The 230,686-nt window shown below is 44.5% G+C and carries 181 protein-coding genes and 8 pseudogenes (1 of these 189 cut by a window edge); 86 read left to right on the forward strand and 103 right to left on the reverse strand.

The window, feature by feature from the left end; translation table 11 throughout:
• Positions 1-44 precede the first annotated feature (44 nt).
• Together nagK and ACXABW_RS07745 are read right to left on the reverse strand one after the other, a co-directional pair.
• On the reverse strand, positions 45-953 hold the full coding sequence (nagK, locus tag ACXABW_RS07740) for an N-acetylglucosamine kinase (protein ID WP_457521983.1): 909 nt from the start codon (positions 951-953) through the stop codon (positions 45-47).
• Between the two features lie 155 nt (positions 954-1,108).
• Positions 1,109-1,870: a tRNA-uridine aminocarboxypropyltransferase gene (locus tag ACXABW_RS07745; protein ID WP_457521984.1), complete on the reverse strand. Its 762-nt coding sequence runs from the start codon at positions 1,868-1,870 to the stop codon at positions 1,109-1,111.
• A gap of 86 nt (positions 1,871-1,956) precedes the next feature.
• Here ACXABW_RS07745 and ACXABW_RS07750 point away from each other — a divergent pair, with 86 nt between their 5' ends.
• On the forward strand, positions 1,957-2,766 hold the full coding sequence (locus tag ACXABW_RS07750; protein ID WP_457521985.1) for a sterol desaturase family protein: 810 nt from the start codon (positions 1,957-1,959) through the stop codon (positions 2,764-2,766).
• A 28-nt stretch (positions 2,767-2,794) separates the two neighbouring features.
• Here ACXABW_RS07750 and ACXABW_RS07755 read toward each other — a convergent pair whose 3' ends face one another.
• Positions 2,795-4,810, reverse strand: coding sequence for a methyl-accepting chemotaxis protein (locus ACXABW_RS07755; protein WP_457521987.1), 2,016 nt, complete (start codon positions 4,808-4,810; stop codon positions 2,795-2,797).
• A gap of 91 nt (positions 4,811-4,901) precedes the next feature.
• On the opposite strand from ACXABW_RS07755, the gene ACXABW_RS07760 reads away from it, so the two are divergent.
• Complete coding sequence (locus ACXABW_RS07760; RefSeq protein ID WP_265686654.1) at positions 4,902-5,408, forward strand: C40 family peptidase; 507 nt, start codon at positions 4,902-4,904, stop codon at positions 5,406-5,408.
• Between the two features lie 22 nt (positions 5,409-5,430).
• On the opposite strand, the gene ACXABW_RS07765 is transcribed toward ACXABW_RS07760, so the two are convergent.
• A complete protein-coding gene (locus ACXABW_RS07765; RefSeq protein ID WP_252027209.1) occupies positions 5,431-5,775 on the reverse strand; it encodes a DUF3802 family protein in 345 nt (114 codons plus the stop codon).
• Positions 5,776-6,183: 408 nt separating this feature from the next.
• Between ACXABW_RS07765 and ACXABW_RS07770 the strand changes: the two genes are divergently transcribed.
• From ACXABW_RS07770 to ACXABW_RS07880, 23 genes are all read left to right on the forward strand, one after another.
• Positions 6,184-7,050, forward strand: a complete 867-nt coding sequence (locus ACXABW_RS07770; RefSeq protein WP_457521990.1) for a fructosamine kinase family protein — start codon at positions 6,184-6,186, stop codon at positions 7,048-7,050.
• Positions 7,051-7,210: 160 nt separating this feature from the next.
• Positions 7,211-7,414 carry a CPXCG motif-containing cysteine-rich protein gene (locus tag ACXABW_RS07775; RefSeq protein ID WP_252027211.1) on the forward strand — a complete coding sequence of 68 codons (204 nt, stop codon included), beginning with the start codon at positions 7,211-7,213 and terminating at the stop codon, positions 7,412-7,414.
• Positions 7,415-7,625: 211 nt separating this feature from the next.
• Positions 7,626-9,608 (forward strand): type VI secretion system Vgr family protein, encoded by a 1,983-nt coding sequence (locus tag ACXABW_RS07780; protein ID WP_457521991.1) that lies wholly within the window; start codon positions 7,626-7,628, stop codon positions 9,606-9,608.
• Entirely contained in the window at positions 9,608-10,180 is a 573-nt protein-coding gene (locus ACXABW_RS07785) for a DUF6931 family protein (protein WP_457521993.1), read from the forward strand. The genes ACXABW_RS07780 and ACXABW_RS07785 overlap by 1 nt, the downstream gene beginning before the upstream one ends.
• Positions 10,181-10,182: 2 nt before the next feature.
• A complete protein-coding gene (locus tag ACXABW_RS07790) occupies positions 10,183-10,482 on the forward strand; it encodes a PAAR domain-containing protein (RefSeq protein WP_252027214.1) in 300 nt (99 codons plus the stop codon).
• A gap of 217 nt (positions 10,483-10,699) precedes the next feature.
• Entirely contained in the window at positions 10,700-12,106 is a 1,407-nt protein-coding gene (locus ACXABW_RS07795) for a type VI secretion system protein TssA (protein WP_457521995.1), read from the forward strand.
• Positions 12,107-12,138: 32 nt separating this feature from the next.
• Positions 12,139-12,660, forward strand: a complete 522-nt coding sequence (locus tag ACXABW_RS07800) for a type VI secretion system tube protein Hcp (RefSeq protein WP_252027216.1) — start codon at positions 12,139-12,141, stop codon at positions 12,658-12,660.
• A gap of 20 nt (positions 12,661-12,680) precedes the next feature.
• A complete protein-coding gene (tssB, locus tag ACXABW_RS07805) occupies positions 12,681-13,184 on the forward strand; it encodes a type VI secretion system contractile sheath small subunit (protein WP_252027217.1) in 504 nt (167 codons plus the stop codon).
• Complete coding sequence (gene tssC / locus ACXABW_RS07810; protein ID WP_252027218.1) at positions 13,184-14,662, forward strand: type VI secretion system contractile sheath large subunit; 1,479 nt, start codon at positions 13,184-13,186, stop codon at positions 14,660-14,662. The genes tssB and tssC overlap by 1 nt, the downstream gene beginning before the upstream one ends.
• Before the next feature lie 35 nt (positions 14,663-14,697).
• Positions 14,698-16,092: a type VI secretion system contractile sheath domain-containing protein gene (locus tag ACXABW_RS07815; RefSeq protein WP_457521998.1), complete on the forward strand. Its 1,395-nt coding sequence runs from the start codon at positions 14,698-14,700 to the stop codon at positions 16,090-16,092.
• Positions 16,092-16,511: a type VI secretion system baseplate subunit TssE gene (tssE, locus tag ACXABW_RS07820; RefSeq protein ID WP_252027220.1), complete on the forward strand. Its 420-nt coding sequence runs from the start codon at positions 16,092-16,094 to the stop codon at positions 16,509-16,511. The genes ACXABW_RS07815 and tssE overlap by 1 nt, the downstream gene beginning before the upstream one ends.
• Positions 16,504-18,255 carry a type VI secretion system baseplate subunit TssF gene (tssF, locus tag ACXABW_RS07825; protein WP_457522000.1) on the forward strand — a complete coding sequence of 584 codons (1,752 nt, stop codon included), beginning with the start codon at positions 16,504-16,506 and terminating at the stop codon, positions 18,253-18,255. The genes tssE and tssF overlap by 8 nt, the downstream gene beginning before the upstream one ends.
• Before the next feature lie 91 nt (positions 18,256-18,346).
• The gene (locus ACXABW_RS07830; RefSeq protein WP_457522002.1) at positions 18,347-19,276 is read left to right on the forward strand and encodes a type VI secretion system baseplate subunit TssG; all 930 of its coding nucleotides are present in this window, start codon (positions 18,347-18,349) and stop codon (positions 19,274-19,276) included.
• A gap of 85 nt (positions 19,277-19,361) precedes the next feature.
• The gene (gene tssH, locus ACXABW_RS07835) at positions 19,362-21,977 is read left to right on the forward strand and encodes a type VI secretion system ATPase TssH (RefSeq protein WP_457522004.1); all 2,616 of its coding nucleotides are present in this window, start codon (positions 19,362-19,364) and stop codon (positions 21,975-21,977) included.
• A 20-nt stretch (positions 21,978-21,997) separates the two neighbouring features.
• Complete coding sequence (locus tag ACXABW_RS07840; RefSeq protein ID WP_457524977.1) at positions 21,998-24,541, forward strand: MFS transporter; 2,544 nt, start codon at positions 21,998-22,000, stop codon at positions 24,539-24,541.
• A complete protein-coding gene (locus ACXABW_RS07845) occupies positions 24,538-25,527 on the forward strand; it encodes an ABC transporter substrate binding protein (RefSeq protein ID WP_457522006.1) in 990 nt (329 codons plus the stop codon). Before ACXABW_RS07840 ends, ACXABW_RS07845 begins: the two co-directional genes overlap by 4 nt.
• Positions 25,527-26,267, forward strand: coding sequence for a type 2 periplasmic-binding domain-containing protein (locus tag ACXABW_RS07850; protein ID WP_390903514.1), 741 nt, complete (start codon positions 25,527-25,529; stop codon positions 26,265-26,267). Before ACXABW_RS07845 ends, ACXABW_RS07850 begins: the two co-directional genes overlap by 1 nt.
• A gap of 22 nt (positions 26,268-26,289) precedes the next feature.
• Positions 26,290-27,240: a type VI secretion system-associated FHA domain protein gene (locus tag ACXABW_RS07855; RefSeq protein ID WP_252027226.1), complete on the forward strand. Its 951-nt coding sequence runs from the start codon at positions 26,290-26,292 to the stop codon at positions 27,238-27,240.
• Positions 27,240-27,722, forward strand: coding sequence for a type VI secretion system lipoprotein TssJ (gene tssJ / locus ACXABW_RS07860; protein WP_252027227.1), 483 nt, complete (start codon positions 27,240-27,242; stop codon positions 27,720-27,722). The genes ACXABW_RS07855 and tssJ overlap by 1 nt, the downstream gene beginning before the upstream one ends.
• Positions 27,723-27,747: 25 nt before the next feature.
• Positions 27,748-29,079, forward strand: coding sequence for a type VI secretion system baseplate subunit TssK (gene tssK / locus ACXABW_RS07865; RefSeq protein WP_457522008.1), 1,332 nt, complete (start codon positions 27,748-27,750; stop codon positions 29,077-29,079).
• Positions 29,080-29,084: 5 nt separating this feature from the next.
• Entirely contained in the window at positions 29,085-30,278 is a 1,194-nt protein-coding gene (gene icmH, locus ACXABW_RS07870) for a type IVB secretion system protein IcmH/DotU (protein ID WP_252027229.1), read from the forward strand.
• Between the two features lie 3 nt (positions 30,279-30,281).
• Positions 30,282-33,704: a type VI secretion system membrane subunit TssM gene (gene tssM, locus ACXABW_RS07875; protein ID WP_457522010.1), complete on the forward strand. Its 3,423-nt coding sequence runs from the start codon at positions 30,282-30,284 to the stop codon at positions 33,702-33,704.
• A 40-nt stretch (positions 33,705-33,744) separates the two neighbouring features.
• Complete coding sequence (locus ACXABW_RS07880) at positions 33,745-34,458, forward strand: protein kinase domain-containing protein (protein ID WP_457522012.1); 714 nt, start codon at positions 33,745-33,747, stop codon at positions 34,456-34,458.
• Between the two features lie 29 nt (positions 34,459-34,487).
• On the opposite strand, the gene ACXABW_RS07885 is transcribed toward ACXABW_RS07880, so the two are convergent.
• The gene (locus tag ACXABW_RS07885; protein WP_457522014.1) at positions 34,488-35,114 is read right to left on the reverse strand and encodes a riboflavin synthase subunit alpha; all 627 of its coding nucleotides are present in this window, start codon (positions 35,112-35,114) and stop codon (positions 34,488-34,490) included.
• A 158-nt stretch (positions 35,115-35,272) separates the two neighbouring features.
• On the opposite strand from ACXABW_RS07885, the gene ACXABW_RS07890 reads away from it, so the two are divergent.
• Positions 35,273-36,643 carry an MATE family efflux transporter gene (locus ACXABW_RS07890; RefSeq protein ID WP_457522015.1) on the forward strand — a complete coding sequence of 457 codons (1,371 nt, stop codon included), beginning with the start codon at positions 35,273-35,275 and terminating at the stop codon, positions 36,641-36,643.
• A gap of 80 nt (positions 36,644-36,723) precedes the next feature.
• Here ACXABW_RS07890 and ACXABW_RS07895 read toward each other — a convergent pair whose 3' ends face one another.
• Complete coding sequence (locus ACXABW_RS07895) at positions 36,724-37,572, reverse strand: DNA ligase (RefSeq protein ID WP_457522017.1); 849 nt, start codon at positions 37,570-37,572, stop codon at positions 36,724-36,726.
• A 293-nt stretch (positions 37,573-37,865) separates the two neighbouring features.
• Here ACXABW_RS07895 and ACXABW_RS07900 point away from each other — a divergent pair, with 293 nt between their 5' ends.
• The 5 genes and pseudogenes from ACXABW_RS07900 (at position 37,866) to ACXABW_RS07920 (ending at position 40,217) form a co-directional block, all read left to right on the forward strand.
• Positions 37,866-38,186: an STAS domain-containing protein gene (locus ACXABW_RS07900; protein WP_457522019.1), complete on the forward strand. Its 321-nt coding sequence runs from the start codon at positions 37,866-37,868 to the stop codon at positions 38,184-38,186.
• Between the two features lie 47 nt (positions 38,187-38,233).
• Positions 38,234-38,428: pseudogene (locus ACXABW_RS07905) on the forward strand (OmpA family protein); the annotation flags it as partial.
• Positions 38,428-38,862: pseudogene (locus ACXABW_RS07910) on the forward strand (glycosyltransferase family 2 protein); the annotation flags it as partial. The pseudogenes ACXABW_RS07905 and ACXABW_RS07910, both read left to right, overlap by 1 nt.
• Positions 38,863-38,872: 10 nt before the next feature.
• Positions 38,873-39,514: a sugar transferase gene (locus ACXABW_RS07915; protein WP_252027247.1), complete on the forward strand. Its 642-nt coding sequence runs from the start codon at positions 38,873-38,875 to the stop codon at positions 39,512-39,514.
• Positions 39,515-39,641: 127 nt separating this feature from the next.
• Positions 39,642-40,217 carry a nucleoside triphosphate pyrophosphohydrolase family protein gene (locus ACXABW_RS07920; RefSeq protein WP_457522021.1) on the forward strand — a complete coding sequence of 192 codons (576 nt, stop codon included), beginning with the start codon at positions 39,642-39,644 and terminating at the stop codon, positions 40,215-40,217.
• A gap of 270 nt (positions 40,218-40,487) precedes the next feature.
• Here the strand turns inward: ACXABW_RS07920 and ACXABW_RS07925 are convergent, their stop codons facing one another.
• From ACXABW_RS07925 to cobT, 10 genes are all read right to left on the reverse strand, one after another.
• Positions 40,488-42,005, reverse strand: a complete 1,518-nt coding sequence (locus ACXABW_RS07925; RefSeq protein WP_457522023.1) for a hypothetical protein — start codon at positions 42,003-42,005, stop codon at positions 40,488-40,490.
• 317 nt (positions 42,006-42,322) lie between these two features.
• Positions 42,323-46,360 carry a hypothetical protein gene (locus ACXABW_RS07930; protein WP_457522025.1) on the reverse strand — a complete coding sequence of 1,346 codons (4,038 nt, stop codon included), beginning with the start codon at positions 46,358-46,360 and terminating at the stop codon, positions 42,323-42,325.
• Positions 46,361-46,666: 306 nt separating this feature from the next.
• Positions 46,667-47,422 (reverse strand): vitamin B12 ABC transporter ATP-binding protein BtuD, encoded by a 756-nt coding sequence (gene btuD / locus ACXABW_RS07935; protein WP_457522027.1) that lies wholly within the window; start codon positions 47,420-47,422, stop codon positions 46,667-46,669.
• A complete protein-coding gene (gene btuC / locus ACXABW_RS07940; RefSeq protein WP_457524979.1) occupies positions 47,409-48,404 on the reverse strand; it encodes a vitamin B12 ABC transporter permease BtuC in 996 nt (331 codons plus the stop codon). The genes btuD and btuC overlap by 14 nt, the downstream gene beginning before the upstream one ends.
• A gap of 117 nt (positions 48,405-48,521) precedes the next feature.
• Entirely contained in the window at positions 48,522-49,550 is a 1,029-nt protein-coding gene (locus ACXABW_RS07945) for a succinylglutamate desuccinylase (RefSeq protein ID WP_457522029.1), read from the reverse strand.
• Positions 49,551-49,754: 204 nt separating this feature from the next.
• On the reverse strand, positions 49,755-51,551 hold the full coding sequence (locus ACXABW_RS07950) for a M3 family oligoendopeptidase (RefSeq protein ID WP_457522031.1): 1,797 nt from the start codon (positions 51,549-51,551) through the stop codon (positions 49,755-49,757).
• A complete protein-coding gene (locus ACXABW_RS07955; RefSeq protein ID WP_457522033.1) occupies positions 51,548-52,177 on the reverse strand; it encodes a histidine phosphatase family protein in 630 nt (209 codons plus the stop codon). Before ACXABW_RS07955 ends, ACXABW_RS07950 begins: the two co-directional genes overlap by 4 nt.
• Positions 52,174-52,719, reverse strand: coding sequence for a bifunctional adenosylcobinamide kinase/adenosylcobinamide-phosphate guanylyltransferase (cobU, locus tag ACXABW_RS07960; protein WP_457522034.1), 546 nt, complete (start codon positions 52,717-52,719; stop codon positions 52,174-52,176). The genes ACXABW_RS07955 and cobU overlap by 4 nt, the downstream gene beginning before the upstream one ends.
• A 40-nt stretch (positions 52,720-52,759) precedes the next feature.
• On the reverse strand, positions 52,760-53,542 hold the full coding sequence (locus ACXABW_RS07965; RefSeq protein WP_457522036.1) for an adenosylcobinamide-GDP ribazoletransferase: 783 nt from the start codon (positions 53,540-53,542) through the stop codon (positions 52,760-52,762).
• Positions 53,542-54,570 (reverse strand): nicotinate-nucleotide--dimethylbenzimidazole phosphoribosyltransferase, encoded by a 1,029-nt coding sequence (gene cobT, locus ACXABW_RS07970; protein WP_457522038.1) that lies wholly within the window; start codon positions 54,568-54,570, stop codon positions 53,542-53,544. The genes ACXABW_RS07965 and cobT overlap by 1 nt, the downstream gene beginning before the upstream one ends.
• A 925-nt stretch (positions 54,571-55,495) precedes the next feature.
• Here cobT and ACXABW_RS07975 point away from each other — a divergent pair.
• Positions 55,496-56,197, forward strand: coding sequence for an NAD(P)H-binding protein (locus tag ACXABW_RS07975; RefSeq protein WP_457522039.1), 702 nt, complete (start codon positions 55,496-55,498; stop codon positions 56,195-56,197).
• A 125-nt stretch (positions 56,198-56,322) separates the two neighbouring features.
• Here ACXABW_RS07975 and ACXABW_RS07980 read toward each other — a convergent pair whose 3' ends face one another.
• A complete protein-coding gene (locus ACXABW_RS07980; RefSeq protein ID WP_457522040.1) occupies positions 56,323-57,318 on the reverse strand; it encodes an ester cyclase in 996 nt (331 codons plus the stop codon).
• 388 nt (positions 57,319-57,706) lie between these two features.
• Here ACXABW_RS07980 and ACXABW_RS07985 point away from each other — a divergent pair, with 388 nt between their 5' ends.
• From ACXABW_RS07985 to ACXABW_RS08020, 8 genes are all read left to right on the forward strand, one after another.
• The gene (locus tag ACXABW_RS07985) at positions 57,707-58,834 is read left to right on the forward strand and encodes an ABC transporter ATP-binding protein (protein ID WP_457522042.1); all 1,128 of its coding nucleotides are present in this window, start codon (positions 57,707-57,709) and stop codon (positions 58,832-58,834) included.
• Between the two features lie 51 nt (positions 58,835-58,885).
• Positions 58,886-60,100: an ABC transporter substrate-binding protein gene (locus ACXABW_RS07990; protein WP_457522044.1), complete on the forward strand. Its 1,215-nt coding sequence runs from the start codon at positions 58,886-58,888 to the stop codon at positions 60,098-60,100.
• A gap of 129 nt (positions 60,101-60,229) precedes the next feature.
• On the forward strand, positions 60,230-61,255 hold the full coding sequence (locus ACXABW_RS07995; RefSeq protein WP_457522046.1) for a carbohydrate ABC transporter permease: 1,026 nt from the start codon (positions 60,230-60,232) through the stop codon (positions 61,253-61,255).
• Positions 61,256-61,279: 24 nt separating this feature from the next.
• Positions 61,280-62,500 (forward strand): carbohydrate ABC transporter permease, encoded by a 1,221-nt coding sequence (locus tag ACXABW_RS08000; RefSeq protein ID WP_457522048.1) that lies wholly within the window; start codon positions 61,280-61,282, stop codon positions 62,498-62,500.
• A 73-nt stretch (positions 62,501-62,573) separates the two neighbouring features.
• Complete coding sequence (locus tag ACXABW_RS08005; protein WP_457522050.1) at positions 62,574-63,590, forward strand: ester cyclase; 1,017 nt, start codon at positions 62,574-62,576, stop codon at positions 63,588-63,590.
• 50 nt (positions 63,591-63,640) lie between these two features.
• Positions 63,641-64,855: an ABC transporter substrate-binding protein gene (locus tag ACXABW_RS08010; protein WP_457522052.1), complete on the forward strand. Its 1,215-nt coding sequence runs from the start codon at positions 63,641-63,643 to the stop codon at positions 64,853-64,855.
• A gap of 430 nt (positions 64,856-65,285) precedes the next feature.
• Positions 65,286-65,882, forward strand: coding sequence for a tyrosine-type recombinase/integrase (locus tag ACXABW_RS08015; RefSeq protein WP_457522054.1), 597 nt, complete (start codon positions 65,286-65,288; stop codon positions 65,880-65,882).
• A 209-nt stretch (positions 65,883-66,091) separates the two neighbouring features.
• Positions 66,092-66,676 (forward strand): NAD(P)H-dependent oxidoreductase, encoded by a 585-nt coding sequence (locus ACXABW_RS08020; protein WP_457522056.1) that lies wholly within the window; start codon positions 66,092-66,094, stop codon positions 66,674-66,676.
• 210 nt (positions 66,677-66,886) lie between these two features.
• On the opposite strand, the pseudogene ACXABW_RS08025 reads toward ACXABW_RS08020, so the two are convergent.
• From ACXABW_RS08025 to ACXABW_RS08035, 3 genes and pseudogenes are all read right to left on the reverse strand, one after another.
• Positions 66,887-67,144 (reverse strand): annotated as a pseudogene (locus tag ACXABW_RS08025) (DsbA family protein); the annotation flags it as partial.
• Positions 67,145-67,226: 82 nt separating this feature from the next.
• Positions 67,227-67,793, reverse strand: a complete 567-nt coding sequence (locus ACXABW_RS08030; protein WP_457522058.1) for a carboxymuconolactone decarboxylase family protein — start codon at positions 67,791-67,793, stop codon at positions 67,227-67,229.
• A gap of 10 nt (positions 67,794-67,803) precedes the next feature.
• Positions 67,804-68,388, reverse strand: a complete 585-nt coding sequence (locus tag ACXABW_RS08035) for an NAD(P)H-dependent oxidoreductase (RefSeq protein ID WP_457522059.1) — start codon at positions 68,386-68,388, stop codon at positions 67,804-67,806.
• A gap of 299 nt (positions 68,389-68,687) precedes the next feature.
• Between ACXABW_RS08035 and ACXABW_RS08040 the strand changes: the two genes are divergently transcribed.
• Positions 68,688-69,890: a low temperature requirement protein A gene (locus ACXABW_RS08040; protein WP_457522061.1), complete on the forward strand. Its 1,203-nt coding sequence runs from the start codon at positions 68,688-68,690 to the stop codon at positions 69,888-69,890.
• 64 nt (positions 69,891-69,954) lie between these two features.
• Positions 69,955-70,701 (forward strand): annotated as a pseudogene (locus tag ACXABW_RS08045) (ion transporter).
• Between the two features lie 284 nt (positions 70,702-70,985).
• On the opposite strand, the gene ACXABW_RS08050 reads toward ACXABW_RS08045, so the two are convergent.
• The 6 genes from ACXABW_RS08050 to ACXABW_RS08075 all read right to left on the reverse strand — a co-directional run bounded on the left by ACXABW_RS08050 (position 70,986) and on the right by ACXABW_RS08075 (position 78,308).
• The gene (locus ACXABW_RS08050; protein WP_457522063.1) at positions 70,986-71,969 is read right to left on the reverse strand and encodes an ester cyclase; all 984 of its coding nucleotides are present in this window, start codon (positions 71,967-71,969) and stop codon (positions 70,986-70,988) included.
• Between the two features lie 117 nt (positions 71,970-72,086).
• Positions 72,087-72,947, reverse strand: a complete 861-nt coding sequence (gene purU, locus ACXABW_RS08055; protein WP_457522065.1) for a formyltetrahydrofolate deformylase — start codon at positions 72,945-72,947, stop codon at positions 72,087-72,089.
• A 108-nt stretch (positions 72,948-73,055) separates the two neighbouring features.
• The gene (locus tag ACXABW_RS08060; RefSeq protein ID WP_457522067.1) at positions 73,056-73,724 is read right to left on the reverse strand and encodes a sarcosine oxidase subunit gamma; all 669 of its coding nucleotides are present in this window, start codon (positions 73,722-73,724) and stop codon (positions 73,056-73,058) included.
• Positions 73,717-76,737, reverse strand: coding sequence for a sarcosine oxidase subunit alpha (locus tag ACXABW_RS08065; RefSeq protein ID WP_457522069.1), 3,021 nt, complete (start codon positions 76,735-76,737; stop codon positions 73,717-73,719). Before ACXABW_RS08065 ends, ACXABW_RS08060 begins: the two co-directional genes overlap by 8 nt.
• Complete coding sequence (locus ACXABW_RS08070; protein ID WP_457522070.1) at positions 76,734-77,039, reverse strand: sarcosine oxidase subunit delta; 306 nt, start codon at positions 77,037-77,039, stop codon at positions 76,734-76,736. The genes ACXABW_RS08065 and ACXABW_RS08070 overlap by 4 nt, the downstream gene beginning before the upstream one ends.
• A gap of 18 nt (positions 77,040-77,057) precedes the next feature.
• Positions 77,058-78,308 carry a sarcosine oxidase subunit beta family protein gene (locus ACXABW_RS08075; RefSeq protein WP_457522072.1) on the reverse strand — a complete coding sequence of 417 codons (1,251 nt, stop codon included), beginning with the start codon at positions 78,306-78,308 and terminating at the stop codon, positions 77,058-77,060.
• Between the two features lie 411 nt (positions 78,309-78,719).
• Here ACXABW_RS08075 and ACXABW_RS08080 point away from each other — a divergent pair, with 411 nt between their 5' ends.
• Positions 78,720-79,751 carry a GlxA family transcriptional regulator gene (locus ACXABW_RS08080; protein WP_457522074.1) on the forward strand — a complete coding sequence of 344 codons (1,032 nt, stop codon included), beginning with the start codon at positions 78,720-78,722 and terminating at the stop codon, positions 79,749-79,751.
• Between the two features lie 445 nt (positions 79,752-80,196).
• Here the strand turns inward: ACXABW_RS08080 and ACXABW_RS08085 are convergent, their stop codons facing one another.
• Together ACXABW_RS08085 and ACXABW_RS08090 are read right to left on the reverse strand one after the other, a co-directional pair.
• Positions 80,197-81,810, reverse strand: a complete 1,614-nt coding sequence (locus ACXABW_RS08085; RefSeq protein WP_457522076.1) for a polysaccharide lyase 6 family protein — start codon at positions 81,808-81,810, stop codon at positions 80,197-80,199.
• A gap of 60 nt (positions 81,811-81,870) precedes the next feature.
• Positions 81,871-83,550, reverse strand: coding sequence for a sodium:solute symporter family transporter (locus ACXABW_RS08090; protein ID WP_457522078.1), 1,680 nt, complete (start codon positions 83,548-83,550; stop codon positions 81,871-81,873).
• A 1,010-nt stretch (positions 83,551-84,560) separates the two neighbouring features.
• On the opposite strand from ACXABW_RS08090, the gene ACXABW_RS08095 reads away from it, so the two are divergent.
• Positions 84,561-85,298, forward strand: a complete 738-nt coding sequence (locus ACXABW_RS08095; protein WP_457522080.1) for an oligogalacturonate-specific porin KdgM family protein — start codon at positions 84,561-84,563, stop codon at positions 85,296-85,298.
• Positions 85,299-85,419: 121 nt separating this feature from the next.
• Here the strand turns inward: ACXABW_RS08095 and ACXABW_RS08100 are convergent, their stop codons facing one another.
• From ACXABW_RS08100 to ACXABW_RS08110, 3 genes are all read right to left on the reverse strand, one after another.
• A complete protein-coding gene (locus ACXABW_RS08100) occupies positions 85,420-86,136 on the reverse strand; it encodes a 3'-5' exonuclease (RefSeq protein WP_457522081.1) in 717 nt (238 codons plus the stop codon).
• Positions 86,136-88,001 carry a DUF294 nucleotidyltransferase-like domain-containing protein gene (locus tag ACXABW_RS08105; RefSeq protein ID WP_457522083.1) on the reverse strand — a complete coding sequence of 622 codons (1,866 nt, stop codon included), beginning with the start codon at positions 87,999-88,001 and terminating at the stop codon, positions 86,136-86,138. The genes ACXABW_RS08100 and ACXABW_RS08105 overlap by 1 nt, the downstream gene beginning before the upstream one ends.
• 156 nt (positions 88,002-88,157) lie before the next feature.
• Positions 88,158-88,877, reverse strand: a complete 720-nt coding sequence (locus ACXABW_RS08110; protein ID WP_457522085.1) for a FadR/GntR family transcriptional regulator — start codon at positions 88,875-88,877, stop codon at positions 88,158-88,160.
• Between the two features lie 322 nt (positions 88,878-89,199).
• Here ACXABW_RS08110 and ACXABW_RS08115 point away from each other — a divergent pair, with 322 nt between their 5' ends.
• Both ACXABW_RS08115 and ACXABW_RS08120 read left to right on the forward strand, forming a co-directional pair.
• Entirely contained in the window at positions 89,200-89,922 is a 723-nt protein-coding gene (locus tag ACXABW_RS08115) for a FadR/GntR family transcriptional regulator (protein WP_457522087.1), read from the forward strand.
• Positions 89,923-90,094: 172 nt separating this feature from the next.
• Positions 90,095-91,384, forward strand: coding sequence for an MATE family efflux transporter (locus tag ACXABW_RS08120; protein ID WP_457524981.1), 1,290 nt, complete (start codon positions 90,095-90,097; stop codon positions 91,382-91,384).
• Positions 91,385-91,514: 130 nt separating this feature from the next.
• Here ACXABW_RS08120 and ACXABW_RS08125 read toward each other — a convergent pair whose 3' ends face one another.
• From ACXABW_RS08125 to ACXABW_RS08145, 5 genes are all read right to left on the reverse strand, one after another.
• Complete coding sequence (locus ACXABW_RS08125) at positions 91,515-92,228, reverse strand: class I SAM-dependent methyltransferase (protein ID WP_457522089.1); 714 nt, start codon at positions 92,226-92,228, stop codon at positions 91,515-91,517.
• Between the two features lie 60 nt (positions 92,229-92,288).
• The gene (locus tag ACXABW_RS08130; protein ID WP_457522091.1) at positions 92,289-92,585 is read right to left on the reverse strand and encodes a Dabb family protein; all 297 of its coding nucleotides are present in this window, start codon (positions 92,583-92,585) and stop codon (positions 92,289-92,291) included.
• A 146-nt stretch (positions 92,586-92,731) separates the two neighbouring features.
• Positions 92,732-93,613 carry an NAD(P)-dependent oxidoreductase gene (locus ACXABW_RS08135; RefSeq protein WP_457522092.1) on the reverse strand — a complete coding sequence of 294 codons (882 nt, stop codon included), beginning with the start codon at positions 93,611-93,613 and terminating at the stop codon, positions 92,732-92,734.
• 383 nt (positions 93,614-93,996) lie between these two features.
• Positions 93,997-96,192: a heparinase II/III domain-containing protein gene (locus ACXABW_RS08140; protein WP_457522093.1), complete on the reverse strand. Its 2,196-nt coding sequence runs from the start codon at positions 96,190-96,192 to the stop codon at positions 93,997-93,999.
• A 2-nt stretch (positions 96,193-96,194) separates the two neighbouring features.
• On the reverse strand, positions 96,195-98,375 hold the full coding sequence (locus ACXABW_RS08145; RefSeq protein ID WP_457522094.1) for a heparinase II/III domain-containing protein: 2,181 nt from the start codon (positions 98,373-98,375) through the stop codon (positions 96,195-96,197).
• A gap of 313 nt (positions 98,376-98,688) precedes the next feature.
• Here ACXABW_RS08145 and ACXABW_RS08150 point away from each other — a divergent pair, with 313 nt between their 5' ends.
• The 8 genes from ACXABW_RS08150 (at position 98,689) to cdd (ending at position 107,166) form a co-directional block, all read left to right on the forward strand.
• The gene (locus tag ACXABW_RS08150; RefSeq protein ID WP_457522095.1) at positions 98,689-99,024 is read left to right on the forward strand and encodes a cupin domain-containing protein; all 336 of its coding nucleotides are present in this window, start codon (positions 98,689-98,691) and stop codon (positions 99,022-99,024) included.
• A gap of 34 nt (positions 99,025-99,058) precedes the next feature.
• Complete coding sequence (kdgK, locus tag ACXABW_RS08155) at positions 99,059-99,991, forward strand: 2-dehydro-3-deoxygluconokinase (RefSeq protein WP_457522096.1); 933 nt, start codon at positions 99,059-99,061, stop codon at positions 99,989-99,991.
• 54 nt (positions 99,992-100,045) lie between these two features.
• Positions 100,046-100,672 (forward strand): bifunctional 4-hydroxy-2-oxoglutarate aldolase/2-dehydro-3-deoxy-phosphogluconate aldolase, encoded by a 627-nt coding sequence (locus ACXABW_RS08160; protein WP_457522098.1) that lies wholly within the window; start codon positions 100,046-100,048, stop codon positions 100,670-100,672.
• 352 nt (positions 100,673-101,024) lie between these two features.
• Complete coding sequence (locus ACXABW_RS08165) at positions 101,025-102,785, forward strand: sodium:solute symporter family protein (RefSeq protein ID WP_457522100.1); 1,761 nt, start codon at positions 101,025-101,027, stop codon at positions 102,783-102,785.
• 464 nt (positions 102,786-103,249) lie between these two features.
• On the forward strand, positions 103,250-104,674 hold the full coding sequence (sbcB, locus tag ACXABW_RS08170) for an exodeoxyribonuclease I (protein WP_457522102.1): 1,425 nt from the start codon (positions 103,250-103,252) through the stop codon (positions 104,672-104,674).
• 59 nt (positions 104,675-104,733) lie between these two features.
• Positions 104,734-105,099 (forward strand): CidA/LrgA family protein, encoded by a 366-nt coding sequence (locus ACXABW_RS08175; RefSeq protein WP_457524983.1) that lies wholly within the window; start codon positions 104,734-104,736, stop codon positions 105,097-105,099.
• On the forward strand, positions 105,100-105,780 hold the full coding sequence (locus tag ACXABW_RS08180; protein ID WP_457522104.1) for a CidB/LrgB family autolysis modulator: 681 nt from the start codon (positions 105,100-105,102) through the stop codon (positions 105,778-105,780).
• 498 nt (positions 105,781-106,278) lie between these two features.
• The gene (gene cdd / locus ACXABW_RS08185) at positions 106,279-107,166 is read left to right on the forward strand and encodes a cytidine deaminase (RefSeq protein ID WP_457522105.1); all 888 of its coding nucleotides are present in this window, start codon (positions 106,279-106,281) and stop codon (positions 107,164-107,166) included.
• Positions 107,167-107,239: 73 nt separating this feature from the next.
• On the opposite strand, the gene ACXABW_RS08190 is transcribed toward cdd, so the two are convergent.
• The 6 genes and pseudogenes from ACXABW_RS08190 to ACXABW_RS08215 form a co-directional block, all read right to left on the reverse strand.
• A complete protein-coding gene (locus tag ACXABW_RS08190) occupies positions 107,240-107,551 on the reverse strand; it encodes a hypothetical protein (protein ID WP_457522107.1) in 312 nt (103 codons plus the stop codon).
• Positions 107,552-107,592: 41 nt separating this feature from the next.
• Positions 107,593-108,045, reverse strand: coding sequence for a hypothetical protein (locus ACXABW_RS08195; protein WP_457522109.1), 453 nt, complete (start codon positions 108,043-108,045; stop codon positions 107,593-107,595).
• Positions 108,046-108,118: 73 nt separating this feature from the next.
• Positions 108,119-108,505 (reverse strand): hypothetical protein, encoded by a 387-nt coding sequence (locus tag ACXABW_RS08200; RefSeq protein ID WP_457522110.1) that lies wholly within the window; start codon positions 108,503-108,505, stop codon positions 108,119-108,121.
• 91 nt (positions 108,506-108,596) lie between these two features.
• Positions 108,597-108,965, reverse strand: a complete 369-nt coding sequence (locus tag ACXABW_RS08205) for a hypothetical protein (RefSeq protein ID WP_457522111.1) — start codon at positions 108,963-108,965, stop codon at positions 108,597-108,599.
• A pseudogene (gene tssI / locus ACXABW_RS08210) lies at positions 108,962-112,181 on the reverse strand (type VI secretion system tip protein TssI/VgrG). The gene ACXABW_RS08205 and the pseudogene tssI overlap by 4 nt, the downstream one beginning before the upstream one ends.
• 194 nt (positions 112,182-112,375) lie before the next feature.
• A complete protein-coding gene (locus ACXABW_RS08215; RefSeq protein ID WP_457522112.1) occupies positions 112,376-112,894 on the reverse strand; it encodes an Hcp family type VI secretion system effector in 519 nt (172 codons plus the stop codon).
• A 280-nt stretch (positions 112,895-113,174) separates the two neighbouring features.
• Between ACXABW_RS08215 and ACXABW_RS08220 the strand changes: the two genes are divergently transcribed.
• The 4 genes from ACXABW_RS08220 to purT all read left to right on the forward strand — a co-directional run bounded on the left by ACXABW_RS08220 (position 113,175) and on the right by purT (position 118,693).
• On the forward strand, positions 113,175-114,050 hold the full coding sequence (locus ACXABW_RS08220; protein ID WP_457522114.1) for an AEC family transporter: 876 nt from the start codon (positions 113,175-113,177) through the stop codon (positions 114,048-114,050).
• Between the two features lie 83 nt (positions 114,051-114,133).
• The gene (locus tag ACXABW_RS08225) at positions 114,134-115,675 is read left to right on the forward strand and encodes a glutamate synthase-related protein (protein WP_457522115.1); all 1,542 of its coding nucleotides are present in this window, start codon (positions 114,134-114,136) and stop codon (positions 115,673-115,675) included.
• Between the two features lie 37 nt (positions 115,676-115,712).
• Entirely contained in the window at positions 115,713-117,380 is a 1,668-nt protein-coding gene (locus tag ACXABW_RS08230; RefSeq protein ID WP_457522116.1) for an amidohydrolase, read from the forward strand.
• Positions 117,381-117,517: 137 nt separating this feature from the next.
• The gene (purT, locus tag ACXABW_RS08235; protein ID WP_457522117.1) at positions 117,518-118,693 is read left to right on the forward strand and encodes a formate-dependent phosphoribosylglycinamide formyltransferase; all 1,176 of its coding nucleotides are present in this window, start codon (positions 117,518-117,520) and stop codon (positions 118,691-118,693) included.
• 95 nt (positions 118,694-118,788) lie between these two features.
• On the opposite strand, the gene ACXABW_RS08240 is transcribed toward purT, so the two are convergent.
• Positions 118,789-119,433 (reverse strand): thiopurine S-methyltransferase, encoded by a 645-nt coding sequence (locus ACXABW_RS08240; protein ID WP_457522119.1) that lies wholly within the window; start codon positions 119,431-119,433, stop codon positions 118,789-118,791.
• A 335-nt stretch (positions 119,434-119,768) separates the two neighbouring features.
• On the opposite strand from ACXABW_RS08240, the gene ACXABW_RS08245 reads away from it, so the two are divergent.
• The gene (locus ACXABW_RS08245; RefSeq protein WP_252027283.1) at positions 119,769-120,545 is read left to right on the forward strand and encodes a RelA/SpoT domain-containing protein; all 777 of its coding nucleotides are present in this window, start codon (positions 119,769-119,771) and stop codon (positions 120,543-120,545) included.
• 114 nt (positions 120,546-120,659) lie between these two features.
• On the opposite strand, the gene ihfA is transcribed toward ACXABW_RS08245, so the two are convergent.
• Positions 120,660-120,956: an integration host factor subunit alpha gene (gene ihfA, locus ACXABW_RS08250; protein WP_053309362.1), complete on the reverse strand. Its 297-nt coding sequence runs from the start codon at positions 120,954-120,956 to the stop codon at positions 120,660-120,662.
• A gap of 444 nt (positions 120,957-121,400) precedes the next feature.
• On the opposite strand from ihfA, the gene ACXABW_RS08255 reads away from it, so the two are divergent.
• On the forward strand, positions 121,401-122,126 hold the full coding sequence (locus ACXABW_RS08255) for a metallophosphoesterase family protein (protein ID WP_457522122.1): 726 nt from the start codon (positions 121,401-121,403) through the stop codon (positions 122,124-122,126).
• 95 nt (positions 122,127-122,221) lie between these two features.
• Here the strand turns inward: ACXABW_RS08255 and pheT are convergent, their stop codons facing one another.
• From pheT to ACXABW_RS08285, 6 genes are all read right to left on the reverse strand, one after another.
• On the reverse strand, positions 122,222-124,627 hold the full coding sequence (gene pheT, locus ACXABW_RS08260; protein WP_019277039.1) for a phenylalanine--tRNA ligase subunit beta: 2,406 nt from the start codon (positions 124,625-124,627) through the stop codon (positions 122,222-122,224).
• A gap of 18 nt (positions 124,628-124,645) precedes the next feature.
• On the reverse strand, positions 124,646-125,629 hold the full coding sequence (gene pheS / locus ACXABW_RS08265) for a phenylalanine--tRNA ligase subunit alpha (protein ID WP_004413586.1): 984 nt from the start codon (positions 125,627-125,629) through the stop codon (positions 124,646-124,648).
• A 311-nt stretch (positions 125,630-125,940) separates the two neighbouring features.
• On the reverse strand, positions 125,941-127,149 hold the full coding sequence (locus tag ACXABW_RS08270) for a hypothetical protein (protein ID WP_457522124.1): 1,209 nt from the start codon (positions 127,147-127,149) through the stop codon (positions 125,941-125,943).
• 6 nt (positions 127,150-127,155) lie between these two features.
• Positions 127,156-127,959 (reverse strand): outer membrane lipoprotein-sorting protein, encoded by an 804-nt coding sequence (locus tag ACXABW_RS08275; RefSeq protein ID WP_252027287.1) that lies wholly within the window; start codon positions 127,957-127,959, stop codon positions 127,156-127,158.
• Positions 127,960-127,992: 33 nt separating this feature from the next.
• Positions 127,993-130,368, reverse strand: coding sequence for an efflux RND transporter permease subunit (locus tag ACXABW_RS08280; RefSeq protein ID WP_457522126.1), 2,376 nt, complete (start codon positions 130,366-130,368; stop codon positions 127,993-127,995).
• 222 nt (positions 130,369-130,590) lie between these two features.
• Complete coding sequence (locus ACXABW_RS08285; RefSeq protein WP_252030807.1) at positions 130,591-131,379, reverse strand: TetR/AcrR family transcriptional regulator; 789 nt, start codon at positions 131,377-131,379, stop codon at positions 130,591-130,593.
• A gap of 246 nt (positions 131,380-131,625) precedes the next feature.
• Between ACXABW_RS08285 and ACXABW_RS08290 the strand changes: the two genes are divergently transcribed.
• Positions 131,626-132,315: a DNA-3-methyladenine glycosylase I gene (locus tag ACXABW_RS08290; RefSeq protein WP_457522127.1), complete on the forward strand. Its 690-nt coding sequence runs from the start codon at positions 131,626-131,628 to the stop codon at positions 132,313-132,315.
• A gap of 87 nt (positions 132,316-132,402) precedes the next feature.
• On the opposite strand, the gene ACXABW_RS08295 is transcribed toward ACXABW_RS08290, so the two are convergent.
• Positions 132,403-133,296 (reverse strand): acyltransferase, encoded by an 894-nt coding sequence (locus ACXABW_RS08295; protein WP_252027292.1) that lies wholly within the window; start codon positions 133,294-133,296, stop codon positions 132,403-132,405.
• Positions 133,297-133,565: 269 nt separating this feature from the next.
• Between ACXABW_RS08295 and ACXABW_RS08300 the strand changes: the two genes are divergently transcribed.
• On the forward strand, positions 133,566-135,005 hold the full coding sequence (locus tag ACXABW_RS08300; protein ID WP_457522129.1) for a DEAD/DEAH box helicase: 1,440 nt from the start codon (positions 133,566-133,568) through the stop codon (positions 135,003-135,005).
• Between the two features lie 146 nt (positions 135,006-135,151).
• Here ACXABW_RS08300 and ACXABW_RS08305 read toward each other — a convergent pair whose 3' ends face one another.
• Positions 135,152-136,366 carry an iron-containing alcohol dehydrogenase gene (locus ACXABW_RS08305; protein ID WP_457522131.1) on the reverse strand — a complete coding sequence of 405 codons (1,215 nt, stop codon included), beginning with the start codon at positions 136,364-136,366 and terminating at the stop codon, positions 135,152-135,154.
• A 131-nt stretch (positions 136,367-136,497) separates the two neighbouring features.
• Here ACXABW_RS08305 and ACXABW_RS08310 point away from each other — a divergent pair, with 131 nt between their 5' ends.
• Both ACXABW_RS08310 and ACXABW_RS08315 read left to right on the forward strand, forming a co-directional pair.
• Positions 136,498-136,785 (forward strand): hypothetical protein, encoded by a 288-nt coding sequence (locus ACXABW_RS08310; RefSeq protein WP_252027297.1) that lies wholly within the window; start codon positions 136,498-136,500, stop codon positions 136,783-136,785.
• A 479-nt stretch (positions 136,786-137,264) separates the two neighbouring features.
• Entirely contained in the window at positions 137,265-138,800 is a 1,536-nt protein-coding gene (locus ACXABW_RS08315) for an alanine/glycine:cation symporter family protein (protein ID WP_252027299.1), read from the forward strand.
• Positions 138,801-138,874: 74 nt separating this feature from the next.
• On the opposite strand, the gene ACXABW_RS08320 is transcribed toward ACXABW_RS08315, so the two are convergent.
• The gene (locus ACXABW_RS08320) at positions 138,875-139,738 is read right to left on the reverse strand and encodes a helix-turn-helix domain-containing protein (RefSeq protein ID WP_457522133.1); all 864 of its coding nucleotides are present in this window, start codon (positions 139,736-139,738) and stop codon (positions 138,875-138,877) included.
• A gap of 117 nt (positions 139,739-139,855) precedes the next feature.
• On the opposite strand from ACXABW_RS08320, the gene ACXABW_RS08325 reads away from it, so the two are divergent.
• Positions 139,856-140,296 (forward strand): arsenate reductase/protein-tyrosine-phosphatase family protein, encoded by a 441-nt coding sequence (locus ACXABW_RS08325; RefSeq protein WP_457522135.1) that lies wholly within the window; start codon positions 139,856-139,858, stop codon positions 140,294-140,296.
• Positions 140,297-140,326: 30 nt separating this feature from the next.
• Here the strand turns inward: ACXABW_RS08325 and ACXABW_RS08330 are convergent, their stop codons facing one another.
• Together ACXABW_RS08330 and ACXABW_RS08335 are read right to left on the reverse strand one after the other, a co-directional pair.
• The gene (locus tag ACXABW_RS08330) at positions 140,327-141,343 is read right to left on the reverse strand and encodes an adenosine deaminase (RefSeq protein WP_457522136.1); all 1,017 of its coding nucleotides are present in this window, start codon (positions 141,341-141,343) and stop codon (positions 140,327-140,329) included.
• A 225-nt stretch (positions 141,344-141,568) separates the two neighbouring features.
• Positions 141,569-142,462 carry an EamA family transporter gene (locus ACXABW_RS08335; protein WP_457522138.1) on the reverse strand — a complete coding sequence of 298 codons (894 nt, stop codon included), beginning with the start codon at positions 142,460-142,462 and terminating at the stop codon, positions 141,569-141,571.
• A gap of 102 nt (positions 142,463-142,564) precedes the next feature.
• On the opposite strand from ACXABW_RS08335, the gene ACXABW_RS08340 reads away from it, so the two are divergent.
• A complete protein-coding gene (locus ACXABW_RS08340) occupies positions 142,565-143,947 on the forward strand; it encodes an aminotransferase-like domain-containing protein (protein ID WP_457522139.1) in 1,383 nt (460 codons plus the stop codon).
• Between the two features lie 48 nt (positions 143,948-143,995).
• Here ACXABW_RS08340 and ACXABW_RS08345 read toward each other — a convergent pair whose 3' ends face one another.
• The 5 genes from ACXABW_RS08345 to ACXABW_RS08365 all read right to left on the reverse strand — a co-directional run bounded on the left by ACXABW_RS08345 (position 143,996) and on the right by ACXABW_RS08365 (position 150,570).
• Entirely contained in the window at positions 143,996-145,591 is a 1,596-nt protein-coding gene (locus tag ACXABW_RS08345; protein ID WP_457522140.1) for a S1 family peptidase, read from the reverse strand.
• Positions 145,592-145,890: 299 nt separating this feature from the next.
• Entirely contained in the window at positions 145,891-147,297 is a 1,407-nt protein-coding gene (locus tag ACXABW_RS08350) for a basic amino acid/polyamine antiporter (RefSeq protein ID WP_457522142.1), read from the reverse strand.
• 192 nt (positions 147,298-147,489) lie between these two features.
• Positions 147,490-148,089 carry a tRNA (pseudouridine(54)-N(1))-methyltransferase TrmY gene (gene trmY / locus ACXABW_RS08355; protein ID WP_252027308.1) on the reverse strand — a complete coding sequence of 200 codons (600 nt, stop codon included), beginning with the start codon at positions 148,087-148,089 and terminating at the stop codon, positions 147,490-147,492.
• A gap of 160 nt (positions 148,090-148,249) precedes the next feature.
• On the reverse strand, positions 148,250-149,938 hold the full coding sequence (locus tag ACXABW_RS08360; RefSeq protein ID WP_457522144.1) for a methyl-accepting chemotaxis protein: 1,689 nt from the start codon (positions 149,936-149,938) through the stop codon (positions 148,250-148,252).
• Positions 149,939-150,345: 407 nt separating this feature from the next.
• A complete protein-coding gene (locus ACXABW_RS08365) occupies positions 150,346-150,570 on the reverse strand; it encodes a hypothetical protein (protein ID WP_252027310.1) in 225 nt (74 codons plus the stop codon).
• A gap of 273 nt (positions 150,571-150,843) precedes the next feature.
• On the opposite strand from ACXABW_RS08365, the gene ACXABW_RS08370 reads away from it, so the two are divergent.
• From ACXABW_RS08370 to ACXABW_RS08380, 3 genes are all read left to right on the forward strand, one after another.
• A complete protein-coding gene (locus ACXABW_RS08370) occupies positions 150,844-153,228 on the forward strand; it encodes a beta-mannosidase (RefSeq protein ID WP_457522145.1) in 2,385 nt (794 codons plus the stop codon).
• Positions 153,229-153,333: 105 nt separating this feature from the next.
• Positions 153,334-155,103 (forward strand): ABC transporter substrate-binding protein, encoded by a 1,770-nt coding sequence (locus ACXABW_RS08375; protein ID WP_457522147.1) that lies wholly within the window; start codon positions 153,334-153,336, stop codon positions 155,101-155,103.
• Positions 155,082-155,783: a hypothetical protein gene (locus tag ACXABW_RS08380; RefSeq protein WP_457522148.1), complete on the forward strand. Its 702-nt coding sequence runs from the start codon at positions 155,082-155,084 to the stop codon at positions 155,781-155,783. Before ACXABW_RS08375 ends, ACXABW_RS08380 begins: the two co-directional genes overlap by 22 nt.
• Positions 155,784-155,864: 81 nt before the next feature.
• Here ACXABW_RS08380 and ACXABW_RS08385 read toward each other — a convergent pair.
• The 10 genes and pseudogenes from ACXABW_RS08385 to ACXABW_RS08430 form a co-directional block, all read right to left on the reverse strand.
• A pseudogene (locus ACXABW_RS08385) lies at positions 155,865-157,065 on the reverse strand (quaternary amine ABC transporter ATP-binding protein).
• Complete coding sequence (locus ACXABW_RS08390; protein WP_252027317.1) at positions 157,058-157,957, reverse strand: ABC transporter permease; 900 nt, start codon at positions 157,955-157,957, stop codon at positions 157,058-157,060. The pseudogene ACXABW_RS08385 and the gene ACXABW_RS08390 overlap by 8 nt, the downstream one beginning before the upstream one ends.
• Before the next feature lie 121 nt (positions 157,958-158,078).
• Positions 158,079-159,065, reverse strand: a complete 987-nt coding sequence (locus ACXABW_RS08395) for an ABC transporter substrate-binding protein (protein ID WP_457522150.1) — start codon at positions 159,063-159,065, stop codon at positions 158,079-158,081.
• Positions 159,066-159,374: 309 nt separating this feature from the next.
• Positions 159,375-160,136, reverse strand: coding sequence for a TerC family protein (locus ACXABW_RS08400; RefSeq protein ID WP_457522152.1), 762 nt, complete (start codon positions 160,134-160,136; stop codon positions 159,375-159,377).
• 209 nt (positions 160,137-160,345) lie between these two features.
• Positions 160,346-161,590 carry an HD-GYP domain-containing protein gene (locus ACXABW_RS08405; RefSeq protein ID WP_457522154.1) on the reverse strand — a complete coding sequence of 415 codons (1,245 nt, stop codon included), beginning with the start codon at positions 161,588-161,590 and terminating at the stop codon, positions 160,346-160,348.
• Positions 161,591-161,666: 76 nt separating this feature from the next.
• Positions 161,667-162,305 (reverse strand): response regulator, encoded by a 639-nt coding sequence (locus tag ACXABW_RS08410; RefSeq protein ID WP_252027322.1) that lies wholly within the window; start codon positions 162,303-162,305, stop codon positions 161,667-161,669.
• Positions 162,298-163,656, reverse strand: coding sequence for a cache domain-containing protein (locus ACXABW_RS08415; protein WP_252027323.1), 1,359 nt, complete (start codon positions 163,654-163,656; stop codon positions 162,298-162,300). The genes ACXABW_RS08410 and ACXABW_RS08415 overlap by 8 nt, the downstream gene beginning before the upstream one ends.
• A 98-nt stretch (positions 163,657-163,754) precedes the next feature.
• Positions 163,755-165,038, reverse strand: a complete 1,284-nt coding sequence (locus ACXABW_RS08420; RefSeq protein WP_265687677.1) for a TRAP transporter large permease — start codon at positions 165,036-165,038, stop codon at positions 163,755-163,757.
• A 13-nt stretch (positions 165,039-165,051) separates the two neighbouring features.
• On the reverse strand, positions 165,052-165,591 hold the full coding sequence (locus ACXABW_RS08425; protein ID WP_265687675.1) for a TRAP transporter small permease subunit: 540 nt from the start codon (positions 165,589-165,591) through the stop codon (positions 165,052-165,054).
• 154 nt (positions 165,592-165,745) lie between these two features.
• On the reverse strand, positions 165,746-166,840 hold the full coding sequence (locus tag ACXABW_RS08430; protein ID WP_457522156.1) for a TRAP transporter substrate-binding protein: 1,095 nt from the start codon (positions 166,838-166,840) through the stop codon (positions 165,746-165,748).
• Positions 166,841-167,414: 574 nt separating this feature from the next.
• Between ACXABW_RS08430 and ACXABW_RS08435 the strand changes: the two genes are divergently transcribed.
• Complete coding sequence (locus ACXABW_RS08435; RefSeq protein WP_457522157.1) at positions 167,415-168,518, forward strand: phosphoribosylaminoimidazolesuccinocarboxamide synthase; 1,104 nt, start codon at positions 167,415-167,417, stop codon at positions 168,516-168,518.
• Between the two features lie 68 nt (positions 168,519-168,586).
• Here ACXABW_RS08435 and ACXABW_RS08440 read toward each other — a convergent pair.
• Together ACXABW_RS08440 and ACXABW_RS08445 are read right to left on the reverse strand one after the other, a co-directional pair.
• Positions 168,587-169,756 (reverse strand): annotated as a pseudogene (locus ACXABW_RS08440) (methyl-accepting chemotaxis protein); the annotation flags it as partial.
• Positions 169,757-170,524 (reverse strand): annotated as a pseudogene (locus tag ACXABW_RS08445) (cache domain-containing protein); the annotation flags it as partial.
• A 202-nt stretch (positions 170,525-170,726) separates the two neighbouring features.
• On the opposite strand from ACXABW_RS08445, the gene ACXABW_RS08450 reads away from it, so the two are divergent.
• Positions 170,727-172,613: a DUF294 nucleotidyltransferase-like domain-containing protein gene (locus tag ACXABW_RS08450; protein WP_457522159.1), complete on the forward strand. Its 1,887-nt coding sequence runs from the start codon at positions 170,727-170,729 to the stop codon at positions 172,611-172,613.
• Between the two features lie 8 nt (positions 172,614-172,621).
• A complete protein-coding gene (locus ACXABW_RS08455; protein ID WP_252027332.1) occupies positions 172,622-173,335 on the forward strand; it encodes a 3'-5' exonuclease in 714 nt (237 codons plus the stop codon).
• A 73-nt stretch (positions 173,336-173,408) separates the two neighbouring features.
• Here ACXABW_RS08455 and ACXABW_RS08460 read toward each other — a convergent pair whose 3' ends face one another.
• Positions 173,409-174,980 carry a BCCT family transporter gene (locus tag ACXABW_RS08460; RefSeq protein WP_457522160.1) on the reverse strand — a complete coding sequence of 524 codons (1,572 nt, stop codon included), beginning with the start codon at positions 174,978-174,980 and terminating at the stop codon, positions 173,409-173,411.
• A 386-nt stretch (positions 174,981-175,366) separates the two neighbouring features.
• Here ACXABW_RS08460 and ACXABW_RS08465 point away from each other — a divergent pair, with 386 nt between their 5' ends.
• A complete protein-coding gene (locus ACXABW_RS08465; protein WP_252027335.1) occupies positions 175,367-175,843 on the forward strand; it encodes a MarR family winged helix-turn-helix transcriptional regulator in 477 nt (158 codons plus the stop codon).
• Between the two features lie 4 nt (positions 175,844-175,847).
• On the opposite strand, the gene ACXABW_RS08470 is transcribed toward ACXABW_RS08465, so the two are convergent.
• The 3 genes from ACXABW_RS08470 to gyrA form a co-directional block, all read right to left on the reverse strand.
• Entirely contained in the window at positions 175,848-176,093 is a 246-nt protein-coding gene (locus tag ACXABW_RS08470; protein ID WP_457522162.1) for a hypothetical protein, read from the reverse strand.
• 94 nt (positions 176,094-176,187) lie between these two features.
• Entirely contained in the window at positions 176,188-176,814 is a 627-nt protein-coding gene (locus tag ACXABW_RS08475; protein ID WP_252027337.1) for a LysE family translocator, read from the reverse strand.
• Positions 176,815-177,004: 190 nt separating this feature from the next.
• Positions 177,005-179,623: a DNA topoisomerase (ATP-hydrolyzing) subunit A gene (gene gyrA, locus ACXABW_RS08480; protein ID WP_457522163.1), complete on the reverse strand. Its 2,619-nt coding sequence runs from the start codon at positions 179,621-179,623 to the stop codon at positions 177,005-177,007.
• Positions 179,624-179,913: 290 nt separating this feature from the next.
• On the opposite strand from gyrA, the gene ubiG reads away from it, so the two are divergent.
• The 4 genes from ubiG (at position 179,914) to yfaE (ending at position 184,859) form a co-directional block, all read left to right on the forward strand.
• Positions 179,914-180,621, forward strand: coding sequence for a bifunctional 2-polyprenyl-6-hydroxyphenol methylase/3-demethylubiquinol 3-O-methyltransferase UbiG (ubiG, locus tag ACXABW_RS08485; protein WP_457524985.1), 708 nt, complete (start codon positions 179,914-179,916; stop codon positions 180,619-180,621).
• A 467-nt stretch (positions 180,622-181,088) separates the two neighbouring features.
• A complete protein-coding gene (gene nrdA / locus ACXABW_RS08490; RefSeq protein WP_265688127.1) occupies positions 181,089-183,371 on the forward strand; it encodes a class 1a ribonucleoside-diphosphate reductase subunit alpha in 2,283 nt (760 codons plus the stop codon).
• Between the two features lie 76 nt (positions 183,372-183,447).
• The gene (gene nrdB / locus ACXABW_RS08495) at positions 183,448-184,581 is read left to right on the forward strand and encodes a class Ia ribonucleoside-diphosphate reductase subunit beta (RefSeq protein ID WP_265688126.1); all 1,134 of its coding nucleotides are present in this window, start codon (positions 183,448-183,450) and stop codon (positions 184,579-184,581) included.
• Positions 184,581-184,859, forward strand: a complete 279-nt coding sequence (gene yfaE, locus ACXABW_RS08500) for a class I ribonucleotide reductase maintenance protein YfaE (protein WP_252027343.1) — start codon at positions 184,581-184,583, stop codon at positions 184,857-184,859. Before nrdB ends, yfaE begins: the two co-directional genes overlap by 1 nt.
• Positions 184,860-185,048: 189 nt before the next feature.
• Here yfaE and ACXABW_RS08505 read toward each other — a convergent pair whose 3' ends face one another.
• Entirely contained in the window at positions 185,049-185,285 is a 237-nt protein-coding gene (locus ACXABW_RS08505) for a hypothetical protein (RefSeq protein WP_252027357.1), read from the reverse strand.
• Positions 185,286-185,538: 253 nt separating this feature from the next.
• Entirely contained in the window at positions 185,539-186,774 is a 1,236-nt protein-coding gene (locus ACXABW_RS08510) for a CinA family nicotinamide mononucleotide deamidase-related protein (protein WP_457522166.1), read from the reverse strand.
• A gap of 193 nt (positions 186,775-186,967) precedes the next feature.
• Here ACXABW_RS08510 and ACXABW_RS08515 point away from each other — a divergent pair, with 193 nt between their 5' ends.
• The gene (locus ACXABW_RS08515; protein WP_265688123.1) at positions 186,968-187,876 is read left to right on the forward strand and encodes a DUF3943 domain-containing protein; all 909 of its coding nucleotides are present in this window, start codon (positions 186,968-186,970) and stop codon (positions 187,874-187,876) included.
• Positions 187,877-188,079: 203 nt separating this feature from the next.
• Positions 188,080-188,592 carry a glycine cleavage system protein R gene (locus ACXABW_RS08520; protein ID WP_457522167.1) on the forward strand — a complete coding sequence of 171 codons (513 nt, stop codon included), beginning with the start codon at positions 188,080-188,082 and terminating at the stop codon, positions 188,590-188,592.
• A gap of 75 nt (positions 188,593-188,667) precedes the next feature.
• Here the strand turns inward: ACXABW_RS08520 and nspC are convergent, their stop codons facing one another.
• The 4 genes from nspC to ACXABW_RS08540 all read right to left on the reverse strand — a co-directional run bounded on the left by nspC (position 188,668) and on the right by ACXABW_RS08540 (position 198,759).
• On the reverse strand, positions 188,668-189,807 hold the full coding sequence (gene nspC / locus ACXABW_RS08525) for a carboxynorspermidine decarboxylase (RefSeq protein ID WP_457522169.1): 1,140 nt from the start codon (positions 189,805-189,807) through the stop codon (positions 188,668-188,670).
• Between the two features lie 199 nt (positions 189,808-190,006).
• Positions 190,007-191,260 (reverse strand): carboxynorspermidine synthase, encoded by a 1,254-nt coding sequence (locus tag ACXABW_RS08530; protein ID WP_457522170.1) that lies wholly within the window; start codon positions 191,258-191,260, stop codon positions 190,007-190,009.
• Positions 191,261-191,272: 12 nt separating this feature from the next.
• A complete protein-coding gene (locus ACXABW_RS08535) occupies positions 191,273-194,170 on the reverse strand; it encodes a diaminobutyrate--2-oxoglutarate transaminase family protein (RefSeq protein ID WP_457522171.1) in 2,898 nt (965 codons plus the stop codon).
• A gap of 518 nt (positions 194,171-194,688) precedes the next feature.
• Positions 194,689-198,759, reverse strand: coding sequence for a cadherin domain-containing protein (locus tag ACXABW_RS08540; protein WP_457522173.1), 4,071 nt, complete (start codon positions 198,757-198,759; stop codon positions 194,689-194,691).
• 295 nt (positions 198,760-199,054) lie between these two features.
• On the opposite strand from ACXABW_RS08540, the gene ACXABW_RS08545 reads away from it, so the two are divergent.
• Together ACXABW_RS08545 and ACXABW_RS08550 are read left to right on the forward strand one after the other, a co-directional pair.
• The gene (locus ACXABW_RS08545; RefSeq protein ID WP_457522174.1) at positions 199,055-200,368 is read left to right on the forward strand and encodes a TolC family outer membrane protein; all 1,314 of its coding nucleotides are present in this window, start codon (positions 199,055-199,057) and stop codon (positions 200,366-200,368) included.
• Entirely contained in the window at positions 200,344-200,985 is a 642-nt protein-coding gene (locus ACXABW_RS08550; RefSeq protein WP_457522175.1) for an OmpA family protein, read from the forward strand. Before ACXABW_RS08545 ends, ACXABW_RS08550 begins: the two co-directional genes overlap by 25 nt.
• Before the next feature lie 36 nt (positions 200,986-201,021).
• Here the strand turns inward: ACXABW_RS08550 and mnhG are convergent, their stop codons facing one another.
• The 12 genes from mnhG to ACXABW_RS08610 all read right to left on the reverse strand — a co-directional run bounded on the left by mnhG (position 201,022) and on the right by ACXABW_RS08610 (position 214,368).
• Positions 201,022-201,396 carry a monovalent cation/H(+) antiporter subunit G gene (mnhG, locus tag ACXABW_RS08555; protein WP_252027371.1) on the reverse strand — a complete coding sequence of 125 codons (375 nt, stop codon included), beginning with the start codon at positions 201,394-201,396 and terminating at the stop codon, positions 201,022-201,024.
• Positions 201,389-201,664 carry a monovalent cation/H+ antiporter complex subunit F gene (locus tag ACXABW_RS08560; RefSeq protein WP_252027372.1) on the reverse strand — a complete coding sequence of 92 codons (276 nt, stop codon included), beginning with the start codon at positions 201,662-201,664 and terminating at the stop codon, positions 201,389-201,391. Before ACXABW_RS08560 ends, mnhG begins: the two co-directional genes overlap by 8 nt.
• 2 nt (positions 201,665-201,666) lie before the next feature.
• On the reverse strand, positions 201,667-202,140 hold the full coding sequence (locus tag ACXABW_RS08565; protein ID WP_457522176.1) for a Na+/H+ antiporter subunit E: 474 nt from the start codon (positions 202,138-202,140) through the stop codon (positions 201,667-201,669).
• Positions 202,141-202,142: 2 nt separating this feature from the next.
• Positions 202,143-203,633 carry a Na+/H+ antiporter subunit D gene (locus ACXABW_RS08570; protein ID WP_252027374.1) on the reverse strand — a complete coding sequence of 497 codons (1,491 nt, stop codon included), beginning with the start codon at positions 203,631-203,633 and terminating at the stop codon, positions 202,143-202,145.
• Positions 203,630-203,983: a Na+/H+ antiporter subunit C gene (locus tag ACXABW_RS08575; RefSeq protein ID WP_252027375.1), complete on the reverse strand. Its 354-nt coding sequence runs from the start codon at positions 203,981-203,983 to the stop codon at positions 203,630-203,632. Before ACXABW_RS08575 ends, ACXABW_RS08570 begins: the two co-directional genes overlap by 4 nt.
• Positions 203,984-204,418 (reverse strand): Na+/H+ antiporter subunit B, encoded by a 435-nt coding sequence (locus ACXABW_RS08580; RefSeq protein ID WP_252027377.1) that lies wholly within the window; start codon positions 204,416-204,418, stop codon positions 203,984-203,986.
• On the reverse strand, positions 204,418-206,706 hold the full coding sequence (locus ACXABW_RS08585; protein WP_265687800.1) for a putative monovalent cation/H+ antiporter subunit A: 2,289 nt from the start codon (positions 206,704-206,706) through the stop codon (positions 204,418-204,420). Before ACXABW_RS08585 ends, ACXABW_RS08580 begins: the two co-directional genes overlap by 1 nt.
• A 413-nt stretch (positions 206,707-207,119) precedes the next feature.
• A complete protein-coding gene (gene nhaA / locus ACXABW_RS08590; RefSeq protein WP_457522179.1) occupies positions 207,120-208,283 on the reverse strand; it encodes a Na+/H+ antiporter NhaA in 1,164 nt (387 codons plus the stop codon).
• 354 nt (positions 208,284-208,637) lie between these two features.
• Positions 208,638-209,747: a lipocalin-like domain-containing protein gene (locus tag ACXABW_RS08595; RefSeq protein WP_457522181.1), complete on the reverse strand. Its 1,110-nt coding sequence runs from the start codon at positions 209,745-209,747 to the stop codon at positions 208,638-208,640.
• A 15-nt stretch (positions 209,748-209,762) separates the two neighbouring features.
• A complete protein-coding gene (locus tag ACXABW_RS08600; RefSeq protein ID WP_457522183.1) occupies positions 209,763-212,216 on the reverse strand; it encodes an ABC transporter permease in 2,454 nt (817 codons plus the stop codon).
• Positions 212,197-212,868, reverse strand: a complete 672-nt coding sequence (locus ACXABW_RS08605) for an ABC transporter ATP-binding protein (RefSeq protein ID WP_265687796.1) — start codon at positions 212,866-212,868, stop codon at positions 212,197-212,199. The genes ACXABW_RS08600 and ACXABW_RS08605 overlap by 20 nt, the downstream gene beginning before the upstream one ends.
• A 123-nt stretch (positions 212,869-212,991) precedes the next feature.
• Positions 212,992-214,368, reverse strand: coding sequence for an MATE family efflux transporter (locus ACXABW_RS08610; protein WP_457522185.1), 1,377 nt, complete (start codon positions 214,366-214,368; stop codon positions 212,992-212,994).
• A gap of 94 nt (positions 214,369-214,462) precedes the next feature.
• On the opposite strand from ACXABW_RS08610, the gene ACXABW_RS08615 reads away from it, so the two are divergent.
• Entirely contained in the window at positions 214,463-215,896 is a 1,434-nt protein-coding gene (locus ACXABW_RS08615; protein ID WP_457522187.1) for a DUF2867 domain-containing protein, read from the forward strand.
• 64 nt (positions 215,897-215,960) lie between these two features.
• On the opposite strand, the gene ACXABW_RS08620 is transcribed toward ACXABW_RS08615, so the two are convergent.
• The 3 genes from ACXABW_RS08620 to rsuA all read right to left on the reverse strand — a co-directional run bounded on the left by ACXABW_RS08620 (position 215,961) and on the right by rsuA (position 218,677).
• The gene (locus ACXABW_RS08620) at positions 215,961-216,623 is read right to left on the reverse strand and encodes a DUF2913 family protein (RefSeq protein ID WP_252027386.1); all 663 of its coding nucleotides are present in this window, start codon (positions 216,621-216,623) and stop codon (positions 215,961-215,963) included.
• Positions 216,623-217,831: a Bcr/CflA family multidrug efflux MFS transporter gene (locus tag ACXABW_RS08625; protein ID WP_252027387.1), complete on the reverse strand. Its 1,209-nt coding sequence runs from the start codon at positions 217,829-217,831 to the stop codon at positions 216,623-216,625. The genes ACXABW_RS08620 and ACXABW_RS08625 overlap by 1 nt, the downstream gene beginning before the upstream one ends.
• Before the next feature lie 150 nt (positions 217,832-217,981).
• Positions 217,982-218,677 carry a 16S rRNA pseudouridine(516) synthase RsuA gene (gene rsuA / locus ACXABW_RS08630; RefSeq protein WP_252027388.1) on the reverse strand — a complete coding sequence of 232 codons (696 nt, stop codon included), beginning with the start codon at positions 218,675-218,677 and terminating at the stop codon, positions 217,982-217,984.
• A gap of 73 nt (positions 218,678-218,750) precedes the next feature.
• Here rsuA and ACXABW_RS08635 point away from each other — a divergent pair, with 73 nt between their 5' ends.
• The 4 genes from ACXABW_RS08635 to ACXABW_RS08650 all read left to right on the forward strand — a co-directional run bounded on the left by ACXABW_RS08635 (position 218,751) and on the right by ACXABW_RS08650 (position 223,007).
• Positions 218,751-220,487, forward strand: coding sequence for a DEAD/DEAH box helicase (locus ACXABW_RS08635; protein ID WP_457522190.1), 1,737 nt, complete (start codon positions 218,751-218,753; stop codon positions 220,485-220,487).
• Positions 220,488-220,609: 122 nt separating this feature from the next.
• A complete protein-coding gene (locus ACXABW_RS08640) occupies positions 220,610-221,008 on the forward strand; it encodes a PepSY domain-containing protein (protein ID WP_457524987.1) in 399 nt (132 codons plus the stop codon).
• 9 nt (positions 221,009-221,017) lie between these two features.
• A complete protein-coding gene (locus tag ACXABW_RS08645; protein ID WP_252027391.1) occupies positions 221,018-221,677 on the forward strand; it encodes a response regulator transcription factor in 660 nt (219 codons plus the stop codon).
• Entirely contained in the window at positions 221,667-223,007 is a 1,341-nt protein-coding gene (locus ACXABW_RS08650; RefSeq protein ID WP_457522192.1) for an ATP-binding protein, read from the forward strand. Before ACXABW_RS08645 ends, ACXABW_RS08650 begins: the two co-directional genes overlap by 11 nt.
• A 44-nt stretch (positions 223,008-223,051) precedes the next feature.
• On the opposite strand, the gene ACXABW_RS08655 is transcribed toward ACXABW_RS08650, so the two are convergent.
• The 6 genes from ACXABW_RS08655 to ACXABW_RS08680 form a co-directional block, all read right to left on the reverse strand.
• Entirely contained in the window at positions 223,052-223,837 is a 786-nt protein-coding gene (locus ACXABW_RS08655; protein ID WP_457522193.1) for a DUF2931 family protein, read from the reverse strand.
• Positions 223,782-225,887, reverse strand: a complete 2,106-nt coding sequence (locus ACXABW_RS08660; protein WP_457522195.1) for a T6SS phospholipase effector Tle1-like catalytic domain-containing protein — start codon at positions 225,885-225,887, stop codon at positions 223,782-223,784. The genes ACXABW_RS08655 and ACXABW_RS08660 overlap by 56 nt, the downstream gene beginning before the upstream one ends.
• Positions 225,884-226,672 (reverse strand): DUF4123 domain-containing protein, encoded by a 789-nt coding sequence (locus tag ACXABW_RS08665; protein ID WP_457522196.1) that lies wholly within the window; start codon positions 226,670-226,672, stop codon positions 225,884-225,886. The genes ACXABW_RS08660 and ACXABW_RS08665 overlap by 4 nt, the downstream gene beginning before the upstream one ends.
• Positions 226,672-228,723 carry a type VI secretion system Vgr family protein gene (locus ACXABW_RS08670; RefSeq protein WP_457522197.1) on the reverse strand — a complete coding sequence of 684 codons (2,052 nt, stop codon included), beginning with the start codon at positions 228,721-228,723 and terminating at the stop codon, positions 226,672-226,674. The genes ACXABW_RS08665 and ACXABW_RS08670 overlap by 1 nt, the downstream gene beginning before the upstream one ends.
• A 183-nt stretch (positions 228,724-228,906) precedes the next feature.
• Positions 228,907-229,425, reverse strand: coding sequence for an Hcp family type VI secretion system effector (locus ACXABW_RS08675; protein WP_252027401.1), 519 nt, complete (start codon positions 229,423-229,425; stop codon positions 228,907-228,909).
• A gap of 185 nt (positions 229,426-229,610) precedes the next feature.
• Positions 229,611-230,686: the 3' portion of an LssY C-terminal domain-containing protein gene (locus ACXABW_RS08680; RefSeq protein ID WP_457522198.1), read on the reverse strand. Its footprint extends 217 nt past the window's final position; 1,076 of the gene's 1,293 nt are visible here — the last part of the coding sequence; its start codon lies off the right edge, out of view; its stop codon occupies positions 229,611-229,613.

A 230,686-nucleotide genomic window follows, 5' to 3' on the forward strand; every position in this document is an offset into this window, starting at 1 on the left:
GGCTCGTAAATACGAGCCCTTTTTATTAGGTCAATTGACACCTGCTACTTGATATTCAAGAAGGCAGCACCACGTACACCACCTGAATCACCGTGTTTCGCTTTGATGATCTTTGGACATTTAGCCACTGAAAGGAGATGCTTTGGTATACGCTTAGGCATTTCTTCGTAGATAAGTTCGAAGTTAGATAACCCGCCACCCAAAGCAACGACATGTGGATCGTTGCCAGTAAAGATATTTGCAAAACAAATCGCTAGAAGCTCCATGAATCGCTCTACATGCTCCACTGCTTTCTCTTCGCCTTCTGCATGAGCTTTGATGATCTCAATCGCTTTCTTCTGTTCACCAAAGTAATGCTCATAAATCAGCTCAAAACCGCGACCAGAAAGGTAGCTATCTAAACAACCTTTTTTACCACACCCACAGCCTAGTAAAGGCGCATTATCTCCTAAATGGAACCACGCATCCAAAGGTAGACGCATATGGCCAAGTTCACCCGCGACATTGTTACGACCAGAGAAGACTTTACCGTCGTAAATCAGCCCGCCGCCAAATCCAGTCCCCAAGATAAGGCCCATTACAGACGCTTCATCTTTAAGCTCATCATCCCACGCTTCTGAAAGAGCAAAACAGTTAGCGTCATTTTCAATCTTAACGCTACGGCCAATCTTAGCTTCAAGGTCAGCGCGAAGTTGTTTACCTTTTGCAGCAGGAACATTTACAGTTAACACTTCTGACGTATCGGCATCTTCCATACCTGGTAGACCCAAGCCAATTCTGCCTTCACAGCTTAGTTCCGCATCGTACTTGTTTACTAAACCTGCAATGGTCTCAACCAATAGGTTATAGTCATCCGTTGGGGTTGGAACGCGTTCCGTTGCAACACGCTCTAGTTGTTCATTGAAAGCACCAAACTCAATTTTTGTGCCGCCGACGTCAAAGCCGTAATACATGCAAATCTCTCCTAGAAAAAGGTTCCAAAGCTAGAACCAAAAAGCATAACTTTGGGCATTATCCATATAGCTACGCCTACAAACCGTGACGTATAACATATTTATCTTGTAGGTAACTGCAACCGACCAATTGCTCACCAACTGATTACCATTTCTTAGAGGTGCTTCTCGCTTTTAGAATACTCCACGAAACGTTTCAGAAACGGGCGTGTTAAGTCGTGTTTCAAGCGAGTTTTACTGAGCAAGTAGCTTTCCCTAAATGCTTCGAACCAGAGCTCAAGCGTCTTCGACGCTTGAGTTTCACCCGCTTGCTCTAACACTAAAGCCGCAACTTCTGCCGTTGACAAATGATCTTCGTTCATCGACTTACGCATCAAGTATTGGGAAACACTATCAGGCTTAATCGATAGCACAGGTAAACCCGCTAAATACTCCGACTTTCTGAAAATCTTTCGCGCTTCACGCCAGCTACCATCAATAAAGATAAATAAAGGCTTACAATTTGGGGCCTTTTCTTTACGCAAATTAGTCGGTTCAAAGCTTGTTGAGGTGATGAGTCGTTGTTTATCATCAACATAGTCTTCAGGAAATACGATGATTGGTAGGTAGCTGGGCTCACTCAGCACCTTTAGCATTTCTGTGTCTGGTTCTGTACGGTTCCACTGATAAACAAACGTATCTTTAATCACATCCGCGATTAACTTACCCGTATTGCTTGGCTTAAATACCTCGTTATCCGATACAATCAACATGGTAGCAATATTCGTGTCGATGTCAGGCTGAAACTCACAAATGCAATGCTGGCTTGAAACTTGGCAATATTGACAGCGGTTTACTTTCGCCCCTCGAGCATTGAATGCTTTGGTCGAGATAGATTGGCGGTATTGGAAAAGTCGGTGGAACGCGTGAATTCTCATGAGGCTACATCTGCATTAAACTGTGGACGTCTTTCGTTGTGGCGGCATTGTACTGACCACAGGTTAAGAATCAAATGGAGTTACACATGAATAGCCCAGAATCCATTCGTCTAGCCATTTTCATTGCGGTACTTTTCCTATGTGCAATTTGGGAATTCACTTCACCACGTAAAGCCCTTACCCAAAACAAATTTCAACGCTGGCTGAGTAATTTAGGCCTAGTCGGATTTAACAGCATATGTATCAGCCTTTTGATGCCGCTCGTCGCGTTTCAAGCTGCTATAAACGCCCAAGCAAGTGAGATTGGGTTGTTTAACATGAGTCTCTTTAATTCCGAAACGCTTCCTACTTTCGTAATTGTTATTCTATCCGTCGTTATCTTGGATTTTGCGATTTATATTCAGCATGTGGTGTTTCACCGAGTACCTTTGTTGTGGCGCCTGCATCAGGTTCATCACGCAGACCAGGATATTGACGTCACCACTGGCGCGCGTTTCCATCCGATTGAAATTATCCTGTCGATGTGGATTAAGATTGGTATTGTCGTCGCATTAGGGATTCCACCTGAAGCAGTACTGTTGTTTGAAATTATTCTCAACGCGAGTGCAATGTTCAACCACAGCAATGCTTTCCTAAACCTAAAAGTAGACTCTTGGCTAAGAAAGGTCATTGTGACACCTGACATGCACCGAGTTCACCACTCGATAAGAGTGAAAGAGACACACAGCAATTTCGGATTTTTTCTATCGGTGTGGGATCGTTGGTGCAATACCTACCGAGCACAACCTGAGGATGGCCACAGTAACGTCACTATTGGTGTACCTTTATTTCGCACTTCTCGTGAACAGTGGCTAGATAAAATGCTTACCCAGCCATTTAGAATCAAAAAGCGTTAGGAACCGTCCGGACGGAAACTAGACCAATCTACACTACGTATTTGTGCAACATTGCCTGCTGATGACCAGCTATATCCGCCACCTGTTCGGAACTCTCGACCATTGAGTCAAGCTGCAAGCGAGTATCTTCACCCTGCTCTGAAATATGAGCGATGGCACGGCTTACGTCTGCAGTTGCTCGCTCCTGTTGCTCTGTTGCCACAGTAATTTGTTCTATTCGAGCACGAATATGATTCACTGCATCTTCAATACCTTCAAATGTCTGCTTAACTTCATGGCTTGAAGCGAGTGCATTCGACATCTCTTTCCTTGAGTCCGCAACTGCCTCACGTGATTTCTCGGCAGCCGCAATAAGCTCACTCATTCGCTGCCTTATGTTTGACGTCTGTTGAGACGTTCCACTGGCTAGTTGACGAACTTCATCCGCCACCACTGCGAAGCCTCGCCCCTGTTCTCCTGCCCGAGCAGCCTCAATCGCAGCATTTAACGCCAACAAGTTGGTGTTTTCTGCAATGCCCGAAATTAGATCAACCATTTCACGGATTTGCTTAACCCGGTTGTCTAATTCCAGCATTGACTGTTCGTTGGTATTTAGTGTTTTCTCTAGCTTTTCTAGACTTACATTGTTCGATTCAACAACACTAACACCTCTCGACGAAGCTTCCGATGCGGTTACTGACTCAGAATAGGAACCGTTAGTCACTGTGGCGATTTCTTTGATAGAAGCCTCCAATTGAGTCACTGTCGCCACCATGCTATCTAACGAGTGGTTTTGTGTTTTGAGCGTACTTTTCGATTGCTCTGCCGCTTGATGGCTGACTTCAGCACTTTGATAAAGAGTTTCACAATTACGAGTGACGGAAGAAATGGAATCACGCGTAGTTTCAATGACGGTGTTTAGATTACTCGACAATATCTGAAGCTCCTTCGGGCCTTGAAGCTTTGCCGTTAGGCTGTAGTCGTAGTTCGTTAAAGCCTTGAGGCTGTGGGTGATACCTTGTAGACCTCGGTTGATCCATGCTCTTAGCCCCAACCAACAAGTCAGAACGATACAACCAATCACTAGCCCCACTACAACCAATGTATATTTAGCCGACTCCATTACACTATCCACCACCATAGCCCGCTCGGTAATATCAACCTGTGCTCGCGTCGAGATTTCGTCAAGTAACGTAACCGTTTGATTAGCAGCCGTAACTGCGTTGGACACCTTTTCTTGTAGTAATTCAGAATGCTGGAGTTTGTTTAAAATCTGCTTCAATACACCTTGTTCTTTAAAACCTTTCTTCACCATTTCATAAGGGGTAATTAGACTTGCAAATTCAACGACATCTGGGTGCCACTCCAAAAAGTCGTCGTACGCTAAGTTAATACCGGCCACACGATTACGCATCTCTTTGTATTCGAGTTCGGCTTTTTCGAGATCCGTTTGCATCATCAGCATTAAAAAGGTGCTTTCCATAGAGCTTGCACTGGCAATAAAACGGTTCGCTGCATCCGTTGACACGGGGTTATCTACCGAAAGAAAAGAGCTGATTCGATTCATTTCAGGGCCAATAGAACTTAGCCCATATCGAAATCCCGTTACTTCGTCGGAAATCTGTTGTTGCATCTCAAGCAAGGCCGCTTTTGACTCCAAGATAGCCATTGAAGATTGGTTTAATCGCCCTATTTGCTCTTCAAGTGATTGGTGTTGAGCAAGGGCGTTTTCACCAAATACTAACCTACGGCTGTCATTCAAGAGTTCTTGATTAGTTTCAATAACTTGTGCAACAGAACCTTCGATCGACAGCAGCTCTGATGTCGACGTAGCTTGCATACCGTAGCTCAATAATTTTGCTTGTTCGAGTATTGATTGAGTCAACTTTGCATTGTTTAGCGCTTGAGGAAGGGCTTGAGTTGATAAGGCTTCAAAGTTATTGCCTATCCGCTCAATGCTTTTAATACTGGTAAATGAAATCACTGCGACAAAAACTGTTATAGTGATGAAGATAGCGCTGATTGTATGAATCAGTGATAAAGGGCGTTTTGTTTTAGTTTTCATGATGAGTCTAGCCAATTGAAGCAATTGTTTGCTTGATGCTATTGCGCTTCAATGACAGATTCATTTAATTGATATTTCACTTGAGTTACATATGGATAAGATAGCCGTATTGGTGTTGGGTTTACTGATAACAGGGTGTTCTACTGCGCCAAGCACTGTGGTAACTGGCTCAAAATCTGCGGTGGAAAGCCAACCGACATCTCTTCAGCAGCGCAAGTTAGTCGAATCCTTTCTTACCGTTTTTGACCAATGGGAAGGTGCACCTTACCAACTTGGTGGTAGCAGCTTAGCAGGCATCGACTGCTCTGCGTTTGTTCAAATAGCCTATAGTTCAGCTACACAGCAAAAACTACCTAGGACAACCCTAAAGCAAAGCCAAGTCGGAACATACGTGAACTACGATCAAGCTGAAATTGGTGACTTAGTTTTCTTCAAAACGTCACGCACGACTAGGCATGTTGGCGTGTATTTAGGTAGCAAGCAGTTCATGCATGCTTCCACATCCAAAGGCGTAATAATATCTAGGATTGATAACCCGTACTGGGCTTCAAAATTTTGGCAGTTTAGGCGAGTAGCTAACTCGCCTGAAAAGATTTAAGAAAATCGAAAGGTGTGTTTGATTAGTCGTACGTCGCTACGGCAATATCGAAAAGGTTTTTTACCAACGCGATGTATTCATCCAGAAAGGTAATTTGTTCATTGGTGGCTGGCTTGGTCCAAACGCCTGCAAGCACTTCAGATAAGTCTTCTACTACCGAGTCGGCTTCTTTAAGTAGTTGAAAACGCACGCTTGAATGCAGCTCTGGATTCTGCTCGAAAATTGCCATGATATTGCTCGCTACCATATCAGTAACCACATCTTCGACACTTTCCGCGCCCGTGTCACTGGTATCGGACGTAAATACATCTAAATTGAATGCTAGGTGCTCGATTAGAGCTAAGTATCCATCGGTTTCTACAACCACACTAAATTCTCCGCGTTACTGCTTAACTGGCTAGCGATAAGTATTCCTTCACTAATACTAAGACATATAGGCAGACTTTAACAATATACCCGCTCTCAGTTGGCTTTTTTTTACTCATAACCTGAACCAACTAACGCTTTTTATGGTTCAAGTCACACTCTAACCCATCACCAATAAGCGTAAAGTTTCATGAGCTTACTAAGTGTTTGCTATTTGAGAAATAGGAGCCGTACATATCGAAGCTAAGGTAAATCATTTATGATTTGGCTATAGAGGAATATCACACTTTGCCTAATATGTTATATGAATACGTGTGAATTAAATGAATCTTTGAAAAACGAATCAGATTTCCTCTTTGTCTTGTCCTAAACTTATGGCAAATAAGCATTTACGTGGCGGAGAATACTTATGTGGCAAGCTCTATCCCAACAGCTATCTGAAACTCTAATGTTTGATTTCAACATTACCGAACGTTCAAAAGTTCACGGAGGAGAAATTAGTGAGTGCTACATGATCAGTGATGGAGAACAGCGTTATTTTGTAAAAACCAACACGAGGGATTTTTTGCCACAATTCCAAGTCGAAGCGGAGAACATTCAGACCCTTCGCGACATCTCCACCGTATTCGTTCCCGAGCTAATTCTAACTGGCACCAGCAAAGACCACTCGTTTATCGTGCTCAATTACCTTGCGACCAAACCGCTGGATGACAATAAGCTCAGCTTCAAATTCGGTGCTCAGTTGGCCAAGTTGCATTTATGGGGTGAGCAAAAGGAGTTCGGTTACGATCAAGACAACTACATTGGAAATACACTTCAGCCAAACAAATGGGATCGCAAGTGGCACCGATTTTTCTCTGAGCAACGTATTGGCTGGCAATTGCAATTGCTACGAGAAAAAGGCATCGAACTCGTCAATATTAGCGAATTTGTCCAGTTAGTTGAAAGTCGACTCGCCAGTCACACCCCCCGCCCTTCGCTTCTCCACGGCGACCTTTGGCATGGTAACGTCGCTAAATCCGCATTTGGTCCCATATGCTACGACCCTGCGTGTTATTGGGGTGACCGTGAATGTGATATTGCAATGACGGAGTTATTCGAGGGCTTCCAACCTGAGTTCTATCAGGGGTACGAAAGCGTTTTACCGTTAGACTTTGGTTATGCTGAGCGCAAGGACATTTACAACCTTTATCACGTACTGAACCACTACAATCAATTTGGTGGCCACTACCTTGCTGAAGCTGAATCAATGGTTGAGAAAATACTAAGCTATTAATTAATTTACACCCAGAATACATAAACCTCAAAACAGACGCTTTAGTTATGCGTCTGTTTGTTTTTTCTGGGGCAAATCAAACTTTGTACTTAATTCACAACCATAACTAACTTGGCGGCTTACTATTGAAGTATCTCAAACATGAAGTAAGGAGATAGGCATGAGAAACTACACGGAACGAAAGGTAAAATGCCCTCACTGTGGTCATTCAATCGGTATTACGCTGGATGCGTCGAATGGAAGCCAAGAGTTTTATGATGATTGCCCAGCATGTTGCCACGCTATTCACCTCAATATGACTGTCGATGAAAGGCATAATAGTATCGAACTCTTTGTCGATGCCGACGATGAACAAGTCTTCTAAAATTTTAAAAAAGCGCCCTTTATGGGCGCTTTTTTATTAGCCCCACTTTTATTTTCATAACGCAGAACAAATCACACCACACCAAAACATTTGAAATAAAATCACTTTCTTACTTGATGTGCGATTTCTTTTAATTAATCATTAATATTAATTAAGGCGCACTTATAAAACTTGTTGACTTCATTTGCGCCTCAACTTCACAGGGATGTATATGGCTGATCAGTTTTCACCTTCAGCAAGTTCGATTTCTGCTGTCGACTCAAGTAATCAAGAACACAGTGTTACTGAATTTTCTGTTTCACAGCGTCTTTCCGAACCTTTTGTTATCGAGCTCATTTTGATCTCGAAATCCTTTGATTTAGAAGCCCAGTTAGGCCAAAAGCTTACTGTGAGTCGTTATAATAACGAATCAGGGAGCCTTTCACTTTCCCGCTCATACAATGGTGTCATCACTCAGATACAGCATTTAGGCTTAGACGCCAACCTACAGTTTTCAAGCTATAAGGTCGTACTAAGACCTTGGTTCTGGCTCTTGACTCATACCCATGGTTTTCGTGTTTACCAAAACCAATCTACCAAAGACATCGTTAGCGATATTTTCACCAATGCGGGTTTCAGTGGTTCATTTACGGCTAGTAATTTGCCTTCTACTAAACGAGAGTATTGCCTTCAATACAATGAGTCAGATTTTGACTTTGTTACTCGTTTATTGTCAGAAGAAGGGGTTCACTACTATTTCGAGCATTCTTCTTCTGATCATAAAATGATTCTTCAAGATGCTCAGACCCCCTTTTCTAAAGCCAGTACTTCTAAGTTTGATATGGTCGAAGTTCCTTCGGGAAGTAATCCACTTATTCACTCATGGATGCCTCGCTCTGAGTTTCATGGTGCAAGTGTAGAGTTGACTAGTTACGATTACTCACAAAGCAAACTTATTTCCAGCAAGGTGAAGAAATCCAGTCATACCATTTCGAACAACACTAAACTTACGCAAACACACTACCCTCCGTTAGGAATCAGTCGAGATCGCTCTGACCTCGCAAGTAACTTGGTTAAGCGCCGTATTGAACAAATAGAACAGAATTACCAAAGTGTCATCGCAACAAGCCATTCTGACGAGTTTGAGCTAGGATCCTGGTTTTCTCTCGCGAATCACCTAGATAAGAACCAATTGGGTGATTATTCCGTCATTGGAATGACCGCTGCTTATAACAGCGAAGGTGAGTGCACGATAGAGATAGATCTGATTCCACAGGCGACACCCCATTATCCTCCAGTACTTAACAAACCCGTGGTTAATGGCTTACAAAGCGCACTGGTCGCAGGCTCAACGGCTGGTGATATAAACCAAGACGAACAGGGCAGAGTAAGAATACAGTTCCACTGGGACACTGAAACCTCTGGCGACAAAACAAGTTGTTACGTTCGAGTTGCACAGATGCTCGCTGGCAGCGGTTATGGTAGTCAATTTGTACCGAGAGCCGGGCAAGAAGTCCTTGTGGCCTTTATTGATGGCGATCCTGATCAGCCTGTAATCACTGGTAGTGTATACAACAGTAAGAACGCCCTCCCGTACCCAGAAGCCAATAGCACTAAATCTGGTTTCAAAACTAAACTTTCTGGGCAAAGCAATGAATGGTATTTCGATGACAAGAAAGACAACGAGTTGTTTTACATGCACGCAGCAAAAGATCTTACCCAAGAAGTTGAAAATAACGTCACCGAAACGATTAAGGGCGAAGCCAGCCAAACCGTCACTAAGCAGGTGACGGTATCCACTGAAGATAATTACAGCCTCTCAGTCACTAAGGCACTCAGCCAAAAAGCAAAATCTATTTCCATAGAAGCCGATGACTCAATAGAGCTCACAGTAGGATCAAGCAAAATCAGTATTTCCTCATCTTCTATAAGCATAGAAGCCAGCAGTATCGAAGTTAAAGCATCCAACTCTCTATCGTTGCAAGGCACTAGCGTAGAAAGTAAAGCGACCTCTTCCAATAAGATAAGTGGCGCCACTACGGCTGTTGAAGCAACAAGCTCAAATAGTATTAAGGGGATGAGCGTTGCAATCGAGGCCCAAACTACGCTCAGCGCACAGGGGCAATTGAGCGCAGAGTTTAAGTCAGGGTTAAAGGCGACGTTTGATGGCGGTGTTATGGGTGAAGTAAAAGGTGCAATTGTAAAGGTTAACTAATGACGTTTAAAAAGATTCCCTACAAAAGTAGTGCTCAAATACTACCTCGATTTAAAATTTCGGATGATGCGGCTGCCCTTATTGAGGAGGAGGCATCCGTTGAACAGACAATTCAAGTTCTTAACGATAATGCCCTATATTCAGACCTAGTTCAGTTCTTAGCTCATGCTCTGCCCGTCAGAGAAGCTATTTGGTGGGGGGTACTATGCCTCCAAACCCGTCAAAATAATTGGTCACCCATACAATTACAGTGCTTAAACTCCGCAAAAAGCTGGGTCAAAGGGCCATCTGAAGAGCTACGCCGAAAATGTGAACTATACTCAAATCGCTTAGAGCTCAACTGTGGACCTTCATGGCTTGCTCAAGCCGTCTTTTGGAATGGCTCAGGAAGCATTGTATCGCCGGAGCTTCCAGCAGTACTGCCCGACCCGTTCCTGTATTCCAAGGCCGTTGCTGGCGCAGTTAACCATTCAGCCGCACTACCCGAATGGGACAACTACCAAGGATATATCGAATATGCCATCTCGACTGGGCTAGATATTGCTCGTGGTGGTAACGGAAAAGAGGATTAACTATGACATTAGCAGCTAGATTAACCGACATGCACGTGTGCCCCATGCAAACACCAGCTGTTCCTCCCGTACCACACGTAGGTGGGCCGATAACAGGCCCTGGAGCACCAACTGTTCTCATTGGCAATATGCCGGCCGCTACAATGGGAGATATGTGTGTTTGCGTAGGACCACCCGACTCCATCATTAAGGGAAGTGCTACCGTTTTAATCAATAGTAAACCGGCAGTTAGGATGGGAGATACCACCTCTCACGGTGGGAGTATTGTGCTAGGAATGCCCACAGTTATGATCGGGGGTTAGTAAATATTTTCATTTACCTTTCACATTTAGCGTGACATCAGTCCAGTTTTTTAGATGAAGTTCAAAGTTTTTGGTAAATAATTATTTTCTCGAAGACATTTCATAAAAAAGTCCTAGAATTAACAAATGTTAATAAACCTTTAAACCTATTGATAATCATAGTGATGCGTAGATTTTAACCACCTAATTATCGATTAAGTTAATCATCAGGAATCATATGGTAGACACGGACAGTTTGCTGACGCCAATTTCGGAATCCGAGCCTTGTGGCGTATATTTAAAATTAGATCGAAGTGCCTACAGAGGCATTCGAAATGCATACAATGCATCTCAATCCTCTTTCCGTCAGTTAGTAGAAACACCTGATGCCTCATCTGATCAAGCTATTGTCGATAGCAATGAAGCCAACTGGCAATCTTTGCGTGAAATCACTGAAGACGCACTAAAAACAAAGACCAAAGATTTGGAGATACTAGGTTGGTACATCACCAGCCAACTGTTCACAAATCAGCCTTACGAAAACCTTTCCTGCTCTATCAGCCTAATCAAGTCTTATGCGGACACTTGGTGGGATGATCTGAACCCTAAAATGCCAGCGGAAAAGCTCAAGTCACCTGACGAAGCGGGTCAACAGAAAGAACAAGCTGAATTTAAGATTAAGCCTTTGCTCCAACTGGTAGGTGAGTCAAATGAGTCCACCTCCTTGTATATTCCGTTGCAAATGCTTGGCCTAGTGGATGACATTACATTTGCTGATTACCTTAGAGCTGAGCGACAAGGTGAAATCGCAAGCTTAAAGGAAAAAGCACTAGGTTTATTTTCTTCCGATACTCAGCATACGCTGATGGCACTTTCCGACTGCTACGTCAACTTGGTACAGGCAGAAGCGACCATTTCCACAAAATGTAATGAAATCGGCGTTTCTGCAATTAGCTTTAGGTTTATAAAGCAGAACATTGCTGACCTAATCAACGCAATTCAATTCCTAGTTGGCGACAAGTTCGCTATTTGGCCGTTAGATTCAAATTATCAACCTAAAGGCGATGAGCCTGAAGCAGAGCAGCCTGTTGAGTCGGTTCAACCACAAGGCTCTGCACCTACTGCGGAAACAAGCAGTGCTAGTCAACCGCAATCAACTAGCACAGCAGCAGGTTCTCCAGCACCAGCTGTCACCTCCTCAGTTAATGCGGTCACAACCAATACACCTATCGCTACAGGGCCAATAGCAAGTCGCGAGCAAGCATTTCACGAAATTCGCAAAGTCGCTGAATTCTTCAAAAAGAATGAACCGCATAGCCCTATCGCATTTTTACTCGAGCGCGCTATCCGTTGGGGACAACTCAGCCTACCTGAACTTTTACAAGAAATGGTCGGAAATGATTCATCGGCGTTAAATCACATCAACCTACTAACGGGTATGGACAACTTAGAAACAGCAGAGCTCGGTACCTATACAGCCCCTGCTGTTCCTGCAATGAATTCAACAGAAGAAGTAAAGCACCAAGATGTTGAATCTCGTTCGAATCCATCGAGCGAGAGTACTGAAACTATGCAAAACACAGTTAACCAAAACTCTGAACCATCAAGTCAAGACTCAGGAAACCTGACAGATTTCGAATGGTAAGGAATTAATGCTAGCTAGCAAAGGAGAAAAGAATGGCTTCTATTTACATGAGAATTGACGGTACTACCCCTAAAGGCGCAGCAACTGTTGAAAAAATTGGTGGTAAGGACGGTTTTTTTGCAATTGGTAATGTCTCTTGGAGTGCTGTACGTGGTGTAGGTATCGACGTTGGTAACGCGAACAACGCAGACCAAGGTATGGTTGCATTAGGTGAAATCAACGTAAACCGCAGCTGTGATGGTGCGTCACCTTACTTGACGACTTTCCTTTATGCACCTGGTGCAGAAGGTAAAACAATTGAGATTGTTATGACTAAACCAAACCGCGAAGGTTCTGGTGCAGATCCATACCTAATCCTTACTCTTAAAGAAGCTCGTATGGCGAGTTACAACATGGGCGCGACTGACGGTAGCCTTCCAAGCGAGTCATTTAGCCTGACATACACTCAGATCTCTAAGGCCTACTACATCGAAGGTCAAAACGGCAAGATCGAGAAAGGCCCAGAAGTCGGATTTGACGCTACAACAGCGAAAGTGACTTCAACAGCGTCTTAATGTAATTAAGGAGAAGTACTGTGGCACTGAATTCCCAACATAAACGCGTAAGTAAAAACCGCGTAAGCATTACCTACGACGTCGAAACAAATGGCGCAGTAGAAACTAAGGAACTCCCATTTGTTGTGGGTGTGATTGGTGACTACTCCGGTCATAAACAAGACAAAGAAGATATTGAAGATCGCACGTTTTACAACGTAGACAAAGATAACTTCGACACGGTAATGAAGCGTGTTGGCCCTGAGCTATCGCTCAAGGTTGACAATGTTCTCGCTGACGACGACAGCCAATTTGAAGCTAGTCTGAAATTCGATTCGATGAAGGACTTCGAGCCTGAAGCCATCATCGATCAAGTAGAACCACTTAAAAAATTAGTTGAAACACGCAATCAGCTAAAAGTGCTTCTATCAAAAGCAGACCGTTCTCGTGACCTAGAAAAACTACTCAAAGAAGTCCTACAAAGTGCAGATACCATTAATGCTTTGTCTGATGAGCTTGGGATTAAGAACGAAGGAGCTGAGTAATGAGTGCAGAAACCGAAAATCAAGCGCAACCCGAAGCAGCAGAGGGTGCCCTGAGTTTCCTTGACCGTGCCATTGAAGCAACAACTCAAACCCCTGCTGACACTACAAAAGAGTTGTTTTCCGTCTTAGCTGAACAAGCTTTGTCAGGAACGGTGACTTGGGACAAAAACTTAACTAAAACAATTGAAAATGCTATTTCAGAGATCGACAAAAAACTTTCTAGTCAGCTCTCTGAAGTCATGCAGCAAAAAGACTTCCAAAAATTGGAAGGTTCTTGGCGCGGTATTCAAAAGTTGGTTAAAGAAAGTGAGCTTGGCCGTGACCTTAAGATTAAAATGGTCGACTTCACGCAAGATGAGTTGCTAGAACAATTTGAAGATGCTCCAGCAATCGATCGCAGCCCATTATTCAACGCGGTATACCAAGGTGAATACGGTACTGCGGGTGGTGAACCATACGGTACTTTCATTGGTGACTACGAGTTTAGTGCTAAAGATGAAGACGTTGCCCTACTTCGTTACATGGGTGAAGTTGCTGCCGCTTGTCACGCGCCATTTGTGGCAGCTGCAAATGCTGAAATGTTCGAGTTCAATGACTTCACGACCTTTGATGAAGGTAAACCAGTAGCGGCAGGCTTTGATTCTCCAGCTTACGCTGCATGGAACTCTTTCCGTGAAAGTGACGATGCACGCTATGTCACACTGACTCTACCAAGAACACTAGCTCGCCTACCATACGGTGCAAAAGGTTTGGGTACGGAAGTCTTCGACTACGAAGAGCTTGGTACAGATATGGATGGTAACCCTAAGCCCACCAGTAATGATCAACTAGTATGGTCAAACGCAGCTTACGATCTAGGTCTGAAAATGACTCAAGCCTATACCGCTTCTGGTTGGTGTACATCCATTCGAGGTTTAGACAATGGTGGTAAGGTTGAGAATCTACCTAACCTAACATACAAGTCTGAAGCAGGTGATTTACTTCAACAGTGTCCAACTGAAGTTAACCTAACCGACGAGCGTGAAAAAGAGCTAAGCGATCTTGGTTTCCTACCTCTAGTTCACTACAAAAACTCCAACTACGGTGTATTTATCGGCGGTCAAACGACGCAAAAACCGAAAACATACACAGACCCAGACGCTACAGCAAATGCTGCCATTTCTGCTCGTCTGCCATACATCATGGCAAGTAGCCGTATTGCGCACTACTTGAAAGTTATGGGCCGTGACAAGTTAGGTTCAAACCTTGAAGCTCCAGATATCCAAAGAGAACTACAACTTTGGATCGACCAATACACCAATGCTGGCGCGATTGGCAATGAGCAACGTGCGAAAACTCCTCTATGTGAGTCTCGTATTGAAGTAGTAGAACAACCAGGTCGCCCTGGTTCTTACTCTGCTGTTGCACACCTAAGACCTTGGCTACAACTGGAAGAACTGACTACGTCTGTTCGAATGGTTGCTAAGATCCCAGGTTAATGAGATTGGCCGGAGCAATCCGGCCTTTAATTTGTATGAAGTTAAATACAGATTGGCAAACCGCATTCAACCAACTAGACAGTAAAGACAACGCCTTTTTGAAAGAAGCGTTATCTTTATTTTCTGAATTGGACTCGAGCGCGCTTATAAATAAGCAACGATTGATCACGAGTATCGCACAATTGATTGCGGCTCTAGATAAACAGCTTTCAAGTCAACTTGATGAAGTACTACACCACCAAGATTTTCAATTACTCGAAAGAAATTGGCGTAGCCTTAAAAACTTGTCTGCGCTACCAATAAACTACAACCGCACTAAGCTCAAAATGTTGGACATGTCTTGGGCAGAGCTGTCGACAGATCTGAACCAAGCTTACAGCACTAAATCGAGCGACCTGTTTAACAAAATTGGTAACCGAGAACTCAACACTCTCGGTGGCCAACCTTTTGGCTGTATCGCGTTTACTCACTCGATAAGCATGGATATTGATTTCGACTCTGAGTACGACGATCTGTTCACTCTAGAGCTGCTTTCCAAGCTGGGCGAAGCTACGTTATGCCCAATGCTACTCTCTCCAGCGATAAACTTCTTTGCTAACTCCGGTGCAGATTGGCTTTCAGATATCGGACGTATTGAAAAAATACTTTCTGGCCCGGATTATCAGGCATGGCGTGATCTGCGGGATAAGGCGAGTTCTCGGTTCCTTGGTTTGGTCATGCCTCAAGTTCAGCTAAGAGCACCCTATTCAAATAGAAAGTCTGGATTTGTGTATAACGAGGAAGGTCAAGGGCTATGGGGAAATGCTGTTTTCCCTTTTGTATCTACAATCATGCGTGAACACCATAGAGTTAACTGGTTCGGTTTCTTGAAGTCACGTTGGAATGATAAGTACCAAGGTGCATTAGTGAATACACCACCAACGCATCGCACAACCCCTAGTTACTCTGAACCTATTGTCGATGTGGCTTTGTTTGGGCAAATTTCTACATTTTATGCTCAAAGTGGGTTTATCCCATTAACTCGAAGTCCTTTAACCAACAAATACTACTTTAACGGTAATAATTCTGCCTGGCAGCACGGTTCAGGGGACAATGAGAAAGTACTCACTCAAATTCAAACAAGTTTGATGTCTTGCCGTATTGCCCACTATTTAAAGGTTCAAGTCCGAGAAATGATTGGTAGTTTCAGCACAGCAGCTGAATGTGAGTTGTTTCTGACCCAATGGATAGAAAAATTCTCTAGTAACGTGTCATTTGCGAACGAAGAAACTCTCGCTCGTTACCCGCTGAGCTTCGCCAAGGTCAGCGTGCATGAGTCAACACACCAGCCGGGAAGTTACTCTTGTACGTTACGTATCGTTCCACAATATCAATACGATCATTTTAGCGGCGAAGTTGTGCTTACAACCGAAGTTGATGAGGTCGCGTAATGAGCTTTTGGAATACTTTTTTGTCTCCGAACACGGTTAAAGACAACCACATAGACGACATTAAATATCATCTGACCAAGTTGTTTGAAGCAGAAGCATCTTTGGTCGAGATCGACAACCGTTTAGGCGAAGTAAATCGCTCCAACTTTAGGTTTGGGATCGAAGATATTCAGTTATTGAGCGCTAGCCTCGACCAAACTCAACTAGCCAGACGCATCGAATCTTGGATTCAAAACTTTGAGCCGCGCTTGAGTAATGTATCGGTCGAGTTAATCGAGCGAAAAGAAGGCGAAAACGCCCTTTCATTCAATATCATCGCGAAAACAAAAACAGAGTATGGGGACCAAGAGCTCGTATTCGATTCGAAGATTGCACTCAATGATTTAAGCACTTCATTGGATGAGGATAGTTATGACTGATCCCCTATTACGTTATTTTGAACAAGAGCTAGCATTTGTACGCCGCTCACTTGGGCAATTCGGCTCAGACTATCCTACTCACGCGGAAAGCCTGAACATTCACCAAGGAAAAGTTGAAGACCCAAGCATGGCACGCTTGCTCGATGGTGTGGCTCTGCTCAACGCAAACCTAGAGAAACAGCTTTCCGATCAACTACCTGAAGTGGTTGAAGGGCTTTTAGATGTGTTGTACCCATCGTACGTACAAACCGTCCCAAGCGTGGCCTACCTTCACCTCAATGACGACGAACCAATTACTGAAGCAGTTTCCTTACCAAAAGGGAGTCAGTTTGTCGGTTTAGCCAAAGGTGAAGAATGTATTTTCACAACGGTTGATAAAATAGAAGTATCACCATTTAGCATTGTTGATATTCAGGCTCTAAGCGCTCCTTTTAGCTTCAATAGACCGCAGAATGCGGCACGCACTTCTGCGGTGATTCAAATCTCTTTGTCGACGGGTGATCCTGAAGTGTTTTTTAGTCAGCTAGACATTGGTGACTTCGACTTTTTTGTTCAGGGTTTTGAAAACAGTGCTGATTCATTGGTCGAGCTACTTTTGAGTAATGTTTCAGCGATATCTCTATCCGATTCAACGTGTGAGAGTCATAGAGCTATTGAGAGCAACAACCTTAAAAATCGAATCAGTGATTTGGAGTTCAAGTTTTTACCCCAACACGGTAATCAGTTTTCAGGGTATCAATTACTTAACGAATACTTCTTCTTCAAAGAAAAACGACAGTTCTTCCGCTTAAAACGATTTGGAGACTTTGCTAAACAGTTTTCCGAGTCTGAAATTATCGTCAATTTGTTTATGGATTCATTGCCATCTGAGTTCGTTCGACTGTTCGATAAAGGAGTATTCAAACTTAATGTAGTGCCCGCTGTTAACTTGTTTGAACAGACTGGCGAACCCATTAACTATGACAATCGTAAACTGAGCGCTCCAATCAATGCTGACGCCCACAGTGATTCGACCATCAATGTCGTTGAAGTTAAAGAAGTCTATGAAATTACATCACAAGGTGAAAAAAAACTAACACCCTTGTTCAGAGACAAGTACGGTCAAGGCTCTTCAACTGATTATTGGCAATGCAAACGTGACCATGGCGATACACTGCAACTCTCCGTTAGCTTGTCTGATCCCAATAACATCGATTTTAACAAGTTATATGGAACTCGGTTACTGTGTACCAATGGTAAACAAGCCTGTGCAGCCGAAGGTGAATTTGAATGTATTGAAAGCATAGACTTACCTGCGGCTTTTTCGGCTATCTATCCGCCCTCTGCTCCTATTGAGCGTGAAAGAGATCAACACATGCACTGGCAGTTTGTCGGGCTATTAAACTGTAATTTTTCGTCCTTATTGCAATCTCCAGAACCAGAAAATGAACTAAAGCAAATGTTGGCACTGTGCAGCCGAAGCCAAGTATCGTCATCGGAAATTCAAATGATTCGTTCCGTCAACTTTCGTTCTCAAGTATCTGCAATTCGAATTATGGGTAAAAACGTATTTTCCCCAGGTACCGAGATAGAAATTACGCTTGATGCGAAAGGCGCTTACCACGTGTTTAGTGACGTACTGAATCGTTTCTTCCAACAATTTTGTAGCTTTGACCGCTATGTTCGCTTAAGTGTTCGAGTATACGGGCGCGATGGCATCGCCAAGCAGTACCCGAAGGTTCACGGGAGTCAGCTATGTCTTTAAATCTTGAAGTGTTTATAAACCTAGATGAGCTTGTAAATCTAGATAAGTTTGTACACCAATGCCCTAGCGTCCAATTAGAGGAGAATCATTAATGAGCTTCATTCATGATATGTCTTCTCAGCCAGAGAAATACGATTTCGTTCAGGCGATGCGTTTGTTGAACTCGCTAGTGAAAGCGAACCCTCGTCATGTAAAAGTTGAGCTTAAAGCAGAGGTAATGCCTACCGGTGCACCCAATGAGATTCAGTACTTTTCGTTTAAAAACAGTAAAGCCAAGATCCGCCTAGCGAAACAAGCTCTTTCTGGCGTCAAAGGAGTGATTCCAAACTACATTTATGAAGAGTTACTCATCGCCCTTCACAAAGAAGATCATGCGCTGAAAGATTTCCTAGATGTGTTTAATCAACGTCATTTCGAGTTGGTGAATAAAGCCGACAGCCAACGTTGGTTACTGCTAGAAAATGAACTTTCCCCAGAAAAAACTCGCTTATTGAACCAGCTATCGGCGTTAAAAAGTAGCCATGGTCGATACTTTCAATACTCCATGTTGCTTGGCCACAAAACACGCCATATTGGCACATTAAAACAGATGCTGAACGACTATTTTCCTTACCGGATTGATGTTGAGTGTAATCCAAGTGAAAAACGTCAGTTGCCGACCGATTCGCTAACTCGCCTTGGGAACAACGAAGAGTACAACTGCCGTATTGGGCAAGGTTTTTTGCTTGGCAAACACTGTGAGGCTCAATTCAATCATATTTCGATTTACATCGTACCAAGCAGCCGTACTCAGTTCACGCAAGCACAGCAAGATGAACAACTCGGTCGCGAGGTACTCCAACTTGCCGAACATTTTATTCGAGATAACACCCCTATCTCGATTTATCTAAGTGTGAAACAAACTTACCTAAACCAACCTGTACTGTCATCAGACTCGAAACAGGCAGCAAGGCTTGGTGAAGTAGATTGTCTTTCTCCAGAAAGAAAACCAAATGAAATCGTTAGAATCCTGATCAACTAACATCAACACAAGAATGCTTAAAACCGTTCGATACAACCAGTATTAGCTACGCTGTTCTGCTTACTGAGATACAAGGAAATTTAGTATGACTCAAGTAACACTCACCAACCTCGTTGGTAAGCTCGCTCCCGAGCTAAAACAAGCCTTAGAAGTCTCTGCCGGTGCAGCCATGAACCAAGGTGTGCCTGCGATTGAAGTTGAACATTGGCTGTTACAGCTCATCTCTCAAAGTGATGCAAAGCTGCAAGCCCTGTTCGACTCGCAGAAGATAACGCAAGACACGGTCGTAAACGAGCTAACGACCAAGATATCGCGTCTACCAAAAGGAAGTGAAGGTCAACCAACACTCAGCCACTCTCTCACAGAGCTAGTTAAAGATGCTTGGATGATCGCTTCGGTAAACTATGGGCACGGCGAAATTGTCAGCTTGCACCTTGTTCAAGCTCTTATTCAACAAAACGTCATGGGCGTCAATACGTTACAGCTTGATAGCTTAAAGCCGGTATCTTTGGAATCACTGCAAGGTTTAATCTCGAAGACGCCAATCGCTCGCGCCAAATCTTCTTCCTCTCAAGCTGGCGGATCTGTTGATACCACACCATCGGGTAATGATGCTCTAAGCAAGTACACGATCAATCTTACTCAGCAGGCATTAGACGGAAAGATAGACCCTATTTCCGGTCGTAATGCAGAAGTACGCAAGGCTATCGATATCTTGTGCCGTAAGCGTCAAAACAACCCTATCATGGTCGGTGAACCGGGCGTTGGTAAAACCGCAGTGGTTGAAGGTTTAGCACTTCGAATCGCTGCTAATGAAGTCCCTGGTGCGTTGCAAGGTGTGCAAATTCACTCTTTGGATTTAGGCTTACTGCAAGCCGGTGCCAGTGTTAAAGGCGAATTCGAGAATCGCCTTAAAGACGTCATCAATGAAGTGAAAAACTCTGAAGAACCTATCATTGTATTCATTGATGAGGCACACACTCTCATCGGTGCGGGCGGCGCAGCTGGTCAAAATGACGCGGCTAACCTACTTAAACCTGCACTAGCGCGTGGTGAGTTCAAAACCATTGCAGCGACTACGTGGGCTGAGTACAAAAAATACTTCGAAAAAGATCCTGCACTAACACGCCGCTTCCAAGTCGTCACAATTGAAGAACCAAACGCAGAAGATGCGATGCAGATGTTGCGTGGTATTGCTGCTTCTCTTCAAAATCATCATGGCGCTTTCATTGCCGAATCTGCTATCGAAGCAGCCGTTAACCTCTCTATTCGCTATCTGCCAAGCCGACAGCTACCTGATAAAGCCATCAGCCTTCTCGATACAGCCAGTGCGCGTATCGCCCTGACTCAAGGAGCGAAACCAGAAGTCATAGAGACGTTAGAGCAAAAGATCCGCTATCAAGAGAATGAAAAAGTGGCGCTAGAAAAAGAAGAGGCACTTTTCTCTAATAGCGCAGAAGAGATTGAAGAGCTCACTGAGGAAATTAAAGCAAATAAACTCCGACTCGAGCAGTACCAGACTAAATGGGAACAAGAAGTTGAGTTGGTCGACCAAATTAAGGTCGTCCAAGAAGAAATCACTCAGCAACAAGAGCAAGATGCGGTCGAAGAAGCGAAGCAAACTCAGCTTACTGATCTGAGAAACAAGCTTTCTGATCTGCAAGGCGAGGACCCACTGGTACATGCAATGGTAGACGACAATACCATTGCTCAAATCATCGCTAACTGGACAGGTATTCCAGTTGGAAACATGATGAGCGACGAAATAGCGAAGCTACTCACCCTAGAGGAAGAGTTGGATAAACGAGTCATTGGACAGAATGTTGCCAAACAAGAGCTCGCGAAAGCAATTCGAATCTCGCGCGCGGGTTTGACCGACAGCCGTAAGCCTATCGGTGTTTTCTTAATGTGTGGTCCAAGTGGTGTTGGTAAAACTGAAACCGCAATGGCGCTTGCTGAGCAGCTTTACGGAGGAAGCAACGACCTTACTATCATCAACATGACTGAGTTCAAAGAGGAACATAAGATCTCTATGTTGTTGGGCTCTCCTGCTGGATATGTTGGTTTTGGTGAAGGTGGTGTGCTTACTGAAGCCATTAGACGCAATCCATACTCAGTACTTCTCCTAGATGAGATGGAAAAAGCGCACCCTGGTGTGCATGACTTGTTCTACCAAATCTTTGATAAAGGGCATATCAAAGACAGTGAAGGCAGAACTGTCGATTTCAAAAATACCATCATCATCATGACGTCAAATGCCGCCGACCAAGCTATCTGTGATGCCTGTGCCGACTCGGATGAGCGTATGGAGAACGAAGAGCTTCTCGAAGCTATTCGTCCAGACTTACAGCATTATTTCAAGCCCGCTTTCTTAGGCCGTACAACTATAGTTCCTTACTACCCACTTAATGATGAAGAGCTGTCTAAAATCACAGAGATTTCTCTCAACAGAATTAAGAAAAAACTTGCCGAACAATATCAAGCAAGCTTTACGTGGGATGAAGGCTTCGTTCAATTTGTCGTGGGCAGAAACACCGACCCAACCACTGGCGGCCGTGCTGTAGAGCAAATCATTAATCGCTCACTGATGCCAAAACTTGCCGAAGAGTGTATTGGTCGATTAAGCCGACAAGAGCCAATCACACAAGTACGCGTAACAGCAGAAGATTCTGCACTTGGCTTTGCTTTAGAAATTGAATAGGTAATAAGAAAATGAGCAAGATGGACCTTGTTAACAACGACAAACGCAAATTTAGCTTCAGCTTAAGAGCAAAGCTATCGTTTGCCATTTTGTCTGTCTTGCTCTTTTCAATAAGTCTAAATACGGTACTCAACTACCTTAACTTTGAGAAGCGTATCGTTCAAACATCAGATTCAATCTACGACATTGTATTGGAGGAAACTGAAAACGATATCAATCAAGCTATTAGCCTTGGTTTACCTTTATCTGCGATCAGTAACATTCAAGCGTTGCTTGATAGGCGTATAAGTCTGGCACCTGGCATAACGTCAATTTCCGTTGAAGCCGCAAATGGCGCTGTACTATTTCAAGCTACGACACAAGAAAGCGAGTCCGACCGTGAACTCACCTCTACGATTACCAACACCTTTGGGGTTGTTGAAGGAAGACTAAAACTCCACTACTCAATTGATCAATTAGAAAAACAGACCGCTTTCATATTGAACATGCAGCTGTTTTACGCGTTGTTTTCGGTATTGGTAGCGTCTATTTGCGGATTTATTTTTCTTAAAGTGTTACTAGCGGGTATATCGAATCGCGTTAAAAAAGCCGACTCGATTCTAGCAAGCTGTGAAAACGTCACAGTAGAAACGCTGCAAGATGCTCACCGAGCATTATCGTTCAGTCAAAGTAAAAGCAAATGGAATCAAAAAAGAGAGAAACACTTCCCTTTGTTTGTGATTGTCCTGGCGATAGTACTGACTATCTCAGCCAATGTGGCATCGTCGTACTTATCTCTTAACAAATTTTCGCAGCTTTACGAACTTAAACTTGAACAGAAATCGAATTTAATTGGAGACGCGCTGACAACAATGGTCGATAGACTTTTGTCTCAGGGAGTACCCATTGATCGCCTTCAAGGCCTAGAAGAAGAATTCGCATTTTACACCGAGGGACATGAAGAAATCACCGCAATTGCCTTGAGCAACGAGGATGCACATCTGTATCACTACCCAGAAACGACTGGTGATCTTTCCAATGCTAGTCATATTGAAGTTGGTAGCCGTAGTCAGATCCACTTAAATATATCGACCGACGAAAACATACTGTTGAAGATGCTAAAAGAAAGCCTGATGGATATGCTCACAGTGCTGGTTGCATCATGTTTGGTGGTAAGTGAAATCATTCTCTTCATGTGTAACTTCATGATCATTTCACCGTGGCATCAAGTCAAAAAAGTCTTTATGACTATCAACAGAGACATTGTTAGCCATGTGGCTAAAGTGACCTCACGGGACGAAATTGGTCAATTACTAGAGCGGGCTAACTCGGCAATAGTAAAGCTTAACCCAGAACAAGAAACAAAGTTAATCGAGTCACAAGATTATCGATTCATTCGATTGCCGCTCTTCATGCTAGTTTTCGCCGAGGCGGCTTCTCTGGCGTTTTTTCCAAACTATGTGGCCTCACTTGAAAACTCTTATGGATGGATTCCTGAAAACTTAGTGACGAGCTTACCTATTTCTCTGTTTATGTTGTGCTGGGCACTCTCCCTGCCCTTTGCCGGATACTGGTCAGATAAAGTCGGCCGACGACACTCATTAATGGTCGGAGGCATCATCACCGGCTTGGGATTGTTTGGGACGGCAATCACTCAATCTCTAGAGATCCTACTCGTCACACGTGCCATTACCGCCGTTGGCTACGGTATCGTATTTATTTCTGCTCAAGGCTATGTTTCAGATACCACCAATGACAATAGTCGTACCAAAGGCATGGCAACCTTCTTATCTTCATTCTTTTCTGGTTCATTGTGTGGTGCTGCAATTGGCGGGATTTTAGCGGATAAACTAGGTTACTCCGCAACGTTTATATTTGCTGGCCTGCTGGCATTTGCAAGTGTTGCACTAGTATCTGTTTTCTTTGAGCGGACCAATGTAAATAACAACAGCCAACCCGTGAAGCTGTCCGATTTCAGTATACTGCTAAGCAACAAATACTTCGCGTTGATCACTATATGCAGTGCAATCCCCGCCAAAATCGTACTGACAGGTTTCCTCTATTACATATGCCCGGTTTACTTGCAGTTCTTAGGGGAAAGCAGTGCAGCCTCCGGTCGGGTCATGATGGCTTATGGTCTGGCAATCATTATTATCTCTCCTATCAGTGCCATTCTGGTTGATAAGTTTAATAACAAGATCGCGTTCATCTTTATTGGCGGCCTGATCTCAGCCCTTGCGTTGCTTAATATCTATTTTGTCCAAGGAACGTTGGGAATACTGATGATCGTAATCTTTATTGGTATTGCACATGGTGTATGTGTCTCACCACAAATACCCTTGGTCATTGAGCTTTTATCTAGTCAGGGAATCAACCGTGGCAAAGTCATCGGTATATTCCGCCTGACGGAGCGCATTGGCAATATTGCAGGACCGATGCTCGCAGGTTTAGCTTTGAGCGTTTTCGGATACAACTTCACAATCATGTTATTCGGTGGTGCACTGTTAGCAAGCTCCCTCGCTCTGCTGCTGTTTTTCTTTACCTTTACTCGTTTAGACCAAAAAAGTTTAGAGGTGTCATCATGAAAAAGTGGCTAACTTTTATTGTTATCACCTTTGCGTGTAATTTCATGGCTCAAGCCAGTGAAGAAAAGCACGTGGTCATGTTGTTATGGCGCGGTATTACAGAAGCAGAAAAAGGTTATATGAGCTATTTGTCTGAACGAAACTCTGTAAAGTTTACTGTTCTGGATGCAAATAGAGATAAAGCGACGTTGGCTGCACATATCTCTTCGCTTGAAGAGCATCAGGCGGATGTCATATATACGTTTGGAACAACGATTACTCGTACTCTACTTGGAACGGTAGACAATCCTTCTCCCTTTAGCCTAACCAGTTCTACGCCTGTCGTATTCAGTATTGTTACCGATCCTGTAGGGTCACGAATCACAGACAGTTTAAATAGCGACCATCGTAATTTTACTGGGGTGAGTCATATTGTTCCGCACAATGTTCAATTAAAAGCAATCAGCCAATTAGCTAACGTAGATATTCTAGGCATCATTTACAATCCCCTCGAAAATAATGCGGTAATAACTGCAAACAATATTGCTGCGCTCGGCAGGAAGTTCAATATTCAAGTAAATTTGTACCCACTTGATATTGTCGATGAAAAGCCATCTGCTGGGTCGGTTGATATTATCAGTAGCAAAATGGCAGAGGATGGCGTTGATGTTGCTTATCTGCCACCGGACTCCTATATCATTGCTCAAGGTGGGGTTATCGTAGATTCTATCCATAATCAGGGAATACCAACCTTTTCTGCAACCGAGTCACCAATACGAAATTACGACGCACTGTTCGGTATAGTCAGCCGATATTACAATGTAGGACAATTTGCTGCATATAAAACTGAACAAATTTTGAATGAATCGATGAATATTAGTGATATTCCGATTGAAGCATTAAGCCAGTATTCGTATATTGTAAATATTAACGCAGCCAAACAGTTAGATTATTATCCACCCGTTTCTATTTTGAAGATTTCCGAAATTATAGGGAAGCAACAATGATGTTAGGACAGACCATAAATAAAAGACATCATGCTGTATTATTGCCTTTCCTCATACTATGGTCTGCTCACTCTTTCGCACAAAGCTCTGGCCTCTCAAGTCACGTAGGTCCAGCTCGGCTACAGCTCACCACACAAAATTGGGCGCCTTACCAAGAGTATACCGGCGGCCAAATGCACGGTATCGCGTTAGACAAAGTAAAATGTGCGCTAGGAAAAATGGGGCAACCATACCAAATCACAATGACCAGTTGGTCTGATGCTCAGCTTCGTGTCCATAGTGGCTCTCAGCACGGTTTTTTTGTGGCAACACAAACTACCGAGCGTGACGAGTACGCAACGCTTTCCGATCCAATCGCTCAACAAAAACTCAGTTGGTATTTTGGCCCTGGCGTTGAGCCGAAGATTGATGAGTTGTCAAAGGTAAACCTTAAGTTTTCTGCCAAATTTGGGTCCAATAAATGGTTTTGGCTAAAACGTAATGGTTTTAACGTAGTCAAACAGCCTCGTGATGCTAAAGTATTACTAAGGCTTTTAAAACAAAGGGAAATTGATATTGCCTTAGAAGATGAGCTTGTGTTCAAAACTGAACTTCAGCAAGCCCTGCTTCCAGCAGATTTCTTTCGTTCTGAATTACTAGATACAAAAGAGATGGGCGTTTACTTTTCTAAACGTTTTCTCAACCAATACTCAGGCTTCCTAGAAAGCTTTAATGCCGCTGTAGCACAGTGCAAAGGATAAAGATAATGCGAGGGATAAGTTAGTGGCAATCAGTGTTCATTTGATTTCTGTACCCGCTGAAGAGGTTGTTACCTCTCGTGTCGTATATCTACCGGAAAACGGTGGAGAATTTGGGCGCTCGCCATCCTGTGATATCGCCCTGCCCGATCAATCAAAACGCATTTCACGTGTACATGGTAAAATCGTTTTAAAAAACAACGCCTACTTTGTCAAAGATACCAGCAACAATGGCGTCCTGCTCAATGACAAACCGCTTGCTAAGGAAAGAGAATATCCGCTCAACGATGGTGACGTGCTCAAAATCGAAAGCTACACCATGTTAGTCAGTACATTAACCAGTACAACCAACGTTACTGAAACCAGCACAGCAACCGATGATGACCCATTCTCTGAAGGTTTCTCGCTAGATCTTAATGATGAGATGGATTTCTTAGAAGACAGTAAACCGATAGAAGTCGATAAAGAACCCGCTCAGTTTTCTAAACAGAACGTGCTTAGCGACGACCCTTTCTCTGCAGATCCGTTTGAAGACCTAGATCAAGATAAAGTCGTACCTAATATCGAGATAGACGAAGTTGAAAGTATTGATACGAATGGTAATTCCAGCAAAGAGCTAGAGTATTTACCTGTACATACTGAGCAGAACAATAGTCACATTGAAGCTTCCATCGATAAGCTTATCCACCTAACTGAAAAGAATCAGCGTTTCTTGCAGAACCCTCAGCTACAGCATGAAGCACTATTCAATGCGCTTGAGCAAACTGTGGAACAGTTTCTAAACGAGTTCGCTCCAACAAATCTAGAGAGTCAGTTTAGTGAATATGTCTCGTCAGGCATGTTTACCAGTAAAGATAAGAAATATTGGCGCATCTACCGTAAGCACTTTCAGCATCGACGCGATAACGGAGATTTCCGTCGTCAGTTTAAAGCGTTGTTTATGGAAAACATGCAGAAGCAAGGAGAAGAGCAATAATGGCTAAATGGTTTGTTGCTGTCGCGTTGTTTCTTGCAGGGTGTTCTTCAGACCCCGTGCCAGTAGTGACCAAGCATACCTTTAGTATCAAAGCCGATGCGACATTGAATACGTATCAGGGTAACCAAGCAAACCCCGTTATCGTTCGATTGTACCAACTGACAGACAAGCAAATGTTTTCTCAGTTAGCCTTTATCGATCTATATAACCAAGACATACAGTTGCTTGCCGCGAACTTAGTATCAAAACAAATTTTGCCAGCGGTGTTACCCAACTCTAATCAAACCATCGAAATTGATGTGAATAAGAATACCCAATACCTAGCTGTATTGGTCGAGTTTGCGGACTATCAAAACAGTGAAGCAAAGTCTGTAACCATGTTACCAACCGACGAAGATCAGTATGTAGAACTCTACTTGTCAGGAATTAAAGCTCAGCTCAACATCATCACGCCCGACTCTAGTTGGTGGCAGGTATTTTAATAAAAATAAACTATAGGGATATCACGTGGACGCGTTTAAAAAAGTAGTATGGCAAGAAGGGATGTTCATCGCCCCACAGCATTTTCAACAACAAGACCGCTACGTTCAAAACTATATTCGTCAAAATGTAGAAACTCTCGCTGGATTCTCTCCGTTTTATGGCATCACAGATTTTACTATCAACCACGACTTACTAAAAATTGGTAAGTTGGCGCTGCCAAATTGTGCTGGTGTTTTTCCTGATGGTACTCACTTTGAAGTTAACAATGAAATCCTGTTAGAAATTCCTCAGGGTACGATTGAGACGGTGGTATATATTGCTTTACCGATTTCGCTACAGGGTAACAACGACTACAGCGAAAATGAGCAAGATCAAAGCCGCTATCTCACTCACCCTATTAATGTCTTTGACACATCAACGTCCGAGAACGCAAGCGTAGAAATAGATGTTGCGCGACTTAATATAACGCTGAAGCTTGAGTCAGACGACACTTCAGGCTTTACCCTTATTCCTGTATGTAAAATCCTCGAAAGTAATGAGTCTGGCGAGGTTGTATTAGACAGGGCATTTATTCCTGATTGTTTACACTATGGCGCCTCAGCATTTCTAACCGAGCGAGTAAAGGAAATACACGCCTTGGTCAGTAACCGCGCGCAAAACCTTCTGAAACGAATTCAAGCAGGCCAGGGGCAGAAGAGTGCTCAGTCCTTAATGCAAGACTATCTATGGCTGCAGACACTGAATACATGGATGCCTTGGTTCGATCTCACGATTGCAAATTCAAAGCTTCAAACTCATCAGTTATACAGCAAACTTAAGCAGTTTGAAGCGCAAGTAATGGCGTTAACCCCTGCTATTCCAGATACTTGCGAGCCACTTAAATACCATCGTTTATACGATAGTTTTAACCCACTCTTTTCTAGCTTGCGAAATATGCTCACACTCGTCCAGCAAGACTCAGTGATCGAGTTCAACTGGGATAGTTCGCTGTTTGAAAAACGCCGTCTATTAAGAACAATCATCAAAGATGCTGCGAGCGTTGCAAATAGGCGTTTCGTTCTCAGCGTTAAATCTTCCATCAGCACATCCGATTTAAATGAGCTGTTCCCTATTTCTGCGAAACTGAGTAGTAATACTCGCATCGTTGAGCTAGTGCGTAACTCTTTGTCTGGTATCGCTTTATCTCCTCTTCCTCTCGCCCCAAGCGAACTCAAACCAATGCAAGGAGTGGCCTACTTTGAAGTCGATACCTCTGATAAAACATGGAAAGATATGCTTGAACAGCGTGATGCTATAGCACTGCACGTAGATGCGCGTATTCCAGAGCTCGAAGTCATGCTTTATGCGTTGAGGTAGCCTAGATGGACTATGTAGATGAAGAAACGCTCGTTTGGGATAGAGACACAGGCCAAGTTCAAGATGAGACTGACGGCCTTTCTCAGGTTAAGCAATCTCACGTAAAAGCTTCCAGTGCTCAAGTCGAGTTTCTGAGACACTTTGATAAAGCAGAAAACCAACTGATCAATATCAGTAGCGAATTGTTGTCTACCACTTTAAAAATCTCAACACTACCTGAGCCCGAAGATTTATCAGTTCTCCGCGAGCAACTGATTCAGAGTATCAACGATATCAAAGCAAAAGGCGCAGAACTTACCTACCCCGTGGCGGTTATAGATAAGCTTTGCTTCTTGTACGCTGTCGTTATCGACGAGTTCATTATTTATACTGAATGGGGAGAAAAGCGCGGCTGGGAAAACAAAACCTTATTGAGCCAATTGTTTGGAATGCGTAACGGTGGTGAGTTGTTTTTCTCAGTAGCTGAAAAGGCGGTAAGGCAACCACATAAACTGATCGATTTGTTAGAGGTTATCTACATTTTCCTCAATATTGGATTTAAAGGCCAATATCGTGACTCTGGTAACGACCAATTAAAAGCCTTTGTTCACCAGCTCGAACAGGTTGTTAGCCAATACCGTCAAGGCAGTGGTATTCATTGTAATATCAAAACTAAAATGCCAAAGACACGTAAACCGACACGTCGTAAACGCTACCTAGTCACGACACTGTTTTTCGGCTGCCTGATTGCCACCAGCATAGGGTTAACCTATTTTTGGTACGATAAAACTCACCCTCAACGCGCCCGTGATTTCAACTACCTTCAAGACTTCAGTCAACGTTACGTTCTTTCAGGAGAAGTAAACGATATTGTTTTCATTAGCAATGATCAGGATCTCGACGTACTCCCGCAACGAGCAAGTAAGGTTGAGCTCGTTGATACTCCGGCGCCTCAGTCTCTTGCTACTAGCCAATCAAATTGGTTGGTTCAATTGGCAACGTTCTCTGCCAAGAGCAATGCAGAAAATTACCTAAGCAATCTTTCGGCGTCTAAGTACGAACCGGTTATTGATCAATACAAAGCCTACTACCGCGTGATTGTACGAACGAAAACAGCGCAGCAAGCAAGAGAAATTAAAAATTGGTTTAAGGAAAACAACCAAATTAACGCCATCATCGTTCGCAATGAAAAAGCGCTACCTAGTGAAGAGAGTAAGTAAACTATGTCGTCAAATAGTCAGTCTTCAAGTAAAGACAGCAAGCAGCAAAAGAAAAGCGGCAAACTAAAAGCAGTCTTAGTATCTCTACTCATTTTCGTATTGGTATATGCACTCACTTCGGGTGGGCTTTGGTTTACTTCTTTCCAAGATCAGCTTGCAGCATTGTTAATCATTGGCTTTGTCACCGCCCTGATCGGTGCTTTTGTTACCTATTGGTTAATGACTAAATCAAAGCGCAAATCGGAAACTAATTCTCAAGAGCGAATCCTAATCGCAAAGCGTAAAAAACTTTTAAGTCAGCATTTCGCACGCATGCTTAAACTTCAAAAGCGCAAGAAACGCCTTAACAGCCGCTACGACCAACCTATTTACCTGATGTTGAGCTCCGATCCCCAACAGGACAAAACGGTCATTACACAGATGGGTTACGAAGCCTACAAGCTCGACGACTTTGGCAATGACATTGAGTTTCCTATCCTCTTTTGGCTAAGTGAACACTCGATCCTAATATCAGTAAGTACTGGCGAAGATCAACATCCAGAATACCTTAAAACTCTTTGCCAATGTTTAATGAAGTGGCGTCCAAGACAGGCTGTCAACGGTGTATTACTCACTACTGAAGTGTCTCTATTACTCGATTCTAACGAAAGTATTTCGCAATATGCTGACGAAATGAAGTCGGTCATCACTACATTCAATCAGACCTTTGGGCTTTCACTACCTGTCTATAACGTGGTAACAAACTTGGGAAGCATCAGTGACTTCTGTCAGTTCTTCTCCGGTTTTGATGAGTCAAAACGTGACGATGTGTTCGGCGCAACTATCCCTTACCAGAAACATGGCGGGATCGATGCAAACTGGTTTAATGAACAATATGACCATTTGATTGGCCAGCTAATTGCAAATATGAGCAATGCTCTTTCCGGGCAACTAAACCAAGAATATCGAAACTCGATTGCTAGCGCGCCTTTTCAATTCGGACTTCTCAAACAAAATCTATGGCAATTGTTGCAGCGCCTGTATCGTGGAGAACAGCTGAGTGACGGTTTAATGTTTCGAGGGTTTTATTTCACCCACAACGGCCAAGACCATGAACAAAATGATCTGCTGGCAAGTACCATCAATTACTCTCTAGGCAATGAGTCATTCCAACAGCACGAACAGATTCCAGTACACCAGACCTTGTTTGCGCAGCACTTGATGTCCCATGTTGTCCTTAATGAACACGAGCTGGTTGGCGTCAATAAACGCAAAGAAAATTCCCTACTTTTTGCTCAAGTAGGCTATACCTTTGCGTGGGTCGGCCTTTTTGCTGCGACGCTCGCTGTACTTAAGCTCGACTTTGATTATCAGAGTCAACGTGAAGCACGAGCAGACGCAATGCTGGAGCGTTATAAAGAGGCCATCTCAGCTTCTCCTTATGACATTGAAAATATGGCTGGGAATATTCCTAATCTTTATTCCTTACATACAATCTACTCGCTATACCTTGAACCAGACCCTTGGTACACGCTGCCCTTTATGCCAAGTTCGAGTATTAAAACTGACGTAGAAGAAGCATATTTTACTGAACTCGAGCAAGTACTTGTTCCATCCATGGAGAACACGCTAGAGAAAGACCTGTTTGTTTACGTGAATTTGGAAGATCAGGCAAAAACCCTGTCTTTGCTAAACAACTATCGTCTGCTGTTCAACGAAAAGCGAACCAATATCGAAGAGCTAAAAAACTACTTCGTAAACTCTTTGAAAGATCAAGGTGAAGCAGACAGTGCGAATGTTGCTCAATTGACTATCCTGCTTGATGAAGTTTTCGCTAGAAACCTTGTACCGATCAAAGCAAATACTGACTTAGAAAGCTTAGCGAAAAAGGTCATCAATCAAACGGGCGTCGAGACGCTACTTTACGACCACATTCTAAATTCAGATTCATTTTCCAATCGTATCGACGTTAGAAGTGAGCTAGGTAGTAACTTTCAAACTCAATTCAGTTTCTCTCCAGAATACGTCGGATACCTTGTCCCACATATTTACACTCCAACCGGATTTAATGAGTTAGATCTCTCCGTTGATTCACCAATACTTAGAGAAGCACTCCAAGCCTATGAAGGTGTAGCAGGAGCCTCTCCGAGTGCAGCTGAGTTGCACCGCATCAGTAGAGATTTGAAACAACAGTATCAAAACGACTACATCAATTATTGGCGTGATTTCGTGCGCCACATTGAAGTAACGCCAGTTACCACACCAAGCGATCTCAATAGAGCGGTCAATACGCTATCTATCGCCTCTGATAACCCACTCAGCAACCTGTATACAACCGTAAGTAAGTACACTTCTGTTGAGATCATGGCTCCGCAACCTGCTGACGATGCGAACCCAGACGCGCCGAAAGAAGAACAACTTCAAGACGTTGATAAGAAAGAAGCCGCAAGACAAATCACGCTTAGCTTCCAGCACTATCACAAAATGATTAAACCCAATGAGCAGAATCAGAAGCCGATCGATATTTTGCTGGAATACTTCACCGCCAGTCAGAAATGGTTAACCAAGTTCTATGAATCAAACGAGCCAGAAAAACTGGCTTACCAAACCCTGTCGGCAACACTAAAAGCAGAAAACCCAATTTTGGTTCTCTCTCAACAATCTTCAGGGCACCAAGAGGTTATTCAACAACTCATAAAGAACATAACCAACCAAGCTAATGAAATGGTGCTCTCACTTGCTCATGAACACCTGAACAGCTCATGGAAATCGGAAGTTTATTCACCGTACCAGCAAACCCTTGCTTCTTTTTACCCATTTAACAGAAGCTCTAAAATTGATGCGAGTGTGGCGGATGTAAAAGCATTTTTTGCCAATGAGGGGACAATAGACACCTTCCACAATACGCGCCTGAAAGGTTTTGTTACTCAAGAAGACAACACGCCGTTTCTAGCAGGCCTTCTCGATAATAGTGGTTTGGCACTTGACCCTGAACTGTGGCAAATGATCGACAAAGCTAAAGACATTCGTCAGGCACTGTTTCTTTCCGATCCAAACAACGTGACGGTTCAGTTCAAACTGAAAGCAACCAGTATGAGCCCGAATCTAACAGAGTTTTCTATCTCTGCTGATAAGGCCATTTTTACCTATCGCCACGGCCCAACACTATGGAGTGAACAAGCATGGCTGGGTGACGCTCAGCTCGAAGAGAAGCTGAGTATTAACCTAAAAGCGCAAACAGCTTCAATAGCTAACGAAGACTATAGCGGTAATTGGAATTGGTTCCGTTTGATCGAACCACGAGTGAAGAGCGCCAACGCACAAAATACTCAAGTCGAGTTTGAGTACGGCGACAGTAGCGTAAGCTTATCGATTAAGACGGCAGGCCAAGCTAATCCATTTGTCCCTGGGTTCTTTTCCGGCTTTACGTTGCCAAATGATATCTAGCACCCCACCATTTAACGACGGGCCCACCGGAAAAACAGAAGTGAATAAAGAGCCGCCTTTTCAAACTATACGGGTACAGATTGAAAAGGCAGGCTACCAAATTATGGGGCAGTTCAAGCCTCATATTTGGTGCGCTAATCACAAAGCATATGGCAATGTCGTTATCAAACTGGCCTCAACACGATTGCAAAAGCTGCAACTAAAGCAAGAAGCCGAATTCTTAACCCGACATCAATCAAATCACTGGGTACCGATACTCGAATATGAACATTATTCGGGAGTAGATTGGGCCGTGTTACCACAAATAGATGGAATCAATTTAGGTTACTTCAGCCGAAAACATAAGCTTTCTAATAAATTAATCCGATCCATCGAACGGGGGCTGCTCTCATTGCATCAATACGGTTATATCCACGGCGATATCAACCCAAGCAATATCATGGTATCTGCTGAAGACAAAGCAATGCTGATTGATTTTGGCGGAGCAATGAAGCTAAACGCACCCTACCCTAAATACGTGGCTGGAAATCCTAAATACTCTCGCTTCACTCCCGTGATTGCGCACGATCAGTACCCTACAGTTGAGCGTGATTGGTTTTCACTCGCTGTCACGTTAGCAAGCTGCACAGATTCTCACCCATTTGATGGCAACGAAATAGACACTGCCATTAAAAAAGGAATGCAGCCTCAAATGACTAACATTCCTTCAAGATATCAAATGATCTTGTTAAGTGGCATCAAAGCTCGAACTTAACCTAAGGCGAAACTAAAGAAGCTTAGTCTCTATCTGTTGCTTTCTATTATCTGTTTAGCGGCTAAGACTCGCTCAACGGTATCAACAATTGCTTGGGTTTGAGGATCAAACTCCACATTGATGTGATCGCCTACTTTTCGGTGGCCAAACAACGTGCGCTCCAAGGTTTCTGGAATCAAGTGGACGCTGAATCGGTTTTGTTCCACTTCCCCAATCGTTAGCGAACAACCATCTAAGCCAATGTAACCTTTGGCTAACACGTATTTCATCGCATCCATAGGTAAAGTAAACCAAATGGTGCGGTTGTTCGGCGTATCAATGACATCACTCACTTGCGCCTGAAGCGAAATATGACCAGACATACTGTGTCCGCCGATTTCGTCACCAAATTTGGCAGCACGTTCAATATTTACCGCGCCCCCTTCCTTTAGCTCACCTAAATTGGTAAGTTTGAGTGTCGCTTGCATCAAATCAAACGAAATAAGCTCACCATCTATCTTTGTTACTGTTAAGCAACAACCATTATGCGCGACCGATGCACCAATGGTTAAGCCCTCACTCATGCTGCTTTCCAGCCTTACTGTATGAGTTTGAAAATCTTGCTTTTTGTCGATGGCAACAACCGTAGCCATTCCTTGAACAATTCCAGTAAACATTTGAATAATCCGTGAGTTTTTGATGGTGCTTAGTGTGACATTTCTTTATTATGCCGAGCAACACCAAATAGCATTTTCTCACTTGGTGTCTCTTTTTACTCACTACCCTCGTGTCAACATCGATTGATTTCTTCCTGGGTCATTTATAGGAGAAACGTGTGCATCGTTATAAACAAGAAGCATCAAATCTAATTAAACTCGCCACGCCAGTACTCATTGCTTCGATCGCACAAACAGGGATGAGTTTTGTTGATACCGTAATGGCAGGTGGAGTTAGCGCAACCGATATGGCAGCTGTGTCAATCGCGGCTAGCATTTGGCTTCCTTCCATTTTATTTGGTGTAGGTCTTTTGATGGCGTTGGTTCCAGTTGTCGCTCAGCTAAATGGCTCTGGCCGCCAAGTCAAAATACCATTCGAAATTCACCAAGGTATTACGCTTGCCTTGTTGATCTCGTTCCCAATTGTCGGCGTCCTAATGCAAACCCAAAATATTATGGGGTTAATGGATGTTGAGCCATTAATGGCTGAAAAAACCAATGGTTACATGGATGCCGTTATGTATGCTGTACCGGCATTCTTACTGTTCCAAACCCTACGTTCTTTAACTGATGGCCTGTCGATGACTAAACCAGCAATGGTGATTGGTTTTATTGGTTTGCTTATCAACATCCCACTAAACTGGATTTTTGTATACGGCAAGTTCGGCGCACCTGCACTAGGTGGTGTTGGCTGTGGTGTTGCTACTGCTATCGTTTACTGGGTGATGTTTTTCCTAATGCTGGGCTACGTTCTGACTTCAAAACGAATTGCCCACATTAACGTGTTCAGTCAGTTCCACCGTCCACAATTCAAGGCCGTTAAACGCCTATTTAAGCTAGGCTTCCCTGTAGCAGCATCAATCTTTTTTGAAGTAACCCTATTTGCAGTTGTTGCCTTGCTGGTCGCCCCACTCGGCCCACTGATTGTTGCCGCCCACCAAGTCGCGATCAACTTCTCTTCACTCGTATTCATGTTACCGATGAGTATCGGTGCCGCAGTTAGTATTCGTGTTGGCCACAAACTAGGAGAAGAAAGCATTGAGGGTGCTAAGATTGCGTCTCATGTGGGGATCATGGTTGGTCTTGGAGCCGCGATGTTTACCGCTGTACTGACTTTGATCTTCAGCGAACAAATCGCACGCCTGTATACCGACAATGGCGCTGTAATCGCATTGGCGGTACAACTACTCGTATTCGCAGCGGTTTACCAATGCACGGATGCCATTCAAGTTGTAGCAGCAGGTGCACTGCGTGGTTATAAAGACATGACCGCGATCTTTAATCGAACCTTTATCGCCTACTGGATTCTGGGCCTACCAACAGGTTATATCTTGGGTATGACGGATTGGGTGGTTGAACCAATGGGTGCACATGGTTTTTGGATCGGCTTCATCGTCGGCTTGTCTTCTGCAGCACTAATGCTAGGTATCAGGCTGCGCTGGATGCACAAACAAGACGACAGCACCCAACTCGAATTTGCTGCTAAATAGAATCAAAACTCAAACCCAAATAACGATAAAGGCCAGTAACTCATGAGTTACTGGCCTTTATCATTGCATTCAAACGGGCATTAGTACGTCACGCGCTCTCTAACATACCGAGCAAATTTGGGGACACCGTTTTGGGTTAGCCCGTTATAACGAAAAGTGATCACACTGCCTATCTTAGGTGGGTTTTGCCTTTCTAGCTCAGAAAAACCACTCCCAATATAGAACTCCAATCCTGAGTCCAGCCGAACTAATAGTGATCCCATCATACCCGCAAACTTACCGTTTCCTACTTTATACCCCACCACGGTTGCTTCCGTATCTTGGTGTTTCTTAAGCTTCAGCATATCGGTACTTCGCCCTGCTTGATAACGGCATGAAATCTTCCGCAGCATAAGGCCTTCACCTTGTTTGTCGGTAATATTGTCTAGGTGATGAAATAGCTCCTTCTCCGATAGTATCGGGGTGTGTTCAATGTATTTGATATGAGCTTCATCCACTTGCTCTACCCAATACACAATGTTGTAGTAGCGCTTCTGATAGTCTCCAGCAGCTTCTGGCATATCAAAGATCATAAAATCAATCTGCTTCCAGAGTGTATTATTTGGGTACTTATCTAATACCGTTTGCTGAACCACATGGAACTTTCCACGCCCTGCCCAAAGCTCACCTTCAAGAGGATAATTTGGGAGAGACTCTGTAAACCACAAGGGCGCGAAAATCCGATGACCGTTGCGAGTGACCAGTTGGCTTCCGGTCCATATCGCACGGATTCCATCTAGCTTTTCGCTTTTCCAATAATCTAATACGTTGATGCCCGCCTGATAACTCTTAGCATTCCTGACTGCGAGATCATAACCGAGCTCTGCTTCCGAATGACTAGGCAGAGCAATAAGAAGTGCAATGGATAATGTCGACAGTCGTAACCGCATAACAACCCTAGTGGTAATCAAATACCTGATTATTTTGCTTGGTTATTGGCCAAACTCAACCTGATTCCAACCCGATTGCGACTCACCTCTGATGGTTGCACCACTAACATACGCTTGTGTTTCAAGGGTAAACATATCTTTCTCAACATTGAAATTTTCATTCTCAATTTGAGAATATCGATATTTCAATTTGAGAAACCTCCCCACAAGAACTCTATCTCATTGAATTAAAGCGAAATAATTAATGGCACAGAACCTGCTCCTAACCTAGAAACAACATAGGAGATACCATCATGGAAATGCGAAAAATTGAAGCAAGCGACACAATCCTAACTCTTGTCATCAGCGGTAATTTAGATGCCGATGGAAGTCGAGATGCTCAGCCTCATATCGACGACGTGATCGCGAGAGATCAACACAATGAAATCGAACTAGATTTCCGCGAAGTCGACTTTTTGGATTCATCTGGTGTTGGTGCGCTTGTCTACCTATACAAACGTTTAGTCGAGCGTGAACGTAATATGCGTATCGAAAACGTGCGAGGCCAACCATTAGAAATCATTAATCTATTGCGTATCGGCCAAGCAATCCCTGTTAACTCAAAAACGCACTGATCACACAGTGCAAGAATAACTATAAATCACTAACAGGGGACGTTGGCATGAACTCATTTATCACACACATAGCCCTAACTGTATCCGTAGCCACTTGTATTGGTTGTACTAGCCATGCAGAGCACGGTACGGGGGGATTAGCTGAACAGTACACAGCGGCAGACTTCTCACCTGTAATGCCTGATGAACCGCTAGGTCCTGAACACGGTTTACGTTTTGATTGGCAGCTTGCCAAACTACATACGAAAGTCGAATGATGGCCATCGAACTTGAAGCAACCAATGAAAGCAGCGACTTCAAGCGACGCCTTCGAATATCTGCAGGGAACATGCAGCAAGCGATACGGTTAGCCAGTTTGTTTAGTCCCAAATACAAGGGTGTGGCGTTCGCATTCATTTCAGGTAAAGGGCTTCGTCTAATGATGCCTTACTTAATGATTATCTGCTTAGTTGGCTCAATCGTACTGATGGATAATCCGCTATTTTTCGCAGCCCTAGTCGCTCAAATCGTGATTTATGCGTTGGCAATGCTAGGCTTTTTATTTCCTCACATTTTCAATTACAAGATTTGTCGACTTATCACCTACCTAGTCGCTGGACACTACGCCAATTTCATTGGCGGGTTACGCTACTTATTGGGTCTTGAATCTGGTCGCTGGACGCGAGTAAATCGTTAAGGAGAATGCTATGACTACTAACAAATCAACCCGTGCTTCAATCTGGTGTGGTAAACGCTTATTTGATTTAACAGCAGCCTGCTTTGGTTTACTGATTCTATCTCCAATCATGCCGCTGGTCGCGTTAGCCATCAAAGTAAACTCACGTGGCCCAATCTTCTACAAACAGTTGCGAGTGGGCAAATCAACACCGGAAAAAATGATGTTCTTCGAAATCATTAAGTTTCGCACCATGTATCAAGATGCCGAAGCCCGTTCGGGCGCCGTGTGGGCAACAGAAGATGATCCTCGAATCACTCCAGTAGGACGCTTCTTACGTAAAACTCGATTGGATGAAATCCCTCAACTGTTTAACGTTGTGAAAGGTGAAATGTCGCTAATAGGCCCTCGCCCAGAGCGCCCAAGCTTTTACAATAAGCTCGAAAATGCCATCCCTTTCTTCGCTGACAGAACGTATGGTGTGATGCCGGGCATTACTGGCTTAGCACAGGTTAACCAAGGATATGACACCTGTATCGATGATGTACGCCGTAAAGTGGGCTTTGACCACAGTTATGCCCTTTCACTTTCTTCCGTACGATCTTGGATCGCAATGGACCTCAGCATCATGACCAAAACCATCGTGGTTATGGTCGATGGTCGAGGCCGTTAACCGCAGCACAAATTATCGGCATACTGCCGTAAAACACAGGTATGCCGATAGCGACTCTTCCTTTGCTTTGTTACTATTGCGTCATCGTGCGAATTATCGCTAAAAACAGAATTGACGGACTAAGCAAATGCACTTATCCAAGCTAACTCAAGAAATCTTCGATCACCTTTACCGTGATATCACTGAATTCCGTAGCACTTTCGACCTGCCAGTAGCAGACGTAGCCAGCCTTGATGCAAAAGCCGATACTCTGCACACTTCTCTAGCCATTGAAGAGCTGACAGAGCTTGCAGAGGCAGACAACAAAACCGAGCAAGCAGATGCTATCGTCGACAGCGTATATGTTTTGATGGGTCGCTTAGTTCACTTAGGTGACGCGAAAGTTGAAGACAATCTAGCAATCAGCTACCTCATCGACTTGCTACTTAACGTGTCTGTAAACCGTGGTATCGACTTCATCCCTTGCTGGGACGAAGTTCACTCAAGCAACATGAGCAAAGTGTGCCGTAACGAAAACGAATACGCAGACACAGAAGCGCACTACGCCAAACAAGGCATTAAGCTGATGGCTGTACAAAAAGGTGACTACATTATCGCTAAATGTGCAGAAGACTTTGTATCTGAAGGCAAAACGATTCGTCAGGGTAAAGTTCTTAAGTCGGTTTACTACCGCCCTGCAGACCTCGCACCACTGACTAAATAAGTAACCGCGGTCGATATAGATTGAGCGTACATACTGTATTGGTGTGTACGCTTTTTTATTGCTGAGGACTTGGCAAGCGCACAGCCCACTATTCGCTCTGCATATACCGTTTTTCTCGACCATCAGTGTCACATATAAGCCTTGGTAGCTCGTTGTTGGACAATTGTGAGTCAGGGATTTTGCTAATTTAGCAATCCATACATTACTTCTTGTATGGGTAAGTCACTTGACTAAACTTCCAGTCAATCAGTAGCAAAAGGTTTCACTGTTCTATTCAATCTTCGCTAATGCTTGTTCTTCCAATTGTTTGAGTACCTCACTAGACGGCATTCCATTGCTAAAAACTAAAGGTTGGAGGACGTCAGATTTTATAATTTGATAATTATTATCTTCAATTTTAGTTCCGTGAAATAATGTAATGACGCCTATGGCTAACTTGCCAATATCAGCACCTATGGTATACGGGGTTTTTATCTCCTCTGGGTACTCTTGTCTTTCATCATCGAACCTTACTCGAAACCCATCAACTTTATTTTCGATTACACAAGCTAATGCATTTAATCTATCTCTCTGTGCAAACATTTCATCTGGTGTAGTTAGAGTCGCACCGTCAATGCTAAAGCTATCTTTAAGCACATATAGGTCATCAGCAACCGACCTAGCATCTTTAAAGTCATGATCCATTCCAATCTGGAAGTTCAAAGTTCGTCGCTCTTTAAACAACTCGACTTCACATATCAGTTGTTTTCCAATGTTGTTTTCGTGAAATAGTCGAAATGCTTTAATCACGTCGTCTAATGGAACCTCTTTCTCTAACGTGAAATGAAGCTTCGCATCAAACTTGCTGTTATCATCTAAATCGCCAAGTTCGAAGCTAAAAAGACTCGTCCGAAAGAAAAGTTTATTTTTGCCGACACTATAAATGTTTGCAGAAGCAATAAACTCGCCTTCAAAATTAATCGAAGGAGCAAATTCAGTTTCTCTGAATCTTAATTGGCATGTATCTAGTACGTTAGGCTGTAGAGTGAGTTTAGCTTCACTAGAACGCTCTAATTCAATAGAGCCATTTTTCAGATTAAATCTGTTGTCAAAGATTACGGAATTTCCAACTTCAAGAGGTTCTGTGCTTAATCCTATCGACTGCGCGATGATGTGTTTATCAATCTCCTCTGGTGAGATTTCAAACTGCACTCTATAGCTACCCTTGCCATAACCAACAGTTTCAATTACATGCCTTTTTGCTTTTTGGTACTTCGTAATATCGCCATCGGAAACGTACTTTACGACAGCATCCCTGAACGCCTCTCCAGATGAAACAAGGAGTTTATGTTTCTTGCTATAGCTAATCGAAATCATTAGTTCGTAAAGTTCCTTTGGAGCTTTTTGAGTATCATTATTCCGTATAGCTTTTAATGTTCTTTCAATAATCCTTTTGTCGACATGGACTAGAAACGCACTCTCAACTACTGGTTCTGAGTCGTTAGTAAATTCGAGAAACAACAAGAACGACGGATAACTATAATCGATAAGTCTCTTTAGTACGCTGGCTTTTACAGACCATTTACGATCTCGTCTCTGCGTAGATTTTACCTGAACACGGCATTGAATTGGACTTAGCTGTTTGTCTCTAGGTAAATGAGTTTTGATGTATGGAAACTCAATCTGATGATCCCAACCTGTACGATCTTCTTCTAGTGAACGATTGCTAGTCAGATGCATAGCAGAGCACCAAGTTGAAAAAGTTTGCTCACCAAGCGTGCCTATTTTTAAATCAGTTTCGAACTCCACAACTAACTCTCTTAATTAAGTAGCATATCGAGTATTTTAACACTTTAGATATTCATCAAATAGCACATTGCTTCGAGATTTGTAATGTCTCGTCAAATGATAAGGTTACGGCGTGCTTTTCCATTAGTTTGAATATGTAGAAAATATCTGAATAACAACCACTTCTTAATCGGGAATAGCCGTGTTAGTGATAAACACGAAGACATGTCGATGGACAGAAACGTGATAGATTAATTGCTCAATAACTAGTTATATGGATTAGAAAAAGTATTAATAAACTAAAGAGCCAGAGGCAAAACCTACAAGCTACATCAGTTTTACTTAGGTTTAGAAACATCCAGAACAAAGACATCAATTAGCCCTTTTAGTTCTGCGGGCAATTGTTCTTCAATACTGCTTTTTAGTTCCTGAGCACTACTTATCTCATGCCTTTTTCGCCGTGCAACCTCCTCATCTACACCAAACCAAATAACAAGGTAAATACCTTGATGTTCAGCATCAGGGTGGATTGAGTAACGTTCGAATAGCTGAGCAGAGGCAGCCGAATATAACTCACTATGCCATTGTCCCTTTGCCTCTATAACGAGTAACCGCCTTTTACCGTCAATCATCTTAGTTGCAGTTATATCAATCCTATTTTGATTCTTGGTCTGATGTTCGGACGTAACTACGATACTTTGAGGGTGGAGTACCAAGTTCAGTCGTTCGGCAATGATCTTAACTTCATTTAAATGTATATCACATCCATTTTTATCTTTCGTATAAAAACGACTTGCCGTATTGAACTCGCCTCCGTCAATATCCTTTTGATAGTTTATCAACTCTTGAATAACTAGTTGGCGTAATCCCTCAACCGTAACCACAGCGTTATTGTCCAATAAATCCACAATTTTCTCTGGAGTAGGTGGTTCGAAATCTCTCAGTGACTTTTTCCGAAGCTGCTCAGCTTTTATGCTTTTCAACTCTCTCTGAATATCACTAAAAATGTGATCTCGAATAAGGCGATTAAGGACTGGAATTGCTTCATCAGGAAAATCGCTGCCTATTGACCAAATAATGTCAGTAAGAAAACGATATGCAGTTTCTCCTTTTGGACTTCCAGTTCCCCAACTGCTAGGGAGGTGAACCTTCGGCCATTGATGAAAGAAGGCTACTAAAATTAATTCTATCTTAGTGGATGTCAGATTTGGCCAGTAAGAAGAACTACCTCGATTCATTCTACTTGAGTGCCCCTCAAACAAAAGTAGTGAGTCTCTATCACTTTTTAGCCAATCAAAATATGGTTTCGCAACTTCTACGTCCAGAAAATAGAAAGCTCTAACGAACCAAAACTTACGTCTTTGTTCGATGTTTTCATCATCTGTCTGTTCAGGAAATTTAGATAAATAATCAGAACAGCGGGTCCGAATGATGTCATTAAGTATATTTCTGTCTCCAAACTGCGTTGCGAGATCGAACAGCGTATCAAGTGCGGAAAAACCTAACTCATCGAAACGTTCAAGCCATTCAATTGACAGCTTTGCCCGCAATGGAGTGAATATCTCATCATACTTCAACATATCTACTCTCGGATGAGAGCATTGAAAATTTGCCAACTGAGGTTCGACATAGGAACGAAGAAACTGTTCAATGGATTCATTATTAGGGAATAGTAAGCGATTAACTTCTGCTCTTAGAACGTCGTACTCGGTTTCATTAACAGCATCATAATGAACATTTAAGTTGGTCTTTAGGGCAAGGAGCAATTCTGGCTTAACGCTGTTTAGACTTCCATGTTTTCGCATTATTTCAACGCAAGAAGCAAAAAGTATCGTTTCAACATATAACCCTTTGGCGGAGCACTGCAACTCGGCCAGTTTACTCAAGTCAGGGACTTCTGGTTCTATGAATTCGTGGCAATTCCTGAGAGCGCTTTTCACTATTTCTTCATCGCCAAATTTCAGAACAATATCTTTTGGTTCTGTAAGTATGGTCTGCGCAAAATGAACTAAAAAACTCCAATGACGGCCACTTTCAATAAGTTCTCTATTTTCTTGGATATATTGAGTATTTTCGGCATGGATATCATTTTGTCTCTTATTATGTCGACGAGACATTCGATTACTTTTAGCTCCCCATCGCATATACTCTTCTTTCGCAAATAGCGAATCAGCTCTATTACATTTAGCCCACTCTCGCATAAACCTCGGCTTCTCCAATGCTTGAACTCGCATGTGTTGTCGAAACTTATCTGGACCTCTTTCTTCAGTAGGACGGTGCCTATTGTGTCTTGCAATAAAGCTTACCCATAGCTCAGGGTTATCTGTATCAAATGCTAGATCAACTATATACTTGCAGTCATCAAGGCATAAGCGGAGGCCTGAGTGCGATTGAAGATCGAACTTATGTATCTTGGTATCAAATATTGTTTCACGATCATTGAGCCCAGTAAAAACATGAGAGAGAATCCCTTGTCGCAACTCTCTGTTTTCATGTAGAACTTGTACTGAAGTACTATCTTGGGGCCCTATACTTCTATGAAAGTTTAAGTTCTCAACCCACCTCCAAACACGCAGTGGTTCATATGGTGGTAGCGCTATATCAAAATAACGGTCGAGCATATATCCGACAATCTTACTTATCCCGTTTCGACAATCACATTCATAGGATTTTAAACCACAGGTACAGGTAAGGCCTCGAGTTAGTATATCTAACAGCTGCTCAACGTTTGCTTTATTTAATCTGAAGATTATAGACTTTATAAAATAACGAGATCCGATCACTCGTTCAAATCGACGCTTATTGCTTGGATATAAATTTGCACAAGCCAAAAAGTACGTTTCAAGAAACGCTAACTCAAACATATTTAAATCAAGGAGCTCCATTCCTTTAGCGACCACCTCAAGTGATGCTGGACTGGCTTCAGATAAAAGCTTCGTTAAGTCTGATTCATACGCATAGGTGGTACAAGCCAAAAGACATTTAATTGCATAAATGCGATTATACTTGTCTTCTTGAGAATCCAAGAGGATCTGACGCAACTCATCTATCAATAAGTGAGCGATTGGAGATTCAATCAATAGTTCAAGAATTAAATTACGTAGTTGCCCATCGCCTTGGCTGTTAAGCAGTGCTTTGATATCTACGATAATATCTTCTGTGAAAAAGCCTGCAACACTAAACCTACGCCAAAAATCGCTTCTCCTAAAATATGGATCCGTTTCCTCGATTTCCTTCAGTTTAGTCAAAAGTAATTGCTTTGATGATGGGGCTAGCTGAGAGGGGTCTCCGTTTGCAAGGACTGCGTAAGGGTCGAGTTCAATTGCAGCATGTTGGACAGCCTTATTCCCCAAAGCAGCCATCCAGCCCAGTAGCCCACGAAGTTCATCTCTTACGGTAGAATTGGGTGCAATAATTGGTAGGCATTGGTGTAGTGTTAGAGCATCTGCTGGGTCTACTATTCGCTTTGTAAGGTGGGCGGCTGCACAATACTCAGCTACGATTTTGTGGACTGGACGGTGTTGGTCAGTACTATCCCCTGGCTTGAAAAGCCGAGTAGCGAGGACATTGAAAACTGATGGGTCATTACCAGCAAGTGATGTAAGCAAAGGATATATGCGGTTTTCTTCGATTTCGCTGACGCTTACTCCTTCTGCTCCAGACAATAGCAGTTTGGCAAATACCTCTGACGAAATATCGACTTTTTGACTTGCGGAAAGTGATAGGCTGGTTCTTGAGGACGTCTGACTTACTTCTCTAGCTAAACGTTCCACTGCAAGTTTGAAGATAGATTGCTTATCTGCAAAGTTTCTTCCGCTTTCAATATAAGCGTCAGCAAACATTTTCAGGAACTGAGGATTCGGCAGAAGGGCTTCCAGATCAAATCTACATACTTCTGAATAGAATCTAGTGAAGTCTTCTCCTAGTGCATGGTGCTCAAAGATCGCACGTTGCTCAGAATCACCGAACTCGCAAAGCCTAACCACCAATGGTTCAATTCCCAAAAAATTCTTAACTGCATTTGTGGCAGATATATCCCACTCACTAGATCTGCTAGAAATAACGACATGGGTGGGCTTCGCTATCGTTATCTTTGCCAGGAGTTTATGAATGCCACTTTGATCAATTTTGGCCAGTTCATCAAAAGCATCAATAACAAGTGGTGTATTCTCGTGTCTAGCGCCTAATTGTACGAACATGTTTGCAGTAACTGAAGATGTACCCAACTGTTGAGCCAAACTTCCAAGAAGTTCGGTTTTACCACCTCCAGGTTCGGCTAACACGACAACGTAATTTGAAATAGCTAAGAGCTCTACTTCTGAGAAAGTCTTGTTTTCATTTGAGAGTCTACGCTGTAAATATAGCTTCGAACACATAGGCAGCAGTCATTTTCCTGAGGTAAAGGGTGTAGAATTACTCGAAAAATCTAACAGAGTTTTTAGGTAATGTCTTTAAGAAATATGCATATAATCAGTCTGTTACAGGTGGCCAACATAAAGCAAGCTTGCTGAGTGTCGAGTTACTTTCCAACAATTTGCTGACACTTTACTCTCCAAAGCTCCCCATTAGGTGTACTGAGTTCTGTCTTATCCATTGAACACACATTAGTTTTTATATGGAAAGCTCAAATAAATAAAGCTCGTGTGAGTATTAGCACTAACAAACTATGGGGCACTACCAACTTACTCAAATATCAGATATGGCTTGCCATTAAACTCTACTTTTTGCACTTCTGTTCGATACACTTCAGAAAGCAGCGTTGGGGTCAGCACGTCGTTGACAGGCCCCACCTTTTGTAACACCCCATCATTAAGCAGCATCGCAGTGTCGGCATGGCGCAAGGTTCGATTCAGATCGTGGTTTGCCATAATCACACAGAGCCCTAATCTCGCGACCTCATCAATCAACTTATAAAGCAACGTTTCCTGCCCAATATCCAAAGGAGCGCCTGGCTCATCTAGCAATAATACTTTCGCGTAAGGGTTAATCGTCGGCCAGACCTGCAAGCAGATCGCCGCGAGTCTGACTCTCTGCCACTCTCCGCCAGACAAATGATGGATTGAACGATGCAGCTTATCTTCAATTTCTAACAGCTCGGTTAGTTGTTGGATCACGCATTGAGCTTTGGCATCTTCAATGGAGCAACAACTCGGAATAGACAGAGCCAAATACTGAAATACTTCAATACTAAACGCAGGCCTATCGCTTTGGCTTAAGTAAGAACGATGAAGTGCTAGTGTTGCGAGTGGGGTTTTGGCGACGTCTAACTCATCAAGACTCACATCACCTAAAAAACCCTGAACACCGGACAGTGCATTTAATAGCGTGCTTTTCCCGCTACCGTTAGGGCCTATGATGTGCATCACCTGCCCCGCCTCACATTGAAACGAAAGAGGCAGTAACCGCGAGCCAACATTGAGTGAATTAACGCGAATCATGATTCTTCACTAACATCCAGATAAAGATAGGGGCACCAATCGTGGTGGTGACAACCCCAAGTGGTAGCTCTGCCGAGTCCAGCGCAAGCCGAGCAATAATATCGGCAAAGACAATTAACAACGCCCCGCTTACAGCAGAAATTGGCAATAGGTATTTATTCTCGGTTCCAAACGCTAACCGAAGTAAATGCGGAACCACCAGCCCCACAAAACCAATCACACCACCCAACGCCACAGCGCCACCTACTAAAACTGAGACAGCGACAATTAACTTCCAGCGAATGGCATCAACATCGACACCCAGCTGCTTCGCGTGAGTCTCTCCCATCATGAGTTTATCGAGCGCTGCCCCTTGAAAACATAGCCACACCACCACAGGTAGCATCACAATAGTCACTAGGTGTTGGTACCAGCTTAACCCACCGATGCTGCCCATTAGCCAATACATCAATTGACGTAGGCTAAGGTCATCGCTGAAGTAAAAAGCCCAAGTCACTACCGCACCAGACATAATGCCCAACGCAACGCCAACAAGTAATAGCCTTGCGGTTGTTAACTTCATCGCCCGAGCCATGCCAACCAGTATCAAGGTAAACAACAGCGCGCCCAACACCGCTGCCAGCATAAATGCTTGAGGCGATGCCAATGCAGGGAACATGAACAGCACTATGACCATACCTAAGCTGGCACCGCCAGAAATACCCAGCACACCCGGCTCGGCAAGTACGTTGCCCAACAGCACTTGCAGTACAGCGCCGGATACCGCTAACGAGGCACCAATAGCAATTGCGGCTAATAATCTTGGTAGACGCAATTGGGAGAGAAGCTGTAACTCGAGTTGGCTAAGATCACCAAATGGAGAAATGAATAGCTCACCAACCATAAGGTAAGCCGCACTGGTGACAAAGAGTGCGAATAGAAGGATGAATGCGTAGCGCATCCAGCGCTGATGCTTTTGGTGAAGAAGCTGAGAAAAATCCATGATCCAATATAGTCGATGGTTCAACCAATCTGTGCCGTACACAAGCGCCAGATACAATAATGGCTTAACCATAACGTTAAGCCATTAAATAAGCTATTAAAAACCACTCAGTTGAGACTAATCGTAGACAACTTGCCCATCTTCGTAGCGAATCGCAACTTCACAGACCATCAAAGCAGCTCGCTGCCCTATCTCAACATGGCGATTCGGGAACACAATGGCTTCGTCTTCATTTTTCGCCATAAGCGGTTTATCACCATCGTGGCCAAAAACTTCACCATGCTTAAATACCGTGAAGTTCTCTACGTCATCAGAGAATAAGAAATCGAAATCTTCGTGTAAGCGCACAACCGTTCTGCTTACTCGGTACATGATTGCTTTTTTCGGCAAGTGTTCCGCTTTGGTGTCACCGATAAGATCACGTAAGGACAGGTCAAATGCGACTAGCTTATCGAGTTCATTTTCACCAATGCGTGCTACACGGCCAAGTTCCATTGTCAGAGCCTGCGCGGCAAAGTTTTCAGCACTATACCAGCTGAAAGTGCTTGATGGCGCGTTAGATAACAACACCGCTTCAACGTGGCCACTTTCAATAAATTCAAACAGCTCTTTACTGCGAACTGGATGACGGGTTTTAGGGCTAACCGCAAACGAATAATGCTTTGATAATCGAATCGCACAGTGAAGGTCTAAGTGCCAACGGCTCTCTTCGCTCGTGCCTTGGTAGAAGTCAGTAACCAACAACTTTAGGGTGTCAGCAATAGCGACTTCTTTATTGGACTCTCTGGCTTTATCGTCGAACAAACGATTTAGGTTCTCTTCGATAAAACGCGTATGTTGATTGGTCGCTTCTGGGTGAGCGATGATAAATAAGCAGCGATGCTCAATGGTTTGAAAACCGGATAAAACGTCGTCGACGATTTTATCGACCAACTCCATTGGAGCGGTTTCATCACCGTGGATCCCACATGAAATGATGATGTTTTTGCTTTCATCGGACTGCTGAGCCGGAATAATTTCAAGTACACCACGTTGGTGTACCTTCAATGATAGGCCACTAGGGAGGGCTAACTCACCCGCTGGCATATCTAATTGTAAATCTAAGCTGTCTAAAACAAAAGATTGGCGAAAGAGAGATTTCGTCATGCGCTACTCCTTTATTGCACAGCGGTATGTTAATGAATTGTACTGGCAATTTATGTAGCTGCGATCCCACTTATTGACAGGAATCGCAAAAATCATTGCCATGAATACGCCACTGAACAAAAAACAAACCGAGCATTGCTGCTCGGTGATAACTTTTTCTATAAGGTAATAATTTAAAGGGATTTTACCATATTTTGTAGGGTGTTACTTTTGATCTAGAAGGGATTCGAACTGATCTATTTTCTCTTTGACCATATCAATGCTTTGCTGCCAGAAATCCGCTTGGGTTAAGTCCATACCCAGATGCTTTTCAACCACTTCCTCTGCCATCATGCTCCCTGTATCACGCAGCAGTGCAACGTAATCTTTGTAAAAACTGTCGCCTTTACTATCGCGTTGTGCATAGACTCCTTTGCTGAACAAGTAGCCGAATAGATACGGATAGTTGTAGAAACTCACTTCCGAAATACTAAAGTGCAGTTTGCTTGCCCAGAAGTAGCGATCGGCTTCTTCCATTGAATCGCCATACCATTCTCTCCAATGAGCACTCATTAGTTCGCATAGCTGCTCTGCTGTTTGCTCACCTTCAATTCTACGTTTATAAAATGCCTTTTCGAACTCAAAGCGAACCGGAATATTCACCATCAACGCGTAACACGTCGAAAGCTCTTCCCACAGCATTTCTAATTTCTCTTCGCGGCTTTGTGCCTGTTTAAGCAAGCTATCACGCACAATATTCTCTGCAAAGATAGAAGCCGTTTCAGCTAGCGTCATCGGATAGCGAGTTTGACAAAGCGGCATATCCCGCATGATCCAGTTATGGAAAGCATGGCCAAGCTCATGAGCTAGAGTCATCAAGTCTGAGCGGCTTCCTCCCCATGTCATAAACACTAGTGGTGAACGCGTCGCAGCGAATTTCGTACAGTAAGCGCCGAGTCGACGGTTGTCACTTGGGGCAGCATCAATCCAACCATTTTCAACCATCAAGTCGACAAAATCCGCCATCTCAGGGCTGACCTCAGCAAATGCCGTTCTAATAACGTCTATCGCCTCTTCGAACGAATACACCTTGGCTTCAGCACTACCTAAAACTGGCATCGCAGCCATATGATTCCATGGTGACATCGTCTTTTGACCATGAACTTTCGCCATCAGGCTGCCTGCTTTTTGGCCAGTTGAGCGATTTTCTTTGGCCACCGACATCATGGCGTCCAAGGTCTCACTGGAGATCCGGCTTTGATGTAAACTTGGCTCCATAAAGTGAACGTTTTTCACTGATGATCGCTTTTGATATTCGGAATGACGCCAGCCCGATAGCGCATTAAGAATCGCGGCAAAGCTTTCTTGATGAGTCTCCATCGCCTTTTGAATCGCTTTCCAAGCTGGCTTTTGTTTATCGAAATCAGCGCCATAAAGAAGACTTGCTGCTTGGGAAAAACCCATCGTTTCAGTGCTGCCGTCGTCATGTTCGAGCGTCACTTGCAGTGAACCCGTCAAGTTATCGTATAACCTACCCCAAGCATCACGGCCATCTACCTGCATGGCAGAGAGCAATTGCTCTTCTTCAATAGACAACTGGGTCTCAGCTTCTTTCCTTAAACAGGCCAATTGAAAGCCTTGCCCTGCAACATCACCGCTGTCATGGTCTAGCACGTCTGCAATAAAGCTTTCTTCGGCGTGAGCCAATACGTTCTCGTATGGGGTGAAAGCTTGAGCAAGCAGAGAGTTTAGCTTAGCAATTTTACCCACCATCGCTTTGGCGGCTTCGTCAGTTGCGTTTACTGAAGCATGACACGTTGCAAAAGTATTGATGGTCGCTAGCAGTGTCCCTGCTGCTTCCGAAGTCTGAATCGCATTTTGCATTGCCAGTACTGTTTGGCGTTTATCAACATGCAGGTTGAGTACTTCAATGCACTGCTCAATAAGCGCAATGTCTTGTGAAATCTTTGGGTCGTTCAAACCGCTGTAGGCAATAGTAAGGTTCCAACTTGGCGTTGTCATAGCGCGTCCTTTTGTAAATTGAGCAGTTCTCCGATCGATTGAATACGCGGGTGAACCTGCTCAGATTTTATAATCTGAATATGGGTAACTGATTGGTTTCTAATATTTAATGTCGAATATAATCGAGGGTTTTTCCAATCTAGATTGAGTATATGAGCCAAAATCATTCTGATCGTTCCACCATGAGCAATCACTAAACAGTCCGACTCCTGATTCTCGATTAGAGCCTGCCACGCCCGTGAAACGCGTTGGTTGAAGCTCGCTAATGACTCACTCCCCTTAAATGAACAGCCAGCTGGATTTTGCCAAAACTGCTCGAGTTCTTCCCAGCGATCTTCAAGCTTGCTAAAGCTCACATCATCAAACTCGCCAAAGTCCATCTCTTGAAATTGTTCGTTAATCGAAACTCGCTGAGAAGAGTCTTGCTGACCAATAAGCTCAGCCAATTCGCGGCAACGCTTCAAGGGAGACGAGATGATGTGATGGCATGGTAATCCTAGTTCAAGCCACGCCTTAGCAATATTGGCTTGCACATCAGGGTCTACACATACATCGGTGCGGCCATTAAGTGCGGGTTCACCTAGCGTTTTTCCGTGTCTTAATAAATAGATGTTGATTGGCTTCATTTGTCACCCTTCATCACCAGAGGCAAGCCAGCCGCAACAAATTCCACTTTGTGCGCCGCTCTTGCGAGCGCTTGGTTCATCCAACCAGCATGATCAACAAACAAGCGTGACACTTCCCCCATAGGAACCACTCCCAGCCCGACTTCATTAGACACTAACAGTATGCTAGCGTCCGATGATTCAAGGGAAGTCACTAGGCCGTTTACCTGAGACTTAATGTCTTCATCGCTTGGCGTTGAAGTTCTGCTGGCAAAAATGATGTTATTGAGCCAAAGCGTTAGGCAGTCAATCAACACCACATCGTCTTTTTCAAAAGTAGCAATTAGGTTCGCAAGCTCTGTCGGACATTCATGCTCTATCCAGCCAGTACCTCGACTCTGCTTATGATGTTCGATTCGAGACCGCATTTCTTCATCAAATGGCTGGGCTGTCGCAACATAATGCAGGCGTCCGCTTTTCTTGTTCGCTAGTGACGTCGCACTTTGCTCTGCATGGCTTGATTTGCCAGAGCGAGCACCACCAAGCACTAATTGAATGGTCATGTGAGGTCCTTTTATTTGTTCAATCTGGTGTACTGACCACTTAGATGTAGTAATTAAAGAATAATGCCAGCAAAACAAGGTAGATAAGTAACTCACTTAGCTGCTGAGCTGCGCCTAAACAATCCCCAGTAAAGCCTCCAATACGCGCCATCAACCAACGCTTAAAGCCAAAGCGAAACACAGTCAGTACCACCAGAACAATTAGACCCGCAAAGGCTGGTAACCATATTAGCGACAAGCAGCCTGTCACGATCAGGAAAATGAGTTCTCCTTTACTTTGCCTGTTGGCAAGTGGCTTGCTTTTACTGGTGTCCAGATCGCTTACATAAGGCATATCGAAAATCAAAGAAGCAGCAACGGCACGGCTTAAGGTGTAAGCGGTGATAAGAACCAATACGAGCGGAGCTAAGGAATGCAGTTTAACCAACAGAATAAACTTCGCTAACAACGCCATGATAAGTGTTGCTGCACCATAAGTACCAATGCGGCTGTCTTTCATTATTGATAGACGGCGCTCTGGGGTCATGCCGCCACCGATTCCGTCCGCCATATCGGTAAGGCCATCTTCATGAAATGCACCGGTAAGCAGCAAGCTAAAAACCATCGTTATCAGAATGGCGATGGTCATGGGCAAAAATAACGACATTAAGCTGAACACGGCGGCACATAGCCCACCAAGTAACGCGCCCACTAGAGCAAAATAGCGGCCACTTCGATTCATGCGTTCTTCATCGTATGGTGTCGATTTTGGAATAGGAATACGCGAGAAAAAGCCAAGCGCTAACCAAAATAGTTCGACTTGATACCGAATTGCACGCACCATTAGACGGTGACTCCAGCATCTTCAAAACTTGCCATGGTGTTGTAAAACTCGGCGGCAGCACGAAGTAACGGCATGGCCAGTACAGCACCTGTTCCCTCGCCTAGTCTTAATCCCAAATCGAGTAACGGCTGAGCGTCCAGCTTGTTCAAAACAAATTGATGCGCGGCTTCTTCAGACTTATGAGCAAAAATCATGTAATCGCGACATTGAGGATCAATCAACGTTGCGACATAAGCTGCCACACTGACGATAAATCCATCCACCAACACAGGGGTTTGTCTTTTGCCCGCCGCTAAGAACGCACCGACCATCTGAACGATCTCGAATCCTCCCACTTCAGCCAGTACTTGCTGTGGCGTTGCTGATTTACGTCGCTCACCCCCTTTCGCAACCACGTCGACCTTTTTGGCTAACTGCTGTGGATTAATTCCCGTACCTAAGCCGACCGCATCTTGTGGCTTAATATCATCTAACGAACAAATGATTGCTGACGCACTACTCGTGTTGCCGATGCCCATTTCACCAAACATGAGAATGTTTGAGCCAGAATCGATAACACGTTCTGCGACCGATTGTCCAAGCTGTAAGCCACGCTGTACTGTCTCTGGTGACATTGCTGATTGATGAGCAAAGTTACTGGTTCCTTCCCCCAGCCTTTGTTCAATTAGCCGAGAAGAATCTGTTTGTATTGGTGACAATATGCCAGTATCAACCACCCACATATCAACATCGTTACTACGACAGAAACAGTTGATCGCCGCGCCACCAGCAAGGAAGTTATAAACCATTTGTTGAGTGACAGCGCTTGGCGCGATACTCACGCCTTCTTCAGCGATACCATGATCTCCAGCAAACACCAGAATCGTTGGTTTCGTCAGGCTAATATTTGTGACAGCATCACGTTTACCCTGACTTTGGATAAGTGCTAGATGATGAGCAAGCTTCTCTAGTTGGCCCAACGCGCCTATTGGCTTGGTTTTTTGATCAATACGGTGCTGAATCACTTCAGAGTGAATGGTATCTAACATGCTATTTAACTTATGCGGTAAGAAATGGAGCCAAAGCACTATGTCACTAAACTATGCCACTACACTATGGCGTTATTCACCAACATAAGCCGATGATTCATAGTGCTTCCTTATTCTATGAATAGTTTGAGTCTAACTCGAAACCAAGATGTTCTCTAGAGGAACAACAAGGCTCAACACACTGAATTTCGTTTATGTTCTCACCTGGCTTGTCATTCTGAGTGTCAAAATAACTTGGCTAATATGAAATTTATCAACTAAGGTTTTAGATACCATCATAACTCATTCATTCTCAAACCTTTCTTGTAAACGGCATAGAAGATGCTTGTTTAGATTCACCATTAGACGCTTTCTATGTCGGTAACGTCTCTTGATGAGATAAGGAGTCACGATGTTTGCTAATCAAAGAGCGAAAAGTACAAAACGCACTAAACAATCAACAAACAAAAGTCAGAAAAAAGTCCCTCTTTCACTCACATAGCTTAGGGTCTATTGCTCTTTCGAGCTGATTTTTGCAGCACTTTGTGGGAGATTTATACAAGGCAGAGGCTTTGATGTGTAGCTAGCCTACATGAGAAGCCGATAACGCAGTAGAAATGAACCACAAAGGCTGCCCAAAGGGTTCGGCTAAAATCGTTTTATGCTTTCTTAAAGACTCTTTGCTTAGAATGACTAGGCTACACAGTCTTCGCCTCGCCTAAAACGATTTTATCTCGAACAAAATTTAACCACGAAAGATCAACAGACCCTAGACATTTAAACCAGCCAAATGACCTCGCATCGCGAGGTCATTGCGTTTCTGTAGTTCGTTGTGGCAGTAAGCAACGGCTAAAATGAATTTCCTAAACAACATTTATCCTAAATCACAGAAACTTTGGTTAGATTTGAGCTATCTTCAAATTCTGGCGATTAAAAAGGCATTTGAATGAGCATTATTGGTGACAACTCTACGGTAATCATTGCCGGAGGCAGCGGCCTTGTCGGTTCTGAGCTAACAAAACTATTGCTCGAGAATGACCCTATTTCAAAGGTGTATGCACTTGTACGCCAGCCTCTCCCTTTCTTTCATCCAAAGCTCGAAGCAATTCAAGATGATCAATTACGCGTACTGGAATGGAATGAAGAGCAGCCTATTCCTGAAATCGGCTTTATTTGCTTGGGAACAACAAAGAAAAAAGCGGGTTCGAAAGCCGCTTTAGAGAAGATCGACTATGAGCTTGTATGCGATGTCGCTCAATCTATGAAAGTGCTTGGTGTAAAAAAGATTGTCGTCGTTTCCAGCTATGGAGCATCGGTTCAGTCGCTTTCACACTATTTGAAGTGCAAAGGGAAGATGGAACATGCAATATCCCGTTTGGGTTTTGAAAATACCGTCTTCGTCAGACCCGGTCCCCTGCGTGGGATCAGAGATGAGCCCCGCAACGACGAGCTCGCATTACAAGTTATCATGAAAGCGATTCGCCCATTGATGATAGGTAAACTGCGTAACCTCATTCCAATTGATGCGACAGATGTGGCAACAGCTATGCTCTACAGCGCATTCGATCACTCGCTTGGAAAACACAGCATCTTAACCACTGTCCAAATGCGTGATCTGCTCGAAAAATATCTGCCATCTAATCACTAGATGGCAGTACGGAACTTCTGAACTTACTCATTGATGAGATTTCTATGCACGCTCCAACATGCGAGTTAAAGCGCAAAGATGAGTCGACTTCGGCGCATCTCCCCCTCTACACAGTACCTGTTTAACTAAGCTGTCTCGGCTTCCTGTGTGGGTAGCTTATCAAGTAAATTAATACCGCATTGCTGACCAAATTCTATCAAGTCGATGAGCACCCAGTTTTCATGTAACTTATCGTCACGACGAACATAAAAGTCCATGATATTCATACCAATATCTTTGCCCGTTGGCTCAAAACCACGAAATGGCTTACCACTGAAATTACCCTTCAAGCTAGGCCATCCAGTAAATGCCGCCGTCTTACCTTCGGCAATTCGGGCTCGGTGGTAACCGCCCGTTCGGCCGGGAAAACTCGCAACAGAAGGCCCTTGAGCAAAGTCTTGAAACTCCTGAAATCCATAGCAAGAACCGACACCCCATGGCCCGTGCCAAACCATGTCTTCATGCCAAAAATCACTCATCCCCATGCTCTTTAGATCGCTACCTTTTAATCGGTTGCAACCTCCCAACATGCCTTCAACAATATCGAGTGTCAGTCTCGACTCATCAGGATCTTGCGATGTTAAGCATAAACCGTTATCTAGCGCTGGCCCTGGTGGCGTTTCCGAACGACCGTCAAATGGTGGTATAAGTGGATAGCCTGCTTGAGCAGCCAAACCTAAGATGTCAAATAGGCAACGAATTTCGACAATTGTATCGCCTTCGATTTTATAGAACTCACCAAATCGAAGTTTGACTTCGTTGTCTGTCGTCGGAATACCTAAGTATGGCTGCTGCATTACACCAATATACTCTCCTGCAGAGACAACCCAAGTCCCCCCTTCAAACTCACCGCCTAAGAATAGGTAGGGTTTACGCTGAACATTAGGGAATGTTTTGATTAATGGTGTGTAAACCTCTTCAAACAGACTCACTCGTCCAGTTAGCCGTCCAATCGGAGCTGGACCATAGAACTCAATATCTTCTGCGTACGGGGACATATCTCGCATCCCGTGATGAGAATTTGGCTTTAATAAGTCTTGCCACAAACCTTCTATTATTTTCTTAGCGCTTTCTATGGTCATCACTCTTCTCCTTTATTATTTCGAGCTCTATTCAGCCACCAAACGGTCCACTTTGCATACATATCCAAACATAATTCAATTGCAAATATCCCACACATGTAAAACAAATGTAAACTCAGACATTCATTTACACTTTCTTTGCCAAAAATCAAAACTAAAATTTACAACCAATAATTAACGTTAAATTAGAATATAATCCCATAATTCATTAGCAATAGCAGCCAATAACACCAACAAACAACTATAACCTAGAAATCCAACTTTCGTATAGAAATGTCAAAGATCTCACATTTAACAATTACGCATCATAGATACATTGCATTCGTATCCAACTTGTGCAGAATTACATCACACATGTTGCTCAATTGTTAATCACTAGGTGGAGAAAATGGCTCGTATTCAACTCAAAGGACTCACAAAAAAGTGGGGACACGTTTATGGTGTTCAGCACGTTAATCTCGATATAGCTGATCAGGAATTTGTTGTTTTCCTAGGGCCTTCAGGTTGCGGTAAAACGACAACGATGAGAATGATTGCAGGGTTAGAAGACCCATCAGACGGTGAAATTCACATCGGTGATCGCATCGTCAATTCGCTTGATCCTAAAGACAGAGATGTAGCGATGGTGTTCCAAAGCTACGGCTTGTACCCAAACCTCACGATTTACGAGAACATCCGTTTTCCACTAAAAGTTCGTAAAGTCGACCCAACGACCCATGACGAACGAGTCAAACGTGCAGCAGAAATGGTCGAACTTGGAGATCTGCTTGATCGTTACCCACGTGAGCTGTCAGGTGGTCAAAGACAACGTGTCGCACTTGCTCGTGCCGTAGTACGTGAACCAACCGTTTTCTTAATGGATGAACCACTATCAAACCTTGATGCAAAACTCCGTGTCTCTACCCGCGCCCAGTTGAAGCACTTACAACACGAACTTAAAGTCACGACTATCTACGTAACCCATGACCAAATTGAAGCGATGACGTTAGCCGATCGTGTAGTGGTCATGAATGCAGGTGAAATTCAGCAAGTGGGGACACCGACAGAAATCTACAATAACCCAGCTAACGTGCTCGTCGCTGGCTTCATTGGCTCACCAGCGATGAACCTGGTCGACGGAACTATCAAAAACGGAGTCTTTGAAGCAGAAAACATCTGTATATCTGGTCTCGATCCAACCATTTCAGGGGAAGTCACACTCGGTTATCGCGCAGAAGATGCTACTGTCACAGCACATGAGCAGCTAGGCAGCCTTCCAGCGTATAAACCGGATAGTGAGCTAGGTGCAGCTGCACGTAAATTACAGCAAAGTGAAGCTCAAATCGCCGTCAGTGCCCCTGTTTACAGCATGGAACTGCTTGGTGATGCAACCATGGTATCGGTTAAAGCAGGAGGGGCACTATTTGCAGCGAAGGCCGACAAGCACTTCCGTATTGAGATCGACCAACCTATTAGCTTCAAGCTTGAAACTTCTCATTGCCATTTATTTGATAAGAAAACCGGACAGCGCATATAGCTGCGACTGTCATTCGAAAGAAAAAGGTTCAAACGATAAAAGGATATTAAAATGTTGAACAAGAAATTAAGCGCCATTGCGCTAGCGCTTAGCTTAATTGCCCCTGCCGCCTACGCAAACTGTGATTTTAAATCTCAGATAGAAGTCAAATCTCTCTCGGCCAGCTTTCAAGCATGGAAAATTGTCACCGACGAGATGAAAAAATGCAGCAAAGTGCGCGCTGAACTGGATAATGAATTCAGGATTAAACAACCTGCTGCGCTCGCAACAAACCCTTCGCTATATCATATTGCAGGCGTTGCTACCGAAACGCTCGTACCGCTGTTAAATGAACAGACGATTCGACCACTCGATGATCTCGTAGAGAAGTACGGTCAACAGCTTCAACCCAATCAGCTCATCAAGGTTGACGGCCAAATCATGGCGATCGCTATGATGATCAACTCGCAGCACTTAGTTTACCGTAAAGACATCTTAGAGCAGCTGAACATCGCGCCTCCAACGTCATACGATGAAGTTCTCGCAGCCGCGGAGAAAATTCGCGAAGCAGGGATTATGCGTTACCCACTGAGCGGCACCTTTCAAACCGGTTGGAACTTAGGCATGGAGTTCACCAACATGTATCTTGGATTTGGCGGCTCGTTTTTCGAAGGTGACAATCAGCCGAGCATTAATAATGAAGCAGGAATAAAAACGCTTGAAATGCTCAAAGCCATGACCGAATACATGGAGCCTGAATACTTAATCGCAGACTCCACCCACGTACAAAAACAGATCCAACAGAACAAATCTGCGATGGCGAACTTGTGGGGCTCCCGCGCTTCTGCAGTCGATGATGAAAAAGAGTCACAAGTCTCAGGAAAAGTTGGCTTTGCCGCCGCCCCATCAGCCATACAAGGAGGCAAGCCTGCATCTACCCTTTGGTGGGACGGATTTACTATCGCATCGAACATCAGCGATGAAGAAGCTGAAGCCGCTTTTCGCGTTGCGCTATCCAGCATTACCCCCGACATGGCAAACGACAATAAAGACGTAGCAACCTGGCTAATCAAAGGGTTTGAACCTGGAAAATACTCGCAAGGCGCAATCGCCAATGCGATGTCGGGTACGCCGGCTTACCCTGCCTCATCTAGCATGGGAATGATGCAAGCCGCGTTAGGGACAACCATTTCTGACTACCTCGTTGGCGGCACTAGCGCGTCTGCGACGTTGGCAGAGGTTGAATCTAAATACTTAGCGTCAGCAAAAGAGCAAGGATTACTTTAAACCTGATCGCTGAAACCTAAAGGACTAGGTGGACTTAGCCCCCTAGTCCAATTGTTCGAGTTACTCCATTCAATGTATAGAGTCCGACTCACTCTATGCAGCTGATTCGCTTCTCACTAGGAGAAAACAATGCGCCGCAGTACTTTTCTTGCCTTTGTTGGCCCTTCATTATTTATGATGGTCGTTTTCATCGCTACACCATTGATAAGTGTACTTTGGCAAAGTGCCCACGTGACACAACCCGTATTTGAAGAAGTCACGATTGAGACCTGCTCCCCAGGTTTTATGGAACAGATATGTACCACTGAAGTCACCAGTCGCCCGACCTTTGATGCCGATGGAAAGCCAATTAAAGAGACCCACTATGTAGGCTTTGATAGCTACCGAGAAATGCTTCAACCTGAACGTCTGTCTAAGGCTTTCTCAGAAGACGGTGGCGGTTTTTCTGACATCCTAAAAATAGACTTTTACAAAGCACTTCGCTTTACACTCACCTTTACACTGATCACCTTGCCACTGGTAGTTGGCGTGGGTTTAGCGCTTGCTCTGGCGGTTCACAACACCATCAAGTCACTGCGCGGGCCAATCATATTTGTCTCCCTTCTACCCTTTATCATTACGCCCGTGATTGGCGCTCTTTCGATCCGCTGGCTATTTGTTGGGGACGGCATACTCACGGCAGGTTTGCAGCATTTACTGGGTTACGAGTTTTCAATGTTCGCTCAATCTTGGACGATTGAAGTGTTAATGATGTTCTACCGTGTTTGGCACGTTGCACCGTTTGCTTTCATCATCTTTTATGCAGGCTTGCAAACCGTCAACCAAGATACCCTCGACGCCGCGATTGTTGATGGCGCTTCACGCTGGGAGCGAATGCGCTCGGTCATCATCCCTCACTTAATGCCACTGATCATCTTTGTCTCAATGATGCACTTAATGGACGCCTATCGTGTATTTGAAGAAGTCATTGGCTTTAGTAGTGAAGCCCACGTTATTTCACTTCAGTGGCTCACGTTTGACTTACTTACACCTGATAACACAGGTAACCGTTCAATATCACGCGCATCCGCCTCCTCCATGCTCACTATGGTTGGCATTGTATTGCTGCTTATCCCTGTTCTACGCCGTACTTGGCAAGATCACAAACGTAGCTAGGCTAGAATTTTAAGGAATTTAACTATGGAAATGTCAGAAATACCAAGAGCCTTCCGTCAACCGATAAGCTTAAGATTGACGACCGGCGCACTTTTGGGGCTATGGGTAATTGTCGCTTCATTCCCACTACTTTGGATTGCGGTGATGTCGTTCAAGTTACCCATCGATTCATTCGCCAATAACCCGATCCAAGTGTTATTTGGCTTTGAAACCCTAAACGAAGTTGGCGGTTTGTCTACCATTGACATTATGCTTTGGGCGACGTTTGCGTATTACGTTTTCAAAGCACCCTCTCTTTTTGGTGAACAATTATCGTATCACCTTAAAGGGCGACACCCGATGTGGGTTGGGAAAGTACTCGCTACGATCGTATTTGGTGTCGCCATTGCACTAGCGAGCTTTGTCATCATACCCACTGCACTGAATATTATTTCATCCATTCTAGGTGCCATCCCATTCATCGGTGGACTGGCCGAGCCTGTTGTTGGGTTCACTTGGCAACACTATGAGGCGGTCTGGATTAAAAACGCATTTTACAATCAGTTTACCAACTCAATGATTGTCACTGCGGGTGTAGTACTTATCTCGCTTACTGTCGGTACGTTAGCTGGATACGCACTCTCGAGAACCAACTCTAATCTTGCGTTTTGGCTTTTACTTATCGCTCTAGTATTACGTGCCCTGCCTCACTCGGTATTGGTTACTGGGTATCTGCCGGTGTTTATTAACTCTAGTGAGATCTTCGCCCCACTGTGGGAAAGTGTGGTAACAGGTTGGTTCTTTACCCTGTTTAGTGAATCGGCACCGACGCTTTACGGTAAGCCTTTTGCCATCATCGTTGTATTAGTGGCCATCAACCAGCCGTTTACGATTTGGATGCTACGCTCTTTCTTCCAGAACATCCCGCAAGATCTCGACGAGGCCGCTATGGTCGATGGTTGCTCACGTTTTGAAGCATTTAGACGTGCAGTACTGCCTGTCGCTTGGCCGGGAATCATCACCGCAGGACTATTCTCGTTCCTACTGGGCTACAACGATTTTCTTGTGACCTCATTGCTGCTTGATGCGCAATCACAAACCATGGTTCCGGCTATCACTCAATACTTTAACCGTGAAACCACCATGACAGACCAAGTAGAAGCCGTTGCCGCTGCCGTTTCAATCACAGCGCCACTGTTCCTACTCGTCATCGTGTTCCAGAAGCAGATCGTTTCAGGGCTGACACAAGGCGCGGTCAAAGGCTAAACCAAACAACTCGAATCAAGGTGGCTTTCGAGTCACCTTTTCTATGTCTATCACTACAGAATAAGGAAACGTTATGACGTACTTAGAGCGTTGCAAATCCCTAATAGCCGAACTCAATCAGAGCATGTATGACTTCGATCTCGCGAGTGTCGCTCAAGAACTCGAACAGCTCGTCAGCGACGATGCCCTACTTCAATACGCATTCCCGTTCGAAACCTTGTCAAACAAAACTGCGCTTGTTGAAGACCTGTACCAACCTTTGCTTAACGCCATTCCTGACCTCGAAAAACGCACTTACATTTCAATGGCGGGTGAAGTCAACGGTAAGCAATGGGTTGGCTGCGCAGGTTACTACACTGGCACGTTTCTTTCTCCTTGGCTTGATATCCCGCCGACAGGCCATCAAGTATCGATGCGATTCCACGAGTTCTATCGATTCGAAGGTGACCAAGTCGTAGAAATTCAATCCTTATGGGATATTCCAGAACTCATGAAGCAAGCCAATGCGTGGCCTATGTCTCCAAGCTTAGGTCGCGAATGGCACCCACCCGCGCCTGCACATAGCGACGGCTTGGTCCAAAGCTCCAATACTGGCGTCTCGGATCAAAGCTTAAAAATCGTCGAAGACATGCTAAATGGTCTATCCAAGCATGCCGAAGGCGGGGTTGAAGCAATGAACCTAGAGCAATATTGGCACCCGAAATCCAGCTGGTATGGCCCTTCAGGCATTGGTACAGGTAGAGGTATTGCAGGCTTTAGAAACTGGCACCAAATTCCATTTTTGAACGCTATGCCGGATCGCCATTCACCTAAAGCGCAGGGCAACCTATTTGCTGAACAAAATTACGTGGCCTTTACAGCCTGGCCGGGAATGGCAATGACTTTATCTGGTGGCGGTTGGTTGGGAATCGCTCCATCTAATCAAGAGCTGACCATGCGCAGCCTAGATTTCTGGCGCGTAGAAGGTTCAAAAATCAGAGAAAACTGGGTACTCGTAGATCTGTTACACGTATATGACCAGCTTGGCGTGGATGTGCTAGCAAGAATGCGCGAGTTAAACAAAGCACGTTATGGCCAATTCGAACGCTAACTCACCCTACCCCCATTAATAAAACAATAAGACATAAAAAAGGACATGAAATGTTGAATAAAAAACTCAGCGGTATTGCGCTTGCCTTATCGCTATTCGCTCCGGCTGCTATGGCAAGTTGTGATTTTGAAAGTGACATGGAAATCAAATCGTTCACGGCAAGCTTTGAAGCGTGGAAGGTCGTCACCGCAGAAATGAGCAAATGCCACAATCTGAGAGCGGAACTGGATAATCAAGCCGACCTCAAGCAACCTGCGGCTTTTGCTGTTAATCCATCCCTATATCATATTGCTGGTGTAGCAAGCTCTACCATCGTCTCACTACTTAACGATAACAGTATTCGTCCCTTAGATGATCTGGTAGAAAAGTACGGGCAAGACCTACTGCCAAGTCAGTTAATCAAAATTGACGGAAAGATCATGGCCATTGGCATGATGATCAATACGCAACACCTTGTTTACCGAAAAGACATCTTAGACGAGCTACAAATTGAGACGCCAACTTCTTACGACGAGGTACTCGCGGCGGCAGAAATCATTCGCGAAAAAGGCGGAATGAAATACCCAATTACGGCGGGTTATAAAACAGGCTGGACGCTGGGGTTAGAGTTCGCCAACATGTACATCAGCTACGGCGGTCAATTCTTCGAAAACGGCAACACGGCCAGTATCAACAATGAAAAAGCAGTCAAAACCTTAGAGATGCTTAAAGCACTGACTGAATACATGGATCCAGAATACCTGACCGCTGACACGACAGTTGTGCAAAAGCAACTTCAGCAAGACAAAGCCGCGATGGCGAACCTTTGGAACTCGCGAGCTTCATCGGTTGATGATCCTAAAGAGTCTTTAGTGGCTGGAAAAATGGGCTTTGCTGCCGCACCTTCTGCCGTTCCAGGCGGAAAGCCAGCAGCAACCCTATGGTGGGATGGCTTCACGATCGCATCTAACATTTCTGATGAGGAAGCAGAAAACGCCTTTCGAGTCGCGTTATCTGGGCTTAACGCTGAAATGGCAAACAGCAACCAAGATACGGCAACGTGGATAATCAAAGGTTCAGAGCCAGGCCCTTACGCTAAAGGGGCTATCGACAATGCAAAAGCAGGTACCCCTGCCTACCCTGCAACCGCTCAGCTAGGGATTTTGCTGTCATCGGCTGGAAACGCTATCCCGGATTACCTGCTAGGCAAGAGTACGGCAGAAGATACGTTAAAAGAAGTCGTCTCTAAGTACAACGTCACCGCAAAAGAGTTGGGGCTAATGTAAGCCACAGAAAGGTATCAAGCACACAATTGCTTTAACTACCAAGGCGGCGAGTGAATACTGTTTCACTCGCCGCCTTTTCATTTACTTAGTGGTATTTAAAGCGGTGCTAACGGACAAAATGACAAACGTGCGCGTATAACTACAATCATTACGCCTTGTGGCTGCCACGGACAAGTCCCTCGAAAATGAATTTAAGAGCGGAATTGAACATGGATTCGAGATAATGCGGATAGAGATGAAGAGGTGGTATTCAATATTGAGCTAACTGATGTGGCTAGCTCAGATATGCCCCAAAGTTACTTAGCGCAACAATATTGACTTGTTTATTGCATCACTAGTGACCTACTTTTACTAATGATTAATTATACAAGCAGTTTTGCCCATTTCCTTCCAGCTACAATCGTGATGACCAAATAAGAAGGAGGTCATTATGGTGGTTTTCAACAAAACAAAACGAAGTGGCGTCAAAAAGCCTTTTCGGCTTGAGGAAATTTGGCGGATCAGAACCAGACTAGAGATTGAAAATAGTTTGATGCAGCTTGCGCTACTTAACTTAGCTATTGATAGCAAACTTAGAGCAAGTGACTTGCTCTCGCTCAGGGTTTGCGATGTATCTTCTCAAGGTAGGATATTCAGTCGTGCTAAGTATACTCAACGAAAAACAGACATTGAAGTTCAATTTGAAATAACGACAAGAACTCAACAAAGTCTAATGAAATGGATTTTGATTTCTGCTTTAGACGCCAGCGATTTTCTTTTTCCAAGCCAAAGACGAGAGCAACAACCAATTAGTTATTCGTACTATAGGTCCCTAGTCAGAAAGTGGGCATCAGATCTTGGGTTGGATTCTCATCTTTATGGTACTCACTCAATGAGGCGAACCAAAGCTACATTAGTCTATGCAAAAACGAAAAACATTCGAGTGGTGCAGCTTTTACTGGGACATACAAAGGTAGATAACACGATTCGCTATCTTGGTGTTGAACTAGAAGATGCATTATTACTTTCAGAAGACACTGATTGTTAGTTGAAAGGAGCCCTATTTCTTAGGGTTCCAATTAGCTAGTCTCTGACAGTCTGTGACCCTATATGAGTCATTCCATATACTCTTAAGAGTAGGTTACTAAAAGTATACTAATTGCAATCCAATGTCAGGTAACTAATATATACCGCAAGACACAAGAGACGAGGGTTTCATTTGTGTATCCAATCTATTTTTTTGCGGAGTAATTAGCTATGAGTAACGTTCTTATCATCAATGCCCACGAACCATCACCATTCTCAGAAGGTAAACTTAACGCTTCTTTGGTAGATAAAGCGGCGACATTATTAGAGCAGAAAGGTCATTCAGTTCGCATCGTAACCATGCAAGAGGAATGGGTCGTTGATGAACAGTTAGCGCATTTTGAGTGGGCTGATCGTGTTATTCTGCAATCCCCAGTAAACTGGATGACGATCCCTTGGTCTTTCAAAAAATATATGGATGAAGTATTCACTGCTGGTATGGGCGGCGCATTGTGTGCTTTTGATGGTCGTAGCGCAGAAGAGCCAACTAAGAACTATGGTACAGGTGGCACGCGTACTAACAGCAAATATATGCTTTCACTGACATTCAACGCACCAAAAGAATCTTTTGATGATCAAGATGAATTCTTATTCCAAGGTAAAGGTGTGGATGATTTAATGTTCCACATGCACGCTAACTTTCGTTTCTTTGGTATGTCAGCATTGCCGACTTTCGCTTGTTATGACGTGATGAAGAATGGCGATATTGAAAATGACTTTGCACGCTTTGAATCGCACCTTAATGAGCTATTTTAATTAACAAGACCAGTAGGGTTCGTTAATTACCTCTACTGAGAACTTAATTCAATTGGCGCGTAGTGCTACTATGGCGTAAGACTTAAACCAGATATTTGTGGCTTCTTTCAATGAATGAACCCCAGCTATCTGGTTTCTTGATTAGTGAGGTTGTATGAAAGCAAGAGTAGAAATAGACCCCAAAGGACGTAAGAATGTTATCAATGCCTGCTCCGCGCCAATGCTGGCGATACGGATACGTGCGTTTTTACTTTCCTCTACGCTACTGCCATATTTACGTGCAACGTGCTGACGAAGGTTTTCTCCCTCAGCAGGCATATCCGGATTGAGCTCAAAAGGTTGCCATTCAATCTCGATGCGGTCTTCAATGCCAAGCTCTTTAATAGCGGCTTGTAAGTGGTTGTAACCAATAATGCACCAAGGGCAAACGACATCACTAATAATGTCGAGTTTAATCATATTACTCATGATGATTCCTTATTAGAAAGCACTGTAGGCGTTACGCAAACAGTGCCTTGAATGGTGTTAGATTAATTACTGTAGGTTTAGATTAGCGCTCGCTAGGATGCGTCCAAGCATATTTTTGGAATGGCGCATCTGGTTCAGTATGTGCCAGTGCGTTTGTGAAGTTTGAGATAAGCTTCGCAGATAACCCCGTAAGTACTTCAAGTGCTTGACGCTTAGTGAAACCAGCATCTAGGAAGGCTTGCAGTCTTTCATCACCAATATGTCCGCGATTATCAAGTAGCTCTTTGGTAAAATCGTGCAAAGCTTGGAGCTTCGTATCTGGTATTGCTGTACCTTCGCGCAGTGCTTCAATCACTTCATCTGGCATTTTGCCTGCTTTCATCATCCATGTATGACCCGGAACGCAGTAGTGACAATTGTTCTCAAAATTTGCTGTCATGTAGACTACCTGCTGCTCTAGCGGGCTGAATGTTGTGTTCTTCATAAACAGTTCGAAAGCCGTGTTGTATGCTTCATATGTTGCGGGTGCTTCGGCAAGAACAGCATGTAGGTTTGGTAGCATGCCAAATCCTTTCAGAGACTGTTCCACCAGAGCTTTAGACTCTTCAGGTGCGGTTTCGGCGTTGTAACAAGTAAATTCAGTACTCATGGTTTTCTCCTTAGAAGTTAGCGTCTAGGTGTTCTTCAAAACGTGCGAAATCATTTTCGATGTCACCATTTTTCATTACGTCATAACACGCAAACGTTGGTAGTGCAGACATACCAAAGAAACGGAAGTTTGCGTGCATATGGAACATCAAATCATCAACACTTCGGCCTTGGAACAAGTACTCATTGTCATCATTAAATGATTCTTCCGGTGCGTTGAATGTGAAAGACAACATGTATTTTGTGTTAGTGCGAGTGCCGCCCGTACCGTAGTTCTTCTTAGGTTCTTCTGCGCTGCGACCATCAAATGCACAAAGAGAACCACCCATACCAGCAGTGAATACATCGTCCATGTATTTTTTAAATGACCATGGAATCGTCATCCAGTTAACAGGCGACTGAAGGATCACGCGGTCTGCCCATTCAAAGTGTGCCAGTTGCTCATCAACAACAATTTCATCTTGCATGGTAACAACACGAACCTCATGACCTTTTGACTCTAACGTGGTGCGAGCTTTCTCAACTAAAGCCGCATTTAGTTTGCCTTCAGAAAATGGAGATGGTTCGTGTGCGTTAATGATTAGAACGTTACTCATGATATTAACCCTTCAATATTTGGATGTTTACAGAGCGAATAATGATTTCGCTGTCTTGCGGTTTATTATGGTTACCTAGAATTAGACTACAACTAGTTAACTTTTAGTAACCACTATAAATTTCAGAAAAATTGACAGTAAGTTGATGTTTAATAGGCACTTTATTTTTTTAAGGGTTAAGGGCTGGCATAGATAAGCAGAAATAGGTTACCAAAAGGATACTACTTGAAATATCGCAGGAGGTTACAATAATAAACCACATAAACAGAATAGAGTACTAACCTGTAGGACATAACTGTATGGATTTATCCCAAAAACACCCATTGTGGCGTAAACCAAAACATCATCTTGATGCAGATAGCAGCAATGATCATGTGCATTGGATTGAGCTTTTTTACGATTTAGCCCATGTGGTATCGATTTTTGTTCTTGGGAACTTCTTAAGTCATCATCTTGGCTTTGGTGGTTTTGCCATTTTTGCTGCACTGTTTACCGTGATCTGGGTTGCCTGGTTTGACTTAAGCCTTTTTAACTCCATTTATGTCAGCACCGATGTCCAGCACCGTTACATTATGGCAGCGCAGATTATCACCATTATGATCATGTCATCAGCGATAGTGCATATTGATGGCGCTGGTTGGGCTTATTTTTCGATAGGTTACGCGATAAACCGTGCGATTATGTCGCTGCTCTATTTCAGGGCTAAAACGGTAGAAGATAATGAAACCTGCCTACCAAGTCGTATGTCTCTAAACTTTGCCATTGGCTCAGTCATTTTCTTTATTAGTGCGTTTCTTCCTGCACCATACAGCCACATGGTCTTTGCTGCCGGGATGGTGATTTTAGCGGCGTTGTATGCCGCTCCAAAAGTGGGCGTACTTTACAGCAAGCGATTCTTACCGCGCTTTGGCCATATGGCGGAACGTTTTGCACTGCTATTGCTAATCGTTGCTGGTGAGGGCTTCTTTAAGCTTGTCATCACTCTTGCAGAAAAGGGCATCGATAATGTGGTGGGTGATGTGTTTGTTAATTACGCATTTGGTGGTCTCTCTATTTTCGTTTTATGTTGGATCTATTTTGACTTTGTTGGCAATGGTAAGCCGCGTAATAATGAGTCAAAATCACTGGTTAAATGGACTATTTCTCACCTGTTCTTGATGCTTTCTGCTGTCATGATAGGTGTTGCACTGTCAGCGGAAGTGAAGATTAGCTTTATGGATCAATACCCATTCAAATATGCGTTGATTGGTTGTTTAGGCTTGGCGACATACCTGTATTGCTTGCTTCAGATTCAAAACGTGATTGAACTCCGCACGGCCCATCGTTTTGCTAATGCTAAAGTTCGTTATATTGGTATTGCGCTGTGCTTTGTGACGCTTGCTATTGTGTCGTTTGTTCCTTCAATTGTAGCCAATGTCGTATGGGGAGCAGCATTGTTCTCTCAGATCCTCATTCCTGTGAGAACTGCATTTAAAACCCTGACTGAAGAAGCTGAGCAATAGCTCGATTAAGCCCTTTTGTTTGAACCGCAGGGCAGTCGACTTTGCGGTTTACTGGATTGCCATTATGTATCGACCAAAAGTACCGGAACAAATCACAAGCTTTCAATTGGCAGTCTTAATACTGTCTTTGTTTGTTGTGGTCTCATTAACCGTTGAACTTATCTTTAAGTTACCGCCTGAAATTCTTCAGATATTGATTTACGTAGATACCTTTATCTGCATGATCTTCTTTATCGATTTTGTGCAGCAGTATCGTGCTGCGCCATCAAAGCTTGAATACATGAAATGGGGCTGGCTTGACCTTATCTCTTGTATTCCGTTAATGGAGATGAACCAGTTTGCTCGTTTGATTCGTGTGTTTCGCCTAATCCGTGCAATCAAATCTATCTCTATGATTTCTCATGCAATCAATGAGAACAAAGCGTCGACGTCACTGCATTTTATGGTGGTCACTTCATTGATGATGATGGTGTTTGGTTCGATTTATATTCTCTATCTTGAGAAGGACATGCCGGGTGCCAATATTCATACCGCTGGTGATGCGTTTTGGTGGACATTCGTCACCATCACAACGGTTGGATAAGGTGACTTTTTCCCTGTGACTCTAGAAGGGCGCATTGTTGCCATTGTTTTAATCACGACTGGCGTTGGTATGTTTGGTAGCTTTACCGCGGTTCTCGCCTCGTGGATCATGGACACTTCTAACGAGCGTAAGATGGAGGTTCAGATCTTAGAAGAGGTGCATGAGCTCAAAGCAGAGGTTCGGGAATTGAAATCAATACTAAAAAAGCAAACTGAAAGAAATGAGTAGTCTGCTATCCCGCGGCTAGACTTGCCATACTTGTAGTTATTCATGAGTTGTTAGTATTCAATTTTTCGTAACTCATTTTTGTCCAACAGTGTGTTAGAAATCAGAGCGGAGTGGATAGTGGCAACACATGGTTCAGGCAGCTTAGCATTAAGACAGTATTGACGCTTTAGACCACCTACTTATACGTGAATGAACGCCTGAATATACAAAGCCCTACTAACGTAACCATTAGAAGGGCTTTTTCTTATACACTGCTTTTCTTAGGGTTGTTTTTTGCGGATCCGCTAGCTCTGTTCGCTTTGCTGAATCAAAATCTGTTTCCAAATGGCTGTTTCATCATACAGTGCAAACTCTCGGCGTAATCCCCACGGGCCAAATTCAGCGTGGCAGATACCCATCACATACACATCAGCACCCGTTGGGGTACCAAAACCGCCCCAGCCTTCATGCTTGCCTTCCAGAGACCAACGAACAGCCGCTCTTGGAGACATCATTTCATCTTCTTGCCCCATCACGTGATGGATTTTAAATTCTGCGTTTGGAAAAGAAGCGCGAAGTTGCATCCAAAATTGATCCGCATCTCTCCATGAACGGCCAGAAACCCCACCCGGATATTCCAACATACAACCGCGATCGTATTCTCTCTCAATCACAGCCATATCAGCGTTCATGATAGAGGTTAAGATATCCGCATACTTCTTACCCCATTGATTGTCATTACCCACTCCTTTATATGGGCCTTGGCAATCGATTTTAGGCGTAAATGGCTTCACGCAATGTTCAATGCCGCCTTCCTGTTCAATCAGTTGAGCCGCATACTCTTTAGGCTTCATACCAAGTTGCCTTGCAATCGCCCCTTGGTCACGAACAAGCCATTCATCATTGATCTGGTTATTCATCGCATGGCAATCCGCCAGAATACGATATTCAAGCTTCTTTCCTGTTGCTTCTCCGTAAGCACCATCGCCCGTGTGCGTTGCCGTCGAAAGAAGACGGTGTGATGACAATAGCCCTTCTTCCGGAGTTCCACACCAAATCACATCTTCGGGTAGCAGTTCACGATCCGGAAATTCAGCCAAAGTCGCCATTGTCGCGCCAATAACATTGCTGTTTCCCTTCACGATAGAAGCCGGTGAACGAACTAAGATGTCAGGTGCGTAGTAGTGATCGAGCGTATGTATGCATCGGTCTTCCCAAATCTCTTTTGTTATTCCTATGATGTAATCTGGAAAGTCTTTCCATTTTGGATCAAACCCAGCCAACGACATTGTTATTCCCCTGTTCTATTTATCTATAATTGCTTTCTAAATTCCGTTTGAATACGTATCCAATATACGTTCGAAAGTCGTTATGTCAAAGTGCGCGGTCACAGTTTTGAACGTGAGCTAAGAACGCTCAAAGACCACGGTTTTGTCTTTGAACATGAACACGCGTTTTTCAACGTGATATTGGATAGCTCGGCCCAGTGTGAGTGATTCAACATCCAGCCCTTTTCTAGCCAAGTCTTCTGGGTAATAGGTGTGATCAACCGTTTCTAACCCTTGGGTAATGATCGGCCCTTCATCCAGATCGTCACTCACGTAGTGCGCGGTTGCACCCACCAGCTTAACGCCTTTGTTGTAGGCTTGGTGGTAAGGCTTCGCGCCTTTAAAACCCGGCAGTAGAGAGTGATGAATATTGATTGCTTTGCCAGACCATCGGCTGCACATATCGTGCGAAAGAACCTGCATGTATCGAGCAAGTACCAGCAGTTCACAGTCGGCCTCATCCAGCACTGCTTGCACCAACGCTTCTTGTTGAGGTTTGGTTTCTGCCGAAATCGGAAAATGGTGATAAGGAATATCGTGCCATTCGACCAGTGATTGCAGATCTGGGTGATTGGATATCACCGCTTTGATATCGACTTTCAGGTTACCCGTGCGGTAGCGATAAAGCAGATCATTCAAGCAGTGATCGTATTTAGACACCATGATCACTACTTTTGGTCGGTAATCGGAAGGGGTTAACTCCCACTCCATATCAAACTCTGTAGCTCGCGCTGAAAAGTCCGAGTCAAATGATACTCGATTGAGCTCTTGACCACTTTGCACACTGAACACAGCGCGAATAAAGAAACGTTCGTTTAGCGCATCGTCAAATGAGTTCAACTCTTTGATGTAGCATCCAAACTCGAGTAAAAATCGTGTGACTACATCGACTGTCCCTGCGCGACTTGGGCAGCTAGCCGTTAAAATATAGGTTTTCATCTTTTTCCTAACGCCGTATTAACCAGTTCTTATGTTCCATTTGTCATGCTGTGTCCGAGAGCAGACTACAGCATGACTCTACACCTTCTATTTTAAGGAGATTGGACGTTAACGCTTCAATGCGACGCCATATTCTTGACCGGCATCCACTAACCAACTCCAAAGGTAATCAGCGAAGCTGCGGCGCAAGATAAGTTCAAACGACTGCTCTCCAGTTCGGCGCAATTGAATTTGAGATTTCGCAAAGGCAGTACCCACTATTTTGCCGATAGGAAAATGCTTGATATTCACATCGTAAGAGATCGATTTCTTCAACACATTTTCCGCATTCGCCCCCGATAAAGAAACCAAGGTCTGGCCGCCTGTCACATCAGTAATGGCAAAGTGGCCTGATAACGTGTTGCGTAGCGCCGTTTCGATGTTCCGCGCCTGATCAGGCTTTCCAACAATGAGCCACTCATCCGGTGACTGCCAATAGACACGCAGATCTTCAAACTCGGATGTCATGCCAGCAACGAGGGGCAAACTCAGCCCTAACGCCGCTTCCACACCGTTGACAAACGTTGAGTCGGTCGCGTTGCCTCTTAGCACCAATTGGCTCATTCCCTTCTGCTCTTGAATAATAACGCTTGGCTGATCCAAAGGTTGGCGCTGCGCGTGCAAGACGTTGTTCAATTCAACGTGATGCCAAGGCGACTCAAATCGTGGCTTCCATTGCGTATTGGAAAACGTTTCATCAAGATTCTTTAGCTCTTCTAAGTCGATAACATCAGACATTTTGTCGTTCTCCCTTTGGATCATAAAATACAGAACTGGTGATCTCAGCTTCGATGGTGCGGCCATCCGCAAGTGGAAAATAGACTTTATCCCCCACGCTCGACAGGCCGCCTTTGATAACGCCTAGCGCAATCGAACGCTCAAGATTGGCACTAAAGTAACTCGAAGTAACGTGCCCCACCATGGTCATAGGAATCGATTCATTTGGGTCGAGAACCGCTTGTGCCCCCTCTGGGAGTACTTGTGTTGGATCCGTCGTGAGTAATCCGACGAACTGTTTGCGGTCTGTACGCAGGTTATCCTCTCGCGTCCATGAACGTTTACCCAAATAGCTAAACGGTTTGGTCTTCCCAACAATCCAGTCCATGTCCATGTCTTGTGGGGTCACAGAGCCATCTGTGTCTTGTCCGGCAATAATGAAGCCTTTTTCGGCACGCAGAATGTGCATGGTCTCAGTGCCATAAGGGGTAATATTGAACTCTTTACCTGCTTCAATCACTTGCTCCCAAACGTGTAATCCGTAGTTTGCTTGAACATTGATTTCAAAAGACAATTCACCCGTAAAACTGATTCTGAATATACGCGCTTCGACACCCGCAACGTTGAGTGTTTGCCAGCTCATATAAGGGAAGCTTTCATTAGACACATCGTGGCCATCGACTAACTTCTCTAGCACTTTACGGCTATTGGGACCTGAAATCGTCATGGTTGACCATTGGTCTGTCACACTAGAGAAATACACTTCTAGCTCTGGCCACTCGGTTTGGTGCCAAAGTTCAAGCCATTCAAGAACGCCCGCCGCACCACCTGTCGTAGTGGTCATGATGAAGTGATTGTCGTTGATGCAGGAGGTCACACCGTCATCGAAGATCATGCCATCTTCTTTACACATCACTCCGTATCGGCAGCGGCCCGGTGCTAACTTACTCCAAGGATTGGTGTATACACGGTTGAGAAATTCACGCGCGTCTTTACCTTGAATATCGATTTTCCCTAGCGTAGAGGCATCCAATATCCCAACACTTTGACGCGTGGCTAAACATTCTCGGTTGAGCGTTTCCTGCATGGTTTCGCCCTCTTTAGGGAAATACCATGGTCGCTTCCACTGTCCGACATCCTCAAACATTGCACCATGCTGAATGTGCCATAAATGCATGGCCGTAAAGCGCGCTGGGTCAAACCGCTGGCCTGCATCACGTCCGGCTAGCGCACCAAAGGTCACTGGCGTGTACATAGGGCGGAAAATCGTCGTGCCTGTTTGCTCGATGGTCTGATTCATCGATTTAGCCGCAATAGCCATACCGTTGATGTTAGATGTTTTCCCTTGATCAGTACCAAAGCCCATCGCGGTGTAGCGTTTCACATGTTCAATCGATTCAAAACCTTCACGAGTAGCCAGCTCTATCCCAGCCGCGGTTACGTCATTTTGAAAATCGACGAATTGCTTTGGGGCTTGGCTCGTTGGTTTGGTATGCGGAACGTGATACAGCGCCATAGCTGGAGATTCTATTGGGTCATTCGCAAGTGGTGTCGAAAAATGCGATTCCACGAGCATGCCGCCTTCGGCTTCACCGGCAATAAGCCCTGCTCCCGCCCCTTCCGCTAATGTATCGGTAAGGTTATAAGTACCCACGATGCCACCAGCGTTATAGTGATTCTGTGTTGGCGTTCCTGGAACAAATCCTGCGATGTCATCTCGCCATACTGGCTTACTGCCGGTATGACACGAAAGGTGGACGACTGGACTCCAGCCACCGGAACTGGCAACGGTGTCACACACTAGCATTTCGGTCTGGCCAATGACTTCACTGCCATCAGGACTAATCCGAGCAACATCTACGCAGTTGACTCGCTTAGTGCCTTTGGCTTCCACCACAGCATACCCAAACATCACACGGATACCCAGTTCACGTGCAAGTGCAGGGAGATCGCCATCGCTCGACGTGCGTGTATCCACAATGGCGACGACATCTCGACCAGCACGATGCCAATGAATCGCAGCATTGTAGGCGTGATCGTTGGTCGCCATGAGCACCAGCTTCTCTCCTGGTATCACCGCATAGCGCTGAATATACGTAGAGACCGCCGATGCGAGCATACAACCTGGCAAATCGTTATTGGCAAAAACCAACGGGCGCTCTAGTGCTCCTGTCGCAAGCACAACTCGCTTAGCACGAATGCGATGCAAGCGTTGACGTGCTCCCGGAACGGATTCCCCAAGATGATCGGTACGCCTTTCTACTGCCCCGATAAAGTTATTATCGTAATAGCCAAATGCCGTTGTTCTTGGCAACAAGGTGAAATCAGGGTCTGCATAAAGTGCTTCTAACGTTTCGCTTACCCACTTGGTCGCGGGCTTATTATCCAGTGTTAATGTCGTTGAGAGCAGTGAGCCGCCAAACTCATTTTGCTCATCGACGAGCATCACTCGAAGGCCAGAGCCGCACAGAGCTTTCGCCGCCGCTAATCCCGCAGCACCACCACCGACAATAAGCACTTCACAGTGGTGATTCATTTTGTCATAGCTGTCGGGATCAACCTCTGTTGGCACTTTGCCTAATCCCGCCGCTTTACGAATGTATTTCTCATACGTTGGCCACAAACTCTGAGGCTGCATAAAGGTTTTGTAATAGAAACCCGGTGGCATCATAGACGATGCAACTTTACCAAATGCGCCCATCAAATCATGATTGGTACTTGGCCAACCCGCCACAGAACTGGCCTGTAGATTTTGATAAAGCTCCGCTTGAGTCGCACGAATGTTTGGAATTGTCGTACTGCCATTGCTGCCCACTTGCAAGATAGCGTTAGGCTCTTCTGTGCCCGAGCCGAGAATGCCCCTTGGACGAGAGTATTTGAAGCTTCGGCCTACCACGTCAACGCCATTGGCAATCAATGCTGAGGCGATAGTATCCCCCTGAAAGCCTTCGTAGCGTTGACCATTAAAGGTAAATTGAATGCGTGCTTGACGATCGAGTCGTCCGCCATTGTTGAGTCGATTGATTTGGCTCATCCTTGTATCTCCTCACCGTCTTTTCTGTTTGAAGGAGCGTGCTCACCCATCTTATAAACATGTTCAATTTTGTAGGTCACGGTGTTGCGGCTGACATTAAAGAACTTGCGACACCCCGTTGCGTGGAACCACATTTCTTGATGGGTACCTTTGGTGTTTTTTCGATGAAATAGGTAGTGTCCCCACTCTTGGTCGTTGAGTGCTTCAGGCTCCATTGGTCGCTCAATATGTGCTTCACCGCTGTAGTGAAACTCTTCTTCTTCACGTAATTCGCCACAGTAAGGGCAATAGATCTGCAACATAACTTTCTCCTTCCTGTGTTAATGCGCAACGCCCGCAGCACCATGCTCATCGATAAGATGGCCTGTGACAAAACGGTCGATGTTGAATGGCTTAGCCAACGGATGAGGCTCATTATTGGCAATGGTATGAGCAAACACGTGGCCCGAGCCTGGTGTGGCTTTGAATCCACCCGTACCCCACCCACAGTTGAAATAGAGCCCATCAATGTGAGTCTTACTGATGATTGGACAAGCATCTGGCGTGGTATCTACAATGCCGCCCCAATGGCGATTCAAACGAACTCGACTTACAATAGGGAACATCTCAATAATGGCGGCAATGGTGTGTTCAATTATAGGGAATGAGCCTCGCTGACCATAACCAAGATAACCATCAATACCTGCGCCAATAACAAGATCGCCTTTGTCTGATTGGCTCATGTAGCCGTGTACATGATTGGACATCACCACCGTGTCTAAGCATGGCTTCAATGGTTCTGACACCATTGCCTGTAACGGGTGAGATTCAAGAGGCAGGCTCATGCCCACCATTTTCGCCAGTTCGCCTGAGTTACCCGCAGCAACACAAGCCACTTTTTTCGCGCCAATGAAGCCGTTTTTTGTTTCAACGCCTTGGACTTTTCCATCAATGACGCGAATACCGGTGACTTCATTTTGCTGAATCAAGTCAACACCAAGCTGATCCGCAGCACGAGCGTATCCCCATGCCACAGCATCATGACGCGCCGTACCACCACGAGGTTGCCAGCTAGCTCCAAGCACTGGGTAACGAGCATCAGTAGAACAATTGAGGATCGGTACTAAGTCTTGCACCTCCGCGGTGTTAAGTACCTCACTATCAATACCATTAAGGCGGTTAGCACTCACTCGACGTTCAATATCACGCATGTCTTGCAAAGTATGCCCTAAGTTCAAAACGCCACGCTGACTGAACATCATGTTGTAGTTGAGATCCAAAGAGAGCCCTTCCCACAATTTCATCGAGTGTTCATATAAGTGCGCCGCTTCATCCCACAAGTAGTTGGAGCGCACAATCGTGGTGTTACGCGCGGTATTACCGCCACCCAAGTATCCTTTTTCCACCACAGCAACATTGGTGATGCCGTGTACTTTTGCTAAGTAATACGCGGTAGCCAAACCATGACCACCGCCGCCGATGATCACAACGTCATACACTTTCTTCGGCGTAGGGTTACGCCATACACGTTGCCAATTTTCATGGTGAGTTAAGGCGTGTTTAAACAGCCCAAATCCTGAGTAGTTGTTCATTTTTTACCTTCCGTAGAACGAAACTGAGACGGTTTCGACATAGGTTTGATACTGTTAGTTAATCCAATACTGCTAACTAATTAGAAAGCTGCGTTCGTTATCAACTAATGAACACCAACCCTTGTAACAACCTTGTTAAATTAACAACGACATTACCGACATTTCACTCAAAGGGCGTTTCTGACTGCGGCAATAAATGATAATTTTGCGACAATTTCTTCAACACACCACACAAGAATTCACCAATAAAATAGAGGTAAGATTATGATTAATAATAGTTTACTCCAGATATAAAGGATTTTGACGACTTAGATCTAACTCGAAGAAAAGCAGTGTTTACGACACGTTGAACTCTCATTAATATCGATACATGCCAATAACAATCATGTCGACACTTGCGAGCACCCTTTTATGAGAAAAGAACGACAGTTCACGCCTTCATTACGTACTCACAATCGATCTTTTCTTCCCTCTCAGCACTCCGAGGTCATGCCGATAAACGCGGTGTTTGTTTTATTAGAAAACTTTTCACTGGTTTCATTTACCAGCGCGGCAGACGCACTTGTCACGGCCAATTTAGTGACGACCTCACCGATATATCACGTTTCAACCATCAGTATCGACGACGTCTCCGTCACCAGTGATTTAGGCATAAAGATAGAAGCAGATAGAACACTGGATGATTTATCGAAATCAGAGCACATCGATTTACTCATTGTCTGCGGAGGCTACCGAAGTCAGCTTAATGAACGCCCTAATCTGTCGAGAAAAATCAATCAGGTCATCCATCGCAATGGGCTCATTGGCGGGTTGTGGAATGGGACGATCGCGTTAGCGCACGCCGGAGCAATCAATAATGCACAGTGCAGCCTTCACCCCGATAATCACGCTTATATGAAAGAGCATTTTCCAGACAGTAATGTCAGTGACTTAGCGTATAGGATTGATAAACAGGTATGCACCTCGGCAGGCACGAGTAGCTCACTAGAAATGATGCTTGAACTAATAAAGCAGCAGCAAGGTACGGAAATAGAAGAAGCGATCAGAGATATTTTAGCGTGTGATCGAGCCAACTACTCTCAAGAAGTAACGAAACTCCAAGACATGGTTGACCCTTCTACGCCGGATGTGGTGAAAAACGCTATTCAATTGATGATAAGCAACACCGAAGATCCACTGTCGATTGATGAGCTAGCATTCAAACTTGGTACATCGAGGCGCCGATTAGAACGGCTATTTCAAGCTTCTATGCAGGTGTCGCCTTCTCGATATTATCTAGAGCTGAGATTAACGAGCGCTAGACAGTTGCTGCTTCAATCAAATGTTCCTATCGCAGACATCGCGACCGCCTCTGGGTTTACTAACAGTAACTATTTCAGTCGATGCTTTAAGGAGTACTTTTCCGTTTCTCCTCTTGCGCTTCGACACAAGCATCGTCGATAAATAGCCACAATCGGGAGTCACATGGAGTAACACAAGCCCGTATACAAGCTTTAAAAAGGTAAGTGTCATGATGAAAGGTGTCTCACCGCTCTTATCGGCTTTTTACATCCTCCTTTGTTGATCATATTTCTCTTAATTTACTTACCTAGAGCCTGTTCTTATTGCCAATACCCCTAAGCTAATGACCTACCTAGCAAATCAACCACTGTCCAAGTGCGTGAGCTGCTCGAAAAATATCTGCCATCTAATCACTAGATGGCAGTACGGAACTTCTGAACTAACGAATAGTAGGCAACAGTCCAAAACCCTTAGCGACTTCAAAAGTCGATCGAAATACTCTCATCTCGGCTAACGCTACTGCAGTACCTATCGCCGAAGTGACATCCTATGAAGTAAGAAAACCAGCAAACAATGCTGGCTTTAATAGGTCGACTCTTTTCGCTATCTACTGAATCGCATTGACAATACGATAATCAGGGCCCGCTGTATCAGCGGTTACAACCCTAAGCTCTGAAGCATCAGCACCTACCTGCTTGTATTGATTCATCCCATTCACCTCGGTCATTTCAGGAAGTGTTATGGAGAAACCATCAATCATTTCTGAACCTATAACACTGCCAAAATAATGCTCGTTCTTGTATGTTGCCCCAACTAAAGGGAAATCTTCAGCGGCTCTTACACTCACAAAGGCTGGTGTATGAGAATTGTCTACGACATTGCTTTTAAATGAAATATCAACACCCGCGTAAATACCTTCAACTTCTGCGTTGTCAAACAAACTCACTCGGTGACTTTGGTTGCCGTAAACAATCCCCCATTCAGTATCGACCAAGGAGTTGTTTTTTACCGTAATATTCTTAGGTGTCCATTGTTTATTGAGCTCTTTACCTTTCACGGCTTGAGCAAGCTGTTCGCCATTTGCGACATCAATAATGCCAGTATTGATTACGATACCACCGCGCAGGTCCGCATTGCCTTCTATGACACCATCGCGACCTCGCGTGTTACTGATGTAGTTGTTTCTGATGATATGGTCTTCATCGTAAATACGAATCCCGCCAGTTAATCGTTTCTCGTTTCCTAAAATCACGTTGTTTTCAACAACGTTCGCTTTGCCGTGACGTAATGAAATCAACGAGGCACTTTGAAATATGGTATTCCCCGCAATCACGTTGCTACCCGATTTGATAGAGATCAGCTCACGCTCACCGTCCATATCGATCATCAAATTGTTAACGAATTGAGAGCTAGAGTCCCATTGTGACGATTTTGAATCACCAATACGAATAGCTTCCCAACTATTGCCGTTATAACGAATCGCCTCTTTTATATCGAACTCATTAAACTGGTTAGGTTTTTGATCTAAAAAGATATTGTTCGCGATTAAGTGGTTGTCTGGTTGGTCGTCTTTCTGCACGCCAATTAAAGTGCCGCGCTTTTGCTTGCCCTCAAAGCGGTTGTTAACCACTTTGCCTTCCTTACCCCAAAGTGAGACCCATAAGTACTTCGGATACTCCAAACGACGCTCATCGGGCTCGTAGGCATAGTCGTGATTGAAATAGTAAAACGTCGAATTTTGTAACGTGTTACGGTTGCCCATCATGCGTACCCCGCCGAAACGTTCATTTGGGCCGCCTTCGGTAAACACCAAACCATCGAGAGTAATATCATTTCCTTTCAGCTCAAATTGAACTAACCCCGTTAGCCAAACTTCCCCCGCGGTTTTAGCTTTGATGGTGACGTTATCGGCGGTAACGGTAATTTGACCAAGTGATGGGTATCGCCCGGAAGCGATTTCGATTATGTCACCGCTCTGAGCATTGGTAAGCTGCTCTCGCAAAGTCGCCACTTCACTGTCAGAAGCTTCCGTCAGTGATGTTCTATCGACTGTAGAATGTCGGTCGGTAGCTAGTAAATCAGCTCTATTAAGCTGACTGACGACAATATTCGACTGCGCCTTGGTTTGCTCATCGGTATTAGCGGCAGATTGGTAACCACAGCCCATTGAAGCTAATGCAAGTGCACTGGCAACTGCCATTGATAATAAGTTCTTTTTCATCGTAATTTACCCAATAAAAAGAGTGGCTAAATCGCCACTCTATAAGACATTCAATTAGCGTTACGCGGATGCTGGACTATCTTTTTGTTGCTCGACTTTCTCATCGACAGCTTTAACTAGTAGTAGCCCAACCGTCAGTACAATCACGCCACAGAAAACGAAGATCATGCGTCCCCATAATGGGTTTGGTAGTACGAACATGGTCATCACGCCTACACCCGCCACTGCGATCAGAGACCCCAACATGCGACGCTGCTTGTTATCGAGCTTCTTCTGCTCAGTGGATTCGGCAACTAAAGGCGTATCTAGGTTTTCAAAGAACTTATCAACGTTCTTCTGGCGCTCTTCCGATAGCGGTTTGTAGAATAGCGTCGACATTACGAAGAAGCCGGCGGTAAAGATTAGATGTGCAATCAGGCCAATCGCTACTTTTAGGTCGGACCATTCACGCCCCGTTAGTGGCTCAAGGTTGAACCAAGCTTGTACCATTTCCGCTGTGATAACGAATCCAACGAAGTAAGATACAATGCCGCCCACTACCAGCGTGCCCCAACCCGCCCAATCCGGTGTTTTCTTAATAAAGAATCCACAGAATGCAGGAATAGTCATTGGGAAACCGATCAATGCACCAACGTACATCATGGTATCGAACAGACTTAATCCTTTTAGCGAGTTGATGAACAGCGCCACCAAGATAATCGACACCCCAAAGAACGTTGAAGTTAGCTTGGATACGACGACTAACTCTTTTTCAGTCGCCTGAGGTCGAAGAATCGGCTCATAGAAGTTCTTAACGAAAATGCCAGAGTTTCTGTTTAGTCCAGAGTCCATCGAAGACATGGTCGCGGCAAACATTGCAGCGATTAGCAAGCCGACCATACCGGCAGGCATGTACTCTTGAACGAAGTAAAGATAAGCAAAGTCACCCGCTTTAGAACCAGCGTCTGGGTAATGTGCTGCGAGGTCGACACCTTGGCCTGCGATAAACCAAGAAGGCATAAACCAGATTAGTGGCCCCATAGTCATCAAAACACACGCCAACAAAGCCGCTTTTTTCGCGTTCTTAGAATCTTTAGCAGCAAGGTAACGATAGGAATTCAACATGTTGTTGGTGATTGAAAACTGCTTAAAGAAAATGAAAAACGCCCAGATGCCGAAGATACTCAAGTAATTCAGATTGTTACCTGATACGAAAGACGCACCTTCTTGGGTTGGGAAGTTATTAATAATCTCTGTGACACCGCCACCCTGAATGATCGCCACCACTGCACAGGTTACTGTTACTGCCATTATGATCACCATCTGCATAAAGTCAGATGCGATCACAGCCCAAGAGCCCCCCGTTACCGACATTACAAGTACAACAAGGCCAGTCACTATGATTGTGGTTGTCATATCGAAGCCAAAAATGCCCGATGCAATTATCGCCAGACCATTCAACCAGATACCCGCAGAAATCACGCTGTTTGGCATCCCAGACCAAGTAAATACCTGCTCGTTAAACTTACCAAAACGCATTCGAATCGCTTCTATTACCGTAACAACACGTAGCTGTCGGAATTTAGGAGCAAAGTACAAATAGTTCATGAGGTAACCAAATGCGTTAGCCAGGAAAATGACTGCGACAGCAAAGCCATCTGCATATGCCTTACCCGCCGCACCTGTAAACGTCCGAAACATCCATCCTATTGCGATGAGAAATAGGAAATAGATGCCAACAATTAGGGTATTGAGTTCCATCTTTCGACCTTTTATTTATTGTTTATAGTTGCCAACACTATAGATACGCACACAAATCATTTGTACTACAATAATTTAATTGCGTGATAAAGATCTTAGAAAGCAATAGCACATTAATCATACAAGTGATCGAGTTCAAATCACTCAACACTCATAAAACACGAGCAACCAAGCCAACATTTCCAGCACTAAGATGCTAAAAAGCTAGCTGTACTGGCAAGAACATCGAAAAAACAGAAGAAAGACAACATTGACTCACGCAGCTATAAACCCTAGACGGTCAATTTTTAACTCTAACATTTGTATGATTACTTAATGAAAGATAGCTTTATACTAAACAGAGAGATCGACAGAAATGAGTTCGGTGGATTATCTTAAAGGATAAAAAAAGGCTCACGTTGCCTGTATCAACATGAGCCCAAGAGACTTCATTCGTTTTAGCTCACTCGCCAGTAAAACAATATGAACACGTTATTTAATGATGAGTCGTATCAACAAAAGGCAAACCCCTTGGCTTTTGTTAGGTGCTTCGAATCGACTCTAATGTTGTTTACAAGTCTCATTTGAGTAACCCACATACAAAGTGACTTGTTTAACAAATACTTAGCCTTACTGATGCCGACTCGCACCTATACCTCTCATCGAATGAAGAACTTATAATATTAATATATTACAAATAAACACAAAAGATACAGTCATCAGGACTTTGCGACAGCGCACAATTCCGACATAGATTTACACACTACCTCAATACAAAAAACCATCATTAACCCATCAATTTCAATGAACTACATTAAAACCATAGACATTGTAACCTTTTGTTAATAGCTAATTAGTCAGTACAACTCGATCTAATTCACAGATCACTCAGCAGTTCACCGATAAACTATTTGTATTATTTTAACTCAAATGAGTTTATATCTAGAAGTTAAGAAGCTTCGACGTTATCCAGTTTTTTACTTTGGCTTTGCTGGTTCAAAGCCCAACTCTAACTAATGTGGAACTAAACCATGAATAAAATTAAAACGACTTTAATCGCTGTGGCATCAATTCTAGCGGCTGGCTCTGTATCAGCCGCTTCATTCGACGTTCGTCACGAATACAAAAGCCATACTGAACAGCACGCAACACGTGTAAAACTTGCAGACCGTATTGGCAATTTCCTTGTAGACATCGAAGCTAAGTTCAAAGGTGAAGATGGCGAGTTCATGAAAGACCTAAAGAACAATGGTTGGGAGCTGGGTCTAAATTACCGTCATAAACTCAACGACAACTGGACAATGACCTACGGTATGCCAATCGAAGGACGTCCAGCGGGTATTACCTACAAACCTCAAGTACGTGCAACATACAGTGTCGACAGCATTGAAGGCCTAAGCTTAAGCGCACGATACCGTTACGACATGAGACAAAACACCCAATCTATTGCAACAGATTCTGAAGGCAAACCAATTCTTGAAGATGGCAACCTAACTTACCAAAACGATGAGAATCAACGTCGTCATCGTATTACCGCAAACATTAACTACTCAATGGATGACTGGCGTTTCGGTTTCGAAGGTAACTACTACAAAGCAGACGGTTACAACATCTATGACAACGGAGATACCAACTACGAACTCAATGCTAGCATCCGCCACATCATTGGCGCTTGGGCACCATACGTAGAGTTTGGCGATGTAAACACTTCAAGTTCTTCAGATAAACGCGAACTACGTAGCCGTGTTGGTTTAACTTACAGCTTCTAATCAAACGATAAGTCCAATTGTCCTAAGCAAAAAGCCAGCTACTTGCTGGCTTTTTTATTTGAGCATGGACTAAACCCCGATCAGAACTACTTAGCTAGCCGCCTATTCCTAGCCCGTTCGTTTACCGGCTATATCGATACAGCATGGCAAGCGTCGCTTCTCCGTTTCTACTAATACGTTGCTGCTGCGCAAGAAACAGTTCCGCTGTAGAGACGGCGTCAACCAACGCATTGTGACTATTGTACTCAGGTAGACCATATCTAGCGCGAGCCCCTGTAAGGGTTACATCAGATTCTTCATGATTACTAATCGCCTTTTCCAACGATTTTTCTATACACAGCGTATCCAGCCAAAGTAGTGGAAGATCTCGCGTTGAGTAAGCACTTTGGAGATACTGATTCATAAAGTTGCGTTCTACAATACACCCATGTGCCACAATCACTTTACCGTGGGCAGCTTTAAAAAATGTCGCCATCGCATCATGAATAGTCACTCCATCTTCCAGCATTTGCGGTGTGATATGGTTAATAACTGCAGTTTGAGGATTAATCTGAGAATCGCTACTTAAAAAGAAATGACGCGCTGTTGCCAAATCAATCCTCCCTTTGACGACTTCAACCCACCCAATAGATAAAATGTTATCCACTTCACTATCAAGCCCGGTTGTCTCTAGATCAAGAACAATGAAGTGACTTTCTTTAGCAAAGTCAGCCAACTGTGGCTCAGGCAGAGAGACTAAATTCATTAAGCAGTCCGGTAGTTTGACCCGTTTTATATAACGCTCACGCTCACGTTTGATCCTCTCTAGAGGATGAAAATATTGAAGGAATGACTTCATTAACGGCTCCCGAAACGCACTTTAGCGGCATCTTGCATATCAGCAATTATCCTAAAGGCATCTTTCAAGTGTTTCCGCTCGAAGCTGCCGAAGCTGTTAGGGTCGATATGATTGTCGGGCTCACTCCCTTGCTTTAGTGCCTCTAACTGGTGGCTAAAGCGGAATGAAAGAATGAACTGATACGCTCCAATGATGTTCATATAAGCGTCATCGCTCAACATGCCACTTTCATTCGCAGCTTTGAAACGTTCATCAGTTGCTGATAGATCGCATTCGACGGCGAGCCCATAGATTCTGGCTAAATCAATGATTAAGTTGATGGCGTATTTTTTGATGTTGAGCGTTTTCTTGTTTTCACCCGACTTTTCCAGCACAAGGCTATTGAAGATTCCGAGGGGAGGATGCGTATTAATCGCATCATTAACCAACGAACTTAAGAATTCTCGATTACTACGTATGTTTTGATGCAGTTCATCTCGAAGTATCGTTTCATAATCACTGTTTCCATAGATAGTGCGAATCTCAAGAAAAACGCTGATGTTGAGTAGGCGTTCGTACTCTGGATTAGCAACCCACTTTTTGTAATAGCTCTTCCATACCGATAACGGCTGGCACCATTTTGGTGTCGCTGCCATAAACTTGCCTGGACAGAGTGGATAATCGCAACTGGCAAGTCCGTTGGTAACCATCATAGCTAAGTGCTTGAAGTAGATACGATCGCTTTCTGTTGCGTCATCAGCAAGAACGATGGCACTGTCCTGATCGGACAACATGTGTACTTCATTCCTCGCATGGGAGCCTGCAACTATCCATGAAAAAGCACATGGTGGTGGGCCCAGTTTATCAATCACGATTTGGATAACTCTGCGCGTATACGCATCCATAATCATGGTCATCACTTTGCCAATGGTTTCTGGTGCCACCTTCCCTTCCACTAACGCTTCAAAGATGGCTTGACGTTCCGGAGTAAAAGACGCAAGCGTTTTAATGCTGCCTGCATATTTGATCTTTTCGATTAAAAAGATGGCTTGAACACGATGGTTTTGAACCAAATGAGACGTTGTGAGCAAACCGATCACTTTGTTGTCTTTGACTACAGGGAGGTTTCGAATATTGAACTGCATCATGACCGATGCGGCATGAAGAACTAGGTCGTCGGGTTTAATTGTTAACGGCGAATGAGTCATCACTTCGGAGATTGGTCTATCAACGGAGACACCATGAGCTATCACACGTTTGGTCATATCACGGTCGGTGATTAGCCCAACGATTTTTTCTTCTTCATATACTACAGCGCATGAGCTTCTCTGAACCAATCTCATTTCATGCGCCACCGACTGTATGGTTTGATCTGCCGTTACAACAGCAACACGGCCACTGGCAACATCTTCAACTTTACGTATGAACAACCCTTTTTCTTTATTGGACCATACTACATCTAACGCTGACTTAAGCCTCACCTGAGCTTGGGACGCGAAGTGTTCAGCGCAGCTTGGAAAAATCTTGAACAACGATTGCAACGCTGAGTTTGGTATTACGTAAAGTAACGTCCCTTCAATTGCAATTGCCTTGTAGCCCTTATCGTTGTTGACGTTTGATTCTAGAAAGGTAAATCCAAATAGATCTTCGCTTCCTAACCGAGCTCTCAGTACACCATCCGACTTTCTCTGCTCCATAGACCCCGTTCGAACCACGTACAATGATTTTTCCTTACCTGTCTCACACAGATCTATTACTTCGCCCTTCCCAAGATAGGTAATTTGAATGTGCGTACACAGGTCTCTGAGCGCCTGCTTAGGAATCTTATCGAAGGGATCTATCTGACCAATAAACTGGACGATGTTGGGTAGTAGAGACTCAGACATAATTACACTCAGCAAAGATATTTATATTATTATATAATCATTATCTTAAGTTGCTAGAGTTTTGTACGATAACGACTGATGATTGTTCAAAACGCTACCCACCAGCTTCAACAAAAAAAGCACGCTTATAGCGTGCTTTTTCTCGTGTTGTCACCGTTAGCTTGCTGCTGGTAACCTGTGATTTGATTCTTGCAAATGATTTGCTGACGCTTGGCGCGCTTTATCACTATTACCCGCCATAATCGCTTCATATATCTGACGGTGTTCATCAATACATGTGCTGCCTTCTTCCGATGAGTGAACAATAAAGTTTACGAACATCGTCGTCAGGATATTTCCAAATGGTAAGTAAAAGTCGTTACCCGTCGCGTTAAAGATGAGGCTGTGGAATTTGATATCTACATCCGTCCAGCGAGCCTGATCAAACTGCTCTGCACTGGATACTTCCACCATTTGTTGGAAGGTCTCAGACAGCTCTATACGTTGTTCAGCAGTTGCAAATTTAGCAGCAAGCGCACAAGCCTCTGGTTCAATAGCTCGGCGTAAGCCTAAAAACTGCTGACAGAATTGGTCGGTATCTGCGAGTCCATCCATCCATTCAATAAGTTGAGGATCTAAAAAGTTCCAATAGGCACGGTCAACAACTCGGGTTCCTATTTTAGGACGAGATTCGAGTAATCCCTTCGACGTAAGTAACTTAACCGCTTCACGCAGCGCCGTTCGGCTAATACCAAACTGTTCGCAAAGAACCATTTCGCCTGGGATGATAGAACCTTGTGGAAGATCACCAGACAAAATACCACGGGCGATTTCACGAGCGACTTGCACATGAAGGCTTCTCTTGGAGCCTGAAATTGAATTAAATGAACCTGCCATGTCTCTGCTTATAAATATGTATTATTTAATGTTGTAATATAGCACCGAACCACTTACTCACCAAATCTTACCTGCCAGAATATGATCTGCCTTTCACTCTTATATCACTGAAACGCAAGCTTCGCTCCAATATATGCTATCTCGCTTTGTATCATTAACATCGGTTCAACATAGGTGAGCCTTCCTTTACTCACTGTGGCGACAAAATTTTTAACGAAACGACGCGGTTTTACTTCTGACATCACGCTATTCATGTTTAATCTTTTTAAATTATGATGTGTTATTGTATTATTAATTAAATTTAATAAATTAGGTGGCACGCATGTCTATATTCTCATCGGTGGAAGATTCCAGCCGCCGAATTCATGTTCAAATAGCAAGACAGATCGCACGCAAGATTTTGTCTGGAGAGTTAAAAGAGAATGAAAAGCTCCCCAGTGAAATCGAACTGTGCGATGCTTTTGGGGTCAGCCGCACAGCCCTCCGTGAATCGACCAAACTGCTCTCAGCTAAAGGTTTGATTGAGTCAAAGCCTAAGGTAGGAACACGCATATTGCCTAGAACGCAATGGCACTTTCTGGATCCTCAGTTACTGGATTGGATTCAAGACTTAGCGGACACCAAACCGTTTTTGGCACAGTTTTTAGGCTTGAGAAAAGCGATTGATCCAGAGGCATGTGCTCTAGCCGCACTTAATGCAACAGTTGAACAACGTAAGACTTTGTCGGTGTTATTTCAAAAGATGACGGTGGCCGCTAACAGTTTTGACTATGAAGACTGGACCATTAACGACCACCTCTTCCACCAGACTATTTTCCTCTCCACAGGGAATCACTTCTATGTGCCATTTGGCAACATATTGTCCGCCATTTTTAAACAGTTCATCGATCATTCTGCTGAAGGTGGTCGATTTTGCTTAGAAGAGCACAAAGCCATCTACGACGCCATCATGTCTGGAGATGCGGATAAAGCACGTATCGCTTCTCAAGTGTTGCTAGATGACGAAAACCAACGCCTATCAAAAGTCTCTCTAATCACAGCTTAATGAGTACCAGCTAGGCCGCATAACATTGGTATATCAAATACGAAACCTTCGGTGAACCATACGTTTCACCGAATAGCTTCTGTTACAAATTGAAGGTATTACTTTGTCTTCCCAGTCATACGTTAAGAAAAACATCGCACTCGCTTGGCCACTTGCACTAAACGCACTGCTTATGCAATCGATGCTAATGATCGACACATTGTTGGTTTCCCCCCTAGGAGAAATACCACTGGCTGCAATGGGAATTGCGACTACAATCGTTGCGTTCATTTTGGGAATTCAAATGGCTTTAGCCAACGGTACACAGTTAGTTCTGAGCCGTGCTGTTGGTTCAGGAGTTAACTCTTCTTTGTCCAAAGCCTTTTGGGCAGGAATGTCTATCAACTTCGTCGTAGCTTCTCTTTTCTGGTTGCTGCTTACAGTGTTCGAATACCCTCTCATTGAAATGCTCACCGACGAGCCTTCTTTACATGCAGAAATCAGCCGTTACTTGTTAGTCTCAAAATATCTTGTGCTGTTTACTGCAATCACCCAAGTAATCATCGCGTTGTTTAATGGGATGGGAAAAACGAAAATTCCATTTAAGGGTTATCTCATAGAGCTCCCAATCAATGCGGTACTTTCGTATGTACTTATTCACGGAATATCGAACTTCGAAGGATTAGGGGTTCAAGGTGCAGCCTGGGGTAGCCTGATTGCGATACTCATTCGATGTGTTTACTTAAGTCTGTGTCTAAATGTCGATGCTTCGTTGCGCTTGAAATTTACTGCAACACGTAATGATTTCGTAGCTAACATTCGCCATCACTTCATTGAAATTTTTCCCGTTGCCGCTAATGTCACCATGCTGTCAATTGGTGCCACCATCTATCAATTGCTTTATTCTCAGCTCAACATCAATGCCTATGTTGCGATTACCTTAGTTATGCCTTGGATCCGTGCTGGAACTCAGTTCATTACAGCCTGGGCGCACTCGTCTGCTATCACAATTAGCCAAGCAATCGGTTCACGAAAACTCGACGATCTAACTAAAAATGTCGACACTAGTATCGATATTGCGGTTTGGATCTCGATCGCGAGTGCACTGTTTTTTGCCGCACTCAGCGTCGTCATTGCCAAAGTGTATCCTGACTTAGATGCATCGACCTACCATGCGTTAGCGATCATAGCGCCGCTGTATATTTTCCTACCAATAGTGCGCGGCTATAACACGGTTCATGGACATGTGTTGCGTGCATTAGGAAAAACCACCGAAGTATTCAAAGTTAACTTTACAGGGCAATGGATAATCTCCATCCCTTTGTGTGCGCTCATCATTCTTGTTTTTGATGGCTCTATCTTCTGGGCCTTTGCCATCCAACCGTTTGAAGAGGTCGTTAAAGCCCTTCCATTTAGACGCTTAGCACGTAAATCCTTGAAAGAGTTCGATAGCCAAAAGGCTGAAAAGCTGATGTATAACTAGTAGGCGGACGCCTTCAGATTTGCACCTGTGGTTTATCCATCCTTATATCTGTTTCAAGTGTTTGCTTTGGGGTGTACTTTTCCAACTTCACTACTTATAGCCAGTTCTTTAACATCATCCACTTTACTATTTACTTACTCAAACGGTAACTCGAATAGTAAGTATCCACGCTAACTTTATGCTCTCTGGATGCCGACTTTAATACGTCGACAACGGTATTAAACGTGTTGTCACTACCAAAGCGTTCAACGATAGCTGAGTAGCGTCTTGCAGAGGAAAATAACACATGTGCCAACTGTTTGGGCGTTAGCACTAAACTTAACTTCTCTTGGCTGGTTTGAACTGGAGCCAGTTCTGAGTAACCATCAAAGTTTTCTGAGTGATTATATTGAGCCTTTCTAGGCTGAAGCATAACACCAAGAAGGCTCATAAACTCACCAAGCTGCACTTCAAAATCGTAGACAACAATAAATGCATGCGAGGCACAAACTCTTGTCAGTTCAGAAACCAATTGGGAAGATTTTGCGTACGGTAATGAGCCGGCAAAAGACACAATATCCACAACGTGATCGCCTAATGGGATCGCATCGCCGGAACCCAATACGTAACTGATACAATTGTTTGGGCTAACTTGGGACAACATTGCTTCACTCGGCTCCAGCCCCACAACACGTTGACAAAACTCATTGAGTGCTTCGCTTGATACACCTGTTCCACACCCTATATCCAAACCCTGTTGAAATCCTTGCTGCTGCGCTAATGCTCGCGCTAGGATCTTACTGTGTATTGGTGGACGATACGCCGCATAATGTCGCGATACTTCATCACTATATTGTTCAATCACAACGCTTTCCTATACTGATTTACCACTAACCATTTAGCTGAAATGGCACAACTAGGCACACTAGATTTGATAATCAAACACAACAATATCTTCTAGTAGTGGCCTGAAGACTTCTTTCAATGCGTCGTGTTCTGGGTGTGGCAAGTAGTTCTGCCTGCCTTCTTCGTCTGAGAACGTCATCAGTACTGAGTGAGTGAAACCTTTGTTCTTACCTTCAGGGCTATCGTTTTCTCCCCACTCGACTGAAATAACCCCTTCGACCTTTTCTGGCATGAGCTCAAATAAGCCTTTTAATTTTTCTATTTCTGCATTGGAAGCATCATCTTTGAACTTGATAAGTAACACGTGCCTAATCATTGTTCCTCTCCCTTCTACCCGAGTTGTTGTTACCAATTATTCAATGTTGTTCAGCCTAACCCATTGTGCTTTAAACACAAAAAAGCCTACTCGAAGAGTAGGCTTGAATTAACACTTTTTGCTATGACACTGTCATTTCGAGTTACTTACTTATCTAGCTTTGTAAAGTAGTCGAAAATAACCGGTACGTCGTTTTGACCAAGGCCTGCATCCACTGCTGCTTGAAGGCTCTTCGATGTACCTTCAGCGATTAGCGACTCAGTACCTAAGTCAGAAACCATTTCTAGGAAGTAGCCAAGATCTTTGTTTGCGTTCGCGATTGAGAAACCTAACTTCTCTTCACCGTCCACAGCATAGAACTTACAGAACTGCATAAACGGAGAGTTAGATGGGCCTGCTGACATGATATCGAACAGTTGCTGTCCATCAACACCAGCACGTTTTGCTACAGCAAACGCTTGTGACATTGTCGCTACTGTCGTCATGCCCATAAAATTATTTACAAGCTTAGTGACATGTCCTGAACCTAAAGCACCTAGGTGGAAAACGTTTTCGCCCTGCTCTTCAAGTACTGGCTTAACTTTGTTGAAAGTATCCATATCACCAGCAGCCATGATGTTCAGAAGACCATCTTTTGCGTGCGCAGGTGTACGACCAAGTGGTGCATCAATCATTCCTGCACCTTTAGCAGCAAGATCTTCACCAATCTTACGAGTAGATGCAGGGATAGAAGTACCAAAATCCACAACCACAGCACCTTCTTTAATGCCCGCTAATACACCGTCTTCTCCGTATACGATTTTTTCAACTACGGCTGAAGTCGTTAGGCAGAACTGAACAATGTCACTTGCAGCCGCGAGTTCTTTCGCTGAAGTAAACGCAGTTGCGTTGCCACGAGCCGTTACACGGGCCATCGCTTCTTCGCTAAGATCCATTACATTTACGTGGTAGCCACGAGCTTGTAGGTTCTCAACCATGTTGCCGCCCATAAGACCAAGGCCAATAAAACCAATAACAGGTTTAGTCATGTTCAACTCCAAATATCTTATTGTATGATTATATGCCTATTATAATATCCAGCATATTTCGTTTAAGCAATGTATTTTTCAGTGATCAAACTCTCATTAATCATGAAGTCTGTGCACAGGCTAAATCAATTCTTCATCCCTACCCGAACGAGCAATAATATAGCCTTGAACACCATCAATACTCTTTTCCGTTATACTTTCCAGATAGCGATGAATGTTCATTAACAAGCCGCTAGTACCTCACGCACGTAGTAGCTAAATAGAAAGGTATCAATCCTCACACCTCGCCATTTTGTATGACTATTGCTTGTGAAATTACAAAAGCCGGATGCAGCAAAGCATCCGGCTTTTTACTGATTCACTCACATGATTCCATTCAAGGTTTATAGCTGAGCGAACGCCCCTTGCCATGAGTATTTTTCACCATCAAACTCAACTGTATGAGTTTGCTGCTGAAGTTCTTCACCTTGATTAGACACACCATATAGGTACGCATTTCCCGAAGTAGTATGAATTCGGATAACAGTCCCGACACTGTTATGACCTACAACAGAAACTGCTTCGACCAATCCACGCGCTCCTACAGAAGCTTCAATGGATTCGTTGAAGTAGCCATGTGTCTCTAAGACAGAAGCGAACACATGATTTTGTCCAGGCTGACGGATAATCAGTGCAGGCTCACTCTTCAGATTGAAGTCTGGATCATTAGCGCCAGTGCGAGCAAAGTAAACTTCGCCGTCTTTGGTTGCGCTAGTCACCAGTGAGTAATAGCTGCTGTCGTGTAGCCAGCTCACTAGAGAGCTCGTTCTTTCTGATGAATAAGAGACTTTACCTGAACCTACATTCCATAAGTGCTGGTAACCGTTGTCTTCACCCAATGGTCGCAATGTGCTTTCAACTTGGTAATCGAAGTCGGTACGGATGATTTGGCCAGAGTAATGTACTGGCAAGTCATATTGGTGCTCTTGCTCCGCTTCGATGCGGTATACGTCAATCACAAGCGGCTTTTCGAACTCAGGCAATTCAGCAAGAATGATGCTGCGCTGCATGTCGACGCCATCATAGTAACCAGAAATACGACCACTCATACCTTGTAGTTTTTGGTCGTCGGCTTTAAAGAAGTGCTTCGAGCCATAGCGAGATTCAGCTAAAGCAGTGTCAAAGTTGTTCTGAGTCTTCTGATCAACCGTCACAGTGTTGTGGCAAACTGTCTGCTTACAGTAAGACTTGTTCTCTGGGATGTAACGACCGCCAAATTTAGGCTCTACGTTTACCCAGCGACCAAAGCCATAATCGTGCAACACTTCATGACCGCGGTTAAACACGCTCAGGTGCAGACCATCGTAGTGACCGTGATCGAGTGCTGAATGGTATTGGTGATCGGAACCGTGTTGCCCAAACCAGATCAGCGCCATTGTATCTGCGGTATTAGGGTCGTCATCTTGCTCGTCACGGTGACGAAGAATGCTTACGCCGCCTTTTTCGCCTTCTGGACCGTCAGTTACGAATAGGCTACCCCAGTTGAATGGTTTGATGTTGTCTGCTGCTGCAACCGCGTCAGACAATGTTTTACCCGAGATATGAACCCAAACGTCTTGCTGGTGATCTGCCATGCCAAGTAGCGTTTCAGACTGCTCGTAACGGTGGAAACACACCGACGTCGCCATGATCACACCTTCATCGTTGATCGAAATCGTCTTCGATGAATCGTTCAGTGCAGGCAAAGTACCATCTGGGAATGCAGTCTTAAATACTGCATAAGACGTGGTCTGGATGACCGAATCGTTGAACTGGTAAATCTTCAGTTCTGGCTGACGACGCTCAATCGCTTCTGCAAATAAGTAAATTGGGCGTAGTGAAAAACGGTGGTAATAAGGACCTTCCATGTAGTAGCCATCTGGTGAGAACAGTTGGTCTAACTGAGCTAGGAATCCGCCGCTGACTTTGTCCAGTTTCAAGCCGTAAAGCGCTTTGTCTACCGCATCTTGATCGTTAATTGCGTAACCACAGATCCCCACTGCTGCTACTGCCCACAGACCGTGGTTGTGTACGATGTCGAAGTCGTGACCGTAAGTGACTACGAACAGTTCAATCATTTGTTTGAACAGGTCGTTTTCAATCAGTGTTTTTTGCTCTTCTTCCAACGTGTGGTAAATGCAGCTGTACGCACAAGAGGCGTAAAGCATCCACATGTTCTCGTTCAGAGTTTGGTGGAAGATTTTACCCGGAGGGTTAGAGTCACGGCTGGTGTTGCTCTCTAGCGTAGGGTATACCTTCGCGTAAGCCGTTAGCATGTCCACGATGTAATCGCGGTACTTCTGTTCGCCAGTGATAAGGAATAGGCGACCCGCTAGATCAATGTGGATGTAGTTTTGCTTGTGACGGTTATGCTCGTAACCGCCGCCCTCACCGTGACCTGGAACTTCAATACCAACCTCTGCCATATAAGCGTCGGTTTGTTTGATATCACGTGCTAGTGCGTTTCCTAATAGGCTATCCGTGCCAAGTGCTTTGCTTAATTCAGCCGCTTCTTCAAAGTTCATCAATAGCGGTTGGTAAGACTGGGTTTGGTAGCTCATTATTATTTCTCCTGCCCGAATGCGTTGCTTTCTACTTCCGCCACTTCTAGCGAGTAGAAGCCATTCCAGCTGTAAGTTTTGCCGTTAATTTCTACTTGGTGTGGGGTTTGGTCGTTCGCATCTTTTACATTGCTGATCATTACCGTCACCAGCGATGTGTCCGTTGTAATCTCTACGATGCTGCCAACAGTGTTGTAACCCACGACGCGGATACCTTTTACCTGACCACGTGCATTCACCGATTGCTCAAACTCTTCGTTGAAGTAGCCGTGTGTTTCTAGCACTGAAGCAAATAGTGTCGATTCGCCCTTGCTGCGTAGAATGAATGCCGGTTCGCTACGTAGGTTAAAGCTTGGGTCATTGGCGCCAGTGCGAGTGAAGATCACTTCATTATCGCCGTTCTGTTTCGCGCTGCTGCTTGTGCCTAACCAAGTGTAGTAGGTGTTGTTTTGTAGCCAGCTAACCAGCGCCGTACCTTGCGTTTTGCCGCTCGCTACTTTCCAAAGGTGTTGGTAACCGAAGTCTTCGCCAAGCGTGCTCAGTTCACCAAAACTTTGGTAATCGAAGTTAGTGCGCACGATTTGCCCATCGTATTGATGAGAGTAGTCGTACTGATGTTCGCCTTCACCTTCAATGCGGTAAAGGTCTATCAATAGCGGTGCTTCAAGCTCATCTAGGTTTAGCATGAACACACTACGCTGCATATCAGTGTTCGGGTAATGATCGCTCGCAAACGCACTCATACCGTTGATCTCCGTGCCTTCTACTTTGAAGAAGTGGGGCAAGCCGTGCACCGAATCTGCGCGCTCTACATCAAAACCGTTCTGACATTGCTCATCAATCGTTACCGCGTTGTGCGCGATAGTTTGACGTGCGTACGACTTGTTTTCGTCAAGGTAACGACCGCCGAATTTAGGCTCAACGTTAACCCAGCGACAGAAACCGTATTCACGTAGCACTTCTTGACCACGATTGAAGAAGGTAATGCCTAGCGTATCGAAGTTACCATGCCCCATACCGTGTTGGCCGTAGTTCATCACAAGCTGAGATACATCGCCGGTCTTATCCTGCATACGGATAAAGCCTTGTGCACCATTGTTGCCATCAGGGCCTTCGTTAAGCTCGACACTCGGCCAGAAAGGCATGCCAATTTCACGGTCTGAGATTGCTTTATCGTAAGCTTGAGAAAGCTCCAGACCGCATGGGTGCATCCAAACGGCGTTTTGAATCTTCGCCATGCCAAGAATGTTGTCATCCAAGCCGTAGTGTTTGCTGTAAACGCTCACTGCAACTTGAACGCCCATGTCGGTAATGCTCATGGTACGAGACGCATCATTGAGAGCTGGGAACTCACCATTCGGGTATGCCGTCGCCAGCATTGCTTGTACTGTGTTGCCAATCACCTTGTCTTTGTAGTTGTAGATGTCTACTTCAGGCATGTGACGGTGTACCACTTCAGCAAACACACAAGTCGGGCGAATGGCGTAACGATGGTAGTACGGACCTTCCATGTAATAACCAGACGGCGCAAACAACTGTGATATTTGCGCTAGGAAGCCTCCAGTATTGTCACGGTCTTGGCCGTATACCGACATCTCTAGGTATTCAGGTTTGCCAATGGCTAGACCACAAATACCAACAGCCGCAACTGCCCAGATACCGTGGTTGTGAATACGGTCGAAATCGTGTGCGTATTTCACGGTGAACATGTCTAGCATTGGTTCGAAAATGCGCTCAACAACGGCTGTACGCTCTTCTTCTGTCATCACGGATGCCACGCAAGAGTATGCAAGGCTAGTAAACATTAACCAACAGTGTTCATTAAGGATCTGGTGGAAAAGACGACCTGTAGGGTTAGTGTTTTTCTGTACGTGGAAATCAAAAGTGAGGTACTTCTCTGCGTAAATAGCGAGAAGATCTTTAACGAACTGCGCGTACTTTTCTTCTTGAGTGATCAAGAATAAACGACCCGCTAAGTTCATGTACGTATAGTTTTGTTTGTGGCGGTTGTGCTCGTAGCCCCCCGCTTCGCCGTGACCTGGTACGTCTAAAGCTAGACGCATAAAGGCTTCAAGTTCCTTGCGATTCGCTTCAATGGATTTGCCCATTAAGCTCGGCTTTCCGACTTCCTTTCTTAGTAGTTCGACTTCTGCTTCAGTCAACAAAATCGGTTGTGTAGTCATTTCTTACCACCCTCAGATGAAGTGTGTTGTTTTCTTAAACTCCACATAAAGTAATACAATATTAGATTTAATCATACAAATTCATCCAAAAATAATGATAGGAATCACACATTAACAGCTATCCCATTGATATTAATGGCCATAAACTAATGAAACAGCGGGTTCAGCCCATGTGTAGACACCTCAATCAGCATTCCTAATTTGACTAACGTCACAATTATTTAAGTATATTGTATTACAATTAAGGCAATTCTCTTAAGATGAAGAGCATTGACTAGCAAGAATTCAATTTAAATAGTTTAGGAGATATATCATGAACGCTTTCTTTGTAAACGATGAGCACCCTTGGGAAGAGCTTGGTGGCGGTATTAAGCGCAAAATTGTTGCTTATACCGATGACTTAATGGCGGTTCACTTATGTTTTGACAAAGGTGCGATTGGCGCTCCGCATACACACGAGATACACGACCAAATTGGTTATGTTGTTCGAGGTAGCTTTGAAGCAGAAATCGAAGGTGAAAAGAAAATACTTAAAGAAGGTGACGCTTACTTTGCGCGCAAACACATGATGCACGGTGCCGTTGCACTGGAGCAAGACAGCATTTTGCTGGATATCTTCAATCCAGCTCGTGAAGACTTTTTAAAGTAACGTATAGCGCAACCTCAGTTGCTAAGGTGACAATATGAAATCATTAAATATCGCGATCATTGGCGAATGTATGGTTGAGCTACAAAGGAAAGACGACGGGCTTAAGCAAAGTTTTGGTGGTGACACACTCAACACAGCGCTTTACCTATCACGCTTAACTAAACACACAGGCATAAAGACTAGCTACATCACCGCGTTAGGGAACGACCCTTTCAGCGTCGATATGCTCGGTAAATGGCGCTTAGAAGGCCTAGATACTGCGCTAGTCTCTCAACGAGACGATAAGCAGCCTGGTCTGTATTACATCGAAACCGATGAAACCGGTGAACGCAGCTTCCATTACTGGCGCAATGACTCTGCCGCTAAATATATGCTCGACGGGACAAACTCGAATGATCTTCTAGACACGCTTTTCACTTACGATGCCCTGTATCTAAGTGGTATTACACTTGCGATTCTTACCGATAATGGTCGCTCTAAGCTGTTCGAATTTTTACCACTGTATAAGTCCCGCGGTGGTAAGGTTATTTTCGACAACAACTACCGCCCTCAATTATGGAGCAGTCAGAAACACGCTCAAAGCTGTTATTCAGAGATGCTTAAGTATACCGATATCGCCCTACTCACCTTTGACGATGAGCAGGAGCTGTATGGTGATGATTGTATCGAGCAGTGCGTTGAAAGAACGACAGCAGCGGGCGTAGAAGAGTTGCTTATTAAGCGTGGAAGTAAAGATTGCTTAGTTATAGATGGCCAAGACGCAAGTTACGTTGCACCAATGCCCGTAGACAACATTGTAGACACTACCGCAGCAGGTGATTCTTTCAGTGCAGGATTCCTAGCTAAGCGTTTTTGCGGTGGCAACCCTAAAGAAGCAGCGTTAGCTGGACATGTTGTTGCTGGAAAAGTAATCCAGCACCAAGGCGCAATAATACCTTTAGAGGCAATGCCCGATTTATCTTTATAGTTTTTAATAACTTACCTTTACTGGTGAGTAAAATTACATAATGAGACAGTATTCATGACAACACTAAATGAACAACTCGCAAACCTAAAAGTAATTCCAGTTATTGCTATCAACAAAGCGGAAGACGCAATCCCTTTGGGCCGTACTTTAGTTGAAAATGGCATGCCTTGCGCAGAGATCACCTTCCGCACAGAATGTGCAGCCGAGGCGATTAGCACTATGCGTGCTGAATTTCCTGAAATGTTGATTGGTGCAGGAACTATCCTAACCAATGAGCAAGTTGACCAAGCAATTGACGCTGGTGTGGACTTTATCGTCAGCCCTGGCTTTAACCCTCGCACAGTTCAGTACTGTATAGACAAAAACGTTCCAATCGTACCGGGCGTAAACAATCCAAGTCTTGTGGAGCAAGCAATGGAAATGGGGTTGCGAACGCTTAAGTTCTTCCCTGCAGAACCTTCCGGCGGTGTGGGTATGCTGAAAGCTCTTACCGCAGTTTATCCAGTCAAGTTCATGCCAACCGGTGGTGTAAGCCTCAGTAACGTGGATGAATACTTATCTATTCCTTCTGTCCTTGCATGTGGTGGGACTTGGATGGTTCCAACCAAGCTTATCGACGATGGCAAATGGGAAGAGCTTGGCGCACTTGTACGTGACGCCGTAGCCTTTGTGAACGATTAACCTGCAACAGCTGCCCTGCTAAAAAGCGAGCTTTATGCTCGCTTTTTTAATACGTGAAGTACCCACCGCCAAAACTCCAGAATTTCCGTCATACTTAGTTCGACATTAATCAAAGCCAGTGTCCACAAAACACCATTTTGTATGATTATATTATTTAGTTAATATCAACGACTTAGCGAAACCCTATTAAAAAGACTCAAAAAACCTTGATAAACATAGATATTTCGAGCTATTAACAGTTAAATAAACATGCGGTTTAGATCACGATAAATGCATATTGTAGTACAAATAAAATCATAAACGGAGTAATCTAGATGCCAGTTAATAATGAAACTTAAAAAAGGCTGAAAAGATGACTATTGATACCCTTGTTGTTCTTGCCTACTTCTTCTTTTTAATCGCTATCGGTTGGATGTTCCGTAAGTTCACCACGTCGACCAGTGATTACTTTAGAGGTGGCGGTAAGATGTTATGGTGGATGGTAGGTGCTACCGCCTTCATGACGCAGTTTTCAGCATGGACGTTTACAGGAGCCGCAGGACGCGCATTTAACGACGGTTTTGTCGTCGTAATCCTATTCCTAGCCAATGCATTTGGCTACTTCATGAACTACATCTATTTTGCTCCGAAATTCCGTCAGCTACGTGTAGTGACAGCGATTGAAGCCATCCGCCAGCGTTTTGGTAAAACTTCAGAGCAGTTCTTCACTTGGGCTGGTATGCCAGACAGCTTGATTTCAGCTGGTATCTGGTTGAATGGTCTAGCCATATTTGTTGCGGCAGTATTCAACATTCCGATGGAAGCGACCATCATCGTGACCGGTTTGGTTCTGATGCTAATGGCGGTTACCGGTGGTTCTTGGGCGGTTATTGCGTCAGACTTTATGCAAATGCTAGTAATCATGGCAGTGACCATCACCTGTGCGATTGCGGCATACTTCCATGGTGGCGGCATTGGCAATATCGTAGACAATTTCGAAGGCAACTTTTATGTTGGTAACAACCTAAACTACGTAAGCATTTTCATCCTTTGGACAGTCCTTTTGTTCATCAAGCAATTTGGTGTAATGAACAACGGTATCAACGCATATCGTTACCTAGCGGCGAAAGACAGTGAAAATGCGCGTAAAGCAGCTGGGCTTGCTTGTGTATTAATGATTGTTGGCCCTCTGATTTGGTTCTTACCACCATGGTATGTCGCGGCCTTTATGCCTGACTTCGCTGAACAGTACGGTAATGTTGGTGGCGATGCAGCCTACCTAGCGTTCGTACAAAACGTTATGCCTGCAGGTATGGTTGGACTACTTATGTCAGCAATGTTTGCGGCCACAATGTCTTCAATGGATTCTGGTTTAAACCGTAACGCGGGTATCTTTGTAATGAATTTCTACAGCCCGTATGTCCGTCCTCAAGCGAGCCAGAAAGAACTCGTGATTGTGAGCAAAGCCACCACTGTAATGATGGGTTTCATCATCATTGGCATCGGTTTGTTCATCAACTCGCTACGTCACCTGAGCCTATTCGATATCGTGCTCAACGTTGGTGCACTGATTGGCTTCCCAATGCTAATCCCTGTCCTACTTGGTATGTGGATTCGTAAAACGCCAGATTGGGCTGGTTGGGCAACGCTCGTTGTAGGTGGTTTTGTTTCTTACATCTTCGGTATTTCTCTACAAGCGGAAGATATCGAGAACTGGTTCAACTTAGAGCAAACGTTAACAGGCCGTGAGTGGTCAGATCTTCGAGTATCTCTAAGCCTGGCAGCACACGTAGTCTTTACTGGTAGTTTCTTCCTACTATCGACTCGCTTCTACAAAGGCTTGTCACCAGAGCGTGAAAAAGAAGTCGACGAGCTGTTCACCAACTGGAACACGCCTTTAGTTGCTGAAGGTGAAGAACAGCAAAACCTAGACACTAAACAGCGCTCAATGCTAGGTAAGTTAATCAGTACGGCAGGCTTCGGTATCTTGGCAATGGCCCTGATTCCAAATGAGCCAACAGGCAGACTACTGTTCCTATTGTGTGGCTCAATTGTTCTTACTGTAGGTATCCTATTGATGAACGCGGCAAAAAGTTCACCAAAGAAGTTAGATAATGGAGCGGTTGCTAAATAGCTACCCAGCCTATTAAACCCAACGGCCCTATATTAGGGCCGTTTTCTTATGCTTAGTGCTAAAATACACATCGCTATGTTGGACAAGCCATAGCCACCCAGTTAATCCGTTTTGCGCTCTGCTTATCTGATATAGGCCCGTACTCGTCCCCTCATAACCAAAACTCAACGTATTCCCCTCCCTGTTCAATAGATACATTGTTCGATTTACCTTGCTTTCCTATCCACGATTACGGGATACTTACAGCACGAGTAACCATGTTCACAAGCCTTTATACGTCAACGTATTAGAAGATAATTTTCTTTCTCTCGGAACCAAACTATTTGTGTGTTCCGCCGTGTAGCAAACTGCAACGCCAACAAGAACTTCTTACACGGCTACTAAGCCGTATGATCGTTACGTAACTAAAGGGCCACTGCCATGGTCGGTCATCTTTAAAATTTGGATATCAAAGCGCGGAAAGCATGAACAATAGCGAACAACCCACTTTTTTCTTCTTCGACTACGAGACTTGGGGCACCAGCCCAGCTAAAGATCGACCAAGTCAGTTTGCTGGAGTTCGAACCGATGCAGATTTTAATATCATCGGTGAACCGCTCGTCATTTATTGTCAGCCACCTTCCGATTACCTTCCCTCGCCAGAAGCGGCACTCATCACCGGAATTACTCCGCAGAAAGCGTCATCGCAAGGGCTTCCTGAACCCGAATTCATTGCTAAGATCCACGCAGAGCTTTCCAAGCCTAAAACCACCAGCCTTGGCTATAACAGTATTCGGTTTGATGATGAAGTCACTCGATACACTTGTTACCGAAACTTTTTCGACCCTTACGCTTGGAGTTGGCAAAACGGGAACTCACGTTGGGACTTACTTGATGTCATGCGCGCTTGTCATGCCCTACGCCCAGAAGGCGTAGTGTGGCCTGAAAATGATGAAGGTTACACTAGCTTTAAGCTCGAACATTTATCCGTCGCCAACGGCATTGAACACGAAAATGCCCACGATGCGATGGCAGACGTTATCGCTACCATCGAAATGGCGAAAAAGCTAAAAGCAGCGCAACCAAAATTGTTTAACTATTTCTTAGATATGCGCCACAAACGAAAGCTGAACGAGCTAGTGGATATCGTCAACATGACTCCACTCATGCATGTGTCTGGCATGTTTGGTCGCGACTGTAATTACACCAGCTGGATTGTGCCTGTCGCATGGCACCCTACCAATCAGAATGCAGTGATTGTTGTCGATCTGGCAAAAGATCCACAGCCTTTAATCGATTTATCGGTAGAAGAATTACACACGCGACTTTACACCAAACGTTCCGAGCTCGGGCAAGATGAGCTGCCTGTGCCAATTAAACTGGTACATTTAAACAAGTGCCCGATTCTTGCGCCTGCAAAAACACTGACTGCCGAAAACGCTGAAACAATTGGCATCGACCGCGAGCAATGTCTTGCCAATTTGGCCATCATACGTAAGCACCCAGAAGTACGCGAAAAACTGATTGGCTTATACAACATTGAACGTGAATACGAAAAGAGCAGCGATGTTGATACGCAGCTCTACGATGGCTTCTTCTCACCAGCAGATAAAGCCTCGATGGATATCATCCGTGAAACTGACCCAAATAATCTAGCGGCACTGGATATCACTTTCAGTGACTCTAGAATCCAACCTTTGCTGTTTAAGTATCGCGCTCGTCACTATCCATGGACGCTCGACGAAAGTGAACAGAGCCGCTGGGCAAACCACTGTCGTGAATACTTCGAGAACAACATTGAAAACTACATGCTAAACCTAGAAAACTTAGTTCACGAACATGAAAGTGATGAAAAGAAGATTGCTGTTTTAAAATCGGTCTATCAATACGTTCAAAAGCTAACGTCCTAATGAATACGCGAACCACTCGGTTCGCGATTGTGCTTCAACAACTTAATACATTGTCATTTATGGGTAATAAAATTCTAAAGTACATCGTCTCTATGGGGCTCATATTCCTCTGCCTCTTCGCAGGAACCGCTCTTCAGTCACTACTCGGAGTCTCGGTGCCAGGGAGTGTGTTTGGTATGCTAATGCTGTTTGGGCTGATGGCATCAGGACTCGTACCTGTCGACTGGGTTCAGCCAAGCGCGAGTTTGTTTATCCGATTCATGGTTTTGTTATTCGTCCCTATCAGTGTCGGCCTCATGGTGCACTTCGATATGCTTATCGCTAACGCTTTACCTATCTTAGCCAGTGCAGTTGGCGGTACCATTATTGTTATGGTCACACTAGGCTTGTTCCTCGATCGATTTTTAAACAAGGGGAACAAGTAAATGTGGTTACTCGTTACCATCATCGTTTTTTTCTTTGCTCGTTGGGTTAGTCAAAAGTTCAATAACCCAATCTTGAACCCTCTACTCATTAGTATTGCGATTATCATACCGATACTCGTCTATTTAAAAGTTCCTTTTGAGACGTACTACGCCGATAACACATGGATTAGCTACCTACTTCAGCCCGCTGTAGTTGCGCTCGCCTACCCTCTTTATGAGCAGTTACCCCAAATACGAGCGAATTGGCGTATCATCATGCTCGCTTGTGGTGTGGGATCGATTATGTCTATGCTCACTGCCAGTATGATCGCCGTATCCATGCAGGTTGATTTAGAACTTATCGCCAGTTTGCTAGGTAAATCCGTTACGACACCTATTGCCATGGAAGTATCAAGCCACCTTGGTGGAGAACCTGCGATTGCCGCAATATTGGTGTTAATTGTCGGTTTGTTCGGCGCAATGTTCGCTTATCCGATCTATAACCTGTTAAACATTACCCACCCGATTGCCAAGGGTTTAACAATGGGGACAGTATCCCACGCACTAGGTACCGCTACCTGTGCAGAGAAGGATCCTAAAGATGCAGCGTTCAGTTCTCTTGCGTTGGTCGTGTGCGGTGTTATTACCTCAATCATTGCTCCTAGTATTTTCGCACTTTCTGTCTGGTTACTTTCTCTATAAAAAACAACCTCTTTATCGCAAATCTCTTTCAAACACGTCGAATGAAGAGGGTCTGTTAATCTTTCGAGATGATTTTTGCAGCACTTTGTGGGAAATTCATACAAGGCAGAGGCTTTGATGTGTAGCTAATCTACATGAGAAGCCGATAACGCAGTAGGAATGAACCACAAAGGCTGCCCGAAGGGTTCGAGCTAGGCGCCCCCGTTAAAATCGTTTTATGCTTCGTTGAAGACTCTTTGCTTAGAATGACTAGGCTACAAAGTCTTCGCCTCGCCTAAAACGATTTTATCTCGAACAAAACTTAACCACGAAAGAGCAACAGACCCTAGCCCCCATTCGACGTGCTTCACTTAATCTCGCAATGAAATCGATATCATGTGTGATCTCACTCTAACCATGCAACTTGAAAATTCATTACATTAATTATTGTGATTAAGATCTCAGCAATGTTTCATTTGTGTCATAGAATAGAGTTCAACGCTTAAATAAGGATTTCTAATGAAGAGCCGCATTGAACAGGCGCTAAAAGACGCGCCAAAGCCTATTACTGACTTTCTAGGTCCGATCCTATTAGCCGATGACTTTGACGCAACACTGTCTGCAGAGCAGTTCAATCAGCTTCTTAAAATCTCTGGCCTAGACGATGCGGAACTACGCGTAGCACTACTTCCATTCGCTGCGGCTTATTCTTACGCCCCTATATCTAAGTTTTACGTTGGTGCGATTGTACGCGGCTTGTCTGGTAAGCTTTATTTCGGTGCTAATGTTGAGTTCTCTGGTGCACAGCTAGGCCAAACGGTGCACGCCGAGCAATGCGCAATTAGCCACGCTTGGATGAAAGGTGAAAAAGGCATTTCTGATATCACTATCAACTTTAGTCCGTGTGGTCACTGCCGACAGTTTATGAACGAATTAACCACTGCAAATGAGTTAATTGTTCAACTGCCTGAGCGCGACGAAATGACTCTACAAGAGTATTTGCCAGAATCATTTGGCCCAGCAGATCTAGGAATCGAGTCAGGCTTAATGGCTGAAATTCACCATGGCAAAACGTGTGATGATCAAGATGAATTGATTAAACAGGCACTAGCTGCACTTAACCGCAGCTATGCCCCTTACACGAAGAACCTTAGCGGGGTTGCACTCCGTTTAAATAATGGTAGTTCTTACCATGGCGCATATGCTGAGAACGCGGCGTTTAACCCTAGCCTACCTCCTCTACAAGTTGCTTTAATTCAGATCCTGATGGACGGACAATCGTTCGATAATATTGAATCAGCAGCCCTAGTAGAGATGGCAGACGGTAGCATTAGCCACCTTGCGGATACCCAATCGACGTTGGAAGTTATCAACCCAGATATCCCAGTTTCTTATCTAGCTGTTTAAATAAGCTTAGATAAATGAGAAAAACGCCTAGCAATTGCTAGGCGTTTTTATATCAGGAATGTATATCACTTTATTAGTTAGCACTTTCTTCAATACTCTCAATCGATATGCTATTCACAACATCTCCGAGTGCAAAAACCGCATCACTACCCAATACGACCTTAGTTTCATCGTCCATCGAGAATTCGAAATTTCCTGAAATCCAAACTCCGTTAATTTGCACACTACCACTCTGGATATACATGTCAGCGGTACACACCTCACAAGAGGTTCTTTTTATTTCAGTTACTTTCCATGTAGCATCAGAAGGTACAGTATGCAAACCTTTATTATCCAGTACTTCAGCAGAGGCAGGTAAAGGTATGATTGCCGACAGTACTAACAAACACGCTACTTTAAGTCCTACGTAATGAACTTCATTCATCGCTAGTAATAAGCACAATTTTGTAAAACACTCGATTCGCTATATAGGTCTGGTCCTTTGGAACCAATTTCATTCCACGTGTATTTCACTGTTTCTCTATCCCAAAAACCTTTCCAGTGGATAACAAAGTCTCGTTCATTAACTCTTTCCAAAGTAAACATTGGATGTTTCGTACTGAAACCATTCCAATTTAAATATGCGCCTGCACGACCAACGGTGTCTACCGACTGATAGAAAAACTCGCTATGATTTTTAGCTTTAACTTCTTTGGCTATTACGTAGATTTGGTTCGAGTTAACTTCAACTCTTGCCGTACCATTAGCTTGAAACGTTATCGAGAAATAATTAACGCTGTTTGGTGCTTCAAAGTTACAAGATGCTTGTAGTTTGATCGGTGCGGAGTGAACCGAAAATGCTAAACCGAAAAGTACGATAAATAACTTGAGTTCTGGCATTACTTATATCTCTAGTAACTTCATTAAATCATGATTGGTTCCACGCTCTTTCGACAACAAATCATACGATACGTTACTTTGCATATTCCTCACAAACATCTGAATTTTGCGCAGTAGCGACATATCTATCAGCATAAAGCCTTATAACAAAAGGGGTTTGAGCATTGTAGTTACCTTGCTTAGCTCTATCTAAAAAGCACACATGTATATCCGCGCCTTTTTCTTCCATTATTTTTATTGAGTACAACCAATATTCATCTTCAATCTTAATCTCTTGGTCTAGATATTCAGGTTCTGGGAGCTGGTTAAAGTCTGAAAAGAGAGTTTCATCACTTACTCGCATAGGCCGTAAAGAGCTGTTAAAACTCGTTATATCAAGCTTGCTATAAATATCTTGAAGATTACCTCCCCACACAGAAAAGGAATAGAAGATACTTATTAACAAAATTATGTGTTTCAATTTTTATTGTCCTTACTCCACTACACGGACACGTCATATGGTCAAAATCGATATTAGTATGATTGCAGGTTAGCTGTCTAAGCGTTGGTAATTATCTCCCTGTTGCTTCACAGGATATAGATAAATCAAGAAGGTTAATTGAGCACTTTTGTTCATTCCAAGGCGCTGCCACAATAAAATCTAGGTCTTCAATAACAAGCTGGAAACCAACAGGATAAACTGATGGAAAATCTCTTTCCAAATTAAACCCACTCTCACCCATCTCACAAAATTTAGTCTTTTTGCCAGTTTCCAGTTTTTCAACGATGATGCAAGGCTCTCCCTTCTTCAAATACACTGCTGTTGTGTACTTAGAGTCTTTAGCTCCGAGTTTGTTAACCTGGTAATAATAGTAATTATCTATTGAATCGGCATAACTGTACTGGGAGATAAATAAAATAAAAGCGAATATTTTTTTCATACTAAGTGCTCAACTCTCTTTGTCATCCTATTTAAATCAACCTTAAATCTTTTAATCCAGAGACTTCCGTTTGCTACGACTTTATAGAAACTGGATTGCTTACCTTTTATACCACTTTTAAAGTCTTCAAAAATAGCGGGAACGACTAGCTTTCGCGTATTCCCTCTTGCATCATCACTACCTGTATAAACTCCTACATATGTTAAGTCAGTTATTACCTCTCGAACTTTCATATCTAAAGCATCCCAGTTGAGTTCCTCTCCGCCTATGTATGCTTCTCTAACATCTAGTTTCGTCGTCAACCGTTTGGCTTCTTCCATATAGTGAGGGTATACAATTTCAAAAATTTGATGTTGCATCTTTCTCGTGATCGTTTGCTCTTCCTGAGGCACCAAATCATCAAGCGTTTCGTAATAGTCATAGGCGTCCTGTTTCTTTTTCCCCGCGCCATTTTTCAGCCAAGATAGCAGGTTCGAAGAAATGGGCTGACAATTGGAAGATGCTTGTGCAAAAATATCTTCAACCTCTTTACTAGATCGACTACCTATATCTAGCCCTCGACCTAACGTTATACCAGAGTTACCAATCACGACACCACTCCGATTGGGTACATGCGGAACTCTGGTAAAAAGAAAGCTACCTTCTACATCATTACCTTCAGCATCAAACGTCAATTGCCCCTCAGGTACAGTGAGCCATTTAAGATCCATCTCGTCATTTTCATACACCCATCCATCCACCAATGCTTCGTCTAAACCAAGAATAGTGCCTTGGCCAACTATGCCATCGACGGCACCCACTTCGTAAGCAAGATGTGTGGAATGCGAAGGTTCATAACTACCTTGGAACAGCTTCACTTGCTTCTCGGTCATGGAGCCAAAATCGCCATCTGCACCTGCAGTGCCCAAATCGAAGCCGAGTTTAATTAAAGCTTGTTGAATATACTCCACTTCCTCGCCTTTAGCGCCTTTCTTGTATGAACCAGATTCACGATTTGCCAATTTATCTAGGGTAACTGATTGTTTTAACAATGAAGATTTTAAACGTTGAGATTCTTCCGTTAGTTCTTCATTGTCTTCTGGCCCATCTTGCGATGAAGAAGTCGACGCTGCACTTTCGTCCGTACTCGTTGTATTTGATGTAGTGCTTCCACCTTAGTTAGAGAATGGAACTGGCGAGTTGCTTGGCTCAAGGTCGGTAATAACATTTTCGGTGGCGGATTCTGATGAAGCCTCTGCGTTACTGGGCTCTTCGTGTAAAGACAGTGTATTGGGAACCAAGACCGTTGGTTGCTCAGCCAATAAACCAGAAAATCCACTACCAGCACCTGGGCTTCCGCCAGAGTTTAAGTTGACCCCACCTCCGACTAAATGTACGCCAGCCGGGTCCACTTTCAGAAAACTACCCGCCGCTTTGACTGTAATTTCTGAACCTGCTTCGAGTACCACTTTATTGCCCGATTTAATGTGTATTTCCGAGCCTGAATCATTGACCCAAACGGAGCCGCTCATCAACTGCAAAGAGCCATCAACGATAAGTGATTGGTTACCCGTTACTGTGCTTCGCTGCTCTCCGTCGATGGTCGAATGGGAATTGCGTCCAACTCGTTCATACACATCATTTTCGATTGTCGAATGAAGGTCGTTTTTGACGTGTATCGTGTCGTCGTTCTGAACCAGTTTCTGCATGTCTTTCTGGGCATGCACATAGATTTGCTCTTCATCCGCTTGGTCCTCAAAGCAGAGTTCGTTAAATCCAACACCTTGATGGGACTCTGTTCTCAACACGGTTCTCGTTTTGTTGTCCGGCAACGAATAAGGCGGAGTGTTAGTCGCATGATAAGTACGACCGGTAATAATAGGCTGGTCCGGGTCTCCATTTAGAAACTCGACAATAACCTCATGACCAATTCTAGGAATCGCCATCATGCCATATTGGGAGCCTGCCCAACCTTGAGCAACTCTCACCCAGCAGGAGCTGTTTTCATCTCCATTACTGTATCGGTCCCAAGGGAAGTGCAGCTTTACTCGGCCATGTTCATCACAGAAGATTTCTTCTCCTTCCGGCCCTACAACCGTGGCTATCATTGGTCCATCAACTAATGGTTTGTTCTGAGGTTCTGACTGCCAGTTTTTGTCACCCGGAATCACTACAAACTCGTTTGAATAGGTAGTAGCACCGCTCCCAGCCTCCTCTTCTAGAGCTTGGGGCTGTTTACCGTGATGTAACACTCTGACCGCGACCCAATCTCGATTCATTTCTGCATCTAGGTGATCACATAAATCGAATTTAGCGCCCGCTCTAATTAACGCCTGATCGCTTTTTCCGTTTGCGGTATGCCCTTGACGACGCAAGTACTCCAATCGAACTTGACTAATAAGTTTGCCTGCATCATCCGATTTGTAACGCCCTGGATAATCATAATGTTGATAGGCTCGAGAGACGCTTTCCCCCGTTTCGCTTGATTGGGTTTGCGCCAGAGAATAGCTAGGCTTCTTAAAACTATAGTCGGTAAGAGAAGCTTGGTTTACTTCGACTCGTTTGCTTGCTTCCCAAGCTCTGATATATGGTGAATCAGCGTTCCCTCCCGCTTTCGCGTTATATGAGATAGGTGTCGCAAGCTTCTCTATAGTCTCTGACGCATCGTTAAAGATAAGAATGTGCTTAGCATCATCATGAGTAAAGTAATAGGAAATTCCCTCTTCCGCGATAAGACGGTGGACAAAATCCAAATCTGTTTCTCGATATTGAACGCAAAACTCTCGTTGCACGAGTTCATTTTTTTAATGAAAAGGCATAGTCTTCGATCCCCATTTCTGAGAGCAAAAGAGAAACGATTTCTTGAGTTGTTTTTTGTTGGAAAATTCGGCTATTTTGACGAAGTGATAGGCGCTCAAGAGAAGGAACGATGACAAGAGAGTAGAAAGTATAGGAATGGCCTGTATCGCCTTTATCAAAACGTCGAACAATGCCATGTGTCTTCTGTACTAGCTCGCCATTTCGCTTCAACGTTAACATGACACGTTTATCGATGATGTCTTCAGCAACAATCGTATGCTGGCGGCTAGCGATATCCACACAATAGCGAAAGCCGCTATAGCTTTCTCCCAAATCAGAGACACTCGCCGAGACAGATTCGTTACCCGTAAATTCTCTCACGACGAACGTGCTGCTATCGATTCCCTCAACAACTAAGTCAAACTGCAGTGTTGCCATCACTCGTTCCTTTGTTCTGTTACCAACTAAGCCAAATACGCTAAGTACTTTATGTACACATGAACGTATTTGGCTTAGTTAGAAAAAAGGCTCCCGCATTCTCGGAAGTGGTGTAACGCGAAAGCCCAAAACCATTAATTTACATAGGTCTTCAAAGCTGAGATAAGCTCTGAAGACCTATGTGTTTCAGCAAATTAAGCTTCTACTGGTTTACGCCAGTCATCTGCACCAGATGTGCCAGCGTTGATGTGATCCCAGATGATTTTTCGGTACGACATCGATACCGTGACGTTCTGAGTAAAATCACTGTTAGTTGGGTCTTGGCAATGAGGCATTTCGCATTGAATATCAACAATTGACGCGTTTTCTAAGCTGGTTGTGAAGAAGTTTTCCTGCTTACCTTCCACTGAAGTGCGGTACCACTTCAGTTCAACTGATTTCATCTTTTCACCTGAAGACAACGCGTTGTATAGCAGCGGAACCGCTTTGTTTAGTACAACGGTAAACTTAAATGGTTTGTGTACACGTTGACCTGATGGCTGGCCAGATTGAGGGTCGGTAGGAACAGTGACAATATGGTCAAACTGCTGAACTAACATTTGATCTTCATGGCCTTCAACAAATGCATCACCGATAGAGTCTGTAGATAGTGCACCAGCAGTGATTAAGCCCTGAGTTTCACCTTCGATTGAGATATAACATGGAGTTGGCATGGGTAATTCCTTTTGTGTAGATTCTAGAGTGTTTTAACCTACAGCTAGAAAGCAAAGAACATTCCAACACCGAGTTCGTTATATATCAGACACTTAAGTTAATTCTTACGTAAATCCAAGCAACTATTCATTGCTAACGAGCAATAAATTGCTCAAACTCCCTTTTATTGCCTAAATTTGTGGCTGTACTCACCCCACTATTTCCCTCCTTATTTGATGACTCTGTCAAAAAACCCTGATAGGTTAAAAACATAGAAGCATAAGGGGAAAAGGAAACAGGATGTTCGAGCAAGTCGTAAATATACTTTTTCCTGTTATTGCGCTTGTACTGGTAGGTTTTAGTGTAGGCCGGTGGCTCAAACCCGACTTTGCTCCAATCAATAGAATCAATATGGACGTTTTCGTCCCTGCTCTAGTTTTTTCTTCTCTTGCCAGCATGCCCTTGAGCACAAACGAATTACCGCTTATTTACGCTGCGCTGGTCGCCCTACTCCTACCAGGGCTAGTCATGCTGCCTATTTGTCGTCTTACAAAGCTAAACTACAAAGCGTGGACACCGCCCCATATGTTTAGAAATAGTGGTAACCTCGCCATTCCACTATTTACTTACACTTTTGGCGAAGCTGCACTAGCGCCCGCCGTTCTGCTGTTTGTTGTTTCAGCATGTATCCACATCACTGTTGGCCTAGCTCTGCTCAGCAACGGAAATCCTTTCAAGCAAATTATTAAGATGCCTGTATTTCTAGCAACTGCGCTGGCTATGAGTTTAAACCTTTCCGATATCGCCGTCTGGACACCACTTTACGAAGCAACTTCCTTACTGGGTCAGGCTGCAGTGCCAGTCATGCTTCTCGCCCTTGGTTCGCAAATGTGTAATTTGAGGCTGAGTGGCTTAAAGGTTGGGATCTTGTGTTCGTTGCAATCCCTATTTACCGGTATGATTTCATTCGCCGTTATTTACTACCTAATCCCGTTACCGACACTCCAACTACAAATGATGGTGCTGTTCGCCATGCTGCCTCCCGCAGTAATGAACTACCTATTTGCAGAACGCTTCAACATCGAACCTACCAATGTCGCTTCAATGGTCCTATTTGGAAACTTTTTCGCCATATTCTCACTACCAATTTTGCTTGTTTTTGCACTCTCACTGTAAATCCCATCTCCTCTAAGAGAAATAACTGTACTTCTGCCCTACGCTTACTAATAAAAAAATAAAGTGAGCAAATGGAGTGAAGCATGAGTAAACCCGTGGTAGCCGATACTAAACCCATCAAAGTTGAACTCGTTGAAGGTCAGGATTATTATTTTTGCGCCTGTGGCCGTTCCAAAAAACAGCCATTTTGCGATGGTTCACATGCCGGAACAGACTTCAAACCTAAAGCATTTACGGCTGAAGAAAGCGGCGATGCTTATCTATGCCAATGCAAACACAGCGCGAATACGCCTTTTTGTGACGGTTCACATAAACAGTTCTCTGCTGATGCAATTGGTAAGGAAGGGCCGGGAGTTCAAACAACTGCAGGCGATATCCCTATCGCAACCGCAACAACCGAAGAACCAACCGTTGAGTTTATTCATCAACTAGCTCGTGAAGGCTTATCCAAGTTAGGCCACCACGGCCCTATGACATCCATGGGAGTGCCCAGACATACACTCCCCCATTGGGACGACATTCAGATTATGGTCGCACAGATGGCAACTAAGCCATTATTGGAACATGAACCAGTAGCAACAGAACTTGTCATTGGCCCCCAAGCGAGAAAACCTCTTACTTTGAACATTCCACTTTTTGTTTCCGACATGAGCTTTGGCGCTTTGTCTGAAGAAGCGAAAATATCATTAGCCAAAGGCGCAGAGCTTGCTGGAACTGGCATTTGTTCAGGAGAAGGCGGCATGCTACCCGAAGAGCAAGCCGCCAATTCACGTTACTTCTATGAACTTGCAAGCGCTCAGTTTGGTTACGACGAGTCAAAATTGAAGAACGTTCAAGCATTCCACTTTAAAGGCGGACAAGGAGCCAAAACTGGTACTGGTGGACACCTTCCAGGAAACAAAAATATTGGCAAAATTTCACAGGTTCGAGGCATACCAGAGGGTGAGCCAGCTATCTCCCCACCGACATTTAAAGACTTACACACCGCTGCAGACTTTAAAAAATTTGCCGATCGGGTCAGAGAAGTGACCGGGGGTATTCCTATTGGCTTTAAGCTAAGCGCTAACCATATTGAAGAAGATATTCAGTTTGCCTTGGATGCCAGTGCTGATTACATCATCTTAGACGGTCGCGGTGGTGGTACTGGTGCCGCGCCCGAAATGTTCAGAGATCACATCAGTGTCCCAACAATACCCGCCCTAGCAAGAGCGCGCCGCTACCTTGATCAGCAAGGTGCATCCGGGCGTGTCACTCTCATTGCGACAGGTGGTTTAAGGGTGCCGATGGATTTTGTCAAAGCAATGGCATTAGGGGCAGACGGCGTGGCGATTTCGAACAGTGCTATGCAGTCTATTGGCTGTGTTGCAGCAAGAATGTGTAACACCAATAACTGCCCAGCAGGCATTGCGACTCAGAAGGCTGATTTAAGGCAACGACTCAACGTAGAAAAAGCCTCTAATCAACTTAAAAACTTTTTCTTATCTTCTGTAGAACTGATGCAAGTGATGGCTAGAGCCTGTGGGCATCACCACTTAAACCAATTTAACTCGAAAGATCTTGCTACTTGGAACACAGATATGGCGCGCTTGTCCGGCATCAAGTATTCAGGGTTGGAAAAACTGTGATAGTTTCCAGTACATTAAGTGCTAAAGGGAACACAGCATGATTCAGTTTCAGCGCCTACTGATGTCATTAATCGCAACGAGCAGTTTTGCCCATGCAAATGGGCAAGCTGATTCACTTCTGATCAATGCAAACATTTATGGGCACCCAACAGCGAACAGTGTAGCCATTACGCAGGGAAAAATTAGCTATATTGGCAGCGCAGATGGCGCTGCGACACTAAAAGGATCAGAGACTGAAATCATTGACCTCGGCAATGCATTCTTGTTACCCGGGTTCATTGATAACCATAACCATGTGTTTGAAGCAGCTTCCGAAGCTGGTGGTAGTTGCGAGTTATTAGAAGGAGGTACTCTTTCCGAACAGGTTCCTTATCTAAAAGATTGCCGGGATATGAGCCCAACATCTGGTTGGATTACTGGGTACGGTTTTACTATCGAAAGCCTCCTTTCCAGCCAAGACGAAACTACACCTCTGGAAGTACTAGATTCTCTTTTCCCAAATCAACCCGTAGTGTTCATGGAGCAGACGTCTCACTCCATGTGGGTGAACTCTTTAGCATTTGAGTTATCTGGGTTTAACCATGAATCAATCGACCCGCCGGGCGGCAAAATTCTTAAAACAAAATCTGGAAAATTCAACGGGATATTACTCGATAACGCTGGTGATATAGTGATGGAAACCGCGTGGAATTCCCTGCCTAATCAATTTGACCAAAGTTACCAAGGGTTAATTGCGGGGTTGGAGGAAGCGGCCGCTCATGGGATCACAACCATAGGTGATGGCCGGCTGTACTGGAAACGCGGTTGGCTGGAGGTTTGGAAGGCCGCGGAAAAGTCGGGGGACTTAACTGCACGTGTTTCACTTCGCCCATGGATTTATCCAGAGGTAGGTAAGAAACACCAACTTGAGTATCTAGAGAGTATTTACACTGATGACCACTCAAATCTTTTGTTGGTGAATCAGGTCAAAATGTACAGCGATGGCATTTTAGTCAATGGTACAGCAAAAGTGCTAGCCCCCTATCTGACGACTTACATCCCAAATCAACCTTACGGCCTTAACTATATTTCACCCAAAGATATGACGAACTGGCTCTCAGAATTAGCTCAGATTGGGTATAGTGCACACATACATGCTATTGGTGATGGCGCGGTCAGGGAGTCCCTAAATGCAGTTGAAGCCATGAGGGAAAAGGGTCAGCAGCAACGTTATACTTTAACTCACGTTGAACTTGTCGATAAGGCCGACGTCCCTCGTTTTGCGAAGCTAAATGTGACTGCCGATTTTCAAGTGGGATCAGATTATGTCGCCTACAACGACCATACATGGGCAGAGGCGATCATTGGGATTAAGAAAGCCAAGTCGATGATGAACCTGAGTACCATGTTCGATCATCAGGTTAATGTTACTTTAAGTAGCGATTGGAATGTGCATGACATCAACCCGCTGGTAGGCATTGCCAATAGCATGAAAATGAAACCCTATGGACTACCTGATATCAATGCCGCTATCGACGCCTACACCATCAACGCCGCCTATAGCCTTGGCTTAGAAGAACTCACTGGTTCCATCGACCTTGGTAAATCGGCAGACTTCGTGGTGCTCAGTGACGACATTACTAAAATGCGACTAGAAAGCATCCCTAATTCCCGTGTCCTAATGACGATCCTTCAGGGTGATATCGTGTTTGATAATCAAGATTAGCTCCCCCCTCGTCAACATCCGGAAATAACCTAGCCTCTACCTGCAATAAACACTTACGCAAACGTTTGCTTTTTAGGGAAACTTAAGTATCATGCCTGCAAATTTACTATTCCCCTTTCAAAGTTTAAGGATTTTGTATGTTTGGTACTGCTACCCGTAAAAGTGCAACTCGCGTGCTGCTGCTTGGTTCCGGTGAATTAGGCAAAGAAGTGGCGATTGAATGCCAGCGTCTCGGCTTGGAAGTTATCGCCTGTGATCGCTATGAGAACGCACCAGCCATGCAAGTTGCTCACAGCAGTTATGTACTCGACATGCTTGATGGAGAAGCTCTGCAAACTATCATCGAAAAAGAGCAGCCGGACTATGTTGTACCTGAAATCGAAGCCATCGCGACAGACAAGCTGGTAGAGCTAGAAGCGAAAGGCCTTAACGTTGTTCCTACTGCAAATGCGACCAAACTCACCATGAACCGTGAAGGTATCCGCCGTTTAGCAGCAGAAGAGTTGGAACTGACTACTTCTCCATACCAGTTTGCTGACAGCTTTGAACAATTTGCTGCCGCTGTTGAACACGTAGGCATTCCATGTGTATGTAAGCCGGTCATGAGCTCTTCAGGTAAAGGCCAAAGTGTCATTAAATCTGAAGACGATATTCAAAAAGCATGGGACTACGCACAAGAAGGCGGACGTACGGGCGCAGGCCGAGTTATTGTAGAAGGTTTTATCGACTTCGATTACGAGATCACTCTACTTACTGTACGTGCCGTGGATGGTGTTCATTTCTGCGCGCCTATTGGTCATCGTCAGGAAGATGGCGATTATCGTGAATCATGGCAACCGCAGGCGATGTCAGACATTGCACTCAAAGCTGCGGAATATACGGCAGAGCAAGTCGTCAACGCATTAGGTGGCTACGGTATTTTTGGCGTCGAGCTATTTGTTAAAGGTGATAAGGTCATCTTCAATGAAGTTTCCCCTCGCCCACATGACACTGGCCTAGTCACACTCATTTCTCAAGATACCTCTGAATTTGCGCTTCATGTGCGAGCTTTCACAGGAATGCCAATTAACACGATTACTCAGTACGGACCTTCTGCATCTGCAGTTGTACTTGGTGAAGGTAGATCTAACAACATCCAATTCGATGGTATGACAGAGGCCTTAGCCGCACCACAAACTCAGCTGCGCCTTTTTGGCAAACCAGACATTGATGGCCGCCGTCGACTTGGCGTATCTCTAACACGCCGAGCATCAATCGAAAAAGCGGTAGAAGATGCCGTGGAGAGTGCAAGTAAAATCAAGGTTATCTACTAAAATAAAAGGGCTGATTAATCAGCCCTTTTTCATTCCATTGTGCCGTCCCGAAATGTGTTTACACATTAAGAACGAATTATGACAATAGACGAGAACTAGTCACTCTCAATTAGCCACACCTCTTCCGCAAAACGGCTCAACACTTTGTTTTTCGGTGGGATTGCGTTTTTATCGTCGCGATTTAAGTTCGTCACCTTATAGCCTTCGAACAAGGCTTCTATCTCTGCTTTAGGTACACTGAATGGAGGCCCCGACATTTCATCTTGCGGGTAATCTAAAGTAATCAGCAAGATGCGCCCTTCCGGCTTTAGCAACCCTTTGATTCTTTCTGCGTATTCGACGCGCATATCTTCAGGTAGAGCAATCAGCGCTGCGCGATCATAGATGATATCCGCACCTTGCAATGGCGCAGTGAAGAAGTCTCCCGTATAAATCGACAGTTCATCAAACTGATACAGTTCATGCTGCCCATTTAATGTGGTGACGGTTGGTGTATAAAAGTGCTCGGAGAAAAATGAACGTACAGCAATATTGCTTAGTTCAATGCCTTGAACCTCATTGTGTTTAGTCGCAAGCCATACTAAGTCTTCCGACTTACCACACAGCGGCACTAACACATTACTCTCTCTAGTAGGACGAGTGGCTTGCCAAAATTCAATCAGTAGCGGATTTACGTCTTCTAAATGGAAACCAATTTGGTTCGCTGCCCACTTATTGTGCCAAAATTCTTGGTCTCTCATTGCTGTACTCTCTTGTTGACCGTTGTGGACATAGCCTAACGGAAAATACCTCATCACCCAAGTCGATTTAAAGATGAATAGAACCGTTCATTTTGTATTAATCTTCGTTGGTTATAATTGCTTACAAGTTATGAGTGAACTTACTCACTATATGTCACTCAAACTAGTGTGAAATCAATATGTGATTGAGCGCAAGAATTTAAAATACTCGGGTGTTCAGAGGTTGTTTTGCTAACTTTGAACCCCATAAATTGAATAGCAACTCTTATTTGTAATGTTATTGGCGTCCTTTAAGTACTCCTTTTAACCATGACACTGCAAGTTAAGGAGAGTGAATGAGCTTATTTCTTCGTACTACAGCACTGATGCTATTGGTACTAAGCCGTGCACCTGCATTCGCAGCGATTCCAACCGCCCCAAGTGGTGAGCAAAACCGTTCTACGACAAGCCAGAACGAAGTCTGCTCTAAGCTATTCAAACACAGCTTGAGCGGTCTTTACGGCATTCAATCAACCGATGTTACACCTCTTCAACCGTATTCTGATTTCGATATTCTTTACAGTAAAGCTCACCAAGCTCAGCATGAGCTAGAAACTATTTGCAAAAGTACTGCGCTACTGACTTCTACTGATGCCTATTTCGCTGGTGTTAAATCTCAAAAGCGTGCAGAAGAAAAAATTCAGCATGAACTTGGCGGTAAACCAGAGCGAATTACAGACTTAGCTCGCGCAACAATCGTTGCTGACGATGTGGCAAGTTTAATGGAAGTTTATGAAGTGCTTAACCGAGAAACAACTGTAGTCAAAGTGAAAAACCGTTTTAAAAAGCCAGGTGATTCAGGCTACCGTGACTTAAACTTGCTGGTTCAACTTCCGAAAACCGACATCATTGCAGAAGTGCAGCTCCACTTAAAAGCGATCGCTGATGTTAAAAATGGTCCAGAGCATGATTTATATGAAGTAATTCAAACCATTGAACGTAAAGCGGCGGCTGAAAACCGAACCTTTACTGAGTTTGAACAAGCTCAAATCGCCAATATGCGCCGTGAGTCTCGCGAACTATACCAAAACGCGTGGCAACCTTACATCACCACTCACTTACAAGCAGCATAGAAACGAAAAGCGGCCTACTGGCCGCTTTTTTATGCGTTTTCGCTGTCATCCTAAGTCACTAGAACCAAGTAGCAGAGACAAAAAGACCACGCGCTGCGTGGTCTATTGCTTGGGCTACTTCTCAACCTTAATGTTTTCTACTCGGGCTTTTAGTTTTTGTCCCGGTCGGAATGTCACTACTCGTCGAGCAGAAATCGGAATGTCTTCACCAGTCTTAGGATTTCGACCCGGACGTTCATTTTTGTCACGAAGATCAAAGTTACCAAAACCTGACAGTTTTACCTGTTCGCCACTTTCGAGTGCCTTACGGATTTCTTCGAAAAACACTTCAACCGTTTCCTTGGCATCCCGTTTACTGTATCCAAGCTTTTCAAACAGGTTCTCAGCCAATTCGGCCTTTGTGAGCGCCATAAAACTTCCCTCAAAGCTGTGTTAAACATTGCTGTCTAAACGACAGCGCCAAAGCATTTCGCCTAGCCAATCAACAACATATCGGCTTTACCTTGGAAAGTGTATGCCAAGCTTCTGATTTTCGCCAACTTTTTTCTTGGGCGATTGTATATTAGCCAACAAAAACAACCACATAACCACACAATAATTCAGTATAATATACTCACAATACTCTGATTTCACTGCCATTTTCAGACCATTCCTCGGCTACTAATACATATATCAGCAAAACACTCTTGCAGACTTTGTAGCAATATTTTTTTGCCTAGTTCACAAATAAATACTAAAAACCTTAATAAATCAGTAAGTTGATGCTGACTTTAATATTAGTGTTGTTTCAGTTATATTCCTTTCACATTACGACATTTTATGCGTTTCTTTTGGGACCTCTAGGTACTTACGGCCATGACGACAATTTACCAAATTAGTGACTGCCATTTAGGTGATGAAACAAGTTATCGCAACCTTGCCCGTGCTCTCAAGCTGGCTCAAGACGATGCTGAATGTACACATGTTCTTCTCACTGGTGATATTTGCTGTGGCCCCAATGTAGGAAGTTACAAAAAGTTAGTTCGCTTCATCGATGAATACATACAAGACAAAGTGATCATCGCAATCGCAGGTAACCACGATGATGATCTGCTAATGAGAGTTGAGCTAAAGGGCTCTTCTATTTCCATGCCCAGCAAAGCCAATATATCTGGCCGACAATTTCTATTTCTTAATTCCAGCAATAAACCAATCGATAATACTCATCCGTTGGGTTCGGGGCGTTTGAGCAACCGAGATTTTGCAACGTTAAAAAAGCAACTTCGAAAATCGACTAACCCTGTCGTGGTCATTCACCATCCTATTATTCGAGTGGGCTCAGAATGGATGAAAGCAATTTGCTTGGAAAACGATAATGAAGTTTTCCAAGCACTTCAGAAGCATCAAGTTAAAGAGGTCATATGTGGCCATGGGCATGATGAGATTGTAGAAATGCAGCAAGGTGTGACTCAATATATGGCGCCTTCCACCGCATATGGATTTGATCATTCCGTCGAGAAGTATAATCGAACAGAAAATATTGGAGTCAGCAGAGTTGTGGTTGCCCCAGACAGACTCCATTACCAAGCCATTTGTTTATAGGCACCAACAGGCGACCTGAAAGGCTTGAAATAAAGCGAGAGCCATAAAAAAACCCTGCCGATTGAGCAGGGTTTTTACTATCTAATCAGAAATGATTAGTCACGCAGTGACGCACCGAACTTCTCAGATACGTGAGCAACAATAGCGTCAACCGCGCCAGCGATGTCTGCATCTTCAAGCGTGCGTTCTACTGACTGTAGTGTCAGAGCGATTGCTAGGCTCTTCTTACCTTCTTCAACGCCTTTGCCAACGTAAACGTCGAACAGTTTCGCGTCTTTCAGGAACTCACCACCTTGCTCTAGACATGCAGCAACGATGTCGCCAGAAGCCACTGCTTCATCTACAACGACTGCGATATCACGACGGTTTGATGGGAACTTAGAAAGCTGTACTGCTTCTGGAATCACTTTAGTGTTGATTGCAGACCATTCCACTTCGAATACGATAGTACGGCCGTTTAGACCAAACTTGCGCTCAAGCTCTGGGTGAACAGTACCGATTACACCTACTTGCTTACCATCAACGATGATTGCTGCAGATTGACCTGGGTGAAGTGCTGGGTTCGCTGCCTTATCTTCAGCAGAAAGTGCTGCGAAAGAGTAAGCTGCTTCGTTAGCTGTTAGCTCAAGAACCGCTTCTAGGTCGCCTTTCAGGTCAAAGAAATCAACTGTGTTAGTTTCGATGTCCCAGTGCTCTTCGCTGCGAGTACCTGCGATAACACCTGCAAGCATAGGCTCTTGGCGCATGCCGTTTTCAGCAGACTCACAAGGGATGAAACGTAGGCCGTATTCGAATAGACGAACACGTGGTTGTTGACGCTTCTGGTTGTGAACCACAGTGTTTAGTAGACCTTGGATTAGGCCTAGACGCATTGCTGACATATCCGCAGAGATTGGGAATGGCAGGATTAGCGGCTCAACACCTGGAACAACAAGCTTTTGTTGTTCTGGCTCAACGAAGCTGTAAGTGATTGCTTCTTGGTAACCACGGTCAACTAGTAGGTTACGAACGCGTTTTAGCGGAATGTTCGCTTCAACGTGGTCGTGCATCTTAAGTGCTGCCGCTGGGTTTTGGTTAGGGATATTATCGTAACCGTAGATACGACCTACTTCTTCAATTAGGTCTTGCTCGATTGCGATATCAAAACGCCATGTTGGTGCTGTCGCTGTCCAACCTGCATCAGTCGTTTCAACCGTTAGGCCAAGACGCTCTAGAATTTCAACAACATCGCTGTCTGCAATGTGGTGGCCTAGCAGGCTGTCTAGCTTAGTACGACGTAGTGATACTGTGTTTGCTTTTGGTAAGTCAGCTTCTGACTCTACTGCAACAACAGGGGCTACTTCACCGCCACAGATCTCAACTAGAAGTTCTGTTGCACGCTCCATTGCGCTTGTTTGTAGTGCGAAATCGACACCACGCTCAAAACGCATTGAAGAATCAGTGTGTAGACCGTAGCTACGCGCGCGGCCACGGATGTGGTCTGGTGCGAAGAACGCACACTCAAGTAGTACGTCTTTAGTTTCAGTCGTTACGCCAGACTCTTCACCACCAAAGATACCTGCGATAGCAAGGGCTTTGTTGTGGTCTGCGACAACTAGAGTATCAGCGTTTAGCTCAGCTTCGTTGCCGTCTAGAAGAGTTAGCTTCTCGCCCTGCTCTGCCATACGCACTACGATGCCGCCTTCAATCTTAGCAAGATCGAATGCGTGCATTGGCTGGCCTTGCTCTAGAAGAACAAAGTTAGTGATATCAACTACTGGATCGATAGAGCGAATACCACAGCGGCGCAGTTTCTCTTGCATCCAAAGTGGTGTTTCAGCTTGAACGTTTACGTTCTTAACCACACGGCCAAGGTAACGTGGACATGCTGCAGTCGCTTTCACTTCGATAGAAACTGTGTCGTCGATAGCTGGTGCTACTGCGTTTACTGCAGGCTCAGTTACATCAGCACGGTTTAGAACGCCAACTTCACGCGCCATACCACGGATGCTGAAACAGTCAGCGCGGTTAGCCGTTAGGTCTACGTCTACTGTTACGTCGTCAAGACCTAGGAATTCGCGGAAATCAGTACCGATTGCTGCGTCTTCTGCTAGTTCCATGATGCCATCAGATTCAACGTCGATACCTAGTTCAGAGAATGAACACAGCATGCCGTGTGATGGTTGACCACGTAGTTTTGCTTTTTTGATTTTGAAATCGCCTGGTAGAACAGCACCAACAGTCGCTACAGCAACTTTGATACCTAGGCGACAGTTAGATGCGCCACAAACGATGTCTAGAAGTTCTTCAGCGCCAACATCTACTTTAGTTACACGTAGTTTGTCAGCGTCTGGGTGTTGACCACACTCAACCACTTTACCTACTTTAACGCCAGTGAAAGAACCAGCAACAGGTAGTACGTCGTCTACTTCTAGACCCGCCATTGTGATTTGGTGTGTAAGTTCGTCAGTCGATACCGCAGGGTTTACCCACTCACGAAGCCAAGATTCGCTAAATTTCATAGTGATGTATCCCCTGGATTACTTGAACTGTTTTAGGAAACGAAGGTCGTTCTCGAAGAACGCACGAAGATCGTTTACGCCGTAACGAAGCATAGTCAGACGCTCAACGCCCATACCAAATGCGAAGCCAGAGTATTTCTCAGGGTCGATGCCAACGCTGCGAAGTACGTTAGGGTGAACCATGCCACAACCTAGAACTTCAAGCCATTTGCCGTTCTTACCTTTCACGTCTACTTCTGCTGAAGGCTCAGTGAATGGGAAGTAAGAAGGACGGAAACGAACTTCAACTTCTTCTTCAAAGAAGTTACATAGGAAGTCGTGCAGGATGCCTTTAAGCTGTGCGAAGTTTACGTTCTCGTCTACTAGCATGCCTTCCACTTGGTGGAACATTGGCGTGTGCGTTTGGTCGTAGTCGTTACGGTAAACACGGCCCGGTGCGATGAAACGGAATGGTGGTTTACCATTTTCCATCGTACGGATCTGAACGCCAGACGTGTGCGTACGTAGCATTAGATCTGGGTTAAAGAAGAACGTGTCGTGGTCAGTACGCGCTGGGTGATCTTCTGCGATGTTTAGTGCATCAAAGTTGTGGAATGCATCTTCAATCTCAGGACCAGACTCAGTGTTAAAGCCTAGCTCACCAAAGAACTGTTCAATACGCTCAACAGTACGAGTCACAGGGTGTAGACCACCGTTCTCGATACGACGACCTGGTAGAGTCACGTCGATTGTTTCTGCTGCAAGCTTCGCTTCTAGCTCTGCACGTTGTAGTGCATCTTTACGAGCTGCGATCGCTTGTTGAACAACGCCTTTCGCTTTGTTGATCTCTTGACCAGCTTCACGGCGCTCTTCTGGTGGTAGTTTACCTAGGCTTTGAAGTTGAGCTGTTAGCTCACCTTTTTTGCCTAGATACTGAACACGCACTTCATCAAGTGCGACTAACGAATCTGCAGCTTCAATTGCTGCATTCGCGTTAGCAATGATCTCTTCTAGATGTTGCATCGTTTCCTCATCTACCTATGTTTGCACATAAGTGGTAGTGTCCATAAGGTTCCCGCAAGGGATTCTTGGGTATTTTCAAATAGCTGTACATAGTAGCGAAACCCGCCTACAAAGCCAAATTGAAATACGGTCACAAATGCCTAATGTGTAAAAAATCGCCTCTATTTCATCGAAACTTAATGAAACACAGCATTTTGATAATAAAACCCAGCGATTAACATCCGTATTCGTAAAATTAGATGGGAAAATTGAGCGCTTGTTGCAGGCCAGAGGATTGCAAATAATCCCCTAGCCTTTTGTTCTGGATAAGATCAAAAATAGTACTCTAAGGATACTTCAATAAAGTCGTCCTTACGGGCAAAATACAGTAAGTCATCTGGTGTTTCGTTTTCAAATAACCAACCATCCACTCTCCACTTCAGTTGATTAGTGATCCTGCTAGAAGCTTCCAGTTTAGCGCTATATACATCGCTGTTATCCAAATCTTGAGTGATGCCTGTTAACACTTCAGTTCCATCCTCATCATTCAATGCGAACCTGAGTCCAACAAACACATCATTCTGTCCTACAGATTGGGCATTGTTGCCTCGACTGTCGTATAGGTATTCAGCAATGAAACCGACATCCCAATACGATTCGAAAGGGCCAACCCAAGTGTATTCGAAACCTGTTACTACACCAGTATGGTTGTCGTAGCTATCTCGATAGATGGATTCAAGCTTCAATAGCCAGTCTCCCACAATGCCTTGTACATCCACGCCTACCTGCTGCATCTGAGCATAATATGGGTCTAAGCTGACTTGATTACCTTCGCTCTGGTTGAGAAAGTAATAAGGATCGCGGTTTGTCCCATTGAAATAGCTTACGCCCACATCCCAATCGCCAAACATTTGCGCATAGCGTAAAACAAAATCCACATGCTGCTCTTCGCGAGATGACTCATAAAGCACTCGGTCCGATACAGGAATTGTGGGCCTCAGCCTTCCATCAACACCAGCGAACGTTCGTTCACGAAAATACGGCAACACCATCGCATCAACTGTCCCCCAATCTTTGATAGCAGTGAAATGTACCATCGGTTGGCCCAGTTTATCTTCACCGTCTAACGCTTCTATTGCATCAGTCTGATTCACAACATCGACCAAATGCGCCGACTCTGTGACACCCCAAAACACTTTGCCAACGCCAACTCGCAATTCATAATCATCCCAGTAGGTTAAGTAGAGTGCTTCACGAATGTCACCATGGCTACGCTCATCGTCCATGCTGTCAAAACGATAGAACGGAGTGAGAGTGAAGCTACTCTCCCCTTGGCCAAACTCCCAATACAGTTCGGGTACTAGAACAACAGAGCTTTGCCCCTTGTCTTGGCCTTGTAACCCATCCGAAATGAACTGCCGATGCTCAAGGTTAACTTGCCCACCTAAAGCCACAGCGTGACACTGTAATGACAACAAAGTTGCCACTACAAGACCACTTGTGACTCCCATCTGAGCCAATATGTGCTTCCAGCCATCCATACCCGGTTACCTTACACGCTTTAGCGTGTTTTTCTGGAAGTCACCATCGTCTAACCCCGTTTGAAACGCTAACTCACTCGTCGTCAGTACAGTACTCTTGCCCGTCTGATGATTCTGCATAGCCATCGTATGAGCTCGCCAGTACTGGTCGAGATACTGTTTATAGTCACTGAATGTCAGTGTTTTTAATAGCGAACCTTTACGGTCATAAAACTCAACTTTGAGAGGACGATATTCTTGCTTCTCTAACCACACCAATTGCTTGGTATAACCCGAATTTTTGTCAGTTGGGATTTGCTCCATCACAAACACTTCTTGACCGTTGACTGTGTCATCCTTTAGGTAGTTAAAGGTATACTTCTCGAGTTCGAACGAACTTAAGTCTTCATAAGCAAATTCACTGCCCATGAAAGGGCCTGATTTGTTACGTGACGAGATACGCTTTACTCTTTTCAAAGCAGGCAAGTACAGCCACTGATCGTCCGATTTTACCGTGTGTGAGTGGTTAAGAAACGCGGTGCCTTTAACATCACGTGGCTCATCGAAAATCGTCAGGCCTTTGTCACCATCATCTTTCACTTCCAACGATTTCAATCGCATCAGCCTGGTACTGCTCTCCCCTTGAGCATTTTTAAGTAGCATCTGCATAGTAGCTACAGAATCACCCCAACCTTCGTCTCGAGCTTTTCGTTCTTTAGCTATTTCCAACCCTTTATCGGCGTCCGCAAATGCAGAGAAAGCACTCCCTGCCGTCAACGCCACCAACAAAAAGATTCCAGTGATTTTTTTCGAATATTGTATTGTCATCATTAGCTCCTTGAGCTCGTCCATGTATGAGCGAAATTAGGTATTAATAAGCGGCGTGCGAGTAAGGTCGTCAGCGTCTTGTTTTACTTCGCTTTCAACCTGATACTCTTTTTTGTCAAACATCATCAGTAGAGTTGGTAGGAATAAGAAATCGACTACCAGCGCAATAAAGATCACCATCGCACTCAGTGAGCCCATGTCGGCATTAAGTCTGAATGTCGACATTGCAAGCACCGAGAAACCTGCTACTAACACCACAGTGGTGATCCAAAGTGCTCGTCCAACGGTATGAAATGCATAACGCACAGCTTCTTCCGCTGACTGGCCTTGCTTGCGCGCTCTTTGGTACTTGGATAGAAAGTGCACGGCGTCATCGACGACAATTCCCAACGTTAGTGTCACAACAACAGATAGGCCTAGATTGATTTCACCAGACACTAGCGCCCAAAGGCCAAAACCAATCACTGCTGGTGCAATGTTTGGCACCACACTTATCAAGCCAAGTCGAAGTGAGCGCAGTGCAAAAATCATCAATGCTGAAACGAGGATGAGTGTGATTGGCAGCGTTGATAACATACTCGCCATGTTCGTTTCCCCGATATGGGCAAACATTAGCGACGGACTCGATGCAACGACGTCATACTGAGGCGCGTGCGTGGCAAACCATTGATAGATGCGATTCTCTAGCTCGACAAGTTCCACACTGCCCAAGTTATCTATGGTTAACACCATTTTGATTGACGATTTATCAACATTAATTTGGTTGTTTAGATCCAAGCCGTACGGTAGAGACATTTCATACAGCAGCAGATATTGTGCTGCGAGCTCTCTATCCAGTGGCAGTTTGTAGTAGCTTTCATCGTCGGCGTGCATGTTTTTGTTTAAACGCTTATAAACATCAGAAAGCGTTGCAACATGATCAGTTTCAGGCTGCGCCCTTAGCCACTCTGTAAAATCTCCGATGGCTTGCATAAACACTGGATCAGCAATGCCTTGTGACTCATTGGTCTTTACTGCAATACTGATGTTGGTCATGCCGCTGATGCGGGCTTCCATAAAGTCGGCCGCTTGGCGAAAATCACTCCGTGAATCGAAGTATTTCACTGATTCATCATTAACTTTATTGAGTGGGATAAGCGCAGCCGATAATGCGATCACCGCGACAGAAAGAGGTAGTAATGGCTTACGATGCCTAACAACGAAATCACCAAGTCCATCCATAAATCGGTTAGAGGTAGTTTGTTGACTCTCCTTCACTTTCACAGGCAACCATTTAAGCAGCGCAGGTAACAGTGAAACCGAGAGGAAACAAGCAATCATGACACCCAACGCTGCTAGATTACCGAAATCTCGCAGCACCGGAGAATCTGACATGTTCATCATTATAAAACCGATTGCCGTGGTCACAGAAGTGATCAGGATAGGCATGAAGTTCACGGAGATGCTGTGGTCGATAGCGTATTGCTTTGAATAACCGTTTTGCATGTTATGACGCATTGTGGCAATCACATGCACACAGTCCGCAACCGCTAAAGTCATCACCAAAGTGGGAATATTTACCGTAGCCGTACTTAGAAACATTCCCGCCCAGCCGGAAAGCCCCATCGTTGCAGCCACAGAACCAATGATCACAATAAGAGTCGCAATCACACTTAAAATAGAGCGCAGCATCACGGTCAAGAAGACTAAAACGACCAACAACATCGCAGGAACCAGTGTTGAGGAGTCTGACTGTGCGGCTTCCATGAATGCATTGTTCATCGCAATGATGCCCGCTTTGTGGAATTCTACCTCTGGATACAAGCTCTGATACTTTTCAACTAATGCATTGACGCTTGCAATCACCTCCTGAACTTCAGCGGTTTTATCCACTTCCGGCAACTGAACAGTAATGTTCACAACCGTTACATCGCCTTTATCTGAAATCAGAGAACGAAGTAACACAGGCTCGGAAAGCGAAATCTGCTTAACTTTGGCAATTCTTTCGTCTGTCAGCACATATTCATCAAGCAATAGGTCTTCGACCAGTAAGTCATCTTCAGTGGCTTCGGTGTGCTGATAGTTCGCCAGCGAATCCACTCGGCTCGAGTAAGGGACTTGCCATGCATCGCTTGTCATTTGCTGCACCAAGGTTAACGTTTCGATATCGAACACATTCTGACTTTTTGGTGCAACCACAATCGCTAGGTTGTCTGTTTTGGCGAACGTAGTTTGAATTTCATCGAAGGCTTGAAGCTGCTTGTTCGTTCCCTCAAAAAAGATGTTGTAGTCACCGCGAAAATAGAGGTTCTTGGCCCCCATTGTTGCTGCGATAAGTAGTGATAACGTGGCAAGGACAACCCAAAACGTAAAACGTGTGGGCATCGTTAACCAAGGGTTGAGGTTATTTGGTGGTGGACTAAGTGGTTTCATCACATTCTCCATTTGTGACGTTTCGTCAACTATTGCTCTAAAAAAACCAGTAACTCACTGGCGATTAAGCAACACTTTGATATCAAAAAAGACCTACTAAAGAACTAGGTTTATTTTGACGATTCGTCATAAATGGTGATTTAAAAAGCCCAATTAATTGGGCTTGCCTGCGATTGACTTCACTTACTGATCGCAGCTAGCAACTGATCCGGCAATACAAAACTATCGGCCAACCTGAGCCAAGTATTCCAGTTCTTGTTGGAACAATTCCTGTTCTACTCGTTGCCACGTTTTGCGGTAATCCCACTCTGTAGAAAGTGGTTGCCACGCGAGTCCATCTAGCAACATATTCGCATTGTGCAGTACAGTGTAAGGGTCTTGTAAGCGTTGAATACAGTGGCTATTGGACGCATTTTGAGTGAGCGCGTTAGAACCAAAAGCAATAGACCAGTTAGCAAATACAATTGCATCGGAGCCAATACCAGGTGAAAACTTCAAGTCCCCCTGTTCCACTGCATGATTCACGAGTTGATCCGCATGGCCGATAACCATTTCTTCTAACTCATTTAGCTCTTTCACTCGCTCTGGTGATGCTTTTTCTAATACCCATGGGCTTTTTGCCATGATGGCACAAGTCGATAACACCGGCTCCATACGAGCATATATCCGATAACCAACGTGCATTGCAATAACTCGTTCACGTGAGTGACCTTCAAATTCCGCCGCACGAGCGAATAAGATCGCCTCACTTTTCAGAGAATGAATACACAAAGCGATAATCACATCTTCTTTGCTCGAAAAATGATTGTATATCGTACCTTTAGAATAGGCACTGGCAGACGTTAACTTGTCCATTGTCAAGTTACTCCACCCCTGCTCTTGCACCAGAGATTTCGCTAACATCGTTAGTTCAACTTCTCTGTCTGCAATGGCTTGCTGCTTTTTGGTCATGCCAAATGAGCAACCTTGCCCTTCTTTCTTATCATTTTTCTTACAACCAAAACCAAACATGATTACCCAGTCCGTATCAAGCTTTACTCCCTTAATCTCAATATTGTAACACGAATACGAATAACGTGATAAATACCATTTATGACGCTTCGTCATTTTTGACACATCGTCATAATAGAGCAATCATTGAGCATATCAAGCATTTTTACAAAAATAATCAACTAGAGTTATGCATTTAATATTACAAAGCCAAACCACAAGATTACTGATACTCTTTCCTCACCATAGTCAGTTGAGATTAACTTAATGAATACTGAGAAATTTTCATCCATTTATGCTCGAGCGGTAGAACGTAAAGGTGGTGTTCAGCACCTTGAAGCGCTGGTGAGAAAGCCACTCTCGTCTAAAGAAGTTGCAGCGATACCCGATGACCGCTGGCTAGCAGCGTTCACCGAGAAGGTATTCCAGTGTGGGATCTCTTGGGAAGTCGTTCGTAAAAAGTGGCCGAATTTTGAAGAGGTGTTCTTTCAGTTCAGAGTTGAGCCTTTGCTAATGCTCTCGGATGAGATGTGGGAAGATAAAGCAAGGGATCCACGCATCATACGCCACCTCACTAAAGTGATGTCGATTCCTGGTAATGCCATGATGATACACTCAGCCAAGCACGAATTCGGTTCTTTTGGTGAAATGGTTGCTCAGTGGCCGAGTAACGACATCACGGGTTTATGGGAGTTTCTAAAGAAAAACGGTAAACGCCTTGGCGGTAACACGGGAGCATACTCGTTAAGGCAATTGGGCGTGGATACATTTATTCTTTCCTCGGATGTTGAAAACCACCTACGCAATTGCGGCGTAATTGATAGTGGTCGAAACACTAAACGCGCTATGCAGGCGTCTAACCGTGCCTTTATTGATTGGCAGCAAGAGAGCGGTCGCTCGTTGTCGGAAATCAGCCAAATCGTTGCTTATAGTTGCGGCGATAATCGGGTTCAGTGATAGGTTCGCTTAGTTCTCCAACACAGTAAAATGAAAGCGGCGAATAGGTATACCCTATTCGCCGCTTTCTTACGTTCAATCTTGAAATTACTTATTGGCGTGTTTATCGTAGACACCCGCTAGGTAGCTGTCCTTCTCTTTCCATACGCCATTTAGCCAGTTGTGGAATCGACGCTTAAACGCTTTGTCTTTAAAATAGTCGCCACTGACATTCTCATCCATTGGATGCAGCTTCACTCTTACAACAACACAAGTCAGCTTGCCTTTGAGCATATCGATGAATGGGGATTCTTGGTTCTCTGGATAAGCCAACGTAACGTCTACAATCCCATCTAATAGCTCTCCCATTGCATCAAGAGCGAATGCAACACCACCTGTTTTTGGCTTAAGCAAATTATCGTAAGGTGTTTTGGCGGTTTGCAGCTTTTCCTGACTTGCACGTGTACCTTCAACAAAGTTAACCAAGGTAGTTGGTGCTAAGCGGAACTTGTCGCAAGACTTATTGATCGCATCAAAATCATCATTTCTACGTTCAGGGTGACGCAGTAGATACTCACGAGAGTGGCGCTTCATGAAAGGCATGTCCAACCCCCAGCAAGCAAGGCCAACAAATGGAACGTACAACAACGAGTGCTTTAGAAAAAACTTAGTCGCTGGGATCTTGTCTTTTAGTACCGAAGATAGAATCACAATGTCCGCCCAACTGATGTGATTCGACATCATCAAATACCATTGAGATTTAGACAGACCTTCCCCACCTTCAATCTCCCATTTGATGTTGTTGTTCGCATTCAGCATCCAAAGGTTCAACGTCGCCCAAAACCAAAATTGGCAGTTAGCTAAACGCGTGAACAACGCACGAGTGGCACGAAATGGCAGAATCAGTTTTAGCAGTGCTAAAACACTGACAACAAAAGCTGTCCAAGCGGTGTTTAGCGTTACGAACAACACATAGGCCGCTAAACGTAGGTTATCTAACATGGGCGTATTTTCTAAAGCAAAAGCGCGCAGTATACAGACTTGTCGGATAAATCTGAAAATTAATTGCAAAGATTACGAAAATATTAATAAACGTATCAATATATTGCGCACTATCCCTCGGTAGCATCATCAAGCGCCTCCATCGCTTGGCATTTATTGATTGATGTTTAACGGTAAACCCATCAGAATGGCCCACTTTTTCTTGGTTAGCGCTACTAAGTGCTATACCTAGAGAATCCCAAACTATTAACCAATCGAGAATCATATATATGGGTTTTACCTCATTAGGTCTTTCTGCGCCAATCCTTAAAGCTATCCAAGAGCAAGGATACGACACCCCTTCACCTATCCAACAACAAGCGATCCCTGCGGTCCTTGAAGGAAAAGACGTCATGGCGGCGGCTCAGACTGGCACAGGCAAAACTGCAGGTTTCACATTGCCAATCCTTGAACGCTTAAGCCAAGGGCAAAAAGCGAAAGGCAACCATATTCGTGCACTAGTGTTAACTCCAACTCGTGAACTGGCCGCACAGGTTAATGAAAATGTGGTGAACTACAGTCGCCATTTACGCGTTAGTTCTAATGTTGTGTTTGGCGGAGTAAAAATTAACCCTCAAATGCTAAAACTACGCAAAGGTAGTGATGTATTGGTTGCTACCCCCGGGCGCCTGCTCGACTTATACAACCAAAACGCGGTTAAATTTTCTCAACTTGAAGTTCTAGTGCTGGATGAGGCCGACCGCATGCTGGATATGGGCTTCATTCGTGATATCCGTAAGATTTTGGATTTGCTTCCAAAACAACGTCAAAACCTTCTGTTCTCAGCCACCTTCTCAAATGAGATTCGCGACTTGGCAAAAGGGCTGGTGAACGACCCAGTTGAAGTGTCAGTTAACCCTGCTAACTCAACAGCGAAAACGGTAGAACAGTGTATCTACCCAGCCGATAAACGTAAGAAAGCACCTATGCTGGTGAAATTGATTCAAGACGGTGACTGGAAACAAGTGTTGGTATTTAGTCGAACTAAACACGGTGCCAACCGACTTTCTTACTACTTAAACGACCAAGGCATTACTGCGGCCCCAATCCATGGCAACAAAAGCCAAGGCGCGCGAACAAAAGCATTGGCTGATTTTAAATCTGGTGATGTTCGTGTGCTTGTTGCAACAGACATTGCTGCACGTGGCATCGATATTCCGCAACTACCTCAAGTCGTGAACTTCGACTTACCGCATGTTTCAGAAGATTACGTACACCGCATTGGCCGTACTGGACGAGCTGGTGAAGTGGGACGCGCGATTTCACTGGTTTGTGCCGATGAAGCCAGCGAACTATTTGGCATCGAGCGACTAATTAAGCAATTGCTACCTCGCCATGAACTAGAAGGCTTCAAGCCGACTAATACCTTGCCAGAGTCTAAGCTCGATACTCGGCCAATCAAGCCCAAGAAACCGAAAAAGCCTAAGAAGCCAAAGGTTGATCATGCGGATGGTCAGCGTTCGGGTGACAACGCTCGAGGTCACAAGCCAGCAGGTAAAAACAAGCGTCACTTTGGTAACAAACCAAACACCAAAGTTACGAATGAAGGCCAAAGAAAATCGAGTAATGGTGGCAAGCCAAACGGTAATAATGCGCAAGGAAAGAAACCTTCAGGCGCTAAACCGAATCGGAATAAGCCACGCAGACCAAACGCTTCTGCGAACAAATAATCAAAAATCAACACGTAATAAAAAGCCGCGACGTTCGCGGCTTTTTAATGCTAGCAACTTTTATTAGCCCAAAGCAAACTCAGGAAACTTAAAGAGTACAAACTCAATGGTTTAGTGAAGAGACCAAGCCGATCGCTGATCAATGCCTAATGTGCCCCAGCTACATTCGCTATAAGTTGCTCGCATTCGTCTTGCTTCATATACCTTGGTACGGGATAGTTCCATTGCGCTTCCAATAATGCTTGTTTGGCAATGTCGGTAATGTGCTCGTTAAGAATATTGTCGAAAGACGCCGGTAGGCTCAGTTTTCGCTGTAGGTCACGAACATAGTCAATAAATGCTTGGGCTTTCATGTCTTGGCTAAGTTTCCCATCACAAGCACTCACTGCATCCGCGAGTTCCGCTAAACGTTCACGCGCTTCCTCTTTAGAAAATTCTAATACGTAAGGAAGAACAACGGCATTTGCCAATCCATGTGGCGTGCCATATTTTGCCCCCAGTGTATGAGCGATGGCATGAACATAACCTAAACTGGCCTTAGTAAAAGCAAGGCCAGCATAGTAGGAAGCCAGTGCCATGTTCTGCCGTGCCGTTGTGTTCTGGCCAAACAACACCGCCTTTTCCAAGTTTTCGTTGATCAGTTTAATCGCCGCTAGAGCGTATCGATCGGTTTCGGCCGTCGCATTACCTGAAATATACGATTCTATCGCATGAGTTAATGCGTCCATTCCTGTTTGGGCGGTAATGGCCGGAGGCAGAGCCAGCATCAATGAAGGGTCGAGAGCCGCTGCAATCGGTACGAGTTTAGGATCGACTAACGGGGTTTTAGTGTGTGTCACTGGGTCGGATACCACCGCAGCAACCGTCACCTCGGAGCCGGTTCCCGCTGTTGTAGGCAATACAAACAACGGCGCTGGTGCTTTCCATACTTTCAGTAAACCCGTCAGCCGTTTAATCGATTTGTTGTTGGTAACGCGTGCGGCTATCACCTTGGCGCAGTCTATTGAAGAGCCTCCACCAATAGCCACTATCCCATTGCATCGGTTTTGCTGATATAAAGACAGCCCCGCTTCTACTTGATGATAAGTTGGATCTGGTATTACATCACTGTATACCACACACTGCACTCCCACCCTTTCAAATTCAAAGGTGAGCCGCTTAGCGAAGCCGAGTTGTTCGATACCTTTATCAGTCACGACTAAGACTTTATCGACACCCATGATGGCTACACTGTGACACAGCTGTTTCAGTGAATCTTTCCCAATAAACAGAGTGGGTTTCGAAATAGGCAACACCTTGGCCGCAATTTTTAGCCCCTTCATGTAGATCTTATGCAGCAGGTAGTAAAGCCTCTGTTCCATCTTCAGCCTCAGATTTCCATAGTTGATAAGGTTAGACTAGGCAATACAACAGCTTATCTCTAGTTCACACCTCAAAGTTTTAAAACTTCGCTATACTTTTCTTATGGAGTTCAAATAAGGACAAGCATGCTATGGAACCTCTTGATAAGAATTACTTTGTCGCACCAAGCCATTGCCCTCAACAGGAAATTCGCAGCCTGTTTTCTGATCTCACCAATAAAGTACTCCATCACATCGACTATGGCAGCGATTTAACAGGCGCTAGAAAAATCGTTGAGCAGATCCTGCAATATGAGCGCTACCAAAACCTCGATGAGCCTATTCAACAACGTCTCGAAAACGACCTTCTCAGTACATGCCATTACTGGGAAGAGCTATATCGTTACGACCTCTGTTGGCCGATCATTCGTACGCTCTGACACCCGCTTCACCTCGACTTTGGTTGCTTAAATGTACGCTACAAGCATTGCTCGTTCAGCAATCTTTGTAGCATGCAGAGCCAACCTGGTTCATTTCAACGCCAGATTCCTATCCCGCTCGCTAAACGGTTTCCACATTCGTTTAACCTTACTATGAGTGTTATTTTATTCTGTTTATTTGGCCAATACGCAGCTAAATGCACTACATATAAACTCTGAATATCTAGATAGATATTCAGAATTAGACCGTTCATCCTCCCCAAAAACACCCATTAATTGAATCAATAGATCAAATCAATTCATTTTTATCGCAAATTTACAAAACTTACGCCAGCTCAAAATTTCAGCGAAACATTTTGCGCCCAGCGTTTTATTCCGAATAATGCAAAACGTTACAAAAATGTAACCAAACGCAATATATTAAACATAAAAGATATAAGTAAATGGTTTTATATAACCAATTTCAGACAGGATGAAATATGAATAATCGATTATTACTCGCCTTATTGGGCAGTAGCTTGGCAACCAATGCTGCCGCTGAAGGCTTGGATGAGAAAATTAACGAAGTCGTCGCACCTATCGTCAACCCATTTGTAGGAATGATCTTCTCGACCATTCCTTTCCCTTTTACTGACGTACAGGTGCCTTGGATCGTTTTATGGCTGGTTGTCGCTGCACTGTTTTTTACCGTGTACCTAGGCTTTATCAACGTACGTGGTTTCAAGCATGCGTTGGAGTTAGTCTCTGGTAAGTACAGCAACCCTAAAGCCAAAGAAGATGGTGAGGTGTCACACTTCCAAGCGTTGACCACAGCACTGTCAGGCACTGTAGGTTTAGGTAACATCGCAGGTGTAGCTGTTGCTGTCTCTATTGGTGGTGCAGGTGCTACCTTCTGGATGATCCTTGCCGGTTTACTGGGTATGTCTAGTAAATTTGTTGAGTGTGCATTGGGTGTTAAATACCGTAATACCAACCCTGACGGTACGGTATCGGGCGGCCCTATGTACTACCTAAGTAAAGGTCTTGCGAAACGTGGTAATGCTGCGTTTGGTCGTACGCTTGCAGTCCTCTTCTCCGTGTTTGCTATTGGTGGTGCGCTGGGTGGCGGTAACATGTTCCAAGCGAACCAGGCGTTCAAACAAGTGGTTGGTGTCACCGGTGGTGACGCATCTTTCCTTGCGGATAAAGGCTGGTTATTTGGTATCGTGTTAGCGGTCATCGTTGGTATCGTAATCATCGGCGGCATCAAATCTATTGCGAAAGTCACCGAAAAAGTCGTTCCGTTTATGGCTGCGATCTATGTGGGTGCTGCACTCATCATTATCGCGATTAACTACGACCGTATTGATGATGCATTTGGCGCAATCTTCCACGGAGCCTTTACTGGTGAAGGTATAGCGGGCGGTGTAATTGGTGTGCTTATCCAAGGCTTCAAACGTGCGGCATTCTCGAACGAAGCTGGTGTAGGTTCTGCTGCGATTGCGCACGCTGCTGTAAAAACCAAAGAGCCACTTTCGGAAGGCTTCGTGTCGCTGCTTGAACCGTTCATCGATACCGTTGTAATTTGTACGATGACAGCCTTGGTGATCATCATTACTGGTTACCTAGATACCGATACTGGCCTTGCAGGTGTTGAACTTACTTCTGCTGCATTTGGTAGTGCGATCAGCTGGTTCCCATACATTCTTGCAATCGCAGTTGTTCTATTTGCCTTCTCTACCATGATTTCTTGGTCGTACTATGGCTTGAAAGCATGGACTTACCTGTTCGGCGAAAGCAAAACAGCAGAACTTATCTTCAAAGTGAAATTCTGTGTGTTTGTGGTAATTGGCTCAGCAATGAACCTAGGCCCTGTTATCGACTTCTCTGATGCGATGATCTTCTCGATGGCATTGGTGAACATCATTGGCCTATACATCCTAGTACCAGAGATCAAACGTGACCTTGCAGATTACTTAGCCCGTCACAAGGCAGGGAAAGTTTACAACGTGACCCCTGTTAGCGACCAAGCTTAACAAAAGTTACTTATACCTATAGATAGGTTCAGTTATCTGAAATAAAACAGCAGGCCAATTGGCCTGCTGTTTTTTTATCCTAGTTTTTTGGGCCGCTGGAGCTGTTGCCGATAACGGCTCGGAGTTAGCTTTTTATGCACTTTAAAGTGGCGGTGAAACAAACTTACGTTGTTGTAGCCTGATTCATTGGCAATCACATCAATGGGTTTGGAGGTACTTTGCAGCAAGTAGCATGCATACCCTATCCGTAAATGTTGAATGAACTGCGAAAAACTCATCTGCATCGCTTTCTGAAAATGGCGTTTCAAACTGGCGCAACTAAACCCCGCAGCGATGGCGACTTGCTCTAATGACACTGGCTGCTGATAGTGTCGGCGAATATATTCGATCGCACAAACTAACCTAGAATCATTTACCATTGCCCCAATCTCGGCGACGTTACCTATCGACTCCGCGTGGGTATCCTGCGTTAGGTAATGTAGAAGCCGAACAAATAATGCAAAACGCAGCAAAGGTTCTTTTTCTTCACACAGAGCTTCAATAATAGGCTTAGCTCGCTCAATACACCCTAGACTGTATGACATGCCAGACTGACAATGATTAAAGTAGTCGATAAGTGAGCCAAGCTCACCCAGTTGTGAGCGCCCTAGCCTATCAAACCAGTCACTGGGCACCATAATTATGTAGCTAGAAACCTCTGTATTCGGCAATGCCTTTGCATTCCATGTATGTAAAGTTCCAGGCCGAGTGAGCAGTAAATCGGCCCTTGATATTGGATGAATTTGCGTGCCAACGTATCTTTCCCCACTCGCATTCAGAGTCAGAGTCAGCTCCCAGTCTTGATGGTAATGCCAGTTAAACGTCAGAGAAGCACGCGTTTTTTTATACGCGGTTAAACTCAGCCCATAGGGATATGTTTGTATTTCTTGTAACGCCAATGAAAGCTCACTAAAAATATAATATTGAGCTAATAATACACAGATTCGCACTAATGCGAAAACTACATCGCTGGTGAGTTGCTATTGTCTATGTGTCACCCACAAACGAGATCGAACATGACTAAAATTCTCTTTTTGTGTTCTGGAAATTACTACCGTAGTCGTTTCTGTGAACTGTACTTTAATCACCAAGCCGCTCATCATGCACTGCCGCACAGAGCAAGCTCAGCAGCACTGTTAAGGATTTTAGACAACACAGGAAATGAAGGCGCCATAGCCAAAGAAGTGCTCAACAAATTGAAAAGCTTAGACGCCCAGTTAATAGATGCCCATCGAATGCCGCGCATCGCCCATAACGAAGATCTAACAAACGCTGATTTAGTTTATGCCGCAAGTGAATCAGAACACCGCCCCATGGTGGCACAACACTTTCCACAAATGGTGAACAAAGTGCAATTCTTCCAAGTCGAGGATGTACCAATCATGACACCAAACGAAGCATTTGCATTATTAACTGCAGAAGTCGACCAGTTAATTCACTCACTTCGTTCGGTGTAGTGAACGGTTAGAGTTGAGAGCGTTACGCTCTCAACTTAGTGAATGTTCTAAGTGTGCCAGTATTCGATTTCTCATTTTGGCTTTACTCTCTTCATCAACAAAACTCGCCTCAACGGCATTCAGTGAAAACTGAGCGAGACTTGCTGAGCCTAGCGAATGGCTTTGTGCTACGGCGATAAAATTATCGTTCATATATCCACCAAAATAGGCTGGATCATCAGAGTTGATGGTTACGCATAACCCCTTCTCCAGTAACTCGCATATATTGTGTTGCTCCATGGTATCGAACACTTTCAACTTGAGATTAGAAAGTGGGCAAACCGTTAGCGGCATTTGCAACTCCGCCAACTTTTCCACCAGCAAGGGATCGTCAACACAGCGCACACCATGGTCAACTCGAGCAACATGTAGCAACGTCATTGCGTTGCGTATGTTTTCCGACGAACCTTCTTCCCCTGCATGTGCCACGGTTAGAAACCCTTCCTGACGTGCTTTTTCAAACACTCGCTGAAACTTCTCGGGCGGGTGCCCTTGCTCCGAAGAATCTAAGCCAACAGCGATGATCTTATCTTTGTACGGCAGTGCTTGCTCTAACGTCTCGAATGCTGCCTGTTCATCTAGGTGCCTTAAGAAACACATAATCAGCTGACTGGTTATACCGAGCTGAGATTCAGCATCACTCAGTGCCTTTGTTATCCCATTGACCACAGTTGAAAACGCAATACCTCTATCAGTATGAGTTTGAGGGTCAAAAAATATTTCAGTATGAATGACATTATCTTGCTGACAACGCAATAAATACGCCCACGTCAGATCATAAAAATCTTGTTCGTGGATCAGAACCTGAGCGCCTTGATAATAGATATCAAGAAATGATTGTAGGTTGCTAAATTGATACGCCGCGCGCACTTCTTCAGGGGATTGGAATGGCAAAGGTATTTGATTGCGTTTCGCCAGTTCAAACATCATCTCTGGTTCTAACGAACCTTCTATGTGTAAATGAAGCTCAACTTTTGGTAACTGACGAATGAAGTTTAACTGTTCCATGTACTTCTCCTCTCTCCATTCAAGCATTGCATAATGCAAATAACTTCAATGATTTATTGTTATTTATTGAAGATAGTATACGGCTGTAAGATTGGCGATAGCTGAGCCCCAAATAACCTCAAGATCTATATTTCATCGCGAGATGTTTTGCAGCTAAGCTGCTCTTGGCGACACACAGCGGCAACAAAGCCTCGATGATCTCACTCAATCATCGAGACTTCAGGATTACTTCTGGCTAGCCAACCCTTGAACAGGTTTAGACGTAACTTTCGGGGCCCATACAATCAGCAGTATTCCTATTAAGAACATCCCACACGCTGCCATTTGAGCGGTCGATAACAGTTCGTTGTAAAACACATAGCCACTCAGTAAGCCAAATACTGGCACGAGTAAGGTTAACGGAGCCGCGGTGCTGAGTGGATACTTAATCAACATTTTATTCCACACCCAGTAGCCAAACAGTGTCGTCGGATACGCTTGAAACATTACGGCGTAAGTAGTGTTCCAATCCCATGCAGAATAAGCCTGAGTTACGACCTCGCTGCCGTGGAGTAGCATCGCTAACATCACGAGTGGCACAGGTGCGAACAACATCCCCCAGATGTTAAATGCAAATGCTTGTTTTACTTTGGATGCTTTAACAATCACACCAATCAACGTCCACGACATGGCGCTAATCAAAATCAGCATTAAGCCAAATGAAGTGACATTACCATTAGTGCTTAATATCGAGATCAGAAGCCCAATTAGAGCCAACGAGACACCGGCCTTCTTGCGTTTTGAAAGGACATCTTTGTAAACAACGATGCCAACCACGATGCTAAATAGCACATTAGTTTGCAGTAACACCGACGACATCCCGGAAGATACGCCTGCCGTGATTGACCATGAAGCCATGCCCCAAACCCCAACACCGAACACCACTCCGTAGCTAATGATGTAACGCCAAGCCACATCGGGTTTGCGTACGAAAAAGACTAGAGGTATCACCGCGAGCGAAAAACGTGCAGCAGTCATAATCAAAGGGTTTACCTCAGTTACACCCAGCTTGATCATTGTAAAGTTGAACCCCCAAATCAGCATCACCAATGCAGACAATAAGAAATCCTTCTGAGTCATATTTATCTCCCATTTCTCAAATTCTGACTAGAGTGTGACTTGTTTAGACAAATCAATACAGATACAATTTTTGAAATAAAAAACAGTACAGTTAATTTAATCATGGCCAGATACAAACAACTTGCCGATAAGTTCGTCGAAGACATTCAACAAGGTGTATTGGCGGAAGGCAGTCAAATGCCCTCTTTACGCAAGCTCGCTCAACAACACTCCATCAGCGTATCTACCGCCGTTAGCTGCTATCAAGAGCTTGAATCACAAGGCTGGATAGCATCACGCCCTCAAGCTGGTTTTTATGTCGCTTCCTCAAGAACTCAGCTCGCTTCACCGCAGTGGAGCCAGTTCGAAAGTAAAGTCTCTAACCCCGCAAACACGGTATACACCGGAACAAGCTACACTGGCCCACTTGGTGTCTCGAACTCCACCATCGACAGCCTCGCTTTATCTGAGCTTGAGAAAAGTACCCGTCGGGTGGTTAAACGGATGGGCGCTAGACTCAGCCACTACCCTAGCCACCAAGGGGAGCCAGCATTAAGACAAGCGCTTTCAGAGCACTTCACTCAGTTAGGCTTTGGATTTCAATCCGACGCTCTTGTAGTAACGCACGGCTGTATCTCAGCGGTTAAAGCGGCATTAGAAGCATGTACTCAACCCGGAGATGCAGTCGCGATTAGCTCTCCATGTTTTAACGGGTTGATAGAGTTACTGGCTCAAATGGGGCGCAAGATTGTCGAAATTCCTTCAGCTAAAGATGGGATCGACTTACAACAACTGGAAATGCACCTAGAACATGGCACCATTCAAGCAGGTTTGTTTTGTACTTCTCATATGAACCCGCAAGGGATAAGCATGACCGTTGAACAAAAGACCAAGCTTGCTTCTTTAGCCAACCAATACAAAACCCCAATCATTGAAGACGACGTGTATATCGAACTCTCACACAGCAACCATTTCCCTCTCCCCGCGAAGTATTACGATAAGGGAGGTTACATCATCTGGTGCGGTTCAGTCTCAAAGACGTTATCTGCCGGGTATCGGCTAGGTTGGTGCTTACCGGGGAGGTACATGCAAGCTTATCGTGATAAGTTCGCATCAGGCTGCTTTGGGGTGTCTACACCCATTCAATTAATTGTGGCCGACTTCATTGCGACAGGTCAGTACGCTAAGTATCTTCGCCGTAAGCGCTTCGATTTACTCAACTTTCGCCGAAGCTATATGGATTTTTTGCAACAGCATCTGCCCGCTAAAGCTCGCATCAGTAGTCCACAAGGTGGGCTGGTACTCTGGATTCAAATTCAAGGATTAAAAACCGACGCGTTCGCCCATGACATCGAGCAAAAACAAATTGATATTCGATTAGGTCAACTTTTTACCTCTTTACCTCTATATCGAGACTGCTTGAGAATCAACACCGGCCACGACCTCACAGACGAAATCAAATCCGAGTTACGAACCTTAACCCAATTAATCCATCAGCATTCTTAGCGTAACAAATAAAAACGCGCTGACTTTAAGTCAGCGCGTTGATATCGATTAGCTCAGACGTTTTCTGCGGTAGGTGCCGAATAACCCGACCAAGCCCAACATAAAGAGTGAGACTGAACCACCGGAGCCAGAAGAAGAGCCGGTGCTACGTTCACTTGACGTTTTGAAGTTCTTAACATAAACCGTATCGTCATTAGCGCTATCACTCGAGTCTTTTTGGTATACGTAGGTGACGCTATTGGTCTCCAAACCTAAATCCACCGTATAGCTCACGTAATCACTATCCTGACCAGACACCTGCTCGGTAGCAACACCATTCACATATACATACGCGATATCGAAGTTTTGCTCGCTAGACACTTGCATATCAAAGCTCAAGCTCCCTTCTCCTAAGCCCGCGATATGTAAAACAGAGGACTCACTGTGAGAGATACTGGCCGCTTGAACTGAGCTACCATTCACAACCCATGGGTTTTCGCTGACCAGCACTTCTTGCCCAACACCCACCAGCGAGGCTAGATCGCTACTGGCTGCATTCAAACCTTGGTAATACAAGGTGGTTGAGAAAGATGACACTGAAGAATGATCCGTTGTGTAACTCACTTCCGTCGACTCATACGCTAAGCTTGCTGTGTACTGAACGGTGATTTCACATGACTCATTCTGCGCGAGGGATGAAGTACAGGTGTTGTCCGTAATCGACGAGCCATTGGAAGCTGTTACAGTTAACACATTAAACGCTTCAGAGCTGTAGTTACGAATTGGTAATGTAACCGTATGGGTTCCGGTCGAAACGTAACCTAAGTAGTCGTTTTGAGTGTAACTCACACCTGATGTTTTATCAGCGATCCAGCCATTGTTGCTGAAGTAACCAACGTTTGCATACACACCGTACGCGTCGGCTTGCGCACAACCGTCTCCCCAACTGACTACCCCAATTTGTTTTGTTATGCCGTTGTCGTCATACACCAGCGGTCCACCGCTGTCACCTTGACAGGAGTCCTTACCGCCATAGGAGAAGCCCGCACAAATCGCATCATCGGACACGTTACTGTAGTTACCACCTAGAGCCTGACAAACGCCACGGTCTACGTACTCTAAGTCGACTTCATATAGCGTTTCAGGATAAATAGGCTGACTATAAGAGTCATCTTCTTGATTACCCCACCCCATTACCGTGACTAAGTCGCCAGCATTAATAGCGTTCAGCTCAGCTTGCGTCGCCAAAGTGACTGAAGTGGCATTCACAGCATCAGCCAGTTCCAAGATGGCAATATCGTTAACGGTTGTAGACGCATCATACTGCTCGTGTGCATAGATAGTTTGCAGAGCAACACGTTGACCTTCAGATGCTTCATTAGTCAAATCATGAATCCCAATGGACACATCAAACTCGGCAGCGTTTTTTCCATCGATACAGTGTGCTGCAGTTAATATATATCGGTCGCCTATGAAGCTTCCGCCACATATCTGGCCATTAAACGCATCTTGTCCTTTTTTAATCAGAGCGACCATGAATGGCCAATCATTTTTACCAGCTTCCACACCGTTGATAATGCGTGTGGATGGAGAATCAACATCTGATGCAAATACCGATGTTGGGAGAGCCATGCTAACCAATAGCGCTGTTATAGATTTCTTCATGCTTAATACCTTTGTAATTATGTCTTTATAAGCAACAGAAACCATACACATCACAAAAAACTATGTAAGACAGAATGGCATTCATTTTTAAAATATTTCGTATAGATCTCACCTTTACCACTCACGGTTCGATATATTCCCCTTAATTTCAATACCTTAGAGATTTCTGATGTAGAAGTATCTAAATGAGTCACCTCTAATTCACACTTTATTTAGTCACGGACAATAAAAAAGCTTCAGCCTTTTCAGGCTGAAGCTTTTTTATATTTCAGATAAGTTTATTACGAGTTTTGTCAGCCTTAGAAGCTACCTGATACCATCAAGCCTAACGCCCAAAATGCCAGTAAAGTCAGCACGAAAACGCCTACTTTTTCTTTTGCAGAAAAGATCACTAGCCCTCTTTCTTGTTTGGCTTTGATGTAGAAATACAAGCCTGGAAAATACAGTAGTACCGACATCAACAAGTAGCTTAGACCCGATGCATACAGCAACCATACTCCATACAAGCTTGCACACAACCCAACCAGCAACAATCCACCACGATTTTTTTGCTGGAGTGCCAGTTTCAGAGTGTAGGCTCCAACCAACAAATATGGCACCAGAATCATTTCAGAGGCGATTACCAGCAATGTATCGTAAGTGCTGCCCGCATACATCACCAATACCAGTGAGACCTGAATACAGACATTGGTTAGCGTAAGCGCTTTAACAGGACTGCCCGCGTGATTCAATTTTCCATAGCTTTCTGGGAATACTTTATCTTTTGCGCCCAAATAAGGCACCTCGGACGCCAGCACCGTCCAACTGAGAAATGCACCACATACGGAGATAATCAACCCGAAGCCAATCACGTACTTGCCCCATGGACCAACAATCGAAGTCAGCACTTTGGCCATAGAAGGATTTTGAAGTTCAGCTAACTCTGTGGGCTTAATAACGCCCATTGAAAGTAACGTCACCAACACATAAATGGAGATAGCGGTCAATAAGCCAAGTATTGTCGCGCGCCCAATATCTTTTCGGTATCTCGCTCGGCTAGAAACAACGACTGCACCTTCGATACCAATAAAGACCCACACCGTAATCAGCATGGTCGACTTTACTTGATCCCACAGCCCATGTTCTGAACCAAAATGCAGGCCAGAGAAATCAACGGTAAAGGTGTCCCACTGAAACGCAAACATGGCGAAGATAATGAACAAGATGAGGGGAACCATCTTGGCAAAGGTAGCAATGAGGTTAATGAACGCTGCGGTTTGAACCCCTCGAAGTACCAAGGCATGCACCATCCAAAGTAGCGCTGACGCACCTAGCATAGATACCCAAGTATTCCCTGCCCCAAACAGTGGCGCATCGGGGGAATCAAACAACATTCCCAATGTACTGAACACGATCACCAAGTACGAAACATTGGCAACCATGGCACTAAACCAGTAACCCCATGCAGAGCAGAAACCCGCCAGATCGCCAAACCCATGCTTAGCGTAACCAAATACACCACTGTCGATTTCTGGTTTATTGGTCGCGAGATACTGAAACGAAAGCGCAAGAAAAATCATACCGATGCCGGTGATTAGCCAACCAATCATCACTGCTGCAGGGCTGGCAACTGCCGCCATATTTTGAGGTAAACTAAATACACCCGCGCCGATCATCGAACCGATAACCAACGCCGTCAACGAGCCAAGCCCGAGTTTATTATTCATGAGAGTTCCGAAGTCAATCAGCCAGAAGGCAGCAAAGGCGGCATTTTAAATGGAATTAGAGAAAGGTGCTGCTGGAAAATAGACAAGATTGAAGGACAGCTGCCACTGTTGGGCAGTTCATTGTTGAAGATCAAATAGAAATGGAGTTTTTATTCAAAAAAATCGCCTAGAACAGGCGATTTTTTGATGATGTTAAATGTCTCTAATATCCAACTCGTTTTGAATGAGAACAATGCACTGAGAAGCAAACAACATTTTTGGCCCTAGACTGATTTTTTCAGTGTTTAGGCGTTTAAGGCTATTGATGGTTTTCTTTGGCATCGGAATATGGTCGGTCAATAGGAAACACACGTCATTTGGCATTTCTATATCGCGTACTGACTCACCTTTCTTATCAAGCAAATACAGTTGATACGTTTCAGAAAGTCGTTTAACCAGTTTTTCAAAGCTAGTCGTTTCAACCGTTACACCAGATTCGACTTGTTTACTTTCTTCTTTGCCCATCCCTACCGATTTCTCTAGAGCCGTCGCGATCTTGCTGATGAGAGCCGCTTCATGGAAGCCACCTATATTACGTAGTTCATTCGACTCAAAACAAATGGTACGAGAGAAGTCTTTCGTACTTTCTAGAACTAAGTACACCACTACATCATCGCGATGCGATTGGGCAGTGAAGATAGCGTTCATCAACACATGAGCAAGGATTTCTGTGTGCGCCTCCTGCCCAACAGACGCCAAAAACATATCTTTATCAGTAGAAGCAGCACGCGCTCTGACAACAAAAGCTCTCATATTAACTCTTAGAAATTCAATTAGAAACGGGAGTTCGCCAACACCCTAAACAGGGGCTACACCATACACGGAAATTGAAGTTTCATCATCAACAATTGCAGCTATTCTCCCCTCAGGTAGATCTTAATCCTTTATCAGTAAATTGGGCTAGGCTATTGGCTCACTCTGTACGTAACTTAAACTGCTGCATACTCAGTTTTAAATTGTCTACCAGCGACCCCATATCATCCACTAACGATTTAGATTGATGAGAGCTAGTTTGGACTTCCTCTCCGGTATCTCGTATCGAGCTAAGGTTTTGGTTTACCTCTTCGGCGGCTACCGACTGCTCTTCGCTGGCCGTTGCTATCTGGGCACTCATTTCACTAATACTGATCAGCATCTGTGATAGTGACTGAAATGATGTACCGGTATTTTCAGCTAGCCTTAGACCTTCACTAGAGCTGGCGAAACTGGATTCAATTTCAGAGACTGACGAAGACGCGTTCTCTTTGAGCTGTTCAATTAAAGCTTCTATTTGCTGAGTGGCCTGCTGACTTCGATTCGCTAACTCTCTAACTTCATCTGCAACCACCGCAAACCCGCGTCCTTGTTCTCCCGCTCTGGCAGCTTCTATCGATGCGTTCAGTGCTAATAAATTTGTTTGGGCTGAAATTTCGCTAATAGTGTGTACGAAACCCGATATCGCCTCGGTACTTTCACTTACCGAGCTGATGCTTCCTTTAGAAGACTCCATTTGATGAAGCAAACTCTCTGAGGCCGACACATTACTGCTTACAACATCGCTGCCGGACGCAACCTGAGCATCAGCTTGATCAGTTAATTCACTCGCGCTCGCAGCACTGCTCGCTACTTCTGTAATCGCCGACGCCATTTGATTCATAGCAGCTGCGACCAGTTCTGTTCTTTGAAACTGTTGGTCTATCAGCACAGTGTTGTTTTCAGATTTGTCTGCAACTTGGGCCATAGCACTTTCCAGATGGGCAGTGTTCGCCAACACCACGCCAATAGAGTGATTGAGTTTGTCCGACATACTGCTCATGGCATTAATGAGATCGCCAATTTCATCTCGGCTACGGCTCTTAAAACTGTGGCTGAAATCGCCATTTGCCATATGGTTAGCCGCGGTTTTGGCTAGGTTCAAACGTGTCGTGATATAGCGACTAACACCAAGCCCCATCACCAGCCCAGCAACCACAGAGATGACTGCAATGATGATCATCATTCTTAATGCCGCTTTCTCTTCTGATTCTGTAAATAGGATGCTTTGTTGAGTAACATTCTCAAGCTCCATGAGAAACGATTCTAAGTGGTGATTAAGTTGGTCTTGCTCACTTTCTAACGCTTTAAAGTCAGCTTCATTATTCTCACCACGCATTAATGCACTTAACAATTCAAATCCATGTACTTCGTAGTCTTTGTGCTCTTTGATTATCTCATCCAGTTTGGTCAACAGAATTAACTCATTCTGGCGAATTTCCTCTGTTAGAGCATGTTCTAGCGCGAGCTCTAGTAATTTACGTGCTTCAATAAACTCTTCATCAACGTGTTTGCTGAGTTGGTGAAATTGCTCATCAATTTTGCTTAGCTCCAAGCGATCATTGGCATCACTTGAGCTGCCGAGTCGCAATGCTTTTTCAATTAGGATTGCTCCTTCTAGCTGCTTGATAGTGACATCACTGGTCAATTGAACGAGTGGAATATTTTCGTCGGCTATTCCGGACAGCTCCTCACCAATTACGTTCATTTTGTAAATACTAAACCCAGCCATGATCGTCAGTAAGAAGATAAGAAAGAAAACCACGCCTAAGATTTTGAACTTGATAGCTAAGTGTTTGAACCAATCCATTTGTTATTCACCTATAAGCATATGATTACATTAATCATAGGTGATATTCACGGAGTTACTAGGGTCTGTTGATCTTCCGTGGTTAAGTTTTGTTCGAGATAAAATCGTTTTAGGCGAGGCGAAGACTGTGTAGCCTAGTCATCATTCTAAGCAAAGAGTCTTCAACGAAGCATAAAACGATTTTAACGGGGGCGCCTAGCTCGAACCCTTCGGGCAGCTTTTGTGGTTCATTTATACTGCGTTATCGGCTTCTCATGTAGGCTAGCTACACATCAAAGCCTCTGCCTTGTAGAAATTTCCCACAAAGTGCTGCAAAAATCAGCTCGAAAGCTCAACAGACCCTAAATTAAGAAAATATTAAAGATAAATAGAAACTAAAAGAGCCGCTGAATACGGCTCTAGGGTGGTTAGTGTTGAACGCCCGTAGGATTGGTTCCAAACTGCGACTGTTCGTAGACTTCTGCAAGTGTCTTCACTTTTTTACTCTTGATTGGTTTTTTAAGCGCTATATGAGTGCTTTCTACCTCTGATTTCAACGCACTTTCATGTTCTTTAGCCGAATCAACAAACTCTGGATTGGCTAAAGCCTCTTGGCGTAAGCGGTTAACGCGTTCTAATGTTTCCCAAAACATACTTCACCTCCAGTTATTACTGTTTATATATCCAGTATAAACATTCTAACCAAGAGATCAAATTTTTACTGTGTTTTTATACAGCATCGAATTAATGCCGTGTCTGAAAGGTCAAGTCAGAATAGAGTCAAACCTTGTAAAGTTTCCGACTCACTCGCAACTCTTTGCCACTAGCTAATGGCTAGCCTGAAACTATTGCGAATCAGCACATTATTGAATACCAAGTTATGATGAAATCGCGTTTTCTCTTGTGACCTGCCGGAGCTCACCGATATGCTAGATTTCAATGGTATTTGGACCCTATCTTCCCCTCAACACCCTGAGATATCAGTACCCATGACATTTCCAGGCGATCAATACTCTGCCCTAATTACGGCGGATATTATCCCTGATCCGTATTACGCTTCAAACGAGCAACAGGTTCAATGGGTAGGGTTGTGCGAATGGCGAGCGTCAAAAAGCCTAACCGTCACTGAAAATGATTTGGCCGCTGACAAACTTATACTCACAGTAAGCAAAGTCGATACATTTGCTACGTTATACATCAATGGCGATATCGCTTTAACTTGCTCAAACGCTTTCCAAATCTATCAAGCTGATATTCAACCATTGTTAAAACTTGGGAGTAATCAACTCGAGTGGGTATTTCAGCCTGCAGCACAAGTAGCGAAAGATCGTGCTAATAAGTTGCCATTCCCTATTCCTTGGGCAGAGGGAAATAATCAAATTCCATTCATGAATACAGTCAGGAAACCACAGTGCCATACCGGATGGGATTGGGGAATCTGCCTGCCAGTATGTGGGATATTTGCTACAGCTAGCCTGACTCCTATCAAGAGTGTGTATTTCGAACGAGTAGACGTTGACCAGCATTGGACCTCGGACACAAGTGTCACTCTCAAGCTGCGTTTACACCACTCCAACGGTGTAAGCCTGCCTTTTCATATCGAGATTGATGGCAAGCACTACGAGGGTTCAACGGTTGCAGGCTGTAATAAGACCGAGTTTGAATGCGTGCTCAACAACCCTAAATTATGGTGGCCAAATGGCTATGGCGAACCACACTTATACGAGCTATCGGTACGTGTTGAACAACAGATCATCACAAAATCGCTTGGGCTTCGCCGATTAAGCTTGAGAACCAATGCTGATGCTGTTGGCAGTGAAATGGTGTTCGTCGTTAATGGCAAAACCATCTCGTGCAAAGGCGCAAATTGGATCCCAATGGATGCCCTACCGCAGCGCACTCATACTCTTCGTTATGAACAGCTGTTAGGTGCCGCGAAAGATGCCAACATGAACATGATTCGAGTTTGGGGCGGTGGTGATTATGAGCACGATGAGTTCTATCAAACCTGCGACAAGCTAGGCCTACTTGTCTGGCAAGATCTGATGTTTGCCTGTGCGCAATACCCATCAACAACAGAGTTTTTGGACGACGTTAAGCAAGAAGTCACCCAACAAGTCCAGCGCCTTAAACATCACGCTTGTATCGCGCTATGGTGTGGGGATAACGAAGTCATTGGTTCACTCAACTGGTATCCAGAGTCTCGCCAGAATCGAGAAAAATACTTAGTTAACTACGATAGACTCAACCGCTCTTTAGAGCAGTGGTTACATGAACTGGATCCAAGCCGCCGATTTTGGGCCAGTTCGCCTTGCAACGGCGAGCTCGATTTCGGTGATGCATGGCATGACGATAAAAAAGGAGACATGCACTTTTGGGATGTATGGCACTCAGGCAAGTCATTCGACGCATATACTGAAGTAACGCCGCGCTTTTGCTCCGAATTCGGCTATCAATCATGGCCGTCGTTTAGCGAACTGACTAAATTCGTCCCTGAGGAAGAATGGAATATTGGTGCACCTCACTTTGAAAACCACCAGAAAAATGCACGTGGCAATAGCATCATCACCGAAATGTTCACCCGCTATTTTCGATTCCCAAGCGACTTCGAACAAATGCTGTATCTAAGTCAAGTTCAACAAGCGATAGCGATAAAAACCGCCGTGGAATCTTGGCGCTCAACTTCTCCCATTTGCCAAGGGATCTTGTACTGGCAGCTTAACGATAACTGGCCAGTCAGTTCATGGTCGAGTATCGAATACTCTGGCCGCTGGAAGCAATTCCACTATCATGTGAAACGCTTTTTCGAGCCAACTCTGGTGTGTTTTGAGCGCAGCGATAATGCTCTTATTTTACGTATTATCAACGACTCACCAGGCGCTCGAAAATTATCAGGTAAGGTTCTCCAGTTAGATTGGGATGGCAAAGAGTTGAATCAATGGAATATAGACTGTACCGCTGAAACCGAAAGCAACCAATCCGTTTGGCAGGTTCCTCTCGACTCACCATCAAGCCAACAAGGTGCATTTTACTATGTCGATAGTTCAGATTCTCAACACAACTTCTGGCTACCCGATATTCCAAAGAAATTACCTATCAAAAAAGCAAATATAGATGTTAGAGTCGAGGGCAATGAAGTCTACCTTACTAGCGACAAACCCGCTCTGTTCGTCCATTTAGAGCACCCTGCCATACTGAGGTTTTCTGATTCCAGCTTCTTCTTGCTGCCGGGCGTCGAGCGAAGGGTCACTTATCAAGGAGAGTTAATCGATGCCGAGGGCTTAAAAGTCTACCAGCTCGCAGAAAGGTAAAGCCCTAAAATAAACCCAATCTACGCACACCGGATTCACTCCGGTGTGTGAGATCTGTACTACACTCAACGTTAGCTATCCCAAACGAACGTGAGTAGGTGTGCGATGTCAGACGAGCCAAAGGAATTCAGACACTTCCAAACAGACCATCGCCTTTTTGTGACCTCTTTCCTGCTCAGCCTACCGCTACTATGTTTTTCTCCTCAAGTATTCTCAAATGAGGCCACTCCTGAAGCCGATGCGCTGGTTAATCAGTTTGCGGAACATTTTTCTTCATCAACCTTACCACTCGCGGAACGTGAGCGAGAACTTAAGTGGTTTCAAAGCGCTGCACAACCCTATCAGGGCATTAAGATCACTGTTGTATCAGAAGATATTCCAACCCACAGATACGAATCTTCCGAACTAGCTCGTATGTTCACTCAGTTAACGGGAATCCAAGTCGTCCACGAAGTTGTCGGTGAAGATGACTTAGTCAAACGACTACAGCTTCACATGCAAACAGGCATCAGTATCTATGATGGCTATATCAATGATACCGACTTTATTGGTACACACATTCGCAGCCAAAAAGTCATTCCCATCTCTCAGTTTATAGATAAACAGTGGAAGCATGTCACCCTTCCGACATTAGATGTCGACGATTTTATTGGCATTGAATTCGCTAAAGATGCACAAGGCACCTTATATCAATTGCCTGACCAACAGTTCGCCAACCTGTATTGGTATCGCCACGATTGGTTCAACCGTCCGGATCTCCAAGCTCAGTTCAAAGAAAAATATGGTTACCCACTAGCAGTACCTCAAAACTGGAAAGCCTACGAAGATATCGCGCATTTCTTTACACATGACGTCAAAACCATCGATGGAACGAGGATTTGGGGTCATTTCGATTACGGCAAGTACGAACCTTCTTTGGGTTGGCGCATTTCAGATTCTTGGCTCAGCTTAGCTGGAGTCAATGATGTCGGCTTACCCAGTGGCCTCCCCGTTGGGGACTGGGGTATAAGGGCGGAAGATTGCATACCAGTAGGTTCTAGCGTTGCTAGAGGTGGAGCCCTTAATAGCCCTGCTGCTGTATATGCTCTCGAGAGGTATAAGTTTTGGCTAAATGAATACGCGCCACCTGAATCCAAAACGCTGACTTTCAGAACTACTGCTGATTTTCTTGCCCAAGGGCAAGTCGCACAGCAAATTTTCTGGTACAGCGCATTTATACCTACATTACTTGGCGAGAATTCTAAAGTGGTGGATGAAAACGGAGAGCCGGTATGGCGACTTGCCCCATCGCCACGTGGAAAATACTGGCAACCAGGAATGAAATCAGGTTATCAAGACGCAGGCTCATGGACCTTCCTCCACTCTACGCCAGAAAAGCAACGTGAAGCCGCGTGGCTTTATGCTCAGTTTACCGTTTCGAAGACGGTGAGCTTCGACAAGTTGTTAAATGGCTTCACGCCCATTCGCCATTCCGATATCCAGTCAGAAGCCTTTAGCCAGCTTAAACCCCAGCTAGGTGGTTTAGTCGAGTTCTACCAAAGTCACGCCAAACACGTCTGGACGCCATCGGGGGTCAACATCCCTGACTATTCGGTGATGGCAGCAATGTGGTGGCAACACATCGGAGACTACCTCTACACAGATATCAGCGCTCGCCAGACCCTCGACCAACTATCAGGGAAATTCGATCAACACTTAGCGGCCCTTTCGACCGATAACTCCCTGCGCTGTCGGCCTCAACTCAATAAAGAAAAGCCTGAAGATTATTGGTTAGCCCAGCCGGGAGCTCCTTGGGCTGAGTTAACCGATAAACCCCAAGGGGCAACTCTCCCACTTTCCGAGGTTTATGAAGTATGGAATACATCAGAAAACTGATCGGGGTTTTCGTTCTATTCCACTCTTTTGCCTACGCCGAAAACATTCGGCTTATTACGTTTTATTCTCCGCCATTGGTTAATGAAGAAACCAACCCCAATGTCGGCGATACCTATGACACGGTCACTTTGATGTTTCAACGTGCTAGCGTGAACTTTGTTATTGGCCACTCTCCTGAACCACGCGCCATGAAATCAGCTCGCCTGATCAGCAATGTGTGCTCCTTTCCCGTTGCACGCTCTCAATTGGTTGAAGCCGATTTCAACTGGGTTGGCCCCATCGCGATTAGCCAATATGCCCTCTATCAAAAGCAAAACAACGCCCCGCAACTGTTTTCTCTCCAAGATGCAGCTCCGTACAAAATTGTGGCTTACGAAGGCTACGCGATCTCTCAACAGCTTAAAGAGCAAGGCTTCAACATAATGATGACTAAGGAAATCGCTGATGGACTTAAGATGCTCCGGCGAGATGGCGTTGACTTGTGGCTGTCGGATACTCGTTCAGCCATCGCATTATCAGATGAGTTAGGCATCGAGCTCGCTAATCAACCATTTATTTTTCTTACGGACATAAAATACTTGGCATGTAACAAGTCCGTTCCCGCAGCCCAAGTCACCAAGCTTCAACAAATCGTGCACAACATGATTAAGGCTGGTGAAATCAATATTTCCTTACGCTGAGAACATAAAAAAGGCCACGAGCAAGTCGTGGCCTTTCATTTATACATATTCGTGAGTGTGTTTAAGAGCCCTAGCCTAGCTCTACCCCGCCTTTTTTATTTCAGGGTCCGCGGCATGATCAACGAAGATTTCCGCAACGGCACTTCGCTCCAGTTCGCCTTTTAGATTACCCTCTTCATCAACGACTGGCAGAGAATAGTCACACGCCATCGTTTCTGGGAGTACTGTTTCGATGGCAGCATCAGGCGATATCTCAGGAACGGTTTCGTAAATATCATCGCTAAAGCCATCCACTGACTTATCCAGTGACGCATCTTGCAAGCTCTCCTGTGTAACAATGCCCTGATAACCGTCTTCAGTTACGTGGTAATTTAAGCTTCTTCATCTGAATGAGCGCTTCATCTATCGTTTCCGCTGTGATCCGATAAGCTGGTGGCTGCATAACGGTTTCGACCGTTAACGCGCGAGCTCGATTCACATCTTTAACAAACGCCTCGACATATTCATCAGCTGGGTGAAGCAGGATTTCGTCTGGAGTGCCTTGTTGTACAAGCTCACCGTCTTTCAATATCGCGATGCGATCGCCCAGTCTCAGCGCTTCATCTAAGTCATGGGTAATAAAGATAATTGTCTTGTGAAGCTTCTGCTGCAACTCAATCAACTGATCTTGCATTTCGCTACGAATCAATGGGTCCAACGCCGAGAAGGCTTCATCCATCAACAAGATCTCAGCATCAGTACAAAGGGCACGCGCTAAGCCAACACGTTGCTGCTGACCACCTGAAAGCTGAGATGGATACTGTTCGCCGTAGCCATTTAGCCCAACTGTCTCTAGCCACTGGTTGGCCTTACTTAAGCGGTCTTGCTTTGATAGCCCCTGAACTTCTAACCCATAAGCCACATTGTCGATAACATTACGATGCGGCATCAAACCGAAACGCTGGAACACCATCGACATTTTATGGCGTCTGAACTCTTCCAGCTGTTTGACACCAAACTTCATCACATCGGTACCTTCCACCAAGATCTGCCCCTGAGTTGGGTCTATCAAACGGTTAAAGTGACGAATTAAGGTCGATTTACCAGAACCAGACAGCCCCATCACAACAAAGATTTCGCCCTTATTGATGCTTAGGTTGATGTCCTTCAGGCCAACAGTATGTCCAGTTTCAGCAAGGATTTGATCTTTGCTGTCGCCTGCTTGGACGCGATCAATCACCGACTTAGGTTTGTCACCAAACACTTTGTATAAGCCACGGATTTCAATAAGTGGTTTAGTCATGCTTGATATCTCCTAGGTGTGCCTGAGTACGCTTTGCATAAGCTTGAGAAGCTCGGTCGAACAAAATCGCAAGCGCTACGATGGCAAAGCCATTCAGTAGTCCCAAGGTAAAGTATTGATTAGTAATAGATTTGAGCACCGGTTGACCAAGGCCTTTTACCCCGATCATAGACGCAATCACGACCATGGACAGCGCCATCATGATAGTTTGGTTGATACCCGCCATGATCGTTGGCATCGCAAGTGGCAGCTGCACGCCGAGCAATCGCTGGCGCGTACTTGCGCCAAACGCAGTCGCTGCTTCGAGCACCTCTTTGTCCACCAGTCGAATGCCCAAATTGGTTAATCGAATCACTGGTGGGATGGCATAAATAACCACCGCAATTAATCCAGGGATCTTACCAATACCTAGCAGCATCACCACTGGTATCAAGTAAACAAAAGCGGGCATGGTCTGCATGACATCAAGCAAAGGTGTCACCACAGATTGAACGCGGTTTGACCTTGCCATCGCTATACCGATCGGAATACCCAAACATATCGACAACATGGTACACACAGTGATGATACTGAGCGTTCTCATGGTGTCTTCCCACATGCCAAAATAGCCAATCAGCAACAGAGATACTAAGCACCCTACCGCCAACTTCCAAGAACGGCTCGCGACGTAAACCAAACCGGTACAGATAGCCAGAACCAGCCACCATGGAGTAGAGATTAAGAGTTTTTCAAACCACACCAAAAATGAAAGTAGTGGGTCAAAGAATGACTCGATCAGATCACCATACTCTCGAGAAAAGTCTCGGTATGCGCCATCGAGTGTTTTACGGATACTTCTTAGATCAGAACGATCCATTTCGGGGAAGCTGGTCAACCAATTACTGTCAGCCATGGGGAATTCCTTTTTAGCCCAAGGCAAGACTAACGTCTTGCCTTGGTTTACAACTTAATACGGTGTTCCAACACCGTTACAACTGAGTTCTGCTATACCGCAGTTTTATAGTGGCCTTTATTTATAGCGCGCTTTGCACTTTCTTAGCCACATCTTCCGATACCCAACCTTGCCATACCGCTGGGAACTCGCTCAGGAAGTGGTACATACCTTCTTCACCGTCTGCTTGGTTATCTTCCATCCAAGCAAGTAGTTGGTTCATCTCATCATTAGTGAAGCCACGTGTCGTTAGGTAGTCGTACGCTTGAGGAGAGCGAGAAGCAAATGCTTCCGTTGTCACTGTGTGAACTGGTGATGGTGGGTACATCGTTGCTTTAGGATCAGCACAATCTTCTTGAGTGGTACAGCCAACAAACTCTTCAAGGTTCACACCGCTGCCGAAATCTACTTTCACCATATCGTACTTACCAAGCACGGCTGTTGGTGCCCAGTAGTAACCAAACCAAGCTTCTTTGCGCTCGTACGCTTTTGCGATCGAACCTGACAAGCCAGCACTTGAGCCTGGGTCAACAATTTCGAAACCGGCGCTTTCTAAATCCAATGCTCTAAATAGATTTCCGGCACTGATTTGGCAGTTCCAACCAGCCGGACAGCTGTAAAACGCTGATGAATCTTTGCTCTCTGGGTGTTCGAAGAGTTCCGCGTGTTTAATGACACCATCGATCTTCGCCATTTCTGGATACTGCTCAACAAGATACTTAGGAACCCAAAAACCCTCTTCGCCACCATTAACAAGTGACTTCCCTGCATAACGAAGTCGCTTCTCCGCTACACCTTTATCAAGCGCATCTTTTAACGCGTTACTCCAAAGTTCAGGGGCGATATCTGGTTGGCCTTTTTCGATCATTGAAGTGCCTGTTGGCATAGTGTCGCCTGGAACTAGCTCCGCGTCGCAGTCATACCCGTGTTCAAGGATAAAACGGTCAATATTGGCAATCAGACTTGCTGAACTCCAGTTCATGTCTGCGATGGTTACCGTACCACACTCATCGGCTTGTACTGTTGTAGACGCAGCCATCAAAGCTAAAACGGCCATTTTGATCTTCATAGAGTTTCCTTCTCTCTTTTAACTATTTTATGCATCATGCGAGCACAATAATTTAGAACTCAAACCAAGCAAATTACTGCACCAGTGCGTAATTTATCACACTATTTAATCAGAATAGACGAAATTATCTTAATTTGTAGATAACAGGCTGATTATTAGCCTATTTATGTTAACAAATTTAGAGTATTGCACACCATATCACGGATTTTATAGTTAGAACTCTAACCATTAGTGTTAGTAAGGATTTAAGAGCAGGGAAAACAAAAAAGGAGAGCCTAAGCTCTCCTTTTCTTTTGTAACGTTCTATCGTTAGGATACTGTTATTGCATCTGAATCAAATGTACGAGTCGATTTGCTCTGAAGCTGCTGCTTTTTCCTTAATTGAATGTGGCATAGCTCTAGAACCAATCCAAATGCCATCGCGAAATAGACGTAGCCCTTGTTAATATGCAGAGCAAAGCCTTCTGCCATTAGCAATCCACCGAGTAGCACTAGAAACAATAGCGCTAAGGTTTTGAATCCGGGGTAGTCAGTCACCAAATTATTGATCTTCTCTGCTGTTAAGACCATGACTACAGCAGAAGACAGAATTGCGGCAACCATGATTGGAACTTCACTCGTTAAACCCACAGCGGTTATGACTGAGTCCATGGAAAAAACCGCATCCACAGCGACAATCTGCAATAGTACAATTGCCATGCCAGATGTCACTTTTGCTGAGTGACTAATTTCAGTGTGATTCAACCACCCCCACAACTCTTTCAAGCTTTTGAGTAGCAAGAATGCACCACCAGCGATCATAATCACATCGCGGCCAGTAAACTCGAAAGCACTAAACGAAACAACAGGCGCAGTTAGCGACATTACCCAGGCGATCGAAAAGACTAAGCCAATACGTGCGGCAACGGCCAAGCCAATACCAAGATTACGGGCAAGCTTTCTCTGATGTTTTGGTAAGCGTTCGCACAACACGGAAATAAACACGACGTTGTCTACACCGAGTACCACTTCTAACGCAAAGAGTGTGGCGAATATAGCCCAGGTTTCAGGCTGTAAGAATAGTTCTAACATGATGACGGCTCCTGAGAATGGGAACCAAAGGAAGTGTTCAGTCGACTAAAGGGGTCGTCCATTTAATGTGTATACCTCTGTTACTTAGGGATTTGCAGTAAACCACTAATTTTCAGAGTCAGCAATAGCGCTATTTGTATCTAAATGTAAGCACTATTCACAAGTTTTCATGACGTGCATGTCGGAAGCTGAACTGCCATAGATTAGCGTTAGACTTCGTAGAATGGAGCAGGATCGAAGCTCAATGAATTGGGTGAAATCGCTTTAGCGATCTTAGCACCGCCACTTTTCAAATTGACGAAAGCCACATCAGTAAAGCGTTTAAACTTGTTTGAGTAAAAGCATTTCACTTCTGGCTTGAGCGATTCTTTCTCGTTAGAACTCCAAACTATCCCTACTCGCCCGTCATTTAACTCAACTAGAGAGCCTACAGGGTACACACCAATGCAATTGATAAATTTATACACCAAGTCTTTATCTAGATGGAAAGGCGTAAGGCTCAGAATGATCTTGAATGCCTCTGCGGAATTCATGCCTTTTTTATAACAACGGTCGGCCGTTAAAGCATCGTATATATCGACAATACCACTCATCCGCCCATGGACCGGCATTTGCTCAGCAGTAAGGCCCAGAGGATAACCGTTGCCATCCAGTTTCTCATGGTGCATCAGACAGACATCTCGACTGACTTGGCTTAACCCATTTACATTTTCGATGATGGCTTCTGCGTACACCTGGTGAAGCTTCATATGCTCAAACTCTTCTGGGGTCAGCTTACCTGGCTTATGCAGTACCTTGTCATCGACTTTAATTTTACCAACATCATGAATAATGCCGCCAATCGCCATCTGCTTCAGCGTTTCTTTTTCCATACCGAGAAAACGACCAAACGTCACCAACAAACAGGCAACATTCACTGAATGTTCCAGTAAATAGGCATCTTTTTTACGTAGTGCTGAAACACACTGCAGAGCATCAGGATCAATCAGCACGGACTCAATCATGTCGTCCGCCCAATCTTCAATAATATCCACTTCAATGACTTTGCCACTGAAAGTCATATTCATCAGTTTTTGAGCGAGGCTTCGCGCTTCAGTGATTAACTTTTTGGCTTTCTTTTGGTGATTATCGCGACTGTAGCTTTTAGGCTTTTTAAGGACGTCAGTAGAACTAGGAACACTGCTAGAACCCGCAGTTATGCCATGTTCTTGTTCACTTTGTTCAGACTCTTCCTCCGCTACAGGCACGAATTTACAACCTGCCGCAGAGAGGCTGACGTCAACCCATGCGAATTTAACGCCATTATCAATTAGCTGATTCACTGCTTTCTGATTTGATACTCGCCCAGCGTTGGCTAGGTTGACTCGCTTGTTATCCTCAATACCAGTAACAAACATCCCTATTTCTAGGTTTTGAATAGATAACTTGATGGAGTCTTCAACATTGAACTGCATGGTTAATAAAAACTACATTATTTGTTAATACAATTATCATTATACTGAATGAAATCCTGAATGCACCTCAAATATTTTAATTGATTAGCCCTTTATCTAAAGCAAACTTGGCCAGCTCCGCCGTCGAGTGTAGATCCAGCTTGTGTTTAATGTTCTGCCTATGAGTTTCAACAGTTCGGTAGCTAATGTTGAGTAAAGTCGCGATTTTCTTGCTGCTGTTCCCCTCCGCTACCAGCTTAAGTACCGCTTCTTCTCTGCGACTTAATGGGTTAGGTTTCTGTGCAGCCGGCACCACTTCTTGGTTAAACAGCGTTTGCGTGACGGATTCACAAAAATAAGTCGAGCCTTGATTCACTGTTTTTATTGCTTGAACCATTCTGCGTGAACATATCTCTTTTAGCATGTAGCCCACTGCACCAGCCTGCATGACTTTCATAATGTATTCACGATTATCGTGCATGGTCAGCATCAATACTTTAGCTTCAGGGTGCTCTTCTCTGATTAATCGGGTCGCGTCTATGCCATTCATCAGTGGCATACTGACATCCATTAAAATCACATCTGGTGTTAACTCGTTAACCACATCGATCGCTTCCATGCCATTACTGGCTGTTCCGACAACCTCTATTTCTGGCTCAAGCTCCAGACGAGCGATAAATCCATCCAATACAACTTGGTGGTCATCGACAATTACCACACTAATTGGTTTATCCATAAACGAGTCCATCTAAATTAAGTAATACTATTATCTCTGTGCCAAATCCAGGCTCACTCATGAGTTCAAAATCTCCACCGATAAACTCTACGCGCTCACGCATGTTACGCAGCCCAATACCTTGTCTACCACCTTGTGAGCCTCTAGCCTTAAACCCTACTCCATCATCTCGAATCATCAACTGCAGCATATTACCCATCTGCTGTAAGATAATCGTGACTTTATTCGCATGCGCGTGCTTTTCGATGTTGTTCAATGATTCTTGAGCTACTCGATAAAGCGTAGTGGCCGCTTCTGATTTTAGCTTCCCTTTTTGCGTATCAAATAAGGTTTCAATTTCTATTCCTGAGTGCGAACGAAAATCCTGTAGCAATGTCGTGAGTGCAGCCTCGAGGCCGATATCATCTAACGCACTTGGCCTTAGTTGATGAGAAATGTGGCGAACTTCATTAATAGCCGTCATTAACGAATGCTGAGATTTATCTAAATGAACTTTAAGGGCATCATCTTCTAGTTTATGCCCAAGCAGCTCTAGGTGACACTTGCTCGACACGAGCAACTGATTAATGCCGTCGTGCAACTCACGCGCTAAATGTTTCTTTTCGTCTTCTTGAAACATCACTGTTTTATGCGCCAGCTCTTTAAGGTTTTTGTCCGCGACTCTGTGTTCATGCAGATTAATTGCTAATGTCAGTACGATGATGACAGCAACAGTCACCACTAAAATCACCACAATAGAAAAGAATGTTGTCTCTATGTTGTTGTTGATCGCCGCCTGCATATTGGCGACTTCTAAGCTGACATCTTCAATATATAGACCAGTTCCAATCATCCAGTCCCATTTTTCTAACCAAGCCGCGTAGCTGAGTTTGGGTACAGTCTCGCCAGTTGAGGGTTTTTGCCACAAATATTGATGAAACCCTCCCCCCGTTTTCGCCTGATGTAATAACTGCTCGATCAAGAAGTCTCCTTCTTCATCTTGAATGTGCAGCAGGTTCTGCCCAACGAGTTCAGGCAAGATTGGGTGAACCAAATTTGTCCCAGTTTCATCGTAAGCAAAAAAGTAACCATCAGAGCCATAACGCAGTCGAGTCAAAATAGCTTTAACTTCCGCCTTAGCTTCTGCTTCTAACGCATCGGGATCGTTGTAGACATAAGAAATCGCATCAAACGCTAGATCAACGCTGTCCTTAAGTGCCGACTCTCGAGATTTAATGAGGTTATCCCGAAAAATCTCGACTTCTTTTTGGCCGAGAGTTTTCGCTTGATAAATGGAGATCCAACTGATGCTGATTGTAACAATCAGTAGTGGCAGCAGGGTCAGCAGTATCAGTTTGGCTTTTAGAGGCATTCCGTTTCCTCAATACAAAAACAGCTTACTCAACATCAAGTAAGCTGTTTCACTGTATCAACTCATTGCGCTTCAATGAATCCAGAAGATCACAATAATTACATTCCGTAGAACTCAGGGAAGACGAGAATCGAAATCAGAACAAAGATTTGGATCGCAATGAATGGCATGACACCTCGATAAATATCTTGGGTAGTCACCCCTTTTGGTGCAACACCTTTTAAGTAAAACAGGCTAAAGCCAAATGGTGGGGTCAAGAAAGACGTTTGCAGGTTCATCGCAATGAGAATAGCAAACCACGTCATATTGATGCCCATCAACTCAGCCACTGGCGCAATAATCGGAACGATAATGAAACAAATCTCTACGAAATCGATGAAGAACCCAAGAATGAGTATCACCAACATCGTAATGATCAAAAAGCCCCACTTTTCGCCCGGAAGTTGTAGCATCCACTCTTCGACTAAGTAATCACCGCCAGTGTAAGTAAATGCCATCGAGAATGCCGTCGCACCAAGTAAAATCGCGAAAACCATAGCCGTTACTTTTACAGTTTCTTTCGAAGCCGCGTAGACCATCGACCAGCTAAACTGGCGGTACATCAATGACAATACGATTGCACCAGCACCACCTAGCGCAGCAGATTCCGTTGGCGTAGCGACACCAGCAAAGATAGAACCCAATACCACAACAATTAACGCAAGAGGTGGAATAACGGCTTTAAGCGCAGTGATGACCTCTTCTTTACGGCTGATTGATTCATCGCGTTCGATCGGTTGTGCTGCCTGCGGGTTTAGCTTAGCGTAAATCAATATGTATACGACATAGGCGCCCACCAGCATCAGTCCAGGCCATACGGCTGCAGCGAACAGATCACCGACCGGTACACCAAGTACATCACCCAGTAAAATGAGAACGATAGAAGGTGGGATAATTTGTCCTAAAGTGCCAGACGCACAGATAGTGCCGCAAGCAAGGCCCTTGTCGTAGTTGTACTTAAGCATCACAGGCAACGAAATGAGTCCCATCGCAACAACCGATGCGCCTACCACCCCTGTAGAGGCTGCTAGAAGTGCGCCAACAAGCACTGTTGAAATTGCGATACCACCACGCACGCCGCCAAACAGCCTACCCATCGACTCTAAAAGTTGCTCCGCCAAGCGCGTTTTCTGCAGTACTAAGCCCATGAATACAAATAGCGGTACAGCCATCAATACGGTGTTTTCCATGATTGACTGAATTCGATAAGGCATAAAGGCAAACATTTCAATGCCTTCTGCCCACACACCAAATATCAGTGCGATACCACCAAAGGTAAAGGCGACTGGAAAACCAAGAAGTAGCGCAAACAAGGCTACAAAAAACATTACAATACCGATCATCTTGGAATTCCTTTTACGACTTATCCATGGACTGAGCGTGAACAAGGTGAGGGTTAAATATCTTGTTCAGAGAATGAAGCATTAAGCCAATACCACTGATGGCCATTAAGAAAAACGACAGTGGAATCATTGCCTTAATAATCCAGCGATAAGGTAAACCACCAGGGTCACCTGAAGTTTCGCCTAAAGAGTAACTGTCTTTGGCAAAATCGATACCAAACCAAGCGACTAACATACAGAACGGAAGTAGGAAGATTAATGTACCCAGTAGATCTATCACTGCTTGAGCTTTGTTAGAAAGACGCTCATAGAAGATATCCACTCGAACATGGCCACCTGCTTTAATTGCGTAAGGAACTCCCAACAAAAATACCGCAGAGAATAAATGCCATTCCATTTCTTGAAAGGCAATCGACACGTCGTTGAATACATAGCGCATAACTACGTCATACACGACGTTGGCGAGTAATAAGATAAATAGGATGCTCGATAACCATCCTAGGGTATCCCCTATTCGGTTAAACAATCGCTCGATATAGATAAGACTTCTCATTCCCGACTCCATGGAACGTTAAGTGTGTGCAGCGTATCGATTGGCTCGACCGCTGCACGTTATTTAGAATAGATTTCTTGGGCTTCTCGGTGAGCGCTACTCACCGAATTTTTATTGTTTTGTTGTATAGGTACTTATTAAACAAATAGTGGTTTTATTGAGCACTGCTGTTTAGGTACGCACGGTGTGAAATATCCGTCCAAGAGCGAACCTGTTTAAGGTAGTCAGCTTGAGATTTTTGAATCTCTTTCGCCAGTTCATCTTTTTCAGCATGCTTAGCTAATAAGCGGTCATTGGCTTCTTTAAGTGCAGACATTACTTCTGGTGGGAAGTCCTTAACTTGAACATCTGGATACTCAGACTTCATAGACGCCCAGTTCTTACCACTTTCATGCGTCGCTTGGGTATACATGTCGTACGCTGCTGTTCTCATTGCAACACGTAAGATTTCTTGAAGATCTTCAGGGAGACGATCCCACGTACGCTTGTTCACTAAGAACTGAAGCTCTGAGCCTGGCTCATGCCAACCTGTGTAGTAGTAAGGTGCGATTTTGTGGAAACCCATACGCAAGTCGAGTGATGGACCAACCCACTCTAATGCATCAATCGTGCGGCGCTCTAGAGAAGTGTATAGTTCACCCGGTGCAATGTTCGTCGGCTTAGCACCTAGCTCAGCAAGGATTTCTCCAGCAAAGCCCGGAATACGCATTTTTAAGCCTTTAAGATCGTCGACAGAGTTGATTTCTTTTTGGAACCAACCGCCCATCTGAATATCAGTGTTACCACCAGGGAAAGACATCAAGTTATGTGGAGAATACACCTGCTCCATTAACTCCATACCACCACCATGATAGAACCATGCATACTGCTCTGCCGGAGTCATACCAAATGGCATAGACGTAAAGTACAGCGTATTAGGTACCTTACCTTTCCAGTAGTAAGAACCAGAGTGGCCCATGTCGTACTGGCCCGATTTAACCATATCAAACACACCAAGTGGCGCCTTGTGTTTATTGGCTGAGTCGATACGAATTTGTAGGCGACCATTCGACATTTTTTCTGCCATTGCGGCCATATTTTTTGTCGCATCACCAAACACAGGGAAGTTTGGTCCCCACGTTTCAGCAAGTTTTAGTCGATAGACTTTATCAGCAGCTGTAGCCGAAGTCGCCAGCATAGTAAAGCAAGCTGCCGCGACGACAGCCGTTGTTTTCATGACTCTTTTTAGCGAGTTTTGAATAAGACTCATTGTTCACGTCCTTTGTTTGATTCATGCCGTTATCAAATGGCACCGATGTTCCAAGACAAAGATGTGCGAGTTTTCTATGTTTGAAAATCAGCGTGAACACGCAGAAATTTACCTACCCTATTCTTTGTTCACACTTAAGTTTTACGTATAACTACGTAGGACTAAGTAGATATATTAGATTTAGTCATTATTATTCATTAAGTTATGTTTTCTAAACTCTAGTGGAAAACAACAAAGGTACGTACGGGTTACTATTCACCAAGTTATTAATAATAGATTTCATAAATGTGACGAAGCACCAAATTGAATGCTGTGGTAACGATTAAGCAAAGTATGTAATTGTTGGTTAAAGAATCGCTGACAGGCTTTGCACAGACGCACATTGAAGTGGCTCTACAGTGTATTTACGCTCTAATTTACGAATATTCCCCGAAACAAAGCAAACGTTTGCTTTTTATGTGGAAGCGGGAAAAAGTTCTGGTATGATGCCCACATATTCGAGCTCTAGTCGCATCAATTTAGCCGTGTACTAGAGGTACTCTCTGTTTGACGTTTTACAAAATAGGAATGTCTAATGAGCCTTGCAGATCAAGTTTTAGCCGTCAACGACGACCTTCCAATCCGCACAAATAAGCCAGTACACAGTGGTAAAGTACGCTCTGTTTACTGGTTGACTGAAGAAGATAGCCAGCGCCTCATCAAAGAAAAAGGCTACGATGTATCTCCAGATGCACCGCTAGCGATTATGGTTATTAGTGACCGAATTTCGGCATTTGACTGTATTTGGCACGGTGAAGGCGGACTGAAAGGCGTACCCGGTAAAGGTGCAGCGCTCAATGCTATTTCGAATCACTGGTTTAAACTGTTCAAAGAAAACGGTTTGGCAGACAGCCATATCCTAGACATCCCTCACCCGTTCGTATGGATCGTTCAAAAAGCCAAACCTGTCATGATTGAAGCGATTTGTCGCAAGTATATTACAGGCTCAATGTGGCGCGCGTATGAAAAAGGCGAGCGAGAGTTCTGTGGTATTGAAATGCCAGAAGGCCTAGAGAAAGACAAACAGTTACCAGAACTTCTTATTACTCCATCAACCAAAGGTATTCTAAAAGGTATTCCTGGTGTGCCTGAAGCAGATGACGTGAACATCACTCGTAAGAATATCGAAGAGAACTTCGCAGCGTTTAATTTCACCAAAGCAGACGACATAAACGTCTATGAAACGCTATTAAAAGAAGGTTTTGGCGTCATTAGCGAAGCATTAGCGCGTGTTGAACAGACGTTCGTCGACACCAAATTTGAATTTGGCTACGTAACAGATGCCGCAGGTAATGAAAAACTGATCTACATGGATGAAGTCGGTACGCCGGATTCTTCACGTATTTGGGATACCAAGGAATACAATTCAGGAAACATCGTAGAAAACTCAAAAGAAGGGTTCCGCCAATTCCTACTGAACCATTTCCCTGATCCAGATATCTTGCTCAATAAAGAGCGTATGCCTGAACGTGAAGCACTAGCGCGCGACAGCGTGTTGCCACTAGATGCGCTAATGGATATTTCTAAGACCTACACAAGCATCGCAGAAACCATTACTGGTCAGCCAGTTGTTCTTAGCGATAATCCTAAGCAAGAGATCATCGATATCTTGAGCAGCCAATATGGTCTAATTGATTAACCTCGACTTCCATTCGTCATAAAAACGCCAGCGTAATGCTGGCGTTTTTCGTTGGTCGCTTTTATGTCTTACAGTTTAAAGCGGCTAATTTCTTGTTCGAGTTCGTGCGATAGAACCGAAAGCTGAGAGGCTTGGTCAGCCGCTTCATGAGCTTCGTCAGCCAATTCATTCGATACATCACGAATGCCCACGGTATTGCGAGTGATTTCAGAAGTCACAGACGCTTGCTCCTCCGCTGCTGAGGCAATTTGTGTCGCCATATCACTAATACGCTCAACAACTGTTTGAATCTGGATCAGGCTTGCCGCTGCGCTATTTGCATCATCAACAGTCTGCCCCGCAAGCTGACAGCTGTCGTCCATAATACCCACAGCTTTACCCGTTGTACCCTGCAGAGTTTCAATCATGTTTTGAATCTCTTTGGTCGACGCGTGTGTGCGTTGACTTAGAACACGTACTTCATCTGCCACCACCGCGAAACCTCGGCCCTGCTCACCAGCTCGAGCGGCTTCAATCGCAGCATTCAATGCAAGTAAGTTGGTTTGCTCAGCAATGTCTTGAATAGTTGAAAGGATAGTGCTGATGCTATTACCGTGAGCTTCCAGCTCTTGGATAACACCTGTTGCAACTTGCACTTCTTGCTCTAGATTCTGAATAGAACCCTGCGTTTGTGTCACTTGCGCTGCACCATGCTGACAAGCTGTAACTGCTTCCCCAGAGTTTTGCGCAGTATGATCAGCGTTACCTGCAATTTCTTGAGTAGCTGCCGCCATCTCGTTAATTGCGGTTGCCACCATATTGATTTCATCTTGTTGCTGCCGAATACGCGCGCTTCGCTCCTCAGCATTAGACGCTGTCTGCTTCGCCTGAGCAGAAAGAGAAGCCGAAACTTCACCTAATTTGCTGACCATGGTGTGCATATTGCCCACGAACACATTGAAGTTTGTCGCCAATTGACCAACCTCATCATTGCTGCGCGGCTCTAATCGCTGCGTTAAGTCGCCTTCACCTGATGCGATTTCTTCAAGCGCTTTGGATACACGAGCTAGATCTTGGAATAGGTAGTTAACCAAAAGTGACACTACGGCAATCACGATAAGAGTGATGACAACAGCAGTAATAATAAGGTCGGTAAGAAGTTCAGCGTGACCCGCTTCTTCTGTCGCTTGATCCATTTCGATTGCAAATACCCAGCTTGTACCTGGTACTTTTTCAAAATAGAACAACTTAGTATCGCCGTTTAGATCCAAGTTAAGCATATGACCCGATTCCGAAAATGCTTGAATACTATCGATACTAAGAGAGGTAGATAATGACGTTGCTGGCTTGAGAATTAGCTCCTTATTTTGATGAGCAATAAAAGTACCATCTTGAATATCCAGCAACATTGCGTTGGCATTTTTTCCAACGTCTAGGTTGATCACATCTTCGATAACCTGCTCAATCAATACATCAGCACCTACAACACCCACAAATCGACCTTTATTTTGGATAGGTTCCGCAATAGTGATCATTAATGCACCAGTACTAGCCCCCTGGTATGCTTTGGTAATGATTTGCTCACCCGCTTTCTCAGCATCGATATACCAAGGACGCTGTCTAGGATCATAATCAGCACGGTTGCGTTCCGGGTGTGAGCGGTACATAGCGCCTTCAGGTGTGCCCAGAAAAATGTCGTCGAATCCACCCGCTTTACGGGCTTGTTGTAAAAAGGGAACCACATCTGATTGTTGGCTATAGTCGTTAAATGCAGTGGCAATATCTTTGCGTATGTTTACCCAGTCAGAGATTCCTGCCGTAGCAGTCGTCGCTATACTTACCGCTCGTGATTGAACACTACTTTGTGTTTGCTCATATAGTTGATCGGCAGACAACCAAGTCAATATCGTAGCCATGACCACCACGGCGGACAGACTCGCCCCTATCAATTTTTGTTTTAAGGTAAGTTTCATCATCATTCTTATAAAATCCGGAACATTGAAAGCGCAGATATTAACCACATTCATGTTGTCTTGCACCGAGAAAGTTTGGTTGATGAGATCTGTGCTAAGGTTATGTAATAAAAGAAAAATACCCTGACTAATAATTGACGGTCGACAAAAATGTATCGGCACTTCTCTAACGAATTGCTAGCGCATTTTTTCCAATATTTATCCATTAGATTGAGATTGGTGTACTATGTAAAAAACAATGGATATGGAGTCCTAAATGGAAGCCGAGCTGCTTGAAATACAGAACTTTCTATCACAACACCCTCCCTTCGATGAGCTACCAGAAGATGCGTTAGAGCTTGCCACTCGTAATGTTGAAATATCCTACTATCGTCAAGATACGCCGATTATTCACTTCGGTGACAACATTCACGACCTCTACATTGTTCGCAGTGGCATCGTTGAAGTGTATAGACGTAAAGGTGAGCTTTATAACCGCCTTGACGAAGGAGCGTTGTTCGGCCAAATGGGCTTACTTACCAATAACAAGGTGAGATTTCCAGCTAAAGCAATTGAAGATACTCTGCTCTACTGTATTCCAGAAGCAACGTTCCAAGAGCTGTACGATAACCATGACAGCTTTGCCGACTTCGTAGAAGTGGAAGACAACGCGCGTTTACGCCAAGCCGTATCCAGTACGAATGAGCAAAACGACCTCACCACTTCCAAGGTACGTACGCTACTTACCTCCGAAGCACCCACAATCGCGGGTACAGAAACCATTCAACAAGCCGCCGTTAAAATGGCTGAAGAAAATGTCTCTTCTCTGCTGATTGTAAACCCTAACATTAGCGAAGAAGATGAAGACGCTAGCCCTGTTCTCGGTATCATTACCGATAGAGACTTATGTACCCGTGTACTGGCTGAAGGCCTTGATCCAAGTGACGACGTAACAAGCGTGATGACCACTGATGTTATCTCGCTTGACCATAACGCTTATGTGTATGAAGCAATGCTGACCATGCTGCGCTATAACGTCCACCACCTTCCAGTCATCAAAGGTAAGCACCCTATTGGGATCATCGAAGCGACAGATATTGTTCGCTATGAATCTCAAAACTCTCTGTTACTAGTGAGCAGTATATTCCAGCAACAGAGCATTGAAGATCTCGCCAGCCTAGCGGAGCAAGTCAAAGATTCTTTTGTTCGTTTAGTCAATGAAGACGCAAACTCACATATGGTGGGTACCGCGATGTCAGTGATTGGACGCAGCTTTAAACAGCGAATTATCGAACTTGCAGAAGAGAGCCTAGGTGCTCCTCCCGTCCCGTACTGTTTTCTAGCGTTAGGTTCCATGGGCCGTGACGAGCAACTGATCGTAACCGACCAAGATAATGCGATTATCCTCGACGACAGCTTTAATAAAGAGAAGCACGATAAATACTTCGCGGATCTGTCTAAGTTTGTTTGTGATGGACTCGACCGCTGCGGCTATACCTACTGCACGGGCGACATCATGGCAACCAACCCTGATTGGCGAATGACCCGTCGAGAATGGGAAGAGTGCTTTGCTGATTGGATTGATGACCCGAACCCTAAAGCTCTACTTAACGCCTCAATCTTTTTCGATTTAGATGGTGTTTATGGGCGTTTAAAATGGGCTGAGCAACTTAATGGCTTTATCGTCAGACGCGCTCGTAAAAACAATCGTTTCCTAGCTTGTTTAGCACGTAACGCACTGAATCGAACGCCACCACTTGGCTTTTTTAAAGACTTCGTGATGGAGAAAGATGGGCGTCATAACAACTCAATCAACCTAAAGCGCCGAGGTACTGCGCCATTAGCCGATCTGATACGTGTTCACGCGCTTGCTGTTGGCTCACGCTCTAGAAACTCTTTCGAGCGGCTAGACGACATTATAGATGCGGGAATACTGCCAAAAGGGCGAGCTCAAGATTTAAAAGATGCCATGGAGTTCATTTCAATGGTACGCATCCGTCATCAAGCATTAGATGTCGAACAGAACATTGAACCGGACAACAATATCGAGCCAGAAAACCTGTCTGATTTTGAAAGACGTAACTTGAAAGACGCGTTCCAAATCCTAAGTAACGCGCAGAATTTCCTCAAGTTCCGCTACCAAGCAAGTAATAACTTTAAGTAGGTGCCAGCATGAAATTGTTGAAAACACCGACTATCGATTGGCCGAGTAAATTTGCACAGCGCCTTCAATTAGCGCAGCATCCAGCTTTGAAATCGTTCTACCAGCAGACTCTTCCTAATGCAGATACGCCAATGGATGAGATTGAGTTCATTGCACTGGATTTTGAGACAACGGGACTGGATCCAAAGAAAGACGACATTATCACTATTGGCCTTGTTCCTTTCACGTTGAACCGAGTGTTTATCAATCGCGCGAAACATTGGACAGTACGACCGAGGAAACAACTTAAAGAAGAGTCTGTTGTTATTCATGGTATTACTCACAATGATGTGCTCGACGCTCCTGATCTGTCAGAAATTATCGAGGAAGTGCTAGAAGCCATTCAGGGACACATTTTGGTTGTTCACTATCGAAGAATTGAGCGCGAGTTTTTGGATCGTGCGCTAAGAACGCGCTTTGATGAAGGAATCGAGTTTCCCGTCGTCGATACCATGCAAATCGAAACAGCCATTCAGGCCAAATGGGCGGGTGGTTTTTGGAACAGATTGAAAGGTATCAAACCACAGTCTGTGCGTTTAGGAAAAAGCCGGCTAAGGTACAACTTACCCGCCTACACACCTCACCATGCTCTAACCGACGCCATCGCGACGGCCGAATTACTGCAGGCTCAAATAGCGTATCACTACGATACCAAGCAAGCGGTAAGAGATTTTTGGCTGTAGCCAAGACTAGAGAAAACTCCAAGCACACATGTAAAAAAGGAGCCTTTCGGCTCCTTTTTCGTTTTCTAAATACCTAGTATTTTTCAGTCCGCATACCTTTAAGTAGGCTCACACACATCAGCAACAAGATCAGTGTAAACGGCAGTGCTGTCGATATTGCACCTGCTTGTAGAGCCTGAACCGCTTCAGTGCCACCAATCCAAAGAAGCGCTACAGCAATAGCTCCTTCCATAAATGCCCAAAATACACGCTGAACAACTGGCGCATCTACCTTACCACCGGCAGTAATACTATCGATAACCAAAGAACCAGAGTCTGATGAGGTAATAAAGAACACTAGTACCAGTAGAACCGCAATGATTGAAAGCACTGAACCAAATGGCAATACATCAAACATTTGGAACATCGCCAACGATACGTCAGTCAAGCCTTCAGAACCAAGTTGACCAACGTTATTGATAACTTGATCAATTGCCATGCCACCAAATACTGACATCCAAATAACTGTTACAGCCGTTGGTACAAGTAGTACTGCTGTTAAGAACTCACGAACAGTGCGACCTTTAGATACGCGAGCGATAAACATACCGACAAATGGTGACCAAGATACCCACCATGCCCAGTAGAATACCGTCCAACCTTGGAACCATGTCTCATCTGGTCGGCCATGTGGATTACTTAATGGGATGAAGTTTTCAATGTAGGCCATTAACGTTGTAGGAATAGAACCCAGCGATACCGCCCAACCAATTAAGCCCACTAGAATCAGCAGCAAGAACGCAATGATCATGTTGATGTTACTGATGACTTTCACACCACCGTCAATGCCACGTAGTACAGATACAACCGCTAAGAGCGTCACTACCGAAATCACAACAATTTGCAGCCCCATGCCCGCATCAATTCCGAACACGTGGTGAATACCACTTGCGGCTTGCTGCGCCCCCAAACCTAATGATGTCGCTAGGCCAAATAGCGTTGCTAGTACTGCTAGAATATCAACAATGTGACCAGCCCAACCCCAAGCACGATCACCAAGAATTGGGTAAAAGATCGAACGAATAGAAAGCGGTAAGCCCTTATTGTAAGCAAAGAATGCTAATGACAATGCCACAACGCCATAAATTGCCCACGGATGAAGACCCCAGTGATACATAGTCGCACCCAAGGCTAACTTAGCGGCTTCCGGTGTGTTCGGTTCAACGGCCAGTGGCGTTTCAAACCAGCCAGTGAAATATGCGACAGGCTCTGCGACGCTCCAGAACATCAAGCCGATACCCATACCGGCCGCAAACAGCATCGCGAACCAAGATACGTATGAATAGTCCGCGGTCGCATCTTGGCCACCCAAGCGGATCTTTCCATATGGTGAAACGATAAGCGCCAAACAGAAAATTACGAAAATGTTGCCTGACCAGATGAATAGCCAGTCAAACGTTCCGATGATTTTCAGCTTAATTCCATCGAGTACGGCTTTAGCTGATTCAGCATCTGTCACTAATGTAGCTAGTAGAAATAGTGCGATTAATCCAGCGCTCACGCCAAATACTGGGTTGTGAACATCAAAGCCCCATTTTTGTACATTATCCTGACCCACTGTGTAGTCGGTACTGTCGATACTGTACTTATCAATACCCTTTGTCATTGTTCCTCTCTCAATTGTTTCTTTAACGAAAGTTATGAGCACAACGAAGTGCAGGAAGAACTCCTAGTGAATATTTCGTACTCATAACAGTGGTTAAAACGAAGTTTCTACAGAACATTCTACGCCAATCCTTTCAACAATCCAGTAATGTCCTATTTTTTAACCACTTTCATACACACTATCCATTCAAATGCTGAGTTTTCATACAATCTGTTCAACTAAAAAATCACCTATCATTAGAGCTCTAAACTTTGACCTCTATCGACCATTGACCGGTATTCCAACCTATACATCTAACTACTTATAGATAGAACTTTTCAACACGATGAATTTGATGTATTTTCGCCAAAACTCGCCTGTTATTTAACGCTTACTGGGTAACTTCATTGGAAAAACACGAAGAAGTATTGGTATCAATACGACAAATTATAAGAGCGATAGATCTCCACTCTAAAAAGCTGAGCAAAGAATCCGGCCTTACTGGCCCACAGTTGATTTTGATGCGCTCGATTCAAGAGTTAGGAGAAGTCACCATTCGTCAGCTTTCAAACCACACGAATATGAGCCAAGCGACAGCTACAACTATCTTAGATAGGCTGGAGCGAAATGGTTATGTTCAGCGTGTAAGAAGTAATACCGATAAGCGTAAAGTTCATGCCTATTTAACTGAAAAAGGCACCGAGCGTATTAAGTCGGCTCCGCGTCCACTTCAAGACAGCTTCATTAACAAGTTCCAAGCGATGGAGGAATGGGAGCAAAGCCTACTGCTCTCCTCTGTTCAGCGTATATCGTCAATGATGAACGCCGAGGATATCGATGTGGCACCGGTGCTCGAGCTAGGTAGTATTACCAAAGCAGAATAGATGTTTAGTTTGGGATCTTGTCTGGATTATTAACGTAATACATATCAAGTAACTCCTTGCCGTAATAAACCTCGGTTTGTAAGTGAAGCACCAGCATAACCATTGCAACCACAACGAAGATGAGATTAAACCTTGATGTAAACTTTGTCCTCTTCTGTTCTCCAAACACCGCTATTGAAATGCCAACAACGACAAACGGGTAGGAAAAAAGCATCGCCAACAAAATGGCCAGATACGTAGAAATCGCCATCGGTGTGTCATAACCCCTAAACCACCTCCTGTCATTTATGAAGTAAACCTACCATATCAACGGGTTCAATATTGAGAAGCTAGAAACTTCTCGCTTAAGCGCGACTCGTTGTCGCTAACAAAGCCCCCGCTCCGATAAATACGCCACCCGTCAAACGGTTGAACATTTGAGCTCGACCTTTAGCAAAAATCCAATTAGAGGATTTAGTCCCTAAATAGCCATAGATTAATAGCCAACTTAGTTCCATCACCATAAAGGTAATAGTGAAAATGGAATACTGAGGAAGCAAAGCAGCTTGTGCATCAATGAACTGTGGAAACAGTGCGGTAAAGAAAAGAATCGCTTTGGGGTTGCTTGCTCCGACAATAAACCCGCTCACATAGTGCTTAACGGCACTGGTTGGGACGACAAGAGCCTCACTCATTTCATAGTTTTGCTCTTTCGACGTAAGGGCTTTGTATCCCAAATAGGCTAAGTAGGCCGCGCCACACCACTTAATAATGTTAAACACCAGTTCAGACGAAGCGATAATGACGCCTAAGCCAGTGAACGATAGTGTTAAAACACCCGTAATTGCGGTTAGGCTCCCCAACGCAGTAAACAACGCACCTTTAAAGCCCGTAGTTACACCCTTAGTCATACACAGTAACGAGCTTGGGCCTGGCGACGCAGTTAAAATCAGTACAGCAAAAAAATAAACAATCCATGTTTCTAAATTCACACTCAACTCCTTTGAAGTGAAATTCATCCGAATATTCAATTAATCAGATATCAGTTACGATGTAAATACTAAATTTGTCTAAGCTCTGGCGCTTCTTTAAAACTGACAAATAATATTGGTTCGGCTTTATTGTTGAATAGATACAAAAAAACCGAGCACATGGCTCGGCTTTTATTAGAATAGCGAGGAATTACTCTTCGTTATTTGCTTCGTCTGAACCTGAAGACTCACCAGCTTCATTGGATACCGCTTCAGTTTGCTCACTTTCTTCAAAGTCAGCTTCTTCCACTTCTTCAATACGCTGTAGGCCAACGACATTTTCATCTTCCGCAGTACGGATCAAAGTAACACCTTGAGTATTACGACCAACTTGACTCACCTCTGCCACACGAGTACGAACTAGCGTACCGGCATCAGTGATCATCATCATCTCGTCGCCTTCCTCAACTTGAATGGCTCCAACCACTGGACCGTTACGTTCAGAGACCTTAATCGACACAACACCTTGAGTTGCACGGCCTTTCGTTGGGTACTCAGCAAGTTCAGTACGTTTACCATAACCATTTTGAGTCACAGTCAGTACGTCACCCTCATTTGAAGGAACGATTAGAGAAACAACTTGATCGTCTTCTGCTAGCTTCATACCGCGAACACCTGCCGCTGTACGTCCCATAGCACGAACTTTGTCTTCGCTAAAGCGAACAACTTTACCTGCTTTCGAGAACAACATGATGTCGCTATCACCATTAGTGATATCTACACCGATCAATGAATCATCGTCGCGTAGGTTAACCGCAATCAGGCCGTTAGCGCGCACGTTAGAGAATTGATCAAGTGATGTTTTCTTAACGGTACCGTCACCAGTCGCCATAAAGATAAACTTCTCTGGACTGAATTCTGAAACCGGTAGAATCGCAGTAATACGCTCATTCTCTTCCAGAGGAAGGATGTTCACAATTGGCTTACCACGCGCTGTACGACTTGCCAGTGGTAATTGGTATACCTTCAAGCGATATGTTTTACCGCGAGTCGAGAAACATAAGATGTTGTCATGAGTATTTGCAACAAGCAGACGCTCAATGTAATCCTCTTCCTTCATCTTAGTTGCGCTCTTACCTTTACCACCACGACGCTGTGCTTCGTAATCGCTTAGTAATTGGTACTTCACGTAACCTTCGTGAGACAGCGTCACTACAACATCTTCACGAGCGATTAGCTCTTCCATATCGATGTCGTGGCTTGCAGCTGTGATTTCTGTACGGCGAACATCACCAAACCCATCACGAATGGCTTCAAGCTCTTCACGAATAACTTCCATCAGACGTTCAGTGCTTGCAAGAATTCGCATTAGCTCAGCGATTTCTTCTAGCAGTGCTTTGTATTCGTCAAGAATCTTCTCATGCTCTAGGCCTGTTAGTTTCTGTAGACGAAGATCAAGAATCGCTTGAGCTTGCTGTTCAGTTAGGTAGTACTGGCCATCACGGATACCGTATTGAGCTTCTAGCCACTCAGGGCGAGCTGCATCGGTACCAGCGCGCTCTAGCATTGCCGCAACATTACCCAGATCCCAGCCGCGGGCTGTTAAGCCTGCTTTCGCTTCCGCTGGAGTTGGTGCTTTACGGATTAGTTCGATGATTTCATCGATATTCGCAAGAGCAAGAGCCAAACCTTCAAGAATATGCGCACGTTCACGAGCTTTGCGCAATTCGAAGATAGTACGGCGAGTTACAACTTCACGACGGTGATCCACAAAGCACTTCAACATATCTTTCAGGTTGAAAAGCTGTGGCTGACCATTGTTCAGTGCAACCATGTTAATGCCGAACGTAGTTTGCAGCTGAGTCTGCGCGTAAAGGTTATTTAGGACAACCTCGCCCACAGCATCACGCTTACATTCAATAACAATACGCATACCGTCTTTGTCAGACTCATCACGTAGTGCACTGATACCTTCGACTTTCTTATCTTTAACTAGCTCGGCAATCTTTTCGATTAAGCGAGCTTTGTTCACCTGGTAAGGGATTTCCGTAACAATAATGGTCTCTTTACCATTCTTGTCCGCTTCGATATCCGCTTTAGAGCGCATATAGATTTTGCCGCGACCAGTCTTATAAGCATCTACGATGCCTTTACGACCACTGATCAAAGCAGCAGTTGGGAAATCTGGACCTGGAATGTAGTCCATTAGCTCATCAATAGTGATCGCTTCATTATTGATGTATGCCAAGCAACCATCGATTACTTCCGTCAAGTTATGCGGAGGAATGTTCGTTGCCATACCTACTGCGATACCTGAAGCACCGTTTACCAATAGGTTAGGAATCTTTGTAGGAAGAACTGCTGGAATTTGTTCAGTACCATCATAGTTAGGTACATAGTCCACAGTTTCTTTATCTAAGTCAGCCAGCAGTTCGTGGGCAATTTTTGCCATGCGAACTTCGGTATAACGCATTGCCGCTGCTGAGTCGCCATCGATCGAACCAAAGTTACCTTGGCCATCGACTAGCATGTAGCGAAGTGAGAACGGCTGAGCCATACGTACAATAGTATCGTATACCGCGCTATCACCATGTGGGTGATATTTACCGATTACGTCACCTACCACACGGGCAGATTTTTTATATGGTTTATTCCAATCATTGCCTAGTACATTCATCGCGAATAATACGCGGCGGTGTACAGGTTTTAGGCCATCACGCACATCTGGAAGAGCACGACCCACGATAACTGACATCGCGTAGTCTAGGTATGAACCTCGAAGCTCATCTTCAATGTTTACGGGCGTGATCTCTTTAGCTAGATCGCTCATAGAGCCATTATCCCTCTATAGTTTGATCGTATGTTCGATACGTACAAGGTCGAAAAATATAACATACTATTAGCCTGTTCGGCATTACTTTCCCTCTCCTTTTATCAGGTTGTGAGCTTGGTTGTGAATCAATTGCCGAGAATTTGCACACTCGTCCAATATTCTTATGAAAAACGGTGATTTTTTGTTCGGTTATTTACGAATATACTGCTTACTATGTTCATGCCGCGAGTTGTGGTTATAATGCCCGCAATGTTCATGGAAGTATTTCGAATGTGAGTAACTCGATTATGACTAAGCCGCAAAACGTCGATCCTAGTGAAATTAAAAAATTTGAGGATATGGCCTCACGTTGGTGGGACCTAGAAGGCGAATTTAAACCTCTACACCAAATCAACCCACTTCGTCTTGATTATGTGCTTGAGAAATCTGGCGGACTGTTTGGCAAGAAAGTGCTAGACGTTGGCTGCGGTGGTGGCATCCTTGCAGAAAGCATGGCGAAAACTGGTGCTGAAGTGACAGGCTTAGACATGGGTAAAGAGCCTTTAGAAGTCGCAAGGTTACACGCACTCGAAACAGGAACAGCCCTTACTTACATTCAAAGTACGATTGAAGATCATGCTAGCGATAATGCACAGAAATACGACGTGGTGACCTGTATGGAGATGCTGGAACATGTTCCAGATCCCCTTTCTGTTATCCAATCTTGTGCCACATTAGTAAAGCCTGGCGGTCATGTCTTTTTCTCAACCCTAAATCGCAACATGAAGTCTTATTTGTTTGCCATTGTGGGGGCTGAAAAGCTACTTAAAATTGTTCCAGAAGGCACTCACGACCACGACAAGTTCATTCGCCCTTCTGAGTTGATCAAAATGGTCGATAAAACGGATCTTCAAGAGCTTGGTATCACAGGTTTGCACTACAACCCATTGACCGACAGCTATAAATTAGGATCCAATGTCGACGTCAACTATATCGTTCATACGCAAAAGCTCTAGTCGTTGATCAATAAATGGCGCAAGGCGGTAGCACAAGCTCACCGCCTTTTTTAGTCAAAAAACAAACAAATTTTGTCGATTAGATTCCATTTTGACCAACTCAATTTTCGCTCCCCATTTTGTTCAAAGATCAAGAGATTTTTTTTTGTTTGTGGTTACAAATAAACCGATCATGAAACGGTAATTTTCTACAATCACACCAGCTCTATTTTCATCGGTTAGTAGACACTTACTGTTTTTTTTATTTTTGTCAGTTATCCACAACTCTTCCCAGATCTGTACCTTGAAAAGGTTGGGATATAGCACTATCTTGTAACCCGAATAACGAAGCACCCCTATATCTTGTGTTTGAACTACAATATAGAGGTAGAGCTTGATCACAAAGCCGATATGCACTTTTCAAAATTTGCAGTTAAAAAGATTCAATAATACGGCTTTAATCAGTTTTGTTAGGGAAATTAAGCAGAATGAACCAACAACTCACCGTCACTAAGCGTGATGGCCGCAAAGAAAACATTGATCTCGACAAGCTACACCGTGTCATTACATGGGCTGCCGAGGGCCTGCAAAATGTTTCTGTATCTCAGGTAGAACTAAGAGCTCACATTCAGTTCTACGAAGGCATCACCACATCAGATATCCACGAAACGATCATCAAGTCAGCAGCGGATCTTATTTCAGAAGAAACGCCAGACTATCAATACCTAGCTGCACGTCTTGCTGTATTCCATCTACGTAAGAAAGCGTATGGCCAATATGAGCCACCAGCGCTATACGACCACGTAGCTCGACTTGTAGATATGGGTAAGTACGACAAACACTTACTAGAAGACTACACAAAAGCAGAGCTTGATGAACTGAACGAGTACATCGATCACAAGCGCGATCTAGACTTCTCTTACGCTGCTGTAAAGCAGCTTGAAGGTAAGTACTTCGTACAAAACCGCGTGTCTGGTGAAATCTACGAAAGTGCGCAGTTCTTGTACATGTTGGTATCAGCATGTTTGTTCGCGAATTACCCTAAAGAAACGCGCCTTGATTACATCAAGCGTTTCTATGATGCGACATCTACCTTTAAGATTTCTCTACCTACACCGATCATGTCTGGTGTACGTACTCCGACTCGTCAGTTCAGCTCATGTGTTCTTATTGAATGTGGCGATAGTCTTGACTCTATCAACGCAACAGCAAGTTCGATCGTACGCTACGTTTCTCAACGTGCAGGTATCGGAATTAACGCTGGCCGCATTCGTGCGCTAGGTTCTGAGATCCGTGGCGGTGAAGCATTCCATACTGGTTGTATTCCATTCTATAAGTACTTCCAAACTGCGGTTAAATGTTGTTCTCAAGGCGGCGTACGTGGCGGTGCAGCAACAGTATTCTACCCACTATGGCACGGTGAAGTTCAGTCGCTGCTCGTACTGAAGAATAACCGTGGTGTTGAAGAAAACCGTGTACGTCACATGGACTACGGCGTTCAGTTGAACAAACTTATGTACGCTCGTCTTGTTGAAGGTGGCGACATCACTCTATTCTCTCCATCAGACGTCCCTGGCCTATACGATGCATTCTTCGAAAACCAAGAAGAATTTGAGCGTCTATATGTTCAGTATGAAAACGACCCTTCTATCAAGAAAGAGAAAGTGAAAGCCGTTGAGCTGTTCTCTCTACTAATGCAAGAGCGCGCTTCTACTGGTCGTATTTACATTCAGAACGTGGACCACTGTAATACACATAGCCCATTCGACTCAGAAGTCGCACCTGTTCGTCAATCTAACCTATGTTTGGAAATCGCGCTGCCAACGAAGCCGCTTACAAACGTTGAAGATGACTCTGGTGAAATTGCTCTGTGTACACTATCGGCATTCAACCTTGGTGCAATCAACTCTCTAGATGACTTCGAAGAGCTATCTGACCTAGTCGTTCGTGCGCTAGATGCACTACTTGACTACCAAGACTACCCTCTCCCAGCGGCATACAAGTCGACTATGAATCGTCGTACTCTAGGTGTTGGTGTAATCAACTATGCATACTACCTAGCAAAACACGGCGTGAAATACTCTGACGGCAGTGCAAACGGCCTAACTCACCGCACATTTGAAGCGATTCAATACTACCTATTGAAAGCCTCTGTAGCGCTAGCTAAAGAGCAAGGTAAGTGCCCATCATTTGATGAGACTAATTACGCGAAAGGTTTACTACCAATCGACACTTACAAAAAAGATGTCGACCTTGTATGTGATGAACAACTTCACTATGACTGGGATGGTCTGCGCGAAGAGATCATGACTCATGGCCTACGTAACTCAACGCTAACAGCATTAATGCCTTCTGAAACATCATCGCAGATTTCAAATGCGACTAACGGCATTGAACCACCACGTGGCTACGTATCTGTAAAAGCATCAAAAGATGGCATATTGAAGCAGGTTGTACCTGATTTCGTTAACTTGAAAGACAACTATGAGCTTCTTTGGAATATCGGCTCGAACGATGGCTATTTACATCTCGTCGGTATTATGCAGAAGTTTGTTGACCAAGCGATCTCAGCCAATACCAACTACGACCCAAGTGTTTACGACAGTGGTAAGGTTCCAATGAAGAAGCTGCTTCAAGACCTTCTGACTGCCTATAAATACGGCGTGAAGACACTGTACTACCACAACACTCGTGATGGTGCGAAAGATGAGCAATCTGGAGCGGTAGCCGTTCAAGAAGATGATTGCGCTGGCGGCGGTTGTAAGATTTAATTCGACGCCAACAAACAGAATAATGATTTAAGTGCCCTTCTCGAAAGAGAGGGGCTTAAAAGGAATTGAGGCATTTATGGCTTACAGTACTTTTTCTCAAAACAAGAATGACCAACTCAAAGAACCAATGTTCCTAGGTCAATCAGTAAACGTTGCTCGTTACGACCAACAGAAATTTGAAATTTTCGAAAAGCTAATCGAAAAGCAGCTTTCTTTCTTCTGGCGTCCAGAAGAAGTTGACGTATCTAGCGACCGTATCGACTACAACAAGCTTCCTGAGCATGAAAAGCACATTTTCATCTCTAACTTGAAGTATCAAACGCTGCTAGATTCAATCCAAGGCCGCAGCCCTAACGTTGCTCTACTTCCACTGGTATCTCTACCTGAAGTAGAAACTTGGATTGAAACATGGTCATTCTCAGAAACGATTCACTCTCGCTCATACACGCACATCATTCGTAACATTGTAAATGATCCTGCTATTGTGTTTGACGACATCGTTGAGAACGAGCATATTCTTAAGCGTGCAAAAGACATTGCACACTACTACGACGACCTAATTCAGCTGACTAACGACTACCACCGTTACGGTGAAGGTACACACGAACTGAATGGCGAAACAGTGACTGTTAGCCTGAATGAGCTGAAGAAGAAACTGTACCTATGTCTGATGTCAGTGAACGCACTTGAAGCAATTCGCTTCTATGTAAGCTTTGCGTGTTCATTTGCTTTCGCTGAGCGTGAGCTAATGGAAGGTAACGCGAAGATCATCAAGCTAATTGCACGTGATGAAGCATTACACCTAACAGGTACTCAGCATATGCTGAACCTACTTCGCAATGGTCAAGACGACTTCTCATTCATGCAAATTGCAGAAGAATGTAAGCAGGAATGTTTCGACCTGTTTAAAGAAGCTGCAGAGCAAGAAAAAGAGTGGGCTGAATACCTATTCAAAGACGGATCAATGATCGGCCTTAACAAAGACATCCTATGCCAATACGTTGAGTACATTACCAACGTTCGTATGCAAGCTGTAGGTTTAGGTACGGCTTACCCAGAAGCGACTTCTAACCCAATCCCTTGGATTAACGCTTGGTTATCTTCTGATAACGTACAGGTTGCGCCACAGGAAGCGGAAATCAGCTCTTACCTAGTAGGCCAAATCGATAACGAAATTAACGCGGATGACTTCGAGGGCTTCGAACTGTAATGCCAACGATAAAAATCAACACGCTCACAGCGATTGAGTCTAACCCATCAAATACCTTGTTAGAAACAATGGAGAATGCTGGATTGGAGCCAGAGTATAACTGCCGAGATGGCCACTGCGGTGCTTGTCGTTGTACTTTGAAATCAGGCGAAGTCGAGTATGTTGGTTTTGCTATGGCATATACACAAGGCGATGAAATCCTTCCGTGTATTTGTAAAGCCAAAAGTGACATTGAGCTTGAGAATGTCAGCTACCGTTTGAAAGAAAAACGAGCTTAGCTATCTTTCTATACAAATAGATAATAAAAAGACCAGCTATCGAGCTGGTCTTTTTCAGGTATGGACAAATACTTATCTAAGCCTCTAAAGAAAGAAAAACTCTACGAAGTAATTGAAGAATTTGTTAGTTAATGATTAGCGACTAAAGACAACCGTGCCCTTTGCTTTAGCTGAGGCCATTGAAGGGCCTCATTGCTGCAAAAATGCATCCGCAGTCATAACAGACACTGCTTTATCTGCGACTTCTCTACCGTCGTTATCAAACAAAGACAACCTATAACCTTGTGTACTTGCATTGTTACTTTCACAAGGCGCATGCAACCAACGAGAAACCACATCACAATCGTCACCATTGAGAGCCTCACCAAGAACGACTTTCTGACTAGCCACTTTGTACCAAACAAGAATTTTGGACTGGTTAAACATGCTCGCCTCCTTGATGAGCTTCCTTTCCGAAATGTCAGTGTACAAACAAAATGGCAAGAATGGAGGCTTACAGATGCGACAATTTTATCGCTTACCTATAAATCATCGACTTAGATTTATATCGATTTATTCTAAGAAATAAATATGAGCAGGAGTGAGTAATAAGACCAAAATTCATCAGCTTATTACTGAACGCTGCTCGGTAGTAATTTGACAAAGAAGGCATCGTTGTCATGCCTTCTAAGATTTTGATTTACAGAACGTTTGCAGGAAGGTGCATTTCTTTTAGGCTTGTCGTTGAACTGTAGTTAACAAATACTGGCTTGCCAGATAAGTACCTACGTAACATGTCAGCAGCTATAGTACCAACCAGCTCTTTTTGATCTTGTTTGGTAAAGGTTCGATTGAACTTCAACTGTTGTCCCCACTCACCTTGTGGTGTAGAAAGCGCAACTGTAAATTGATCTTCTTCCACTTTACCCGTTACTAAACCAATGTCCGTTGCACACTTCTCTCGAGTTGCCCCAGAAAGCGCGAATGCCGCAGCTAATGAGTCTTGATCTTTCGTGCCCACTTCAGTTGCACCGCTCAACACCCAAGTGTGACCACAGAATGAAGCGGCACGTTCATTAGAATGAAGCCAGTTCGTCAACCAACCCTGTGTTGATTGCTCCGAAATCGAAACAGACAATTTTTTCTCAGCAATGAGATGACCTAGATGATCTAACATACTCTCATCAACACTGACGACATGGCATTCAATCAATTTGTAGATCAGCTGTAACAAACGAACTCGAGTATCCAAATCACCTTTAGGGCCAAACAGCTTTACTTCGATAAAAGGCAGATATGAACGATAACCCAGCATGTAGCCTTGAGGTAACTGCACCTTATCCAACTTATCTGATAAACCGGATTCTGATGTACCAAAAGTAAATAAGCGGCTGCAATCGCTTCCAACCTGATCTGGAAAACGAGATTGCAAGTCAGGCAGAATCTGAGTATCAACCATCATCTTAAACTCGCTTGGAACACCAGGAGTGAAATAAAATAGGCAATCGTTGATTAGCATTTTGAAGCCACACGCAGTGCCAATCGGATTATCAATGATTTCGCTCGAAGCCGGTAACATTGCTTGCTTTAGGTTGCTGTCGGGCATAGGAACGCCACGCTTTTGAAAAAATGCTTTCAGTGTTTCTAACCACTCGGGAAACAAGACCAGCTCTTGATCACTCGCTTTAGCCGCAGCGGCTGAACTAAGGTCATCCGTTGTTGGCCCCAACCCACCGTTGACGATAACAACATCCATATTAAAGCTCAGCATCATTAGCTCTTCGACTAAATCGGACATAATATCGCCTACAGTCGTGCGTTTTGACAAAGAGAAACCTTTCTCAAAAAACTGACGAGACATCCACGCAGCGTTGGTGTCGACTATATCTCCGTGTAGCACTTCTTCACCGGTGCTTAGCATTGCAATCTTTAACATTAATTTTCCAGAGCGTTCGAGAACTTACCTGCTATCATCACATATTGAGCACAATATGAAACAACAATTTGCACTTATCTAAAGTTTTATGTCCGTCGCATAACGAATAAGTTCATTTTGGTGTTTTCATTGGCAGCTCTTTATTGGATAATTGTGAATCTCGTCATTGAAAAACATTAACTTGGAGTTGTCCGTGTCTAAGAAAAGCATCGCTGCACTTATGCTAGCGTGTTCCGCAAGCGCGCATGCAGCGAATTACGACTATAACCAACATATCGAGTTTTCCTACACGGTCGACTGCGAAAACGGATTTTGCGCTAACAACAAGTATTCTTACCAACCGAGCGTATATACCCCTGAAGAACCTTACGTCATGAGCTTGAAAGAGCCAGAACTAAACGTAGAACAACCAGCATTACCGAAGTACCTTACGGTACAAGATGGTAAAGATTGGGATTACCTGATGGGCCAAACCTATACAATCCTAGGTTTAAGTGTCGCAACCGTTGGCTTAATGACTCTACTACCCGAATCCATCACAAAGTGGGATGAAGATGATCGCGATATGAGCGAACTCGGCAGTAAGTGGGTGGATAACGTGTCTTCTGGCCCGGTATGGGATCGCGATGAACACTTCCTTAACTACATCATGCACCCATACTTTGGTGGTGTTTACTATACCGCAGCTCGTCACGCGGGCTTCAATGAGTTTGAGTCTTTCCTCTATTCCGCAACCATGTCGACTTTCTTTTGGGAATACGGTGTAGAGGCATTTGCTGAAGTACCATCATGGCAAGATATATTCATTACTCCATTCTTCGGTGCCGTTGTGGGTGAAATCATGTTCGAAACAGAGCAAGACATCGTCGCACAAGGTGGTTATGTAATGGGTTCTAAAACCATGGGTGACGTTTCGCTATTCTTCTTGAACCCTGTAGGTCATATCCACGGCTGGGTATCTAATGCTTGGGGTGGTAGTGCAGAGTTCCAGTTTGCGAGCGCACCATGGTTCGGCAACCAAGATGCCGCTAAGTTCGCTATGGATGCTGGTGCTTCATACGACAACGTATTCTACGGCGCAGAAATGAAGATTTACTTCTAACCTGAGCAGAATAACTTAAAGCGTCATTGAGAAAAGCGGTGTTTATTCACCGCTTTTTTGTGCCTGAGTGAACATAATCGCCCTGTCCAAATCCCTTTAATTCGAAAAATTGACTTTGGTCAAATCATGCCCAACTGTAAGTTCTACACTGAAACTAACAATTAAATGAACCAGTTACGGACAACGTTTATGAGGGGCACGCCATGAACAGTACTTTCATTGTTAATTTTGTTGGCAAGGCAACGCCAGCAACCATCAAGCAACTTGCTGCTGTTACCCATGAAAACGGCGGTAAATGGTTAATCAGTAAAGTGAACTTCATTGAAGACCAGGTTGCTGCGGTAATTAAAGTAGAATTACCCGCGGTTAACGAGCAAGTGGTAAAACAAGCATTCCAGTCTCATCCTGAACTGTTAGTTCAAATCACCGAAGCAGACTCTAAGTCTCATGGTGAAGATACCATTTTCCAACTGCGCTTAGATTCAAACGATCGCGCTGGTATTGTTAACGAAATTACCCATGTATTGGATGGCCAGGGGATCAATATTTTGGACATGGACTGCCAACGTGTATTTATTGCTGGCGGAGGCGGTGTTAGCTCCAGTTTATTCACTTCAAACATGGCGGTGCGCCTACCTGGAGAAATCCAAATCGAAGACGTTGCTAAAGAGCTAGAAGCACTGAGTGAAGATACAAGAGTGATACTCGAAGCTTAAATCTCAACTTAGTTGAATGACAACACAATCTGCACGGGTAACAAAAAAGAGCAGCTCAACGCTGCTCTTTTTAATTTATTCTACGCTCCATTGAGATAGCGAGCGTTTGAAATCAGAATAGTCGAACTCGTTAAGTTTCTGAATACGACCGTCGTTACGCTCACAGTATACCGATGGCATACGTAAGCCATTGAACCAATTGAGCTTAACCATGGTATAGCCCGCACTATCTAATATGTGCAAACGTTGGCCAATTTCTAACGGCTGTTCGAAGCTTGCTTCACAGAACTGATCGCCGGCTAGGCAAGAACAAGAACCAATCACGTAATCATGAGTACCCTGCTCCGAAGCTTCCAATATTGAAGCAGGTTCGTTGTAAATTAAGGTATCTAAACGGTGCGCCTCTGTCGCAGAATCTACAATCGCAGTTTTCTTAACGTTTTCTACGATATCTACGACTGTTACCACAAGGTCGGTTGTTTTGGTGATGATCGCTTCACCCGGTTCAAGGTACATTTGAACGCCGTGTCTCTCAGCAAATGCTTTAAGCGCTAACCCTAACTTTTCGATGTCATAGCCTGGCCAAGTGAAAAACACACCGCCGCCCATGCTTACCCAATCAAGCTTATCTAGGTATTCGCCAAACTGCTCAGAGATTGAATCCAGTAGCGCAATAAATGCATCCACATCTTTGTTTTCACAGTTCATGTGAAACATCACACCATCGATGTTTTCGAATACGTCTGGTTTGATGTGGTCTGCTTGTACTCCAAGACGCGAGAACTGGCGAGCTGGGTTCGCTAAATCTTGACCTGCGTAGCTAACACCTGGGTTAAGTCGAAGTCCGATTGACGCCTTGCCTTCAATGATATGCCGATAAGCAGCGAGCTGAGATTGTGAGTTAAAGATCATCTTGTCACAGATATCTGCAACTTCTCTTACATCGTCCTCACTATAACCCACACTGTAAGCGTGCGTTTCACCACCAAAAGTTTCGTGACCCAATTTTACTTCAAATGGGCCCGAGCTTGTCGTGCCATCCAAATATGGCTTGATGATGTCAAATACACCCCAAGTAGAGAAGCACTTCAAAGCAAGCACTAGCTTAACGCCAGAAATCTCTTTTAGCTGCTTTGCTTTCTCTAAGTTCTCAATCAACTTATCTTCGTTGATCATAAAGTATGGGGTTTTAAGTTCTTCTTTCTGAAATGTCATTTTCTATACGCACTCAAGCAGCATCTAAAAGATGGAAAGGGAAATTATATGATTGGTGTGATTTAGTTTGGTTTTGTCCTGCCCGAACGAAGTGAGTTACAAAACCAAAATAAATGATACCAATACCTTAAGGCTGTCATTTATAAAAAGGGAACAACTCGTGTCCCCTTCGATACTAAATTAAACAAGAACCCCGTTCTTAATTTTCCAATTCATGGATCACAGGTAGACCTTGGCCGGCTTCTAACTCTTGAACATGCCAATCTAGACCGATCCCCGGCATTGTTTCTAGGAACGGGTCTGGGTTTAGTTGTTCCATGTTGAACACACCTTTGTCAGCCCACTCGCCACGGAAGAACTGAAGTGCAGCAGTGATCGCAGGCACACCTGTTGTGTAAGAGATCGCTTGGTGCTCAACATCTTCGTACGCCACTTCGTGATCTGCATTGTTGTAGATGAATACGCTACGCTCTTTGCCGTCTTTCTTACCTTGAACCCAAGTACCGATACACGTTAAGCCAGTGTAGCCCGGAGCAAGTGACGTTGGATCAGGTAGAAGCGCTTTTAGCACATGCAGAGGCTGAACGACTGTACCGTCATGCAGCGTTAGCGGGTCTGGGCTCAGCAGGCCGATGTCGCGCATACAGTTGAAGTAGTTTAAGTACTTGTCGCCAAAACCCATCCAGAATTCAATTCGCTTCGCTGGAATGAACTCTTTCATTGAGCGGACTTCGTCGTGTGCCATTGAGTATACTTTGTGAGTACCACAGTTCGGGAAATCAAACTCAAGCATACGGGAGTGACAAGGAACCTGCTTCCACTCTTCGTTTTCCCAGTAGAAAGAATCACCTTGGATCTCAAGCATGTTCGTCTCTGGATCGAAGTTGGTTGCGAACTTCTTACCGTGATCACCAGCGTTTACGTCCATTACATCAATTGTATCGATCTCATCGAACAAGTGCTTAACCGCGTAAGCTGCAAATACTGATACCACGCCCGGATCGAAACCAGCACCCAGAATACCGGTAATACCCGCTTCTGCGAACTTCTCACGGTAGCCCCACTGCCAATCATAAGCTTGTGGTACTTGCTGGCCTTCTGAACATAGGTCAACCGCAACTGATGTATCTAGGTAAGATACTTTTGCTTGGTAACATGCTTCCATAATGGCCATGTTTACCCACGGAGGACCTGCATTGATGACGAGGTCAGGCTCAACTTCTTTAATAAGAGCAACAAGTGCCTCTACATCGTCTGCATTAACTGCACGCGCTTCCAGTTTCTTAGATGCATCTTTCAGGTTGTTTTTCTTCTGAATAGATTCGATGATTTTTTCACACTTACTTACGGTGCGTGAAGCGATTGTGATGTCACCCAATACATCGTTATTTTGTGCTGCCTTATGTGCAACTACCCAGCCAACACCGCCTGCACCAATTTGTAAAATAGCCATTATTCCAATTCCTTACTTCGCCAACTCTAGGGCTAGCTGATTAATGTTTTGTAGAAGTTTCTCAAAATCTGACAACGTCAGACATGGGTTCAAAATAGTAAACTTAAGTGCTGACTTGCCATCGATAACCGTTTCGCCTAGCACCGCAATCCCACGTACTAGTGCTTCGATACGAACTTGCTGGTTCAGCGTATCCCAATCTGAGCTGTCGCCATGGGTAGTACGGAATAGCACTGTCGACAATGACGGCCTAGCTAACAGTTCCAAATGGGGCTGCGCGTCTACCATGTCGGCGACTTGCAATGTTTGCTCAAGCAGATGATCGTACATCTCGCCTAGCTGATTTGGCCCAACGCTTTGCATCGTCATGAAGACTTTTAGCGCATCGAAACGTTTGGTTGTTGCGATGGATTTGTCTACCAAATTTGGCAACTCGTCATGCTCTCTATTGAGGTAATCAGCGTGATGAAGCAAGAACTTAAAGTTCGCTTTATCATTCACAAGCAGAGCACCACAACTGATGGTTTGGAAGAACAGCTTATGGAAATCAACACTGATTGAGCTTGCTTGCTCGATACCCTGTAGACGACACTTCGAGCCACTTAGAATTAGCGCACCACCGTAAGCGGCATCAACATGCATCCACATTTCGTGTTGCTTGGCGATATGAGCAATAGCTTCTAAGTCATCAATCGCTCCGTGGTCAGTAGTACCTGCCGTTCCAACAATGGCAAAAGGAATCAAGCCTTGCGCTTTAGCGTCATTTAACACTTGCTCAATTTGGTCTGATTTCATCGTACCGTCGGTATTAGCGGGTACAGAAAGAACCGCTTTCTCACCTAACCCCATCCAAGACGCTGATTTCTGCACAGTAAAGTGCGCATTTTCTGAGCACACGATACGAAGTTTATCGGCATAGCTTGGCAAGCCCAGTTTCTGAATTGAGTGGCCACTTAACTTATTGGCAATCCAATCACGCGCTAACAACAGCCCCATCTGGTTACTTTGAGTGCCACCGCTGGTCATGATGCCATCGGCCTGACCACCCAATTGGTATTTATCGCATAACCAGTTCACCACTTTTTGCTCTACATACGTCGCTGATGAAGCTTGATCCCATGAGTCCATAGATTGGTTTAGCGCTCCAATCATTGCTTCAGCCGCAACCGACGGCATAAGTGGAGGAGTGTGCAAATGCGCAATACAGTTAGGGTGTTGAGTAAAAATAGAGTTTTTAGCGACGAGATCAGTCGTGCTCTCAATCACTTCTTTTAAACTTTTATCAGAAGCATCAAGGTTCACATCATTGATCTGCTGTTCTAACACCTTTGGATCCAACCCCGAATACGGTTGGTCGACTTGCTCGAACATATCCTGCATAACACGAGTGGTGTGGTTCATGACAGATGCAAACTCATCCGCACCCGCTACGCCGGTATGAATGAAGTGCTTTTTCCAACTTTCGTGACCAGCCACATCTTCGCTGTGCTCAATCAGTCCTGCTCCGCTAACTAACATTGCTTCTTCTAGAGTGCGAAGCGCAAAGTCGATTTGTTCAAAAGAGATGATAATCGGTGGCAGGAATCGAATGACAGAACCATCTCGGCCGCCCTTTTCAACCATTAGTCCACGCTCTAGAGCAGCTCGCTGAATTCTTAAGGTTAGTTCACCATCAGATGCAGGTTCACCAAATTTATTCAGTTCACCACTCGGCTTTTTAATTTCAACGCCTAGCATCAAACCTTTACCGCGAACCTCTGCCACACAGTTAACGCGTTTCTGGATGTTTTCTAGGCCGAGTCGTAGGTATTGACCAGCGATATTAGCGTGTTCGACCAAGTTGTCGCGCTCAATGATTTCAAGCGCCTTAGCACCTGATACCATCGCCAGTTGGTTACCACGGAAAGTCCCAGTGTGCTCACCAGGGCGCCAAGTATCGACTTTTTTGTTGAATACAAGAATCGACATTGGCATTCCGCCACCAATGGCTTTGGACAAACAAAGAATATCGGGTGTGATCCCGGCTTCTTCGAACGCAAAACGATAACCAGTTTTGCCAACGCCACATTGAATCTCATCCAAAATGAGTAGGATTTCATGCTCATCACAAATACGACGGATATCACGCAACCATTGCGCAGGAGCAGGAATGACCCCGCCTTCACCTTGTACTGGCTCCAAGATGATCGCTGCAGGTTTCATGATCCCTGCTTCATCATCATTCAGTAATCGCTCGATGTAGCGGATGTTTGCCTTCGCACCCTCTTCACCACCAAGGCCAAATGGGCAACGCAGACTATAAGGGAACGACATAAAGTGAACGTCTGACATCAAGCCAGTGCGACGCTCTTTAGTACCAAGGTTACCCATCATGCCCATAGTACCGTTCGTCATACCGTGGTATGCGCCACGGAACGCAAACATAGTGTTACGGCCGGTCGTCTGTTTCGCGAGTTTGATGGCGGCTTCAACGGCATCTGCGCCCGATGGACCACAGAATTGAATAGCGGACTCTTTAGCAAACTCTTCTGGCAGAAAGGCTTTCACTTGTTTAATGAAGTTCGCTTTCGCAGATGTAGTAATGTCCAGTGTTTGGTAAGGCAGTCCCGAATCAAGCTGATCTTTAAGCGCTTGGTTGATTTCAGGGTGGTTGTAGCCAAGAACGAGAGTTCCTGCACCGGCTAAGCAATCTAAGAATAATTGACCACGAGTATCTTCTACCAACACACCGTGTGCTTGCTTAATCGCGATAGGCAATCGGCGCGGATAAGAGCGCACTTCAGATTCATGCTCAGCCTGATCAAGCAATACTTGATCGGGCGTTAAATCATAAAGGCCCTCGAGTAATGGAACCTGACTAGAAAAAGGGGTTGCGATAGCGTTTGTATCGACTTCAAAGGCTGTACTCATTGTAAAATCTCTTGAGACGTAATAACCAAAGCCCGCCGCAAATATTCGAGTATTTTTTATGGGCGAGATATAGCAATGCCTTCCGAATAGCTAAAGAGTAGCCACGGAATAGCAGTCATCACTAGGATGACGAATAACGAGATCAGAGAGTTCAGGGCTCAGTAATACTGCTGCTTTGAAGAACAGGGCACTGAGGAAGTACGAAGCTGATTAATGTGTGTAAGTTGTGTGAGTTCAATGTTGGGTTTCCCATATACGTACTGTTATAAAACAGCACTTAGTATCCCGTCTATCGACAAAAGGACTTGCCGATACCTACCCTACGCAATGTCACAATCAGCTCGAATGGTCACTGCGCGTATCCCCCAGAAAACCATTGGTAATTCCAACGTCCGAGATTGCGGCGAAAATTATCATAAAATGAAATCAACTGGCAACAATTTTTAATAACAACATTGTAAATTGTCAGAATAAAAAAGCTGGGCTAGACGCCCAGCCTTTTCAATCAAAACTTACCTTTATGCAGCATCGTTTTTGATTATCTGACTCAATAGCTCGATAGAATCGAAGTCGTTGCCTGGGGCGATAAAATCACCCAATATCGTTGCCCCGCCCTCTACGACGATTGTCTGCTCGCCTTCTTCATGTTCTATAGTAAGCGCTAAGTCATCATCAACGATTTCAACGTCTATATTTTCGATTAACTCAGTCACATTCTCACTCTCGGTGTCATCCAATACATCGTCGAGATCGATCATGTCGATGGCTAACTCGAAGTCTTTAATCACATCCGTACCGTCATCCAAGGTGCTATCTAACCACTGGAATACATCCGCACCACTGCCACCAACAAGTGTGTCATCCCCGGTACCACCAACTAATGTGTCGTCCCCACCATTAGGTAAATTAGCGAGTTGATACTCTTCTAAGTTATCCCAGATAAACTCATAGACTTCAGCTTCGCTTGGCTCGCTCCCATTTTTAAGTTCTAAGAACCTAGCAAGTCCATCGAATCCGCTTTGATCATCGAAGTCGTCGGGTTTAGCTGGATTCCCATCAATTCCCCACGGTAAATGAGCTGTACTGAGCGAATCACCAAAAATAACGTCGTCGCCGCCTTGTCCGTACAGGGTATCATCACCACTACCGCCATACAGAGTGTCATTTCCCCCTCTTGTTTCATCGTACAAGTCATACAACATATGATTTTCAGCGATAAAGGCGTCTATCTGCGCCTGACTTGGTTCCGATTCATTCTTTAGCCTCAAAAACTCTTTCAGGCCATCTAATCCTTCATTGCCGACAAACCCTTCTGGCATAACCGGGTTACCATCCACTCCCCAAGGCAAGTTGCTCACGTTTATCGCGTCACCAAAGATCGTGTCATGGCCACACGCGCCGTTTAAGTGGTCATCATCTAAATCACGTAAAACTGTATTTGAAGTTTCTCCGATAAGTGCTGCGTCAAGCTGGTCGCCGCGAGTTACAACATCGACCTGACCAATAGGATCGCCATCTGAATCCGTTCCGACAACATCAGAGTTATCAAACTTACGCAGCAACTCCGTATTGCTCTCATTAGTCGCTATACCAATTGCGCGCACCGTGCTGATTTCGGCGACATCTTCATAGGCCTCTAGCGCTCTTGATACATCGAGCGGGTCTGTGCTCCCACCAGTCCTAGATTCGTCTCCATTGTGGGTGGTTGGCTTACCATCAGACAAGAATAGAGTGACGTTCTCAAAGTCATTATCCATGTCATCAAACCATTCACCAGCCTTTAAAAACGCCGCTTCATAGTTGGTCGCACCGCCATCATCAAGTTCTTCAATGGCCGTTTCAAGAGCACTCCAGTTATTATCTTGTATGTCTTCCAATGCAATGACTAAAGATGCCCTGGATGCAAAACTAATAAGTGAAATGTTTATAGTGCCGGAGTGCGTATCAACCTGCTCGACAAAGTTTTTCAGAGACGACTTCATGACATCAATTCGACTTTTGTTGTTTTCAAAGTCATTACCCATACTGCCAGAGACGTCTGCTAGGATCGCAATGTTGTAATTAACCGCTGGAATAACAGTTGTCACCGTGCCACCAATATCCCCCATCAACACGTCATCAGTACACGGGCGTTCTTCTTCGTCTAGCTCATTCAATGAAACTTCGATGGTTGACTCCGCACCTTCCGAATCGGTCGCAACGACAGTGATCGTGTGTGCATTGAGACCAAGTTCATCTTCATAGTCATTGGTAAAGGCTTGAACACCTACTGCTGTAAGGGAGATATTACCTTCACTGTCTATCTCGAACAGCCCATCAAGCGGGTCATTTTCCTCATAACGGATACTGTAACTAACACTGTCCCCAGCATCAGGATCATTCGCGGTGACTTGGCCGATATTGGTCGAATCGAGAGAGTTTTCGTAGTAGCTGAAGCTGTAGTCGTCGCCCTCTTCTGGTGGCTCGAACTCTGGCGGTTCATTAACATCAAGCTCATTCAATGAGACTTCTATGGTAGATTCCGCCCCTTCCGTGTCAGTGGCAACCACCGTAATGGAGTGCGCATTTAAGTTCAGTTCGTCTTCAAAATCATTAGTAAACGCCTCGACACCGGCAGGTGTGAGGCTGATATTACCGTTGCTGTCGATTTCAAATAGACCATCCAGCGCGTCTTCTTCACCATAGCGAATGCTATAGCTAACACTGTCACCTGCATCTGGGTCGGTAGCCGACACCTGACCAATAATGGTGCCGTCTTTTGAGTTTTCGTAGTAACTGAAGCTGTAGTCGTCGCCTTCTTCTGGTGGCTCGAACTCTGGTGGTTCATTAACATCAAGCTCATTCAATGAGACTTCTATGGTAGATTTCGCCCCTTCCGAGTCAGTGGCAACCACCGTAACGGAGTGCGCATTTAAGTTGAATTTGTCTTCAAAATCATTAGTGAACGCCTCGACACCAGCGGGGGTGAGGCTGATGTTACCGTTGCTGTCGATTTCAAACAGACCATCCAACGCGTCTTCTTCACCATAGCGAATGCTGTAACTGACACTGTCACCCGCATCTGGGTCGGTGGCCGACACCTGACCAATAATGGTGCTGTCTTTTGAGTTTTCGTAGTAGCTGAAGCTGTAGTCGTCGCCTTCTTCTGGTGGCTCGAACTCTGGCGGTTCATTGACATCTTGTTCGTTAAGCGTGACCGCAATTTCAGTTTCATTCACACCATCTGATGCAATAACGGTGATGTTATGACTATTGGTTAGCGCTTCATAATCGTTAGTAAAAGCTTCTGCTCCGGCAGCAGTAAGGCTAATATTCCCATTATCATCTATTTGGAATAAGTCGACGCCCTCGATTTGAACGTTGCTGTCGATCCTGTAGCTCACCTCAGCTTCTTCAGGGTCACTTGCACTCACCTGACCAAGAGTCTCCCCTTGTGCAGAGTTTTCATCGTAGCCAAAAGTATACTCATCACCTTCAATTGGTGGTTCGAAAACCGGTGGTTCATTCACGTCCTGCTCATTCAACACTACATCTATATCTACAGACTGTGGAGTTCCGTTACCATCCACTTCGGTCACTGTTACAACGACAGTATGCTGGTTCGCTAAGGTTTCAAAATCGTTGGTATAAGCTTCTGCGCCTTCAAGAGTTAAGGTGATCTCTCCAGTGACAGAGTCGATGCGATATAGAGCATTATTGCTTTCGTCAAAAACATTACCAGTAATGCTATACGCCAGAACCTGATTGTCTGGGTCCGTTGCATTGACTTGACCAATCACGTCCGTATCGCTTATTCCTTCGTTATAGCTAAAGGAGTACTGATCTCCATCATTTGGTTCAAACTGCGGTAAATCGTTAGTACCGTTGATTGTGACAGTGACACTCTCGGCTCCACCATCCAAGGTTTCGACATCAAACTCATCGACCAAAGCGTCGCCAACGTTAAGTTCATTAAACGCACTATCCGCTTCGTACGTCCAGTTTCCGTCCTCATCAATGGAGAACGAGCCAAAGCTTCCTTCTGTATTTGTTTGCTCAACAAACGCTGGTGCTTCTGAGCTTTCTAGTGTCCCGGTAATGACCAATGGCTCGTCAGTCTCATCTTCTGCGACACTATCACTATCAGTAACTAGAGCTTCTGCGATTAAGGCTTCAGCGATCAATTCCGCAAGCTCCAAGCTTTGTGTTTCGGACAACCCCTGACCTTCTAAACCGGAGGTATCAAACTGAGTTGAGGCAATGACCTCGGCACCAGTACGTTCAATGTCCCCCGTTCCAGTAGGGCTTGATCCATTCTGACCACCTGCTGCAGTAGCAAAATCATCATTTTGCGTTGGGTCTTCCCCTTGTTCAATTTGACCAATAATTTGCGCAATTTCATTTTCTAGGTCTAGACTTTGATTTGAGGCGTCTTCATTGATTAAATTTGCTTGTATATCAACATTGGAAGGATTTTCATTGTCGATCGTCACCACTACTTCCCCGGGCTGAGCTTGCTCCCCCGGACCAAGTTCCCTCAATTGCCCATTGGCGTCGATCACCACGGTCGTATTTGCCATTATCAGCTGTAAAACGTTATTTGCACTCATAAGCCTGCCCCTTGAACAACAAAAAACGGACAGCCCCAGCCCAGCATCCGTCATATGCTGTGTTTTTTCCTCTATTAAATTTAGTTGGCAACTACTGACAATCAACTCAATAGCGGGATAAAAATTTACTTTTCACGCAAGTTGTCAATAAATAAAAGGATTTATTTTTTGAATTAAGTTCTCAAATTCTCAGTTACTAAACTAGACTTCCTGAGATCACAATCAAAACCAAAATACCCATTAGGTATCGAGCCTGTTCAGTGCTCTGAGCGTGCAGCTTAGGAGGAGACCTATAGTGAAATGGAACAAACCTGTTTTGCTGAGTTGTTTGATAGCCGCAAGTTTTGGCGCCTCTAGCCAAACATTGGAACAAGCAGTGGCGATAACCTTGGCAACCAACCCCGAGATAAAAAGCATATTCAATGAATATTTAAGTAAGGTAAAAGAGAGTGACGCCTCCTCTGGGGCGTATTTACCAAGTATTGATCTTGATGCCGGCATTGGCTACGAAGGAATTAGCCCAGCTGAATCTCTTAATCAACCCGATACCGACTTAACAAGAAAAGAAGCAACAATTAGCCTTACTCAACTGATCTGGGACGGTTCTTCCACATTAAGAGATATGGACAGAACAGCGGCGGAAGCCGAATCTGTCAGGCTACAAGTACTTGCTGATGCTCAAGATATTGCGTTGCAAGTCACCCAAGTTTACTTAGACGCGGTAAAAGCCACTGAAATACTGGCACTGTCTGAAAGTAACCTATCTGTACACAAAAAAATCTATAAGGACATTAAACGACGCGCTGAATCAGGAATTGGCTCGACGGCGGATTTATCGCAAGTCGAAGCAAGGATAGCAAAGGCGCACGGTAACCTGCTGGCCGCCCAGAACAATTTGGTTGATACCCATACCCAGTTTCATAGATTAGTCGGCCAACAACCGTTAGGACTCATTTACCCTAGAGCTGACGTTTCTAAGCTTCCCCTATCCCTTACCGATGCGCTTGTTGAAGCCTATGACGCTCACCCTGTCATCAAAATTGCTAATGCCGATATTGACTCCGCGCGCTTCCAATATGAGCAGTCTAAAGGGAACAACTACCCAACCATATCGTTTGAAGCGAGCCAATCGTGGCGAGATGATGCAGCGGGCGATGAAGGCAACAGTGAAGAAACACTAGCGATGCTTCGCTTACGCTACAACCTCTATAATGGCGGCAGTGACAGAGATTTGACTGAACGTTCCGCTTACCAATTGAACAAAGCGAAAGACCTAAGAGATAACGCCTACCGTCAGGTAGAAGAAGGCCTTCGTTTATCTTGGTCTGCTCTCGACCTTACTCTGCAACAGAAAAACTTTCTTGCCGACCATGTAGACTCAGCTTCTGAAACCGTTATTGCCTATGAAAAACAATATCGAATTGGTCAACGAACCTTACTCGATTTACTTAACACCGAAAACGAGTTGTTCGAAGCAAGAAAAGATTACTTGGATGCTCACTACTCTGAGCAATATGCCAAGTATCGGGTTATGAACGCAACAGGTTCACTATTGGACGCGTTGCTTGTTGATATCCCAGAAGAATGGACACAACGAGTGGAGTACTGATAATGAAAACTGTAACTATATCGACGCTCACTATACTCGTAGCCGGCTTTGTCATTAGTGGTTGCGCTAATGACGATTACCCCTATATCGATACACCGCAAGCGAACCAAATTTCTGACCTGTTAGATGACGATAGAGACGGCGTCGTTAATGCTCGCGATATTTGCCCAGGGACTCCAAGAGGTTCAACTGTAGATAATGACGGCTGTGGCGAAACCATACGCTCAGAGGACACTCGTCAGCTGCGAATCCTATTTGCCAATGATTCTTACGAAATCAACCCTGTATTTGGTAGCCAGATACAGACTATGGCTGATTTCTTAAAAGTCTATAAATCCGCCTCAATAGAAATTCAAGGCTACGCAAGTAAGGTAGGCGCACCAGAGTACAACTTAGAACTTTCTAAGAAACGGGCACACACTGTAGAAGAGAAGCTACTTTCTTACGAAATTGACCCTAAACGTGTAAGAGTGGTGGGGTACGGCGAAACCAGACTCGAAACTGATGGTGACGACCCAGCCTCCCATGCAGCAAACCGAAAAGTTACCGCAACGGTTGTTGGGCTAAAAGAAGAAGTGGTTGAAGAATGGAACATATTCACCACCCTAGAAAAATAAAAAAACGCTCCCATCGGGAGCGTTTTCAATTCTAACTTAGTTACGTTTTTGGTCGCATTTACTCGATAGTTGGTGCGTATCCATATCGTACTGTTCTTTAATTGCATCCTTCACTGTTCCTTCCCAAACAGGAACCCCAACGAAGTAACTGGTTCTTGCAACCACATGCGCCGCAATTGGTGCTGTGAACATAACAAAGAAAATCACAGCAATAGCACGGACAACAATCGAAGTGTCTTCCCAGAACACAATCGCAAACACGATAACCAACAAACCAACGCCAAGTGCACCTGCTTTTGTCGTTGCGTGCATTCGAGTCAATACATCTGGCATTCGGTTCAAGCCAATACCTGCCAGCAGCATCAAGAAGGCCCCCATTAGGGCAAAGAATGCTATTACATAATCAATCATCTTTTACTCCTCTTTGCTCTAAGTAACGTGAAAAACCCACCGCGGCTAGGAATGACGTTAACGCCAAAGCGATAGCCACATCAATGAACTTCGGTTCGTCATAAGCGATACTATAAAGAACAACCAAACCTACCGTCAGTGACGCCATTAACTCCAATGCGATCACGCGATCTGGCAAAGATGGGCCTTTTAGCAAGCGAACTAAAGCCAATAACATCGAAATGATCAGCATAAAGAAACAAATACCGTATACAGTCTCTAACATCATCTCTACCCCAGTAAGTCCATAACCATAGCTTCAAGTCGCTTAAATTCAGCGATATGCTGCTCTTCATCTTCAAAGTACATAATGTGTACGTACAACACTTTTTTGTCGGTAGACACGTCTAGCGCTAGTGAACCTGGGGTTACAGTGATTAGGTTTGAAAACACTGTAATAGCGCCATCTGTTTCTAGATCGAGTGGTACACCAATAACCGCAGGCTTCATCAAGTGCGTCGGCGTTAAGACATCATATGCCACTCGAGCGTTCGCTTTAATCAAGTCCCAAATAAAGAACAAGATAAAGTTCGTCAACTTAGGCAACTTGCCAAAGTACGTACCGAACAGTGGTCGATCACGTAACACATACGCCAATACGATGTAACTCATGATCATACCGGCAAACAGGTTCGAAATTGTGTAGGTTCCTGAGAGCACCAGCCAAGCTAGTGCCAACATCATATTCCATCCAAATGCTTTCATGATTAGCCCCCTAGCACCGCTTGAATGTACTGCTGAGGATCTAAGATCTGGTCGGCAGTCATTGAAGCTAATTCAACGAACCACTGTGCATTGATACCAATTGTCACCGTGAGGATAGCCATCAAGATGATTGGTAAGTACAAACATAATCTTTCTGAGTCAGACATTGGTGGCAATGTTTCTGCATCCTCTGGCAGCTTCTTCCAGAATGCTTCCGCCCAAATCTTGATCATTGAATACATTGTTAGTAAGCCAACCGCTAGAGAAGCAATCACACCTATCCACTCTTTTGCTTCAATACCCGCTTTAATGACAACGAATTTAGCAAAGAAGCCTGACAATGGTGGAATACCCGCAAGTGACATTGCTGGAATCGCGAACAAAATCGCTAAGAATGGTGCAGATTTATACAGCCCACCTAACCTGTCTAACTGGTAAGAACCATGCAGTCGATGCATCACACCACCAATAAGGAATAGGTTTGTTTTTACGATGATGTGGTGGAACAAGTAGAACACACCACCAAGGATCGCTAACGGAGTAAACAGCGCTAGGCCCAAGATCATGTAACCAATCTGGCTAACAATGTGGAAAGATAAAATTCTTCTCACTTCATATTGCGCAGCAGCACCAAGTACCCCGGTTACCATGGTAAATATACCCATCCACATCAGAAGCGTGTTATGGGTAAAGGCTAGGTCACCAACAAACACCACACTGAATACACGGTACAATGCGTAGACACCTACTTTAGTGAGTAGGCCTGCAAACACCGCCGAGATCGCAACCGGTGGCGTATGGTATGACGCAGGTAACCAGAAGAACAATGGAAATGCCGCCGCTTTGATACCAAATGCAACCAAGAACAACAGCGAAATGACAGTGACAACTTCTGGGTTATCAGAGCCTGCTAACTTCTGACCTAGATCTGCAATACTCAGCGTACCCGCGTACGCATATAGCAAACCAATAGCGCTTAAGAATAACGCTGAAGACAGTAAGTTCAGTGTGACATATTTTAGTGCACCTTCCATCTGGCTGCGTTCGCCGCCAAGGATAAGCAGACCGAACGATGCCACAAGCATGATCTCAAACCAAACATACAGGTTAAAGATATCACCGGTTAGGAATGAGCCGACTACACCAGCAAGCATCAAATGCAGCAATGGATAAAAGCCGAATTTCTCATGCTCTTCCGTCATCGTAGCAAGTGCGTAGATCGAAATACAAAACGCAACCACAGCCGACACAGTCACCATAACAACGGCAAGCAAGTCAGCGACTAAAGAAATACCAAATGGTGCTTCCCAGCCACCTAAGGTAATCACTTGAATGCCATCATTGTAGACTGTGTTAAACAGCGTAACAGCGGCAATTAACAACGCGAAATTTGAAAATACACTGATCCAGCGTTGCAATGTTTGATGCTTCCACAACACCATAGAAAGTGCTGCTGCAAGCATCGGGATCAGTACTGGCATTAATAGCATCATAGTTGTGAATCTGTACTCTTCATTTCGTTCATATCGTCTGCTCCAATCACTTTATAAGCTCGTTTGATTAGAACCACGGCAAAAGCTAAAACACCAAAACTAATCACAATCGCCGTCAGGATAAGCGCCTGAGGCAGCGGGTCTGCAATTTGTCCTACAGGGCCGGACATCCCTTCTTCGATTAATGGTGGAGCTCCACGAACAAGACCACCACCGGTAAAGATTAGTAAGTTAGCGGCGTTCGAAAGAATGATGAGACCAATCACCAACTTAACGACACTTCGGCGCAACATCATGTAAAGCGCGGCGGCATATAACGCGCCAATCACTATGGCAAATAACGTTGTCATTTAGTCCTCCAACTGCGCAAGTGAAAACAGCAGCGTTGTAACCATGCCCAAAACGACAAGATAAACACCGATATCGAAAATCAAAGGGGTACTAATTTTTAGTTCACCCAAACCAGGAACTTGCACATACCACCAAACTGCACTGAGGAAAGGGCTGCCAGATTTAATTACACCGACGAAGCCACTCATCATCGAAATCAACAGGCCCCCACCCATTAAATATGAGCTATCAATACCAATTAATTTTCTAGTTTGCTTAGCGTCGAATGCGAACAAATGCAAAGCAAACGCGCTTGATGCAACAAGGCCTGCGATAAAGCCACCACCAGGCTCATCGTGCCCTCGGAGTAGCAAGAATACTGAGTACAACAGCAACATCGGCAATAGGAAACGCGCAATGACCTGTAAAATAAGCGAAGTACTTGTATTGTTCATTACTGTTCCTTCTTAGTTCTAAGCATTGCTGTCACACCGATAGCAGCAAGTGACAATACGAATAGTTCACCCAGCGTATCAAGCGCACGGTAATCAACCAGAATAACGTTAACAATGTTACGGCCTTTTGCGATTGGGTAACTGTTCTCAATCAGATAACCGCTGATGCCACCAGGCATTGCGAAATGGACCGCTGTAAGAAGTAGAACCGCCATCATCGCACCAAACATAATTGCAACAATGCAGTCTCTCCATCGCGTATCCGAGCTAGAAAGTTTTTGGAACTTAGGTAATTTGAACAGAACCAGTACCAACATGATGACAGTAAGTGTTTCAATCAGAACCTGAGTAATTGCTAGATCAGGCGCACTAAAGAACACGTAAATCAGCGCCATAGAGAAACCTAGCGCACCAATTGCAGCGACCGAACCTAAACGCAGTGGCGTAGTACAGGCGTAGAAGATAACCGCTAAAATAATGACTGAGATACCAATATCTTTAATCGTCACATCAGAGAAATCAATCTCCCAATGGAAGCCGACCTTGGTGTACATGGCGTAGCCCACTAGAGCAATAGTGGTCATGAAAATGGTCAAAATATAATTGCCCATATAGCCGTTTTGCAATTTAGCGGTCGACCACTTAGCGAATTTCACTAGGTTATCCATAAAGATGTCGTAACCGCGCTCTGGCCCACACTTCAACAGTGGTTTGGCTTGTGCTGCAGTAGGTCTTAGTGAATCCCACTTCTTAAACAGTAAGTAACCAAGTACTAACGCCGTTACACTTATCATCAATGGAAGATTGATGCCGTGCCAAAGCGAAACATCTACCGTTTCCATATTTGTGCCAGAAATTGCATTCACAGCAGCTGTCACTAACGGCGTCACTAGGCTAGGAATTAATCCAAAGATTAAACCAACGATAGACAATACAGTGAACCCTAAACGCATACCGATAGGTGCTTCATGTGCTTGTTTTGGTGTTTCTTTTTTCTTGCCCCAGAAAGGCTTAATAACAAGTAAGCAGGCACAGGCAACAATAAAAATAGAAGTCAATAGCGCCATGAATGCTAATAGTGCAGCCCAAGGGCTAGATAGCACACCAGCAAGCATCATTTCTTTGCCAATAAAGCCAAACAGTGGCGGCACGCCCGCTAAAGCGAGTGCAGCAAGTGACATAAATGCAGCTGTGTATGGCATCGCTTTTCTTAACCCACCAAGCTCACGAACGTCTTTCGTTCCAGTTTCGTGATCAATGGTACCCGCGGCCATGAACAGAGCGCCTTTGTACAAAGCATGTCCAAGTAGGAACACAATCGTCGCAACCAAAGCCGCTTCGGTACCGATGCCGATAAGCATAGTTAACGTACCCAACGCCATCACCGTCGAGTAAGCAAGGATACGTTTAAGATCCGTACTGGTAACCGCCATCGTCGCACCAAGCAACATGGTGACAGCACCAAAACCTGTGAGAAGCAGAGTCCAAGTTTCGTTACCAGCCATTGTTGGTTGCAAGCGAGCCATTAGGTATACACCCGCTTTCACCATCGTTGCGGAGTGAAGGTAAGAACTCACAGGCGTTGGGGCAGCCATGGCATTTGGCAACCAGAAATGGAATGGGAACTGAGCAGATTTCGTAAATGCTCCCAGTAAAATGGCAATCATCATTGCACCAAACAAAGGATGCGATTGCAGATCCGAACCTTGAGCGAGAATTTCTCTAACTTCGTATGTTCCAGCGATCATGCCAAGCATAATGATGCCGGCCAACAAGGCTAAGCCACCACCTACGGTGACAATAAGACCTTGCAGCGCAGAGCGACGAGAAGATTCTTTTTCATGGTAGTAGCCGATAAGCATGTATGACGTAATACTGGTCAGTTCCCAGAACACGAACATTGCCATTAAGTTGCTTGATAGTACGACTCCCAGCATGGCACCCATAAATGCCATTAGATACATCAACAATTTACGTTGATCTGGCTTGTTTGCTAGGTAGCTACCAGCGTAAACAATAACGAAAAAGCCAATGCCAGAGATCAGCAACGCGAACAGCAAGCTTAATCCATCAACCCAAAAATCAAGGCTGATCCCTAAACTTGGTACCCAATCGTAGCTAAACAGCTGAGGTCCCTGCTCTGTAACAGCGGGTAATAGCGTTAAGAAGTAGACAAATAGAGTCGCAGGCAAGAGTGCGAGCAACTTACTCGTTTGCTCGCCAAAGCGACTAAATAGCCACGGAACAAACGCCGCCAGGATAAAACCGGACAGAACGGCAAACAGCATTAAGAGTAGCCTCCAAAGACTTTAAAAAAAACTTTAGGGTGGATGCAAAACACACTCGAAAAGAACATTCCCTATTTAGGCATCCGCTTTCAATGATACATCAAGAAACTCATAGACATACTATACGGAACTACGCTCATAATTTGAGTAACATCACACTAAAGCTTAGAGATGAGAAGTCTATTCAAATTCTATTAACAAGAATATTCGCTTGTTATGAGCCAACACTTCGAAAAAACCGATACAAAAACCACAATTAGTAGGAAATACCACCAATATCATTCATTCTTATCGTTACAGTATCGATTATAAATTTCAATCAACATTCTAAAAAATCAGCCCAGTTTCGCAACGAAACTGGGCTGATTCTCGCATATTAAAACAAGTCACAAGTTAAAATAATATTATTGATTTCAACTAGTTGAAGGTTTAGTTTGCTCCTTAGGCAAAGACATTCTTAATAAGATGTAACCCAGTATTGCTGAGATAGTCGACCCCATTAAAATGCCTAATCTCGCATATGTATCCAGCGACTCGGCTTCGAATTCAAAGGCGAGAGAAGAAATGAATATAGACATAGTAAAGCCGATCCCGCACAGCACAGATACCGCAAATATTTGGCGCATTCTTATCCCAGCAGGGAGCTCTGTTAGTTTCATCTTCAGCGACACCCAACAGAACAACATGATACCAATTGGTTTACCCACCAACAGACCTAAAGCGATTCCAAGCGGTACCATAGACGTCAGCCCAGCAATAGACACGTTCTGAAGCGATAAGCCCGCATTGGCCAATGCGAACAGAGGCAGTACACCAAATGATACGTATGGATGGAGCGTGTGCTCTAGATGTTTCAATGGGGAGTGCTCACCACCTTTCCCTTTTAATGGGATAGCAAAACCAATCACCACGCCAGCAAGTGTCGCATGCACTCCAGATTTAAGTACCGCAAACCACAGTAAAGCGCCAATAATGAGATAAGGGGAGAGTTTTGTTACCTGCTTAGAATTGAGCCAAAATAAAGCTGCTGTGGAAATAAACCCAAACGTCAGTGCGGAAGTCGATAAATCGGCTGTGTAAAAGAACGCAATGATAACTACGGCACCCAAATCATCGATGATCGCCAATGCAAGTAAGAACACTTTCAAACTGGCAGGTACCCGGTTACCTAGTAGCGCCATAATACCAAGCGCAAAGGCAATGTCAGTTGCCGCTGGGATTGCCCAACCGGCCATCGCCGCGTCATTACCCCAGTTAAACATGACATAAACTAACGCTGGAACCGCCATTCCCCCAACGGCAGCAATCGCAGGAAACATCGCCGTTTCTTTTGATTTAAGAGCACCTTCGACAAGTTCACGCTTTACTTCTAAGCCAATTAACAAGAAGAAGATGGCCATCAGGCCGTCATTAATCCAATGCGATAGAGACATCCCTAATAAGTAGGAATGTAGGAAGCCTTGATAGTATTCATTAAGTGGGGAGTTAGCGATGAACATTGCTATGGCAGCTGCAACTACCAACAAAATCCCACTTGCTGACTCCATTCGCAAGAAGTCGCGAATCAATTTGTCCATTGTGACTGACCTTTTAACTGCTTCTTATAAAAGAAAAACCAAACGACTGGGCAAAAGACACGGCTAAATCACTACTCCACGATCTGCCATGCCAAAATTCAAAGAGTTAAACCAATCTAACCAATTGATAAATAATGAGGTATCAAATCGCTTAATCGATAAGTCAACATTTGCGACCCATCACACTATCATCACATTCAGGTCTTTTCGCGAGCTCAAACTAGTCTGTTCAGACATCCATTTCTGGCTAGCATTTATAACCAGTATAGATTATCTATCGACAATACAAGTTTTTAATTTATATGAAGATTACAGGAGGAAAGTGGCTGTGAAGTGTAGGAAGTGCACCGAAACCTAATAACCAGTCAGTTGCATAAAGCCATTAGCAGTGTGTGTTCCTGTTGTTTGAATAGGTCCTTCCCAATACGGGATCACAAAAGGTAACCACAAAGATCGGTTGATTGCTTTGGTATTCAGTTCAATACCATGCTTTGGAACCGCAATAGCCCACTCGATCGGTAGCTGTTTACCATCTGCAACGGTGCGGTACAACGTCGGCTCCATTAAAATTTCATCGCCAGACAGTGCTATAGCCTTACCGCTTTTAGTCATCAGTGTGCCAAACATATATGGCATCTGCTGATCGTGACGGTAGCGACTCACGGTTAAAGTGGTGTCGTTGTTCAAGTCGAACACAAACCAATCCCAGCCAACCTGTCCGGCTGCAATTAAGCCCGTGCCCCACTCTTTACTCATCCAAGCTTCGCCTTTAACTTCCACTGCACGGTTTTTATCAAGTTGCAGCCAGCCTTTGACCGACAAAAATGGTGCACTTAAGTTATAGGAAGCAATCGGAAGCAAATCATGTTTCTTTTGGTACCCTTTGTCCCCAAGCAAAGCAAATGGCCCAGATGTTTTTGAGCGTAACTGAAGAGCAAATTGATCGGTTTGGACATCAAGTTGACCAGGAAACGGCGTGTTGCCTAATGAACGCCAAGACCAGTTATCAAGCCAAAGTCGAAATGGTCGAACGATCATTCCCGCTTGGCCAATACCACCACGAGCGATTCTTTGCTGCTTCCAAACCTTGCGCTTATTGGAAACCACTATGTGCGAAATATAGAGCTGTGGGCTCTGCCACCCGACCATATCGCGCTCATCACTCGCTATGCGAATATAACTCCATTGCACGCTGTATTTGTCGCCTTTTTTGTCTTCGACATTAGCGAAGTAATGCCACCACTCATGCTGATACTCTGGGTGGAAACGAAAGTCGTTTGGCAGTACCACAGGGTGGTTAGGTAAAACAGGCTCGAACACCTGCTTATTCGCTGGTTTTTGCACCAAGCTCAGTTCGTTGACCGCAGGTTTATTATCAGAGGATTCGGAGAGAAAATAGATGCCAAACAAAATAGATAGCACAACACCTACAAGAATAAGTGCTGAGATACTTTTAAATGACATCGACTTAAACTTCATTTACAGCGCATCTCTCAAAGATTTCATTGGCGTGTTTCGCACCATACGGTAGACAGGTAACGCACCTGCGACCATCAGCGAGGACATCGCCCAGAATATGGTTTGCATATACTCAGCTGGGATAAATTGGAGCTCAAGAGTCCAGCCAAATGATTGCTTAATCACGATATCAACCACTAAGCTCGCCAGAGCAAGCCCCAATGGCATCGCAATAATGATGGCAATGGCACAAAAGACAAACAGTTGCAGACTCCCCATCAGAATCAATTCTTTACCCGACATCCCAAAGCAGCGCAATAGCGAAATATGCCGTTGCCGGGAAACCTCACCCGCCAGGGTCGCAAAGAAGATACCAAACACAGCGATCACTAGCGTGATATTACCCAAGGTATCGGCTATCGCAAACGTTCTGTCGAACACTCTCATCGCTTGGCTATGAATATGGCTGTTGTCGAATACTCGCTCCGAAGACAATCTGAACACCGAATCCAAACGCTGCTTCAAACCTGCGGGGTTGACGTTGTCTTTAAGCTGCACGCCAAGAGCAACATCACCGCTTCCTGCAAACGCGTACAGCCAATTTCGATGCGAAAGAAGAACTTGGTTATAAGGGTTGCCGTAGTCGTAATATACGCCAACAACTTGCCAGCCCTGCCCTAGCCTACCGGAAAGGTTGATGTAGTCACCAGGCCGAATCCCCAGCTTGAGCGACATGGATTCGCTGACCATCACGCCACGTGAATGGTGCAGGTGATACCAGTAATTAGGAACCCCTAGTTTCACCGTCAGCGCATCTAGCTCGCCCTCGGAAGCGCCAGTACTCACCACTTGCAACGCGCCATTTGTGGTTGCTTCTTCTTTTTCCCAGCGCCACCATACTGATTCCACTTCTGGCTGTTTTTGCAACCAACCACTCAAGCGAGGAGCAGCCGTGTTTGACGGGTAGATATAAAGATCCGATGCTAGACGTTGAGTTAACCACTTATCGGTCGTATCTCTGAAGCTACCCACCATAGTTTCCACACCAATATTGGCTGCCATGGCCAGCATAAACGCCATGGTCGCAACCCCTCGGTAACTCATGCTCGCAGCAGCATCAGCAAAGAACCAACGCACTTTTACCCAACGCATGGAGTAAGTGAAGCTCGTGAACACTTTCCAGATCAAAAATGGTGTAAACAAAGCCACACTCATTAGCATAAGTGCGATGATCGCGAATCCAGAGGTTTGAGTTTGAGGAGCTTGATAAACAGCAATCGCTGCGACACACATTGCACAAGCAAGCAAAGCTTGAATCGTAAATTCGTTACCCGCGAACCTCACTAGAGAAAGCCTTGCGGTTAAACGGATTGGCTGTGAACGAAGCAATCGAATTAACGGCCAAATACAAGCACACACAGCACCGATTATGGTCATATATAGGCTGTATAGGCTCGATTGCCAACTCCACTCCAAGTCTAAGCTCACATTGGCGTCATAAAGTTCACCTAAGCTGAGCGATACAGCAGGAAGTAGCTGATGAGCTAACAACAGTCCAAACACGTTTCCGCATAACCAGCTAATAAATACCATTCCTGTTAATTCAACGCTCAGCGCTTTCGCTAACTGCCAGCCGGAAACACCAGTTTGTCTCAATGTTCCTACTAGAGGCTGACGTTGAATAAACGACAGTGACATAGCTTGGTAGAAAATGAACAAACCGACGACAAAAGAAAGCATACCCATCGCAGACAAATTTAGGTGAAATGCTTTGGTTAACGACTCCAACTCTGTACGAGAGCTACGCACCAAACTCATACCGTTGGGAAGCTTATCTTTTAGTCTATTAAGTTTCTCTTTAGGCATCTCACCACAGGCGATCACAGTAAATCCGGAACTGCGGTTTAGCATTCTTAGTAGCGAGATATCGGCAATCATCCGAGTACCATTGATGGTGTTAGTTCGGTCGACGATAATCGGTCCGAGCTTCGACTTATCATTTAACGTAACAAAATCACCATCATCCCAGTTCATGTGCTCTGCTAGTACGCTACTCACCATAATTGGATACGGTGGACGCATTAACGCCATACTTTCCAACTGCTTGAGCGTGATGTTGGGGTGGAACTGAAGCATTGCGATAGGATCAACCCCTACCAGCATTAGATTCTCACCATCAAGCGTACTTAAATTGGTCAACTCAAAAGGGACACATTGACTAAACCCGTCGCGGCGCAGCTGGACGTAAAATCCTTGCGGAATTTTGTGTGTCACATGTTTGGTTCGGATACGGTAAGGAAGTGGGTTGGAGAAAAGTTTTTCGCCATGTTCATAACTTTGGCGAGCGTGGTTGTTAATAGCAGTAACACCCACTAATAGGGAGACGCCTAGCGTTAAGCCAAGCCAGACTAGAATAATTTGTAGCGGATAACGGCGGTAATGACCAAGTAGCGCTTTAACTACGGGCCATAACATGCAATTGCCCCCCTTGGAGACGCACTCTACCGTGCATGTGTTCCGCAACTTTTTCACTGTGTGTGACCAGCAGTAGCGTACATTCTAGTTGCTTCGTTAGAGTAGTGAGCAGACGCATTACTGCCTCAGCATTACGCTCGTCCAAACTACCTGTCGGCTCATCTGCAAGCAGTATCTTAGGTTCCATATATAACGCGCGTGCGATAGCGGCTCGCTGCTGCTGACCACCCGACACCTCTTCTGGGTATCGGCCCAATAAAGGCATTAGGTCCAACGCTGACAAGATCTGACGCCACAGCCCTTGATCTTCAGGTAATCCTCTTAACTGGCGACAAAAGCGGATGTTGTCAGCAACATTCAAGGTCGGTAATAAGTTAAATTGCTGAAAGATAAGACCAATATTATTTCGGCGATAAGCAGTTCGACTGTGTTCAGGAACGTTGTGCATTGAGAAATTGGGGAACCAAACTTCTCCAGAGTCGACCGTGTCTAAGCCAGCTATTAAGTTAAGCAATGTGCTCTTACCTGAGCCGCTTTCACCCATTAGCGCAACTTGGTCACCTTGATTTAATGTTAGATCAGCACCTTGTAGAACTGGATGAAATTCACCACCATCCACATAGCCTTTACATAGGTCTGTTAGCTGTAACATTAAATCACTCACGATCATTTTGAATTGGGGAATGAATCTACACTAAATCCCCGTTTGTAGGAAGTATTTTGGATACTAGATCACAAGATATGCATTAATTTGCAATACCTAGCCGCGCGACGTCTAGTTTTCAATCAAATTCTTCATCCACTTCTTGCTTTTCATTCTGTATAGGGAACCTCCCCACTTAATGGCCTCTTCTGTTAAGAACAGTAAATAGACCCATTCAGGCTCCCAGCCGAGCCCAATAGCTGCGAATGCCGCAAGAGGAATGCTAATTAGCCACTGGGCAACAAGGTCCTGATACAAACAGAACTTCACGTCCCCGCCCGCTCTCAAAATACCAACAATGACAATCATCGGTACCGACCGCAAAATAATGCCTATACATAGAACAAGCATAAATTTCTCTGCTAATAGACGAGTCTCTTCGGTCAGAGCACTAAATGCATCCAATACAAAGCCTTGTACAAAAAACAGCAATACTGCGACCGCAATGCCAACCAACACGTTGAGAATAGTTAACCCAATAGCTTGATAATAAACGGCGTCATAATTCTTTGACCCAAGTTGATTGCCCACCAGCACTGCTGCGGCATTGGAAACACCAATAAGCAAGGCAAGAGATATAGACTCAACTGGTGTCATTACAGAAAGTGCCGCTAACCCTTGTACACCGGACTGCCCCATAATCGCGTGATAAGCAAACAAGCCTCCCGCCCATGCAAGAAAATTAAATGTCGTAGGTAAAGACAATTTCAAAAATCGACTGATTTTATGCCAATCAATAATGTTTCTGATGTCTTGAAAGCCAAATGCCAACAAATGCTTTTTAAAATATAGGTAGCCGTAGAGCGTCCCAACTTCAATCGCTCCACTCAGAACGGTTGCAATTGCCGCACCTTTAATTCCCATCGCAGGGAGGCCAAACTTACCAAAGATCAAAATCCAGTTAAGAAAGATATTGGAAACAATACCAATGCCACTGAAGAATGTACTCACACCTGGCTTGTGCATTGAACGTAAACCAACTGACATACTGGCAACACACGCCACCGCAAACATACTGACAGCAGTGATGACCAAATACTGGCTACCCAACTGATTCACTTCAGTCGAGTCAGTTGTCAGCGACATGATTTGGCTAGGAAATAATACAAACAACACGACAGTAAAGGCAGCAAAGAGCATAGAAACAAGCCAAGTCAACGCTGTACTTTCTCGTACGCCTGCTTTATCAGCCGCGCCCCAGTACTGAGCCGTGAGCAATGCGCCCCCTGTGGTCACCCCAACTAACATAATTGTGGTGACAAACGTCGCTCTGGCTGCAACACCAACCGCCGCAATTTCTGCCTCGCCAAGCTGTCCAAGTATCAACACATCCACGAGACTACGACTTGAAAACATAATGCTTTGCAGCGTTATGGGAAGCGCAATCGCTATGATCCGGCGAAGAAAATCGCCTCGTGTGTGATATAGAACTTGAGAAAAGGTGTTCAACGGACAGCTCCAAGATGTTGAAAAAATTGGCAAAGTGCGCTTTGATTATACTCTGGCGAATACAGTTCGACCACAATAACCATAAGGACAATAAATGAAAAACGTTCTGGTATTAGGTGCATCGGGTTACGTTGGCTCTCAGTTGCTCCCGCAACTTCTCGAACAAGGTTACAACGTCACCGCTTCTGCGCGACATATCGATTACTTAAAAGCCAGAACAACCCCTCACCCTAATCTAAAATTTAAGTACTTAGATCTCGCCGACGCAAATGAAACTTCGGCCCTGCTGCCTCAGTTCGACTTAGTCTATTTCCTAGTACACGGAATGGCTGAAGGTCATGACTTCATTGATTACGAAATATCACTTGCTCATAATGTAAAAAATGCCTTAACAGGCGGCCCAGTTCAACATGTGATCTACTTAAGTGCTATTCAGCCTAATAATGGCTCTTCACCGCACTTACAAGCCCGTAAACAAACGGGTGATGTACTTAGAAGTAGTGGTGTTCCCATTACCGAAATCAGAGCAGGTGTTATCGTCGGCCCCGGCTCTGCCGCTTTCGAGATCATGCGTGATTTTGTTTATAACCTGCCGATACTCATTGCTCCTAAATGGGTCGACTCCAGAGCAAACCCTATTGCACTCAAAAACCTCAACCACTATCTAATTGAACTTGCGAAAGAATCTCCAACCGACAGCAACATTTTTGAAGCGGGTGGCCCCAACACGCTCACATACAGGGAACAGTTTTCCATTATCGCTAAAGCGGCTAACAAACCACTTCGGTTATGGTCAACGCCATTGATGACACCAAACATCGCTTCATACTGGTTAGGCGTCGTCACATCCGTTCCATCAAATATAGGGCGCGCACTACTGGCTGGATTAACCCACGACTACGTCGCCAACGCCTCTCCTTTACAAAGCAAGTTCCCTCAACCACTGGTTAGTTTTGAACAAATGGTGCAAGAGTCTTTAGAAAGCGAAGGTACATTCATACGCAGTAATGTTTGGGGTTATGACCCAACAGCCCTAGAACGTTGGCAGGCTGGTTTTGGCTACTACCCGAAGCAAGCTGGAGCAAGTATTAAAACGTCATTGCCTGCATCAGCGCTGTGGAAAGTGGCTAGAAAACTTGGAAGCCGTGAAGAGGGTTATTTTTTTGCGAATATACTCTGGCGCACTCGGGAATGGTTAGACATCTTCTTTGGCGGCAAGCGTCCGATTCGCCGCTCTCCTCCTGGCCCAGAACTCCAGGTCGGTGACTTCATCGATTCTTGGAAGGTGATTCGCTGCGAACCTAATCAGTTTCTTTCGTTACTATTTGGAATGAAAGGTCCGGGGCTAGGTCGCCTCGAAGTCACAATTCGAGACTTAGGTGACGAGCGAGAGCTCAATGTCACCGCCTGGTGGCATCCAAAAGGCTTTCTTGGGCTATTGTATTGGTTTGCAATGATGCCAGCTCACCTGTTTATCTTCTTCGGTATGGTGAGAGCTATTGTCAAGAAAGCCAGCAAAGAGAACTAACCCCCTCATAGAAAAAGAAAAGGCTCATATCTATTTGTAGATTTGAGCCTTTTAAATCACATTCTTAGTCCGCTATAAACGAGAGCGGGATCTCTGCAAGTTGATTACCTTGGTTGCTAGGGAATATTAAGTATTCACCGTGGTATTTAACCGAAGATTTATAATCCGTCACTTTGTGTACCATAAAGCCCGCATTACTCGCCTTTTCAACAAACTCTGCGTGATTGCCACGAACAAACCAACTCATTGGTTTTACTAACAGCTCACCGTCAAAACATGCATCGCATTGGTTTGCACACAACGCCAGTGAGTTAAGTCCCTCGGTAAAGAACTGCACCTTTCCACAATCGACCAAAGGCTCAGCTGTAGATACGTCCCAGCCGTCTTCAATCATCTTATCTAAGAAGGATTCAATATCACTGTCTTTTAGCTCTTTACTCTCCCCTTCTGCAGAGAAAAACTTTGCATAAAATGCGGAAATACGCTTGAACGTGAACAACAACCCAGCGTCATTACCTTTCGAACGCCCTGCTTTTTGCCAGCGAGTCAGATCATCCCCCACAACACGAGGAAAACGTTGACCTTTCAGTGCTTTAGTAACCCAACGAACCAAAAAGTGATTGTTTGCCACTGGCGCGTTGGCCAGTTTACCCGTCTTATGTTCTGCATCCATTTCAGCCAGCGCGGTATTCACTAGCCTTTGAATCTCAACAGTGTAGTTTGACACTATGCTTTTCTTCCTAATGTCCAATAGAAACCAATCGACAGCACTGCGCACGCTGCCATTACAAAAACCATCGGCCAAGTTTCACCACCTGGCATCGCTGCGACTACAGCCCCCATCAAAGAACCTGTGCCAAAACGTAATGTTCCCGCAAGCGATGAAGCGGTACCAGCCATTGTTGGATATCCACTTAAGAGTAGACCCATTGTATTACTACCAATAGTAGAGATGGTGCCGATAAATAGAACCACAAAAGGTACGGTGCCCCAGAGCCCCATATCCAACACCCAACCAGCGACCAAGCCTATGCCGGCAACCAACTGAACCAGCAACCCAAAGCGAAGCATCGTATGGGAGCCGACTTTTTTAACCAGTCGTCCGTTAATCGTTGTCATGATAAACATGGCAACGATATTAAGCCCAAATAAATAACCGAATTGATCAGGTCTAACGCCGAAAATATCGATATAGACGAAAGCGCCAGCAGTTAAAAATGCAAACATCCCAGCAAACGAAAAGGCTCCAGAGAAAATTAGCCCCATCGCTACTGGATTTTTAAACAAGCCTGCATAGTTACGCAATGTAGTACCTAAACGTAAAGGCTGACGCTTGTCGGCACTTAGCGTTTCAGGAATACGCCACATCACTAAAGCGATCACTACCACCGCAAAAATGGCCAATACCCAAAAAATAGAACGCCAACCAAACCAAATCGCTAAGTGCCCGCCAATCATTGGGGCCACCAGTGGGGCAACGGTCATCACTAGAGTGACAAAAGACATCGCACGAGCAAAATCTTCGCGATCGAACATATCGCGAACCAAAGCTTGAATAACCACAGCTGCTGCCGCGCCAGCGAAGCCCTGAGCAAAGCGAATGTAAGTTAGTGAATCAATGCCTGTTGTCGTCGCGCTAAACACCGCTGCTATAGCAAAGAAGAATACCCCTAGAAGCAGTATTGGTCGGCGACCAAAACTGTCAGCGAGTGGGCCATGCAATAACTGCCCAATAGCGAAACCAGCCGTATAAGCCGTTAAAGTGAACTGAACATCACCCGCAGTCACACCGAGATCATTAGCGATATCCGGCATTGCAGGTAAGTACATGTCGATAGCAAGAGGCGTCAATGCCCCTATCGCACCCAATACCGCAAATAAGATGAAGCCGATTTGTGGTGCGGTTGATGCTTGTGAAAGAGTTTTCTCTGTCATGAAGTTCCCAAATTGGTTGCGGACTGTGTTGCAGCTTCCGTGCTGCAACCAAATCGGAAGAAGTTAGATATAATATCCGAACCATCTTCATTGATACTTCGGTAAAAGACTAGGTCTTGATAGGAAATAAACTATTTCCCAGTTAGAGAATTATTTCCAAATAGAATTCACTTCGTCTTCAGTCAAATAGCGGTACTCGCCCAACTCCAGAGATTCATCCATCTCGATCTCACCGATACGTTCGCGGTGAAGGGCTTCCACTTTATTGCCTAGCGCTGCAAACATACGCTTCACTTGGTGATATTTACCTTCGTGAATGGTAAGCAGTACTTCGCGATCTGCTCTCACTTCTAAGTGCGCAGGAAGCGTTAAATTGGTTTCACTCTTTAGTTGAATACCTTGCTTGAATTTTTCAACATAGTCATCTTCAACCGGGTCGACTAACCAAACGCGGTAAGTTTTTTCACACTTGTGCTTCGGAGAAGTAATTCGATGTGACCATTGACCGTCATCGGTAATCAAAACTAAGCCTGTTGTATCAACATCCAAACGACCAGCAATATGCAGCTGATCCATTTTAATTTCGTCGAGCAAGTCGAATACGATGCGATTTGAGCTATCTTCATGCGAGCATACGAAGCCTTCAGGCTTATACAGCATGATGTAACGTGGCCCTTGAACTCTAAGTTGATTACCTTGCCACACTACCTCACACTCTTCAGTCACTTTAGTTGCACCGCTTTTCACTACAGTGTCATTAACGGTCACTGTGCCTGTTTTCAATATCTTGGTGGCTTCTTTTCGTGTTGCACCCAGTGCATCACACAAAAATTTATCTAAACGCATGAATACCTCATCTTTCTTAAGTCGGGTATTATAGTCTTCTTTCTCGTAATAGTTGAGCTATTTCACATATTTCATGTACACATTACGCCCCTACCAAGCCGATTCTGTTAAAGCAGTTATTCACTACTTTAGAAAGCACTCCACACCTTCGGTTATTGTCCTACCAACCGGAGCAGGTAAAAGCTTAGTCATAGCCGAACTGGCTCGCCTAGCCAAAGGTCGCGTGCTGGTGTTGGCCCACGTAAAAGAGTTGGTCGAGCAGAATCATGCTAAGTACGAGGGGTATGGACTCAAGGGCTCGATCTATTCCGCGGGTTTAGGTAGAAAAGAAACCGACCAACAAGTTGTATTTGCATCAGTCCAGTCGGTCGTTCGTAACCTAGACGAATTTAAGAATCAATTTTCACTTTTGGTTATCGATGAATGTCATAGAGTTCCAGACGAGAAGAACAGCAGCTATCAGAAAGTCATCACACATTTAAGAGAGCTGAACCCCGGAATTAAAGTCCTAGGGTTAACAGCAACACCTTATCGACTTGGCATGGGATGGATATACCAGTACCACACTCGCGGGCAAGTACGCAGCGAAGAGCCCCGTTTCTTTCGCGACTGTATTTTTGAGCTACCAATCCGCTATCTGCTAGACGAAAACTTTCTAACCCCAGCCAGAATGATGGACGCGCCCGTGCTGTCCTACGATTTTTCGCAAATAAAACCCGCGAGCACCGGCCGATACAAAGAAGCCGAATTGGACATGGTTATCGACAAAGCGAAGCGTGCAACACCTCAAATCGTCGACCAGATCCACCATCTCGCTCAAGATAAATTAGGTGTCATGATTTTTGCTGCGACTGTTCGTCACGCTCAGGAGATTCTAGGCTTACTACCGAGTGAACAGTCAGCCATTGTGATTGGAGATACTCCCACTCAAGAGCGGGACGACATCATTACTCGCTTCAAAAATCGAGAGATTAAATTTCTCGTTAATGTATCGGTACTAACCACAGGCTTTGACGCCCCTCATGTTGATCTGATCGCAATCTTGAGGCCAACCGAGTCAATCAGTCTTTACCAACAAATCGTTGGGCGTGGATTAAGGCTTTCTCCAGGAAAGTCTGAGTGTTTGGTATTAGATTATGCTGGCAACAGCTACGACCTTTACCAACCCGAAGTCGGAGATCCAAAGCCAGATTCGGATAGCGAAATCATAACCATCCCCTGCCCAGCTTGCGGGTTTAACAACAACTTCTGGGGTAAGCTGGATTCTAATGGTTTCCTGCTAGAGCACTTTGGGCGCCGCTGCCAAGGGTTCTTCGTCGATGAAGAAACAGAAGAACGTGAACATTGTGGTTATCGCTTTCGTGCGAAGTACTGCAATGAATGTGGTGCTGACAACGACATTGCTGCTCGTATCTGCCATGAATGTGATGCGACATTGGTCGACCCAGACAAAAAGCTTAAAGAGGCGTTAAACCTGAAAGACGCGTTAGTCTTTGAGTGCACCGATATGCAACTCTCCGTCCACAAATCTCAAGAAGGGAAATCTCAACTTAAAGTCACCTTCTTAGGTGAAAACCAAGCGCAAGTTCACGAGTTTTGGTCTCTCACCACCAAAAAACAAAAGCAAAACTTCAAAGATCAATTTGTTCGCCCACACCTAGCGGATCGGCATCGTCCATTTGAGGGCGCCTCACCAACCAAGGTTGTGGCGAATCAGCATCGATTTCGCCCTCCGCAATTTGTTATTGCCCGAAAAGTCGGACGTTTTTGGAAAATGCGCGACAAAATTTTTGAAGATGAACTGAAGTAAACTCTGTTTCTCCCGATATCAGCACAGGTGCTTTGGTTCACTTTCTATTCATGTTCATTTACTTATACTGTTGCTATCACTGAAAGAAAGGTTTCACTATGCAGCTCACACAGTCAAAGACAATGGGTAAACTCACGTTAGCCGCACTACTCGCTAGCGTCAGTATCTTTAGTTTGTCATCGCTTCCTGCCTATGCAAAAAACCACGACCATGATGGCCATGAACTGGTTCAAGATGCATACAAAGCAGGCGCGAGCATCGAAATTGATGAAGACCAAGATGAAGTTTATGAAGCTGTGCAAAATGGCCTTATTAAACCCTTTTCTGAACTCTATGAGACGATCGATCGTGAATTGAATGGGCGCGTGATCAAAGTTGAGTTAGAAGAAGATGACGACGAGTGGTTTTATGAACTTAAATTAGTTCATGAAAACAACGTTATTAAAGTGGAATACAACGCAGCCACTCTAGAAATGGTCGAGATCAAAGGCCGTAACTTACTCGAAGTCATCAAAAAGTAGAGACCAATAATGAAAATACTCGTAGTAGAAGACGACCCAAGACTTGGCGAACAGATCATTGAAACCCTTGAGCAAACAGGCTGGGTGCCAGAGCTCTCTCAAGACGGCATCGATGCGTTATACAGAGCGACATCTGAAGAGTGGGACGTCATCGTACTCGATTTAGGCTTGCCAAAACTCGATGGATTAACCGTGTTAAAAGGGATTCGAGATGAAAACATCAATACCCCTGTCGTCATCCTTAGTGCACGCGACACACTGACCCAGCGTGTTGAGGGGTTAAATGCGGGCGCTGATGATTATCTAACTAAACCTTTTGAAATGGTCGAACTCATTGCTCGAATCCGTGCGCAGCTGCGCCGTGCTTCTGGAAATGCTTCTCCAGTGATGCAAATTGGCGATCTCAGCTTAGATACACGTACCTCGAAAGTAATGTGGCAAGGCCAAGCGGTAAGCCTTACTGCGCTAGAATACAAAGTCGTTGCCTACTTTATGCATAACCCAGAAAAGGTCATCTCTCGAACTGAACTTGTAGAGCACATCTATAAACAGGACTTCGACCGCGATTCCAACACCATTGAAGTATTCATCGGTCGGATCCGTAAAAAAATCGCACCCAAGGTAATTAAAACGGTACGAGGTTTGGGGTACCAACTTAATGCTAACTAAGGTGTCTTACATCAAACGTTTGAGCTTGAAAAGCCGCTTGTTACTCGCGGCTTCTCTGTGGTTAAGCGCGATGATTTTGGCCGCTGGCATTATCATACCTAGCCTGGTCAACGACTACTTAGTGGGCGATGTAAAAAGTCAACTTCGACTGGCAATGGATGAAATCACAGCCAATGTCGAGGCTGACCAAAATGGACAACTGGCACTGACGAGCCGTCTTTCGGACCCACGATTCAACCAACCATACAGCGGCTTATATTGGGCAGCGAAAAGTGGCGAACAAACGTTACGTTCTCGCTCTCTATGGGACAGAGATCTTAAGTTAGAAAAGAAAGGCCCTATCAAAACCGTTCGTGGTGCCAAAGATGAAAAGCTCATCTACATTTCTCAAACCATCTATCTACCTGAGTTCTCCAAACCCGTTGAAGTGATTATCGGCTTAGACGAAGACCCACTTGAACACACCTTAACGGACATTATTGGACAGCTATGGATCATTCTAGGCCTGCTCTTTAGTGGCGTACTTATCTTAATTGGCTTGCAAGTCAGTTGGTCTCTACGTCCACTAGGAAAGATGCAACGCGAACTGGCAGCTTTGAAAGCAGGCAAGCAAGACGCACTTAGTTCTGAGTACCCTAAAGAAGTCTCCCCTGTGGTATCTGACCTCAATGCTCTACTCTTCCACTACCAAGAGCTTCTAGCTCGGGCAAGGCACCATGGTGGAAACCTTTCACATGCTCTAAAAACGCCACTTTCCGTGCTCAAGAACGAAATATCAACACTTGATATAGAGGATCAGAAACGTTTGTTCACTCCCGTCGATCAGATCCAGACTCAGATTGATTACCACCTCGGCAGAGCGAGAATGGCGGGTTCAATGAACATTCTATCGGTGAAATCTAACCCAAGTGAGCGCATTGACGCTATCTCTATGGCATTTGATAAAGTCTACGCGGAAAGAGAAGTCGTCTTAATCAATGAATTAGATTCGGAACTTGAAGTAGCCGTCGACCCTACCGATTTAGATGAAATGGTTGGAAACTTGCTTGAGAACGGATACAAATGGGCGAGTTCAATCATTCGTGTTCATTCCACTACCTCAGAAAATGGCGACATCATTATCAACATTGAAGACGATGGCCCTGGAATCCCAGAACAAGATTTAGACTCTGCAATTCGCCGAGGCGTGCGACTAGATGAAACGACACCTGGAACAGGGTTAGGGTTAAATATCGTTAGTGAAATGGCCCACAGCTATCGAGGAGCTTTAACGTTGCATCCAAGCCCAATGGGAGGTTTGAAAGCACAGCTTAGGCTTAAGCACTCATAGGCAAGATCACAAACAAAAACGCCTGACTTTCGTCAGGCATTTTATCAATTTAAGGTCTTTATTTCTTGGTTTGCATAGACTCGATTTACCTTATCCCATGGGATCGGGTCTATCGTCGCTCCGGCGTCTTCAGCCCGCCTATGAATACGACTAAAATATGAACTCTGCAAATACTCTTCAACACCAAATCCATTTCCATCTTTTTCCAAAATTTCACTAGGTAACAACTCAGTTACATAGATAAGTTCACCACACCCTCTGAGATAAACTTTGGCATTACCATTAGGTAGAAGACCAAATACAATTTCATCAGTATTACAATCTTCAATTATAGCGCCATCTCCTCGTACATAAGAGCGCGTATCTAATACATATTTCTTTACTTTCACGCTTACAATAAACTCCGTCGCATAAAACCTATTATTAGCAAGAGACGTCCAAAACAAATAGATCTTTTCGGGAAGTTGACTTTCTGGAACTACTTGTCGACTACGAAGCATTGTCTCGTTATGAATAGGTACACCAAATCCATCGTAGCTGGGGAATCTATTGACTATATTATCCAGTGCCGTAACCCTCATAAACTGAGAAAACTCATGAAGAGGGGACGTCCAATCATTTTCTTCGTTAACGCCGAACCCTTTAGTTACCTTTACTGGATAAAATGCTGGGGCTGCAATACTGACTTTCCAGTCCAATCGGACTTCATTACCATGAGCAGAATAGGCGAACAATAGGGTGAGTAAAACTACGTAAGCGATTCTCGAATGCACTTTAATTTTCCTTTTCACACATGTAACTTGCTCTTTTATAGCAACCTTCTTCTTCATTATAGAGCGGCCTAAATGCAAAACTATCATCTGAAGAATGATGAAACAAATTAGCCTTGAACAATTGTTCTCTCAATTCCACGTTTGATAGTGTATTTAGAATGGCTTCATACTCTCCCAATTTCGCTCTTTTCAATACTTCCTCATTGAGTGCTTTGAAGCTAGCTAAACCAACATAATCATCCACTTTAAACAAGTGCTCATCCCTCCAAAGGTAACCTTCATCATCATCTAGAGGTACACCATGAAACTCTGCCAAACCATACATCATTCTCAAGTAAAGTCTTGACATATCGCCTTCTACTCTACGTTTTAGATAAAGCGTTCCTATCGCTAACTCACTATCATTACCAGTTTTTCGAACGAGAATGGGTGGCATTACATAATTGTTTAACCCCCATCCAGTTTTCTGATCTAACGACATGGCCTCATTCAACTCTCTATTAATATCATCAAAGGCTTTATTTCTGTCCTGAGAGCTCATATAGCTGCGAGAAACCCTCTTAATTAGCTTTTTTTCAAGCAGGGGTAAAAGATAGTCTTTGTTCTCCTGGCTAAAAGACAAACTGGAGTGATAGCCTCCTCCGAGATCAGAGTGCGAACCTGGAAGGACTAACTCCAAAAAGTTTGGGGCTGAGTTGATGTGATTAAGACTAAAGTTGTAACGACACTCTATAGTAGGATCAGCAGTTAAATGCACAGCTTGTCGCACGCGACTCGGGTCAAGCCAAAGTTTAACATCTCCATTGTTATGGTGTGTTGACACATCAAAGTCTAAGATAGTCTTAGAGTCCAATGATACTAAACTGACTATTGACGCGACAGTATCAAAAAGTCCAGCAAACGTTATCTCACAACAAGAGTTTTCCTCCCAATCAAAGTCTTCTGTCAACGCAATTTTATTTTGCTTACAAGCTTCGACAAATGATACAGCGAATTGTCCTTCCTTTCCTGAAAGGACAACATTAATAAAATGCCTTGCAGCTGCAGCACCTCTACTAAATCCAAAAACATCGAACTGCAACTTTCTAAAACCATCCGCATACATTGACATGGTTGACCCAATGTTTCTCATCCGACTTAGCAGTTGTTCAATAGCCGTATCAACTTTATCGGTCACTCCGTACTTTCCAGTACCGGTACCTTGCCCCCATAGCGACTCTTCTGCTGGTGCAATATCAGTAGTATTTCCTGTTCCAATACCACTGATATACTCTGCGTAGGTCAGCAATTCACCTTCGTCATTGTCACTAACAACATACCGACTAAATAGTTTCTGAACATTCGTAATTTCATTAGCAGCACTCCCCTCAACAGTTTCAATTTCACCGTCGTCATTCTTAATCAATTTGATTAAAAAATTGTCTTCTTTAGGAAATTCAAAACACTCATCCGATAATTCCGTCACAGGAATTTGATCTTTAGGAATCCCAGTCTTTTTCGAAATGATTTCACAATCGACTTGATACTTTTGATTCCACGTTTGGTAGTAGCTATCCAACTGCTGCTTACCCCATTGAGCGCTGTAAGTATTGTTAGCGGTCCCATCAAAAAACATACCTACTCGAAGCGTAATAAAGTTAAACCCACGAACGTTCAGTACATAACTATTATCTGAGATTAGCTTTAGGTTATCTGCCTGGCCTTTTTGATGACGAAGTGGTAACTCTTGGTCATCAGTTAGCGTCGTGAGATCACCCGCTGTGACATTGAAGTATTCAGGAGCCCCTCCAATATGGTCCTTGTAGCTTTTCGAGTAGTCTAAAGTAGGTTCTCCGTCCTTATTGGGTTTGTGTGTATCTGATTGCGACTCCTTTAGCCATTCATTGCTGTCAAAAAGAAGGGTCACAGGACCACTTGCTAGGTTCGTAAGTAAAATCGGAGCTTCCCCTAACACGACTGGGAATTCATTGTCACAAGCATCTTTTAAAATTCCTGACACATTCTCAAAAGGCTGATTAAATTCATCCCTAACGACAATCTCTATCCAATGCGTCATATTTTCACAAGGCGCACAGTATGGGCTTGCACCAATCGCACTGCCACTCATGCCTGATTCTCCTTAATAGTCTCGAGAGCTTTGAGTTCATCAAAAGTTAAATGAAAAGGTTGCGATAGTTCACTAAGGTGAGTACCTGATTCATCAGCGATCGCAATAAGAGCATACTTTTCTGCTTCTTCAGGTGAGCCTGTTCGCTTGATGCCTTTATGCACCGCAGAAGAAATAGTTTGATGAACGTCGGTGAGCATCGCTAGCATATTGGGTATCAATTCCCAGCAGCGCCGCTCAATAGAATGAACGTGGGAAGCCACATCGTAGAGAGGAGCTAAATGGTGAGGCTTAATCTTCCACCATGTGTCAGGAGTGAATACATACTCATGCTGAGATTTGTTTTCGTACACGATGAGTTGATCATCTTCAACGACTGCCACCGAGCTGATACAACCCAGCAGAGTATTAATCTCTGACTGCTCCATAGTCGCTAGCATCTTGGTCAACACTGTGCGGTCGTAAAAACGAAACATAGTTTCTACCCCATCTAACGAAGCAATTAACAAGCTTTGTAGATGCAGGCTTACCGACTGAGGATTTTCCTCTGACGCCAATCCTATACCTAACGAGACTAATTCTTCTGGTAGCTGAGATACTTCGTCATCATAAGGTATTAACCAAGGGCTCAAAGATTGAACCGACGCAAATAGCGCTCCTTTAAACAGGGGAATAGCCTCATCGAATGCAAACCCTTCATTCTTTTTGATAGCTGTGTTGTAAGTGCTTGCATCAACCAACCAATATTTCGACGCTGTATTATCGTTTAACCACGTTCCAAGCATTAGGATTCCTCCGACAGTGGGCAAACTGGTACAGCTGGGGAACCTAGCTGCTCCGCTTTCAACAACGCTTGGTAGGACACCGTTTTTGGTACTCCTGGTGGTAATGGTGATTCCACTCCACCCGGCAGTTCTGCGATGTCACCTTGGAATCCACTACCCTGCCCGGCACTTCCACCCGCATTTAGATTGATAGCAGGGCCGACCAAATGAACCCCCGAACCGTCCACTTTGACAAAACTGCCGCCAGCTTTCAGGGTGATCTCTGCGCCCGCTTCAATCACAACTTTCGCACCGCTTTTTAGGTGAACTTCTCTTCCTACTTGAGCGACATACTTATTAGCCACTTGTTGTTGGATACTGGCGTGGTTGATGTCAACTTTGTTCCCTTTTACAGCCAATCGACTTTCACCAGTAGTTGTGCTGTGCTGGTTAACGGTGATTTGCTTAAATTGGTTACTTTCAACAAGGGTATGGTGATCGTGAAGAACGTGCGTGGTGCTATCGTTATTGATCGCGCAATTGAGATCTTTTTGCGCATGTAGATATACCTGTTCTTCACCAGCAAGGTCTTCGAAGCTTAGTTCATTAAACCCTTCTCCTTGATGAGTTTTACTGCGCATCACCGTTTTAGTCTTATGGTCCGGCACCGAATATGGAAGACGGTTTTGAGCGTGATAACTTCTTCCCGTTACGATAGGTTGGTCAGGGTCGCCATTGAGAAAGGAAACAATCACTTCTTGGCCGATCCTCGGCAGCGCCATCATCCCATACTGAGCACCGGCCCAGCCTTGAGATACTCGAATCCAACACGAACTGTGTTCATCACTGTTGGAGTAGCGATCCCATGGGAAGTGCAATTTAACGCGACCATGTTCATCACAAAATATTTCTTCTCCAAGCGGCCCTACGACAGTTGCCACACAAGGTCCATCCACTTTAGGTTTGGGTTGAGGTTCCGCTTGCCAGTTGTTGGTTGTTGGGATCAGCGTTAGATCACTTTTAAAGGTCGTTGCGCCAGCGCCAGCGCCAGCTTCTTCCTCTAATGCTTGCGGCTGCTCTCCTCTAGACACTAAACTCACCACCAACCAGTGTCGGTTCATGTCTGGGTTGAGGTGGTCCATCAACGTAAAGTTAATTCCAGCCTGCAATGACTGATGATCACCTTTTGCTAAAGCAATGTGTGCGTTGCGCCTCAAAGCCTGTAAGCGTATGTCATTAAACGCACTTCCCGTCTCATCATCTTTGAATCGGCCTGGAAAATCATAGTGCTCGTACTGCACGGCCGTGTCCCCTGCCACGCTTAGCGTTTGGGCAAATAAGTACTCTGTTTTTTTGAAACTGTAATCACTCAGTGCCGAATGGCATACATCGCTTTGTTTACGCTCAGTTAAACCACATATGTATGCGTCTTCTGCTATACCACCGGAAATATTGTTGTAAGTAACGGGCTCACCTAGCAGTGGCAAGCTATCCGACGCATCGCTGAAAATGACCGTGTGTTTACCTTGTTCATGGATAAAACTGTACGTTAGTCCTTCTTCCGCCGCTAAACGCTCAATGAATGCTAGATCCGTTTCTCTATATTGAATGCAGAACTCTCGTTGGGTGAGCTCCCGTTTTAGCGCAAATGAATAGTTGTCGATGCCATTTTCTTGAAGCAGAACGGAAATGATATCTGCGGCACTGTGTTGTTGGAAAGTTCGACTGTTATGGCGCAAAGATAGGCGTTCTATAGCGGGAACCAATACCAACGAATAAAAGGTGTAGCTATGGCCTGTATCGCCTTTGCTGAATGAACGTACAATTCCATGCACGGTACGAACTCGCTCACCATTTCTAAACATACTGAGCTCAACGTTCTTATCGACGATCTGCTCCGCTGTAACAGTGTGCAGCCGGCTAGCAAGAGCAACATCGTATCTATACCCGTGACATTGCACGCCCTCACTAATTTGAATCGAGGATAATGACTCGTGTGCATCGAACTCTCGGACAACGAATAGCTCCTCGCTTTGTCCTTCAACGCTGATACTGTATCGCAATGTTGCCATCTTACGCCCTCAAACCCGCTATCCCCGGGTTGTCTACCTAAACCTGTGCTTGAGCGGATCCGAGCTCCCAATGCTAACCGCTACAAACGCCAAAACCTTAAGCTAGAAACACTGATGTATGTCTCTGGCTTAAGGCTTTGAAAAACTGCCCACTGCCTAATGGCGAATGGGCAGCATGCAGAATTATGCTTCTACTGGTTTACGCCAGTCATCAGCACCAGATGTTCCTGCATTTACGTGGTCCCAAGTAATCTTACGGTAAGACATTGAAACAGTTACGTTTTGAGTAAAATCTGAGTTAGCTGGATCTTGGCAGTGAGGCATTTCACATTGAATATCAACGATAGACGCACTCTCTAGTTTGGTCGTGAAGAAGTTTTCTTGCTTACCTTCGATAGAAGTGCGGTACCACTTCAGCTCGATAGTTTTCATCTTCTCACCAGAAGAAAGTGCGTTGTAAAGCAGTGGAACTGCTTTGTTTAGCGCTACTGTGAATTTAAACGGCTTGTGAACACGCTGACCTGATGGCTGCCCAGATTGAGGATCAGTCGGTACTGTGATCACGTGATCAAACTCTTGTACTAGCATCTCATCTTCGTGGCCTTCAACGAATGAATCGCCAATTGAATCTGAAGTACATGCACCAGCAGTGATTAGACCCTGAGATTCACCTTCGATAGAGATATAACATGGAGTTGGCATTGCATTTTCCTTACTTAAATAATGATTACTACTAGTTGGTTTTGTGTAAAACGAGCTAGTAAGAGCAAGGTTGATGCCACGAAAAACACCATATAAAAACAGTTAGTTATATTTACAAAACCATAATCACAAGCAAGGTTTTGCTCGCAATTAGGCGGTTTATTACTTGTAGGCAAGGTTTCGAATTAGGTTCGATTCGCTGCATGTAACGTCATAGAGTCCGAAATCACAAGAATTCGACCATCAGTATAGTAGTCATGACCATCGTCTAGAGCGATCGGGCGTTCAGTGTGAAGATACTCCACATCCCAGCCCTGACTTACTTCGAGCACGTTTTCAGCTATGGCATCACGTTCTACATCTACGTTCGGATCTATACGATGCAGCACAGTAATAATCCCCGAATAAGGCGTGATCTTTAAACCATCATCATAACTGACGGCACCCACCCATATATTTTGCCCAGTCTTTTGTTCCTCCCCCGCAAACCACCATCTTATATGGCTACGCTTCAACAAGTCACCAGGCAGTTGGAATGCCATATGTTGCGGTTCCCCCTGCCAAAATAGGTCAGAAACGGGTGGAGTCTTACCCTTTAGCAACTCTATATAACCGTTAAATTCAATGTCGTTTCGCGAAAACGTTTGATTCTCTAGCCAACCCAGTGTTTGCATAAGCGGCTTTGGAGATTCGCCAACGTAAACAATATTCACCGCTTGAGCTTTGAAGTAATTAGATTTGCCTGGATAGGCTTTATATTGGTGTGCTTCAATCGTATCAAGGGATATCGTCGCTGCACCATCAGGAACTACGTTAGCCAAATCATCCGCTCGCATGAAGAAGTGGCCATAGTTGGATACCACAAGCGCTAATAGAAGTGCTGCTATGGATTTTACCCCAAGAAATCGCCAGCCTCTTTTCCACCCCAAATAAGCAACACAGAGTGAAAATAGTAATGCAAAAAGTGAGTAAGCGTGTTCAATGACAAAAACCTTCACCTCATTAAGTACAGGGATGTTGTTTAGGCCATAAGCCATCAAATAACCCCAAGCGACAAACTGCCCTACGCCCAGAATTAGGCCTATAGAAGAAAAAGTGGTGAAACGCTTCCAAGTGACGTGATTGATGCCGGCGACAAAAGGCACAACCCAAGCAACAGGCCCTAGCAAACGCGAGAATGCAAGAACATAATTTCCTCGCCGTTTCATCAATAACCTAGCTCTTGCAAAAGCTCGGCGCGTTTTAGGCTGCCACCTCGTCA

The organism is Vibrio paucivorans (assembly GCF_054053395.1).

Coding starts and splice junctions, on each gene's coding strand:
- nrdB (WP_265688126.1), top strand. CDS start 183,448: ATGGCTTACAGTACTTTTTCTCAAAACAAGAATGACCAACTCAAAGAA.
- ACXABW_RS07840 (WP_457524977.1), top strand. CDS start 21,998: ATGGACCTTGTTAACAACGACAAACGCAAATTTAGCTTCAGCTTAAGA.
- ACXABW_RS08140 (WP_457522093.1), bottom strand. CDS start 96,192: ATGAGCTACCAAACCCAGTCTTACCAACCGCTATTGATGAACTTTGAA.
- ACXABW_RS08655 (WP_457522193.1), bottom strand. CDS start 223,837: ATGAAGAAGAAGGTTGCTATAAAAGAGCAAGTTACATGTGTGAAAAGG.
- ACXABW_RS08380 (WP_457522148.1), top strand. CDS start 155,082: ATGGAATACATCAGAAAACTGATCGGGGTTTTCGTTCTATTCCACTCT.
- ACXABW_RS08175 (WP_457524983.1), top strand. CDS start 104,734: ATGGGTAATAAAATTCTAAAGTACATCGTCTCTATGGGGCTCATATTC.
- tssH (WP_457522004.1), top strand. CDS start 19,362: ATGACTCAAGTAACACTCACCAACCTCGTTGGTAAGCTCGCTCCCGAG.
- tssC (WP_252027218.1), top strand. CDS start 13,184: ATGAGTGCAGAAACCGAAAATCAAGCGCAACCCGAAGCAGCAGAGGGT.
- nagK (WP_457521983.1), bottom strand. CDS start 953: ATGTATTACGGCTTTGACGTCGGCGGCACAAAAATTGAGTTTGGTGCT.
- ACXABW_RS07920 (WP_457522021.1), top strand. CDS start 39,642: ATGCACTTATCCAAGCTAACTCAAGAAATCTTCGATCACCTTTACCGT.
- ACXABW_RS08395 (WP_457522150.1), bottom strand. CDS start 159,065: ATGAAGATCAAAATGGCCGTTTTAGCTTTGATGGCTGCGTCTACAACA.
- ACXABW_RS08020 (WP_457522056.1), top strand. CDS start 66,092: ATGAGTAACGTTCTTATCATCAATGCCCACGAACCATCACCATTCTCA.
- ACXABW_RS08145 (WP_457522094.1), bottom strand. CDS start 98,375: ATGACTACACAACCGATTTTGTTGACTGAAGCAGAAGTCGAACTACTA.
- ACXABW_RS07775 (WP_252027211.1), top strand. CDS start 7,211: ATGAGAAACTACACGGAACGAAAGGTAAAATGCCCTCACTGTGGTCAT.
- nhaA (WP_457522179.1), bottom strand. CDS start 208,283: ATGGACAAATTGATTCGCGACTTCTTGCGAATGGAGTCAGCAAGTGGG.
- cobU (WP_457522034.1), bottom strand. CDS start 52,719: ATGACCATTCAATTAGTGCTTGGTGGTGCTCGCTCTGGCAAATCAAGC.
- ACXABW_RS08150 (WP_457522095.1), top strand. CDS start 98,689: ATGAACGCTTTCTTTGTAAACGATGAGCACCCTTGGGAAGAGCTTGGT.
- ACXABW_RS08615 (WP_457522187.1), top strand. CDS start 214,463: ATGAAAAACGTTCTGGTATTAGGTGCATCGGGTTACGTTGGCTCTCAG.
- pheS (WP_004413586.1), bottom strand. CDS start 125,629: ATGCAACATCTAGAAGAGATCATTGCTAACGCGAATGCAGCAATTGAA.
- ACXABW_RS08280 (WP_457522126.1), bottom strand. CDS start 130,368: ATGAAACCACTTAGTCCACCACCAAATAACCTCAACCCTTGGTTAACG.
- purU (WP_457522065.1), bottom strand. CDS start 72,947: ATGAAAACCTATATTTTAACGGCTAGCTGCCCAAGTCGCGCAGGGACA.
- ACXABW_RS08315 (WP_252027299.1), top strand. CDS start 137,265: ATGAATAATCGATTATTACTCGCCTTATTGGGCAGTAGCTTGGCAACC.
- cdd (WP_457522105.1), top strand. CDS start 106,279: ATGAAGAGCCGCATTGAACAGGCGCTAAAAGACGCGCCAAAGCCTATT.
- ACXABW_RS08350 (WP_457522142.1), bottom strand. CDS start 147,297: ATGAATAATAAACTCGGGCTTGGCTCGTTGACGGCGTTGGTTATCGGT.
- ACXABW_RS07780 (WP_457521991.1), top strand. CDS start 7,626: ATGGCTGATCAGTTTTCACCTTCAGCAAGTTCGATTTCTGCTGTCGAC.
- ACXABW_RS08580 (WP_252027377.1), bottom strand. CDS start 204,418: ATGAACAATACAAGTACTTCGCTTATTTTACAGGTCATTGCGCGTTTC.
- ACXABW_RS08305 (WP_457522131.1), bottom strand. CDS start 136,366: ATGGAACAGAGGCTTTACTACCTGCTGCATAAGATCTACATGAAGGGG.
- ACXABW_RS08660 (WP_457522195.1), bottom strand. CDS start 225,887: ATGAGTGGCAGTGCGATTGGTGCAAGCCCATACTGTGCGCCTTGTGAA.
- ACXABW_RS08040 (WP_457522061.1), top strand. CDS start 68,688: ATGGATTTATCCCAAAAACACCCATTGTGGCGTAAACCAAAACATCAT.
- ACXABW_RS08625 (WP_252027387.1), bottom strand. CDS start 217,831: ATGACAGAGAAAACTCTTTCACAAGCATCAACCGCACCACAAATCGGC.
- ACXABW_RS08540 (WP_457522173.1), bottom strand. CDS start 198,759: ATGAGTGCAAATAACGTTTTACAGCTGATAATGGCAAATACGACCGTG.
- ACXABW_RS08275 (WP_252027287.1), bottom strand. CDS start 127,959: ATGATGACAATACAATATTCGAAAAAAATCACTGGAATCTTTTTGTTG.
- ACXABW_RS07930 (WP_457522025.1), bottom strand. CDS start 46,360: ATGTGTTCGAAGCTATATTTACAGCGTAGACTCTCAAATGAAAACAAG.
- ACXABW_RS08340 (WP_457522139.1), top strand. CDS start 142,565: ATGGCCAGATACAAACAACTTGCCGATAAGTTCGTCGAAGACATTCAA.
- ACXABW_RS07985 (WP_457522042.1), top strand. CDS start 57,707: ATGGCTCGTATTCAACTCAAAGGACTCACAAAAAAGTGGGGACACGTT.
- ACXABW_RS08585 (WP_265687800.1), bottom strand. CDS start 206,706: ATGCTGTTTGCCGTTCTGTCCGGTTTTATCCTGGCGGCGTTTGTTCCG.
- ACXABW_RS07950 (WP_457522031.1), bottom strand. CDS start 51,551: ATGACAACGCCAAGTTGGAACCTTACTATTGCCTACAGCGGTTTGAAC.
- sbcB (WP_457522102.1), top strand. CDS start 103,250: ATGAACAATAGCGAACAACCCACTTTTTTCTTCTTCGACTACGAGACT.
- ACXABW_RS08075 (WP_457522072.1), bottom strand. CDS start 78,308: ATGAACAACTACTCAGGATTTGGGCTGTTTAAACACGCCTTAACTCAC.
- ACXABW_RS08295 (WP_252027292.1), bottom strand. CDS start 133,296: ATGTTAGATAACCTACGTTTAGCGGCCTATGTGTTGTTCGTAACGCTA.
- btuD (WP_457522027.1), bottom strand. CDS start 47,422: ATGATTCGCGTTAATTCACTCAATGTTGGCTCGCGGTTACTGCCTCTT.
- ACXABW_RS08405 (WP_457522154.1), bottom strand. CDS start 161,590: ATGCAGTTCAATGTTGAAGACTCCATCAAGTTATCTATTCAAAACCTA.
- ACXABW_RS08160 (WP_457522098.1), top strand. CDS start 100,046: ATGACAACACTAAATGAACAACTCGCAAACCTAAAAGTAATTCCAGTT.
- tssM (WP_457522010.1), top strand. CDS start 30,282: ATGTCGTCAAATAGTCAGTCTTCAAGTAAAGACAGCAAGCAGCAAAAG.
- ACXABW_RS08290 (WP_457522127.1), top strand. CDS start 131,626: ATGAATACTGAGAAATTTTCATCCATTTATGCTCGAGCGGTAGAACGT.
- ACXABW_RS08205 (WP_457522111.1), bottom strand. CDS start 108,965: ATGAAAAAAATATTCGCTTTTATTTTATTTATCTCCCAGTACAGTTAT.
- ACXABW_RS08270 (WP_457522124.1), bottom strand. CDS start 127,149: ATGGATGGCTGGAAGCACATATTGGCTCAGATGGGAGTCACAAGTGGT.
- ACXABW_RS08560 (WP_252027372.1), bottom strand. CDS start 201,664: ATGATGTTAGAGACTGTATACGGTATTTGTTTCTTTATGCTGATCATT.
- ACXABW_RS08360 (WP_457522144.1), bottom strand. CDS start 149,938: ATGGATTGGTTCAAACACTTAGCTATCAAGTTCAAAATCTTAGGCGTG.
- ACXABW_RS08090 (WP_457522078.1), bottom strand. CDS start 83,550: ATGGAACTCAATACCCTAATTGTTGGCATCTATTTCCTATTTCTCATC.
- ACXABW_RS08665 (WP_457522196.1), bottom strand. CDS start 226,672: ATGCTTGGAACGTGGTTAAACGATAATACAGCGTCGAAATATTGGTTG.
- icmH (WP_252027229.1), top strand. CDS start 29,085: ATGGACTATGTAGATGAAGAAACGCTCGTTTGGGATAGAGACACAGGC.
- ACXABW_RS08550 (WP_457522175.1), top strand. CDS start 200,344: ATGGACACAACGAGTGGAGTACTGATAATGAAAACTGTAACTATATCG.
- ACXABW_RS07745 (WP_457521984.1), bottom strand. CDS start 1,870: ATGAGAATTCACGCGTTCCACCGACTTTTCCAATACCGCCAATCTATC.
- ACXABW_RS08285 (WP_252030807.1), bottom strand. CDS start 131,379: ATGTTTGGTTTTGGTTGTAAGAAAAATGATAAGAAAGAAGGGCAAGGT.
- ACXABW_RS08450 (WP_457522159.1), top strand. CDS start 170,727: ATGGAAGCCGAGCTGCTTGAAATACAGAACTTTCTATCACAACACCCT.
- ACXABW_RS07750 (WP_457521985.1), top strand. CDS start 1,957: ATGAATAGCCCAGAATCCATTCGTCTAGCCATTTTCATTGCGGTACTT.
- ACXABW_RS07895 (WP_457522017.1), bottom strand. CDS start 37,572: ATGCGGTTACGACTGTCGACATTATCCATTGCACTTCTTATTGCTCTG.
- ACXABW_RS08225 (WP_457522115.1), top strand. CDS start 114,134: ATGAGTAAACCCGTGGTAGCCGATACTAAACCCATCAAAGTTGAACTC.
- nrdA (WP_265688127.1), top strand. CDS start 181,089: ATGAACCAACAACTCACCGTCACTAAGCGTGATGGCCGCAAAGAAAAC.
- rsuA (WP_252027388.1), bottom strand. CDS start 218,677: ATGCGTTTAGATAAATTTTTGTGTGATGCACTGGGTGCAACACGAAAA.
- ACXABW_RS07795 (WP_457521995.1), top strand. CDS start 10,700: ATGGTAGACACGGACAGTTTGCTGACGCCAATTTCGGAATCCGAGCCT.
- ACXABW_RS08135 (WP_457522092.1), bottom strand. CDS start 93,613: ATGACTAAACCTGTTATTGGTTTTATTGGCCTTGGTCTTATGGGCGGC.
- ACXABW_RS08455 (WP_252027332.1), top strand. CDS start 172,622: ATGAAATTGTTGAAAACACCGACTATCGATTGGCCGAGTAAATTTGCA.
- ACXABW_RS08095 (WP_457522080.1), top strand. CDS start 84,561: ATGAATAAAATTAAAACGACTTTAATCGCTGTGGCATCAATTCTAGCG.
- cobT (WP_457522038.1), bottom strand. CDS start 54,570: ATGTTAGATACCATTCACTCTGAAGTGATTCAGCACCGTATTGATCAA.
- ACXABW_RS08635 (WP_457522190.1), top strand. CDS start 218,751: ATGTACACATTACGCCCCTACCAAGCCGATTCTGTTAAAGCAGTTATT.
- ACXABW_RS08510 (WP_457522166.1), bottom strand. CDS start 186,774: ATGTTAAAGATTGCAATGCTAAGCACCGGTGAAGAAGTGCTACACGGA.
- ACXABW_RS08180 (WP_457522104.1), top strand. CDS start 105,100: ATGTGGTTACTCGTTACCATCATCGTTTTTTTCTTTGCTCGTTGGGTT.
- ACXABW_RS08535 (WP_457522171.1), bottom strand. CDS start 194,170: ATGAGTACAGCCTTTGAAGTCGATACAAACGCTATCGCAACCCCTTTT.
- ACXABW_RS07800 (WP_252027216.1), top strand. CDS start 12,139: ATGGCTTCTATTTACATGAGAATTGACGGTACTACCCCTAAAGGCGCA.
- ACXABW_RS08670 (WP_457522197.1), bottom strand. CDS start 228,723: ATGGCAACATTGCGATACAGTATCAGCGTTGAAGGACAAAGCGAGGAG.
- ACXABW_RS08085 (WP_457522076.1), bottom strand. CDS start 81,810: ATGAAAAAGAACTTATTATCAATGGCAGTTGCCAGTGCACTTGCATTA.
- nspC (WP_457522169.1), bottom strand. CDS start 189,807: ATGACATTTCAGAAAGAAGAACTTAAAACCCCATACTTTATGATCAAC.
- ACXABW_RS08415 (WP_252027323.1), bottom strand. CDS start 163,656: ATGCCTCTAAAAGCCAAACTGATACTGCTGACCCTGCTGCCACTACTG.
- ACXABW_RS08300 (WP_457522129.1), top strand. CDS start 133,566: ATGGGTTTTACCTCATTAGGTCTTTCTGCGCCAATCCTTAAAGCTATC.
- ACXABW_RS07975 (WP_457522039.1), top strand. CDS start 55,496: ATGAGCATTATTGGTGACAACTCTACGGTAATCATTGCCGGAGGCAGC.
- ACXABW_RS08640 (WP_457524987.1), top strand. CDS start 220,610: ATGGGTAAACTCACGTTAGCCGCACTACTCGCTAGCGTCAGTATCTTT.
- ACXABW_RS08120 (WP_457524981.1), top strand. CDS start 90,095: ATGCAATCGATGCTAATGATCGACACATTGTTGGTTTCCCCCCTAGGA.
- ACXABW_RS08105 (WP_457522083.1), bottom strand. CDS start 88,001: ATGTCTGAGTCTCTACTACCCAACATCGTCCAGTTTATTGGTCAGATA.
- mnhG (WP_252027371.1), bottom strand. CDS start 201,396: ATGATTGATTATGTAATAGCATTCTTTGCCCTAATGGGGGCCTTCTTG.
- ACXABW_RS08115 (WP_457522087.1), top strand. CDS start 89,200: ATGTCTATATTCTCATCGGTGGAAGATTCCAGCCGCCGAATTCATGTT.
- ACXABW_RS08165 (WP_457522100.1), top strand. CDS start 101,025: ATGACTATTGATACCCTTGTTGTTCTTGCCTACTTCTTCTTTTTAATC.
- tssE (WP_252027220.1), top strand. CDS start 16,092: ATGAGCTTTTGGAATACTTTTTTGTCTCCGAACACGGTTAAAGACAAC.
- ACXABW_RS08520 (WP_457522167.1), top strand. CDS start 188,080: ATGAACAGTACTTTCATTGTTAATTTTGTTGGCAAGGCAACGCCAGCA.
- ACXABW_RS07945 (WP_457522029.1), bottom strand. CDS start 49,550: ATGACGAAATCTCTCTTTCGCCAATCTTTTGTTTTAGACAGCTTAGAT.
- ACXABW_RS08050 (WP_457522063.1), bottom strand. CDS start 71,969: ATGTCGTTGGCTGGGTTTGATCCAAAATGGAAAGACTTTCCAGATTAC.
- ACXABW_RS08005 (WP_457522050.1), top strand. CDS start 62,574: ATGACGTACTTAGAGCGTTGCAAATCCCTAATAGCCGAACTCAATCAG.
- ACXABW_RS07990 (WP_457522044.1), top strand. CDS start 58,886: ATGTTGAACAAGAAATTAAGCGCCATTGCGCTAGCGCTTAGCTTAATT.
- ACXABW_RS07760 (WP_265686654.1), top strand. CDS start 4,902: ATGGATAAGATAGCCGTATTGGTGTTGGGTTTACTGATAACAGGGTGT.
- ACXABW_RS08370 (WP_457522145.1), top strand. CDS start 150,844: ATGCTAGATTTCAATGGTATTTGGACCCTATCTTCCCCTCAACACCCT.
- ACXABW_RS08505 (WP_252027357.1), bottom strand. CDS start 185,285: ATGTTTAACCAGTCCAAAATTCTTGTTTGGTACAAAGTGGCTAGTCAG.
- ACXABW_RS08070 (WP_457522070.1), bottom strand. CDS start 77,039: ATGTTGCAGATCTATTGCCCTTACTGTGGCGAATTACGTGAAGAAGAA.
- ACXABW_RS07900 (WP_457522019.1), top strand. CDS start 37,866: ATGGAAATGCGAAAAATTGAAGCAAGCGACACAATCCTAACTCTTGTC.
- ACXABW_RS08365 (WP_252027310.1), bottom strand. CDS start 150,570: ATGTTTTGGGAAACATTAGAACGCGTTAACCGCTTACGCCAAGAGGCT.
- ACXABW_RS08375 (WP_457522147.1), top strand. CDS start 153,334: ATGTCAGACGAGCCAAAGGAATTCAGACACTTCCAAACAGACCATCGC.
- ACXABW_RS08420 (WP_265687677.1), bottom strand. CDS start 165,038: ATGATCGGTATTGTAATGTTTTTTGTAGCCTTGTTTGCGCTACTTCTT.
- ACXABW_RS08645 (WP_252027391.1), top strand. CDS start 221,018: ATGAAAATACTCGTAGTAGAAGACGACCCAAGACTTGGCGAACAGATC.
- ACXABW_RS08425 (WP_265687675.1), bottom strand. CDS start 165,591: ATGAGAAGTCTTATCTATATCGAGCGATTGTTTAACCGAATAGGGGAT.
- ACXABW_RS08345 (WP_457522140.1), bottom strand. CDS start 145,591: ATGAAGAAATCTATAACAGCGCTATTGGTTAGCATGGCTCTCCCAACA.
- ACXABW_RS08600 (WP_457522183.1), bottom strand. CDS start 212,216: ATGTTATGGCCCGTAGTTAAAGCGCTACTTGGTCATTACCGCCGTTAT.
- ACXABW_RS08220 (WP_457522114.1), top strand. CDS start 113,175: ATGTTCGAGCAAGTCGTAAATATACTTTTTCCTGTTATTGCGCTTGTA.
- ACXABW_RS08595 (WP_457522181.1), bottom strand. CDS start 209,747: ATGTCATTTAAAAGTATCTCAGCACTTATTCTTGTAGGTGTTGTGCTA.
- ACXABW_RS07965 (WP_457522036.1), bottom strand. CDS start 53,542: ATGGTGCGTGCAATTCGGTATCAAGTCGAACTATTTTGGTTAGCGCTT.
- yfaE (WP_252027343.1), top strand. CDS start 184,581: ATGCCAACGATAAAAATCAACACGCTCACAGCGATTGAGTCTAACCCA.
- ACXABW_RS08410 (WP_252027322.1), bottom strand. CDS start 162,305: ATGGATAAACCAATTAGTGTGGTAATTGTCGATGACCACCAAGTTGTA.
- ACXABW_RS08400 (WP_457522152.1), bottom strand. CDS start 160,136: ATGTTAGAACTATTCTTACAGCCTGAAACCTGGGCTATATTCGCCACA.
- ACXABW_RS08460 (WP_457522160.1), bottom strand. CDS start 174,980: ATGACAAAGGGTATTGATAAGTACAGTATCGACAGTACCGACTACACA.
- ACXABW_RS08030 (WP_457522058.1), bottom strand. CDS start 67,793: ATGAGTACTGAATTTACTTGTTACAACGCCGAAACCGCACCTGAAGAG.
- ACXABW_RS07830 (WP_457522002.1), top strand. CDS start 18,347: ATGAGCTTCATTCATGATATGTCTTCTCAGCCAGAGAAATACGATTTC.
- ACXABW_RS08530 (WP_457522170.1), bottom strand. CDS start 191,260: ATGGCTATTTTACAAATTGGTGCAGGCGGTGTTGGCTGGGTAGTTGCA.
- ACXABW_RS08110 (WP_457522085.1), bottom strand. CDS start 88,877: ATGGCAGGTTCATTTAATTCAATTTCAGGCTCCAAGAGAAGCCTTCAT.
- ACXABW_RS07845 (WP_457522006.1), top strand. CDS start 24,538: ATGAAAAAGTGGCTAACTTTTATTGTTATCACCTTTGCGTGTAATTTC.
- ubiG (WP_457524985.1), top strand. CDS start 179,914: ATGACTAAGCCGCAAAACGTCGATCCTAGTGAAATTAAAAAATTTGAG.
- trmY (WP_252027308.1), bottom strand. CDS start 148,089: ATGAGAGCTTTTGTTGTCAGAGCGCGTGCTGCTTCTACTGATAAAGAT.
- ACXABW_RS08240 (WP_457522119.1), bottom strand. CDS start 119,433: ATGAGAGACCAAGAATTTTGGCACAATAAGTGGGCAGCGAACCAAATT.
- pheT (WP_019277039.1), bottom strand. CDS start 124,627: ATGAAATTTAGCGAATCTTGGCTTCGTGAGTGGGTAAACCCTGCGGTA.
- ACXABW_RS08065 (WP_457522069.1), bottom strand. CDS start 76,737: ATGAGCCAAATCAATCGACTCAACAATGGCGGACGACTCGATCGTCAA.
- ACXABW_RS08215 (WP_457522112.1), bottom strand. CDS start 112,894: ATGCCAACTCCATGTTATATCTCAATCGAAGGTGAAACTCAGGGCTTA.
- ACXABW_RS08310 (WP_252027297.1), top strand. CDS start 136,498: ATGGAACCTCTTGATAAGAATTACTTTGTCGCACCAAGCCATTGCCCT.
- ACXABW_RS07915 (WP_252027247.1), top strand. CDS start 38,873: ATGACTACTAACAAATCAACCCGTGCTTCAATCTGGTGTGGTAAACGC.
- ihfA (WP_053309362.1), bottom strand. CDS start 120,956: ATGGCGCTCACAAAGGCCGAATTGGCTGAGAACCTGTTTGAAAAGCTT.
- ACXABW_RS08010 (WP_457522052.1), top strand. CDS start 63,641: ATGTTGAATAAAAAACTCAGCGGTATTGCGCTTGCCTTATCGCTATTC.
- ACXABW_RS07885 (WP_457522014.1), bottom strand. CDS start 35,114: ATGTTTACTGGAATTGTTCAAGGAATGGCTACGGTTGTTGCCATCGAC.
- ACXABW_RS08605 (WP_265687796.1), bottom strand. CDS start 212,868: ATGTTACAGCTAACAGACCTATGTAAAGGCTATGTGGATGGTGGTGAA.
- gyrA (WP_457522163.1), bottom strand. CDS start 179,623: ATGAGCGATCTAGCTAAAGAGATCACGCCCGTAAACATTGAAGATGAG.
- tssJ (WP_252027227.1), top strand. CDS start 27,240: ATGGCTAAATGGTTTGTTGCTGTCGCGTTGTTTCTTGCAGGGTGTTCT.
- purT (WP_457522117.1), top strand. CDS start 117,518: ATGTTTGGTACTGCTACCCGTAAAAGTGCAACTCGCGTGCTGCTGCTT.
- ACXABW_RS07790 (WP_252027214.1), top strand. CDS start 10,183: ATGACATTAGCAGCTAGATTAACCGACATGCACGTGTGCCCCATGCAA.
- ACXABW_RS08470 (WP_457522162.1), bottom strand. CDS start 176,093: ATGGCGATTTCTACGTATCTGGCCATTTTGTTGGCGATGCTTTTTTCC.
- ACXABW_RS08335 (WP_457522138.1), bottom strand. CDS start 142,462: ATGACTCAGAAGGATTTCTTATTGTCTGCATTGGTGATGCTGATTTGG.
- ACXABW_RS08130 (WP_457522091.1), bottom strand. CDS start 92,585: ATGATTAGGCACGTGTTACTTATCAAGTTCAAAGATGATGCTTCCAAT.
- ACXABW_RS08015 (WP_457522054.1), top strand. CDS start 65,286: ATGGTGGTTTTCAACAAAACAAAACGAAGTGGCGTCAAAAAGCCTTTT.
- ACXABW_RS07850 (WP_390903514.1), top strand. CDS start 25,527: ATGTTAGGACAGACCATAAATAAAAGACATCATGCTGTATTATTGCCT.
- ACXABW_RS08255 (WP_457522122.1), top strand. CDS start 121,401: ATGACGACAATTTACCAAATTAGTGACTGCCATTTAGGTGATGAAACA.
- ACXABW_RS08435 (WP_457522157.1), top strand. CDS start 167,415: ATGAGCCTTGCAGATCAAGTTTTAGCCGTCAACGACGACCTTCCAATC.
- ACXABW_RS07955 (WP_457522033.1), bottom strand. CDS start 52,177: ATGAAGCCAATCAACATCTATTTATTAAGACACGGAAAAACGCTAGGT.
- ACXABW_RS08000 (WP_457522048.1), top strand. CDS start 61,280: ATGGAAATGTCAGAAATACCAAGAGCCTTCCGTCAACCGATAAGCTTA.
- ACXABW_RS07770 (WP_457521990.1), top strand. CDS start 6,184: ATGTGGCAAGCTCTATCCCAACAGCTATCTGAAACTCTAATGTTTGAT.
- ACXABW_RS08060 (WP_457522067.1), bottom strand. CDS start 73,724: ATGTCTGATGTTATCGACTTAGAAGAGCTAAAGAATCTTGATGAAACG.
- ACXABW_RS07815 (WP_457521998.1), top strand. CDS start 14,698: ATGAAGTTAAATACAGATTGGCAAACCGCATTCAACCAACTAGACAGT.
- ACXABW_RS07755 (WP_457521987.1), bottom strand. CDS start 4,810: ATGAAAACTAAAACAAAACGCCCTTTATCACTGATTCATACAATCAGC.
- ACXABW_RS07785 (WP_457521993.1), top strand. CDS start 9,608: ATGACGTTTAAAAAGATTCCCTACAAAAGTAGTGCTCAAATACTACCT.
- ACXABW_RS07995 (WP_457522046.1), top strand. CDS start 60,230: ATGCGCCGCAGTACTTTTCTTGCCTTTGTTGGCCCTTCATTATTTATG.
- ACXABW_RS08565 (WP_457522176.1), bottom strand. CDS start 202,140: ATGAAAGCATTTGGATGGAATATGATGTTGGCACTAGCTTGGCTGGTG.
- ACXABW_RS08245 (WP_252027283.1), top strand. CDS start 119,769: ATGAGCTTATTTCTTCGTACTACAGCACTGATGCTATTGGTACTAAGC.
- ACXABW_RS08325 (WP_457522135.1), top strand. CDS start 139,856: ATGACTAAAATTCTCTTTTTGTGTTCTGGAAATTACTACCGTAGTCGT.
- ACXABW_RS08330 (WP_457522136.1), bottom strand. CDS start 141,343: ATGGAACAGTTAAACTTCATTCGTCAGTTACCAAAAGTTGAGCTTCAT.
- tssF (WP_457522000.1), top strand. CDS start 16,504: ATGACTGATCCCCTATTACGTTATTTTGAACAAGAGCTAGCATTTGTA.
- ACXABW_RS08650 (WP_457522192.1), top strand. CDS start 221,667: ATGCTAACTAAGGTGTCTTACATCAAACGTTTGAGCTTGAAAAGCCGC.
- ACXABW_RS08430 (WP_457522156.1), bottom strand. CDS start 166,840: ATGAGTCTTATTCAAAACTCGCTAAAAAGAGTCATGAAAACAACGGCT.
- ACXABW_RS08675 (WP_252027401.1), bottom strand. CDS start 229,425: ATGCCAACTCCATGTTATATCTCTATCGAAGGTGAATCTCAGGGTCTA.
- ACXABW_RS08570 (WP_252027374.1), bottom strand. CDS start 203,633: ATGATGCTATTAATGCCAGTACTGATCCCGATGCTTGCAGCAGCACTT.
- ACXABW_RS08575 (WP_252027375.1), bottom strand. CDS start 203,983: ATGACAACGTTATTTGCCATAGTGATTGGCGCGTTATATGCCGCCGCG.
- ACXABW_RS08035 (WP_457522059.1), bottom strand. CDS start 68,388: ATGAGTAACGTTCTAATCATTAACGCACACGAACCATCTCCATTTTCT.
- ACXABW_RS08195 (WP_457522109.1), bottom strand. CDS start 108,045: ATGCCAGAACTCAAGTTATTTATCGTACTTTTCGGTTTAGCATTTTCG.
- kdgK (WP_457522096.1), top strand. CDS start 99,059: ATGAAATCATTAAATATCGCGATCATTGGCGAATGTATGGTTGAGCTA.
- ACXABW_RS08390 (WP_252027317.1), bottom strand. CDS start 157,957: ATGGCTGACAGTAATTGGTTGACCAGCTTCCCCGAAATGGATCGTTCT.
- ACXABW_RS08080 (WP_457522074.1), top strand. CDS start 78,720: ATGAGAAAAGAACGACAGTTCACGCCTTCATTACGTACTCACAATCGA.
- ACXABW_RS08230 (WP_457522116.1), top strand. CDS start 115,713: ATGATTCAGTTTCAGCGCCTACTGATGTCATTAATCGCAACGAGCAGT.
- btuC (WP_457524979.1), bottom strand. CDS start 48,404: ATGGATTTTTCTCAGCTTCTTCACCAAAAGCATCAGCGCTGGATGCGC.
- ACXABW_RS08100 (WP_457522081.1), bottom strand. CDS start 86,136: ATGAAGTCATTCCTTCAATATTTTCATCCTCTAGAGAGGATCAAACGT.
- ACXABW_RS07980 (WP_457522040.1), bottom strand. CDS start 57,318: ATGACCATAGAAAGCGCTAAGAAAATAATAGAAGGTTTGTGGCAAGAC.